The 226583-nt window shown below is 70.7% G+C and carries 205 protein-coding genes, 5 tRNA genes and 3 pseudogenes (2 of these 213 cut by a window edge); 129 read left to right on the forward strand and 84 right to left on the reverse strand.

Annotation, left to right across the window (positions count from 1 at the left end; all coding sequences use genetic code 11):
- From ACIPK3_RS10120 to trxA, 7 genes are all read left to right on the forward strand, one after another.
- A protein-coding gene (locus tag ACIPK3_RS10120) for a DUF6049 family protein (protein ID WP_402568038.1) crosses the window boundary here: on the forward strand, positions 1–294 show its end. 2070 nt of this gene lie to the left of the window's left edge; the window shows 294 of its 2364 coding nt (coding positions 2071–2364); the start codon falls outside the window, past its left edge; the stop codon is at positions 292–294.
- 46 nt (positions 295–340) lie between these two features.
- Positions 341–2632: a murein biosynthesis integral membrane protein MurJ gene (gene murJ / locus ACIPK3_RS10125; protein ID WP_402568039.1), complete on the forward strand. Its 2292-nt coding sequence runs from the start codon at positions 341–343 to the stop codon at positions 2630–2632.
- A 118-nt stretch (positions 2633–2750) separates the two neighbouring features.
- Positions 2751–4469 carry a protein kinase family protein gene (locus ACIPK3_RS10130; RefSeq protein ID WP_402568041.1) on the forward strand — a complete coding sequence of 573 codons (1719 nt, stop codon included), beginning with the start codon at positions 2751–2753 and terminating at the stop codon, positions 4467–4469.
- Positions 4470–4495: 26 nt separating this feature from the next.
- Positions 4496–5254, forward strand: coding sequence for an RNA polymerase sigma factor SigM (sigM, locus tag ACIPK3_RS10135; RefSeq protein WP_402568042.1), 759 nt, complete (start codon positions 4496–4498; stop codon positions 5252–5254).
- Positions 5251–6114 carry an anti-sigma factor family protein gene (locus ACIPK3_RS10140; RefSeq protein ID WP_402568043.1) on the forward strand — a complete coding sequence of 288 codons (864 nt, stop codon included), beginning with the start codon at positions 5251–5253 and terminating at the stop codon, positions 6112–6114. The genes sigM and ACIPK3_RS10140 overlap by 4 nt, the downstream gene beginning before the upstream one ends.
- 125 nt (positions 6115–6239) lie before the next feature.
- On the forward strand, positions 6240–7208 hold the full coding sequence (gene trxB / locus ACIPK3_RS10145; RefSeq protein ID WP_402568045.1) for a thioredoxin-disulfide reductase: 969 nt from the start codon (positions 6240–6242) through the stop codon (positions 7206–7208).
- A gap of 45 nt (positions 7209–7253) precedes the next feature.
- The gene (trxA, locus tag ACIPK3_RS10150; protein WP_402568047.1) at positions 7254–7586 is read left to right on the forward strand and encodes a thioredoxin; all 333 of its coding nucleotides are present in this window, start codon (positions 7254–7256) and stop codon (positions 7584–7586) included.
- A gap of 102 nt (positions 7587–7688) precedes the next feature.
- Here the strand turns inward: trxA and ACIPK3_RS10155 are convergent, their stop codons facing one another.
- The 9 genes from ACIPK3_RS10155 to rpmH all read right to left on the reverse strand — a co-directional run bounded on the left by ACIPK3_RS10155 (position 7689) and on the right by rpmH (position 14559).
- Entirely contained in the window at positions 7689–8306 is a 618-nt protein-coding gene (locus ACIPK3_RS10155) for a GNAT family N-acetyltransferase (RefSeq protein WP_402568049.1), read from the reverse strand.
- 334 nt (positions 8307–8640) lie between these two features.
- Entirely contained in the window at positions 8641–9762 is a 1122-nt protein-coding gene (locus ACIPK3_RS10160) for a ParB/RepB/Spo0J family partition protein (protein WP_402568050.1), read from the reverse strand.
- Positions 9759–10832, reverse strand: a complete 1074-nt coding sequence (locus ACIPK3_RS10165; protein ID WP_402568649.1) for a ParA family protein — start codon at positions 10830–10832, stop codon at positions 9759–9761. Before ACIPK3_RS10165 ends, ACIPK3_RS10160 begins: the two co-directional genes overlap by 4 nt.
- Positions 10833–11067: 235 nt before the next feature.
- Positions 11068–11784, reverse strand: coding sequence for a 16S rRNA (guanine(527)-N(7))-methyltransferase RsmG (rsmG, locus tag ACIPK3_RS10170; RefSeq protein WP_402568051.1), 717 nt, complete (start codon positions 11782–11784; stop codon positions 11068–11070).
- A gap of 115 nt (positions 11785–11899) precedes the next feature.
- A complete protein-coding gene (locus ACIPK3_RS10175; RefSeq protein WP_402568053.1) occupies positions 11900–12412 on the reverse strand; it encodes a protein jag in 513 nt (170 codons plus the stop codon).
- A 15-nt stretch (positions 12413–12427) separates the two neighbouring features.
- Positions 12428–13675, reverse strand: a complete 1248-nt coding sequence (yidC, locus tag ACIPK3_RS10180) for a membrane protein insertase YidC (protein WP_402568055.1) — start codon at positions 13673–13675, stop codon at positions 12428–12430.
- Positions 13676–13678: 3 nt separating this feature from the next.
- Positions 13679–14032, reverse strand: a complete 354-nt coding sequence (gene yidD, locus ACIPK3_RS10185; RefSeq protein ID WP_402568056.1) for a membrane protein insertion efficiency factor YidD — start codon at positions 14030–14032, stop codon at positions 13679–13681.
- Positions 14029–14400 carry a ribonuclease P protein component gene (rnpA, locus tag ACIPK3_RS10190; RefSeq protein WP_402568058.1) on the reverse strand — a complete coding sequence of 124 codons (372 nt, stop codon included), beginning with the start codon at positions 14398–14400 and terminating at the stop codon, positions 14029–14031. The genes yidD and rnpA overlap by 4 nt, the downstream gene beginning before the upstream one ends.
- A 21-nt stretch (positions 14401–14421) precedes the next feature.
- Positions 14422–14559 carry a 50S ribosomal protein L34 gene (rpmH, locus tag ACIPK3_RS10195; protein ID WP_003949374.1) on the reverse strand — a complete coding sequence of 46 codons (138 nt, stop codon included), beginning with the start codon at positions 14557–14559 and terminating at the stop codon, positions 14422–14424.
- Positions 14560–14911: 352 nt separating this feature from the next.
- Between rpmH and dnaA the strand changes: the two genes are divergently transcribed.
- From dnaA to ACIPK3_RS10240, 9 genes are all read left to right on the forward strand, one after another.
- Positions 14912–16870: a chromosomal replication initiator protein DnaA gene (gene dnaA / locus ACIPK3_RS10200; RefSeq protein ID WP_402568059.1), complete on the forward strand. Its 1959-nt coding sequence runs from the start codon at positions 14912–14914 to the stop codon at positions 16868–16870.
- Between the two features lie 908 nt (positions 16871–17778).
- A complete protein-coding gene (gene dnaN / locus ACIPK3_RS10205; RefSeq protein WP_402568061.1) occupies positions 17779–18909 on the forward strand; it encodes a DNA polymerase III subunit beta in 1131 nt (376 codons plus the stop codon).
- Positions 18910–19032: 123 nt separating this feature from the next.
- Positions 19033–19908, forward strand: coding sequence for a phosphogluconate dehydrogenase (NAD(+)-dependent, decarboxylating) (gene gnd, locus ACIPK3_RS10210; protein ID WP_402568063.1), 876 nt, complete (start codon positions 19033–19035; stop codon positions 19906–19908).
- Between the two features lie 52 nt (positions 19909–19960).
- Positions 19961–21082: a DNA replication/repair protein RecF gene (gene recF / locus ACIPK3_RS10215; protein ID WP_402568065.1), complete on the forward strand. Its 1122-nt coding sequence runs from the start codon at positions 19961–19963 to the stop codon at positions 21080–21082.
- Positions 21079–21633: a DUF721 domain-containing protein gene (locus ACIPK3_RS10220; RefSeq protein ID WP_402568066.1), complete on the forward strand. Its 555-nt coding sequence runs from the start codon at positions 21079–21081 to the stop codon at positions 21631–21633. Before recF ends, ACIPK3_RS10220 begins: the two co-directional genes overlap by 4 nt.
- A 427-nt stretch (positions 21634–22060) precedes the next feature.
- Positions 22061–24124, forward strand: a complete 2064-nt coding sequence (gene gyrB, locus ACIPK3_RS10225) for a DNA topoisomerase (ATP-hydrolyzing) subunit B (protein WP_402568068.1) — start codon at positions 22061–22063, stop codon at positions 24122–24124.
- A 42-nt stretch (positions 24125–24166) separates the two neighbouring features.
- Complete coding sequence (gene gyrA / locus ACIPK3_RS10230; RefSeq protein ID WP_402568070.1) at positions 24167–26761, forward strand: DNA gyrase subunit A; 2595 nt, start codon at positions 24167–24169, stop codon at positions 26759–26761.
- An 18-nt stretch (positions 26762–26779) separates the two neighbouring features.
- Entirely contained in the window at positions 26780–27526 is a 747-nt protein-coding gene (locus ACIPK3_RS10235; RefSeq protein ID WP_402568072.1) for a DUF3566 domain-containing protein, read from the forward strand.
- Positions 27527–27608: 82 nt separating this feature from the next.
- Positions 27609–27685 (forward strand) — tRNA-Ile (locus ACIPK3_RS10240).
- Positions 27686–27916: 231 nt separating this feature from the next.
- Here the strand turns inward: ACIPK3_RS10240 and ACIPK3_RS10245 are convergent.
- Positions 27917–31915: a hypothetical protein gene (locus ACIPK3_RS10245; RefSeq protein WP_402568073.1), complete on the reverse strand. Its 3999-nt coding sequence runs from the start codon at positions 31913–31915 to the stop codon at positions 27917–27919.
- 485 nt (positions 31916–32400) lie between these two features.
- On the opposite strand from ACIPK3_RS10245, the gene ACIPK3_RS10250 reads away from it, so the two are divergent.
- Positions 32401–33612, forward strand: coding sequence for an amidohydrolase family protein (locus ACIPK3_RS10250; RefSeq protein WP_402568075.1), 1212 nt, complete (start codon positions 32401–32403; stop codon positions 33610–33612).
- A 114-nt stretch (positions 33613–33726) separates the two neighbouring features.
- Here ACIPK3_RS10250 and ACIPK3_RS10255 read toward each other — a convergent pair whose 3' ends face one another.
- Positions 33727–34062 carry a DUF6344 domain-containing protein gene (locus tag ACIPK3_RS10255; RefSeq protein WP_402568076.1) on the reverse strand — a complete coding sequence of 112 codons (336 nt, stop codon included), beginning with the start codon at positions 34060–34062 and terminating at the stop codon, positions 33727–33729.
- Positions 34063–34377: 315 nt separating this feature from the next.
- On the opposite strand from ACIPK3_RS10255, the gene ACIPK3_RS10260 reads away from it, so the two are divergent.
- Positions 34378–34506: a DLW-39 family protein gene (locus ACIPK3_RS10260; protein ID WP_003999697.1), complete on the forward strand. Its 129-nt coding sequence runs from the start codon at positions 34378–34380 to the stop codon at positions 34504–34506.
- A 211-nt stretch (positions 34507–34717) separates the two neighbouring features.
- The gene (locus ACIPK3_RS10265; protein ID WP_402568078.1) at positions 34718–36100 is read left to right on the forward strand and encodes a hypothetical protein; all 1383 of its coding nucleotides are present in this window, start codon (positions 34718–34720) and stop codon (positions 36098–36100) included.
- On the opposite strand, the gene ACIPK3_RS10270 is transcribed toward ACIPK3_RS10265, so the two are convergent.
- Both ACIPK3_RS10270 and ACIPK3_RS10275 read right to left on the reverse strand, forming a co-directional pair.
- On the reverse strand, positions 36064–37476 hold the full coding sequence (locus ACIPK3_RS10270; RefSeq protein WP_402568080.1) for a serine/threonine protein kinase: 1413 nt from the start codon (positions 37474–37476) through the stop codon (positions 36064–36066). The genes ACIPK3_RS10265 and ACIPK3_RS10270 overlap by 37 nt on opposite strands.
- 109 nt (positions 37477–37585) lie before the next feature.
- Positions 37586–38134 carry a helix-turn-helix domain-containing protein gene (locus ACIPK3_RS10275; RefSeq protein ID WP_402568082.1) on the reverse strand — a complete coding sequence of 183 codons (549 nt, stop codon included), beginning with the start codon at positions 38132–38134 and terminating at the stop codon, positions 37586–37588.
- Between the two features lie 181 nt (positions 38135–38315).
- On the opposite strand from ACIPK3_RS10275, the gene ACIPK3_RS10280 reads away from it, so the two are divergent.
- A tRNA-Ala gene (locus ACIPK3_RS10280) sits at positions 38316–38388 on the forward strand.
- 146 nt (positions 38389–38534) lie between these two features.
- Here ACIPK3_RS10280 and ACIPK3_RS10285 read toward each other — a convergent pair.
- Positions 38535–39239: a DUF5324 family protein gene (locus tag ACIPK3_RS10285; protein WP_402568083.1), complete on the reverse strand. Its 705-nt coding sequence runs from the start codon at positions 39237–39239 to the stop codon at positions 38535–38537.
- Positions 39240–39533: 294 nt separating this feature from the next.
- On the opposite strand from ACIPK3_RS10285, the gene ACIPK3_RS10290 reads away from it, so the two are divergent.
- Together ACIPK3_RS10290 and ACIPK3_RS10295 are read left to right on the forward strand one after the other, a co-directional pair.
- A complete protein-coding gene (locus ACIPK3_RS10290; protein ID WP_402568084.1) occupies positions 39534–40067 on the forward strand; it encodes a peptidylprolyl isomerase in 534 nt (177 codons plus the stop codon).
- Positions 40068–40203: 136 nt separating this feature from the next.
- Positions 40204–41091 (forward strand): rhomboid family intramembrane serine protease, encoded by an 888-nt coding sequence (locus ACIPK3_RS10295; protein WP_402568086.1) that lies wholly within the window; start codon positions 40204–40206, stop codon positions 41089–41091.
- A 282-nt stretch (positions 41092–41373) separates the two neighbouring features.
- Here the strand turns inward: ACIPK3_RS10295 and crgA are convergent, their stop codons facing one another.
- The gene (crgA, locus tag ACIPK3_RS10300; protein ID WP_402568087.1) at positions 41374–41628 is read right to left on the reverse strand and encodes a cell division protein CrgA; all 255 of its coding nucleotides are present in this window, start codon (positions 41626–41628) and stop codon (positions 41374–41376) included.
- Between the two features lie 140 nt (positions 41629–41768).
- Between crgA and ACIPK3_RS10305 the strand changes: the two genes are divergently transcribed.
- The 6 genes from ACIPK3_RS10305 to ACIPK3_RS10330 are packed head-to-tail and all read left to right on the forward strand — an operon-like array spanning position 41769 to position 45946.
- Positions 41769–42557, forward strand: a complete 789-nt coding sequence (locus ACIPK3_RS10305; RefSeq protein WP_402568089.1) for a DUF881 domain-containing protein — start codon at positions 41769–41771, stop codon at positions 42555–42557.
- A 26-nt stretch (positions 42558–42583) separates the two neighbouring features.
- On the forward strand, positions 42584–43273 hold the full coding sequence (locus tag ACIPK3_RS10310; protein WP_402568091.1) for a class E sortase: 690 nt from the start codon (positions 42584–42586) through the stop codon (positions 43271–43273).
- 4 nt (positions 43274–43277) lie between these two features.
- Positions 43278–43487, forward strand: coding sequence for a hypothetical protein (locus tag ACIPK3_RS10315; protein WP_402568691.1), 210 nt, complete (start codon positions 43278–43280; stop codon positions 43485–43487).
- The gene (locus tag ACIPK3_RS10320) at positions 43484–44122 is read left to right on the forward strand and encodes an aminodeoxychorismate/anthranilate synthase component II (RefSeq protein WP_402568093.1); all 639 of its coding nucleotides are present in this window, start codon (positions 43484–43486) and stop codon (positions 44120–44122) included. Before ACIPK3_RS10315 ends, ACIPK3_RS10320 begins: the two co-directional genes overlap by 4 nt.
- Positions 44119–45195 carry a class E sortase gene (locus ACIPK3_RS10325; RefSeq protein WP_402568095.1) on the forward strand — a complete coding sequence of 359 codons (1077 nt, stop codon included), beginning with the start codon at positions 44119–44121 and terminating at the stop codon, positions 45193–45195. The genes ACIPK3_RS10320 and ACIPK3_RS10325 overlap by 4 nt, the downstream gene beginning before the upstream one ends.
- Before the next feature lie 13 nt (positions 45196–45208).
- Complete coding sequence (locus tag ACIPK3_RS10330; RefSeq protein ID WP_402568097.1) at positions 45209–45946, forward strand: class E sortase; 738 nt, start codon at positions 45209–45211, stop codon at positions 45944–45946.
- 121 nt (positions 45947–46067) lie between these two features.
- Here the strand turns inward: ACIPK3_RS10330 and pknB are convergent, their stop codons facing one another.
- The 6 genes from pknB to ACIPK3_RS10360 all read right to left on the reverse strand — a co-directional run bounded on the left by pknB (position 46068) and on the right by ACIPK3_RS10360 (position 54479).
- Positions 46068–48065, reverse strand: a complete 1998-nt coding sequence (pknB, locus tag ACIPK3_RS10335) for a Stk1 family PASTA domain-containing Ser/Thr kinase (RefSeq protein ID WP_402568099.1) — start codon at positions 48063–48065, stop codon at positions 46068–46070.
- A 168-nt stretch (positions 48066–48233) separates the two neighbouring features.
- Positions 48234–49712: a penicillin-binding transpeptidase domain-containing protein gene (locus ACIPK3_RS10340; protein ID WP_402568100.1), complete on the reverse strand. Its 1479-nt coding sequence runs from the start codon at positions 49710–49712 to the stop codon at positions 48234–48236.
- A 194-nt stretch (positions 49713–49906) separates the two neighbouring features.
- Positions 49907–51373 (reverse strand): FtsW/RodA/SpoVE family cell cycle protein, encoded by a 1467-nt coding sequence (locus tag ACIPK3_RS10345; RefSeq protein ID WP_402568102.1) that lies wholly within the window; start codon positions 51371–51373, stop codon positions 49907–49909.
- Positions 51374–51400: 27 nt separating this feature from the next.
- Positions 51401–52951, reverse strand: coding sequence for a Stp1/IreP family PP2C-type Ser/Thr phosphatase (locus tag ACIPK3_RS10350; RefSeq protein WP_402568104.1), 1551 nt, complete (start codon positions 52949–52951; stop codon positions 51401–51403).
- A 132-nt stretch (positions 52952–53083) separates the two neighbouring features.
- On the reverse strand, positions 53084–53602 hold the full coding sequence (locus ACIPK3_RS10355; protein WP_402568106.1) for an FHA domain-containing protein: 519 nt from the start codon (positions 53600–53602) through the stop codon (positions 53084–53086).
- A 10-nt stretch (positions 53603–53612) separates the two neighbouring features.
- The gene (locus ACIPK3_RS10360; RefSeq protein WP_402568108.1) at positions 53613–54479 is read right to left on the reverse strand and encodes an FhaA domain-containing protein; all 867 of its coding nucleotides are present in this window, start codon (positions 54477–54479) and stop codon (positions 53613–53615) included.
- A gap of 487 nt (positions 54480–54966) precedes the next feature.
- Here ACIPK3_RS10360 and ACIPK3_RS10365 point away from each other — a divergent pair.
- The 4 genes from ACIPK3_RS10365 (at position 54967) to ACIPK3_RS10380 (ending at position 58164) form a co-directional block, all read left to right on the forward strand.
- Positions 54967–55050: transfer RNA gene (locus ACIPK3_RS10365), tRNA-Leu, on the forward strand.
- Between the two features lie 358 nt (positions 55051–55408).
- Positions 55409–56779: a DUF2252 domain-containing protein gene (locus ACIPK3_RS10370; protein WP_402568651.1), complete on the forward strand. Its 1371-nt coding sequence runs from the start codon at positions 55409–55411 to the stop codon at positions 56777–56779.
- A gap of 151 nt (positions 56780–56930) precedes the next feature.
- The gene (locus tag ACIPK3_RS10375; RefSeq protein ID WP_402568110.1) at positions 56931–57740 is read left to right on the forward strand and encodes a hypothetical protein; all 810 of its coding nucleotides are present in this window, start codon (positions 56931–56933) and stop codon (positions 57738–57740) included.
- A gap of 94 nt (positions 57741–57834) precedes the next feature.
- Positions 57835–58164, forward strand: a complete 330-nt coding sequence (locus ACIPK3_RS10380; RefSeq protein WP_402568653.1) for a rhodanese-like domain-containing protein — start codon at positions 57835–57837, stop codon at positions 58162–58164.
- Between the two features lie 57 nt (positions 58165–58221).
- Here the strand turns inward: ACIPK3_RS10380 and ACIPK3_RS10385 are convergent, their stop codons facing one another.
- The 6 genes from ACIPK3_RS10385 to paaA all read right to left on the reverse strand — a co-directional run bounded on the left by ACIPK3_RS10385 (position 58222) and on the right by paaA (position 63108).
- Entirely contained in the window at positions 58222–59355 is a 1134-nt protein-coding gene (locus ACIPK3_RS10385; protein ID WP_402568112.1) for an acyl-CoA dehydrogenase family protein, read from the reverse strand.
- A 106-nt stretch (positions 59356–59461) separates the two neighbouring features.
- Positions 59462–60520 carry a 2Fe-2S iron-sulfur cluster-binding protein gene (locus ACIPK3_RS10390; protein WP_402568113.1) on the reverse strand — a complete coding sequence of 353 codons (1059 nt, stop codon included), beginning with the start codon at positions 60518–60520 and terminating at the stop codon, positions 59462–59464.
- Positions 60520–61053 carry a 1,2-phenylacetyl-CoA epoxidase subunit PaaD gene (gene paaD, locus ACIPK3_RS10395; protein WP_402568115.1) on the reverse strand — a complete coding sequence of 178 codons (534 nt, stop codon included), beginning with the start codon at positions 61051–61053 and terminating at the stop codon, positions 60520–60522. Before paaD ends, ACIPK3_RS10390 begins: the two co-directional genes overlap by 1 nt.
- Positions 61047–61805: a 1,2-phenylacetyl-CoA epoxidase subunit PaaC gene (paaC, locus tag ACIPK3_RS10400; protein ID WP_402568117.1), complete on the reverse strand. Its 759-nt coding sequence runs from the start codon at positions 61803–61805 to the stop codon at positions 61047–61049. Before paaC ends, paaD begins: the two co-directional genes overlap by 7 nt.
- The gene (gene paaB, locus ACIPK3_RS10405; protein ID WP_402568118.1) at positions 61802–62089 is read right to left on the reverse strand and encodes a 1,2-phenylacetyl-CoA epoxidase subunit PaaB; all 288 of its coding nucleotides are present in this window, start codon (positions 62087–62089) and stop codon (positions 61802–61804) included. Before paaB ends, paaC begins: the two co-directional genes overlap by 4 nt.
- Positions 62086–63108: a 1,2-phenylacetyl-CoA epoxidase subunit PaaA gene (gene paaA / locus ACIPK3_RS10410; protein ID WP_402568119.1), complete on the reverse strand. Its 1023-nt coding sequence runs from the start codon at positions 63106–63108 to the stop codon at positions 62086–62088. Before paaA ends, paaB begins: the two co-directional genes overlap by 4 nt.
- Before the next feature lie 336 nt (positions 63109–63444).
- On the opposite strand from paaA, the gene ACIPK3_RS10415 reads away from it, so the two are divergent.
- From ACIPK3_RS10415 to ACIPK3_RS10425, 3 genes are read left to right on the forward strand one after another with little or no spacing between them, the layout of a single operon-like run.
- Positions 63445–64407: a DUF5819 family protein gene (locus ACIPK3_RS10415; RefSeq protein WP_402568655.1), complete on the forward strand. Its 963-nt coding sequence runs from the start codon at positions 63445–63447 to the stop codon at positions 64405–64407.
- Positions 64404–65624, forward strand: coding sequence for an HTTM domain-containing protein (locus tag ACIPK3_RS10420; protein ID WP_402568120.1), 1221 nt, complete (start codon positions 64404–64406; stop codon positions 65622–65624). The genes ACIPK3_RS10415 and ACIPK3_RS10420 overlap by 4 nt, the downstream gene beginning before the upstream one ends.
- Positions 65621–66388 (forward strand): TrmH family RNA methyltransferase, encoded by a 768-nt coding sequence (locus ACIPK3_RS10425; RefSeq protein WP_402568122.1) that lies wholly within the window; start codon positions 65621–65623, stop codon positions 66386–66388. Before ACIPK3_RS10420 ends, ACIPK3_RS10425 begins: the two co-directional genes overlap by 4 nt.
- A 41-nt stretch (positions 66389–66429) precedes the next feature.
- Here the strand turns inward: ACIPK3_RS10425 and paaN are convergent, their stop codons facing one another.
- Positions 66430–68121: a phenylacetic acid degradation protein PaaN gene (gene paaN, locus ACIPK3_RS10430; protein ID WP_402568123.1), complete on the reverse strand. Its 1692-nt coding sequence runs from the start codon at positions 68119–68121 to the stop codon at positions 66430–66432.
- A gap of 159 nt (positions 68122–68280) precedes the next feature.
- On the opposite strand from paaN, the gene ACIPK3_RS10435 reads away from it, so the two are divergent.
- A complete protein-coding gene (locus ACIPK3_RS10435) occupies positions 68281–69795 on the forward strand; it encodes a 3-hydroxyacyl-CoA dehydrogenase (RefSeq protein WP_402568124.1) in 1515 nt (504 codons plus the stop codon).
- A complete protein-coding gene (locus ACIPK3_RS10440) occupies positions 69792–70382 on the forward strand; it encodes a TetR/AcrR family transcriptional regulator (protein WP_402568125.1) in 591 nt (196 codons plus the stop codon). The genes ACIPK3_RS10435 and ACIPK3_RS10440 overlap by 4 nt, the downstream gene beginning before the upstream one ends.
- Positions 70383–70405: 23 nt before the next feature.
- Here ACIPK3_RS10440 and ACIPK3_RS10445 read toward each other — a convergent pair whose 3' ends face one another.
- The gene (locus tag ACIPK3_RS10445; RefSeq protein ID WP_402568657.1) at positions 70406–70888 is read right to left on the reverse strand and encodes an Lrp/AsnC family transcriptional regulator; all 483 of its coding nucleotides are present in this window, start codon (positions 70886–70888) and stop codon (positions 70406–70408) included.
- Between the two features lie 190 nt (positions 70889–71078).
- Between ACIPK3_RS10445 and pdhA (ACIPK3_RS10450) the strand changes: the two genes are divergently transcribed.
- Genes pdhA (ACIPK3_RS10450) through ACIPK3_RS10480 form a run of 7 tightly spaced genes read left to right on the forward strand, consistent with a single transcriptional unit; the run spans position 71079 to position 78984 of the window.
- Positions 71079–72218 (forward strand): pyruvate dehydrogenase (acetyl-transferring) E1 component subunit alpha, encoded by a 1140-nt coding sequence (pdhA, locus tag ACIPK3_RS10450; RefSeq protein ID WP_402568126.1) that lies wholly within the window; start codon positions 71079–71081, stop codon positions 72216–72218.
- Positions 72215–73219: an alpha-ketoacid dehydrogenase subunit beta gene (locus ACIPK3_RS10455; RefSeq protein ID WP_402568128.1), complete on the forward strand. Its 1005-nt coding sequence runs from the start codon at positions 72215–72217 to the stop codon at positions 73217–73219. Before pdhA (ACIPK3_RS10450) ends, ACIPK3_RS10455 begins: the two co-directional genes overlap by 4 nt.
- Positions 73219–74532 carry a dihydrolipoamide acetyltransferase family protein gene (locus ACIPK3_RS10460; RefSeq protein ID WP_402568130.1) on the forward strand — a complete coding sequence of 438 codons (1314 nt, stop codon included), beginning with the start codon at positions 73219–73221 and terminating at the stop codon, positions 74530–74532. Before ACIPK3_RS10455 ends, ACIPK3_RS10460 begins: the two co-directional genes overlap by 1 nt.
- Before the next feature lie 13 nt (positions 74533–74545).
- Positions 74546–75448, forward strand: coding sequence for an NTP transferase domain-containing protein (locus ACIPK3_RS10465; RefSeq protein WP_402568132.1), 903 nt, complete (start codon positions 74546–74548; stop codon positions 75446–75448).
- A complete protein-coding gene (locus ACIPK3_RS10470) occupies positions 75445–76869 on the forward strand; it encodes a molybdopterin molybdotransferase MoeA (protein ID WP_402568134.1) in 1425 nt (474 codons plus the stop codon). Before ACIPK3_RS10465 ends, ACIPK3_RS10470 begins: the two co-directional genes overlap by 4 nt.
- A complete protein-coding gene (locus ACIPK3_RS10475; protein ID WP_402568136.1) occupies positions 76866–77993 on the forward strand; it encodes a potassium channel family protein in 1128 nt (375 codons plus the stop codon). The genes ACIPK3_RS10470 and ACIPK3_RS10475 overlap by 4 nt, the downstream gene beginning before the upstream one ends.
- A 10-nt stretch (positions 77994–78003) precedes the next feature.
- Positions 78004–78984, forward strand: coding sequence for an NAD(P)H-quinone oxidoreductase (locus ACIPK3_RS10480; protein ID WP_402568137.1), 981 nt, complete (start codon positions 78004–78006; stop codon positions 78982–78984).
- Positions 78985–79095: 111 nt separating this feature from the next.
- On the opposite strand, the gene ACIPK3_RS10485 is transcribed toward ACIPK3_RS10480, so the two are convergent.
- Positions 79096–79773 (reverse strand): hypothetical protein, encoded by a 678-nt coding sequence (locus ACIPK3_RS10485; protein ID WP_402568139.1) that lies wholly within the window; start codon positions 79771–79773, stop codon positions 79096–79098.
- 160 nt (positions 79774–79933) lie between these two features.
- Here ACIPK3_RS10485 and ACIPK3_RS10490 point away from each other — a divergent pair, with 160 nt between their 5' ends.
- Positions 79934–80470, forward strand: coding sequence for a bacterial proteasome activator family protein (locus tag ACIPK3_RS10490; RefSeq protein ID WP_402568140.1), 537 nt, complete (start codon positions 79934–79936; stop codon positions 80468–80470).
- A gap of 85 nt (positions 80471–80555) precedes the next feature.
- Here the strand turns inward: ACIPK3_RS10490 and ACIPK3_RS10495 are convergent, their stop codons facing one another.
- Positions 80556–82208 carry a protein kinase gene (locus ACIPK3_RS10495; protein WP_402568142.1) on the reverse strand — a complete coding sequence of 551 codons (1653 nt, stop codon included), beginning with the start codon at positions 82206–82208 and terminating at the stop codon, positions 80556–80558.
- Positions 82209–82559: 351 nt separating this feature from the next.
- On the opposite strand from ACIPK3_RS10495, the gene ACIPK3_RS10500 reads away from it, so the two are divergent.
- Complete coding sequence (locus ACIPK3_RS10500; protein ID WP_402568144.1) at positions 82560–84140, forward strand: protein kinase; 1581 nt, start codon at positions 82560–82562, stop codon at positions 84138–84140.
- Between the two features lie 80 nt (positions 84141–84220).
- Here the strand turns inward: ACIPK3_RS10500 and ACIPK3_RS10505 are convergent, their stop codons facing one another.
- Positions 84221–85237, reverse strand: coding sequence for a phosphotransferase (locus ACIPK3_RS10505; RefSeq protein WP_402568145.1), 1017 nt, complete (start codon positions 85235–85237; stop codon positions 84221–84223).
- A gap of 480 nt (positions 85238–85717) precedes the next feature.
- Here ACIPK3_RS10505 and pdhA (ACIPK3_RS10510) point away from each other — a divergent pair, with 480 nt between their 5' ends.
- The 3 genes from pdhA (ACIPK3_RS10510) to ACIPK3_RS10520 are packed head-to-tail and all read left to right on the forward strand — an operon-like array spanning position 85718 to position 89310.
- Positions 85718–86908, forward strand: a complete 1191-nt coding sequence (gene pdhA / locus ACIPK3_RS10510) for a pyruvate dehydrogenase (acetyl-transferring) E1 component subunit alpha (RefSeq protein ID WP_402568147.1) — start codon at positions 85718–85720, stop codon at positions 86906–86908.
- 1 nt (position 86909) lies between these two features.
- Entirely contained in the window at positions 86910–87887 is a 978-nt protein-coding gene (locus tag ACIPK3_RS10515; RefSeq protein WP_402568149.1) for an alpha-ketoacid dehydrogenase subunit beta, read from the forward strand.
- A gap of 10 nt (positions 87888–87897) precedes the next feature.
- Positions 87898–89310 carry a dihydrolipoamide acetyltransferase family protein gene (locus ACIPK3_RS10520; protein WP_402568151.1) on the forward strand — a complete coding sequence of 471 codons (1413 nt, stop codon included), beginning with the start codon at positions 87898–87900 and terminating at the stop codon, positions 89308–89310.
- Between the two features lie 160 nt (positions 89311–89470).
- On the opposite strand, the gene ACIPK3_RS10525 is transcribed toward ACIPK3_RS10520, so the two are convergent.
- Positions 89471–90373, reverse strand: coding sequence for a D-alanyl-D-alanine carboxypeptidase family protein (locus ACIPK3_RS10525; protein ID WP_402568153.1), 903 nt, complete (start codon positions 90371–90373; stop codon positions 89471–89473).
- A gap of 202 nt (positions 90374–90575) precedes the next feature.
- Here ACIPK3_RS10525 and ACIPK3_RS10530 point away from each other — a divergent pair, with 202 nt between their 5' ends.
- Positions 90576–91226: a GntR family transcriptional regulator gene (locus ACIPK3_RS10530; RefSeq protein ID WP_402568155.1), complete on the forward strand. Its 651-nt coding sequence runs from the start codon at positions 90576–90578 to the stop codon at positions 91224–91226.
- Between the two features lie 59 nt (positions 91227–91285).
- On the forward strand, positions 91286–92527 hold the full coding sequence (locus tag ACIPK3_RS10535; RefSeq protein WP_402568659.1) for a nitrate/nitrite transporter: 1242 nt from the start codon (positions 91286–91288) through the stop codon (positions 92525–92527).
- Between the two features lie 39 nt (positions 92528–92566).
- On the opposite strand, the gene ACIPK3_RS10540 is transcribed toward ACIPK3_RS10535, so the two are convergent.
- Positions 92567–93391 carry a maleylpyruvate isomerase family mycothiol-dependent enzyme gene (locus ACIPK3_RS10540; protein ID WP_402568157.1) on the reverse strand — a complete coding sequence of 275 codons (825 nt, stop codon included), beginning with the start codon at positions 93389–93391 and terminating at the stop codon, positions 92567–92569.
- A 214-nt stretch (positions 93392–93605) separates the two neighbouring features.
- Between ACIPK3_RS10540 and ACIPK3_RS10545 the strand changes: the two genes are divergently transcribed.
- A complete protein-coding gene (locus ACIPK3_RS10545; RefSeq protein WP_402568158.1) occupies positions 93606–94406 on the forward strand; it encodes a carbon-nitrogen family hydrolase in 801 nt (266 codons plus the stop codon).
- A gap of 50 nt (positions 94407–94456) precedes the next feature.
- Here the strand turns inward: ACIPK3_RS10545 and ACIPK3_RS10550 are convergent, their stop codons facing one another.
- Complete coding sequence (locus ACIPK3_RS10550) at positions 94457–97156, reverse strand: SpoIIE family protein phosphatase (protein WP_402568159.1); 2700 nt, start codon at positions 97154–97156, stop codon at positions 94457–94459.
- Between the two features lie 33 nt (positions 97157–97189).
- Positions 97190–97684: an LURP-one-related/scramblase family protein gene (locus ACIPK3_RS10555; RefSeq protein ID WP_402568161.1), complete on the reverse strand. Its 495-nt coding sequence runs from the start codon at positions 97682–97684 to the stop codon at positions 97190–97192.
- A gap of 59 nt (positions 97685–97743) precedes the next feature.
- Between ACIPK3_RS10555 and ACIPK3_RS10560 the strand changes: the two genes are divergently transcribed.
- Entirely contained in the window at positions 97744–99582 is a 1839-nt protein-coding gene (locus ACIPK3_RS10560; protein ID WP_402568163.1) for an NHL domain-containing thioredoxin family protein, read from the forward strand.
- Here ACIPK3_RS10560 and ACIPK3_RS10565 read toward each other — a convergent pair.
- From ACIPK3_RS10565 to ACIPK3_RS10575, 3 genes are all read right to left on the reverse strand, one after another.
- Positions 99570–99821, reverse strand: coding sequence for a DUF6458 family protein (locus tag ACIPK3_RS10565; protein WP_402568165.1), 252 nt, complete (start codon positions 99819–99821; stop codon positions 99570–99572). The genes ACIPK3_RS10560 and ACIPK3_RS10565 overlap by 13 nt on opposite strands.
- A gap of 82 nt (positions 99822–99903) precedes the next feature.
- Positions 99904–101202: a M18 family aminopeptidase gene (locus tag ACIPK3_RS10570; RefSeq protein ID WP_402568167.1), complete on the reverse strand. Its 1299-nt coding sequence runs from the start codon at positions 101200–101202 to the stop codon at positions 99904–99906.
- A gap of 95 nt (positions 101203–101297) precedes the next feature.
- Positions 101298–103124, reverse strand: a complete 1827-nt coding sequence (locus ACIPK3_RS10575) for an acyl-CoA dehydrogenase (RefSeq protein WP_402568168.1) — start codon at positions 103122–103124, stop codon at positions 101298–101300.
- A 218-nt stretch (positions 103125–103342) separates the two neighbouring features.
- Between ACIPK3_RS10575 and ACIPK3_RS10580 the strand changes: the two genes are divergently transcribed.
- The 3 genes from ACIPK3_RS10580 to ACIPK3_RS10590 all read left to right on the forward strand — a co-directional run bounded on the left by ACIPK3_RS10580 (position 103343) and on the right by ACIPK3_RS10590 (position 106066).
- Positions 103343–103825, forward strand: coding sequence for an SseB family protein (locus ACIPK3_RS10580; protein ID WP_402568170.1), 483 nt, complete (start codon positions 103343–103345; stop codon positions 103823–103825).
- A gap of 126 nt (positions 103826–103951) precedes the next feature.
- Positions 103952–104923: a pirin family protein gene (locus tag ACIPK3_RS10585; RefSeq protein ID WP_402568172.1), complete on the forward strand. Its 972-nt coding sequence runs from the start codon at positions 103952–103954 to the stop codon at positions 104921–104923.
- Between the two features lie 102 nt (positions 104924–105025).
- Positions 105026–106066 (forward strand): AI-2E family transporter, encoded by a 1041-nt coding sequence (locus ACIPK3_RS10590; protein WP_402568174.1) that lies wholly within the window; start codon positions 105026–105028, stop codon positions 106064–106066.
- Between the two features lie 9 nt (positions 106067–106075).
- Here the strand turns inward: ACIPK3_RS10590 and ACIPK3_RS10595 are convergent, their stop codons facing one another.
- Positions 106076–108193 (reverse strand): SpoIIE family protein phosphatase, encoded by a 2118-nt coding sequence (locus ACIPK3_RS10595; protein ID WP_402568175.1) that lies wholly within the window; start codon positions 108191–108193, stop codon positions 106076–106078.
- 205 nt (positions 108194–108398) lie between these two features.
- Here ACIPK3_RS10595 and aspS point away from each other — a divergent pair, with 205 nt between their 5' ends.
- Positions 108399–110162, forward strand: a complete 1764-nt coding sequence (aspS, locus tag ACIPK3_RS10600) for an aspartate--tRNA ligase (protein ID WP_402568176.1) — start codon at positions 108399–108401, stop codon at positions 110160–110162.
- A gap of 89 nt (positions 110163–110251) precedes the next feature.
- Here aspS and ACIPK3_RS10605 read toward each other — a convergent pair whose 3' ends face one another.
- The 6 genes from ACIPK3_RS10605 to ACIPK3_RS10630 form a co-directional block, all read right to left on the reverse strand.
- The gene (locus tag ACIPK3_RS10605; RefSeq protein WP_402568178.1) at positions 110252–110929 is read right to left on the reverse strand and encodes a hypothetical protein; all 678 of its coding nucleotides are present in this window, start codon (positions 110927–110929) and stop codon (positions 110252–110254) included.
- On the reverse strand, positions 110926–111849 hold the full coding sequence (locus tag ACIPK3_RS10610; protein WP_402568180.1) for a hypothetical protein: 924 nt from the start codon (positions 111847–111849) through the stop codon (positions 110926–110928). The genes ACIPK3_RS10605 and ACIPK3_RS10610 overlap by 4 nt, the downstream gene beginning before the upstream one ends.
- 81 nt (positions 111850–111930) lie before the next feature.
- Positions 111931–113646 (reverse strand): methionine--tRNA ligase, encoded by a 1716-nt coding sequence (gene metG / locus ACIPK3_RS10615; RefSeq protein ID WP_402568182.1) that lies wholly within the window; start codon positions 113644–113646, stop codon positions 111931–111933.
- Between the two features lie 131 nt (positions 113647–113777).
- The gene (locus ACIPK3_RS10620) at positions 113778–115469 is read right to left on the reverse strand and encodes a VWA domain-containing protein (protein ID WP_402568184.1); all 1692 of its coding nucleotides are present in this window, start codon (positions 115467–115469) and stop codon (positions 113778–113780) included.
- Between the two features lie 106 nt (positions 115470–115575).
- On the reverse strand, positions 115576–116538 hold the full coding sequence (locus ACIPK3_RS10625; RefSeq protein ID WP_402568185.1) for a hypothetical protein: 963 nt from the start codon (positions 116536–116538) through the stop codon (positions 115576–115578).
- An 84-nt stretch (positions 116539–116622) separates the two neighbouring features.
- On the reverse strand, positions 116623–117069 hold the full coding sequence (locus ACIPK3_RS10630) for a hypothetical protein (RefSeq protein ID WP_402568187.1): 447 nt from the start codon (positions 117067–117069) through the stop codon (positions 116623–116625).
- Positions 117070–117141: 72 nt separating this feature from the next.
- On the opposite strand from ACIPK3_RS10630, the gene ACIPK3_RS10635 reads away from it, so the two are divergent.
- The gene (locus ACIPK3_RS10635; protein WP_402568661.1) at positions 117142–118335 is read left to right on the forward strand and encodes a PP2C family protein-serine/threonine phosphatase; all 1194 of its coding nucleotides are present in this window, start codon (positions 117142–117144) and stop codon (positions 118333–118335) included.
- Positions 118336–118349: 14 nt separating this feature from the next.
- On the opposite strand, the gene ACIPK3_RS10640 is transcribed toward ACIPK3_RS10635, so the two are convergent.
- Positions 118350–118571: a hypothetical protein gene (locus ACIPK3_RS10640; RefSeq protein WP_402568188.1), complete on the reverse strand. Its 222-nt coding sequence runs from the start codon at positions 118569–118571 to the stop codon at positions 118350–118352.
- 112 nt (positions 118572–118683) lie between these two features.
- On the opposite strand from ACIPK3_RS10640, the gene ACIPK3_RS10645 reads away from it, so the two are divergent.
- A complete protein-coding gene (locus ACIPK3_RS10645) occupies positions 118684–120027 on the forward strand; it encodes a tetratricopeptide repeat protein (RefSeq protein ID WP_402568189.1) in 1344 nt (447 codons plus the stop codon).
- A gap of 3 nt (positions 120028–120030) precedes the next feature.
- On the opposite strand, the gene ACIPK3_RS10650 is transcribed toward ACIPK3_RS10645, so the two are convergent.
- A complete protein-coding gene (locus ACIPK3_RS10650; protein ID WP_402568190.1) occupies positions 120031–120858 on the reverse strand; it encodes a hypothetical protein in 828 nt (275 codons plus the stop codon).
- Positions 120859–121207: 349 nt separating this feature from the next.
- Here ACIPK3_RS10650 and thrS point away from each other — a divergent pair, with 349 nt between their 5' ends.
- On the forward strand, positions 121208–122422 hold the full coding sequence (gene thrS / locus ACIPK3_RS10655) for a threonine--tRNA ligase (RefSeq protein ID WP_402568191.1): 1215 nt from the start codon (positions 121208–121210) through the stop codon (positions 122420–122422).
- A gap of 57 nt (positions 122423–122479) precedes the next feature.
- Positions 122480–123448: a nucleoside hydrolase gene (locus tag ACIPK3_RS10660; RefSeq protein WP_402568193.1), complete on the forward strand. Its 969-nt coding sequence runs from the start codon at positions 122480–122482 to the stop codon at positions 123446–123448.
- Here the strand turns inward: ACIPK3_RS10660 and ACIPK3_RS10665 are convergent.
- Positions 123445–124215 carry a DUF4142 domain-containing protein gene (locus ACIPK3_RS10665; protein WP_402568194.1) on the reverse strand — a complete coding sequence of 257 codons (771 nt, stop codon included), beginning with the start codon at positions 124213–124215 and terminating at the stop codon, positions 123445–123447. The genes ACIPK3_RS10660 and ACIPK3_RS10665 overlap by 4 nt on opposite strands.
- 226 nt (positions 124216–124441) lie before the next feature.
- Here ACIPK3_RS10665 and ACIPK3_RS10670 point away from each other — a divergent pair, with 226 nt between their 5' ends.
- Positions 124442–125128, forward strand: a complete 687-nt coding sequence (locus ACIPK3_RS10670; RefSeq protein WP_402568195.1) for a DUF6445 family protein — start codon at positions 124442–124444, stop codon at positions 125126–125128.
- 24 nt (positions 125129–125152) lie between these two features.
- Here ACIPK3_RS10670 and ACIPK3_RS10675 read toward each other — a convergent pair whose 3' ends face one another.
- Positions 125153–125659 (reverse strand): hypothetical protein, encoded by a 507-nt coding sequence (locus ACIPK3_RS10675; RefSeq protein ID WP_402568197.1) that lies wholly within the window; start codon positions 125657–125659, stop codon positions 125153–125155.
- 151 nt (positions 125660–125810) lie between these two features.
- Here ACIPK3_RS10675 and ACIPK3_RS10680 point away from each other — a divergent pair, with 151 nt between their 5' ends.
- The 3 genes from ACIPK3_RS10680 to ACIPK3_RS10690 all read left to right on the forward strand — a co-directional run bounded on the left by ACIPK3_RS10680 (position 125811) and on the right by ACIPK3_RS10690 (position 127788).
- On the forward strand, positions 125811–126236 hold the full coding sequence (locus ACIPK3_RS10680; RefSeq protein WP_402568198.1) for a hypothetical protein: 426 nt from the start codon (positions 125811–125813) through the stop codon (positions 126234–126236).
- A gap of 103 nt (positions 126237–126339) precedes the next feature.
- Complete coding sequence (locus ACIPK3_RS10685) at positions 126340–126813, forward strand: SHOCT domain-containing protein (protein WP_402568199.1); 474 nt, start codon at positions 126340–126342, stop codon at positions 126811–126813.
- 42 nt (positions 126814–126855) lie between these two features.
- Positions 126856–127788 carry an MIP/aquaporin family protein gene (locus ACIPK3_RS10690; protein ID WP_402568200.1) on the forward strand — a complete coding sequence of 311 codons (933 nt, stop codon included), beginning with the start codon at positions 126856–126858 and terminating at the stop codon, positions 127786–127788.
- A gap of 77 nt (positions 127789–127865) precedes the next feature.
- Here the strand turns inward: ACIPK3_RS10690 and ACIPK3_RS10695 are convergent, their stop codons facing one another.
- The 4 genes from ACIPK3_RS10695 to ACIPK3_RS10710 all read right to left on the reverse strand — a co-directional run bounded on the left by ACIPK3_RS10695 (position 127866) and on the right by ACIPK3_RS10710 (position 132423).
- On the reverse strand, positions 127866–128915 hold the full coding sequence (locus tag ACIPK3_RS10695; RefSeq protein ID WP_402568201.1) for an alcohol dehydrogenase catalytic domain-containing protein: 1050 nt from the start codon (positions 128913–128915) through the stop codon (positions 127866–127868).
- Positions 128916–129124: 209 nt separating this feature from the next.
- Positions 129125–130483 carry an aldehyde dehydrogenase family protein gene (locus tag ACIPK3_RS10700; RefSeq protein WP_402568203.1) on the reverse strand — a complete coding sequence of 453 codons (1359 nt, stop codon included), beginning with the start codon at positions 130481–130483 and terminating at the stop codon, positions 129125–129127.
- A 1-nt stretch (position 130484) separates the two neighbouring features.
- The gene (locus ACIPK3_RS10705) at positions 130485–131714 is read right to left on the reverse strand and encodes a DUF362 domain-containing protein (protein WP_402568204.1); all 1230 of its coding nucleotides are present in this window, start codon (positions 131712–131714) and stop codon (positions 130485–130487) included.
- A gap of 37 nt (positions 131715–131751) precedes the next feature.
- A complete protein-coding gene (locus tag ACIPK3_RS10710; RefSeq protein ID WP_402568206.1) occupies positions 131752–132423 on the reverse strand; it encodes a cyclase family protein in 672 nt (223 codons plus the stop codon).
- A 221-nt stretch (positions 132424–132644) separates the two neighbouring features.
- Here ACIPK3_RS10710 and aroF point away from each other — a divergent pair, with 221 nt between their 5' ends.
- The 11 genes from aroF (at position 132645) to hisC (ending at position 145141) form a co-directional block, all read left to right on the forward strand.
- On the forward strand, positions 132645–133688 hold the full coding sequence (gene aroF, locus ACIPK3_RS10715; RefSeq protein ID WP_402568663.1) for a 3-deoxy-7-phosphoheptulonate synthase: 1044 nt from the start codon (positions 132645–132647) through the stop codon (positions 133686–133688).
- 30 nt (positions 133689–133718) lie between these two features.
- Complete coding sequence (locus ACIPK3_RS10720; RefSeq protein ID WP_402568208.1) at positions 133719–134819, forward strand: phenazine biosynthesis protein; 1101 nt, start codon at positions 133719–133721, stop codon at positions 134817–134819.
- Positions 134820–134821: 2 nt separating this feature from the next.
- Entirely contained in the window at positions 134822–136363 is a 1542-nt protein-coding gene (locus tag ACIPK3_RS10725) for an isochorismate synthase MenF (RefSeq protein WP_402568209.1), read from the forward strand.
- Between the two features lie 5 nt (positions 136364–136368).
- Positions 136369–136893, forward strand: a complete 525-nt coding sequence (locus tag ACIPK3_RS10730; protein WP_402568211.1) for a hypothetical protein — start codon at positions 136369–136371, stop codon at positions 136891–136893.
- Positions 136894–136896: 3 nt separating this feature from the next.
- Entirely contained in the window at positions 136897–137199 is a 303-nt protein-coding gene (gene larC, locus ACIPK3_RS10735) for a nickel insertion protein (protein WP_402568212.1), read from the forward strand.
- Complete coding sequence (locus ACIPK3_RS10740) at positions 137187–138404, forward strand: NAD(P)/FAD-dependent oxidoreductase (protein ID WP_402568213.1); 1218 nt, start codon at positions 137187–137189, stop codon at positions 138402–138404. The genes larC and ACIPK3_RS10740 overlap by 13 nt, the downstream gene beginning before the upstream one ends.
- A gap of 32 nt (positions 138405–138436) precedes the next feature.
- Positions 138437–139531: a hypothetical protein gene (locus ACIPK3_RS10745; RefSeq protein WP_402568214.1), complete on the forward strand. Its 1095-nt coding sequence runs from the start codon at positions 138437–138439 to the stop codon at positions 139529–139531.
- A 43-nt stretch (positions 139532–139574) separates the two neighbouring features.
- Positions 139575–140846: an ATP-grasp domain-containing protein gene (locus ACIPK3_RS10750; RefSeq protein ID WP_402568216.1), complete on the forward strand. Its 1272-nt coding sequence runs from the start codon at positions 139575–139577 to the stop codon at positions 140844–140846.
- A gap of 41 nt (positions 140847–140887) precedes the next feature.
- Positions 140888–142156 carry an MFS transporter gene (locus ACIPK3_RS10755; protein WP_402568217.1) on the forward strand — a complete coding sequence of 423 codons (1269 nt, stop codon included), beginning with the start codon at positions 140888–140890 and terminating at the stop codon, positions 142154–142156.
- A 114-nt stretch (positions 142157–142270) separates the two neighbouring features.
- On the forward strand, positions 142271–143629 hold the full coding sequence (locus ACIPK3_RS10760; protein WP_402568218.1) for a hypothetical protein: 1359 nt from the start codon (positions 142271–142273) through the stop codon (positions 143627–143629).
- A 396-nt stretch (positions 143630–144025) separates the two neighbouring features.
- Positions 144026–145141: a histidinol-phosphate transaminase gene (hisC, locus tag ACIPK3_RS10765; RefSeq protein WP_402568220.1), complete on the forward strand. Its 1116-nt coding sequence runs from the start codon at positions 144026–144028 to the stop codon at positions 145139–145141.
- A 130-nt stretch (positions 145142–145271) separates the two neighbouring features.
- On the opposite strand, the gene ACIPK3_RS10770 is transcribed toward hisC, so the two are convergent.
- On the reverse strand, positions 145272–145604 hold the full coding sequence (locus tag ACIPK3_RS10770; RefSeq protein WP_402568222.1) for a helix-turn-helix transcriptional regulator: 333 nt from the start codon (positions 145602–145604) through the stop codon (positions 145272–145274).
- A gap of 264 nt (positions 145605–145868) precedes the next feature.
- Here ACIPK3_RS10770 and ACIPK3_RS10775 point away from each other — a divergent pair, with 264 nt between their 5' ends.
- From ACIPK3_RS10775 to ACIPK3_RS10810, 8 genes are all read left to right on the forward strand, one after another.
- Entirely contained in the window at positions 145869–148874 is a 3006-nt protein-coding gene (locus ACIPK3_RS10775) for a BTAD domain-containing putative transcriptional regulator (protein WP_402568224.1), read from the forward strand.
- A gap of 265 nt (positions 148875–149139) precedes the next feature.
- Positions 149140–149796 carry a transcriptional regulator gene (locus ACIPK3_RS10780; protein ID WP_402568225.1) on the forward strand — a complete coding sequence of 219 codons (657 nt, stop codon included), beginning with the start codon at positions 149140–149142 and terminating at the stop codon, positions 149794–149796.
- Between the two features lie 112 nt (positions 149797–149908).
- Complete coding sequence (locus ACIPK3_RS10785) at positions 149909–151879, forward strand: YncE family protein (RefSeq protein WP_402568227.1); 1971 nt, start codon at positions 149909–149911, stop codon at positions 151877–151879.
- Between the two features lie 149 nt (positions 151880–152028).
- A complete protein-coding gene (locus ACIPK3_RS10790) occupies positions 152029–152544 on the forward strand; it encodes a SigE family RNA polymerase sigma factor (protein WP_402568229.1) in 516 nt (171 codons plus the stop codon).
- 11 nt (positions 152545–152555) lie between these two features.
- On the forward strand, positions 152556–153011 hold the full coding sequence (locus ACIPK3_RS10795; RefSeq protein WP_402568230.1) for a hypothetical protein: 456 nt from the start codon (positions 152556–152558) through the stop codon (positions 153009–153011).
- A gap of 52 nt (positions 153012–153063) precedes the next feature.
- Positions 153064–154221 carry a dolichyl-phosphate beta-glucosyltransferase gene (locus ACIPK3_RS10800; protein WP_402568231.1) on the forward strand — a complete coding sequence of 386 codons (1158 nt, stop codon included), beginning with the start codon at positions 153064–153066 and terminating at the stop codon, positions 154219–154221.
- On the forward strand, positions 154218–155507 hold the full coding sequence (locus tag ACIPK3_RS10805; protein ID WP_402568232.1) for a glycosyltransferase family 39 protein: 1290 nt from the start codon (positions 154218–154220) through the stop codon (positions 155505–155507). The genes ACIPK3_RS10800 and ACIPK3_RS10805 overlap by 4 nt, the downstream gene beginning before the upstream one ends.
- A 39-nt stretch (positions 155508–155546) precedes the next feature.
- A complete protein-coding gene (locus ACIPK3_RS10810; protein ID WP_402568234.1) occupies positions 155547–156809 on the forward strand; it encodes a mannosyltransferase family protein in 1263 nt (420 codons plus the stop codon).
- Between the two features lie 21 nt (positions 156810–156830).
- On the opposite strand, the gene ACIPK3_RS10815 is transcribed toward ACIPK3_RS10810, so the two are convergent.
- From ACIPK3_RS10815 to ACIPK3_RS10855, 9 genes are all read right to left on the reverse strand, one after another.
- Positions 156831–157835 (reverse strand): NAD-dependent epimerase/dehydratase family protein, encoded by a 1005-nt coding sequence (locus ACIPK3_RS10815; RefSeq protein ID WP_402568236.1) that lies wholly within the window; start codon positions 157833–157835, stop codon positions 156831–156833.
- A gap of 235 nt (positions 157836–158070) precedes the next feature.
- A complete protein-coding gene (locus tag ACIPK3_RS10820) occupies positions 158071–158358 on the reverse strand; it encodes an SCO5918 family protein (protein WP_402568238.1) in 288 nt (95 codons plus the stop codon).
- A gap of 29 nt (positions 158359–158387) precedes the next feature.
- The gene (locus ACIPK3_RS10825; protein WP_402568665.1) at positions 158388–158723 is read right to left on the reverse strand and encodes a hypothetical protein; all 336 of its coding nucleotides are present in this window, start codon (positions 158721–158723) and stop codon (positions 158388–158390) included.
- Between the two features lie 151 nt (positions 158724–158874).
- The gene (locus tag ACIPK3_RS10830; RefSeq protein WP_402568239.1) at positions 158875–160419 is read right to left on the reverse strand and encodes a DEAD/DEAH box helicase; all 1545 of its coding nucleotides are present in this window, start codon (positions 160417–160419) and stop codon (positions 158875–158877) included.
- A 238-nt stretch (positions 160420–160657) separates the two neighbouring features.
- Positions 160658–160861 (reverse strand): cold-shock protein, encoded by a 204-nt coding sequence (locus ACIPK3_RS10835; RefSeq protein ID WP_361245524.1) that lies wholly within the window; start codon positions 160859–160861, stop codon positions 160658–160660.
- Positions 160862–161090: 229 nt separating this feature from the next.
- Positions 161091–161429: a MerR family transcriptional regulator gene (locus ACIPK3_RS10840; RefSeq protein ID WP_402568242.1), complete on the reverse strand. Its 339-nt coding sequence runs from the start codon at positions 161427–161429 to the stop codon at positions 161091–161093.
- Positions 161430–161607: 178 nt separating this feature from the next.
- The gene (locus ACIPK3_RS10845; protein WP_402568244.1) at positions 161608–162024 is read right to left on the reverse strand and encodes a DUF5994 family protein; all 417 of its coding nucleotides are present in this window, start codon (positions 162022–162024) and stop codon (positions 161608–161610) included.
- Between the two features lie 24 nt (positions 162025–162048).
- The gene (locus ACIPK3_RS10850) at positions 162049–162390 is read right to left on the reverse strand and encodes an STAS domain-containing protein (RefSeq protein WP_402568245.1); all 342 of its coding nucleotides are present in this window, start codon (positions 162388–162390) and stop codon (positions 162049–162051) included.
- Between the two features lie 207 nt (positions 162391–162597).
- A complete protein-coding gene (locus ACIPK3_RS10855; protein WP_402568246.1) occupies positions 162598–162858 on the reverse strand; it encodes a hypothetical protein in 261 nt (86 codons plus the stop codon).
- A gap of 232 nt (positions 162859–163090) precedes the next feature.
- On the opposite strand from ACIPK3_RS10855, the gene ACIPK3_RS10860 reads away from it, so the two are divergent.
- A complete protein-coding gene (locus ACIPK3_RS10860) occupies positions 163091–163744 on the forward strand; it encodes a hypothetical protein (RefSeq protein ID WP_402568248.1) in 654 nt (217 codons plus the stop codon).
- Positions 163745–163754: 10 nt separating this feature from the next.
- Here the strand turns inward: ACIPK3_RS10860 and ACIPK3_RS10865 are convergent, their stop codons facing one another.
- Positions 163755–165527 (reverse strand): SpoIIE family protein phosphatase, encoded by a 1773-nt coding sequence (locus ACIPK3_RS10865; protein WP_402568250.1) that lies wholly within the window; start codon positions 165525–165527, stop codon positions 163755–163757.
- A gap of 206 nt (positions 165528–165733) precedes the next feature.
- Between ACIPK3_RS10865 and ACIPK3_RS10870 the strand changes: the two genes are divergently transcribed.
- Entirely contained in the window at positions 165734–167389 is a 1656-nt protein-coding gene (locus ACIPK3_RS10870; RefSeq protein WP_402568251.1) for a molybdopterin-dependent oxidoreductase, read from the forward strand.
- A gap of 79 nt (positions 167390–167468) precedes the next feature.
- Positions 167469–168140 carry a fasciclin domain-containing protein gene (locus ACIPK3_RS10875; RefSeq protein WP_402568253.1) on the forward strand — a complete coding sequence of 224 codons (672 nt, stop codon included), beginning with the start codon at positions 167469–167471 and terminating at the stop codon, positions 168138–168140.
- Positions 168141–168179: 39 nt separating this feature from the next.
- Here ACIPK3_RS10875 and ACIPK3_RS10880 read toward each other — a convergent pair whose 3' ends face one another.
- Both ACIPK3_RS10880 and ACIPK3_RS10885 read right to left on the reverse strand, forming a co-directional pair.
- On the reverse strand, positions 168180–168929 hold the full coding sequence (locus ACIPK3_RS10880; protein WP_402568255.1) for an anti-sigma factor domain-containing protein: 750 nt from the start codon (positions 168927–168929) through the stop codon (positions 168180–168182).
- Entirely contained in the window at positions 168926–169510 is a 585-nt protein-coding gene (locus ACIPK3_RS10885; RefSeq protein WP_402568257.1) for a sigma-70 family RNA polymerase sigma factor, read from the reverse strand. The genes ACIPK3_RS10880 and ACIPK3_RS10885 overlap by 4 nt, the downstream gene beginning before the upstream one ends.
- A gap of 217 nt (positions 169511–169727) precedes the next feature.
- Here ACIPK3_RS10885 and ACIPK3_RS10890 point away from each other — a divergent pair, with 217 nt between their 5' ends.
- Positions 169728–170591 carry a hypothetical protein gene (locus tag ACIPK3_RS10890; RefSeq protein ID WP_402568259.1) on the forward strand — a complete coding sequence of 288 codons (864 nt, stop codon included), beginning with the start codon at positions 169728–169730 and terminating at the stop codon, positions 170589–170591.
- A 62-nt stretch (positions 170592–170653) separates the two neighbouring features.
- On the opposite strand, the pseudogene ACIPK3_RS10895 reads toward ACIPK3_RS10890, so the two are convergent.
- A pseudogene (locus tag ACIPK3_RS10895) lies at positions 170654–171190 on the reverse strand (GNAT family N-acetyltransferase); the annotation flags it as partial.
- A 189-nt stretch (positions 171191–171379) separates the two neighbouring features.
- Here ACIPK3_RS10895 and ACIPK3_RS10900 point away from each other — a divergent pair.
- Both ACIPK3_RS10900 and ACIPK3_RS10905 read left to right on the forward strand, forming a co-directional pair.
- Positions 171380–171781 carry a hypothetical protein gene (locus ACIPK3_RS10900; protein WP_402568260.1) on the forward strand — a complete coding sequence of 134 codons (402 nt, stop codon included), beginning with the start codon at positions 171380–171382 and terminating at the stop codon, positions 171779–171781.
- Positions 171782–171887: 106 nt separating this feature from the next.
- Positions 171888–172250, forward strand: a complete 363-nt coding sequence (locus ACIPK3_RS10905) for a hypothetical protein (protein WP_402568261.1) — start codon at positions 171888–171890, stop codon at positions 172248–172250.
- Positions 172251–172797: 547 nt separating this feature from the next.
- On the opposite strand, the gene ACIPK3_RS10910 is transcribed toward ACIPK3_RS10905, so the two are convergent.
- The 3 genes from ACIPK3_RS10910 to ACIPK3_RS10920 form a co-directional block, all read right to left on the reverse strand.
- Positions 172798–173346, reverse strand: a complete 549-nt coding sequence (locus ACIPK3_RS10910; RefSeq protein ID WP_402568263.1) for a DUF4232 domain-containing protein — start codon at positions 173344–173346, stop codon at positions 172798–172800.
- A gap of 460 nt (positions 173347–173806) precedes the next feature.
- Complete coding sequence (locus ACIPK3_RS10915) at positions 173807–174199, reverse strand: nuclear transport factor 2 family protein (RefSeq protein WP_402568265.1); 393 nt, start codon at positions 174197–174199, stop codon at positions 173807–173809.
- Between the two features lie 63 nt (positions 174200–174262).
- Positions 174263–175522: an alpha/beta fold hydrolase gene (locus ACIPK3_RS10920; protein WP_402568266.1), complete on the reverse strand. Its 1260-nt coding sequence runs from the start codon at positions 175520–175522 to the stop codon at positions 174263–174265.
- 99 nt (positions 175523–175621) lie between these two features.
- On the opposite strand from ACIPK3_RS10920, the gene ACIPK3_RS10925 reads away from it, so the two are divergent.
- From ACIPK3_RS10925 to ACIPK3_RS10955, 7 genes are all read left to right on the forward strand, one after another.
- A complete protein-coding gene (locus ACIPK3_RS10925; RefSeq protein WP_402568267.1) occupies positions 175622–176215 on the forward strand; it encodes a TetR/AcrR family transcriptional regulator in 594 nt (197 codons plus the stop codon).
- A gap of 343 nt (positions 176216–176558) precedes the next feature.
- Positions 176559–177200 carry a hypothetical protein gene (locus ACIPK3_RS10930; RefSeq protein ID WP_402568268.1) on the forward strand — a complete coding sequence of 214 codons (642 nt, stop codon included), beginning with the start codon at positions 176559–176561 and terminating at the stop codon, positions 177198–177200.
- Entirely contained in the window at positions 177197–178279 is a 1083-nt protein-coding gene (locus tag ACIPK3_RS10935; RefSeq protein ID WP_402568269.1) for a hypothetical protein, read from the forward strand. Before ACIPK3_RS10930 ends, ACIPK3_RS10935 begins: the two co-directional genes overlap by 4 nt.
- A gap of 29 nt (positions 178280–178308) precedes the next feature.
- A complete protein-coding gene (locus ACIPK3_RS10940) occupies positions 178309–178605 on the forward strand; it encodes a hypothetical protein (RefSeq protein WP_402568270.1) in 297 nt (98 codons plus the stop codon).
- A gap of 47 nt (positions 178606–178652) precedes the next feature.
- On the forward strand, positions 178653–180512 hold the full coding sequence (locus ACIPK3_RS10945) for a hypothetical protein (RefSeq protein WP_402568272.1): 1860 nt from the start codon (positions 178653–178655) through the stop codon (positions 180510–180512).
- Positions 180505–181161 carry a hypothetical protein gene (locus ACIPK3_RS10950; protein WP_402568274.1) on the forward strand — a complete coding sequence of 219 codons (657 nt, stop codon included), beginning with the start codon at positions 180505–180507 and terminating at the stop codon, positions 181159–181161. Before ACIPK3_RS10945 ends, ACIPK3_RS10950 begins: the two co-directional genes overlap by 8 nt.
- Positions 181158–181817, forward strand: a complete 660-nt coding sequence (locus ACIPK3_RS10955) for a hypothetical protein (protein WP_402568276.1) — start codon at positions 181158–181160, stop codon at positions 181815–181817. Before ACIPK3_RS10950 ends, ACIPK3_RS10955 begins: the two co-directional genes overlap by 4 nt.
- A 186-nt stretch (positions 181818–182003) precedes the next feature.
- Here ACIPK3_RS10955 and ACIPK3_RS10960 read toward each other — a convergent pair whose 3' ends face one another.
- On the reverse strand, positions 182004–182396 hold the full coding sequence (locus tag ACIPK3_RS10960) for a nuclear transport factor 2 family protein (RefSeq protein WP_402568277.1): 393 nt from the start codon (positions 182394–182396) through the stop codon (positions 182004–182006).
- A gap of 122 nt (positions 182397–182518) precedes the next feature.
- Entirely contained in the window at positions 182519–183751 is a 1233-nt protein-coding gene (locus ACIPK3_RS10965; protein WP_402568279.1) for an alpha/beta fold hydrolase, read from the reverse strand.
- A 129-nt stretch (positions 183752–183880) separates the two neighbouring features.
- Here ACIPK3_RS10965 and ACIPK3_RS10970 point away from each other — a divergent pair, with 129 nt between their 5' ends.
- Positions 183881–184474, forward strand: coding sequence for a TetR/AcrR family transcriptional regulator (locus ACIPK3_RS10970; RefSeq protein WP_402568280.1), 594 nt, complete (start codon positions 183881–183883; stop codon positions 184472–184474).
- A 137-nt stretch (positions 184475–184611) separates the two neighbouring features.
- On the opposite strand, the gene ACIPK3_RS10975 is transcribed toward ACIPK3_RS10970, so the two are convergent.
- Together ACIPK3_RS10975 and ACIPK3_RS10980 are read right to left on the reverse strand one after the other, a co-directional pair.
- Positions 184612–184677 (reverse strand) — tRNA-Gly (locus tag ACIPK3_RS10975).
- A 255-nt stretch (positions 184678–184932) separates the two neighbouring features.
- Entirely contained in the window at positions 184933–186570 is a 1638-nt protein-coding gene (locus ACIPK3_RS10980; protein ID WP_402568281.1) for a hypothetical protein, read from the reverse strand.
- A 284-nt stretch (positions 186571–186854) separates the two neighbouring features.
- Here ACIPK3_RS10980 and ACIPK3_RS10985 point away from each other — a divergent pair, with 284 nt between their 5' ends.
- From ACIPK3_RS10985 to xerC, 5 genes and pseudogenes are all read left to right on the forward strand, one after another.
- Positions 186855–187058, forward strand: coding sequence for a hypothetical protein (locus ACIPK3_RS10985; protein WP_402568283.1), 204 nt, complete (start codon positions 186855–186857; stop codon positions 187056–187058).
- Positions 187059–187086: 28 nt separating this feature from the next.
- On the forward strand, positions 187087–187470 hold the full coding sequence (locus tag ACIPK3_RS10990; protein WP_402568284.1) for a hypothetical protein: 384 nt from the start codon (positions 187087–187089) through the stop codon (positions 187468–187470).
- A 144-nt stretch (positions 187471–187614) separates the two neighbouring features.
- Positions 187615–188640: pseudogene (locus tag ACIPK3_RS10995) on the forward strand (replication initiator).
- The gene (locus ACIPK3_RS11000; protein ID WP_402568286.1) at positions 188637–188849 is read left to right on the forward strand and encodes an excisionase family DNA-binding protein; all 213 of its coding nucleotides are present in this window, start codon (positions 188637–188639) and stop codon (positions 188847–188849) included. The pseudogene ACIPK3_RS10995 and the gene ACIPK3_RS11000 overlap by 4 nt, the downstream one beginning before the upstream one ends.
- Positions 188849–189701 (forward strand): annotated as a pseudogene (gene xerC, locus ACIPK3_RS11005) (tyrosine recombinase XerC). Before ACIPK3_RS11000 ends, xerC begins: the two are co-directional and overlap by 1 nt.
- An 89-nt stretch (positions 189702–189790) precedes the next feature.
- Here the strand turns inward: xerC and ACIPK3_RS11010 are convergent.
- Positions 189791–189864: transfer RNA gene (locus tag ACIPK3_RS11010), tRNA-Gly, on the reverse strand.
- A gap of 488 nt (positions 189865–190352) precedes the next feature.
- Between ACIPK3_RS11010 and dcd the strand changes: the two genes are divergently transcribed.
- Positions 190353–190928 (forward strand): dCTP deaminase, encoded by a 576-nt coding sequence (gene dcd, locus ACIPK3_RS11015; protein ID WP_402568288.1) that lies wholly within the window; start codon positions 190353–190355, stop codon positions 190926–190928.
- A gap of 132 nt (positions 190929–191060) precedes the next feature.
- Here the strand turns inward: dcd and ACIPK3_RS11020 are convergent, their stop codons facing one another.
- On the reverse strand, positions 191061–192077 hold the full coding sequence (locus ACIPK3_RS11020) for a YIP1 family protein (RefSeq protein WP_402568289.1): 1017 nt from the start codon (positions 192075–192077) through the stop codon (positions 191061–191063).
- A gap of 102 nt (positions 192078–192179) precedes the next feature.
- Here ACIPK3_RS11020 and ACIPK3_RS11025 point away from each other — a divergent pair, with 102 nt between their 5' ends.
- On the forward strand, positions 192180–192509 hold the full coding sequence (locus ACIPK3_RS11025; RefSeq protein WP_402568290.1) for an antibiotic biosynthesis monooxygenase family protein: 330 nt from the start codon (positions 192180–192182) through the stop codon (positions 192507–192509).
- Positions 192510–192665: 156 nt separating this feature from the next.
- Here ACIPK3_RS11025 and ACIPK3_RS11030 read toward each other — a convergent pair whose 3' ends face one another.
- Positions 192666–194948 (reverse strand): (Fe-S)-binding protein, encoded by a 2283-nt coding sequence (locus ACIPK3_RS11030; RefSeq protein WP_402568292.1) that lies wholly within the window; start codon positions 194946–194948, stop codon positions 192666–192668.
- Positions 194949–195175: 227 nt separating this feature from the next.
- Here ACIPK3_RS11030 and ACIPK3_RS11035 point away from each other — a divergent pair, with 227 nt between their 5' ends.
- The 7 genes from ACIPK3_RS11035 (at position 195176) to ACIPK3_RS11065 (ending at position 203347) form a co-directional block, all read left to right on the forward strand.
- On the forward strand, positions 195176–196264 hold the full coding sequence (locus tag ACIPK3_RS11035; protein WP_402568293.1) for an MraY family glycosyltransferase: 1089 nt from the start codon (positions 195176–195178) through the stop codon (positions 196262–196264).
- A 94-nt stretch (positions 196265–196358) separates the two neighbouring features.
- Positions 196359–198206, forward strand: a complete 1848-nt coding sequence (gene dnaK / locus ACIPK3_RS11040; protein ID WP_402568294.1) for a molecular chaperone DnaK — start codon at positions 196359–196361, stop codon at positions 198204–198206.
- Positions 198203–198874, forward strand: a complete 672-nt coding sequence (gene grpE / locus ACIPK3_RS11045; protein ID WP_402568295.1) for a nucleotide exchange factor GrpE — start codon at positions 198203–198205, stop codon at positions 198872–198874. The genes dnaK and grpE overlap by 4 nt, the downstream gene beginning before the upstream one ends.
- Positions 198875–198907: 33 nt before the next feature.
- A complete protein-coding gene (gene dnaJ / locus ACIPK3_RS11050; protein ID WP_402568297.1) occupies positions 198908–200092 on the forward strand; it encodes a molecular chaperone DnaJ in 1185 nt (394 codons plus the stop codon).
- Between the two features lie 7 nt (positions 200093–200099).
- A complete protein-coding gene (locus ACIPK3_RS11055) occupies positions 200100–200558 on the forward strand; it encodes a heat shock protein transcriptional repressor HspR (protein ID WP_402568299.1) in 459 nt (152 codons plus the stop codon).
- A gap of 279 nt (positions 200559–200837) precedes the next feature.
- The gene (locus tag ACIPK3_RS11060; protein ID WP_402568667.1) at positions 200838–201950 is read left to right on the forward strand and encodes a substrate-binding domain-containing protein; all 1113 of its coding nucleotides are present in this window, start codon (positions 200838–200840) and stop codon (positions 201948–201950) included.
- A gap of 302 nt (positions 201951–202252) precedes the next feature.
- On the forward strand, positions 202253–203347 hold the full coding sequence (locus tag ACIPK3_RS11065) for a LuxR C-terminal-related transcriptional regulator (protein ID WP_402568301.1): 1095 nt from the start codon (positions 202253–202255) through the stop codon (positions 203345–203347).
- Here the strand turns inward: ACIPK3_RS11065 and ACIPK3_RS11070 are convergent.
- Positions 203262–204284: a LuxR C-terminal-related transcriptional regulator gene (locus ACIPK3_RS11070; RefSeq protein ID WP_402568303.1), complete on the reverse strand. Its 1023-nt coding sequence runs from the start codon at positions 204282–204284 to the stop codon at positions 203262–203264. The genes ACIPK3_RS11065 and ACIPK3_RS11070 overlap by 86 nt on opposite strands.
- A gap of 36 nt (positions 204285–204320) precedes the next feature.
- Entirely contained in the window at positions 204321–205331 is a 1011-nt protein-coding gene (locus ACIPK3_RS11075) for a helix-turn-helix transcriptional regulator (RefSeq protein ID WP_402568305.1), read from the reverse strand.
- A 270-nt stretch (positions 205332–205601) separates the two neighbouring features.
- Between ACIPK3_RS11075 and ACIPK3_RS11080 the strand changes: the two genes are divergently transcribed.
- Entirely contained in the window at positions 205602–205937 is a 336-nt protein-coding gene (locus tag ACIPK3_RS11080) for a hypothetical protein (RefSeq protein WP_402568306.1), read from the forward strand.
- Positions 205938–206147: 210 nt separating this feature from the next.
- Here ACIPK3_RS11080 and ACIPK3_RS11085 read toward each other — a convergent pair whose 3' ends face one another.
- The gene (locus ACIPK3_RS11085; RefSeq protein ID WP_402568308.1) at positions 206148–206564 is read right to left on the reverse strand and encodes a pyridoxamine 5'-phosphate oxidase family protein; all 417 of its coding nucleotides are present in this window, start codon (positions 206562–206564) and stop codon (positions 206148–206150) included.
- An 89-nt stretch (positions 206565–206653) separates the two neighbouring features.
- Between ACIPK3_RS11085 and clpB the strand changes: the two genes are divergently transcribed.
- Both clpB and ACIPK3_RS11095 read left to right on the forward strand, forming a co-directional pair.
- Positions 206654–209251: an ATP-dependent chaperone ClpB gene (gene clpB, locus ACIPK3_RS11090; protein WP_402568310.1), complete on the forward strand. Its 2598-nt coding sequence runs from the start codon at positions 206654–206656 to the stop codon at positions 209249–209251.
- A 115-nt stretch (positions 209252–209366) separates the two neighbouring features.
- Positions 209367–209903 carry a YbjN domain-containing protein gene (locus ACIPK3_RS11095; protein ID WP_402568311.1) on the forward strand — a complete coding sequence of 179 codons (537 nt, stop codon included), beginning with the start codon at positions 209367–209369 and terminating at the stop codon, positions 209901–209903.
- A gap of 4 nt (positions 209904–209907) precedes the next feature.
- On the opposite strand, the gene ACIPK3_RS11100 is transcribed toward ACIPK3_RS11095, so the two are convergent.
- Positions 209908–211167: a hypothetical protein gene (locus ACIPK3_RS11100; RefSeq protein WP_402568313.1), complete on the reverse strand. Its 1260-nt coding sequence runs from the start codon at positions 211165–211167 to the stop codon at positions 209908–209910.
- A 100-nt stretch (positions 211168–211267) separates the two neighbouring features.
- Between ACIPK3_RS11100 and ACIPK3_RS11105 the strand changes: the two genes are divergently transcribed.
- A complete protein-coding gene (locus tag ACIPK3_RS11105) occupies positions 211268–211588 on the forward strand; it encodes a hypothetical protein (protein WP_402568315.1) in 321 nt (106 codons plus the stop codon).
- Between the two features lies 1 nt (position 211589).
- Here the strand turns inward: ACIPK3_RS11105 and ACIPK3_RS11110 are convergent, their stop codons facing one another.
- Positions 211590–212774, reverse strand: a complete 1185-nt coding sequence (locus ACIPK3_RS11110; RefSeq protein ID WP_402568316.1) for a pyridoxal phosphate-dependent aminotransferase — start codon at positions 212772–212774, stop codon at positions 211590–211592.
- Between the two features lie 126 nt (positions 212775–212900).
- Between ACIPK3_RS11110 and ACIPK3_RS11115 the strand changes: the two genes are divergently transcribed.
- The 8 genes from ACIPK3_RS11115 to ACIPK3_RS11150 all read left to right on the forward strand — a co-directional run bounded on the left by ACIPK3_RS11115 (position 212901) and on the right by ACIPK3_RS11150 (position 220734).
- A complete protein-coding gene (locus ACIPK3_RS11115) occupies positions 212901–213224 on the forward strand; it encodes a hypothetical protein (protein WP_402568318.1) in 324 nt (107 codons plus the stop codon).
- 365 nt (positions 213225–213589) lie between these two features.
- Positions 213590–214126 carry a DUF2617 family protein gene (locus tag ACIPK3_RS11120; RefSeq protein ID WP_402568320.1) on the forward strand — a complete coding sequence of 179 codons (537 nt, stop codon included), beginning with the start codon at positions 213590–213592 and terminating at the stop codon, positions 214124–214126.
- A gap of 79 nt (positions 214127–214205) precedes the next feature.
- Entirely contained in the window at positions 214206–215723 is a 1518-nt protein-coding gene (locus tag ACIPK3_RS11125; RefSeq protein WP_402568322.1) for a polyamine aminopropyltransferase, read from the forward strand.
- Positions 215724–215804: 81 nt separating this feature from the next.
- Positions 215805–216605: an SRPBCC domain-containing protein gene (locus ACIPK3_RS11130; RefSeq protein WP_402568323.1), complete on the forward strand. Its 801-nt coding sequence runs from the start codon at positions 215805–215807 to the stop codon at positions 216603–216605.
- A 13-nt stretch (positions 216606–216618) separates the two neighbouring features.
- Positions 216619–217407 carry an aldose 1-epimerase gene (locus tag ACIPK3_RS11135; RefSeq protein WP_402568325.1) on the forward strand — a complete coding sequence of 263 codons (789 nt, stop codon included), beginning with the start codon at positions 216619–216621 and terminating at the stop codon, positions 217405–217407.
- Positions 217408–217416: 9 nt separating this feature from the next.
- Positions 217417–217965 carry an orotate phosphoribosyltransferase gene (gene pyrE, locus ACIPK3_RS11140; protein ID WP_402568326.1) on the forward strand — a complete coding sequence of 183 codons (549 nt, stop codon included), beginning with the start codon at positions 217417–217419 and terminating at the stop codon, positions 217963–217965.
- Between the two features lie 153 nt (positions 217966–218118).
- Positions 218119–219141 (forward strand): class II fructose-bisphosphate aldolase, encoded by a 1023-nt coding sequence (gene fbaA, locus ACIPK3_RS11145; protein WP_402568327.1) that lies wholly within the window; start codon positions 218119–218121, stop codon positions 219139–219141.
- 66 nt (positions 219142–219207) lie between these two features.
- Entirely contained in the window at positions 219208–220734 is a 1527-nt protein-coding gene (locus ACIPK3_RS11150; protein ID WP_402568329.1) for an MFS transporter, read from the forward strand.
- Between the two features lie 16 nt (positions 220735–220750).
- Here ACIPK3_RS11150 and ACIPK3_RS11155 read toward each other — a convergent pair whose 3' ends face one another.
- Positions 220751–221170, reverse strand: coding sequence for a DUF3151 domain-containing protein (locus ACIPK3_RS11155; protein ID WP_402568330.1), 420 nt, complete (start codon positions 221168–221170; stop codon positions 220751–220753).
- 163 nt (positions 221171–221333) lie between these two features.
- On the opposite strand from ACIPK3_RS11155, the gene ACIPK3_RS11160 reads away from it, so the two are divergent.
- The 5 genes from ACIPK3_RS11160 to ACIPK3_RS11180 form a co-directional block, all read left to right on the forward strand.
- Positions 221334–222218, forward strand: a complete 885-nt coding sequence (locus tag ACIPK3_RS11160) for a tryptophan 2,3-dioxygenase family protein (protein WP_402568332.1) — start codon at positions 221334–221336, stop codon at positions 222216–222218.
- Complete coding sequence (gene kynU, locus ACIPK3_RS11165; RefSeq protein WP_402568333.1) at positions 222211–223395, forward strand: kynureninase; 1185 nt, start codon at positions 222211–222213, stop codon at positions 223393–223395. The genes ACIPK3_RS11160 and kynU overlap by 8 nt, the downstream gene beginning before the upstream one ends.
- Before the next feature lie 101 nt (positions 223396–223496).
- On the forward strand, positions 223497–224390 hold the full coding sequence (locus tag ACIPK3_RS11170; RefSeq protein ID WP_402568335.1) for an alpha/beta hydrolase family protein: 894 nt from the start codon (positions 223497–223499) through the stop codon (positions 224388–224390).
- Positions 224391–224558: 168 nt separating this feature from the next.
- Positions 224559–225548, forward strand: coding sequence for an alpha/beta hydrolase (locus ACIPK3_RS11175; protein WP_402568337.1), 990 nt, complete (start codon positions 224559–224561; stop codon positions 225546–225548).
- Positions 225541–226583, forward strand: the 5' portion of a protein-coding gene (locus ACIPK3_RS11180) for an acyltransferase (RefSeq protein ID WP_402568339.1). The gene runs 157 nt beyond the window's last position; the window shows 1043 of its 1200 coding nt (coding positions 1–1043); it begins with the start codon at positions 225541–225543; its stop codon lies off the right edge, out of view. The genes ACIPK3_RS11175 and ACIPK3_RS11180 overlap by 8 nt, the downstream gene beginning before the upstream one ends.

The following is a 226583-nucleotide window of genomic DNA, read 5'->3' on the forward strand; positions in this document are numbered from 1 at the left end:
CCCACCGTGATGCTGGTCATCGGCGGCGGTGTGCTGCTGCTCGTCCTCGCCGGCTTCCGGATGTACACGCAGCGCAAGCGCGCCGCGGCCAAGGAGACCGACGGCGACGGCCCCGAGGAGACGGGCGAGGACCCCGGCGAGCCGGAGAACCAGGACGACCCCGGAGACCGTCACCAAGAAGAGTCCGACGCCCGCTCCCGGGCAGACGACCCGGAGCAGCCGAGTGACCCGACACCGGACACCGCACCCGAAAGCACCGACCCGTCCGGCACGAGTGAGAGAGTGGACCGCTGAGCGATGTCGTGGCCGGTGGGCCCGGGGACGATGAGGTGGGGTAACCATGAACGCGCCGTACGACGGTGACCGCGGCCAGGCCGCGGCCGGCTCGGGCTACCCCGAGCCGCCGCCCGAGCCCGGCCAGGTGCCGCCGCAGCACGCGGCGGACATGTACCTCCAGGACGCCTACGACCAGGACCCCTATCGGGCGCAGGACCTCTCCGCCCAGGACCCGGTCGCCGAGGCGCTCTACGACCGTGCCTCGCACCCCCCGCCGCCGCCCGGCACATACCAGCCGCAGGAGCCGCTGTACGGCCCGCCGGCCCAGTCGCCGTACGCGCCCGACCCGCATCTGTGGGCCCAGACCCCAGCGCCGGAGCCGGAGGGCCCCACCCCGTACCTGCCGTACGGGGACGATCCACGTACGACCCAGTTCGTGGGCGTCGACGACCTCGTCACGCACTCCGGCGAGGAGCACCACGTGCCGGACGCCTTCGCCCATCTCTTCCGGGACCAGCAGCAGGGCGGCACCCGCCCGGCCGCGGGGTACCCGGCCGGGCAGTACCCGGCGGCCCAGCAGGCTCAGGCCCACAACCCCGCCGCCATGCACGCCGAGACCGCCTACCCCGCGGCGCCTCGCTCGGCCGAGGGTCCCGACCCCGCCGGAGCGGCGGCCGCCGGCTCCGGGCCCGCTCCCGCCCCTCCGGCCGCCCCCGCCAAAAAGGGCGGCCGGGCCTCCGGGCTGCTGAAGTCCAGCGCCGTGATGGCCGCGGGCACCATGGTCTCCCGCCTCACCGGCTTCATCCGCTCGGCGCTGATCGTGTCCGCCCTGGGCGTCGGCTTCCTCGGTGACACCTTCCAGGTCGCGTACCAGCTGCCGACGATGATCTACATCCTGACCGTCGGCGGCGGCCTCAACTCGGTCTTCGTGCCACAGCTCGTGCGCGCCATGAAGGAGGACGAGGACGGCGGCGAGGCGTACGCCAACCGTCTGCTGACCCTGGTGATGGTCGCGCTCGGTGTGCTGACCGGACTGGCGATCCTCGCGGCCCCGCTGCTGATCCGGCTGCTGTCCCCCTCAGTGGCCGGCGACCCCGCGGCCAACGAGGTCGGCGTCACCTTTGTCCGCTACTTCCTGCCCTCCATCTTCTTCATGGGCATCCATGTGGTGATGGGTCAGATCCTGAACGCCCGCGGGAAGTTCGGCGCGATGATGTGGACCCCGGTCCTGAACAACATCGTCATCATCGTCAGTCTCGGCATGTTCATCTGGGTGTACGGCAGCGCGGCCACCTCCGGGATGACGGTCACGAACATCCCGCCGCAGGGCCAGCGGCTGCTCGGCATCGGCGTACTGCTGGGTCTGGTCGTCCAGGCCCTGGCCATGATCCCGTACCTGCGTGAGACCGGGTTCCGGATGCGCCTGCGCTTCGACTGGATGGGGCACGGCCTCGGCAAGGCCGTGACGCTCGCCAAGTGGACCATCCTGTTCGTCCTCGCCAACCAGGCGGGCGCCATCGTCGTCTCCCAGCTGTCCACCGCGGCCGGCAAGGCATCTCCTGTCGACGGCACCGGCTTCGCCGCCTACGCCAACGCCCAGCTGATCTGGGGCCTGCCACAGGCCATCATCACGGTCTCGCTCATGGCCGCCCTGCTGCCGCGCATTTCGCGCTCGGCCGCAGAGAACGACCCGGGCGCGGTCCGCGACGACATCTCACAGGGGCTGCGCACGACCGCCGTCGCGATCGTGCCCATCGCGTTCGGCTTCCTGGCCCTCGGCATCCCGATGTGCACGCTCATCTTCGGTTCCTCCGGCACCAGCGAAGCCACCAACATGGGCATCATGCTGATGGCGTTCGGCCTCGGCCTGATCCCGTACTCCGTGCAGTACGTCGTCCTGCGCGCCTTCTACGCCTACGAGGACACCCGGACCCCCTTCTACAACACGGTCATCGTGGCCGCGGTCAACGCGGGTGCCTCACTGCTCTGCTACTTCCTGCTGCCGGCCCGCTGGGCGGTGGTCGGCATGGCCGCCGCGTACGGTGTCGCCTACGCGATCGGCGTCGGTGTCGCCTGGAGCCGGCTGCGCGGGAAGCTCGGCGGCGACCTCGACGGCGCCCATGTGACCCGCACCTACGCCCGCCTGTGCATCGCCTCGGTGCCGGCCGCGCTGCTCAGCGGCGGGGCCTGCTACGGGATCGCACAGACGGTCGGACAGGGCGTCCTCGGCTCCTTCGCCGCGCTACTGGTCGGCGGCGCGCTGCTGCTCGGCGTCTTCTTCGTCGCGGCCCGCCGCATGCGCATCGAGGAACTCAACTCCCTCGTGGGTATGGTGCGCGGGCGTCTGGGGCGCTGAGGCGGGGGTACGCGCACAACCATCGGCCGCCGCTGTGTGTCGTGCATAGCAGCGGACTGTGGGCACAATTGGTTTCGGCGTCGGACAGCGTGCAACGGATGGGGAGGCAGGGACGACGGTGGCGGAACGGAGCACAGCTGCCGTCGACGTGGCAGACAACAGCGGTGACGAGCCGCTGACCGCCAAGGCGGACCAGTCCACGGCCGACGGGGTGGCCAAGAACCCGGAGCAGGACACCGAGAGCAACGAGGCACAGGGGAGTGGGGGGACGGACAGTCCCGAAAAAGCCTCACCTCCCGAACTGCACAGCGGTCACAAACTCGCCAAGCGCTACCGCCTGGAAGAGTGCGTCACCCGTCTGGACGGATTCAGCAGTTGGCGGGCGGTAGACGAGAAACTCCGCCGTGCCGTCGGCGTCCACATCCTGCCCGCGGAACACACGCGAGCCCGCTCGGTGCTGGCCGCCGCCCGTTCCTCCGCGCTGCTCGGCGACCCCCGCTTCGTCCAGGTCCTCGACGCCGTCGAGGAGAACGACCTCGTCTACGTCGTGCACGAATGGCTGCCCGACGCCACAGAGCTGAGCACCCTGCTCTCCTCCGGGCCGCTGGAACCGCACGACGCCTACCAGATGGTCAGCCAGTTGGCCTCCGCCATGGCCGCCGCTCACCGCGAGGGCCTCGCCCATCTGCGCCTCAACCCGAACGCCGTGCTGCGCGCCTCCACCGGCCAGTGGCGCATCCGGGGACTCGCCGTCAACGCCGCCCTGCGCGGCATCGACTCGGACACCACTCAGCGCACGGACACCGAGGCGATCGGGGCCCTGCTCTACGCGGCCCTGACTCAGCGTTGGCCCTACGAGAGCGACGCGTACGGCCTGTCCGGGCTGCCCAAGGACGTCGGCCTCATCGCACCCGACCAGGTGCGCGCCGGTGTCCACCGGGGCCTGTCCGAGCTCGCCATGCGTGCGCTCGCCAACGACGGCGCCACCGCCTCCCGCCACGAGTCCGCGTGCACCACACCGGAGGAACTCGTGAAGGCGATCGGCGAGATGCCCCGCATCCGCCCCCCGGAGCCGGCGTTCACGGCCCCGCCCGAGTACCAGCGCACGACGTACCAGCAGGGCACCTACGGACGCACGGCGCCCCTCGGCGCCACCCAGCAGATGAGTACGCCTCCGCCCCCGCTGCAGAGCCGCACCGGCAAGGCGCTGAAGTGGGCGGTCTCCGCGCTGCTCATCGCAGCTCTGGGCCTCGGAAGCTGGCAGCTCGCGGACGCCCTGATGGATCAGGGCGGCAAGTCCGAGGACACCCCGCACACCCAGACGACGGGCGACACCGACCGAGGCAGGGGCGCTGAGAAACCCGCCTCACCGCTGACCATCGAGGACGCGCGGGAGTTCGTCGCCGACGGCGGCGCCCAGCACCCGGGCGACGTCGACAAGACCTACGACCACAACACCGGGACCTACTGGCGGACGAGGACCTTCAACGAGGGACCCGAAATCGCTCCCTTCAAGCCTGGTGTCGGCATCGTCTACGACCTCGGCTCGGCCAAGGATCTGGCCACGGCCACCGTCGGGCTTCGCTACGCCGGCAATCACACGACGGTCGAGCTGTACGCGGCCGACTCCCTCACTCCGTCGTCCATCGAGTCGATGGACAGGATCGGCAAGGTCGACACGACGGGCACCACCGCCCGGGTGAAGCTCTCCAAGCAGGTGAAGACGCGGTATGTCCTCGTCTGGCTGACCGCCGTGCCGAGCTCGGGTCCCGACTCCGAGACATACTCACAGGCCGGCTACAAGCAGGCCATCAACGAAGTGACGTTCACGGGCTGACGTCTCGGAGTCGGGAGGGGCGGCAGATGCCGGAGGGCGCCGGATACGACGGAGTGAGCGACCAGGACCTGCTCGCCCGCCATGTGAAAGGCGACCCCGACGCCTTCGGTGAGATCGTGCGACGGCACCGCGACCGGCTCTGGGCCGTGGCGCTGCGGACCCTGGGGGACCGTGAGGAGGCCGCTGACGCCGTCCAGGACGCCCTGGTGTCGGCCTACCGGGCCGCCCATACCTTCCGGGGCCAGTCGGCCGTCACGACCTGGCTGCACCGGATCACGGTCAACGCCTGTCTGGACCGTGCCCGCAAGGCAGCCTCCCGGAAGACCGCTCCCGTCGACGACACCGAACGCCTGGAGCAAATGCTGGAGCCGCACGAGGCGGCCTCGGCTCCAGCCGAACGGAACGACCTGCACCGCCAGCTCTTCGAAGCCCTCGGCACGCTTCCCCACGACCAGCGTGCGGCTCTCGTCCTGGTGGACATGCAGGGCTACCCGGTCGCGGAAGCCGCCACGATCCTCGACGTCCCGACCGGAACGGTGAAAAGCCGCTGCGCCCGGGGTAGAGCCAAGCTGGTGCCGTTGCTCGCCCATCTTCGGCCGGAGAGATCCGGTGACGCACCGGGGCCTGGCGCGGACCCGGCAGGGAACCAACGGAACCAGGGACCGGGGACATCCGTCCCACCCGCAGCGGGACCTCATCAGGACCGGGGCTCCCACGCGACGGGACCGAACACGACGGGACCGAGCGATTCAGCCGCGATGAAGGGCGGAGGTGGGCGAGCGTGAGTTCCACGACGGACACAGCCGGGCACCCGGACGTCTCCGACATCTCCGACCTCACCGAGGGCCTGCTCTCCCCCTCCCGGACCGCGGACGTGCGGCGCCATCTGGACGAGTGCGCGCCATGCGCGGATGTCCGCGCCTCGCTGGAAGAGATCCGGAGCATGCTGGGCACCCTGCCGGGTCCGGTGCACATGCCCGCCGACGTCGCTGGTCGTATCGATGCCGCACTCGCCGCCGAGGCACGTGTTTCACGTGAAACCGCGATCCCGGACGCCCGACCCACCGACCCACCCGCCGACCGACCCGCCGGACGTCCGCACACCGCGACCGGACCGGGCCGCAAGGGCCGCGCACCGGGACGACGCCGCAGGAAGGTGGTCCTCGGAGCCGTCTTCACGGCCGCTCTCCTGGGAGCAGGGACGTTGTTCCTGCAATCACTCGGGGACGAGGAGTCCTCCACCGCGACCACAGCGCAGAGCACGTTCTCCGGAAGCAGCATCAAGAGCCAGGTCACAGATCTGCTGTCCGCGCCTCAGGGCGAACAGCAGGGCCATGGCACCACGAAGCCCCGCCTGGGAATCGAATCCCAGACGGACACACCCGGACCGGGCGCGAGCGCGAACACCCTCATCCAGCCCGCGATCCCGGTACCGGACTGCATCCGCAAGGGGATCGACAGCAACGGTGACACCCTGGCCGCCAGGACAGGCACATACGACGGCAAGAGCGCGTACCTCGTCCTCATGTCCGTCGTCGGCGACAGCACACACGTGACGGCGTACATCGTCGACACGAGCTGTGTGGGCCGGCAGCCGGCCGCCACGGGCAAGGTCCTTCTGAAGCAGTCGTTCACACGCCCCTGAGCACCCCCGTGTGCCCGGGCCCTACGGGAATGCGCGACCCTTAGGATCCGTTGGGTGGGGTGAGAGCTCCGAGAAAAGGCTCCCACCAGTCGAATGACACAGACCAGAGACGAGGGATTCAAACCGTGAGCGACGTCCGTAACGTGATCATCATTGGCTCCGGGCCCGCCGGGTACACGGCGGCCCTGTACACCGCGCGCGCGTCGCTGAAGCCTCTGGTGTTCGAGGGCGCCGTCACCGCGGGCGGTGCGCTGATGAACACCACGGAGGTGGAGAACTTCCCCGGGTTCCGCGACGGGATCATGGGCCCCGACCTCATGGACAACATGCGCGCCCAGGCCGAGCGCTTCGGCGCCGAGCTGATCCCGGACGACATCGTCTCCGTCGACCTGACCGGTGAGATCAAGACCGTCACCGACACCGCGGGCACGGTCCACAAGGCGAAGGCTGTCATCGTCACCACGGGCTCGCAGCACCGCAAGCTCGGCCTGCCCAACGAGGACGCCCTCTCCGGCCGTGGTGTCTCCTGGTGTGCCACCTGTGACGGGTTCTTCTTCAAGGACCAGGACATCGCCGTGATCGGTGGCGGTGACACCGCGCTGGAGGAGGCCACCTTCCTTTCCCGCTTCGCCAAGTCCGTGACGATCGTCCACCGCCGGGACACGCTGCGCGCCTCCAAGGCCATGCAGGAGCGTGCCTTCGCCGACTCGAAGATCAAGTTCGTGTGGGACAGCGAGGTCGCCGAGATCCAGGGCGAGCAGAAGCTGGCCGGTCTGAAGCTGCGCAACACCAAGACCGGTGCGCTCTCCGACCTGCCGGTGACGGGTCTGTTCATCGCGATCGGCCACGACCCGCGCACCGAGCTGTTCAAGGGCCACCTCGACCTGGACGAGGAGGGCTACCTGAAGGTCGCCTCCCCCTCCACTCGTACCAACCTCACCGGTGTGTTCGCCGCCGGCGACGTGGTCGACCACACCTACCGCCAGGCGATCACCGCGGCCGGTACCGGCTGCTCTGCCGCCCTCGACGCCGAGCGCTTCCTCGCCGCCCTCGCGGACGAGGAGAAGGCCGAACCCGAGAAGACCTCCGTCTGACTTCCCCTTCCGCCCCACCAGCACGACCAAGCTAAGGAGCCCGCCGTGGCCGGCACCCTGAAGAATGTGACCGACGCTTCCTTCGACGAGGACGTTCTCAAGAGCGACAAGCCCGTCCTGGTGGACTTCTGGGCCGCCTGGTGCGGCCCGTGCCGCCAGATCGCTCCGTCTCTCGAGGCGATCGCCGCCGAGCACGGTGACAAGATCGAGATCGTCAAGCTCAACATCGACGAGAACCCGGCCACAGCCGCCAAGTACGGCGTCCTGTCGATCCCGACCCTGAACGTCTACCAGAACGGCGAGGTCGCGAAGACGATCGTCGGCGCCAAGCCCAAGGCCGCGCTCGTCCGCGACCTTGAGGACTTCATCGCCGAGTAGTCGGTGAGGCGGCCGACGCGGCCGCACATGTTTCACGTGAAACACGAATGGGCCGACCCGTCCGGGTCGGCCCATTTTCGTCATTCCACAAACAGTGCGCGCCTACAGCGGCCGCAGCACCGGTTCCTTCTGCACGGCCCCCAGCAGCCGGTCGAGGGCCATCTCCACGTCTTCCTTCCAGGAGAGCGTGGACCGCAGCTCCAGTCGCAGCCGGGGATGGGTGGGGTGCTGCCGGACCGTCTTGAAGCCCACGGCGAGGAGATGGTCGGCGGGCAGCAGGCAGGCCGGTTCCTTCCATCGGGCATCACCGAACGCCTCGATCGCCTTGAAGCCCCGCCGAAGCAGATCCTTGGCCACCGTCTGGACCAGCACTCGACCGAGCCCCTGCCCCTGATAGCGGGGAAGAATGGAGCCGGTCATCAACTGCACGGCATCCGGTGAGACAGGGCTTGTCGGGAACGCCGTCGAACGGGGGACATAAGCCGGCGGTGCATAGAGCACATACCCCACCGGCACATCGTCCACGTAGACCACCCGGCCACAGGATCCCCAGTCCAGTAGCACGGCGGAGATCCACGCCTCCTTCTCCAGCGCGGCAGTACCCGCTCTTATCGCGGCCTCACCGCTGACGGGGTCCAGCTCCCAGAAGACACACGAGCGACAGCGCTTGGGAAGGTCCTGAAGGTTGTCCAGCGTGAGCGGTACAAGCCGACGGCCCATGAAGGCTGTTCCTCGCTTCCTTCGCCCGCGGCATCGCGCGCGGCTGCCAGAGCGCTGCGCTCCCTGAGCAGACTGCCGACGAACCCGCCGACCGCGCCCAGGCTCAAACCCGCGCTCACCAGTCCGGTACGGCTCATCGTTCGCATGGCCCCCGTCTCCGAGTCAGAGGTGTTGCCAGGTGGATGCGCCAAACCCGTTCGCATCGTATCCACGAAGCGATTGCATCGATACCGCCTGAAAGCAAAGAGCGGATCGTGTCCGATGCACACCGGACACGATCCGCTCAATTACCTGAACAAGTAGGCCACGGCCGCGCAGAGCCGGTGGCCATCACTCAGTCCTCCAGGTCCTCGGTCTCCTCCGAAGCACCGGCCGACTGCCCCTCGTGCAGCCCCCTCTGAAGAACGGGCCCCTCACCCGGAGCCAGGGCGCCGAGGATCCGCTCAAGGTCGTCCATCGACGCGAACTCGACGGTGATCTTGCCCTTCTTCTGACCCAGATCGACCTTCACCCGGGTCTCGAATCGATCCGACAGCCGGGTCGCCAGCTCGTTCAGCGCAGGCGAGACGCGAGCACCGGCCCGCGGTCCCTTCGAGCGCTGTGCCTTCTGGGGACGCGAGCCCATCAGGGTCACGATCTCCTCGACGGCTCGCACCGAAAGGCCCTCGGCGACGATCCGGTGAGCCAGCCGGTCCTGCTCCTCCGAGTCCTCCACGGAGAGCAGCGCGCGGGCATGCCCGGCGGAGAGGACCCCGGCAGCAACCCGCCGCTGAACGGCCGGTGAAAGCTTCAGCAGACGCAGCGTGTTGGAGACCTGAGGGCGAGAGCGCCCGATGCGGTCCGCCAACTGGTCGTGCGTGCAGTTGAAGTCCTTCAGCAGCTGGTCGTATGCGGCGGCCTCTTCCAGCGGGTTCAGCTGAGCTCGGTGCAGGTTCTCCAGGAGCGCGTCCAGGAGCAGCTTCTCGTCATCCGTGGCCCGCACGATCGCCGGGATCGCTTCGAGACCGGCCTCACGGCAGGCACGCCAGCGCCGCTCACCCATGATGAGCTCGTAGCGGGCGGGGCCGAGCTGCCGTACGACGACGGGCTGAAGCAGACCAACCTCCTTGATGGAGGTGACCAGCTCGTGCAGCGCGTCCTCGTCGAAGACCTCACGAGGCTGACGCGGGTTCGGAGTGATCGCGTCGAGAGGAATCTCGGCGAAGTGTGCGCCCACGGGAGGCGCGGGAGCCTCGGGGAAGCCGTTCACCGAAGGCTCGTCGGTTTCATGTGAAACAGGCGGCAGCATGGCCACCTTCGCCGCGGCCACCCCCCGGTCGGTCGCCATCCCCGGAACCGACCCGGAGGACGCGGATGCCGCACCGCCCATCGCGCTCTGGGCCGGGGTCTTCTCCGTCGGGGCAGCAGGGATCAGTGCACCTAGGCCACGGCCCAAGCCCCTCCGTCGCTCGCTCACTGGATCCCCTCCACCATGTTCGGGTTGTTCTGGGCGCCGATGTGGGCCTGCGTCGGGTCGTAGCTGATACCGACCCCCTTCAGCGCGATTTCACGGGCCGCCTCCAGATAGGAGAGGGCTCCACTCGATCCCGGATCGTAGGTCAGGACCGTCTGCCCATAGCTCGGCGCCTCGGAGATACGGACGGAGCGGGGAATGCTCGTCCGCAGCACCTCGTCGCCGAAGTGGCTGCGCACCTCGTCCGCGACCTGGGAGGCGAGACGCGTCCGGCCGTCGTACATGGTGAGCAGAATGGTCGACACATGCAGGTTCGGGTTGAGATGCCCGCGCACCAGATCGACATTGCGCAGCAGCTGGCCGAGGCCCTCCAGGGCGTAGTACTCGCACTGGATCGGGATCAGTACCTCCTGGCCTGCGACCAGGGCATTCACGGTCAGCAGACCGAGCGAGGGCGGGCAGTCGATGAGGATGTAGTCCAGCGGCTGCTCATACGCCTGAATCGCCCGCTGAAGCCTGCTCTCTCGTGCCACCAGAGACACCAGCTCGATCTCCGCGCCGGCGAGATCGATCGTGGCGGGGGCACAGAAGAGGCCCTCGACATCCGGGACCGGCTGGACGACCTCTGCGAGCGGCCTGCTCTCGACCAGCACGTCGTAGATGGAGGGAACGTCGGCGTGATGATCGATTCCCAGAGCAGTGGAGGCATTTCCCTGCGGGTCCAGGTCGACCACCAGCACGCGGCTGCCATGCAGAGCCAGCGACGCGGCGAGGTTGACGGTCGTCGTGGTCTTACCCACGCCGCCCTTCTGATTCGCGACGACGATGACCCGGGTCTGCTCGGGCCGCGGCAGTCCTTCACCGGCGCGCCCCAGAGCCTCCACCGCGAGTTGGGCAGCACGACCGATGGGAGTGTCGTCCATCGGAGGCGGTGTTTCACGTGAAACATCCGCCCCCGTCGACTCGGTACGGGGACCGGGGACCGGATCGGTCATCGGTCCCGCGATGTTGGCGTCGGACCGCACGGATTCACTCTCCTCGACTTCAGGCTCGCAATGCACAGAGCCTCCCATGTCTTCGGGGTCGCGAACCAGTGAGGCCTGTTGTTCTGTGGAGAAGTCCACCTCTGTGGACATCCGCGCCGCCTCTCCGAGTGAACCGAGAGGCTTACGGTCACGGGGTTCGGCCGCAGCGCGGCCGCGACTGATGATGCCATGCAACAGGGAGCGACGTTTCACGTGAAACACGATGCAGCGCGGTTACGGCCACCCGTCTGCGACACTCCGGCCTGTACGGATTCTGGACTGATCAGCGGCGTCGCCGTGCTCGCCCCACACGGGCGGCCTTCGCCCGCTTGGCCGCGAACCGCACTCCGCCGGGGCTTTCCCCGACCTCGACCCGCACGACCGTGGACATCGGATCCACGACCCCCTCGCCCACCTGCAGAACCGACGTACCCACCGCGCCCAGTTTGGTCAGGGCCGTCGCCGCGCTCTTGAGCTCTTCCTCGGCGGTGTCCCCCTTGAGCGCGAGCATCTCGCCGTACGGCCGCAGCAAGGGAATCCCCCAGGTGGCCAGCCGGTCCAGCGGAGCCACGGCCCGTGCGGTCACCACATGGACCGGTGGAAGCTGCCCCATGACCTCCTCGGCACGTCCACGGACGACGGTGACATGGTCCAGGCCCAGCAGCTCGACGACCTCGGTCAGGAAGTTCGTCCGCCGCAGCAGCGGTTCCAGAAGAGTGATCTTCAGGTCCTCCCGGACGAGTGCCAGGGGAATGCCGGGGAGGCCCGCACCCGAGCCGACGTCGCACACGGTCACCCCCTCGGGGACGACCTCCGAGAGCACCGCACAGTTCAGCAGATGGCGCTCCCACAGGCGGGGCACCTCCCGTGGGCCGATCAGCCCCCGCTGCACGCCGGCCTCGGCGAGCAGTTCCGCGTAGCGGACCGCATCGGCGAACCGATCGCCAAACACTTCCCGCGCCTTTTCGGGCGCGGGGGGAAGCTCCGCTGCCTCCGTCACGGGGACCGTCCTTCCGTACAGCTCCGACGCAACGCGCCGGTCACCAGAACTACCAGGCTGACAAAATTCGGCCCCGTCTGCGCTACAGACGGGGCCGGTGGAACGTAGAGACCGATCAGGCGGGAAGTACGACGACGAACCGCTGCGGCTCCTCGCCCTCGGACTCGCTGCTCAGTCCGGCCGCCTTGACCGCGTCATGGACGACCTTGCGCTCGAACGGGGTCATCGGCTTGAGCTTCACGGGCTCACCGCTGTTCTTGGCCTCGGCCGCGGCCTTGGCGCCCAGCTCGGAGAGCTCGGCGCGCTTCCTGGCCCGATAGCCCGCGATGTCCAGCATCAGTCGGCTGCGGTCACCGGTCTCCCGGTGCACGGCCAGCCGGGTCAGCTCCTGAAGCGCCTCCAGCACCTCGCCGTCACGGCCGACCAGCTTATTGAGGTCGCGGCTGCTCGAGTCGCTGATGATCGACACGGAGGCTCGATCGGCCTCGACGTCCATGTCGATGTCGCCGTCGAGGTCGGCGATGTCCAGCAGACCCTCGAGATAGTCCGCCGCGATCTCGCCCTCCTGCTCCAGGCGGGTCAGGGTGTCTGCACCCTCGGCAGCGGCGGAGGTGGTGCCTTCCGTCACGGGATGGGCTCCTTCTTACTTCTTGGACGGGGACTTCGGCCGCTGCGGGCCCTTGCGCTGACCGGACTGAGCCTTGCTGCGGTTGCCGCTGCCGGGCTGAGCGGTCTTCTTCGCGGCGGGCTCGGCGTCCTGCGGCTCGTCGGTCTTCTCCAGCGACATGGCGGCGCCCTCCGACTTGGCGACACCGGACTGACGCTGGGACTTGGACTGGCGCTTGGGCTGCTGGCGCTTGGCGGCGGCCGCGCCTTCCTCGGTCTGGGCTTCGGCCTGGGTCTCGCTCTTCACCACGGTGCCGTCGGCCTGGGCCGCCAGTCCCGCCTTGTTGAGGGAGTTGATGAACTTGCGCTCGGCCTCGTTGCGGTCGCGGCCCTTGGCGACGATGGCCTTGATGATGGCCTTCTCGCCCCGGCGGCGGGTCCCGCCGTGCTGAGTGACGTGCTTGGTCAGACGCTCCAAGTAGGAGCCCTGGGCCTTGGAACCCGGGGTCGGGTTGTTGTGGATCACGTACATCTGCTGGCCCATGGTCCACACGTTGGTGGTCAGCCAGTAGACGAGGACACCGACCGGGAAGTTGATGCCGAAGAAGGCGAACATGATCGGGAAGACGTACATGAGCATCTTCTGCTGCTGCATGAACGGCGTCTTCACCGTGGTGTCGACGTTCTTCGTCATCAGCTGGCGCTGCGTGTAGAACTGGGACGCCGACATCAGGACGATCATGACGACGGTCACGACACGCACGTCGGTGACCGAGGCACCCAGAGCGTCGATGGTGCTGGAGCTGTCCCTGAACTTCGCGGCGAGCGGGGCCCCGAAGATGTGCGCCTTACGGGCGCTCTCCAGCAGCGACGAGTTGATGACACCGATGGTGTCGCCCGACGCGATGCCGTTGAGCACGTGGTAGAGGGCGAAGAAGAACGGGGACTGCGCCAGGATGGGAAGGCACGAGGAGAGCGGGTTGGTGCCCGCGTCCTTGTACAGCTTCATCATCTCTTCGGACTGGCGCTGCTTGTCGTTCTTGTAGCGCTCCTGGATCTTCTTCATCTCGGGCTGGAGCGTCTGCATGGCCCGGGTCGCCTTGATCTGCTTCACGAAGAGCGGGATCAGGCAGATACGGATCAGGATCACCAGGGACACGATGGACAGGCCCCAGGCCCATCCGGTGTCAGGGCCGAAGATGGCGCCGTACACCGTGTGGAACTGGACGATGACCCAGGAAACGGGTGTCGTGATGAAGCTGAAGAGGCTGGCAATCGTGTCCACTAATCATGCTCCTTGGGCATGGGACGGGGTCTCTGCGGCCGGGCTCGAAGGAGCCTTCCCCTCGATGGCCTGTTCGGCGGCGGAGGTCCCGCCCCTGCGCGTACGCCAGGCGCCACGCAGCATTTCGTGCCACCGCGGGCGCTTGCGCGGCGGAACATGGTCCACGCCGCCCAGCGACCACGGATTGCACCGGAGGATGCGCCAGGCGGTGAGCGCCGTTCCCTTGACCGCGCCGTGCCGGTCAATGGCGGTGTAGCCGTAGTGGGAGCACGACGGGTAGTACTTGCACACCGGCCCGAGCAGTGGACTGATCGTCCACTGGTACAGCTTGATCAGGGCCAGTAGTGGGTACTTCATCGCGCGCCCCCTCCCAGCAGCCGTTGAAGAGCGGCATCCAGGTCTTGGGCCAGCTGTGCATGGTCTGCGTCGCCCGCTCCGGGCAGCGCTCGTACGACTACCAGGCTACCGGGGGGAAACAGGGTGACTCGGTCTCGCATCAGGTGGCGAAGCCTGCGCTTCACCGTGTTCCGTACGACCGCGCCGCCCACTGCCTTGCTCACGACGAAACCCGCACGCGTCGGGGGAGCGCTCTCCCCAGGCGCGTGCGGGTCCGTGTCACCGCTACGAAAGTGGACGACGAGGAGCGGGCGGCCGGCCCGGCGGCCTCGTCGTACCGCGGTCGCGAAGTCCTCGCGCCGCCTCAGCCGGTTCTCGGTGGGCAGCACGACGGCATGACCTGACCGGGATCAGGCGGACAGGCGGGCGCGACCCTTGCCACGGCGGGACGCGAGAATCGCGCGGCCGGCACGGGTGCGCATACGCAGCCGGAAGCCGTGGGTCTTCGCGCGACGACGGTTGTTCGGCTGGAAGGTGCGCTTGCTCACTCGGGGGCTCCAGAAAGAATCGGTTTATGCGGGGTGCCGTCCTGGCTGTCACCGTGCGCCCACGAGTAGCTCGCGTCACGCCCGAGTGCACCGCTTACCGATCACCTGGAGTGATCTGTGCCCATCGGAGGCAGGCGGCAGCAGCCATCGACAACTCGACCTGGTTACGGTACGCGGGGCTACGCCATCCGGTCAAACCAGGGGGCATCGCGAGACACTGTCCACAGGCTGGGGACAACAACTTGAACCCTACCGGCCGCGCTGACTACCGTGGCTGAACTTCGATTCGTTCCCATCATCCCTACCCGTCCGCGAACCACACGTTCGTGGGACCTGTGAGAGAGCGTGCCCTGTGGCTGACGTACCTGCCGATCTTGCCGCAGTGTGGCCACGAGTACTGGAGCAACTCCTCGGGGAGGGCCGCGGTCAGGGTGTGGAGGCGAGGGACGAGCACTGGATCAGACGCTGCCAGCCCCTCGCGCTGGTCGCGGACACCGCCCTGCTCGCGGTACCGAACGAATTCGCGAAAGGCGTGCTGGAGGGCCGCCTCGCCCCGGTCGTCAGCGAGACCCTGAGCCGGGAGTGCGGCCGCCCGATCCGCATCGCCATCACCGTCGATGACTCCGTCGGCGAACCGCCCGGCCAGCCGGCCGCCGCCGCGCAGCCGCCGTCCCGCTACGAGGAGCCCGAGCTTCCCCCGGGGCAGCACGAGGGCTACGGCCGCCACCGCGCCGACCAGCGGCAGGGCAACGAGCAGGGCTCCCGCGGGGACCAGCTCCCCACCGCCCGGCCGGCCTACCCGTCCGAGTACCAGCGTCCCGAGCCGGGCGCCTGGCCGCGGCCGGCCCAGGACGAGTACGGCTGGCAGCAGCAGCGGCTCGGTTTCCCCGAGCGCGACCCCTACGCGTCGCCGTCGCAGGACTCCTACGGCCCGCCCGGGCGCGACACCTACGGGCAGTCCGGACCGTCCGGGCAGGACACGTACGGCTCCGCACGTGACTCGTACACCTCGCCGCAGGACCCCTACGGGAGCGGTCAGGACACCTACGGCTCCGGGCAGGAGTCGTACGGCTCCTCCCCCTCGGACTACCGCCCACAGGCGATGGAGCGGTCCGGGTACGAGCAGAAGCGCTCCGACTACGGGCCGGCGCGGGTCGAGTACGACCAGCGCGATCCCACCCGCCGTGATCTGCCCGAGCAGCCGTCCGGCTCCGGCCAGGCGCAGCGCGGCGGCCCGTCGGGCGCGCAGCCCGGCACGGCCGGTGGCCAGGGGGAACCGACCGCGCGGCTCAACCCGAAGTACCTCTTCGACACGTTCGTCATCGGCGCCTCCAACCGCTTCGCGCACGCGGCCGCGGTCGCCGTCGCGGAGGCGCCCGCCAAGGCGTACAACCCGCTGTTCATCTACGGCGAGTCGGGGCTCGGCAAGACGCACCTGCTGCACGCCATCGGCCACTACGCCCGCAGCCTCTACCCGGGCACACGCGTGCGCTATGTGAGCTCCGAGGAGTTCACCAACGAGTTCATCAACTCCATCCGCGACGGCAAGGGCGACAGCTTTCGCAAGCGCTACCGCGAGATGGACATCCTGCTCGTCGACGACATCCAGTTCCTCGCGGACAAGGAGTCGACGCAGGAGGAGTTCTTCCACACCTTCAACACGCTCCACAACGCGAACAAGCAGATCGTGCTGTCCTCCGACCGGCCTCCGAAACAGCTGGTCACGCTGGAGGACCGGCTGCGCAACCGGTTCGAGTGGGGTCTGATCACCGACGTCCAGCCGCCGGAGCTGGAGACGCGCATCGCGATCCTGCGCAAGAAGGCGGTCCAGGAACAGCTGAACGCCCCGCCGGAGGTACTGGAGTTCATCGCGTCCCGGATCTCGCGCAACATCCGCGAGCTGGAGGGCGCGCTGATCCGGGTGACGGCGTTCGCCTCGCTCAACCGGCAGCCGGTGGACCTCGGGCTGACCGAGATCGTGCTCAAGGACCTGATCCCGGGCGGCGAGGACTCCGCGCCGGAGATCACGGCACCGGCCATCATGGCTGCGACCGCCGACTACTTCGGGCTCACCGTCGAGGACCTGTGCGGGACCTCCCGCGGCCGGGCCCTGGTGACGGCACGCCAGATCGCCATGTACCTGTGCCGCGAGCTGACGGACCTGTCGCTGCCGAAGATCGGCGCGCAGTTCGGCGGCCGTGACCACACGACCGTGATGCACGCCGACCGCAAGATCCGCGCGCTGATGGCGGAGCGGCGCTCCATCTACAACCAGGTCACGGAACTGACCAACCGCATCAAGAACGGCTGACGGCGGGTACGGCCGGCTGGGCCGGACCGCAGGCGTACGACGCCCAGGGGCGTCCTCGGAGACATCCGGGGGCGCCCTTCGCGCTGTCCGGCCCCGTCGTCTCCGCCCTCCCCGGCCATCCCGCTCGTCGTTACGCGGACATCCCCTGTTCGATTACCGGCCGGGTTACGGCCTCCCTCCACAGATTTGGTGACTTTCTTCCGTCCACATCCTGGGGACTGCGAAGTTGTCCCGAACGGCATCCACAGGGAGCCCGGGGAGACGGTGTTCGCCCAGCTCAAGTGCCTGTGGAATCGTGGACGAAGGATCTCCACAGACTGTGGACGAAGCCGGGATCCACAGGCTGTGCACGAAGTTGTCCACGGGGCTGCCCACAGATCGGGGCCGGTTGTCCCCAGTGATCCCCGGCTTCTCCACATGACTGTCCACTGTTCGGCAACGCGACGCCCCGGATCACCACGTCGAGTGAAAGCCGTCACACCAAGCTGCCGGGTTGGGGTGTGGGAAACGTGGGTAATTCTGGGGACACAGCTGGGGAGAACTGCCCTCAACCTGTGGGCGCTGTGTGCAGAACTTTCTGTTCTCCACAGAAACCCCGAGTTGTCCACTGCCTCCACCCACAGGACCGGTGGACAAAATTCCTGCTCTGAGCTGGGAAAACGTGGTTATCCACGGTATCCACAGGCCCTACTACTACTCCCAACCAGAGAGAGAGTGGAATCCGTTTCGAAGTGGGTCCTGTGCACAACTTGCCGTTTCGAGCCCGGCTGCCCCACGGCACGACTTGACCCCGACCGGCACCTGCTGTCAGTGCGGTGCGTCAGACTGGTCCCCGGTGTCCTTCCCGGCGCAGTGGGCTGTGACACCGGGTCGTAGGGCTCAGTAGCAACAGCAGGAGGCGGCTTACGGTGAAGATCCGGGTGGAACGCGACGTACTCGCGGAGGCAGTGGCCTGGGCGGCTCGCAGCCTTCCGGCTCGTCCGCCGGCGCCTGTCCTCGCCGGCCTGCTGCTGAAGGCCGAGGACGGCCAGCTGAGCCTGTCGAGCTTCGACTACGAGGTGTCCGCACGGGTCTCCGTCGACGCGGAGGTCGAGGAGGACGGCACGGTCCTGGTCTCCGGCCGCCTGCTCGCCGACATCTGCCGCGCGCTCCCCAACCGCCCGGTGGAGATCTCCACAGACGGTGTACGTGCGACGGTGGTCTGTGGATCCTCCCGGTTCACCCTGCACACCCTGCCGGTGGAGGAGTACCCGTCCCTGCCGCAGATGCCGAACGCGACCGGCACGGTCCCCGGCGAGGTCTTCGCCTCCGCCGTGCAGCAGGTCGCCATCGCCGCGGGCCGCGACGACACACTGCCCGTGCTGACCGGTGTGCGCATCGAGATCGAGGGCGACACGGTCACCCTGGCCTCCACCGACCGCTACCGCTTCGCGGTCCGCGAGTTCCTGTGGAAGCCGGAGAACCCGGACGCCTCCGCGGTCGCGCTGGTGCCCGCCAAGACGCTCCTGGACACCGCCAAGGCGCTCACCAGCGGCGACAGCGTGATCCTCGCGCTGTCCGGCTCGGGCGCGGGCGAGGGCCTGATCGGTTTCGAGGGCGCAGGGCGGCGGACGACCACCCGCCTGCTGGAGGGCGACCTCCCGAAGTACCGGACGCTGTTCCCGACCGAGTTCAACAGCATCGCCGTGATCGAGACCGCCCCCTTCGTGGAGGCCGTCAAGCGTGTGGCGCTGGTGGCCGAGCGGAACACCCCGGTACGGCTCAGCTTCGAGCAGGGCGTGCTCATCCTGGAGGCAGGCTCCAGCGACGACGCACAGGCTGTGGAAAGGGTCGACGCCCAGCTGGACGGCGACGACATCTCGATCGCCTTCAACCCGACCTTCCTGCTCGACGGTCTGAGCGCGATCGACTCCCCGGTCGCCCAGCTGTCGTTCACGACGTCCACGAAGCCCGCGCTGCTCAGCGGCAAGCCGGCGCTGGACGCAGAGGCGGACGAGGCCTACAAGTACCTGATCATGCCGGTGCGGCTCAGCGGTTGACGCGGGTGTGGGCATGCGGATGAGCGCGTATGCCCACAGATGTGCGTGAGCGTCCGGGTTTAGGCTCGGACACAGGTACGAAAGTGCCTTCCACCTCACGCAGAAACCTAAGGAACACAACTGATGGAGCTCGGTCTCGTCGGCCTCGGCAAGATGGGCGGCAACATGCGCGAGCGGATCCGCCGCGCAGGCCACACCGTCATCGGGTACGACCGCAACGCGGACCTCGCGGACGTCCACAGCCTCGAAGAACTTGTGGACAAGCTCCCCACGCCGCGCGTGGTCTGGGTGATGGTCCCGGCCGGCGATCCCACCCAGGCCACCGTCGACCGGCTCGCCGAGCTCCTGGAGCCCGGCGACGTCGTCGTGGACGGCGGCAACTCCCGCTGGACGGACGACGAGAAGCACGCCGAGCAGTTGGCCGCCAAGGGCATCGGCTTCGTGGACTGCGGCGTCTCCGGTGGTGTCTGGGGCCTGGAGAACGGGTACGCGCTGATGTACGGCGGCGCCGTGGACGACATCGCCAAGGTGCGGCCGTTCTTCGACGCGCTCAAGCCCGAGGGTGACTTCGGCGCGGTGCACGCGGGCAAGGTGGGCGCGGGCCACTTCGCGAAGATGGTCCACAACGGCATCGAGTACGCGATGATGCAGGCCTATGCCGAGGGCTGGGAGCTCCTGGAGAAGGCCGACTCCGTCACCGACGTCCGCGAGGTCTTCCGCTCCTGGCAGGAAGGCACGGTCATCCGTTCCTGGCTGCTCGACCTGGCGGTGAACGCCCTCGACGAGGACGAGCACCTGGAGCGCCTGAAGGGCTACGCACAGGACTCCGGCGAGGGCCGGTGGACCGTGGAGGCCGCCATAGACCACGCGGTGCCGCTCCCGGCGATCACCGCCTCGTTGTTCGCGCGGTTCTCCTCCCGGCAGGAGGACTCGCCGCAGATGAAGATGATCGCCGCGCTGCGCAACCAGTTCGGCGGCCACGCCGTAGAGACGAAGTAATCCACAGGGTCGCCCCGCGATCCACAACCCCGGGGGAGGTCGGTGCACGACCATGCACGTCACGCATCTGTCGCTGGCCGACTTCCGCTCCTACGCCCGGGTCGAGGTCCCGCTCGACCCGGGCGTCACCGCCTTCGTCGGTCCCAACGGCCAGGGCAAGACGAACCTGGTCGAGGCCGTCGGCTACCTCGCCACCCTCGGCAGCCACCGTGTCGCCTCCGACGCCCCCCTGGTCCGTATGGGCGCCGACCGCGCGATCGTCCGGGCGCGGGTCAGACAGGGCGAGCGTGAGCAGCTGGTCGAGCTGGAGCTCAACCCCGGCAAGGCAAACCGCGCCCGCGTCAACCGGTCCTCCCAGGTGCGGCCGCGCGACGTGCTGGGGATCGTACGGACCGTACTGTTCGCCCCCGAGGACCTGGCCCTGGTCAAGGGCGATCCCGGTGAGCGCCGCCGCTTGCTGGACGAGCTGATCACCGCGCGCTCCCCGCGCATGGCGGGCGTGCGCTCCGACTACGAGCGCGTCCTCAAACAGCGCAACACCCTCCTGAAGACGGCCGCGCTGGCCCGGCGGCACGGCGGCCGCTCCCTCGACCTGTCGACCCTGGACGTGTGGGACCAGCACCTCGCGCGCGTGGGTGCCGAACTGCTCGCCCAGCGCCTCGACCTGATCGCCGCGATCCAGCCGCTGGCCGACAAGGCCTACGAGCAACTCGCCCCCGGCGGCGGCCCCGTCGCCCTGGAGTACAAGCCGTCCGCGCCCGGCGAGGCCCATACGCGCGAGGATCTCTACGCGCAGCTGACGCAGGCCCTGGCCGACGCCCGCAAGCAGGAGATCGAGCGGGGCGTGACCCTGGTCGGCCCCCACCGCGACGACCTCGTGCTGAAACTCGGCCAGCTGCCGGCCAAGGGGTACGCCTCGCACGGCGAGTCCTGGTCCTACGCGCTGGCGCTGCGCCTGGCGTCGTACGACCTGCTGCGCGCGGAGGGCAACGAGCCGGTGCTGATCCTCGACGACGTGTTCGCCGAGCTGGACGCCCGCCGGCGCGAACGGCTGGCCGAGCTCGTCGCGCCCGGCGAGCAGGTGCTGGTGACCGCCGCGGTCGACGACGACGTGCCGGCGGCCCTGGCCGGGGCGCGATACACGGTGTCCGGCGGGACGGTGGAGCGCGTATGAGCACCGAAGGACCCACACCCGGAGGCCACGGCGGGACACCCGGGAGGAACCCCGAGCCCTCCGGTGTGGACCTCGCGCGCGTGGCGCTGCGCGCCGCACGGGAGCAGGCACGCGCGCGGGGGGCCGCGGCCGAGCAGAAGAAGCAGGCGAGACGGGGCGGCCTGCGCTCCGGCGCGCGCGCCGACGGCCGCGATCCCATGGCGCTGGGCGCCGCGATCAACCGGCTGATCAACGAGCGCGGCTGGGAGGCGCCGGCCGCGGTGGGCGGGGTCATGGGCCGCTGGCCGCAGATCGTCGGCGAGGACCTGGCCAAGCACTGTGTGCCGCAGCGGTACGACGAGGACGAGCGCGTGCTGGTCGTGAGCTGCGACTCCACGGCGTGGGCGACACAGCTGCGGCTGCTCGCCCCGGCACTGGTGGCCCGGCTCAACGAGGACCTCGGCCAGGGCACGGTGCGGCTGATCAAGGTTCTCGGCCCGGGCGGTCCGGCCCGCCGCTACGGCTCCTTGCGGGCCCCGGGAAGCACCGGCCCCGGCGACACCTACGGGTGACGTGCGTCACGCATGTCACACGCGCCTCACAGCCTCGCGCGGACGTCCGGTGACGGGCCCCGCGTCGCGGATCCCGTCCGAGGTCTCGCCGTACCGCCATAGTGCCGTCGCCGTACTACCGCACAAGGTTACGAATCCGGACATGACCGCCGAGTAGCCAAGGGTTGACAGTCGGAAGCGCTGAGTGCCTCTGTGAGCCTCTTGGAGCCCCCATCCGTATATCGGGACCCGGTCGGGACCGGTTCAGGGCGGCACGTGGGGACTCAGGTACCGGCAAACCCCCATCACTGTCGGCGCTACCGGTAGACTGGAAGCCAATCCCGCCCCAGTTACCGGGGACCTCCGGGACTGGCTGAGCAACGCTGATCAAGGCTTACCAACGCAACATGCCGCAGCCGCTCCGGCAACCCGCCGACGAGCCCGGCTCGTGCTGTGCCAGAAAGGGCGCTTCGTGGCCGATTCCGGCAACCCCAACGAGAACAACCCGTCCACCGAGTCGGGCGCGAACAACGAGGTCACCTCCTCGTACGACGCCAGCGCCATCACCGTCCTCGAAGGACTGGACGCGGTCCGCAAGCGGCCCGGTATGTACATCGGCTCCACCGGCGAGCGCGGTCTGCACCACCTTGTGTACGAGGTCGTGGACAACTCCGTCGACGAGGCGCTGGCCGGCCACGCGGACACCATCGACGTGACGATCCTGGCCGACGGCGGTGTGCGTGTCGTCGACAACGGCCGTGGCATCCCGGTGGGCATCGTGCCCTCCGAGGGGAAGCCGGCCCTTGAGGTCGTGCTGACCGTGCTGCACGCGGGCGGCAAGTTCGGCGGCGGCGGCTACGCGGTCTCCGGCGGTCTGCACGGCGTCGGCGTCTCGGTCGTGAACGCCCTGTCCAGCAGGGTGTCGGTGGAGGTCAGGACCGACGGCCACCGCTGGACGCAGGACTACAAGCTGGGCGTCCCGACAGCGCCGCTGGTTCAGCACGAGGCGATGAGCGAGACCGGTACGTCGGTGACGTTCTGGGCCGACGCGGACATCTTCGAGACGACCGAGTACTCCTTCGAGACGCTGTCGCGGCGTTTCCAGGAGATGGCGTTCCTCAACAAGGGTCTGACCATCAAGCTCACCGACGAGCGTGAGTCGGCGAAGGCGACCTCCGGGGCGGACGAGGCGGGTGCCGACGAGAAGGCCGAGGTCAAGACCGTCACTTACCACTACGAAGGCGGCATCGTCGACTTCGTGAAGTACCTGAACTCCCGCAAGGGAGACGCGGTGCACCCGACCGTGATCGACCTCGAGGCCGAGGACCGGGACAAGAGCCTGTCCCTCGAGGTCGCGATGCAGTGGAACAGCGGCTACAGCGAGGGCGTGTACTCGTTCGCCAACATCATCCACACCCACGAGGGCGGCACCCACGAGGAGGGCTTCCGTGCGGCCCTCACCAGCCTGATCAACAAGTACGCGCGTGACAAGAAGCTGCTGCGCGAGAAGGACGAGAACCTCACGGGTGACGACATCCGCGAGGGCCTGACGGCGATCATCTCGGTCAAGCTGAGCGAGCCGCAGTTCGAGGGCCAGACCAAGACCAAGCTGGGAAACACGGAGGCCAAGACCTTCGTGCAGAAGGCGGTCTACGAGCACCTCAACGACTGGCTGGACCGCAACCCGGTCGAGGCCGCGGACATCGTCCGCAAGGGCATCCAGGCGGCCACCGCGCGGGTGGCGGCCCGCAAGGCCCGTGACCTCACCCGCCGCAAGGGCCTGCTGGAGAGCGCGTCCCTGCCGGGCAAGCTGTCGGACTGCCAGTCCAACGACCCCACCAAGTGCGAGATCTTCATCGTCGAGGGTGACTCCGCCGGCGGCTCGGCCAAGTCCGGCCGCAACCCGCAGTACCAGGCGATCCTTCCGATCCGCGGCAAGATCCTCAACGTCGAGAAGGCCAGGATCGACAAGATCCTGCAGAACCAGGAGATCCAGGCGCTGATCTCGGCCTTCGGCACCGGCGTGCACGAGGACTTCGACATCGAGAAGCTCCGCTATCACAAGATCATCCTGATGGCGGACGCCGACGTCGACGGCCAGCACATCAACACCCTGCTGCTGACCTTCCTGTTCCGCTTCATGCGGCCGCTGGTCGAGGCCGGCCACGTCTTCCTGTCCCGCCCCCCGCTCTACAAGATCAAGTGGGGCCGGGACGACTTCGAGTACGCGTACTCGGACCGTGAGCGCGACGCCCTGCTCGACCTCGGCCGTCAGCGCGGCAAGCGCATCAAGGAAGACTCGATCCAGCGCTTCAAGGGCCTCGGCGAGATGAACGCCGAGGAGCTTCGGGTGACCACGATGGACCAGGAGCACCGTGTCCTCGGCCAGGTCACCCTGGATGACGCCGCTCAGGCCGACGATCTGTTCTCGGTCCTGATGGGCGAGGACGTCGAAGCCCGCCGCGCGTTCATCCAGCGCAACGCCAAGGACGTCCGCTTCCTCGACATCTGAGTCGGTCTCAGCTGACCGCACCAGGAAGGATCCTCACCAGCAATGGCCGACGAGAACACTCCCGTCACCCCTGAAGCGAGCGACGTCGCGACTCAGCGCGTCGAGCCCGTCGGGCTCGAAACGGAGATGCAGCGCTCGTACCTCGACTACGCGATGTCCGTCATCGTGTCCCGGGCGCTGCCCGACGTCCGTGACGGTCTCAAGCCCGTCCACCGGCGCGTGCTCTACGCGATGTACGACGGCGGCTACCGCCCCGAGCGCGGCTTCTACAAGTGCGCCCGTGTGGTGGGCGACGTCATGGGCAACTACCACCCGCACGGCGACTCCTCCATCTACGACGCGCTGGTCCGGCTCGCGCAGCCGTGGGCGATGCGCATGCCGCTCGTCGACTCCAACGGCAACTTCGGCTCCCCGGGCAACGACCCGGCGGCCGCCATGCGCTACACCGAGTGCAAGATGGCGCCGCTGTCGATGGAGATGGTCCGCGACATCGACGAGGAGACCGTCGACTTCACGGACAACTACGACGGCCGCTCCCAGGAGCCGACCGTCCTGCCGTCCCGCTTCCCGAACCTGCTGATCAACGGCTCGGCCGGCATCGCGGTCGGCATGGCGACCAACATCCCGCCGCACAACCTGCGCGAGGTCGCGTCCGGCGCCCAGTGGTACCTGGAGAACCCCGAGGCCTCCCACGAGGAGCTCCTCGACGCGCTCATCGAGCGCATCAAGGGCCCCGACTTCCCGACCGGCGCGCTGGTGGTGGGCCGCAAGGGCATCGAGGAGGCCTACCGCACCGGCCGCGGCTCGATCACCATGCGCGCGGTGGTCGAGGTCGAGGAGATCCAGAACCGTCAGTGCCTGGTGGTCACGGAGCTGCCCTACCAGGTGAACCCCGACAACCTGGCGCAGAAGATCGCCGACCTGGTGAAGGACGGCAAGGTCGGCGGGATCGCCGACGTCCGCGACGAGACCTCGTCCCGTACGGGCCAGCGCCTGGTGATCGTCCTGAAGCGGGACGCGGTCGCCAAGGTCGTGCTGAACAACCTCTACAAGCACACCGACCTCCAGACGAACTTCGGCGCCAACATGCTGGCGCTGGTCGACGGCGTGCCGCGCACGCTCTCGCTCGACGCGTTCATCCGGCACTGGGTGACGCACCAGATCGAGGTCATCGTCCGCCGTACGCGCTTCAGGCTGCGCAAGGCGGAGGAGCGGGCGCACATCCTGCGAGGCCTGCTGAAGGCCCTGGACGCCATCGACGAGGTCATCGCGCTGATCCGGCGCAGCGACACCGTCGACATCGCGCGCGAGGGCCTGATGGGCCTGCTGGAGATCGACGAGATCCAGGCGAACGCCATCCTGGAGATGCAGCTTCGCCGGCTGGCCGCGCTGGAGCGCCAGAAGATCGTCCAAGAGCACGACGAGCTCCAGGCGAAGATCACCGAGTACAACGCGATCCTCGCCTCCCCGGTTCGCCAGCGGGGCATCGTCAGCGAGGAACTGGCCGCGATCGTCGAGAAGTTCGGCGACGACCGCAAGACCATGCTGGTGCCCTACGACGGTGACATGTCCATCGAGGACCTGATCGCCGAGGAGGACATCGTCGTCACCGTCTCCCGCGGCGGCTACGTCAAGCGGACCAAGACGGACGACTACCGGGCGCAGAAGCGCGGCGGCAAGGGGGTGCGGGGCACGAAGCTGAAGGAGGACGACATCGTCGACCACTTCTTCGTCTCCACCACGCACCACTGGCTGCTGTTCTTCACCAACAAGGGCAGGGTCTACCGGGCGAAGGCGTACGAGCTGCCGGACGCCGGCCGGGACGCGCGTGGGCAGCATGTCGCGAACCTGCTGGCCTTCCAGCCGGACGAGGCGATCGCCGAGATCCTCGCGATCCGGGACTACGACGCGGCGCCGTACCTGGTCCTCGCCACCAAGGCGGGCCTGGTCAAGAAGACCTCGCTCAAGGACTACGACTCCCCGCGCTCGGGCGGTGTCATCGCCATCAACCTGCGTGAGCGGGAGGACGGAAGCGACGACGAACTGATCGGGGCCGAGCTCGTCTCGGCCGACGACGATCTTCTGCTGATCAGCAAGAAGGCGCAGTCGATCAGGTTCACCGCCTCGGACGAATCGATGCGGCCCATGGGCCGTGCCACCTCGGGCGTCAAGGGCATGAGTTTCCGCGAGGGCGACGAACTGCTCTCGATGAATGTTGTTCGACCCGGTACGTTCGTGTTCACTGCAACGGACGGCGGGTACGCGAAGCGGACCGCCGTCGACGAGTACCGCGTCCAGGGCCGCGGTGGCCTGGGCATCAAGGCCGCCAAGATCGTGGAGGACCGCGGCTCGCTCGTCGGCGCGCTGGTGGTCGAGGAGACCGACGAGATCCTCGCCATCACGCTGTCCGGCGGTGTGATTCGCACGCGAGTCAACGAGGTCAGGGAGACGGGCCGTGACACCATGGGCGTCCAACTGATCAACCTGGGCAAGCGCGATGCCGTGGTCGGTATCGCTCGTAACGCCGAGGCGGGACGCGAGGCGGAGGAAGTCGACGGCGACGTGGCCGTGGACGAGACCGCCGAGGATGCCGCGACCACCGGCACGGACGAGGGCGAGGCGCCCTCGGCCGAGTAGCACGAGGAGAGAGTCATCGTGAGCGGAGCCACGGGCGCCGGTTCGGTCGGTACCTCGACCGGAACCCCTGCCGATCAGCAGAAGAACGGCGGCGGCCGTGGCTCCGCCGCGCACGCGGCGGCCCCGGCGGATCCGCACACGACCAATCTCAAGCCGATCAGGCCCTCCGCGACCGATGCGCACGCGGACACGCATGGATCCCAGGGGGGAACTGTGACGGACACCCGAGGCCCGCAGACCCAGCCCGCCGCGACCGAGACGCAGGACGGCTCGCCGCTGCCCGACGGACGCCAGCAGCAGCCGGCCGGGCCCTACCACCCGCCGCAGGCCTACCCGGCCCAGGCCCAGACCGGCGCCGTACGCCGCCCGCGCACCGGTGTGCGCACCACGCCCCGCACCCGCAAGGCACGGTTGCGCGTGGCGAAGGCCGACCCGTGGTCGGTGATGAAGGTCAGCTTCCTGCTCTCCATCGCGCTGGGCATCTGCACGATCGTCGCGTCCGCCGTGCTCTGGATGGTCATGAACGCGATGGGTGTGTTCTCCACCGTCGGCGGCACCATCTCGGAGGCGACCGGTTCGAACGAGGCGAACGGCTTTGATCTCCAGGCCTTCCTGTCCCTGCCGCACGTGCTGATGTTCGCGACGGTCATCGCGGTCATCGACGTCGTCCTCGCGACGGCCCTGGCCACCCTGGGCGCGTTCATCTACAACCTCTCCGCGGGATTCGTCGGCGGCATCGAGCTGACGCTCGCCGAGGACGAGTGACCACCAACCGATTTTGGGACTGCCCCCGTCGTGCGCTAATCTTCAGGAGTCAGCGCGCGGGACACACACCGCACAGCGCGGCGGGGCTATAGCTCAGTTGGTTAGAGCGCATCCCTGATAAGGATGAGGCCACAGGTTCAAATCCTGTTAGCCCCACCATTGCGAAGACCCCTTGGCCAGAAGGCCGGGGGTCTTCGGCGTTGTGAGCGCGGGGTCATGGCAGCCCAGGACAGCAAAAAAGGCCCGACCGCTGGCGACGGGGGATGCACCAGCGATCGGGCTGTGGCCAACAGTAACAAGGCCGGTTGTCCGGTGGGGGCCGACTCGTCCGCCACGATAAGCAGTTGTGATCGGGATCACGCGGGTGCGGTCCCGGCCCGGCCGACCCGGTCAGTTGTCGCACGGGGGATCGTAGGAGAGCCGGGGCAGGTACTCACGCCACTTCTGCGGGGTCAGGACACCCCGGGTGACCGAGCAGATGTGGCTGATCGCCGGGCCGACGTCCAACCTCCACAGCCGGACGGTGTCGGCGCCGCTCGACACCCCGAGCATCTCGCTGTTCGGGCTGAACGACAGGAAGTTGCCCGTTCTCGCGATGGGACTCATCGACTGGCCGATGGGCGAGGCGTCGGCGGGGTTCGCCATGTTCCACAGCCGCACCGTGTCGTCGTCGCCGCCGCTCGCCAGGGTGCTGCCGTCCCGGCTGAACGTCAGCGACACGACCGCCTCGGTGTGCCCGGTGAGCGTGGGGCCCGACCGGGTCGCCGCATTCGGGTCGGTGATGTTCCACAGCCGCACCGTGCCGTCGTCACTGCCGCTCGCCAGGGTGTGGCTGTCGGGGCTGTAGGCGAGCGCGTTGACCGGCGCCAGGTGTGCCTTGAGAGGTCTGCCGAGCGGATGCGGGTGGTGCGGGTCGACGACATCCCACAGGCGGACGGTGGTGTCGGCACTGCCGCTGGCCAGGGTGCGGCCGTCGGGGCTGTAGGCGAGGGTGTCGAGATAGCCCGTGTGCCCGGTGAGCGGAGCGCCGAGCGGGACCGGGTGCGCCGGGTCGGTGGCGTTCCACAGCTGAATGGACCGGTCGTCGTACGCGGTCGCCAGAACACGTCCGTCCGGGCTGAACGCCAACGCCTCACCCCCGCCGAACCGTGTCCGCAGGGTGAGTGGACGGCCGTAGACGACGGGCCGGGCCGGGTCGGCGACGTTCCACAGCTGCACCGTGCTGCCGCCGCTCACCACCGCGAGCGTGCGGCCGTCGGGCGAGAACACCAGTGAGTACACCTCGCCGTCGGCGGGCGTGAAGGGGTGGCTCAGCAGGACGGGCCGCTCGGGATCCGCCACCTTCCACAGTCGTATTCGCCCGTCGCGCGCGGCGGTGGCCAGCACCTGCCCGTCCTTGCGGAACGCCCCTATCCGACCGATCATGTCCGACGTCGGCAGCGCCCACAGGCGCACCTTGTTGTCCCCGCTGCCGGTGGCGAGGGTCCGCCCGTCGGGGCTGAAGCCCACGGCGTACATTTCGCCGCTGCCGCCCGCGAGAGGCTCGCCGACCTGCGACGGGTACGCCGGATTCCGGACGTTCCACAGGCTCGCCGTGCTGTCCGCGCTGCCGGCCGCGAGCCTGGTGCCGTCCGGGCTGAAGGCGACCGACCAGACGCGGCCGGTGTGCCCGGTGAGCGGTGCGCCGAGCCGGCGCGCCCGGTGCGGGTCGGCGACGTTCCACAGCCGGATGGTGTCGTCGGCGCTGCCGCTGGCGAGGGTGCGCCCGTCAGGGCTGAAGGCCACCGAGTGCACCGTGTCGGTGTGACCGGTGAGCGGGCTGCCGTCCGGGACCGGCCGGTGGGGATCCGCCACGTTCCACAGCCGGATCGCGTGGTCGTCGCCGCCGGCCGCCAGGGTGTGTCCGTCTGGACTGAACGCCACCGAGCGCACGGCCGCGGCCGAGCCGGCCAGAGTGGCGAGCGCGCTCGGCCGGGCCGGGTTCCGCACGTCCCACAGGCGCACGGCGTGATCCTCGTTGGCGGAGGCGAGGGTGTGCCCGTCCGGGGAGAAGGCGAGCAGGTAGATGGTGCCTCCGTGACCCGCCAGGGGCGCGCCGAGGGACTTCGGGTGCCCGGGATCGGAGACGTCCCAGAGCCGAATGGTGCCGTCGTCGGAGGCACTGGCGAGGGTACGGCCGTCAGGGCTGAAGATCGCCGTGCTCACCCAGCTGGTGTGGCCGGTCAGGGGCCTGCCCAGAGGTTTGGGCCGGGTCGGGTCGGTCACGTTCCACAGGCGGACGGTGCGGTCGTAGCTGGCGGTGGCCAGCACTCGGCCGTCCGGGCTGAACGTGGTGAGGTAGACGGCACCGGTGTGCCCGGTCAGGCCGGTGGCCAGCGGCGCGTTGACGATCGAGATCAGCCGGTTGTTCGTGCCCGCGTCGTCGGGCCGCAGCCGGTGCGCCACCAGATCGAGCTGGGCGGACAGCGACGGGTCGGTGTACTGGACCCGGTCGGCCTCCGCCACCACCTGCTGGAACACGGCGTCGTCCCGCTGCTGGCGGGCGATCAGCGCCGCGCCACCGGCCAGGACGGCCAGCACGACCAGGGCCGACACCGCGGTCCTGCTGACCCAGACCAGACGCCTGCGCAGCCGGACCGAAGCCGCGAGGAACTCCACCGCGCTCCTGGTCAGCGAGGTGTCACCGGCGGACTTCGCCCAGGCGTGAGCCTGCTCCAGGCGCGAGCCCCGGTAGAGCAGTGAGGCGTCGCGGCGGGACTCCTCCCAGGCCCGCCCGTCCTCCTCCAACCGCTGGCGCTGGAGGTTGCCGCCCCGGTCCTCGTCGATCCAGTCGCGCAGCCGGGGCCAGGCGTGCAGCAGGGCCTCGTGGGTGATCTCGACGGTCTCGGCATCGAGGGTCACCAGCCGGGCGCGCACCAGCGCCTCCAGGGACTCCTCCGTCTTGCCGGGGTCGGTCGACTCCCGCGCGAGCTGGCGGCGGGTCCCGCGCCGACGGGTGGCCTGGGTGTCCTCGCCCAGCCGGACCAGCCGGAGCAGCAGCAGCCTGGCCGCCGTGCGCGCGGCCGGGTCGAGGCCGGACCAGGCTTGTTCGGCGGTCGCCGCCACCGCCCCCTGGATTCCGCCCGCCGCCCGGTAGCCGGCCACGGTCAGCCGGCCCGCCTTCCTTCGCTGCCAGGTGGCGAGCAGGGCGTGGGACAGCAGAGGAAGCACGCCCGCGTCGTGTGCGCCTCGTGGGCCGTCGGCGCTCACCTCGCGGACGATCAGTTCGGCCAAGCCCGGTTCCAGCTCCACGCCGACGGCTCTGGCCGGGCCGGTGACGGCCTCGCGCAGCTCCGCGGTGGTGAGCGGGCCGAGCACCATGTGCCGGTGCTGGAGCGCGTCGGCCAGTTCGGGATGGCGCAGGCACTGGTCGTAGAAGTCGGCGCGAATGCCGAGGACCATGAGTACGGGCGCCTCTTCGCCCGGCCCGGCGGGGGTGCAGGCGGCGTGCAGGAGCTGGACGAAGGTGTGCCTGACGGGCTCGTCGGGGCAGAGGGTGAACGTCTCTTCGAACTGGTCCACGATGACGACGGGGCGGGCGGCATGTGATGCCTCCCGGCGCGCCCACGCCATGACGGCCTCACGCGCCGCGTGGGTGAACTCCGCAGTGCCGGGCTCCTCGTTCGAGGAGAGGACCGGTGCGAGGTCCGGTATGTGACGGGTCAGCTCGGCCAGTGGATCCGAGCCGGGGACGAACTGTACGACGTCGTGTGCCGGAGCCTCGTCGTCACCGGGGGCGGAACCGCTCAGCGTGGGCACCAGCCCGGCGTTCAGCAGGGACGACTTGCCGGCGCCCGAGGCGCCGACGAGCATGACCAAGCCCCCGGTCCGCTCTGCGGCACGGAGTTGGGCGACCAGGGCCTGGGTGCTCCGCTCGCGGCCGAAGAACCAGCGGGCGTCCCTCGGCCGGTACGACGCCAGCCCCCGGTATGGACACACTCCCGTCACCGCCGTGGCCTCTGCCGGGTCCTGGTCCCTTTCCTCCGAGTCCGGCGCGGGACGGTCTCCCGCCGGGTCGGCCAGCGCGCGCTCCCACAGACGCTGCCACTGGGTCACGTCGTACAGGCCCGCGGAGACGGGCATGGGCTGTGCGCGTCGCGCCTGGGGGATCAGTACATGGAGCACCGCGGCGAGGGCGGCGAACTGGGCGGGCACGTTCTTCGCCCGTCGCCAGTCGCTGATCCGCTGGGCGGACACCCGTACCGGACGCCCTCGTTCGTCGACCCGGTGAAGCCGGTCCACCGCCTCGGCCACGCGTTTGAGGGGAGGGTTCCCGGCCTCCTTGTACAACAGCGCGAGACGTTCCGCGAAGGTCGCGCGTGCCCCTGAGTCGGAACTCAAGGTATCCACCCCCAACTTCCTCCTCATCTGGCCATCCCAGCCAGCTGGCCGTCCGGACCGGAAAACCCACTTTATATCGCTGACCTGCGGCGAAGTCGGTGTCCGGACGTCGGATCCTCTGCCGCGGGGCTCTCGGCTGGCAGGATCCTGCCGCGGCGGCGCACCCATTGGACGCCGCCCCGCCGGGCCATGTACTCCGCGTTCGGAGAGACGGTTCACGGCACCGCGTGATCCGGCATCGGTCCCCACGAGGGGAGGGACCGATGCCGGACGGTGTGGCAGACGGTGTTTCACGTGAAACAGCACTGCGAAACAGCACCGTGTTGCAGTGCTGTGCTGTGCTGTAGCGCCGTGTTTCACGTGAAACATCACCAGCGCGAGGTGTCGTGTCGCGACCGGCCGCTGCCTCGCGCTCCCCTTGCCCGCCACATGAGTCCGCCCTAACCTTCTTCTGACGGATCGTCAGATTCGCAGGGCTAGCGAGAGGCGAGGCCATGGTCACCAGCGTCGGCGAAACCAGCGAGCTGCCGAAGGTCATCAGCGTGGACGATCACGTGATCGAGCCGGCGCACCTCTTCGAGACGTGGCTTCCGGTGAAGTACCGGGACAGGGGCCCGAAGCCGTTCACCGCGGGCATCGGCGAGCTCAAGTACATCGGTGGGAAGTACCGGTTCACCACCGACCCGGACGGACAGCTCACCGACTGGTGGGAGTACGAGGGCGGGCTCTTCCCGTACAAACGCATCATCGCGGCCGTCGGCTTCTCCCGGGACGAGATGACACTCGACGGCATCACCCGTGAGCAGATGCGCCGCGGCTGCTGGGATCCCAAGGCCCGCCTGGAGGACATGGATCTCAACCACGTCGAGGCCTCCCTCTGCTTCCCGACCTTCCCGCGCTTCTGCGGACAGACCTTCGCGGAGGCCGAGGACAAGGATGTCGCCCTCGCGTGTGTGCGCGCCTACAACGACTGGATGGTCGAGGAGTGGTGCGGTGACAGCGGCGGCCGGCTCATTCCGCTCTGCCTGATTCCGCTGTGGGACATCCAGCTGGCCGTCGCCGAGATCCGCCGCAACGCGGCCCGTGGCGTGCGCGCCGTGACCTTCAGCGAGATTCCGACCTATCTGGGGCTTCCGTCGATCCACAGCGGCTACTGGGACCCGTTCTTCGCGGTGTGCGAGGAGACCGGGACCGTGGTCAACATGCACATCGGGTCGTCGTCGCAGATGCCGGCCGCGTCCCCCGACGCGCCGCCCGCCGTCCAGGCCGCGCTGAGCTTCAACAACGCCATGGCGTCGATGATGGACTTCCTGTTCTCCGGCGTCCTGGTGAAGTTCCCGCGGCTGAAGCTGGCGTACAGCGAGGGACAGATGGGGTGGATCCCGTACGCCTTGGAGCGCGCCGACGACGTGTGGCGGGAGCACCGGGCCTGGGGCGGGGTGAAGGGCCTGATCCCGGAACCGCCGTCGACGTACTACTACCGGCAGATTTTCTGCTGCTTCTTCCGTGACAAGCACGGCATCGAGGCGATCAAGACCGTCGGTGTGGACAACGCGACCTTCGAGACCGACTATCCGCACGTCGACTCGACCTGGCCGGACACGAAGAAGGTGGCCCAGGAGCATGTGGGCGGTCTGCCCGCCGACATCGCCTACAAGCTGTTGCGGGGAAACGCGATCCGGATGCTGGAACTGCCCTTCGCATAAGCGCGAAACGGGAGGGAACGTGATGCGGACCCCCGGCCCGTGAGGGCCGGGGGTTCTACGGTTCGGTACGCAAACTCGCCGTCGCATCGTTCGTGTGTATCGCGGTCAGGTCTGTCAGCAGGTGAGAGGCGCTGTGGTCACGTCCGGGGCGATTGCCTCGGTGGCGTCGTCGAGGGGGCGCTGGCGGCAACTGGGGGCCTTGCCGTGGGCCTCGGCTCCGATGCGCTGCTTCATCGTGGGGGGCAGTGCTCTCACATGGGACCAGGACCAGAACCAGTGGGACAACGGTGTCAGGTCTTGCGCCGGCGGTCGTGCGCTGGAGTTGCGCTGTGCCTCGGGCTGAGGTACCGCCGCGGCGGGCGTCGCCGTGACGAGTCCGAGCGCCGTGCACAGCGCGAGGAAGGCGGTGACGATGGCCGTCCACAGCTTCATGACCTTGTTCTGGTCCATGGCCCCTATCACTTTCGGGTCGGGCGATTTGCGTACTTTCCTCATGATGTGTATGGGGGCTGCGAAGTGGTGGACCGACGCCCGTGGCGCGTCGATGTTCTGATGAACACCACTCGGATGGACGTAAGAGGATCTTTTCTCTCCCTGACCGCCCGTGGACGCGCGTTCACCCTCCGCCCCGAGGGCCCCGGACCTCGCCTACCGAGCTGTCGCAGGCGGGAGTTGGGGTCCGACGCAGGTCACTGATCGATATCGGTCGGTGTGTATAGTCGGGCGCCAGAGGTCCCCTACGTCAAGGAAAGACGAGGTCGCGCGGTGAAGAAGCTTCTCCTGGTCGCACTGGCCGCCATCGGCGGGCTCCTCGTGTACCGCCAGATCCAGGCGGATCGCGCCGAGCAGGATCTGTGGACGGAGGCGACTGACTCCGTGCCCACGGGTTCGTGAGTCCCGACACCGGAATCTGAGCAGACCCCGACCGCCCACGCGGTCGGGGTTTTGTGTTGCCGGGAGCGACGGGTTTCGGACAGTCGTCCGGAATTCGTGGATGCGCCGACGAGGGCGCGGCAGGATGGCCGGGACGGGGAATGACCGGGCGCGACCAGAAGTGACTGGTCGTGGCCGGGTATGACGGGTGTACGACGACGGGGGGCGCGTAATGGCGCGGCGTACGGCGCGATGGTGGGCCGGGGAGCACCGGGGCCGCCGCCCGCGCGCCGCTGTCATACGGGTCGCCCTCGTGAGCGCGGTGCTGGGCGCGGAGACCCTGCTGCCGGCGGGGGGCGCGTGGGCCACCGAGGCGACCGGCGGCGACGCCTACGCCTACGCCGAGGGCGCCCGGACCGTCACCGGAGCCCCGAGCACCACCGACGCCCCGGCGCTGGAGCCGGGTGCGACCTACCGCAGCTCCATCACCAAGGGCGCCGAGCTGTCGTACCGCGTCGAACTCGACGCCACGACGAACGCCTACGTCCCCGTCACCGTCGTACCCCCCGCGAACGCCACGGTGTCCGCCACCGACGGCATCAGTGTGTCGCTGCAGGATGCGGACGGAACCCCCTGCTCCTATGCTTCGGCCCGCTTCGGCGGCGGACTGAGCCCCCGCCCCGTCACGGCACTGGGCACACGTGAGGCGGGCAGGACGGTCTGCGAGGACGCGGGCACCTACTACCTGATCGTGAAACGGCAGGACGCCACCGGGGCCGGGCGTAGCGCCGCTCCCGAGCCGGGCTCCTGGGGCCTGGAGATCGCCCCCGTCACGGAGCCCCGCCTCACGGAGTCCGGCCCCACGACGGCGCCCGGCGCCTGGAACTCCGCCTCCCCCGAAGCCGTCACCGGCGAAGCCCGGCGGCGCGACGGCGGGGCGGGCTTCGCCACGGCACGGGCACTCGGCGAAGGGGTGTGGCAGACCCGCGTCGAACCCGGCCAGACCCTCTTCTACAAGGTGCCCGTCGACTGGGGTCAGCAACTGCACGCCACCGCCGAACTGGGGAGCACGAGCAGCGCGGGCGGCTACACCAGCGGTGCCCTCGACCTGTCGCTCCACAACCCCGTCCGCGGCCCCGTCGAAGACGTGGCCCGCGGCTACACCGGCAGCCAGACGTCGGCCGCCCTGGGCCCTCTGCCCCCCGTCGAGTACCGCAACCGCTACGCCATTCCCGAGGCCGTTCGCGCCACGCGCTTCGCCGGCTCCTACTACCTGGTCGTACATCTCGCCGGGCAGACGGCCGACACGTTCGGCGACGGCCCCTTCGGGCTGACCCTGCGCGTACGGATCAGCGGCACCCCGCACACCGGGCCCGGTTACACCGCCGGTGCCGACGGGCAGCGAGGGATCTTCGAGGTCACGCCGTGGGACCGGGAGGTGGCGGTGACCGGCGGGGCCGGGGCCGGGGGCGGGAAACGGGCGATGAAGGCGGTCGCGGCCGCAGGGATCGGCACGGGTACGGCGCTGCTGCTCCTGCTCGCGGTGTGGACGGTGATCGTCCGGCGGCGGGACCGGGCTCAGCTACGGGCCAGCGCCCAGAACCCCACGGCGTAGCAGGCCAGCGCCAGCAGCAGGACCGGGACCACGGCCTTCACCGGGGGACCGGCACGGCGGAGGCGACGCCGCGAGCGGCGCGACGGCACGGGCACCGGGAGAGGCGGATCCTGCGCGGTGTACGAGGCGGTGGGCACCGTCGGATGCCACGTCGGGTAGGGCTGCTGCGGCTGGTACCCCTGCGGGGTGTGCGTCGCCGGCTGCTCCTGCGGCCGGGGCACGAGCGGCGGGGGCAGAGGGAAACTTCCGGTGTCCGACACGGACGGGGTGCGCGGGGCGGATCCCCCGGGCGAGCCGGTTGCCTCCCGAGGGTCGGGCCGAGCCGGTACGGCGGTGCCGGCACCGGTGCCGGTCCGCGCCGCGCCCGTCCGAGCCGTTCCGGTCTGCGCTGTTCCTGTCCGTGGTGTTCCGGGCCTCGCCGTCGTACCCGTGTCTTCACCCGACTCCCGGACCGCTTCCGAAGCCTGTCGTTCGGAACCTTCGGGATCCGCGGGGCGGTCGGGACCCGCGGGTCCGAAACCCGTTGGAAGAGAACCGAGTTGGTCGAATATCTCGACCAGCTCGTCGTCGGTGCCCGGATCGGGCAGCAGCTCACGGGCCGAGGCGAGTGCCTTGCGGGCTCCCGTCGCCGTGCGGAACCGAGCCCGTGGATCCGGCTGGATCAGCATGGCGACAACCTGCCACAACGGCTCCGGGATCCCCTTGGGCGCACCCGGCGTGCCGTACTCGGCGAAGTGCTGGACGAGTGCCTTCACGTCGGGTTTGGCGCCCTCCAGCAGATACAGCGCGACCAGCCCGACGGCGAACAGGTCGGCGGGGAAGTCCGGTTCCGAGCCCATCAGTTGCTCGGGTGCGAGATATCCCGGCGTCCCCACCACGAGGTTGGTCTCCGTCAGACGCGGTTCGCCCAGCCGCATCGCTATACCGAAGTCCGACAGGCGCAGTCGGGGGCAGCCGGTCCCGGTGGCTTCCAGCAGGATGTTGGCCGGTTTGATGTCACGGTGCACGACCCCCTCCCCGTGCACCGCGGCGAGCCCGGACAACAACTGGTCGAGCAGGGTGCAGACGAGCGCCGGCGGCAACGGGCCGTAGTCATTGACCAGATGGACCAGGGAGCCACCGGCGACCAGGTCCATGGTGAACAGGACCTGGTCGTCGTCGGCGGCCCAGCTGGCCGGTGCGAGCACATGCGGGTGGTCGATCCGCAGGGCCTGCTCGCGTACGAACCGCAGGAGCGAGTGGGCGTCCCGTTGTTGCAGCACCTTGGCGGCCACATAACGTCGACGGCGGTGGTCCCAGGCACGCCAGACGGCACCCACCCCGCCACGTCCGATCGGATCGACCAGCTCGTACCGGCCGGCGAAGACCTCACCCATGGCTGCGCGTCACTCCTCCCCCTGCTCCCCCCGTTTTCCCCCCGTCCCCCCCGTGCTTCCTCCGTGCCCCGGTCCGCCGGACCCCCTTCCGGCGGACCGGACCGCGGTCTCAGCTCTGGTGGGACTGGTAGTGCGTCACCGCGTCGGACGTGCGGCCCGCGCCGTAGACCCGGAGGAACTCTGCCAGCTCCGGGTGGCTCGGGGCGAGAGTGTCGGCGGCCTCGATGATGTCTCCCGCGGCGGCGACCGACCGCAGCAGCGACTGGATCTCACGGACCACCCGCTTGACCGTGGGCGCGCCCGAACTGCTCGTGGTCTGTGTGGTGTTGCTGAGCACGGAGCCCCCCTGGGACTTCTTGATCTCGTCCATCCGGTCCGTGGCCTCCGCAGCGCTGACACTGCCGTCCGCGACCTGCGCCGCGAGATCCTGAAGCAACTGCACTCGTTGGACCACCGCGGGATTGCCGATCTTCGCCCGCTGCCCGCTCATCAACTGGGACAGCATCGGCGCGGACAGGCCCAGTACCGCCGCGAGACGGGCCTGGTTGAGCCCGAGATCCTCGATGAGCTTACGGAAGAGCGCCCCCAACGGCTCCCCGTACCAGTTCCGCTGCAGCTCCCGCGCTCTCGCGGTTGCTTCCTGCTGTGCGGCGTCCATTGCGTCTCCCCATCGCTTCCCCAAAACGCGGTTCGCGGTAGCGAACCACGCCGAGCATCTTACGGAGAGTGGTCGTCCACGGGGACCCCCAAGTTTTTTGCGAGATACGGGGGGTGACCCGGTACTCTGGTCTGCGACGCCTTCCGGAGGGGGATACCTCCGACGGCCGTCACTTTTTCGCGGGGCCTTAGCTCAGTTGGTAGAGCGCTGTCTTTGCATGGCAGATGTCAGGGGTTCGACTCCCCTAGGCTCCACCCCGTACACCCCCTCTGAACTGCGGATACGCGGTTCGAGGGGGTGTTTTTGCATCAAAAAACCCTCCTGGCCCGCGGAAACGCGGGCCAGGAGGGGGTGTGCTGCGGTTGGTTCCACGTGAAACAGCGCCGTGAGGCGTTGGACGTCAGTGGCGGTCCTGGTCGTCCTTCGCGGCGCGCTCCTCGGCTTCCTTGACCTGTACCTCGGGATCGAGGCTGCCGTCCACCGATGACAGACGACCCGACTCGGGTACCTCCGTCGCCAGGGGCGGCTCGACCAGCCAGTCGGGGTTGGCCTGCTTGTCCCACCACTTCCATGCGACGAACGCACCGCCCGCCAGCGCACCCACGACGGCCAGCGCTCTGGCGACACGGCCCGCCTTCGCCCGCCGGGCGTGCTTGCGAGCCAGCTTCTGGATTTCCCTCGGAGTGACCTGGCCGCGCAGCGCGGCCAGTGCGGCGACGCTGCGCGAGGTCGCCTCGTCCCGCATCGGGCCCGCGGCCGCTACGGCCTGCTCGATCCTCGGACGTGAATAGTCGGCGGCCTGCCGGGCAGCCTTGCGGGTAAGGGTGGCGGCGTCATGCGCGGCCTGGTCGACCTTCGGCGGTACATGCGCGAGCGCCTGCTCCAGCGCCTGTTCCAGCCGGGGGGCGAGATGGGCGTCGTACTGGACGCGGGCCTGTTCGGCGGCCTGCGACACGACGGGCGCGAGCCGTACGCGTGCCTCCTGCGCGTAATGCGAGGCACGCTCCTTGGCCGTGTCGGCGTAGGGCGCCACCACTTCCGCGGCGTGCAGCACGCTGTCCCTCGCCGAGCCGGTCGCGGAGCGCACGCTGTCAATGCGGGTCACGGCTTCCTCCTCCTCGGTGGCGTACGGTAATTCGACTTTCCACACTTTTACGGATCATGCCTGTCAACCAACTGCGGGGCACGCGAGGAAGTGCATACGGGTGCCGTCGGCCCGGTCGAGCCCAATCGGGATTGAGTGGCGAATTCTGGGCAGGGAGCCTCTCGACGACGATGCCACGGATTGCCGCGGCGCGCGCTCCCGCCCGGACCCCGCCCAGACCCGCTCGGACATGGGATGTGCCGCTCGGACCGTGCGAGGATCGGAGGATCACAGGAGTACAAAGGAAGGCAGATCGTGGCTGAACAGCTCTACGCCACCATCAGGACGAACCACGGCGACATCGAGATCCGGCTGTTCCCCCACCACGCGCCGAAGACGGTCCGCAACTTCGTCGAGCTCGCCCAGGGCGAGCGCGAGTGGACGCACCCGGAGACCGGCGTGAAGAGCACGGACCGGCTCTACGACGGCACTGTCTTCCACCGGGTGATCGGCGACTTCATGATCCAGGGCGGCGACCCGCTCGGCACCGGCATCGGCGGCCCCGGGTACGAGTTCGAGGACGAGTTCCACCCCGACCTCAACTTCGGCAAGCCCTATCTGCTGGCCATGGCCAACGCCGGCCCCGACACCAACGGCTCCCAGTTCTTCATCACCGTAGGCCCGACCACCTGGCTGAACCGCAAGCACACCATCTTCGGCGAGGTCGCCGACCAGGCCAGCCAGAAGGTCGTGGACACGATCGCCGCGGTACCCACCACGCGTCCCAACGCCCGGCCGGTCAACGAGGTCGTCATCGAGTCGGTCCGCATCGACAAGCGCCAGAAGTGAGCCGGGCGCGCCGCATTCGCCCGGAGGGAACCAAACGCCCCGCTCGTCCGTAAGGATGAGCGGGGCCAATCATCTCCCACGGAATCACTTCCACGACTCCCACGAAGTCATCTCCCACGACGAGCGAGGGGACCTGATGGACCAGGCCGCAGGCAGCGCACGGGAGGCCCGGAGCCTGCCGGTGTGCTACCGCCACCCGGACCGTGAGACCGGTGTCCACTGTGCCCGCTGCGAGCGGCCGATCTGCCCGGAGTGCATGATCAGTGCCTCCGTGGGCTTCCAGTGCCCCGAGTGCGTCCGTGGTGCCTCCGGCTCCGGACCCGCAGCGTCCGCGGCCCGGCCGCGGACGATCGCGGGCGGCACGGTCACGACCGATCCCAGACTGGTCACCAAAGTGCTGATCGGACTGAACCTGGCCGCGTTCCTGGTGCAGCAGGCCGTCGGCGACGCCTTCGCCGACCGGTTCGAGCTGATCGGCCGGGCGTTCGTCCCACTGCTCGGCTCGGTGCAGGGCATCGCCGAGGGCCAGGAGTACCGGCTGCTGACCTCGATGTTCCTGCACGGCGGCATCATCCACATCCTGTTCAACATGCTCAGCCTGTGGTGGATCGGTGGCCCGCTGGAGGCGGCTCTCGGCCGTGCGCGCTATCTCGCGCTCTACCTGGTCTCCGGCCTCGCGGGCAGCGCGCTCACCTATCTGCTCGCCGCGCCCAACCAGCCCTCGCTGGGTGCCTCCGGAGCGATCTTCGGTCTCTTCGGGGCGACCGCCGTGCTCGTGCGACGGCTCAACTACGACATGCGGCCGATCATCGCCCTGCTGGTGATCAACCTGATCTTCACCTTCGGATGGAACGGCATCGCCTGGGAGGCGCACATCGGTGGCCTCGTCGCCGGTGTCGTGGCAGGCATCGCGATGGTCCACGCCCCGCGCCGGAACCGGGCCCTGGTCCAGTACGGCACCTGCGCCCTGCTCCTGGCCGTCGTGGTGGTCATCACACTGGTCAGAACCGCTCAGCTCAGCTGATACCGAACCGTTGTCCACAGCATGTGCCGGATCTTGTGCATAGTGTGGGCGAATAGCGGAGCCCCCTGCCGCGGGCCTGGGTTTCCCCAGGTCAGGCAGGGGGCGAACGCTTGTGCGAGCAATGGTGTGGCAGTCGTACCGGCGTCAACCTTCGATGGGTTATCCACAGATCGTCGTCTTTTCCCCAGGTGGGGTGTGGACAATGATGTCTGGCCTGTGGATAACTCAGCGGAAAGCCCTGGGTAGAGCCTCGTTCACCGGAAGGTCACCGGAAAGAGGCCGTCACTTCCACTGTGTGGAGACGCCGAACCCCGCCGCGATGAAGCCGAAGCCGACCACGATGTTCCAGTTGTCGAGCTTGTCGATCGGCAGCGTTCCGTCGGTCACGTAGAACACGACGATCCAGGCCAGCCCGATGAGGAACATGGCCAGCATCACGGGCGCGACCCAGGCGCGGTTGTCCAGCTTGATAGCGGCCGCCTGCTTGGCGGGCGGCGGCGTGTAATCGGCCTTCTTGCGGATACGTGACTTCGGCACGAGGGTCTCTCCTGTCGATGCGCTGCGTGGCCGCGCAGGTAACTGGGTCGGTCCGGGGCAGCGTACAAGGGGACCCTTAGCGCTCCCCCGGGCGTCCGTTAGCGTAGTGCTTCCGCGGCGCTGAAGGAGATAAGGGTACGTTGAGCAATTCTGCCGACTCTCCCGGGACGGGATCAACGGGACCCGGCCCTGCCCGCGCGCGTCGCCTCAGGCCGGTGCGGATCCTCACTGCGGCCGTGTTCGCCCTGGCCGGGCTCATCTTCTTCACCAGCTTCAACACGGCCAAGGGCACCGACATCCGTACGGACTCCTCCCTGCTGAAGCTCTCCGACCTGATCCAGGAACGCAGCCGCAAGAACAAGGGCCTGGACGAGTCCAACGCGACGCTGCGTGACAGCGTGGAGTCGCTGGCCGAGGGCGACGACGGCAGCACCAGCGCCGAGGACAAGCGGCTCTCCGCCCTGGAGAAGGACGCCGGCACCCAGAAGCTGACCGGCAAGGCGGTCACGGTCACACTCAATGACGCCCCGCCCAACGCCACCGCCAAACTCCCCGGCTACCCGGAACCGCAGCCCGACTATCTGGTCATCCACCAGCAGGACCTCCAGGCGGTCGTCAATGCCCTGTGGAAGGGCGGCGCCCGCGGCATCAAGGTCATGGACCAGCGGCTGATCTCCACCAGCGCGGTGCGTTGCGTGGGCAACACGCTGATCCTCCAGGGCCGCGTGTACTCACCGCCGTACAAGATCACGGCGGTCGGCGACCCGGACGACATGCAGAAGGCCCTCGCGGCGAGTCCGGCGATCCAGAACTACATGGTCTACGTCAACGTGTACGGCCTCGGCTGGAAAGTCACCGAGGACGGAACGGTGACTCTGCCCGGCTACTCGGGCACAGTGGATCTGCACTACGCGAAGCCCGTGGAGTAGTCGGAGCGCGTCCCCAGGAGCCGCCGGTGCGCGTGATCATCAGGACCGTCAGCGAGCTCTGTGTCACCATCGGCGCCCTCATCGTGCTGTTCGTGGTCTACGTGCTGTTCTGGACCGGCGTGAAGGCCGACAGCGTCATGCACGACCAGATCGTCCGCCTCCAGCAGGAATGGGCCAAGGAGCCGTTACGGCAGCCCGCGGCGGCGTCCGGCGCCTCCGCGAGGCCCGCGAGGACTGCGTCGTACCACTACGGCAGCCCCTTCGCGATCATGTACATCCCGCGGCTCGGTTTCACGTGGAACAAGCCCCTGCTGGAGGGCACCGGTGCGGACGTCCTGAAGAAGGGGCTGGCCCACTACACGCGCACCGCCCGGCTCGGGCAGGAGGGCAACTTCGCCGTCGCCGGTCACCGGCGCACCTACGGAGACCCGTTCAAGGACTTCCCGAAGCTGCGGCCCGGGGACGCGGTGGTGCTGACGGACGGCACCACCTGGTTCACGTATCGGATCGACAAAGGGCCCTACAAAACGGTTCCGACCGACGTTGAAGTGATCGACCCTGTCCCACGTAAGTCGGGGTATACGCGTCCAGGCCGCTATCTCACACTCACCACGTGCGATCCGGAATGGGGGCACAGCCACCGGCTGATCGTCTGGGCACACCTGGACTCCACCCAGCCTGTGGAGGCAGGCAAACCCAAGGCCCTGCGCCGTTAGTCTGGTGCTGTACGGCGTGGGTCAGGTGCCGTGGTGCGACGGAAGGGACGGCATGTACGGCTGGATCTGGCGGCATCTGCCGGGCAACGCGTGGGCGAGGGCGCTGATCTCACTCGTGCTGGTACTGGCCGTGATCTACGTCCTGTTCCAGTACGTCTTTCCGTGGGCCGAACCGCTGCTGCCCTTCAACGATGTGACGGTGGACAACCAGTGAGTGCGCGCATTCTCGTCGTCGACAACTACGACAGCTTCGTCTTCAACCTCGTCCAGTACCTCTACCAGCTGGGCGCCGAGTGCGAGGTGCTGCGCAACGACGAGGTGTCGACGGCGCACGCCCAGGACGGCTTCGACGGCGTACTGCTGTCACCCGGTCCCGGCGCCCCCGAGCGGGCCGGGGTCTGCATCGAGATGGTGCGCCACTGTGCCGCCACCGGGGTCCCGGTCTTCGGTGTCTGCCTGGGCATGCAGTCGATGCAGGTGGCGTACGGCGGTGTGGTGGACCGGGCGCCGGAACTGCTGCACGGCAAGACCTCGCTGGTCGAGCACGAGGGCAAGGGCGTCTTCGCGGGCCTTCCGTCGCCCTTCACGGCCACCCGCTACCACTCCCTGGCCGCCGAGCCGGCCACGGTTCCGGCGGAGCTGGAGGTCACGGCCCGCACCCACGACGGCATCGTCATGGGACTGCGGCACCGCGAACTCCCCGTCGAGGGGGTGCAGTTCCACCCCGAGTCGGTGCTGACGGAGCACGGGCACCGGATGCTGGCGAACTGGCTCGTGGAGTGCGGCGACGAGGGCGCGGTGGCGAAGTCTGCGGGGCTCGCCCCGGTGGTGGGCAGGGCCACGGCGTGACCCGGCTGCGCCCGGAGCGCGACACGGATGCCTCGTACGGGGATCACTCGTACGGGGCTTCCGACGCGTTCGGGGGCGGCTACGAGTACGGGCCCGGGTTCGGGGAGGGGCGCGCGGCGTACGAGGCGTACGGCGACGACGAGACGGTGGCGCTGAGACTGCCGCAGCAGGTCCCGCCGCCCGGGAGCGGGCCTGTGTCCGCCTCTGGGGCGTCTTCGGCCCCGTCTGTCACTGGATCCCCGGCGGGGGGCCGTGCGGCCCGCAGAAAGGCAGCCAAGCGGCGTGGTGGCCGTCATGGTGGTTCCGCCCGCGCGGCTCCCGCGAGGACGGACGGCGGGACCGGGGCCGGGAAGGCACCGCTGTCCCGGGTGGAGGCCCGGCGTCAGGCCCGTGCCCGCAGGCCGGGCCCGGCCGTGATGGTGAGCCGGGCCATCGGCGAGGTGTTCATCACCACGGGTGTGCTGATGCTGCTGTTCGTGACCTATCAGCTGTGGTGGACGAACGTCCGGGCGCACGCCCAGGCCGGCCGGGAGGCCAACGCGCTGCAGAACGACTGGGCGAGCGGTAAGCGGGCCCCGGGGACGTTCGAGCCCGGTCAGGGGTTCGCCATCCTGCACATCCCCCGGCTGGACGTGGTGGCCCCGGTCGCCGAGGGCGTCAGCAACAAGAACGTGCTCGACAAGGGCATGGTCGGCCACTACGGCGAGGGTGCGCTGAAGACCGCGATGCCGTCCGCGAAGAGCGGCAACTTCGGGCTCGCGGCGCACCGCAACACCCACGGCGAGCCGTTCCGGTACATCAACCGCCTCGAGCCGGGCGACGCGATCGTGGTGGAGACCCAGGACACCTATTACGTCTACAAGACGACGTCGACGCTGCCGGTGACGGCGCCGAGCAACACGAGCGTGCTGGACCCGGTCCCGAGGGGCTCGGGCTTCACCGCGCCGGGCCGGTACATCACGCTGACCACGTGCACGCCGGAGTTCACCAGCAAATACCGGCTGATCGTCTGGGGCAAGATGGTCGAGGAACGGCCGCGCAGCAAGGGCAAGCCGGATGCGCTCGTCGAGTAAGGACAGATCAACAGTGGCAGCGACCGCCGACCACACCGAAGAGCAGACGGGCGTGCCGGGCACACGGCGCCGCGGCGCGGGACGGATCGCCGCGGCGGTCAGTGTCTTCGGTGAACTGCTCATAACGGCGGGTCTGGTGCTCGGCCTGTTCGTCGTCTACTCCCTGTGGTGGACGAACGTGATAGCCGATCGGCACGCGCACCGGCAGGGCGAGAAGGTGCGCGACGGCTGGGCCCACGCGAGTGGGCCCAAGGCGCTGGACACCAAGGACGGCATCGGGTTCCTGCACGTGCCCTCGATGCGCAACGGTGAGGTCCTGGTCGAGAAGGGCACGTCGGCGAAGGTCCTGAACGACGGCGTGGCCGGCTACTACACGGATCCCGTCAAGGCCACGCTGCCGATGTCCGGCACGACCGGCAACTTCGCCCTCGCCGCCCATCGCGACGGGCACGGCGCGAAGTTCCACAACATCGACAAGGTGCGTGCGGGCGACCCGGTCGTCTTCGAGACCAACGACAAGTGGTACGTCTACAAGGTGTACGCCGTCCTCGGCGAGACCTCGAAGTACAACGTCAAGGTCCTCACCGCGGTCCCGAAGGAGTCCGGCCGGACGAAGCCGGGCCACTACATCACGCTGACGACCTGCACCCCGGTGTACACGAGCCGCTACCGGTATGTGGTGTGGGGCGAGCTGGTCCGGGTGGAGAAGGTGGACGGCGAGCGGACGCCGCCGAAGGAACTGCGCGGCTGAGCCGCGTCTCCCGCGCGGCACCGGAAGTCGCCTCCCGCGCGGCACGGGACGCGGGCCACGCCCACGCAGAAGCCCCGGCACCCTCCGCGAGGGTGCCGGGGCTTCCTTGTGTCACGGGCGGTCAGCCGCCGAGGCCTCCGAAGCCTCCGCCGTTGCCGCCATTGCCACCGTTGCCTCCGCCGTTGCCGCCCACCCCGAAGGTCGTCAGGGTGATGGTCGTGCCGGCCGGGTCGTTGACCGTGCTGCCGGCGCCGGGATCCTGCTGGAGGACCATCGCGTTGTCGTCCTGGGGGCCGGAGAACTGGATGTTGGTGAAGCCCCGCTGCTGGAGGATCTGCTTGGCGTTGCCCACGGTCTGGTTGACGACGTTCGGCACCTGCTGCTGTTGCTGCTGGGCCTTGCCGACCTGGATCTGCACCGTGGAGTTCTTGCTCAGCTTGGTGCCCGCCTGCGGGTTGGTGGAGATGACCTTGCCGGCCTGGTTGGGGTCGCTGGTGTCCACCTCGACGCAGTTGCCGGTCAGGTTGTTGTCCGTCATCTGGGCCTTGGCCGCGTCACAGGACTGGCCGAGCACGTCCGGGACGGTCGACTTGTCCTCCGCCTTGGCGACGGTGAGCGTGATCGTGGTGCCCTTCTGGACCTCGGTGCCCAGATCCGGGTTCTGCGACAGGACGGTGCCAGGCTGCTCCGCCGAGACCTTTTCCTTCTTCTCGACCTTGAACTGGTACTTGTCGCCCTCCAGCGTGTCCTTGGCGTCGGAGAAGCTCTGGCCGAGGACACTCGGCACCGCGACCTTGGGCGCCCCGGTGGAGACCACCAGGTTGATCGTGTCGCCCTTGTTCACGTTCACGCCCGCCTTCGGGTCCTGCGAGCAGACGCTGCCCTTCGGCACGCTCTCGCAGGTGTTCCGGGTGGGTTCCGCCAGTTTGAGGCCGGAGTTGTCGGCCATCGTCTTGGCGTCCGTGTAAGTGGAGCCGACGAAGTTCGGGGCGGCGAACGGTTTGTCCGCCCCGCTTCCGCTGACCGCCCACTTGCCGATCAGGATCGCGCCGATGAGGACGAGGACGCCCGCCACGATCAGCAGGATCGTGGAGGTGTTCTTCTTCTTCTGCTGGCGCCTGCGGTCGGGGCGATCGTCGTAGCCGTAGCCGCCGTCATCCGGGTTCATCGGCGGCAGCATCGTCGTGGCGCCGGCGTCCGCGCGCAGCGCCGTCGTCGGCTGGTCGTCGGGATAGCCGCCGTAGCCGACCGAGCCCATGGCCGCCGTCGCCGCGACCGGCTGGCCGTCGAGGCAGGCCTCGATGTCGGCGCGCATCTCGTCGGCGGACTGGTAGCGGTAGTTCGGGTCCTTGACCAGCGCCCTGAGGACGATCGCGTCCATCTCCGGGGTGATCTCGGGGTCGAAGACGCTCGGCGGCTGCGGCTCCTCGCGGACGTGCTGGTAGGCCACGGCCACCGGGGAGTCGCCGACGAAGGGAGGCCGTACCGTCAGCAGCTCGTAGAGCAGACAACCCGTCGAGTACAGGTCCGAGCGGGCGTCGACCTGCTCGCCCTTGGCCTGCTCGGGCGACAGGTACTGGGCGGTGCCGATGACCGCGGCGGTCTGCGTCATGGTCATGCCGGAGTCGCCCATGGCGCGGGCGATACCGAAGTCCATGACCTTGACCTGGCCGTTGCGGGTCAGCATGACGTTGGCCGGCTTGATGTCGCGGTGGACGATGCCGTTGCGGTGGGCGTACTCCAGGCCCTGGAGGATGCCGATGGTCATCTCCATGGCCCGCTCCGGCAGCAGCTTGCGGCCGCTGTGGAGGAGTTCACGCAGCGTGGAGCCGTCGACGTACTCCATCACGATGTACGGGATCGAGACCCCGTCGATGTAGTCCTCGCCCGTGTCGTAGACCGCGACGATCGCGGGATGGTTGAGTGAGGCGGCCGACTGGGCCTCCCGGCGGAACCGGGCCTGGAAGGACGGGTCGCGCGCGAGGTCCGCGCGCAGCGTCTTCACCGCCACGGTGCGGCCGAGGCGGGTGTCATGCGCGAGGTACACCTCGGCCATGCCACCACGGCCGAGCACATGGCCCAGCTCGTACCGGCCGCCGAGGCGACGCGGCTCTTCCATGTTCCCTACCAGCCCTCTCCGTCGGTCCCGACCGGCACGTGTGTGCGGTCGGAGGCTCTCGTCCGGGCCTACCGTACCCGGCTCGTGCTGTGTGACCTGGCCAAGCCCGTCACCCGATACAGGACCGGTATCGCAACGTGCACCGATGCGCGGGGGACGTGGGCGGGATCACTTCTTGGAGTGGATGACCGCCTCCATGACGTTCTTCGCGATGGGCGCCGCGAGGCCACCGCCGGAGATGTCGTCGCGGTGGGCGTTGTCGTCCTCGACCACGACCGCCACCGCGACCGGCATGCTGCCGTCGCCGAGCTTGGCGTAGGAGATGAACCAGGCGTACGGGTTCTTGCTGTTCCCCACGCCGTGCTGGGCCGTACCGGTCTTGCCGCCCACGGTGACACCGCCGCCGATCTGCGCGTTCTTACCGGTGCCGTCCTTGACGACCGTCTCCATCATCGACTGGAGGATCTGCGCGTTCTTCGCCGACAGCGGCCGGCTCATCTCCTCCGGCTGGGTGGTCGAGATGGTGTCCAGGCCCGACGACTCCAGCTTGTCGACCATGTACGGCTTCATCAGCGTGCCGTTGTTGGCGACGGCCGAGGCGACCATGGCCATCTGCAGCGGGGTGGCGGCGGTGTTGAACTGGCCGATCGAGGACAGCGCGGTCTGCGACTGGTTCATGCCGTCGGAGAACACCGAGGAGCTGGACCGGATCGGCACGAACTGCTCGGCGTCGAAGCCGAACTTCTTCGCCTGGGCCAGCATCTTGTCGTTGCCCAGGTCCGAGCCGATCTTGCCGAAGACCGAGTTGCAGGACACCCGCAGCGCGTCACGCATGGTCGCGTCCTTGCAGGGGATGTTTCCCTCGTTCTTCAGGGGCGTGTGGGTGCCCGGCATGATCCACGGCAGCGGCGAGTCGGTCTTCGCGTCCGGGTCGGTGTACTTGCCGTTCTCCAGCGCGGCCGCCGCGGTGACCACCTTGAAGGTGGAGCCCGGCGGGTAGGTCTCGCGCAGCGCCCGGTTCAGCATCGGGTCGTTGGGGTTGTTCTTCTTCTGGAGCTTCGTCCAGGCCGCGGAGTCGCTGAACCGGTCACCGGCGAAGGACGCGGGGTCGTACGACGGGTAGGACGCCAGCGCCAGGATCTTGCCGGTGGACGGCTCCAGGGCCACCACGGCGCCCTTGCCGCCCTGCTTGGACAGGCCGTCGAACGCGGCCTTCTGCGCGGCCGCGTTCAGCGTGGTGACCACGTTGCCGCCCTGCTGGGGCTTGCCGGTGATCATGTCGAGGGTCTTGCGGAAGAAGAGTCGGTCGTCATTGCCGGTGAGGATGCCGTCCTCGATCTTCTCCAGGAAGTTGCCGTCGAAGGCCTGCGAGGAGTAGCCGGTCACGGGGGCCCACATGGGGCCGTTCTTGTAGGTGCGCTTGTACTTGAAGTCGCCGCTCTTGGCCTCGGCCGAGCCGGTTATGGGGGTGCCGTCGACGATGATGTCGCCGCGCGGGTACGCGTACCGCTCGATGGCGACCCGGCGGTTGTGCGGGTCGGTGCGCAGGGCGTCGGCCTTCGCGTACTGGAGCCAGTTGTCGCGGATCAGCAGGGCCAGCACGAGGAGCCCGCAGAAGATCGCGATGCGGCGCAGTGGCTTGTTCACGTCCGGCCTTTCCACAAGCTGACAGGAGGTGCGCCTGTCGCTTCGGTCTCTCGGTGTAACGGGTGCTGGCACTCGTCCTCGGCCGCCCCCAGTCTAGAGGCTGTGCCTGTGACTCCTGGTGGGGCTGTGGACAACGACTGATCCATAGACGTGCGCCAGGTGCGGGAGGTTCCGCGGCGCACGGACCGTGCTGTTCAGCCGAGGTCGGGCCCCGAGGCTCCGGGCCGGACGATCTGGGTCATCTCGGCGTCGGGGCTCGCGGCGGGGGCGGGCGCGGGGCGGCGGGCGGTGTCGCTGATGCGGATCAGGATGCCGATGAGCGCCCAGTTCGCGATCACGGAGGAACCGCCGTAGGCGAGGAACGGCATCGTCATACCGGTCAGCGGGATGAGCCCCATCACACCGCCGGCCACCACGAACACCTGGAGCGCGAAGGCACCGGACAGGCCGATGGCGAGCAGCTTGCCGAACGGGTCCCGGGCGGCGAGGGCGGTGCGCACACCGCGCTCCACGATCAGGCCGTAGATCAGCAGGAGCGCCATGACGCCGGCCAGACCCAGCTCCTCGCCGAAGGTGGCGAGGATGAAGTCGGAGTTGGCGGCGAACCGGATCAGCTCGGAGTGGCCCTGGCCCCAGCCGGTGCCCAGGGTGCCGCCGGAGCCGAACGACCACAGCGCCTGCTGGAGCTGGTCGGAGTGGATGCCGGTGACACCGGGGGTGCGGCTCAGCGTGTACTCACGCATCGGGTCGAGCCAGGCCTGGACACGGGTCTTGATGTGCGGTTCGAAGCTCGCCACGCCGACCGCGCCGGCCGCGGACATCAGCAGGCCGAAGACGATCCAGCTGGTCCGCTCGGTCGCCACGTACAGCATGATCACGAACATGCCGAAGAACAGCAGCGAGGTACCGAGGTCGGTCTCGAAGACGAGGATCAGGATCGAGATGCCCCAGACGACCAGGATCGGGCCCAGGTCGCGGCCGCGCGGCAGGTAGAGACCCATGAACCGGCGGCTGGCCAGGGCCAGCGCGTCACGCTTGACCATCAGGTAGCCGGCGAAGAACACCGCGAGGACGATCTTCGCGAACTCTCCGGGCTGGATGGTGAAGCTGCCGACCTGGATCCAGATCTTGGCGCCGTAGACGTCGGCGCCGAGGCCCGGGACCAGCGGCAGCAGCAGCAGGAACACCGCGGCCACCATGGAGATGTACGTGTACCGCTGAAGGGTGCGATGGTCCTTCAGGAAGGCCAGCACGGCGACGAACAGGGCGATGCCCATCGCGGTGTAGATCAGCTGATTGGTGGCCTTGCCGCCGGACACGTGGATGCTCTGAAGCAACTTCGACTGGTCGAGCCGCCAGATGGCGACCAGACCGAGTCCGTTGAGCAGGGTGGCCAGCGGCAGCAGCAGCGGGTCCGCGTACGGGGCGAACTTGCGTACGACGAGATGCGCGATCCCGGCCAGCAGGCCGAGGCCCAGGCCGTAGCTCAGCAGACCGGCGGGCACCTGGTCGTCGAGGGCCAGGCCCGCGTTGACGTACGCGAACACCGGGATGGCCACGGCGAACACCAGCAGCGCGAGCTCGGTGTTGCGCCGGCTCGGTGCGCCGATGGCGCCGATCGTGGACGTGTGGTGCGTCGACGTGTTGGAAGTACTGCTCATCGTGTGATGGGGCCTCTCACGCCTTGCCTACTGCTTACCGCACAGCGAGACGACCTTCTGCTCATCCTCCGAGAGAGTGGGCCCGGGGCTGGGAGTCGCGCTGGTGGACGGGTTCGGGGACGACGGTGACGTCTGCGGTGAGCTCGAGGCCGACGGGTTGGGCGGCGGCGAGGCCTTGGACTTGAGGGAGGCGGCGGTGGTTCCCGCGCCGTCCTTCTTCGGGTCCTTGGCCCGGCTCTTCCTGGCGTTGTTCTCGGCGGCCGCCCGCTCCGTCTGCTTGCGGCACGCGGAGGCCTGCACGGACAGCTCCTGGACCTTCGCCTCGGCCTTCGCCAGGTCGTCCTGCGGAATCGTGTTCTTGACCTGCTTCTGCTGGTACGAAGGCAGGTACTTGAGTTCGATCTCGGGATGGTCCTTCTGGACCTTCGACAACGACACCCAGGCCAGGTTCTGGTTGATGCCCCGGTACAGCGCGACGTGCTCGTCCTTCACCCCGACGTAGTACTGCGTCTGGGTCCAGCGGTAGCCGCCGTAGAGACCGCCGGCGACGACCGCGAGGGCGAGAGCGCCGAAGAGGGATCTCTTCAGCCACCTGCGGCCGCTCCGCGGCTTGGTGAAGTCCTCGTCGGTGTAGTCGCCGAAGCTGTCCCCCGGGACGTACCCGGTGGTGTCGCCCGAGCCGGGCGGGCCGAACTCCCCGCCGCCGCCCTGACCGCGTCCCTGCCGACCCAGATGGGAGGCACGGCCGGCCGGGGTCTGCATGATGCCGTTGTCGTGCAGATGGTGCTGGTTCTCGGCGACCGCGCCGACCACCACGGGCGTGTCGGACAGCTGCCCGGCCAGGGTGTCACCGGTGTCCAGGTCGAGGACATCGGCGATGATCACAGTGATGTTGTCGGGGCCGCCGCCGCGCAGCGCGAGCTGGATCAGCTCCTGCACGGTCTCCTGCGGGCCCTGGTAGCTGGCGAGGGTCTCCTCCATCGTCTGGTGGGAGACCACCCCGGACAGCCCGTCCGAGCAGATCAGATAGCGGTCGCCGACCCGCACCTCACGGATGGACAGATCGGGCTCGACATGGTCGCCGCTGCCCAGCGCGCGCATCAGGAGGGACCGCTGAGGGTGCGTGGTCGCCTCCTCCTCGGTGATCCGGCCCTCGTCGACGAGACGCTGCACCCAGGTGTGGTCCTGGGTGATCTGGGTCAGCACACCGTCACGCAGCAGATACGCGCGCGAGTCACCGACATGCACGAGGCCGAGCCGCTGTCCGGTCCACAGCAGGGCGGTCAGGGTCGTGCCCATGCCCTCCAGCTGCGGGTCCTCGTCGACCATGGCGCGCAGCTGGTCGTTGGCGCGCTGCACGGCGACACCGAGGGAGGTGAGGATGTCGGAGCCGGGCACGTCGTCGTCGAGTGTGACCAGGGTGGAGATCACCTCGGAGGAGGCGACCTCGCCCGCCGCCTGGCCGCCCATGCCGTCGGCGATGGCGAGCAGACGCGGACCGGCGTAACCGGAGTCCTCGTTGCCCTCCCGGATCATGCCCTTGTGCGATCCGGCGGCGAAGCGCAGTGACAGACTCATGCGCACCTCGCCTGTCGGCTCCGGGTACAGCCGGTCGTGTCGAGCCACACTGCCCACCCTCCGGTCGGGAGCGCGCCGGGGGCCGGTTTGCGGTCCGCCGCTGCGTGCTCGCTCCGCTCGCTCATTGTCGTACTACTTCCGCAGCTCGATGACGGTCTTGCCGATGCGGATCGGCGCGCCCAGCGGGATCGGCGTGGGAGTCGTCAGCCGGGACCGGTCCAGATACGTGCCATTGGTGGAACCGAGATCCTCGACGATCCACTGGCCGTCGCGGTCTGGGTAGATCCTGGCATGACGGCTGGAGGCGTAGTCGTCGTCCAGCACGATCGTGGAGTCGTGGGCGCGGCCCAGGGTGATGGTCTGGCCCTGGAGCGCGACGGTGGTGCCGGTGAGGCTGCCCTCGCTGACGACCAGCTTGGTGGGGGCGTTGCGGCGCTGACGGCCGCCGGACGACTGACGCTCACGCTGCTGCGGGGGCGCCTGCTGCTGCCGTGCGGCCTGCTGCGGCCGTGCCGCTTCCCTGCGCGCGCCGCGCTGGGTGACACGCGTACCGAACAGGTCGCTGCGGATGACCTGCACGGCCACGATCACGAACAGCCACAGTACGGCCAGGAAACCCAGCCGCATGACCGTGAGGGTCAGCTCTGACATTGCCCCCGCTTCACCCTTCGGCTTGCCGGTAAATGATGGTGGTGCTGCCCACGACGATCCGCGAGCCGTCGCGGAGCGTAGCGCGGGTGGTGTGCTGCCCGTCCACCACGATGCCGTTGGTGGAGCCGAGATCCTGGATCGTCGAGGGCGTTCCGGTCCGGATCTCGCAGTGCCGGCGGGAGACGCCGGGGTCGTCGATCCGCACGTCGGCCTCGGTGCTGCGGCCCATCACGAGCGTCGGGCGGGAGATCTGGTGGCGGGTGCCGTTGATCTCGATCCAGTAGCGGGCACGGCCGCCGCCTGCCGGGCCGGCCTGCGGCCGCTGTGAGGCGGGCTGCGGGTAACCGTAACCGCCGGGCCGGCCGGCGGGCGGCGCGGGCGGCATGGGAGGCGCTCCGGCGGGCGGTGCGGACTGCGGATAGCCGTAGCCCCCGGGGGAGCCCTGGGCGGGCCGCGACGGCGCGGCGGACGGCGCGGCCGCAGACGGCGCCTGCTGACTGCTGGAGGAGGCGAGGGTCCGGCTGCGCACCCGGTACAGACCGGTGTCCAGGTCGTCGGCCTTCTCCAGGTTGACCTTGATCGGGCCCATGAAGGTGTAGCGCTGCTGCTTGGCGTAGTCCCGGACCATCCCGGCGAGCTCGTCGCCGAGCTGTCCGGAGTAGGGGCTGAGGCGCTCGAAGTCCGGGGCGCTCAGTTCCACGATGAAGTCGTTGGGCACGACGGTGCGGTCACGGTTCCAGATGGTCGCGTTGTTGTCGCACTCCCGCTGGAGCGCTCCGGCGATCTCGACGGGCTGGACCTCGGACTTGAACACCTTGGCGAAGGTGCCGTTGACCAGACCTTCGAGACGCTGCTCGAACTTCTTCAGGACTCCCATGGGGCACCTCCTCCGTCGCTGCTGCTTCTGCTGCCTTGCCTGTCTTGGCCGTGCTGCCTGTCTTGCCGATGTCGCGTCTTGCCGTTGTCGTGCCGCGTCGCCCGGTACTGCTTACTGATCGTATCCACGCACCCGGCAATCAGCCGGTTCCCCGAGCGGCTCCCCTTCGAACTCCTCTGTCAAGGATCGTAGAGGCGCGACATCACCAGTGTCCCGCACCTGACCGTGGACCCGTCCCGCCTCCTGGGGAGATGTCCGTGACCGGTACGAGGTTGATACGCGAACCTGTGTTTCCCAATACCCGAAGGGTGGCGATCCTCACCCGGAGGGATGCGGGATCCCCTTGGCCGGGGCTTGCCCCGTGGCCGTCCCGTGGCTTGTCCGGGGCAGAACAAAGGGATGTGAAGGCACCCTCCCTGACGTGCTAGTGTTCTGGATGTCGGAAGGGGCCGACCCGAGAGGGGCGAAGCCGGAAGACACACCCAATGCGCGGGTGGCGGAATAGGCAGACGCGCTGGATTCAGGTTCCAGTGCCCGCAAGGGCGTGGGGGTTCAACTCCCCCCTCGCGCACGTGAGAACGGGCGGCATCACCATCGTGATGCCGCCCGTTCCGTTGTGCGCTCTGTTGTGCTTTCCGGTGGCGCGGGTGGGTATGCCGGTGGATATGCCGGTGGTGCGGGCGGCGTTGGGGCGTGTGGGCAAGGGCACATGTGACTCCGCGTCCGGCGCCCCCACGTCCGTGAGTCATCTCACGGGGCCTCGTCACTCGACGGCCCACATTTTCCACACCCCGATCGTTGTCCACAGGGCCTGACGCGTTTCGGACACCGGCGGTACGGTCTGCACGAGTTGCTGTTCCAGCGAGTGTGTGTGCGGACACGGGGGAGGCGTCGTGGTGACCGAGGCAGGGGTGGGGCGCAAGCTGCCCATGGTCGGGGGGTTCGCCCAGTGGCCGGTGCAGGGCTCTCCGAAGAAGGAGGGCAAGGCGCTGCGGACCGCCGTCCCGCGCGCGGCGCACAGCGCCCTCGACGTCGACGGCTCCCGCCCGGACGCGGCGACCGCGGTCGAGGAGTCCAACCGGGGCCGGATACCCGAGCTCACACCGATACGGGTGGGCAGGATGGCCGCGACCCCGTTCGCCTTCCTGCGCGGCTCGGCCGGCCTCATGGCGTACGACCTGGCGCGCACCCCCATGACCGGGATCGCCGCCCAGATATGCGGCGACGCGCACGCGGCCAACTTCGGCCTGTACGGCGACGCCCGCGGCGGCCTGGTCATCGACCTGAACGACTTCGACGAGACCGTGCACGGCCCCTGGGAGTGGGACCTCAAGCGACTCACCGCCTCCCTGGTGCTGGCCGGCCGGGAGGCGGGCGCCGACGAGGACATGTGCCGCAAGGCGGCGCACGACGCGGTGGGCGCGTACCGGCGCACCATGCGGCTGCTGGCCAAGCTGCCGGTCCTGGACGCCTGGAACGCCATCGCGGACGAGGAACTCGTCTCCCACACCGACGCCCACGACCTGCTCGGCACACTGGAGCGGGTCTCGGAGAAGGCCCGGGCCAACACCAGCGGACGGTTCGCGGCGAAGTCGACGGAGGCCGCCGAGGACGGCGGGCGCCGGTTCGTCGACGCCCCGCCCGTGCTGCGCCGGGTCGCGGACGGGGAGGCGACGGCGGTGGCGGCGTCCCTGGAGTCCTACGTCTCGACCCTGTCGGAGGACCGGCTGCCGCTGCTGGCCCGGCACGCGGTGCACGACGTGGCGTTCCGCGTGGTCGGCACGGGCAGCGTGGGCACACGCTCGTATGTCGTTCTGCTCCTGGACCATCGAGGTGAGCCGCTCGTCCTCCAGGTCAAGGAGGCCCGCCCCTCGGCGCTGGTCCCGCATCTGGCGACGGCCGGATTCGACGCGGCACCGGTCGGCCACGAGGGCCGGCGGGTGGTGCTCGGCCAGAAGCGCATGCAGGTGGTCAGCGACATCCTGCTGGGCTGGACCACGGTCCAGGGCCGCCCCTTCCAGGTCCGGCAGTTCCGCAACCGCAAGGGCAGCGTCGATCCCGCGGCGCTCGCCGCCGACCAGATCGACGACTACGGCCGGATGACCGGCGCCCTGCTGGCCCGCGCCCACTCGCACAGCGCCGACCCGCGTCTGATCGCCGGCTACTGCGGCAAGAACGAGGAACTGGACGAGGCCGTGTCCGAGTTCGCGGTCCGCTACGCCGACCGCACCGAGGCCGACCACGCGAATCTGCTGTCCGCCGTGCGGTCGGGGAGGGTCGCGGCGGAGACGGGTGTGTGACGGGGGTGGGGGAAGGGCGAGGGGGAGGGGAGGGAGGGGGCGGGGGTGGCCCCCTCCCTTGCGGAGGGCGGCGTACTGGTCCGGGTGAGGTGAGTGTGCCGATCCGGGTGACCGTGGGTGGCTGGTTCCGGCCGTGTCCTACGCTGGGCGGGTGACGACCCCGGAAGCTGAGCAGTCCCCGCCGCGGCGGCCCGAAGAGCGGCTGGAGCAGGCCGTGCGGGCCGCCGAGCAGGCGTTGATCGAGTTCGAGATCGCATTGGAGACCTTCCGCGTCGAGGTCGAGAACTTCTCCCGGCTGCATGAACGGAAACTCGGCCCGATGTACGCCCGGCTGGAGGAGCTGGACGCGCGGATCGCCGAGGCCAGGGCCGCCCGCACCGGTGATCCGGAGGACGTCCGGGTCGCGGAGGAGGCGCGGGCCCGGGTCATGCCGATCCCGGAGGTCGAGGAGCTGCTGCACGGCTGGATGGACGGCCACGGTCTGTTCCCGGAGGCCGCGGCGATGCTCACGGAGCAGGCGGTGCGGCCCCCGGAACGGGTGCGGCCGAGCGAGGAGGCTCGCAAGCTCTACCGGGAGCTGGCTCGCAAGGCCCACCCCGACCTGGCGCAGGAGGAGGGCGAGCGGGCCCGGCGCGACGAGTTCATCACCCGGGTCAACGCCGCCTATGCCCGTGGTGACGAGGTGCTGCTGCGTGAGCTCGCCGAGGAGTGGGCGGCGGGCCCGGCGCCCGCGGAGCGGCCTCCGAGCCGCGCCGAGGAGCTCTACGCCCGTCTGGAGTGGCTGAGCCGGCGCAAGGAACTGCTGAACCTGGTCGCCCGGGAGCTGGAGGACAGCGCGATCGCGTCCATGCTCCGGCTGGCCCCCGAGGACCCCGACGCGCTTTTGGAAGAGATCGCCGAGAAGCTCAGCGCGGACCTGGCGCGGCGGGAGGCGGAGCTCGCGGAGCTGCTGGAGACGTAGGTCTGCCCTTTGGACCCGGACGGGTGGATCCGGACGGGCTCCGGGCCGGTGCTGTCCTTCGGGTAGCGTCGGAGGCATGAGTTTCGCAGCGCGTGTGCCCACGGTCGGGGTCATGGACCTCAAGGACGGCGACTTCCTGCTGGACGTCCGTGAGGACGACGAATGGCAGGCGGGGCATGCCGAGGGGGCGCTGCACATTCCCGTCAGCGAGTTCGTCGCCCGTTACGGCGAACTGACCGAGGCGGCTCCGCAGGACGGCCGGGTTCATGTGATCTGCCGGTCCGGCGGCCGCTCGGCCCAGGTCACGATGTACCTGGTGCAGCAGGGTGTCGACGCCGTGAACGTGGACGGCGGTATGCAGGTCTGGCAGGCGGCCGGGCGCCCGGTCGTCAAGGACGACGGAGAGACCGGGCACGTCCTCTAGGACCACCACGGGCTGGGGCCGTCACGGCTGGCGCCGTCACGGCTCGACCGGTGGCCGTCAGCCCAGGGGGTGTGCCGCCAGCAGGTCCCCGAGTGCCTCCTCGTGTGCCGCTGCCGGGCCGAGTGCCAGCTCCAGGTGTTTGGCCCAGGCGTGGTAGCGGTGCAGGGCGTACTCGGTGTCGGCTCCGAATCCGCCGTGCAGATGCTGGGCGGTCTGCACCATCCGCCGTACTCCCTCCGAGGCCCATATCTTGGCCACGGCCACGTCCCCGGCGGCGGGCAGCGCGCCCGGTGCTCCCGAGGAGACGCGCCATGCGGCCTGCCAGAGGGTGGCTTCCATGGCGCGCAGGTCGATGTAGCGGTCGGCGGCCTGGACCGCCACGGCCTGGAAGGTGGCGATGGGGTGCCCGAACTGCTCCCGTTGGCCGGTGTACTCGCTGGTCATCCGCAGCACCTTCTCGCCGAGCCCGAGGGCCAGCGCACAGGTTCCGGTGATCAGTAGCTCCCGCAGCCAGGGCCATGCCCGCTCCGCGTCGATCACATCACCGGCCGTGATCCGCACGGCGTCCAGGTGCAGCTCGGCCAGTCGCTCGCCGCTGGTGGAGATCTGCTCGGCCAGGATGACGCCGCTGTGGCCGCGGGGGACCGGTGCGAGGAGGCTCCGTCCGGCGCCGGTGTGGGCGGGGACCAGGATCAGGTCGGCGTCGTATGCCCAGGGCACGGCCGTCTGTACTCCGTCCAGCACCCAGGCGTCGCCGTCCCGGCGTGCGGTGACGGCGAGTTCGGCCGGGTCGTGGCCGGTACTGCCGCCGGCTGCGACGGTCAGCACCAGTTCGCCGCTTCCGGCGGACGGCAGCAGCCGGGCCGCCAGTTCCTTTCCGCCGTAGGCCTGTATGGCCGCGGCGGCCGCGCTGTGTTCCAGCAGGGGTACCCGTCCGAGCACCTTTCCGGACTCGCGGAGCACCAGGCACAGGGCGATGGCGTCCAGGCCCGCCCCGCCGTACTCCGTGCCGGTCAGCAGGCTCAGCAGGTCGGCGTCGGCGAGCCTGGTCCACAGGGTGCGGTCGAGGCCGTCGGCCACGGCGCCGGTGGTGAGGGCGGGGCTCGGCACCGTGTCCGGTGCCACCCCGGCGAACACCCCCCGGGCCGCCTCGGCCGCCGCCAGCTGTTCCTCGGTGAAGGTGAAGTCCACGGCCTGTCCTCCCTGCGGAACCGATCGTCTGACGGTCCGTCAAGATAGAACAGGTTCTAGAAGAAGGGAACGGTGGGGCACCGGGGTTGTGCCCACCGCGGGTGGGTCAGCGGTCGAAGTCGAGTTCCACCTTCTCCGTCACCGGATGCGACTGGCAGGCCAGCACATATCCCGCGTCCGTCTCCTCGGTCTCCAGCGCGAAGTTGCGGTCCATGCGCACCTCGCCCGAGACCAGGAAGGCCCGGCAGGTTCCGCACACCCCGCCCTTGCAGGCGTAGGGCGCGTCGGGGCGGTTGCGCAGCACCGCGTCCAGGAGGGATTCGCCGTCCTGGACCGGCCAGCTGCCGCCGCGTCCGTCGAGCCTGGCCGTCACGGTGCTGTGGGCGGGGGCCGCGGCGGTCGTCACCGTGGCCTCGCCGGCGTCCACGTGGAAGATCTCCTGGTGGATCCGGGCCCGTGCGACGCCGAGTTCGCCCAGCGCCCGCTCGGCGCCCCGCACCAGTCCGAGCGGCCCGCACAGGAACCATCCGGCCACCGAGCCGACGGGCAGCAGCGCGGGCAGCAGCCCGGTCAGCCGCTCCTGGTCGAGGCGCCCGGACGGCAGGCCGGCCTGCTGCTCCTCCCGGGAGAGCACCGTCACCAGCTGAAACCGCTCGGGGTGGCGGTCCTTCAGGTCGGCGACTTCCTCGAGGAACATCGTGGAGGCGGCCGTGCGGTCGCTTCGGATCAGGCAGAACCGGGCCTCGGGCTCGCGCGCCAGCAGGGTCGAGGCGATCGACAGCACGGGGGTGATGCCGCTGCCGCCGACGATCGCGGCGTACATCCCGGGGGCGGGGTCCAGGGTGAAGCGTCCGGCCGGGACCATCACCTCCAGTTCGTCGCCGGCGTTGATCTCCTTCAGCGCATAGGTCGAGAAGGCTCCGCCGTCGACCAGGCGCACTCCGACCCGGAGGGTGCTCGGTCCCTCGGGGCCGGGGGCCGGGGAGCAGATCGAGTACGTGCGCCGGATCTCCTCGCCGTCCATCAACCGGCGCAGCGTGAGGTGCTGGCCGGGTGCGTGCCGGTACTCCGCGCGGAGCTCCGGGGGGACGGTGAGGGTCAGGGCCACGGAGTCGTCGGTGAGCCGCTCGACCGCGGCCACCGGGAGCGGGTGGAAGCGGGCCATCACAACTCCTTGAAGTGGTCGAACGGTTCACGGCAGCCGAGGCAGCGGCGCAGCGCCTTGCAGGCGGTGGAGGAGAACCGGCTGAGCAGTTCGGTGTCCGAGGATCCGCAGTGCGGGCAGCGGACCGGGTCGGTGTCCGGGGGGTCGGCCAGTGTGCGGGTCGGGCCCAGGGCCAGCGCGACCGGTCCGGTCTCCCGTCGCTCGCGCGGTGGCGCGATGCCGAACTCCCGGAGTTTGCGCCGTCCTTCGGCCGTGAGGTCGTCGGTCGACCAGGCGGGGGTCAGTACGGTGCGGACGGTGATCTCGCGCATGCCGTGCTCGCGCAGTACCCGTTCGATGTCCGTGGACATCGCCTCGACGGCGGGGCAGCCGGTGTAGGTGGGGGTCAGGTCGACCTCCACGGTGTCGGTGCCGCGCAGCCGCACCGCGCGCACCACGCCCAGCTCCTGGAGGGTGAGCACCGGCAGTTCGGGGTCGGGCACCGAGCCGGCCAGTTCCAGGAGTTCCGCCTCCAGGGCGGTCGCGGTCACCATGACGCTCCCGGATGGCTGCGGTGCAGGTGCTGCATCTCGGCGAGCATGCGTCCGAACGGCTCGGTGTGCAGGCCCTGCCGGCCGGCGCCCGCGGCCCAGGCGCCGGTGCGCGGGCCCTCGGGGACCGTGAGGGTGGCCCGGTCGAGGATCGCGACGACGGACTCCAGCCAGGCGGCCTCCATGCCGGCCCAGTCGGCGTCCAGGCCCTCGACCGGCTGGAACATCTCTCCGGTGTACCGCCAGAGTTCCTCACAGGCGCGCTGCATCCGCTCGTGGCTGAGGTCGGTGCCGTCACCGAGTCGCAGTGTCCACTGCTCGGCGTGGTCGCGGTGGTAGGCGACCTCCTTGACGGCCTTGGCGGCGAGCGGTGCGAACGGGCCGTCTCCAGTGGCAAGTTGCGCGTAGAGCAGGTGCTGGTAGGTGGAGAAGTACAGCTGGCGGACGATGGTGTGGGCGAAGTCGCCGTTGGGGCGTTCGACCAGCTGGAGGTTGCGGAAGTCGCGTTCCTCGCGCAGGTAGGCCAGTTCGTCCTCGTCGCCCGCCATGGACAGCAGTACCCGGGCTTGGCCGAGCAGGTCCAGGGCGATGTTGGCGAGGGCGACCTCCTCCTCCAGGACGGGGGCGTGGCCCGCCCACTCCCCCAGGCGGTGGGAGAGCACCAGGGCGTCGTCGCCGAGGGCCAGGGCGGCGGTCCGCCCGGTCGCTGGGGTCGAGGGGGTCTCGGCTGCCGGGATCTCCGGTGCGGGGGTCACAGGTGCTGCACCCCTTCGGGGATCTCGTAGAAGGTCGGGTGCCGGTAGGGCTTGTCGGCGGACGGTTCGAAGAAGGGGTCCTTCTCGTCGGGCGAGGAGGCGGTGATGGCGGCCGCCGGGACGACCCAGATGGAGACGCCCTCGCCGCGCCGGGTGTACAGGTCGCGGGCGTTGCGCAGGGCGAGTTCCGCGTCCGGGGCGTGCAGGCTGCCGGCGTGGGTGTGGGAGAGGCCGCGGCGGGAGCGCACGAAGACCTCCCACAGGGGCCAGTCGGTGTTGGTCATGCCTGCGCTCCTCCTGTCCCCGCGGCGCGGGTGCCGCCGGTGTGCTTGGCCGCGTGGGCCGCGGCCGCCTCGCGTACCCACGCGCCCTCGTCGTGTGCGCGGCGGCGCTGGTTGATCCGTTGGTCGTTGCAGGGGCCGTTGCCCTTGAGGACCTCCCAGAACTCCGTCCAGTCGATCTCGCCGAAGTCGTGTTGCCCGCGCTCCTCGTTCCACCGCAGTTCCGGGTCGGGCAGGGTGAGGCCGAGGGACTCGGCCTGGGGGACGCAGATGTCGACGAAGCGCTGGCGCAGTTCGTCGTTGGAGTGGCGCTTGATCTTCCAGGCCATGGACTGCGCGGAGTGCTGCGACTCGTCGTCGGGCGGGCCGAACATCATCAGGGACGGCCACCACCAGCGGTCGACCGCGTCCTGCGCCATCGCGTGCTGCTCGGGGGTGCCCCGGCTCAGGGCGAGCAGCAGTTCGTACCCCTGGCGCTGGTGGAAGGACTCCTCCTTGCAGACGCGGACCATCGCGCGCGCGTACGGGCCGTAGGAGCAGCGGCACAGGGGCACCTGGTTGGTGATCGCGGCGCCGTCCACCAGCCAGCCGATCGCGCCGACGTCGGCCCAGGTCAGGGTGGGGTAGTTGAAGATGGAGGAGTACTTCTGGCGGCCGCTGTGCAGTTTGTCGAGGAGCTCCTCGCGGCTGGTGCCGAGGGTTTCGGCGGCGCTGTACAGATAAAGGCCGTGGCCCGCCTCGTCCTGGACCTTGGCCATCAGGATGGCTTTGCGGCGCAGCGAGGGCGCGCGGGTGATCCAGTTGGCTTCCGGCTGCATGCCGATGATCTCGGAATGGGCGTGCTGGGCGATCTGCCGGACCAGCGTCGCGCGGTAGGCGTCGGGCATCCAGTCGCGGGGCTCGATGCGCTCGTCCGCGGCCACGGCGGCGTTGAAGGCGTGCTCGTAGGCCGCGGTGTCGGCGGTGTCCTGGACGCCGGACTCCGGTGTGCGAGTCGTGGTGCGCGCGGCTGCTGTGGCCATGCGGTCCCCCTGACCTAGGGCTTTGACGGAGCACGCTCCCGACCGATCGTTCGGTTCGTGCGATTCAATGGTGGGCCGGACGACGTGAGGTGTCAACCGCTGTGGACAACCGCCGCCGCGGCCTGTGGACAACCCACGAAAAGCGGGCGGTGCGGGCCCGAGTGGCGTTGGCCACGTGCCCGCCTGCCGTCCCGGGGCTGTGCCTGGCGGGTGGGGCTGAGTACCGTTCGTGCGAACGCCGGGAAACCAGGAAACCGGGAAACCGGCGTGTCGCGAGCACGCGGCGCCCCGCGGAGGGCGGCCGGAGGACAGAGCGGGATCGGGGAACGGGACGGAATGGACGCGTACGGCAAGGACTCGGAGGCTCCGCACGGGCCGGACGGGTCGGGCGTGGCGCGTCCGCCCGGGGCTGCGCCCGCCGCCAGTGACACCGCCGGTGACACCGCCGGGGACCGGACCGGCGAGAACCGGCCCGAGGCGCACGGCCCGTCCGGTGGGAGCGGACCGTCCGACGGGAGCGGACCGCTCGACGGCTCGTGGCCCGCGCCCGCTGTAGCCGCCGCGCCCGCCGTGGACAGTCCGGCGGGTCCCGTCGGCTCCGCCGACGCGCCGCGCGCCGAGGAAGAGCCCGCCGGGCCCGGTGACACCCCCCGCACGGGTGTCGCCGCGCTTTCCGCGCGCTACCAGGTCGTGGCGGCTCTCGCCCTCGCGGTCGTCGCGGTGACCGCCTGTGCGCATCTCGGGATGGTGTTCCTGCACGTCGCGCCGTCGAACACGGTGACGAAGCAGCACGGCGAGGCCATCGACGAGTGGATATACCCCGAGTTCGAGCAGAACTGGAAGCTGTTCGCCCCCAACCCCCTCCAGCAGAACATAGCGGTCGAGGCGCGGGCGCAGGTACGCATGGCGGACGGCAGCACCCAGACCACCGGCTGGAACGATCTGTCCGCTGCGGACGGCGCGGCGATCGACGGCAATCCGCTGCCCAGCCACACCCAGCAGAACGAACTGCGCAGGGCGTGGGACTACTTCTCCGCCACGCACGACGCCCAGGACCGCGCGGTGGGCATGCGCGGCTCGCTCTCCGAGCAGTACCTGCGCCGGATCGTGGTGATGCGCCTCTACCGTGAGGACGGGACCAGCCGCGAGGGAACCGTGCGGAGCGTGCAGGTCCGCTCGCGCACCACCAGCGTGCCCCCGCCCCGGTGGAGCCGCGAGCGGGTCTCCGACACCCCGTCCTACCGCCAGCTGCCCTGGTGGACGGTCTCGGCCGACGAGGCCGCGAGGGGTGTGCGGTGAACCGTCTCCTCGCTCCGGTGTCCAGCGGCATCGCCCGGGTCACCGGCTCCGCGCTCGGCCCCCACCAGACGGCGGTGATCCGCGTCGGATTCGCCGGGACCTGGCTGCTCTTCCTGTTGCGCGAGTTCCCGCACCGCCAGGAGCTGTACGGCCCCGACGGCCCGTGGAGCTGGGCCCTCGCCCGTCGCCTGACCGGGGACAACGGCGCCTTCACGGCGCTGCTGTGGTTCCGGGGGCAGGCCTGGTTCGAGGCGTGCTACGCGCTCGCCCTGCTGTCCGCCGTCCTGCTGCTGCTGGGCTGGCGCACCCGCACCATGTCCGTCCTGTTCATGGTCGGCGTGCTCTCCCTGCAGAACCGCAGCATCTTCATGGGCGACGGCGGCGACAACGTGCTGCACCTGATGTCCATCTATCTGGTGTTCACCCGCTGCGGTCAGGTGTGGTCCCTGGACGCCCGGCGTGCCGCGCGTGCCGCGGCCGCCCGTGCGCGGGGGGAGCGGCGGACCGACCGGACGGGGCCCGTCCTGTGGGCGGTGCTCGGGGCGGCGCTGGTCTCGGTGACCCTGGCGGGCCGTTTCGGCGGTGAGTTGCTGGTGCCCGTGCTGCTGTGGACGGCTTGGGCGGCCCTGGGCCTGTGGTGGGCGGCCGGACACTACGCGCGCTCGCGCGAGCTCGAGTTCCGGACCCTGCTGGACGTGATCGCCAACATCGTGCACAACGGCGCCCTGTTCGTGATCATGGCTGAGGCGTGCCTGATCTACGCCACGGCCGGCTGGTACAAGGTCCAGGGCTCGCGCTGGCAGGACGGCACCGCCGTCTACTACCCGCTCCAGCTGGACTCCTTCTCGCCCTGGCACTCCCTGGCCGATCTGATGTCCGCCAGCGGGACCGCGGTCATGCTGGCGACCTACGGGACGGTGATCGTGCAGGTCGCCTTCCCGTTCACGGTGTTCAACCGGCGCGTCAAGAACGTCCTGCTGGCCGCGATGATTGCCGAGCACGCGGTGATCGCGGTCGTTCTCGGGCTGCCGTTCTTCTCCCTGGCGATGATCGCCACGGACGCCGTGTTCCTGCCGACCCCGTTCCTGGAGCGGCTCGGCGGCCGGGCGGCTCGCGCGCGCGTGCGGCTGCTTTCGCGCGGGGTCCCCAAGGTGCCCGCGCCCCGCGCCGCGGAGGCGGAGGAGGACGAACGCGCGCGCGTAGGCTTCACGGCATGACCGACCCCGTGACCCGCTGGCGCGAGCGCGCCGGCTCCGCCGTGCTGCTCGACGGCTTCCACGCGCTCAAGCACGCGCTGCGCTTCGGGGCCGAGATCCTGGTGGCGGTCACCACCGACCGGCGGGCGGCACTCGCCCTCGCCGGTGAACTGGCCCCCGACGTACGGGACGCGCTGGACGCGCTGCTGGCCGAGGTGCCGGAGGGGACGTACGCCTCGTTCGTGCCGCGCCCGCATCCCACGGCCGTCGCCGCCCTGGCCGTACGGCCGTCGCGCGAGGCTCAGCTGGGGGTGCTCGCCCGCACCCCCCGCACCGCGCCCGTCGTGCTCCTCGACGACCCGCGCAACCTGGGCAACGCCGGTGCGGTGATCCGGCTGGCCGCCGGGTTCGGGGCGACCGGTGTCGTCACCACCGGCACACTCGACCCCTGGCATCCCACGGTGGTGCGCGGCGGGGCGGGGCTGCACTTCGCGACCGCCGTGGAGCGGGTGACCGCGGCCGAGCTGCCCCCCGGGCCGCTGTTCGCGCTCGACCCGGAGGGGGACGACCTGCGGGGCGTGAAGCTCCCGGACGACGCCGTGCTGGCGTTCGGCTCGGAACGCAGCGGACTCTCCGGCGAACTGCGCGCCCGCGCCGACCATTTGCTGGCGCTGCCGATGCGCCCCCAGGTCTCCAGCTACAACCTCGCGACCAGTGTGGCCATGACGCTGTACCACTGGAGTGCCACCGGGGGCGCCTTCCCCGTCGCGGAGGGCGGCGCCTAGGTGGACAGCGCTCAGGCCGGTCCGGCCTGGGCCGGGGACAGTCAGCCCTCTCGGCGGACCTCCACCACCCGGAAGCGGTTCGCCACGAACGCGCCGTCGCACAGGGCCGCGTTGGCCGCCGGGTTGCCGCCCGAGCCGTGGAAGTCGGAGAAGGCGGCCGTCTGGTTGACGTACACCCCGCCGGTGAGGTTGAGGGAGAGCTGCGCGGCCTCCTCCAGGCAGGCCTCCTCGACCGCCCGCTCGACCTGTTCGTCGGTGGTGTACGCGCCGACGGTCATCGCGCCCTTGTCACGGACCGTGCGCCGGGTCAGCTCCACCGCGTCGGCGGCCGAGTCGACCGCGACGGCGAAGGAGACGGGGCCGAAGCACTCGTTCATGTAGGCGGCTTCGTCGTCCGGCTTCGCGCCGTCCAGCTTCACGATGACCGGGGTGCGGACCACCGCGCCCGGGAATTCCGGGTTGGTGATCTCGCGGGAGGCGAGGGCGACCTCGCCGAGCCCGGCGGCGGCCTCCAGGCGGGCCTTCACGTCCGGGTTGACGATCGCGCCGAGCAGCGCGTTCGCGCGCGCGTCGTCGCCGAGGAGGCCGTCGACCGCGCGGGCGAGGTCGGCGACCACCTCGTCGAAGGTCCTGGGACCCTCGTCGGTGCGGATGCCGTCGCGGGGGATCAGCAGGTTCTGCGGGGTGGTGCACATCTGGCCGCTGTACAGCGACAGCGAGAACGCCAGGTTGGACAGCATGCCCTTGTAGTCGGCGGTGGAGTCCACGATCACCGTGTTGACGCCGGCCTTCTCCGTGTAGACCTGCGCCTGGCGGGCGTTGGCCTCCAGCCAGTCGCCGAAGGCGGTCGAACCCGTGTAGTCGATGATCCTGATCTCGGGGCGGGTGGCCAGGGTCTTGGCGATGCCCTCGCCGGGCCGCTCGGCGGCCAGCGCCACCAGGTTCGGGTCGAAGCCCGCCTCGGCCAGCACCTGCCGGGCCACCTGGACGGTGAGCGCGAGCGGCAGCACCGCGCGCGGGTGGGGCTTGACCAGGACGGCGTTGCCGGTGGCGAGGGAGGCGAACAGGCCCGGGTAGCCGTTCCACGTCGGGAAGGTGTTGCAGCCGATCATCAGCGCGATGCCGCGCGGGACCGCGGTGAAGCGCTTGGTCAGCGCCAGCGGGTCGCGCTTGCCCTGGGGCTTGGTCCACTCCGCGGTGTCGGGGGTGCGGACCTGCTCCACATACGCGTACGCCACCGCCTCCAGGCCGCGGTCCTGGGCGTGCGGGCCGCCCGCCTGGAACGCCATCATGAACGCCTGGCCGCTGGTGTGCATCACCGCGTGAGCGAACTCGTGCGTCCGGTCGCTGATCCGCTTGAGGATCTCCAGACAGACCACGGCGCGGGTCTCGGGGCCCGCGTCCCGCCAGGCTGCCTGTCCGGCGCGCATCGCGGGCAGCAGTGTGTCGACGTCCGCGTGCGGGTAGGTCACGCCCAGCTCGATGCCGTACGGCGAGGTCTCGCCGCCCACCCAGTCGTCGGTGCCGGGCTGGCCGAGGTCGAGGCGGCTGCCCAGCAGGGCGTCGAAGGCGGCCTTGCCCGCGGCCGCGTCCAGGCTGCCGTGCTCGCCGTACGCCTTGGGGTGTTCGGGATGCGGGGACCAGTACGCGCGCGTACGGATCGCCTCCAGCGCCTGGTCGAGCGTGGGCCGGTGCTTGGCGATCAGCTCGTGCGCGGTCAGTTCGGCGGCCATGGGGACCAACTCCTCGTCTCGTGAGCTCCTCGTCGAGCTCATGACCTGGGCGAAAACAGAGGCGTGAACGGACGGACAGAGTTAGAGTAACCGAACGATCGGTCGGGACAAGGGGGCCTGCCGCATCTGTGGAAAACCCCGTGCGGGAGGATCGCGCACATGACAGCACTCGCTCTCAGCAGCCCCGTTGCCGTCGTCGGCACCGGCACCATGGGCCAGGGGATCGCGCAGGTCGCGCTGGTCGCCGGCCATCCTGTGCGGCTGTACGACGCCCTGCCCGGCCGGGCCCGGGAGGCGGCCGAGGCGATCGGCGCCCGGCTCGACCGGCTGGTCGCGAAGGACCGGCTCACCAGCGCCGAGCGGGACGCGGCGCGCGCGCGTCTGACGCCGGCCGAGGAGATCGAGGAGCTGGCCGACTGCGCGCTCGTCGTGGAGGCGGTGCTGGAGCGGCTGGACATCAAGCAGAAGCTGTTCCGCCGGCTCGAGGACATCGTCTCCGACGACTGCCTGCTCGCCACCAACACCTCGTCCCTCTCGGTCACGGCCATCGGAGGCGCCCTGCGCAACGCCTCCCGCTTCCTGGGACTGCACTTCTTCAACCCGGCCCCGCTGCTGCCGCTGGTCGAGGTCGTCTCCGGGTTCGCCACCGACGTCGCCTCGGCCACGCGCGCGTACGAGACCGCCCGCGCCTGGGGAAAGACCCCGGTCGCCTGTGCCGACACCCCCGGTTTCATCGTCAACCGCATCGCCCGCCCGTTCTACGCCGAGGCGCTCGCCGTCCACGAGTCCCAGGGCGCCGACCCGGCCACCATCGACGCCGTCCTGCGCGAGTGCGGCGGCTTCAAGATGGGCGCCTTCGAACTGACCGACCTGATCGGGCAGGACGTCAACGAGTCCGTCACCCACTCGGTGTGGCAGGCCTTCTTCCAGGACGTCCGCTTCACCCCCTCGCTGGCCCAGCGGCGCCTGGTCGAGTCCGGCAGGCTGGGCCGCAAGTCCGGGCACGGCTGGTACGACTACGCCGACGGCGCCGAGCGCCCCGAGCCGCACACCGCCGACGCGGCGCGGCCGCCCGCCTATGTCGTCGCCGAGGGCGGTCTCGGCCCGGCCGCGGAACTGCTCCCGCTGATCCGCGAGGCGGGCATCCTGGTCCGCGAGGAGGAAGAGGACCACGGCACCCGGCTGGTGCTGCCGAGCGGCGGACAGCTGGTGCTGGCCGACGGCCAGACCTCCATCGAGTTCCGCGACGTCGTCTACTTCGACCTGGCGCTCGACTACCGCAAGGCCACCCGTATCGCTCTGTCCGCCTCCCAGGACACCGCGCCGCAGACCCTGACCGAGGCCGTCGGACTGTTCCAGGCGCTGGGCAAGGACGTCAGTGTCATCGGCGACGTCCCCGGCATGATCGTCGCCCGCGCGGTGGCCCGGATCATCGACCTCGCGTATGACGCCGTCGCCAAGGGCGTGGCCACCGAGGAGGACATCGACACCGCGATGCGCCTGGGCGTCAACTACCCGCTCGGCCCCTTCGAGTGGAACCGCGGACTGCCCCGCGACTGGGCCTACGACCTGCTGGACGAGCTGCACACGCGCGACCCCGGCGGACGCTACGCGCCGTCCCTCGCGCTCTACCGCCACTCCTACGCCAACGAGAAGCGGGAGGGCACCCCATGACCACCGCCAGGCGTGACACCTACACCCCCGAGACGCTGCTCTCGGTCGCCGTCCAGGTCTTCAACGAGCGCGGCTACGACGGCACCTCCATGGAGCACCTGTCCAAGGCGGCCGGCATCTCCAAGTCGTCGATCTACCACCACGTCTCCGGCAAGGAGGAACTGCTCAAGCGCGCCGTCAGCCGGGCGCTGGACGGGCTGTTCGCGATCCTCGACGAGGAGCACGCGCACGTGGGGCGCGCCGCCGACCGGCTGGAGTACGTCGTGCGGCGCATGGTCGAGGTCCTCACCGCCGAGCTGCCCTATGTGACGCTGCTGCTGCGGGTGCGCGGCAACACCGCCACCGAGCGGTGGGCCCTGGAGCGCCGCCGCGACTTCGACCACCGGGTGGCCGCACTGCTGAAGGCGGCGGCCGCCGACGGGGACGTACGCGGCGACGTGGAGGTGCGGCTCGCCACCCGGCTGGTCTTCGGCATGATCAACTCGGTCGTGGAGTGGTACCGGCCGGACGGGCGGGGCGGCAGCGAGCGGGAGGTCGCCGACGCCGTGGTGCGCCTCGCCTTCGGGGGCCTGCGCCGGGAGGCCTGAACCGGCCGCGTCAGCCGGACGGCTCAGCCGTCCGGCTCCAGATCCTCCTCCTCGAAGACCAGCAGGGTCCTGGTGCTCAGCACCTCCGGAATCGCCTGGATCCGGGTGAGCACCAGCTCGCGCAGCGCCCTGTTGTCCGGCGTGTGCACCAGGAGCAGCACGTCGAAGTCCCCGCCGACCAGCGCGATGTGGGAGGCGCCGGGCAGCAGCCTGAGCTGTTCGCGCACCGTGCGCCAGGAGTTCTGCACGATCTTCAGCGTGATGTACGCCGACGTGCCCTGCCCGGCGCGTTCGTGGTCGACGCGTGCGCCGAAACCGCGGATGACCCCGTCCTCGACGAGGCGGTTGATGCGGGCGTACGCGTTGGCCCGGGAGACGTGCACCCGCTCCGCGACGGACCGTATGGACGCTCGGCCGTCGGACTGGAGGATCTGGAGGATGTCCTGATCGATGGCGTCGAGCGGACGCGGCAGCGGGGCGGTGCCGGCTCCCGGGTCCTCGGCCATTTGTTCAGGTGCCATGTCCCCCCGCCTTCCCGCCGTGGACGTAGTGCGTTCATTCCAGGCTGTGGAGAACCGTTTGTCCACAGCCTGGAGGCGCCTGTAGCCAAAATGTGCCGACGACCGAACAATCGGTAGGTGAGGCGGGTCACACGCGACCCGTCTTCCGTAGCCGCTCCCACGAGGAGGTGCCGTCATGACGGTCATGGAGCAGCGGGGCGCTTACCGGCCCGCGCCGCCGCCCGCCTGGCAGCCCCGTACCGACCCCGCGCCGCTGCTGCCCGACGCCGAGCCGTACCGCGTCCTCGGCACCGAGGCGGCCGCCAAGGCCGACCCGGAGCTGCTGCGCCGGCTGTACGCCCAGTTGGTGCGCGGCCGCCGGTACAACGTGCAGGCGACCGCCCTCACCAAGCAGGGCCGTCTCGCCGTCTACCCCTCCAGCACCGGCCAGGAGGCCTGCGAGGTCGCCGCCGCGCTGGCCCTGGAGGAGCGCGACTGGCTCTTCCCCAGCTACCGCGACACCCTCGCCGCCGTCGCCCGGGGCGTCGACCCGGTCGCCGCCCTCACCCTGCTGCGCGGCGACTGGCACACCGGCTACGACCCCTACGCGCACCGCGTGGCCCCCCTGAGCACCCCGCTCGCCACCCAGCTTCCGCACGCCGTCGGCCTCGCCCACGCCGCCCGCCTCAAGGGCGACGACGTGGTCGCGCTCGCCATGGTCGGCGACGGCGGCACCAGCGAGGGCGACTTCCACGAGGCACTGAACTTCGCCGCCGTATGGCAGGCACCGGTCGTCTTCCTGGTCCAGAACAACGGCTTCGCCATCTCCGTCCCGCTCGCCAAGCAGACCGCGGCCCCCACCCTGGCCCACAAGGCCGTCGGATACGGCATGCCGGGCCGCCTGGTCGACGGCAACGACGCCGCCGCCGTGCACGAGGTCCTCGGCGACGCCGTGCGGCACGCCCGCGCGGGCGGCGGCCCCACGCTCGTGGAAGCGGTGACGTACCGCATCGACGCCCACACCAACGCCGACGACGCCACCCGCTACCGCGCGGACGCCGAGATCGAGGCCTGGCGCGGACACGACCCGGTCGAGCTGCTGGAGCGGGAGCTGACCTCCCGCGGACTGCTCGACGAGGACGGCAGGCGCGCCGCGCGCGAGGACGCCGAGGCGATGGCCGCGGACCTGCGCGAGCGCATGAACCAGGACCCGGAACTGGACCCCATGGACCTCTTCGACCACGTCTACGCCGAGCCCACCCCGCAACTGCTCGAACAGCGTGCCCTGCTGCGGGCCGAACTGGAGGCCGAGCAGCAGGAAGGCGGACAGGGATGACCACCGCGGCAGTCAAGCCCGCCACCATGGCGCAGGCCCTCACCCGCGCGATGCGCGACGCGATGGCCGCCGACCCCGCCGTGCACGTCATGGGCGAGGACGTCGGGACCCTGGGCGGCGTCTTCCGGATCACCGACGGGCTCGCCAAGGAGTTCGGCGAGGACCGCTGCACGGACACCCCGCTCGCCGAGGCGGGCATCCTCGGCACGGCCGTCGGCATGGCGATGTACGGGCTGCGCCCGGTCGTGGAGATGCAGTTCGACGCCTTCGCCTACCCGGCGTTCGAGCAGCTCATCAGCCATGTCGCCCGGATGCGCAACCGCACCCGGGGCAAGATGCCCCTGCCGGTCACCATCCGCGTCCCCTACGGCGGCGGCATCGGCGGCGTCGAGCACCACAGCGACTCCTCCGAGGCGTACTACCTGGCCACCCCCGGCCTCCATGTCGTCACGCCCGCGACCGTCGCCGACGCCTACGGGCTGCTGCGCGCCGCGATCGCCTCCGACGACCCGGTCGTTTTCCTGGAGCCCAAGCGGCTGTACTGGTCTAAGGACACCTGGAACGCGGAGCAGCCGACCGCCGTCGAGCCGATCGGACGCGCGGTGGTGCGGCGCACCGGCCGCAGCGCCACCCTCCTCACCTACGGCCCGTCCGTCCCGGTCTGCCTCGAAGCCGCCGAGGCGGCCCAGGCGGAGGGCTGGGACCTCGAAGTGGTCGACCTGCGCTCCCTGGTGCCGTTCGACGACGAGACCGTGTGCGCGTCGGTGCGCCGGACCGGCCGCGCGGTCGTCGTGCACGAGTCGGGCGGGTTCGGCGGCCCCGGCGCCGAGATCGCGGCCCGGGTCACGGAGCGCTGCTTCCACCACCTGGAGGCACCCGTGCTGCGCGTGGCCGGGTTCGACATCCCCTATCCGCCGCCGATGCTGGAGCGGCACCACCTGCCCGGCGTCGACCGGATCCTGGACACCGTGGCGCGGCTCCAGTGGGAGGCGGAGGGCTGATGGCACAGGTACTGGAGTTCAGGCTCCCCGACCTCGGCGAGGGACTCACCGAGGCGGAGATCGTCCGCTGGCTGGTCAAGGTCGGTGACGTCGTCGCCATCGACCAGCCCGTCGTCGAGGTCGAGACGGCCAAGGCGATGGTCGAGGTCCCCTGCCCGTACGGCGGTGTGGTCACCGCCCGCTACGGCGAGGAGGGCACCGAACTTCCCGTGGGCGCCCCGCTGCTGACGGTCGCGGTGGGGCCCGAGGCCTCCAACGGCCAGGGCGCCGGTTCGGGCAACGTCCTGGTCGGATACGGCACTTCGGAGGCACCGGCCCGCCGCAGGCGGGTACGGCCGAGCATCGCCGTCCCCGCCGCCGTGGCCACCCCGGCACCGGCCCCGGTGGCCGCTGCCGCGCCCGCGCCGGCCGTCACCGGCCCGGTTCCCGTGATCTCCCCGCTCGTACGGCGTCTCGCCCGGGACAACGGGCTGGATCTGCGGGAGCTGACGGGGTCGGGACCGGAGGGGCTGATCCTGCGGGCGGACGTCGAGGGGGCGCTCCGGACCAGGACGGCACCCGACGCCACCGCGAGCCCGGTCGGCGAAGCGGCCGCCGCGCACACCCCGGCGGCCGCCGCCCGTGACGAGGTCCGGGTACCGCTCAAGGGCATCCGCGGCGCGGTCGCCGACAAGCTGTCCCGCAGCCGCCGCGAGATTCCCGACGCCACCTGCTGGGTGGACGCCGACGCCACCGAACTCATGCGCGCGCGGGCGGCGATGAACGCCTCCGGCGGCCCGAAGGTGTCCGTGCTGGCCCTGCTCGCCCGGATCTGCGTCGCCGCGCTTGACCGGTTCCCCGAGCTCAACTCCACGGTGGACACGGAGGCCCGGGAGATCGTCCGGCTGGGGCGTGTGCACCTCGGGTTCGCCGCGCAGACCGAGCGCGGGCTCGTCGTGCCCGTGGTCCGGGACGCGCACACGCGGAACGCGGAGGCACTCACCGCGGAGTTCGCCCGGCTGACCGAGGCCGCGCGCGCCGGGACGCTGACCCCGGGCGACCTGACCGGCGGGACCTTCACGCTGAACAACTACGGGGTGTTCGGCGTCGACGGCTCCACGCCGATCATCAACCACCCCGAGGCGGCCATGCTGGGCGTCGGACGCATCGTCCCCAAGCCGTGGGTGCACGAGGGCGAGCTCGCGGTGCGCCAGGTCGTGCAGCTCTCGTTCACCTTCGACCACCGGGTGTGCGACGGCGGCACGGCGGGAGGCTTCCTGCGGTTCGTCGCGGACTGCGTGGAACAGCCGGCGGTGCTGCTGCGGACGCTGTGACCATACTCGGAGAGTGACCGAAACCGTTCCGTATGACGCCGTCGTGCTGGCAGGCGGGGCCGCGCGACGGCTCGGCGGGGTCGACAAACCCCGGCTGAGCGTCGGCGGCCGCCCGCTGCTCGACCGGGTACTCGCGGCCTGCGCCGGGGCACGTGCGACCGTCGTCGTGGCCGAGCCCCGGCCCACCGTGCGGCCAGTGCTCTGGACCCGTGAGGAGCCGCCCGGCGGCGGACCGGTCGCCGCGCTCGGGGCCGGACTCCGGCAGGTCGCGGCGGAGTGCACCGTGGTGCTCTCCGCCGACCTGCCTTTCCTCGCACCGGTCACGGTGCGCCGACTGCTGACGGCCCTGCACGACACCGGCGCCGAGGGCGCGCTGCTGACCGACGCGGACGGCCGGGACCAGCCGCTGGTTGCCGCCTACCGGACGGCCGCGCTGCGGCGCGAGCTGACGGCCCTCACCGAAGGGCACGGGAGTCTCGCCGGACTTCCCCTGCGCCGGGTGACCGGCGCGCTCCGCCTCACCCGTGTTCCGGACCCGCTCGCCTCCTACGACTGCGACACCTGGGAGGACATCGCCGCCGCCAGGGCGCGCATCAGGGAGCATGGACATGTGTTGGACGAATGGATTTCCGCAGTCAAGGCCGAACTGGGCATCGACCTGGACGTCGACACCGGCGCCCTGCTCGACCTCGCCCGTGACGCCGCCCACGGAGTGGCCCGCCCCGCCGCCCCGCTGACCACCTTCCTGGTCGGCTACGCGGCCGCACAGGCCAAGGGCGGTCCCGAGGCGGTCGCCGAGGCCGTCCGCAGGGCGACGGCACTGGCGCTGCGCTGGGAGCAGGAGGCGTCCGGGACCGGGACCGCCGCCGGTACGGCCACGCCCGGCACCCCCGCCCCGGGGCCGGACGCCGGATGACCGCCCGCGGCAGCAGAGCGGCGCACACCGGGCCGGCCGAGGACGCCGACGATCTCGGCTTCGAGGAGGCGCTGGCCCTCGTGAGGGAACCCCAGCAGGACCCCGGCCAGAACCCCGGCCAGAACCCCGGCCAGGACCACGGTCCCGGCACCCGCCCGCCCACGTCCGCCGCGGATGCCGGGCACCCCGGACCCGCGGCCGACGACGGCCACCACCGGGCAACCCCCTGGCCCGCGGCCCGTGAGACCGCCGCCCGGGCCGCCCGCTCCCGCATCCGCAACCGCCGCGCCCTGGTGTCCGTGCCGCTCGCCGACGCCCTCGGCCTGGTGCTGGCCGCCCCTCTGGACGCGCTCACCGACCTGCCCTCCTTCGACACCTCCGCGATGGACGGATGGGCGGTCTCCGGTCCCGGACCCTGGACCGTGCGGGCCGAGGGTGTCCTGGCCGGTCACGCCGAGCCGGAGGCGCTGACGGACGGGGAGGCCGTGCGGATCGCGACCGGCGCCCGGATCCCGCCCGACACCACCGCCGTCCTGCGCAACGAGCACGGCCGCGCCGACGGCCGGGGACGGCTGCACGCCGCCCGGGACGTGAGCCACGGTCAGGACATCCGCCCGCGCGGCCAGGAGTGCCGTAACGGCGACCAACTGCTGCCAGTCGGCACCCTGGTCACCCCCGCCGTACTGGGACTCGCCGCGGCCGCCGGCTACGACACCGTCACCGCCGTGCCCCGCCCCCGCGTCGAAATCATGATCCTGGGCGACGAGTTGCTCACCGACGGACTCCCCCGCGAGGGACTCATCCGGGACGCTCTGGGCCCGATGCTGCCGTCCTGGCTGCGCGCGCTCGGCGCCGAGGTCACCGCGGTACGCAGGCTCGGCGACGACGCCGGGGCCCTGCACAGGGCGCTCACCGCGTCCGACGCCGACCTCGTCGTCACCACCGGCGGCACCGCCACCGGACCCGTGGACCACGTCCGCCCCACGCTGCGGCGCATCGACGCCGAACTCCTCGTCGACGGCGTCAAGGTGCGCCCCGGCCACCCCATGCTGCTGGCCCGCACCAAGGAGGACCAGCACCTCGTCGGCCTGCCCGGCAATCCCCTCGCCGCCGTCTCCGGCCTGCTCACCCTCGCCGAGCCGCTGCTGCGGACCCTCGCCGCTCATACGGCCCCCGCGCCGTTCGCGCTGCCACTGCTGGAGACGGTGCCCGGGCATCCGTACGACACCCGGCTGGTCCCCGTGGTGCTGCGTGACGACGGTGCCCTGCCGCTGCGCTACAACGGCCCGGCGATGCTGCGCGGCATCGCCGCCGCCGACGCCCTGGCCGTCGTACCACCGGGTGAGACCCGGCGGGGGCAGGAGCTGGAGCTACTGGACCTGCCCTGGGCGACCGCCGGGATCGGGGTGTGTTTCACGTGAAACTTCCGTCCCGCGACGCCATGGCCCGGCATGCGGACGGGCCAGGTGACGAGCCCGGTGACAAACCTCGTGCGGACGAGCCCCCGGCGTCCCAGCGGGTGCGGCTGCCGAGGAAAGTGGTGGAGCGGCCGATCCGACAGGTCGTCAAACGGCTGGCGGTGGCCCTGTTGGTGCTGGTCGCGACCGCGCTGATCGTCTACGTCGACCGCGACGGCTACCACGACAACTCCGACGGGCCCGTCGACCTGCTCGACGCGTTCTACTACGCCACCGTCACCCTCTCCACCACCGGATACGGCGACATCACCCCGGTCAGCGACGGTGCCCGGCTCACCAACATCCTCGTCATCACGCCCCTGCGTGTGCTGTTCCTGATCATCCTGGTCGGCACCACGCTGGAGGTCCTCACCGAACGGACCCGTGACGAATGGCGCTTGAACCGCTGGAGGTCGGCTTTGCGGGATCACACTGTTGTCGTCGGTTTCGGCACGAAGGGGCGGTCGGCGATTCAGACCGTGTGTGCGGCGGGGCTGGCGAAGGAACAGGTCGTCGTGGTCGACCCCAGCGCCGGTGCGATCGAGGCGGCGAACACCGAGGGCTACGCGGGTGTCACCGGTGACGCGACGCGCAGCGAGGTGCTGAAACGGGCCGAGGTGCACAAGGCCCGGCAGATCATCGTGGCGCCGCAGCGCGACGACACGGCTGTCCTCGTCACGCTCACCGCCCGGCAGCTCAACCGGGGCGCCAAGATCGTGGCCTCGGTGCGCGAGGAGGAGAACGCGCCGCTGCTCAGGCAGTCCGGCGCCGACGCCGTCATCACCAGCGCCAGCGCGGCCGGACGGCTGCTCGGTCTGTCCGTGCTCAGCCCGGCCGCGGGCAAGGTGATGGAGGACCTCATCCAGCAGGGCAGCGGGCTCGACCTGGTCGAGCGCCCCGTGGTCAGGGCCGAGGTCGGCAGGGGCCCGCGCGAGGTGGACGACCTGGTGCTCTGCGTGCTGCGCGGGCACCGTGTGCTCGGCTACGACGATCCCTCACTGGGCTCCCTCCAGCTGACGGACCGGCTGATCACGATCGTCCGGGCGTCGCCGGGTGCCCGGGGGGTGGCGGACCGGGCGGAGAGGTAGCGTCGCCGTCATGTATGCGATCAAGATTTCCGAGCCCGGCGGACCCGAGTCGCTGGTGTGGGAAGAGGTCCCCGATCCGGTGCCGGGTCCGGGCGAGGTACTGGTCGACGTGGTCGCCGGTGCCGTCAACCGGGCCGACATCCTGCAACGGCAGGGCTTCTACAACCCGCCCCCCGGTACCTCCCCGTACCCCGGCCTGGAGTGCTCCGGCAGGATCGCCGCGCTGGGTCCCGGAGCCTCCGGCTGGGCCGTCGGCGACGAGGTCTGCGCGCTGCTCTCGGGCGGCAGCTACGCCGAGAAGGTCGTCGTCCCCGTCGGACAGCTGCTGCCCCTCCCCGAGGGGGTCGACCTCGTACGGGCCGCCGCGCTGCCCGAGGTGGTCTGCACGGTCTGGTCGAACGTGTTCATGGTCGCGCACCTGCGTCCCGGCGAGACGCTGCTGGTGCACGGCGGCTCCAGCGGTATCGGCACGATGGCGATCCAGCTCGCCAAGGCCGTCGGCGCGAAGGTGGCCGTCACCGCCGGTACCAAGGAGAAGCTGGATCGTTGCGCCGAGCTGGGCGCCGACATCCTGATCAACTACCGGGAGCAGGACTTCGTCGCCGAGATCGAGCGGGCCACGGGCGGCGCGGGCGTCGACGTCATCCTCGACAACATGGGCGCCAAGTACCTGGACCGCAATGTCAGCAGCCTCGCCGTCAACGGCCGACTCGCGATCATCGGTCTCCAGGGCGGCACCCGCGGCGAGTTGAACCTCGGCATGCTTCTGAGCAAGCGGGCCGCCGTCACCGCGACCACGCTGCGGGCCCGTCCGCTGGAGGAGAAGGCGGCCATCGTCGCGGCGGTACGCGAGCATGTGTGGCCTCTGATCGCCGCCGGGCATGTCCGTCCGGTGGTCGACCGGGAGCTGCCGATGCCGGAGGCGGCCGAGGCGCACCGGGTGGTGGAGGCGAGCGAGCACGTGGGCAAGGTGCTGCTCGTCGTGCCGTAGCGCCGTAGCGCTATAGGGGCCTGAGGGCGGCCCGAGCGCCGGAGGGCTGTCCTGTCCCCCTGCGCGCCCTTTCCGGCCCCCTGGGCCTCCCGCGCCCTCCCGTTGCCCCCCTCAGCCCCTGCGCACCCGCAGGGCCACGAACGCCAGGCCCAGCCCGAGGCCGATGAGGACCAGGCCGCTGCCCAGCGGCAGGATCTGGAGGACGGGCTCACTGACGGGGGCGCTGTGGTCGGTCCCTCCGGCGGGCCGCAGCGGCGGGGCGGAGGGCACCACCGCGGCCTGCTCGGGGGACTCGGCGGCGGTGCCCGGGGTCGGGAGGGTGCTCTCGGCGTCCTCGTCCCGCCCGTCCGCCCGGTGGCCGTGGTGGTCGTGGCCGTCGGGGTCCCGCTGTCCGTCCCTGCCCCCGCCGCCCTGGTCCTCCCGGGAATCGGAATCCGTCTCCGGCCGACCCGGCCGTACCCGTCCCTCACCTGCCCGGCTGCCGGCCCGCGAGGGCCCTGGCGAGGCGGAGGGGGACGCCGAGGAGGAAGCGGAGGCGGACACGGACGCACTCGCGGACGCGGCGGCAGCGGCCGGCCCGGCGGCCGCGGTGGAGCCGGAGGCCGGGGTGGAGCGGCCGGGCGAGGCGGAGGTGGTGCCCGAGGGCGGGGCCTCCGCCTCGTGCGGCCGCGTGGTGCCGGACCACCGCGTCACGCCGTAGGACGGCACGGCGCCGCACGGGACGGAGACCACGCCCAGAACGAGCGGTAGCCCCGCAGCGCGGAGCGTGAAACGCAGCCATGGAGTCACGGGGTGACCTCCCGGAGCACAGGCGCCAAACCGACGCCTCAAGCCTCACATTCATGGATCGACCCGGCATTCTGGATACCGCCGTCAGGTCTAAACGGTGGATCAGCCCCCACAGGGGGCACCACGGTGATGAGGTGTACACGTGCGAGAGAATGGCGGCATGGAGATGCCGAGGAACGAAAGGTCGCCGGAGAACCCACAGATCCTGGTCCTGGGCCAGGACGGGACGGCGCTCGGCGGCGTGGGGGACGAGGATTCCCGGGAAACGCCGGTGACGGATCAGGTGGAGCAGCCTGCCAAGGTCATGCGGATCGGCAGCATGATCAAGCAGCTGCTGGAGGAGGTGCGTGCGGCTCCTCTGGACGAGGCGAGCCGGGCCCGGCTCAAGGAGATCCACCGCAGCTCGGTGAAGGAGCTGGAGGACGGTCTGGCGCCGGAGCTCGTCGAGGAGCTGGAGCGCCTCTCACTGCCGTTCACGGACGGTGTGACGCCGAGCGACGCGGAGCTGCGTATCGCCCAGGCCCAGCTGGTCGGCTGGCTGGAGGGTCTGTTCCACGGGATCCAGACGACGCTGTTCGCCCAGCAGATGGCGGCGCGGGCCCAGCTGGAGCAGATGCGCCGCGCCCTTCCGCCGGGCGTGAGCCTGGAGGGCGACGACCCGCGCGCGGGCGGCCGCTCGGGTGGGCCGTACCTGTAGCCCCGCCCGGCACGGGAACGACACGGCGCGGAAGGGCCCGGCAGTCAGCCGGGCCCTTCCGCGCACTCGGACGTCTGTGCCCGGCTCAGCCGGTGGGCGGGTTGCCGGTGGACACGTACACCTCGATCGTGACGTTCTTCGGGTCCACGTCGGCGCCCGGGGCGGGCAGCTGGCTGATGACCGTGCCGTCGCCGTAGGTGTTCTCGTCGAACTTCACGGGCTTCACGACCCAGCCGGCGGCCTGTGCGCAGGCCTTGACCGACTTGATGTACTTGAAGCGGAAGTCCGGGACCCGGATCTTGGCAGGGTCGTCGTACGACTCCGACGGCTCGGTGCACTCGGTGCTCTCGATCGTCTTCGACGTGTCCGGCCCCCGGTAGTCCGACGCGTGCGTCTCGGAGGACGTGGTGGTCGTCCCGCCGCCGGTGTCGTCGTCGCTTCCGTTGTTCACGACCAGCGCCACGACCAGGCCGGCCACCGCGGCCAGGGACACCAGGATCGAGCCGATCACCACCGGCTTGCTGCCCCTGCCACCCTTCCCCGATGCCTGGACCGACGTCTGGGGCGGCCCGCTGTACGGGGCCGGTGCCGGACCCTGTCCGTAACCGGCCGGAGGCGCGGGCGTCTGGTAGCCGCTCTGCTGCGGATAGCCGTAGGCCGGGGCGGGCGTCGCGGGCGTGCTGTACGGGTTCGGTGGCGGAGTGGGTTGGTACGGCGTCTGCACGTTCCCGGCGGGGTACGGGGCGGGCCCGCCGACCGGCGGGAACACCGCGGATCCCACCCCGGCGCCGCTCTGCGCCGGGGTGCCCGGCACGATGCTCGGCGCGGCCGGGTGCGCGGAGGCCGCGACCCGCAGACACTCGTCGCGCATCGACTCGGCGGACGGGAAGCGCTCGTTCGGGTTCTTCTTCAGCGCCCGGGCTACCAGGGCGTCCACGGCGGGCGGCAGCGCGCGGTTGATCGAGGAGGGGGCCGCGGGCTCCTCCTGCACATGCGCGTAGGCGATGGCCAGCGGGGAGTCCGCGTCGAACGGCAGCCGCCCGGTGACCAGCTGGAACAGCATGATGCCGACCGAGTACAGGTCGGAGCGGGCGTCCACCGCGCGGCCGAGGGCCTGCTCCGGCGAGAGGTACTGCGGGGTGCCCACGACCATGCCGGTCTGGGTCATCGAGGTGACGCCGGACTGCATGGCACGGGCGATGCCGAAGTCCATGACCTTGACGACGCCGCGCTTGGTCATCATCACGTTGCCGGGCTTGATGTCGCGGTGGACCAGCCCCATCTCGTGGCTGACCTCCAGGGCCGCCAGCACGTCCGCGGTGATCTTCAGCGCCTTGTCGACGGGCATCGCGCCGTGCCGCTGCACGTCCTCCTGGAGCACCGAGCCGAGCGGGCGGCCCTCGATGTACTCCATGACGATGTACGGCGTGGGCATCGCGGCGCCCGCTCCGGGCCCGGCGTCGGCCGGTGTGTCCTCGCCGGTGTCGAAGACGGAGACGATGTTGGTGTGGGTGAGCTTCGCCACGGCCTGGGCCTCGCGGCGGAACCGCTCGCGGAAGGCCTGCTCGCGGCCCAGTTCGGTGTGCAGTGTCTTGATCGCGACGTTGCGGTCGAGCACCGTGTCGTAGGCCAGGTGGACCGAGGCCATGCCGCCCTCGCCGAGCAGGTCGCGCAGCTGGTAGCGACCACCTGCCAGCGCCCACCCCGAATAACGGCCCCGTGCGCCGTCCTGGCTCATCGTTCCCCGTCCCCCACTTGACCGCGTTCAGGCGCGCGCGCTCATCCCCCGGCCGTCGGTGATGATCGAATGTCTCATTCCCGGCCAAGTCTGCCCCAGGGCAGTGCCACGTCAAGCGCGGTGCCCGTTCCGTGACCGTACGCGCAGGAAGCGTCTCGGAAGCGTTACAGCGGCCGTACAGCCCGTACACCGAACTTGCACGGCGGCGCGTGGCCGGGGTTTGATGGCCGGTCCGTCTCCGGCCGGTCATGGTGGCGATCCCGGACCGGTGGCCACCGCCGAGGCTGTAGCGTGGCCGACGGAGACCGTAACAACACCGCGCACCGCGGGCAGAAACGACGGCGAGGACTGATGGCACAGACGCAGCGCGCCCAGGGCCCGTCCGACCCCGAGGCGTCCGGCGGCGGTATGTCAGACGCGCCGGAGGCGTGGGGCAATCAGGGACTGGTCGGCGACGGCCGCTACCGGCTGACCCACCGGCTCGGCCGGGGCGGCATGGCCGAGGTGTTCGCGGCCGAGGACGTACGGCTGGGACGGACCGTGGCGGTCAAGCTGCTGCGCGCCGATCTCGCCGAGGACCCGGTCTCCAAGGCCCGCTTCACGCGCGAGGCCCAGTCGGTGGCCGGACTCAACCACCACGCGATCGTCGCCGTGTACGACTCCGGCGAGGACCTCGTGGGCGGCCAGTCGGTGCCGTACATCGTGATGGAGCTGGTCGAGGGCCGTACCATCCGTGACCTGCTGCTCAACGCCGAGGCGCCGGGCCCCGAGCAGGCACTGATCATCGTCTCCGGTGTGCTGGAGGCGCTGGCCTACTCGCACCAGCACGGCATCGTGCACCGGGACATCAAGCCCGCCAACGTCATCATCACCAACAACGGCGCCGTCAAGGTGATGGACTTCGGCATCGCCCGCGCGCTGCACGGCGCGTCCACGACGATGACGCAGACCGGCATGGTCATGGGCACGCCCCAGTACCTGTCGCCGGAGCAGGCGCTCGGCAAGGCCGTCGACCACCGCTCCGACCTGTACGCGACCGGCTGTCTGCTCTACGAGCTGCTGGCGCTGCGGCCGCCGTTCACCGGCGAGACCCCGCTGTCGGTGGTCTACCAGCATGTGCAGGACGTGCCCGTTCCGCCGTCGCAGAACTCGGACAGCTGCCCGCCCGAGCTGGACGGCCTTGTCATGCGGTCGCTCGCGAAGGACCCCGACGACCGTTTCCAGACCGCCGAGGAGATGCGCGGCCTGGTCCAGTACGGCCTCCAGATGCTGTACGACGCGGGCGCGCACACGGGCACCTGGAACACCGGGCCGGTGGAGACGCACGACGGCCGGCACACCCCGCCGGGCGGCTTCGGCGCCACCACGGCGATGCCGCACCCCGGCGGCTTCGGTGCCGGCACCACCCAGATCCCGCAGCCGATCCTGCCCACCGGGTACGGCGACGGCGACGACGGTGGCTTCGAGGGGTACGGCAACAAGGGAAGCGGCCGGGGCAAGCTGTGGATCCTGGCCGTCCTCGCGGTGGTCGCCATCGCGGCGGGCGTGGCCCTCGCGCTGAACAAGACGGGTGGCGGCGGCGCCGACCCGGGTGACAACCGGCCCACCCCGGCCGCCTCGCACAGCACGAAGGACGAGGAGCCGTCGCAGAGCCCGTCGGACGACACCACGGACGAGGTGACGGACCCGGCCACGGACGACACCTCGGACACGGGCGGTTACCCCGGCGACTACAGCCCCTCGTACAGCCCGTCGTACAGCCCGTCCGACGAGACGAGCAGCGCCCCGAGCGAGGAGCCGAGCGACCCGGCGACCTCCGCACAGCCCTCGGACCCCGCGACGGAGTCCCCGGAGCAGCCCGACCCGTCGGGCGGCGCCACGGACGGTACGGACCAGGGCGCCTCGGACGGCGGTGTGCAGGGCGGTCCCTGACGGCCCCCGGGGCACCGCCCCCTCAGCGTCCCCGGCGCCGCTCCCCTCGGCGTCCCAGGCATCGCCCGCTCCGCGTCCGTTCACCCCACGAACGCGTCGCACACGGCGTCGTACTCCCGGGTCCACCACACCGCCAGCGCGGAGGCGGCCGGGAACTGGGGGTCCGCGCGCGTGTCGCCGCGCTCGTAGTGCCAGCGCAGCATCCAGAAGTCGTTGAGCCGCTCCCACCACACGCGGTGCACGGCCGCCGCCAGCTCGGAGGGGGTGGCGCCCGCGGTGCGCCGGTACGCGCGCGCGTAGGCCCGCACCTTGGGCAGGTCCAGGGTGCCGGCCGGCCGGACGAAGAAGATCGCGGCGGCGCGTACGGCCTCCTCCGCGCGCGGCTGCACGCCGAGCCGGTCCCAGTCGACGATCGCGGCGGGCGCGTCCCCCTTGTAGAGCAGGTTGAAGGGGTGGAAGTCGCCGTGCACCCAGCCGACCGAGCCGCCGCGCGGCGGCCGCCGGTGCGCGTGCCGTTCGAGGAGCGTACGGCGTTCGAGCAGACGGTAGCGGGCCAGTACGTCGAAGGTGTCGGACGGGCGGTGGCGGCTGACGTGGGCCAGCAGGTCGTCGATGAGGGCGAAGGTGTCGGCGGGGTCGGCGCTGCGGACGGGGTGGGGGCTGGTGGCCGGGCGGGTACGGCCCTTGGGCGGCATCACCCGCTCCAGGGCGGCGTGTACGGCGCCGAGCAGCCCGCCGAGCCGTAAGGACTGGTCCTGGGTGAGCTGGCCGCCGTGGCGGTGCCTGCCGTCGATCCAGGGGTGCAGGGCGTAGGCGTGGCCGCCGACGACGGCGACGGTGCGCCCGTCGCGGACGGGGAGCGGCGGGACGACCGGTACGCCCAGGTCGGCCAGGCGCTGGGTGGCCCGGTGCCGGCGTTCGATCGCGGCGGGGTCGGCCGTGTCGGGGTCGGAGTGGTGCTTGAGGAAGTAGCGGCCGCGAGTGGTGCACAGACGGTAGCCGCGGTTGAGCAGACCCTGCTCGACGGGTTCGCAGGTGACCGCGGAACCGGCGGCGTACAGACGGAGCAGAACGCCCAGAGGGGGCGCGTGGGGCACAGCGGGTGGTACACATGAGCGCGGCACGCGCCAGATGTTAGGGCACCGGCCGAGGGCGTGAGCTGGGAGTTGTCACAGGCAGTCGCAATCGGTCACAGTGTGTGCATGATGTGTCCGGGTGGTGGGACACCCTTGACTCGAGGCGGTACTACCCGCTGTTCATCCCGCGCGACGAAGTCGACTCTTCCTTTGAGCCTGGTGGCCGGGATAACGTGCCGTAGCTCCGGCCTCCTGCGAGGCTGTGACCAGCAGCCTTCCCGTCTGCGTCGATTTACTTGGAAATCCAAGCAAAAACGCAGGTCAGGAGGGGTTTCACAGAAATGTGCGGCACTGGGTAACGTGAGGCTCGCAGGGCGCTCGCCGGGGCACCTGTCACGCCTGTTCCCGGCCGAGCGGCACCCACCCCGTGCACGGGTTTAGGAGCAGGTGAGCCGCCTGGCCTACCGGCAACCCCGGGGCCGGATCGACGGAGGAGCACACGTGACCGTGGACAGCAGTGCCGCGAGCAAGCCGCGACGCGGCGCCGCAAGCAGGGCCGGCAGTGCCGGTGCCAAGCGCACCACCCGCACCACCGCGAAGAAGAGCGCCGACACCGAACTGGTGCAGCTGCTGACTCCGGAGGGCAAGCGGGTCAAGAACGCCGAGTACGACGGGTTCGTCGCCGGTCTCACCCCGGACGAGCTGTGCGGTCTGTACCGCGACATGGTGCTCACCCGCCGGTTTGACGCCGAGGCCACCGCGCTGCAGCGTCAGGGCGAGCTGGGCCTGTGGGCGTCGCTGCTCGGCCAGGAGGCCGCCCAGATCGGCTCCGGCCGGGCCACGCGCGAGGACGACTACGTCTTCCCGACCTACCGCGAGCACGGCGTCGCCTGGTGCCGCGGGGTCGACCCGACCAACCTGCTCGGCATGTTCCGGGGTGTGAACAACGGCGGCTGGGACCCGAACGGCAACAACTTCCACCTGTACACGATCGTCATCGGCTCCCAGGCGCTGCACGCCACCGGCTACGCGATGGGCATCACCAAGGACGGCGCGGACTCGGCGGTGATCGCCTACTTCGGCGACGGTGCCTCCAGCCAGGGCGACGTGTCCGAGGCGTTCAACTTCGCCGCGGTCTACAACGCCCCGGTCGTGTTCTTCTGCCAGAACAACCAGTGGGCGATCTCCGAGCCCACCGAGAAGCAGACCCGCGTGCCGCTCTACCAGCGCGCCCAGGGCTTCGGCTTCCCCGGCGTGCGAGTGGACGGCAACGACGTGCTGGCCTGCCTCGCGGTCACCCGCTGGGCGCTGGAGCGCGCCCGCAACGGCGAGGGCCCGACGCTGATCGAGGCGTTCACCTACCGCATGGGCGCGCACACCACCTCCGACGACCCGTCCCGCTACCGCCACGACGACGAGCGGCTCGCCTGGGAGGCCAAGGACCCGATTCTGCGCCTGCGCCGGTTCCTGGAGTCCGCAAACCACGCGGACGAGGGATTCTTCGCGGAACTCGAGGCAGAGAGCGAGGCGTTGGGCAAGCGAGTGCGCGAAGTGGTCCGTGCCATGCCGGACCCGGACACCTTCGCCATCTTCGAGAACGTGTACGCGGACGGGCATGCGCTCGTCGACGAGGAGCGCGCCCAGTTCGCCGCCTACCAGGCGTCGTTCGCGGACGCCGAAGGGGGCAACTGACATGGCCGAGAAGTTGGCACTCGCCAAGGCGATCAACGAGTCGCTGCGCACGGCCCTGGAAGCCGACCCCAAGGTCCTCGTCATGGGCGAGGACGTCGGCAAGCTCGGCGGTGTGTTCCGGGTGACGGACGGCCTCCAGAAGGACTTCGGCGAGGACCGGGTCATCGACACCCCGCTGGCCGAGTCCGGCATCGTCGGCACCGCGATCGGCCTGGCCCTGCGCGGCTACCGCCCGGTGGTGGAGATCCAGTTCGACGGCTTCGTCTTCCCGGCGTACGACCAGATCGTCACCCAGCTCGCCAAGATGCACGCCCGCTCGCTGGGCAAGGTCAAGATGCCCGTCGTCATCCGCATCCCCTACGGCGGCGGCATCGGCGCGGTCGAGCACCACTCGGAGTCCCCGGAGGCCCTGTTCGCACACGTGGCGGGCCTGAAGGTGGTCAGCCCGTCCAACGCGTCGGACGCGTACTGGATGATGCAGCAGGCCATCCAGAGCGACGACCCGGTGATCTACTTCGAGCCCAAGCGGCGCTACTGGGACAAGGGCGAGGTCGACACCGAGGCCATCCCGGGCCCGCTGCACAAGGCCCGTGTGGTCCGCGCGGGCACCGACCTGACCCTCGCCGCCTACGGCCCGATGGTGAAGCTCTGCCAGCAGGTCGCCGACGCGGCCGCCGAGGAGGGCAGAAACCTTGAGGTCCTGGACCTGCGCTCGGTCTCCCCGCTCGACTTCGACACCATCCAGACGTCGGTGGAGAAGACCCGCCGCCTGATCGTGGTCCACGAGGCCCCGGTGTTCTTCGGATCCGGTGGCGAGATCGCCGCCCGCATCACGGAGCGCTGCTTCTACCACCTGGAGGCCCCGGTGCTCCGGGTCGGCGGCTACCACGCCCCGTATCCGCCGGCGCGCCTGGAGGAGGAGTACCTGCCGAACCTGGACCGGGTGCTCGACGCCGTCGACCGTGCCCTGGCGTACTGAGGAGAGGGTCGTGACGACGATGACGGAAGCATCCGTGCGCGAGTTCAAGATGCCCGACGTGGGCGAGGGACTCACCGAGGCCGAGATCCTCAAGTGGTACGTACAGCCGGGCGACACCGTGACCGACGGCCAGGTGGTGTGCGAGGTCGAGACCGCCAAGGCGGCCGTCGAACTCCCCATCCCCTACAACGGCGTGGTCCGCGAACTCCACTTCCCCGAGGGCACCACGGTGGACGTGGGCACGTCGATCATCGCGGTGGACGTGTCCGGTGGCGCGCCCGCCGAGGCGCCCGTCCCGGCACCCGCCGAGCAGCCCGTGGCCGAGCGGACCGAGCCCGCGGCCGAGGAGGAGTCCAAGCCGCAGGGCCGCCAGCCGGTGCTGGTCGGCTACGGCGTGGCCACCTCCTCCACCAAGCGCCGCCCCCGCAAGGGCGCGACCTCCGCGGCGGAGCCGGCAAAGGCCGCCCAGGCCGTCCAGGCCGAGCTGAACGGCCACGGCCACCCCGCCGCGGCCGCCCAGCAGCGCCCGCTGGCCAAGCCCCCGGTGCGCAAGCTCGCCAAGGACCTCGGCGTCGATCTCGCCACGGTGGTCCCGTCCGGCCCGGACGGCATCATCACGCGCGAGGACGTGCACGCGGCTCTCGCTCCCGCGGCTCCCGAGGCGGCCCCCGCCGCGCCCGCCCCCGTGGCGGCCCCGGCGCCGGTCGCGTCGTACGACGGCGCGCGCGAGAGCCGGATCCCGGTCAAGGGTGTCCGCAAGATGACCGCCCAGGCCATGGTCGGCTCCGCGTTCACCGCCCCGCACGTCACGGAGTTCGTGACGGTGGACGTGACGCGCACCATGAAGCTCGTCGAGGAGCTTAAGCAGGACAAGGAGTTCCAGGGGCTGCGGGTCAACCCGCTGCTGCTGATCACCAAGGCCCTGCTGGTCGCCATCAAGCGCAACCCGGACATCAACGCGTCCTGGGACGAGGCGAACCAGGAGATCGTGCTCAAGCGCTACGTCAACCTGGGCATCGCCGCGGCCACCCCGCGCGGCCTGATCGTCCCGAACATCAAGGACGCGCACGACAAGACGCTCCCGCAGCTCGCCGAGGCCCTCGGTGAGCTGGTGTCCACGGCCCGGGAGGGCAAGACCTCCCCGGCCGCGATGCAGGGTGGCACGGTCACGGTCACCAACGTCGGCGTCTTCGGCGTCGACACCGGCACGCCGATCCTCAACCCCGGCGAGTCCGCGATCCTCGCGGTCGGCGCGATCAAGCTCCAGCCCTGGGTCCACAAGGGCAAGGTGAAGCCCCGTCAGGTGACCACCCTGGCCCTGAGCTTCGACCACCGACTGGTCGACGGCGAACTGGGCTCCAAGGTGCTGGCCGACCTGGCGGCGATCCTGGAGCAGCCCAAGCGGCTGATCACCTGGGCGTGAGCCCCGGGCCGGACACGGTCCACAAGCGGGCGGGCCCGTCGCGAACAGCGGCGGGCCCGTTTCGCACCGCGGCGCAGGCGCCGCGCCGGTCCCAACGGTCCGACGCGAACGGGCCCGTCGCTGTCGGCGACGGGCCCGCGTTACCGCTTGGGTGCGGAGGTCAGCCGAGCCTGGCGAAGCCGTAGCTCAGCAGCTTCTTCGCATCAGCCTCGCGCTGGGGGATGGAGGAGGAGGCGAGGACGGTGCCGATCACCGTCTTGCCGCCGCGGGTGGCGGCGAAGACGAGGCAGTACTTCGCCTCGGGGCCGGAGCCGGTCTTCACGCCGATGGTGCCGCTGTAGCTGCTGAGCAGCCCGTTGGTGTTCGTCCACGTCGTCATCGTGCGGGTGCTGCCCGTCCTGGTGACGGTCTTCGCGGTGTACGCCTTCGTCTTGACGACGGCGCGGAACGTGGAGTTCTTCATCGCGCTGCTGGCGATCTTCGTCAGGTCGCGCGGTGTCGAGTAGTTGTGGCCGCTGCCGATGCCGTCGAACGAGTCGAAGTGGGTGTTCCGCAGGCCGAGGCTCGTGGCGGCCGAGTTCATCTTGCCGATGAACGACTTCACGCGCAGGGCGGTTGACGAGCCCGTGCCGAACTTGTCGGCGAGCGCGTAGGCGGCGTCGCAGCCGGACGGCAGCATCAGGCCGTACAGCAGCTGGCGCACGGTGACCTTGTCGCCGACGATCAGGTGCGCCTGGGAGGCGTTGTTCCTGACGACGTAGTCGCTGTACGCCTTCTGGATCGTCACCTTGGCGTCCAGATTGAGGTTCGGCTGCGCGAGCACGACCTTCGCGGTCATGATCTTGGTGGTGGAGCCCGTCGAGAGCCTGGTGTCCGCCGCCTTGCCGTACAGCGAGCCGCCGTTGGCGTTGTTCATCACGTAGCCGCCCTTGGCCACGATCGAAGGCGTGGCCACGGCCTGCGCGGGCGCAGCGGTGAGGGCGCCCGTCGCGAGCATCGCGCCGGAGGTGATGGCTACGGCTGCGGCTCTGCGAAGGCGAATGCCCTTAATGCCGGTATTCAAGTCAAGTACCCCGAAATATGTCGAATGCCCCTGCGATGCGGCCGAGTTGCGGTGGCAATGGGGAGTGGGGCCGCACCGTGTGTGACACCTGCCTAGCACACAAGGTTGTGTCGTTCGTGAGAAAAGTTCGGAGTGGGTCCCGTCCCCGTCCGGATGACGGACGGCCGCCCCCATGCGTACGTCTTGTATCTATCATGTGGCCATGAGCCTGGCCGTGAAACAGCCCCCCGCCGCCGACCGCGTCTACAGCCATGTCAAACAGGGTGTCCTGGACCGTCGTTACGGCGGCGGCACCCTGCTCACCGAGGGCGAGCTGGCCGAGGCCGTCGGCGTCTCCCGCACCCCTGTGCGCGAAGCGCTGCTGCGCCTCGAGGTGGAGGGGCTGATCAGGCTCTACCCGAAGAAGGGCGCCCTGGTGCTGCCCGTCTCCGCACAGGAGATCGCGGACGTCGTGGAGACCCGGCTGCTGGTGGAGGAACACGCGGCCCGCAAGGCCGTACCCGCACCGCCGGGTCTGATCGAGCGGCTGGAGCAACTCCTCGCCCGCCAGCGGGAGCAGGCCGCCGCCGGTGACCTGGCGGGGGCCGCGGTCACCGACCGCTGCTTCCACGCCGAGATCGTGCGCAGCGGCGGCAACGAGATCCTCTCCCGCCTCTACGACCAGCTGCGCGACCGGCAGTTGCGGATGGGCGTCGCCGTGATGCACTCCCACCCCGACCGGATCGCCAAGACCCTCACCGAGCACGAGGAGATCCTCCAGGCGCTGCGCTCCGGTGACGCCGAGGCCGCCGTCGCTGTGGTGCACCGGCATGTGGGCTGGTTCTCCCACCTCGCGCGGGGTGAGGTCCGGTGAGTACGGCGCGGAGCGCGAATCTTCCGGGTGACCCGCCGGGCGGCCGCCGTGCCGTCGCCATGTGGGGCATCGGCGTCTCGGTCTACTTCGTCGCCGTCATCTTCCGCACGTCGCTGGGCGTGGCCGGTCTCGACGCGGCCGACCGCTTCCATGTCAACGCCTCGGCGCTGTCCACGTTCTCCATACTCCAGCTCCTCGTCTACGCGGGCATGCAGATACCCGTGGGCCTGCTGGTCGACCGGCTCGGCACCCAGAAGGTGCTCGCCATGGGGGCCGTGCTGTTCACGATGGGCCAACTGGGCTTCGCGTTCTCCCCGTCGTACGGCACCGCGCTCGCCTCCCGCGCACTGCTCGGCTGCGGCGACGCGATGACGTTCATCAGCGTGCTGCGCCTGGGCACCCGCTGGTTCCCGGTGCGGCGCGGTCCACTGGTCGCGCAACTCGCCGGTCTGGTCGGCATGGCGGGCAACCTGATCTCCACGCTGGTGCTGGCCCGGCTGCTGCACGGCGTCGGCTGGACGCCGGCGTTCGCGGGCAGCGCGCTGGCGGGCGTGGTCGTCCTGGCGCTCGTGCTCCTCTTCCTCAAGGACCACCCCGACGGCTTCGAGCCGGTGCCGCTCCCGCACCAGGGGGCCGCCTACATACGCCGGCAGATAGCCGCCTCCTGGCGGGAGCCGGGGACGCGGCTCGGTCTGTGGGTGCACTTCACCACCCAGTTCCCGGCGATGGTGTTCCTGCTGCTCTGGGGACTGCCGTTCCTGGTCGAGGCGCAGGGGCTCGGCCGGGGCACGGCGGGCGAGCTGCTGACCCTGGTCGTCCTGTCCCACATGGCCTTCGGCCTGGTCTACGGCCAGATCGTGGCCCGGCATCACGCGGCGCGCCTGCCACTGGCGCTCGGCACGGTCGCGGCGACCGCGAGCGTGTGGGCGGCGACGCTGTACGGACCTTCCCAGCGGGCGCCCATGTGGCTGCTGGTGATGCTGTGCGTGGTGCTGGGCGCCTGCGGTCCGGCGTCGATGATCGGCTTCGACTTCGCCCGCCCCGCCAACCCGCCCGAGCGGCAGGGCACCGCCTCCGGCATCACCAACATGGGCGGGTTCGTCGCCTCGATGACGACCCTGTTCGCGATCGGCGTCCTGCTCGACGCGACCGGCGACGACTTCACGGTCGCGTTCTCCGCGGTCTTCGTGCTCCAGCTGTTGGGCGTGAGCCAGATACTGCGCCTGCGCGGCAGGACGGTCCGCCGGGAACGGGAACGGCTGGTCGCCAGCCGGGTGGAGACGGTGCACGTGCCGGCGTGAGTGTGCGCGTGGGTGGCGACGCCGCCCCCGTCCCCGTCCCTACTGGGTCACCGTGAAGTTCCGCAGGACAGCCGTCGCCAGTTCCGGGTCGCCCTCCGTCTTGACGCGGTCGCGGACCGCCTCCGCGGTCACGCGGCCGCAGGCCAGTCGGACGTAGGTCTCCCAGTCCAGGCTGAGCGTGGCGGCGGGGCCCAGGGCGGGGGTGGTCTCCAGGGTGCCGCGGCCCTGGATGTCGACGCGGACGGTGCGCAGGAACTCGACGGGGCCGTAGACGTCGAAGACGACCGCCGAGCTGCGCGGCGCGTGCGCCCCGCCCGCCACGACCTCCGGCAGCTCGGCGAGCAGCACGTCACGGGTGAGGTGCGCGCCGGGGGAGTCGAGGTTGCCCGGTACGCCCAGGGCCGCCCGCAGGTCCTGTTCGTGGACCCAGATGTCGAACGCGCGGGTGCGCATGGCCTCTTCGAGGGTGACCTCGGTGCCGAGCGGTCCGCGCACCTTGTGGCCCGGGTCGCGGGACTCGTTCCGCAGCTGGCGGTTGCGGCGGATGATCGTGTACTCCAGCTCGGACGTCATCTCCGGGGCGGTGTGGTGGCGACGGACGTCGACCTGCATCTCCATGTAACGCTGGTGCTCGTTCGTCACGTGGAACAGGTCGCGCGGCAGGGAGTGGATGGGCCGCGGGTCGCCGAGCATCTCGCAGTCCAGCCCGATGACGTGCGAGACGATGTCGCGGACCGACCAGCCGGGGCACGGCGTCCGCCGGTTCCACTCACCCTCGACGAGCGGCTGCACCAGCGCGGATATCGCTTCGACGGAGTGGGTCCAGGCATCGGCGTAGGGCTGGAGGGTGGGATGCAGACTCACGGAACGGGACCCCTCGGCGGTTGGTACACGGGCAGGTTGTGGCGGCGGTGCCAGCGGGACATGCTGTCGGCGGCGTCTCGAAACTCCCCCGAGCTCTCGGTTCGCTCGAACGGGGGGGTCACCCAAGTTACGCTGCTGTGAGGCACCCCGGCAGTGCTTTCGTGTGACGATCGTAGGCCGGTGTGGACGGCTCGAGTGCCAGGACGGTGGTAGTGTGCGCGCCTCTCTGATCCAGATCGCCGTGGACGAGGGGGAATCGGTCGGCTCCCGGCGGCTGCGGGCCGCGGCCCTCGTACGGGAACAGGCCGGGTCCGACCTGGTCGTACTCCCCGAGCTGTGGACGACGGGCGCCTTCGCCTACGAGGAGTTCGGCACCGAGGCCGAGCCGCTCGAAGGCCCGACCTACGAGGCCATGGCCAAGGCGGCGAGCGACGCGGGCGTCTGGCTGCACGCGGGCTCGATCCCCGAGCGGGACCCCGACGGTCCCCTCTACAACACGTCTCTCGTCTTCTCTCCCTCCGGTGAGCTTGCCGCGGCCTATCGCAAGATCCACCGCTTCGGCTTCGACCAGGGCGAGGCCGTGCTGATGAGCGCCGGGCGCGAGCTGGTGACGGTCCGTCTGCCCGTCACCACCCTGGGCCTGTCCACCTGTTACGACCTCCGTTTCCCCGAACTCTTCCGTGGTCTCGTCGACGCGGGCGCCGAGACCCTGGTCGTCTCGGCGGGCTGGCCCGAGCGGCGGCGCGGGCACTGGACGCTGCTGGCCCGCGCGCGGGCGGTCGAGAACCAGTCGTTCGTACTCGCATGTGGAACGGCCGGTACGCACGCCGGGGTTCCCCAGGCGGGTCACTCGATCGTGGTCGATCCCTGGGGCGAGGTCCTGGCGGAGGCGGGCCCCGGGGAGCAGGTGCTCACGGTGGAGTTCGACCCGGACCGGGTCGCCGCCACCCGCGAACAGTTCCCGGCCCTGAAGGACCGGCTCCTCGGCCTGGACCCGCCACGGCGGAGCCGATAGCCCCGCGAACCGCGCCCCACGTCCGCGCCCCACGTCCGCGCCCCACGCCCTCACAACTCGAACGCGGCCGCCAGAGCCGCCTCCCCCACCCCGGTCAGCGGCTGCTCTGTCCAGATCACCTTGCCCTGTGCCGTGTAGCGGGTGCCCCACCGGTCGGCGAACTGGGCGACCAGGAACAGGCCTCGGCCGCCCTCGTCCTCGGTGGCCGCGCGGCGCAGATGCGGGGCCGTGCTGCTGCCGTCGGACACCTCGCAGATCAGGGCGCGGTCGCGGATCAGACGGACGCGGATCGGGCCGCCCGCGTGCCGGATCGCGTTGGTGACCAGTTCGCTGAGGATCAGTTCGGTCGTGAACGCGACGTCCGTCAGCCCCCAGTTCTCCAGGGTCCGGCTGGCCGCGGCACGGATCCGGCCGACGGCCGACGGGTCGTCCGCGGGCACGTCCCAGACGGCCGTGTGGTCGGCGGCCAGCATCCGGGTCCGGGCCACGACCAGGGCGACGTCGTCGCGCGGCCGCTCCGGCACCAGTGCCTCCAGGACCGCCTTGACGACCGCCTCCGGCGTCCGGTGCGGCTGGTCCAGGGTCTGCCGCAGCAGCTCCAGACCCTCGTCGATGTCGCGCTCGTGGTCCTCGACCAGCCCGTCGGTGTAGAAGACCAGCGAGCTGCCCTCGGCGAGGATCAGCTGGGCCGTCTCGACGGGCAGCCGGCCGCCGAGGCCGAGCGGGGGCCCGCCGGGCACGTCGAGGAACTCCACGGTGCCGTCCGGGTGGACGACAGCGGGTTCCAGATGCCCGGCGCGGGCGAGCGTGCACAGCCCGGTTCCGGGGTCGTAGACGGCGTACAGGCAGGTCGCGCCGGTGACCGGCGGGCCCTCGCTGCCGTCGCTCTCGTCCTCGTCGATACGGGTGACCAGCTGGTCCAGGTGCCACAGCAGCTCGTCCGGCGGGACGTCCAGCGCGGAGAAGTTGTGCACGGCCGTCCGCAGCCGGCCCATCGTGGCCGCCGCGTACAGCCCGTGTCCGACCACGTCGCCCACCACCAGCGCCACCCGGGCGCCGGGCAGCGGGATCACGTCGAACCAGTCCCCGCCGACCCCGCCCGGGGAGGCCTGCGCCGGCAGATAGCCGTAGGCCACGTCCAGGGCGCTCTGGTCGGGCATGGCCCGGGGCAGCAGGCTGCGCTGGAGCGTGACGGCCATGTTGTGCTCGCGGGTGTAGCGGCGGGCGTTGTCGATGCTGACGCCGGCGCGGGCCACCAGCTCCTCCGCGAGGGAGACGTCCTCCGCCTCGAAGGGCGCCCGCGACCCGGCCCGCCAGAAGGTGACCACGCCCATGATCACACCACGCGCGTGCACCGGGGTCGCGAGCATCGAGTGCATCCCGGACGCGAGGATCCTCCGGGCCCGCTCCGGGTCCTGCAGCTGCCATCCGGACATGCCGGGCAGATCCTCGTCGAGAACGGTCTGGCCTTCGCCGAAGCCCGAGGCCTGCGGGGTGGCCGGGTCGAAGCGGATCACCTCGCCGAGTCCGTAGAGCGGGCAGTCGTCGCTCACGCCGCCGAGCGCGACCCGCTGCATGTCGCCGTTGCCCTCCTGCGGCTCGCCGCCGCGCAGCACCGGAACGGCCAGGTCGACGGTGGCGTAGTCCGCGAACCGGGGCACCGCCACCTCCACCAGCTCGCCCGCGGTGCGGGCCACGTCGAGTCCCGTGCCGACCTCCAGCCCGGCGTCGTACAGCAGCCGCAGCCGCTCCTGCGCCTGGTCCGCCCGGCCGGTGAGGGCCCGTAGCTCGGTGGTGTCCCGCAGGGTGGCGACGCTGCCCTGGGCCCCTCCGTCACGCTCCGTCGGCCGCTGGCTGACGGCCAGCAGCCGGCCCCTGGCCAGGTGGATCTCGTCCGTGGCGAACCGCCCCGACGCGAACAGCCGCGCCATGTCACCGGCGATGCCGAGGTCCAGCGCCTTGCGGCCCTCCGCGTCCGCGGGCAGCCCGAGCAGCCGGCGTGCCTCGTCGTTGGCGAGCGCCAGCCTGCCCTGCCCGTCCATGATCAGCACGCCTTCCCGTACGGCGTGCAGGACGGCGTCGTGGTGTTCGTAGATCCGTGTCATCTCGACCGGGGCGAGGCCGTGCGTCTGCTGCCGCAGCCGTCGGCTGATCAGGAAGGTGCCGGCGGTGCCCAGGGCGAGGACCGCGGCGGCCGAGCCGAAGAGCAGCGGCAGCTGGTGCTGTACGACCCCGCTCACCTCGGACACCCGGACCCCGGCGGCGACCAGACCGACGATTCTGCCGTCCGGGGCGCGCACCGGGACGGCGGCGCGCACCGAGGGGCCGAGGCTGCCCGTGTAGGTCTCCTGGACGGTGCCGCCGCGCGCGGCGGGGCCGATGGTGCCCTGGTAGTGCTCACCGATCTGACCAGGGTCGGGGTGCGTGTAGCGGACCCCCTCGGTGCTCATGGCGACGATGAAGTCCACCCCGGACGCCTTGCGGGCCGCCTCGGCGCGCGGCTGGAGCTCCTTGGCCGGGTCGGGGCCGGTCATCGCCTGCGCGATGCCCGGCGAGTGGGCGAAGGTCTCGGCCACCGCGAGGGACCGGTTGCGGGCCTCACGGGTGCTGTCGGTCTGTACCTGGAGTACGACGGCGACGACCGTGGCGACGACAAGGAGCACCACGATCGCCGCCTGAAGGACGAACACCTGCTGGGCGACGGTGCGTGCGCTCAGCACCGAACGCAGGCGGCCGAGGATTCCCGCCATGCATCTTTTCTAACACCGTTCGCTCTTCCCGGCTCAGCCGTGCTCCCGCTCCTTCTCCGCGAGGTGGATCACGCACACCGCCACGGCGATCAGCAGCGCCGGGTCCGCGTCCTCGCGTACGACGTCGACGCCGTACGTCTCCCGGACGTGCAGCCACCGGCGGGAGACGACCGCGAGCAGCTCGCCGTCGTACTCCACGGCGAACTCGCGGTCGAGGATCTTGCCGCCGACATCCAGTTCCGTACCGTCCGCGAGGTGCACGCGGTAGTGGTTGCGAAGAAGTGAGAGCCGCTTGCGCCGAATGGTGGCGAGGGGCTCTCCGGCACGCTCCATCACCATGGTGTCGCGCAGCGCGAACATCTTCTGGTGGATGTCGACGAGCACGCGCCCCCGCGCGTCCTTCAGCTCGAACGTGTCCCGCAGCCGCATCGCCTTGCCGTCGACCAGGAAGACCTTGTCACCGTGCTCGTCCTCGATCCAGTAGTCGTCACCGATGCCGAGGAGCCGGTCGCGTACGAGAAATCTCATGGGATACGGCTTCCCCGGCGCGGGCCGGTCGTCACCCCACGGGATGGCAAGCTTGAACCATGAACGATGCCGCACCCCGCCGCCGTGCCCGTGTCCGTGCCCCCGAGCTGATCGGCAAGGGAGGGTGGCTGAACACCGGCGACAAGCAGTACACGCTCGCCGACCTGCGTGGGCGCATCGTCATCCTGGATTTCTGGACGTTCTGCTGCATCAACTGCCTCCACGTCCTCGACGAGCTCCGGGAGCTGGAGGAGAAGCACCGGGACACGGTGGTGATCGTCGGTGTGCACTCGCCGAAGTTCGTGCACGAGGCCGAGCACCAGGCCGTGATCGACGCGGTGGAGCGGTACGGCGTCGAGCACCCGGTGCTGGACGACCCCGAGCTGGCCACCTGGAAGCAGTACGCCGTGCGTGCCTGGCCGACGCTGGTCGTGATCGACCCCGAGGGGTACGTGGTCGCGCAGCACGCCGGTGAGGGGCACGCGCACGCCATCGAGCGGCTGGTGGCGGAGCTGGAGGCCGAGCACGAGGCGAAGGGCACGCTGCGGCGCGGGGACGGCCCGTATGTGGCGCCGGAGCCCGAGCCGACCATCCTGCGTTTTCCCGGCAAGGCGCTGGCGCTGCCCTCCGGCGGCTTCCTGGTCAGCGACACCACCCGGCACCAGCTGGTGGAGCTGGCGCCGGACGGGGAGACGGTCCTGCGGCGGATCGGCTCCGGCGCGCGCGGCTTCGCCGACGGTACGGCGGAGTCGGCCTCCTTCAACGAGCCGCAGGGTCTCGTCCTGTCGGACGACGGCTCCGTGGTCGTCGCCGACACCGTCAACCACGCCCTGAGGCGGCTGGACCTCGCCACCGGCGAGGTGACCACCCTCGCGGGCACCGGAAAGCAGTGGTGGCAGGGGTCGGCCACCTCGGGCCCGGCCCGGGAAGTGGATCTCTCCTCCCCGTGGGACGTGGCGCTGTTCGGCGGCAGGGTGTGGATCGCCATGGCCGGGGTGCACCAGCTGTGGGTGTACGACCCCGCCGAGGGCACCGTCGCGGTCGCCGCGGGCACCACCAACGAGGGGCTGGTCGACGGACCCGGGGCGGAGGCCTGGTTCGCGCAGCCCTCAGGGCTCGCCGCCACCGCCGACCGGCTGTGGCTGGCCGACTCCGAGACCTCCGCGCTGCGCTGGGTGGACCTGGACGGTCGGGTGCACACCGCGGTCGGCACCGGTCTGTTCGACTTCGGTCACCGCGACGGGCCGGCGGAGCAGGCGCTGCTCCAGCACCCGCTCGGCGTCACCGCGCTGCCGGACGGCTCGGTGGCCGTCTCCGACACCTACAACCACGCCCTGCGCCGCTACGACCCGGCGACCGGTGAGGTCACCACCCTGGCCACGGATCTGCGGGAGCCGAGCGACGCCGTACTGGCCGGCGAGGACATCGTGGTCGTGGAGTCGGCCCGGCACCGGCTGACCCGGCTGCGGCTGCCGGAGGAGGCGGTCCGGGTGGCGTCTGTCGCCCACCGGACCAGGCGGTCGGCCACCGAGGTGGCTCCCGGCCGGCTCCGGCTGGATGTGATCTTCCAGGCTCCCGCGGGGCAGAAGCTCGACACCCGCTACGGCCCCTCGACCCGCCTCCTGGTCTCCGCCACCCCGCCCGAGCTGCTGCTCAAGGGCGAGGGGGCGGACACGGACCTGGCGCGCGAGCTGGAGCTGAACCCCGCCGTGCCGGACGGGGTCCTGCATGTGTCGGCGATGGCCGCGTCCTGCGACGACGACCCCGCCAACGAGTACCCGGCCTGCCACGTCCACCAGCAGGACTGGGGCGTGCCGGTGCGGATCACCGAGGGTGGCGCGGACCGGCTGCCGCTGGTGCTCGCGGGGATGGACGAGGCGGCCGGTCAGACGCCGTAGCCGTCGCTGTAGCCGTCACGGTGGTGGTGGTGTCGTTCCTCTTCGACGACCGTCGACGCGGGCGGCACCACGACGCGCCTGCGGCGGGCGATGCCGGTGTACGTCGTGACGCCGATCAGTCCGACTGCCATCAGAATGACCCCGACCAGGTCGAGGTTGACTCCCTGCATGTGCCAGTCGGTCGCGAACGTGAGGATCGCTCCCGCGGCAATCAGGATTATGCAGCCGCCGAGGCCCATGAGTTGCTCCACTTCTGCCGGGCCGGTCGTTCCGGCCTGGTTCGGCGGGTACCCCGGGCCCCGGCGATCATGCGGACACGGCCTAGTCCGCCAGGAACGCCGTGAGCGCGTTCGCGAGCATGAACGGGTCCTCCGCGCCGCACAGTTCGCGGGCGCTGTGCATCGACAGGATGGCCGTGCCGATGTCGACGGTCCGGATTCCGTGGCGGGCGGCGGTGATCGGTCCGATGGTGGTGCCGCAGGGCATGGCGTTGTTCGACACGAAGGTCTGGAAGGGGACGTCCGCCTTCTCGCAGGCGGCGGCGAACACCGCGCGGCCCGAACCGTCGGTCGCGTAGCGGTTGTTGACGTTCACCTTCAGGATCGGTCCGCCGTTGACCCGGGGGTGGTGCGTCGGGTCGTGCCGTTCCGCGTAGTTGGGGTGGACGGCGTGACCGGTGTCGGAGGACAGGCAGACCGTTCCGGCGAAGGCACGGGCCCGGTCCTCGTACGACCCGCCGCGCGCGAACACGGACCGCTCCAGCACGCCGCCCAGCAGCGGTCCGTCCGCGCCGGTGTCCGACTGGGAGCCGTTCTCCTCGTGGTCGAAGGCGACCAGTACGGGGATGTGGGAGAGCCCCGTGCCGGAGCCGGCCACGGCCGCGAGGGCCGCCGTGCCCGCGTGCACCGACAGCAGGTTGTCCATGCGGGGTCCGGCGACCAGTTCCGCGTCGCGGCCCAGGTAGGCCGGGCGCTCCACCGAGTGGGTCATCAGGTCCCAGCCGGCCACCTCGCCGGCCGGCAGCCCGCACTCCTCCTCCAGGAAGGCGATCAGGTCGCCGTCACGCACCTCGTTGCCGAGGCCCCAGATCGGCTGGAGGTGCCGCTGCTTGTCGAGCTTGAGGCCGTCCGCGGTCACCGAGCGGTCGAGGTGGATGGCCAGTTGCGGCACCCGCAGCAGCGGACGGTCGACGTTGACCAGGCGGGTCGAGCCGTCGCGCAGGGTCAGCCGGCCGGCCAGCCCCAGGTCCCGGTCCAGCCAGGAGTTCAGCAGCGGTCCGCCGTAGATCTCCACGGCGACCTGGCGGAAGCCGTGCGCCCCGGTGTCCGGGCGGGGCTTGACGCGCAGGTTGGGGGAGTCCGTGTGGGCGCCGACGATCCGGAACGGCGTGTGCGGCTCGGCGCCCTCGGGGACGTACCAGGCCACGATCGCGCCGCCGCGCAGCACGAACTTGCCGCCGCTCGTCCCGTCCCATGCCTCGGTCTCCGAGACCTGCCTGAAACCGGCCTTCTCCAGCCGTTCGCCGGCGTTGGCGACGGCGTGGTACGGCGACGGGCTCGCCGCGAGAAAGGTCATCAGGTCGTCGGTGTGGCCGCGGTCGAAGCGGGCTCGTTCGCTCATGGGTTCACCTTAACGACGGGTGAGGGCCCGTTCCCCCCTACCGGGAACGGGCCCTCGACGGATGTTCCGTGCAAACTCCGCGGAAGCGGCGGCTGCTAGAACGCGGCCTCGTCCAGCTCCATGAGGTCCAGGTCGACGTCCTCGGAGATCTTGCGGGCCAGCGTGACGCCGGGCAGGACGTTCGCGGCGAAGAACTTCGCGGCGGCGATCTTGCCGGTGTAGAACGCCTTGTCCTTCGCCGACGCCGTCTCCAGCTTCTCGGCGGCGACCGCGGCGCCCTTGAGCAGCAGGTAGCCGACGACCACGTCGCCGGAGGCGAGCAGCAGGCGGGTGGTGTTCAGGCCAACCTTGTAGATGTTCTTGACGTCCTGCTCGGTGGCCGCGAGGTCGGTCAGCATCAGGCCGACGATCGCCTCGAGCTCGACGGCGGCCTTCGCGAGGTGCTCGCGGGCGCCGGCCAGCTCGTCGCCGCCGGTACCGAGCGCCAGGAACTTCTTGATGTCCTCGGCGAGGGAGTTCAGCGCGGCGCCCTGGTTGCGGACGATCTTCCGGAAGAAGTAGTCCTGGCCCTGGATCGCCGTGGTGCCCTCGTAGAGGGTGTCGATCTTGGCGTCCCGGATGTACTGCTCGATCGGGTACTCCTGGAGGAACCCGGAGCCGCCGAAGGTCTGGAGCGACTGGGCGAGCTGCTCGTAGCCCTTCTCGGAGCCGTAGCCCTTGACGATCGGCAGGAGCAGGTCGTTGAGGGCGTGCTCGGCGGAGGCGTCCTCGCCGTTCGCCGTCTTGATCGCGATCGCGTCCTGGATGGACGCGGTGTACAGGACGAGGGCGCGCATGCCCTCGGCGTACGCCTTCTGCGTGATCAGCGAGCGGCGCACGTCCGGGTGGTGGGTGATGGTGACCTTCGGCGCGGTCTTGTCCATGAACTGCGCGAGGTCCGGGCCCTGGACGCGCTCCTTGGCGTACTCGAGGGCGTTGAGGTAGCCGGTGGAGAGCGTGGAGATCGCCTTCGTGCCGACCATCATGCGGGCGAACTCGATGATGCGGAACATCTGGCGGATGCCGTCGTGCTTGTCGCCGATCAGCCAGCCCTTGGCGGGGTGGCGGTCGCCGAAGGTCATCTCACACGTGTTGGAGGCCTTCAGGCCCATCTTGTGCTCGACGTTGGTGGCGTAGACGCCGTTGCGCTCGCCCAGCTCGCCGGTCTCGAAGTCGAACAGGTACTTCGGGACGAGGAAGAGCGACAGGCCCTTGGTGCCGGGGCCGGCGCCCTCGGGGCGGGCGAGGACGTAGTGGAGGATGTTCTCCTCCATGTCGTGCTCACCGGACGTGATGAAGCGCTTCACGCCCTCGATGTGCCAGGAGCCGTCCTCCTGCTGGATCGCCTTGGTGCGGCCGGCGCCGACGTCCGAACCGGCGTCGGGCTCGGTGAGGACCATGGTGGAGCCCCAGGTCTTCTCCACGGCGATCTGGGCGATCTTCTTCTGGACCTCGTTGCCCTCGTCGAAGAGGATGCCGGCGAACGCCGGGCCGGAGGTGTACATCCAGATGGCCGGGTTCGAGCCGAGGACCAGCTCCGCGTACGACCAGATCAGCGACGGGGGAGCGGTGGTGCCACCGATCTCCTCCGGCACGCCGAGGCGCCAGTACTCGGAGTCCATGAAGGCCTTGTAGCTCTTCTTGAAGGACGCGGGGACCGGCGCGGTGTTCGTCTCGGGGTCGAAGACCGGCGGGTTGCGGTCGGCGTCGGCGAAGGACTCCGCCATCTCGTTCTCCGCGAGGCGCGTCAGCTCCGCGAGGATGCTCTTGGCCGTGTCCGTGTCCATCTCGCCGAACGGGCCGGTGCCGTACAGCTTGTCGCGGCCGAGTACCTCGAACAGGTTGAACTCGATGTCGCGCAGGTTCGACTTGTAGTGCCCCATGGTGCGGCTCCGTATCCGACTCGGCGAGGCACTGTCTCCTCGCAACTGGTTCACGTACCAACAAGTAGCTACGATGATGCTACCCGTCGGTAATAAGAAGCAACCCCCACTGGTCCAAGTGTGAGAAGCCTCTACATACCGGCGCTCGGGAACCGCTGGAGGCCGTTCGCCGCCAGTGGGCCCCTCGGTGTGCCCGCGGTCTCGGTACGCTTGCGCGCATGTATGGATACGGCCAGCCCATGGACGGCGGCGGTGCGCAGCAGCAGTACGCCACGCCGCAGCAGCAGATGGCCGGCGGGCTGGGCGGGTACGGTCAGCAGCCGCCGCTCTATCCGGAGCCCTCGCCGCCCTCGCTCGCGGACGCGGTGCGCGCCTTCACCACCGGTCAGCTGGCCGCCGAGGACTTCCAGCAGGTGTTCGCCACGTCCAAGGTGTACTGCCCGCGCGGTGACAACCCCGGGTTCCTCGCCCTGCACAACACCCAGCAGCCGGTGATCCCCATGTTCACCTCGCTGAAGGAACTGCGCCGGTACGCGGGCAAGGAGTCCAAGTACTTCGTCATCACCGGCTCCGAGGTGATCGACCTGCTGCCGACCGGGTACGGCTTCGTCCTCGACATGGAGGGCGAGCACCGGATGGTCTTCGACGCGAAGGCGGTCGAGCAGATGGTCGACTTCGCGATGCGGCGGATGTACGGCTGACCGCAGCCGGCAGCCGGTCACGGCTGATTCGTGAGGCCCGGAGGGAATGTCCTCCGGGCCTTCTGCGTTGGGGGTGGCAGAAAGTTCAATGCTCAACTAAAGTGGGATCACGAGGAGGTACCGACCATGCCTGCAGTGACTGTCGAGAACCCGCTGACGCTTCCCCGCGTCGCAGCCCCGGCCGACGCCGCCGCCCGTCCCGTGGTGGCCGTGACGACCGCGCCGAGCGGGTACGAGGGGGAGGGATTCCCGGTGCGCCGGGCGTTCGCCGGGATCAACTACCGGCATCTCGACCCGTTCATCATGATGGATCAGATGGGTGAGGTGGACTACGCGCCGGGCGAGCCCAAGGGCACCCCCTGGCATCCGCACCGCGGCTTCGAGACCGTCACCTACATCATCGACGGGATCTTCGACCACCAGGACAGTCAGGGCGGCGGCGGCACCATCACCAACGGCGACACCCAGTGGATGACGGCCGGCTCGGGCCTGCTGCACATCGAGGCCCCGCCGGAGTCGCTCGTCATGTCCGGCGGCCTCTTCCACGGCCTCCAGCTGTGGGTGAACCTCCCGGCCAGGGACAAGATGATGGCCCCCAGGTACCAGGACATCCGCGGCGGCCAGGTCCAGCTGCTCACCTCGCCGGACGGCGGCGCGCTGCTGCGGGTCATCGCCGGTGAGCTGGACGGCCACCAGGGGCCCGGCATCACCCACACACCGATCACCATGGTCCACGCGACACTGGCGCCGGGCGCGGAGATCACACTGCCCTGGCGCGAGGACTTCAACGCCCTCGCCTATGTGCTGGCCGGACGCGGAACCGTCGGCGAGGGCCGCCGTCCCGTCCACCTGGGTCAGACCGCCGTCTTCGGCAAGGGCTCCTCGCTGACCGTCCGCGCGGACGAGAAGCAGGACTCGCACACCCCCGACCTGGAGGTCGTCCTCCTCGGCGGAGAGCCCATCCGCGAGCCGATGGCCCACTACGGCCCCTTCGTGATGAACACCCGCGAGGAGCTCCAGCAGGCGTTCGAGGACTTCCAGAAGGGGCGCCTCGGGACCGTCCCGGCCGTGCACGGGATGACCGAGGGCGGTCTGTAGAAAGGCAGCCACGGGCGTCTCCCCCACAGGGGGCTGACGCCTCGTCACCCGGCCGGGCCGTCCGCACAGGACAGCCCGGCCGGGGCGTGATCGGCTGGGGACGTGCAGCTGCTGCCCGAACCCGTCCGCCGTCTCGCCGCCTGGTGCGCGGTGATCCTGCTCGCCGCCGGGGTGGTGTACGTCGGTATCCGGCTGTGCGTGACCTTCCGTACGGCCGTCACCCCGGTACTGCTCGCCCTGCTGGGCACCGCGCTGCTCGGGCCGCTCCACCGGCGGCTGGTCGACGCCGGGGTGCAGCGCTCGCTGGCCGCGGGGCTCACCTGCGTCGCGGTCGTCGGCGTGGTCGGCGGGGCCGTGTACATCGTGGTGGCCGCGCTGATCGACACCGGGGACCAGATCATCGCCTCGCTGAAGGCGGCGGGACGGTCCGTCGCCAAGCACTTCGGGGCCGCCGGGACCTCGCTGGACGACTTCGCCGCCAACTCCAGGGAACTGCTCGGCAAGTTCGGCGGGACGGCGGCCGCCAATGTCATCAGCGGGGTGAGCGTGGTCGCCGAGAGCATCGCCATGGCGGTACTGGCGCTGCTGCTCGTCTTCTTCTTCCTGCGCGACTCCCACCGGGCCGCCGACGGACTGCGGTCCCTCGCCCCGCGCGGCAGCGCCGACACCGCGGAGGCCATGGCGCGGCGGGCCTTCGAGGCGGTCGAGGGGTTCATGCGCGGCACCACCCTCATCGCGCTGATCGACGCCGTCTGCATCACCATCGGGCTGCTCGTCCTGCGGGTGCCGGGCGCGCCCGGACTCGGGGCGCTCGTCTTCGTCGCCGCCTACATCCCCTACCTCGGCGCCTTCCTGTCCGGCGCGCTGGCGGTACTGGTGGCACTCGCCGACCGGGGTGTGGTGATCGCGCTGTGGGCGCTCGGCGTCGTCGTCGCCGTGCAGGTGCTGGAGGGGCATGTGCTCCAGCCGGTGATCCAGAGCCGGACCGTGCAGATGCATCCGGCGGTGGTGATGCTGGCGATCACGGGCGGGGCGTCCGTCGCGGGCATCGTCGGGATGCTGCTGGCGGTACCACTGACCGCGGCCGCCTTCGGCGTCGTGCACGAACTGCGCACCCGGCACCCCGGGGCCGCCGCCCCGTGACCGGCCCGGTCAGCGTTTCTCGCTCAGCTCGAACCAGATGCTCTTGCCCTCGCCCCGGGGATCCACCCCCCACGACTCGGCGAGCAGCTCGATCAGCATGAGGCCGCGTCCGGAGGAGGCGAGTTCCCCGGGGCGGCGCAGATGCGGGAGGTCGTCGCCGACGTCGGTGACCTCGACCCTCAGCCGCCGTTCTCCGGTCTGCCCGCTGAGTTCGGCGAGCAGCAGTGCGTCGACGTCCGTGTGCACGAGCACGTTGGTGATCATCTCGGAGACCAGCAGCACGGCGGTGTCCACCTGGTCGGGACAGGCCCAGTCGTGCAGCAGCTCGCGCAGTTGCTGCCGGGCCGCCGAGATCCGCTCCGGCTCGTCCTGCGCCACCGACAGCACGGTCCGCCGGATCACGGACCGCATGAGCGTCGACTCGCCCTGGCCGTCCCCCGCCCCCGGCCGGGACAGCAGCAGAACGGCTATGTCGTCCTCCCGGCGGTCGGCGAGCGGGCCCGGGGTCTGGTGGGAGGGCGGCCCGTGCACGCCCTGCACCAGCGCGTCCGCGAGGGACTCCAGGTCCCCCTCGTGGCCCTCCAGGATCGTGCGGATGCGCTGCCAGCCGCTCTCCATGTCATGGCCGCCGGTCTCGAACAGACCGTCGGTGCAGATCATCATGGTCTCGCCGGGCTCCAGCGTGATGCGGGTGGTCGGGTAGTCGGCCTCCGGGTCGATGCCCAGGGGCAGCCCGCCCGCGGTCGGCCGCAGCAGCACCGTTCCGTCGGCCATGCGGATCGCAGGGTCGGGGTGCCCGGCACGGGCGATCTCCAGAACGGCGGAGACCGGGTCGGCCTCCACATACAGACAGGTGGCGAAGCGTGGGTCGGCGTCGGCGGCATCGTCGTCGTCGGATTCGGTGATGCCGTGCAGAAAGCGGGAGGCGCGGGCGAGTACCGCGTCCGGGCGGTGGCCCTCGGCGGCATAGGCGCGCAACGCGATCCGCAGCTGGCCCATCAGTCCGGCCGCCCGTACGTCGTGGCCCTGGACGTCACCGATGACCAGCGCGAACCTGCCGTTGGGCAGCGGGATCATGTCGTACCAGTCGCCGCCGACCTGGAGTCCGCCGCCGGTCGGGATGTAGCGGGCGGCCACGCTCATCCCGGGGATCTCCTCGGGGCCCAGGCTCGGCAGCATGGAGCGCTGGAGCCCGTCGGTCAGCTCCCGTGCGGTCTCGGCCGCGGAGGCCCGGGACAGGGCCTGCGCCAGCATCCGGGCCACCGTCGTCAGCACCGAGCGCTCGTCCGGGGTGAAGGAGACCGGGTAGGCGAAGGCGGCCAGCCAGGCGCCGATCGTGCGACCGCCCACGGTCAGCGGCAGGAACGCCCAGGAGTGCCGGCCGAAGTGCCGGGCGAGCGGCCAGGTCACCGGGTAGCGGGAGCGGTACTGCTCGGGGGAGGACAGATAGACGGCACGGCCGGTACGGACCACCTCCGTGGCGGGATAGTCCGTCGTCAGCGGCATGTCGGTGAACGGCGTCATGTCGTCCGACTGCTGTCCGTGATGGCCGATGATCGTCAGCCGGTCGCCCGAGATTCCGAAGACGGCCAGCCCGTCCGGCGAGAATCCCGGCATCGACAGCCCCGCCGCCACCCGCAGCACCTCCGCGGTCGACCGAGCCTCGGCCAGCGCCCGCCCCGCGTCCAGCAGGAACGCCTCGCGGGAGCGGCGCCAGTCGCCGATGACCGGAGAGCGGGCGGTGCCCGGTGTGGGCTCGGTGACCTCCTGGAGGGTGCCCGTCACCTGGTACACGCGCTTCTTGCGGTCGTACACCGGCCGAAAGCGGCTGCGCACGGTACGGATGATGCGGCCCTGGTCGTCCATGATCCGCAGCCGTACCTCGGCCAGCGTGCCCTCCTCGGAGGACAGGCGAATAATGCTGGCGTTCTCGTTCCAGTCCACGGGATGAAAGCGCGCACGGGTGCGGGCCTCGGTGATCGTGGTCGCCTCGGCCGGAAACCCGAGCAGCCGGGCGGTCTCCGCGTCGAGCGTGACCATCCCGGTGGCGGTGTCCCAGTACCACAGCCCGACCCCGAGGGAGGCCAGGACGTCCTCCACGGCGGGCGGTGGCTCGCCAGTGCGCATTGCCCCACTTTAAGAAGATGTGAACGACTCATGCCACCGCTGCCCGGCCCCCTATTGGGGGGAGGCGGGCCATGGCTGCCCGGTACGCTGGTCGTGTTTCACGTGAAACAACGCGAAACAAGCTGCACCAAGCTGCACCAACCGGCATCAAGGTGCTCCAAGACCGAGTCACACACCCCGATCAGCGAAGACTGGATGAACGACGATGCATCGGTACAGGTCCCACACCTGCGGCGAGCTCCGCTCCTCTGACGTCGGCTCCGACGTCCGCCTGAGTGGCTGGCTGCACAATCGGCGCGACCTGGGCGGCATCCTCTTCATCGATCTGCGCGACCACTACGGCATCACGCAGCTCGTCGCCCGTCCCGGCACCCCCGCCTACGAGGCCCTGGACAAGCTGTCCAAGGAGACGGTGGTCCGCGTCGACGGCAAGGCCGTCTCGCGAGGCACCGAGAACGTGAACGCGGAGCTGCCGACCGGCGAGATCGAGATCGAGGTGGGCGAGGTCGAGGTGCTCGGCGTCGCCGGCCCGCTCCCCTTCACCATCAACGCCGAGGATGGCGTGAACGAGGAGCGGCGCCTGGAGTACCGCTTCCTGGACCTGCGCCGCGAGCGCATGCACCGCAACATCATGCTGCGTACGGCGGTGATCTCCGCGATCCGCCACAAGATGACCGCGCTCGGCTTCAACGAGATGGCGACGCCGATCCTGTCCGCCACCTCCCCCGAGGGCGCCCGCGACTTCGTCGTGCCCTCCCGTCTGAACCCGGGCCGGTTCTACGCCCTTCCGCAGGCACCCCAGCAGTTCAAGCAGCTGCTGATGATCTCCGGCTTCGACCGCTACTTCCAGATCGCGCCCTGCTTCCGCGACGAGGACGCGCGCGCGGACCGCTCGCCGGGCGAGTTCTACCAGCTCGACGTCGAGATGAGCTTTGTCGAGCAGGAGGACGTCTTCCAGCCGATCGAGAAGCTCATGACGGAGATCTTCGAGGAGTTCGGCGGGGGCCGTCATGTCACCTCCCCGTTCCCGCGGATCCCGTTCCGCGAGGCGATGCTGAAGTACGGCTCCGACAAGCCGGACCTGCGCGCCAAGCTGGAGCTGGCCGACATCACCGACATCTTCGAGGGCTCGGAGTTCAAGGCCTTCGCGGGCAAGCACGTGCGTGCCCTGCCGGTGCCGGATGTCGCTGGGCAGCCCCGCAAGTTCTTCGACCAGCTCGGCGAGTTCGCGCAGTCGCTCGGCGCGCAGGGCCTGGCCTGGGTCCGTGTCGCCGAGGACGGCTCGCTGTCCGGCCCGATCGCGAAGTTCCTGACCGAGGAGAACGTCGCCGAGCTGACCAAGCGCCTCTCCCTGGCGGCGGGTCACGCGGTGTTCTTCGGCGCGGGCGAGTTCGACGAGGTCTCGAAGATCATGGGCGGGGTGCGGGTCGAGGCCGCCAAGCGCGCCGGGCAGTTCGAGGAGGGCGTCTTCCGCTTCTGCTGGATCGTCGACTTCCCGATGTACGAGAAGGACGAGGAGACCGGCGCGATCGACTTCTCGCACAACCCGTTCTCCATGCCGCAGGGCGGTCTGGAGGCCCTGCAGACCCAGGACCCGCTGGACATCCTGGGCTGGCAGTACGACATCGTCTGCAACGGCGTCGAGCTGTCCTCGGGCGCGATCCGGAACCACGAGCCCGAGATCATGCTCAAGGCCTTCGAGATCGCCGGCTACGACCGCGACACCGTCGAGGAGAAGTTCGCGGGCATGCTCCGCGCCTTCCGCTTCGGCGCCCCGCCGCACGGCGGCATCGCCCCGGGCGTCGACCGCATCGTGATGCTCCTCGCCGACGAGCCGAACATCCGCGAGACCATCGCCTTCCCGCTCAACGGCAACGCCCAGGACCTGATGATGGGCGCGCCGACGGAGCTGGAGGAGGCCCGGCTGAAGGAACTGCACCTGACGGTGCGCAAGCCGCAGCCGAAGTAGTCCTGAAGTAGTCCTTCGGAGTTCGCAGGAGGGGCCCGGAGCCGGTGACGGCTCGGGGCCCCTCCCGCGTTCTCAGCCCTCCCGCGTTCTCAGCTCTCCGCGTCGGGCGACGCCCCGTCCTCCAGCAGCCGCTCGGCGATGTCGTCCGACCAGTGCTGCGCCCATGCGCGGAGCGCGGTGATCGCCGGTTCGTCCAGGCCGTGGCGGGTGAAGTCGCGATCGGCGTAGAAGTCCGTTCCGGTGAGGCGGGACTGGAGGGTGGGCAGGTCGAAGGGGTCCAGGGCGTGCCGACGGCCCAGCTCCTCCAGCTCGGGCAGGGCGAAGCGGTTCGCCGCGGCCTGTGCGTCGATCAGGTCGACGGCCGAGCCGCGGTCGTACAGGGCGCGGATCTTCGTACCGACGGCGTCCTCCAACGACAGGACCGGGCCGTCCTCGGTCAGCTCCGCCGGCTGCCAGAACGTCTCCTTGTGCAGCACGAGTTCGCACTCCCCACCGGTCGGCGGGTCCGTGACCGTCAGCTGTGCGGTGAGCGCGGTGACGGCACCGACCCCCACATGACGCCCCCGCGCCTCCAGGGCTGCTCCGACGGTCCCGGCGATCCGTTCCACTGGCTCGGGGCTCTCGGTGGCGAAGTCGACGTTCGCGTGCGGTCGCCGCACCAGCCCGTGCGCGCGGAGCGCGTAACCGCCCGCGAGCACCAGTGCGTACGGTCCACCCGCGCCGACCACGTCCGAGACGAGCCGCCGGTGGAGGTCGGGGAAGGTCATGACGACTCGGGGGACTCCTCGAAACCGTCGGCGAAGAGATCCTCGGCGCGTTCGGCGGTCCGGGCCTGTTGGAGCCAGCCCTCGACGCGGTTGCGATCGGTGCAGCCGGTGATGCGTTCGCGGGTGTCCTCGGAGACGGAGATGCCGCGCACGTCCAGGATGGCCAGGACTCCCTTGGCCTCGCCCTTGGCCTCGCCCTTGGCCTCGCCCTCGGCTACGCCGTCGAGGTAGGCCTTCTCGATGACGGTGCCCCGGCCGGGGAAGAAGTTGACGAACGTCACGATGTTCCTCCATTTGTCACCGGCGGGGGTGGCCCCCAGCGCGGCGTCCAAGAACTGACCGAAGTAGCGGGCGGCGATCGGGTCCATCTCTGCCAGTGCGCGGCCGAGTGCCTCCAGTATGGCGTCGGAGCCCGGGCTGTCGGCGTGTGCCAGGGCCGAGAAGGCGGCCATGGCGGGCTTCTCGGCCGCTGTGCGTGCGTCGGTGATCGTAGGAAGGTTGTCCGGACCGATCACCAGGGGACGTGTTCGCTGCGCGGTCCACCCGCGGGCCTCGCTGTCGAAGGGCCCCGCCGCCCACTTCGCCGTGGCCCGGTCCCGGCACACCACGAGCAGCAGGACCGGCAGGCCGTACCTCGACTGAAGATAGGCGACGTAGTAGGCCCAGCTCGACTCCTTCTTGGCGTCCCTTCGCTCCTGTGCCTCAATGGCCAGCAAGAAGTCGTCGCCGTCGGACGGGCTGATACGCAGCACGGTGTCCACGTGCCGCACGAGCGGCCTGGTCTCCGTCGCGTCGGTCGTGACCGCGTACGCCGCCGCCTTGTCCGGCAGGTCGAGTCCCAGCAACTCGAAGACGGGGGTCAGGATCTCAGGCCGCTCCTGGAAGATCCGGTGCATGCCCTCATGGGCTGATGTGACCATGAGGACAACTTAGGATCCGTCAGGTGTGGTCTGACCGGGTGATCCGGTTTTGTTCACCCTTTCGAGGAAGGCCCCGTGGGATTAAGCCGGGTCGCCGCCGAAGCGTTCCTTGTAGGTTTCCAGGTCCTCGTCCGTCAGCTTGGCGAACAGGACCGGGGGGACCGTGAAGGGGGTGCCGGCGGGGACTGCGATGAGGGACTTCGCCTCTTCCGGGGTGACCCAGACCGCGTTGTCGTCGGGCAGGGCGAACGCCTCGCGCATGGCCTTCGACGTCGCCGGGATGAACGGCTCCGACACCACCGCGTACAGATGGATCAGGTTCATCGCCGTGCGCAGGGTGAGGGCCGCGCCGTCCTTGTCGGTCTTGATCTCCAGCCAGGGGGCCTTCTCCTCCAGGTAGGAGTTGCCGGCCGACCACAGCGCGCGCAGGGCCGCGGCCGCCTTGCGGAACTGGAGGGTCTCCATGTGCGACTCGTACTCGGCGAGCAGCGAGGCGATCTCCTCGCCGAGGCGGGCCTCCGCCTCACCGGGCTCGCCGCCGGCCGGGACGTCGTCGCCGTAGCGCTTGCGGGAGAAGGACAGCACGCGGTTGACGAAGTTGCCGAGGGTGTCGGCGAGGTCCTTGTTCACCGTGGCCGTGAAGTGCTCCCAGGTGAAGGACGAGTCGTCCGACTCCGGGGCGTTGGCGATCAGGAAGTAGCGCCAGTAGTCGGCGGGGAGGATCTCCAGTGCATGGTCCGTGAAGACGCCCCGCTTCTGCGAGGTGGAGAACTTGCCGCCGTAGTACGTCAGCCAGTTGAACGCCTTGACGTAGTCGACCTTCTTCCACGGCTCGCGCACGCCCAGCTCGGTGGCCGGGAACATCACGGTGTGGAAGGGGACGTTGTCCTTCGCCATGAACTGCGTGTAGCGGACGTCGGTGTCGACGTCGTACCACCACGACTTCCAGTCGCGGTTCTCCGGGTCCTGGTCCGACCACTCCTTGGTCGCGCCGATGTACTCGACCGGGGCGTCGAACCAGACGTAGAAGACCTTGCCCTCGGCCGCCAGCTCCGGCCAGGTGTCGGCCGGTACGGGCACACCCCAGTCCAGGTCACGGGTGATCGCACGGTCGTGCAGGCCTTCGGTCAGCCACTTGCGGGCGATGGAGGAGGCCAGCTGCGGCCAGTCGTCCTCGTGCCGGGCCACCCACGCCTCGACCTCGTGCTGGAGCTTCGACTGGAGGAGGAACAGGTGCTTGGTCTCGCGGACCTCCAGCTCGGTGGAGCCGGAGATCGCGGAGCGCGGGTTGATCAGGTCGGTGGGGTCGAGCACGCGGGTGCAGTTCTCGCACTGGTCGCCGCGCGCCTTGTCGTAGCCGCAGTGCGGGCAGGTGCCCTCGACGTAGCGGTCCGGGAGGAAGCGGCCGTCGGCGGGCGAGTAGACCTGGCGGATCGCCCGCTCCTCGATGAAGCCGTTCTCCTGGAGGCGCCGGGCGAAGTGCTGGGTGATCTCGACGTTCTCGTGGCTGGAGCTGCGGCCGAAGTAGTCGAAGGCCAGCGCGAAGCCGTCGTAGACCGCCTTCTGGGCGTCGTGCGCCTGGGCGCAGAACTCTGCCACGGGGAGGTTCTGGGCCTTCGCGGCCAGTTCGGCGGGGGTGCCGTGCTCGTCCGTCGCGCAGATGTAGAGGACGTCGTGGCCGCGCTGGCGGAGGTACCGGGAGTACACGTCCGCCGGGAGCATGGACCCCACCATGTTGCCCAGGTGCTTGATCCCGTTGATGTAGGGAAGGGCGCTGGTGATGAGGTGTCGAGCCATCTCGGGCTGCTCCCGGGTCGCGTCGGTATGAACCTTGGAATGGTAGCCGACAGGCGTATGCCGCCCGCCTCCCGTTTTACGGGGTGAGAAGCGGGCGGCATGGGGTGTGCCGGGGCGTTACGCGCGCCGGTTCACGGGCGCCAGTTCGCGAGGATGCCCTCGTAGAGCTCGGCGTCCGTGAGTTCGCGGGGGGTCGGGCCCGCGTGGAAGAACGACGTGTTGCCGCTCTTCAGTTTGCGGAGGTAGTCGAAGGCCTTGTTGTCGTACTCGCCGAAGGCCACGAAGGAGAAGAAGACACCGGGGTGGTTCTTCGCGGCGTCCGTGAGGGACTGGGTGGCCGGAGTCTTGGCGTCGGGGGCGCCGTCCGTCTGAAAGACGACGAGGGCGGGGGTGGTGGGGTCGACCGACTTCTGGCGGTGGGCGAGGACGGCCTCCACGGCGGCGTGGTAGCTCGTACGGCCCATGCGGCCGAGGGAGGCGTGGGCCTCGTCGATCTTGTTCTCGGGGGAGGTGGGGGTGAGGTCGGTGGTGCCGTCGAGTTCCGTGGAGAAGAAGACGACGTGGACTGCCGGTTCGGTGCCTTGGGTGCCTGCGGGGGTGAGGGCGGTGGCGAGGGCGAGGGTCTGCTCGGCGAGGGCCTGGGCGGAGCCGTCCTTGTAGTACGGGCGCATGGAGGCGGAGCGGTCGAGTACGAGGTAGAGCTTCGCGTGGGTGCCGGTGAGGTTCGCCTTGTCGAGGGCGGCTGCGGCGGCGGCGTGCGCGGTGGCGAGGCCGGGGTGTGTTCCGGGGGTGGCCGCCTCGGCTTCGCCTTCGGCGGGGGTGTTCCCACCCGCACCACCCTTGCGGGATGCGTTGTCGGGTGCGGGTGACTCCTGCGGGGCTTCCTCGCCGTCGGCAGCCGCGGGCTCCGCCTCCGGCTCGGCCTCGGCCACCGGTTCGGCTTCCGCCTCCTCGGCCACGGAGTCCGCCTCCGGCTCGGGCTCCGCTTCGGGCTTGGCCACCGGTTCGGCCGCGGCCTCGACCTCCGCTTCCGGCTCGGCCGCGCGCTCGGTCTCTGCCTCGGCCACGGATTCAGCCTCGGGCTTGCTCACCGGCGCGGCCTCGGCCTCCACCGTGGGCTCCGCTTCCGGTTCGGCCGCGGGCTCGACCTCCGCTTCCGGCTCGGCCGTGCGCTCTGTCTCTGCCGTGGGCTGAGCCTTGGCCGGGGCTACGGGTTCAGCCTCGGGCTCGGTGACCGGAGTGGCCTCGGCCGCGGGCTCGGCCTCCGCCGTGTGCTCGGCTGCCGCTTCGGCCTCGGCCTCTGCCGTGGGCTCCGCTTCCAGTTCGGCCGCAGGCTCGGTCTTCGCCGCTGCCTCGGGCTCTGTTGCGGGCTCGGCCTCTGCCTCGGGCTTGGCCGCCGGGTCGGCCTCCGTCGCCGTCTCGGCGACAGGGGCGGCCGTCGGCTCGCGCTCCGGCTCGGTCACGGACTCAGCCTCGGGCTTCGCCTCCGCCTCCGCCTCGGCCACGGGCTCAGCCTCGGGCTTCGCCTCCGCCTCCGCCTCGGGCTTGGGCACCGGCGTGGGCTCGGCCTTCGCCGGGGGGTCCGTCACCGAACGGAGTTCGAGCTCGGGTTCGGGCTCCGGGGCCGGGTTCGGGATCGTGATGTTGTTGAAGGCCGCCGATACCAGTTCGTGCTCCGTCGGAGAGGAGGAGCGGGGTTCGGGGACGGAGGACGGAGCTGGATCCTGGTTCTGCGAAGGAACTTGTTCCGCACCCTCCGCCTCGGCGGCACGCCCCTTGCGTGATCGGCCGAACGCGTTCCGAAGGAGAGTGAGAATGCCCATGTGCGCAACCCTTCGCCTGAGTTGTTCCCGTCGATCCCTGGCCAGGACGGACACGTAAGGTTAGCGGCCACGGGGCGTGATCTTCAGGAGGGTCCGTCAGTCGGGTTCAGTACACCGGAGGGCCCTCGGCGCTGCGCTCGGCCACGGGCTCGCCGCTGAACGCCGGAGGGGCCGGCAGAGTGCGGGTCCGGGCGTACAGGAGCCGGACGTACCGGGTCAGCCACACCGTGAGGGTCACCCCGAGCCCGAGGCCCATCAGGAGCCAGGACGCCGTGCGCAGGGTCGAGGTGAGCGCGTCGTAGACCGCGCCCACGGCCGGGTGGGGCGCGTCGGCGGGCAGGTCGGCCAGGGTGAGGTGGCGGCCGACGGCGACGGCGATCGCGAGCAGGGCGCCGCCCAGGGCAGTACCGAGCGCGACGGCGACGACCGCCCGGCGGCGGCGTACGGCGAGGGCGATTCCGGCGACGGCGAAGACGACGGCCGCCACCGGAAGCCAGAACCCGGCGACCTCGAGCACGTGGAACCCTTTCCGCAGCGGATCCAGTTCACCCGCCGAAACCACCGCCACCTCGGTGTGCGCGACCGGAATGCGGGCCGCGAGCGGCACATGGTCGTGGGCCAGCTGCCGTTTGACCTGCTCGGTGACCGGGCCGAAGTCGACGATCACGCCTCGGTCGCCCGTGCCGCTCCTGCCGCGCCCGTCGTCCTCCTCGCGCAGCGCGCGCAGGATCGCGTCGTGCGTGGCCCGGTTGCCCTCGTCCCAGGCCAGGCGGAACGCGGGAGTCTGCGTGAAGGAGCGCACGGCGTCGTGCACGAAGGGCTCGACCGTGCTGGGCATCGGGCGTACGTCGTACCGGTTGTCGACCTCGCGCACGATTTCGGCCCCGACGGTGTCGGCGACGGCGTCGCGCACGTCGGGGTCGGTGGCGAGCGGCGCCATCGTGGTGACGTACCGCCCGGTGTCGGCGAGCCCGTACGCCGCCCACGCCGCCAGCGCGCCGAGCGGCACCAGCAGACAGGACAGGATGAGCAGCGCCGCGCACAGCGCGCTCCTGAGGCGTGGGGGCACACCTTCAGGCAAGAGCCTGCGGGGCGCGGGCGCGAGCGGGGTGACTGCGATCGGGTGTACCGGAAGCGGTGCAGCGGGAGCGGTTCAGCGGATCCGGTGGCCCGCCGCGTCCTCGTGCGTGTAGTAGCGGTAGAACATCACGAGGAACACGGCCACGCCGATCGCCAGCCCCAGGAACGACGACGCCACCACGGCGTGGCCGCGCCCGGACAGGCTGTAGAGGAAGCCGACCGCGATCCCGGCGAAGACGGCCCACACCACCGCGTGCAGTTCGCGGGGCAGCCTCGGGGTCAGTGCCAGCACGCCCACGCACAGGGCGAAGAACACGAGCGCGGTCACGAAGCCGAAGAGCAGGTTCCAGCCGGTGATGGGCCCGCCGTAGCGGACGTTGGCGGCGGCCCAGTAGCCGTAGACCAGGGCCACTGCCGCGGGCGTCGCCCAGTGGGCGATCATGTGGGTGCGCGCGCTGAAGACGTCGGGTGTGCCGCCAGGGCGGGTCACCGCGCCGGACGCGGGTGCCGCATGAGCCATGAGAGCACTCCTCTCTTCCCTGCCCCCGTCTTCCAGGGCACACCTGGTGAGGGCGCCTGGCAAGTCGACCGGATGCGCCGGGCCCGCTCCCGTGTTTCGCTGAGGGGCGTGACCGACGACGAAGACCTGGGTCGGCAGCTGCCGCTGCGGATCCGCGGATGGAGCGTCGCCTGGGTGGCACCGCTGCTGCTGCTCGTCGGGATCGCGGTGATCGACTACAACACCACCGAACGGTTCCGGATCATCTCCTGGATCGTGCTGGTGCCCGGTACCGCCGCGGCGATCTGCGCCGTGTGGACCACGGCCGCCTTCGCGATGGTCTCGCTGGCCGTGTACGTGGTCCTGGACAGCACCTGGCCGGGCGAGTACCAGGCGGGTCTGCCCGACTTCATCCTGATCGCGGTCGGCGGCGTGCTGGCCACCCTCGCCTGCGCGGTCCGGGTGCGCGGCGAGCAGCGGATGCTGCGCATGCGGGACATCGTCGACACGACGCGGCGTACCGTGCTGCGCCGGCTGCCGCCGAATTGGGGCGGCCTGGAACACGCGGAGGAGTATCTCGCGGCGGAGACCGACGCCCGGGTGGGCGGCGACTTCTACGACATCCAGCCGGGCCCGTACGGCGCCCGTGTGCTGGTCGGGGACGTGCAGGGCAAGGGGCTGGGCGCGGTGGAGGCCGCGGCCGGGTTGCTCGGCACCTTCCGGGAGGCCGCGTACCACGAGCCGGACCTCGCGACCGTCGCCGCGCATCTGGAGGTACGGCTGCTGCGGCACCGCTACCGCAGCGCGGCCCTCGGCGGCGACGACGGGGACCGGTTCGCCACCGCCGTACTGCTCGGCTTCTCGGGCGAGGCGCCGGGCACGGTCGAGGTGGTCAACTTCGGTCACGAGCCGCCGCTCGCGGTCTGCTCCGGCGGGGTGCGCCGGCTGCCGTGCGGCACCAGGCTGCCCCTGGGCCTGGCCGACCTCTCCCCCGGCATCGGACCACCGGTCCCGGTCCGGGTGCGGCTGGCCCCGGAGGAGACGCTGCTGCTCACCACGGACGGCGTGACCGAGGCCCGGGACGGCCACGGGGCGTTCTACGACCTCGTCGCCGACGTCTCCCGGGCGGTCGCCGCGGACCCGGGCGTCGCCGCGCCGCCGCGGCTGGTCGCCCATGTCCGTGACAACGTGCTGCGGCACAGCCGCGGCCTGCTGGACGACGACACCACGATCTTCGCGGTCCGGTGTCCCGAGGGCGCCGCGCTGGAGCAGACACTGGGCGTGTGACCCACTCGGCTCGGTCAGGTCTGGTGGTCGCGGGGCATGTGTACGGCGTCGTGGGGGCAGGTGTGCCGGTGCGGCCGGCTGTCGGCCGCGCTGGCCGGGCCGGTGTTGGCCGCCGTGGTCAGCGCGACGACGGCGAGCACGGCGGCGGCCAGGCCCCTGGCGGCGGGAGCCCGGCCGATCGAGCGGAGCCGGGCGCGGGGTAGTGCGGCGGGTCGTGCGGATGAGCGTCCGAGCACGGCAACCTCGCAACAACAGCGACGTGTTAAGCATGCTTAATCCACCGTTTAACCTAGGCGTCCACGAAGCTCAACGGCAAGGGGTGCCGGGCGAGTTGGCGGGAGACTGCGGATGCTGGAGCGGGACGATCCGGAGACCATCGGGCGACGGGTGCAGCAACTGCGCACCGAACGGGGACTGACCCAGCGGCAGTTGGCCGTCCCCGCCTACACGCCCGCCTACATCTCGACCCTGGAGGCGGGCCGGGTGCGCGCCTCCGACGACGCGCTGCGGCACATCGCCGGACGCCTCGGCGTCGCCGTCGAGGAGCTGGCCAGTGGGCGGCCCGCGCACCTCGCGACCGGTCTGCGGCTGCGGCTCACCGAGGCACAGCGCACCCTGGCCACCGGCCGGGCCGAGGAGGCGGCCGTACGGTACGCCGACCTGCTCGCGGAGGCGGAGCGGCACGGGCTGGCCCCGGAGCAGGCCACCGCGTTGCTCGGGCTCGGCGAGTGCGCGCTGGACACCGGTGAACTGACCGAGGCCCGGCGGTACTTCGAGCGGGCGGAGGAGAAGAACGCCGGGGAGCCACTGCCGGTGCGGGTGCCCGCGCTGCGCGGAAGGGCCGTCTCGCACTACCTCGCGGGCGAACTCCGTTACGCCGTCTACCTGCTGGAGTCCGCGCTCGACGAACTGAACCGGGGCGGGCTGCACGACCCGGACGCCCTGCTGCTCCTGTACGCCAGCGCCATCGGCCCCTACATGGACATGGGCGCCCACGCGCGGGCCGCGAAGGCCGCCGAGTTCGCGCTGGCCCTCGCTCCGCAGGTCGCCGACCCCGCGCTGCTGGCCCGGATGCACCGCTCCGTGGCCCGCACGCTGCTCGCCGAGGGCCGGGTGGCCGAGGCCGACGCCTCGCTGGCCAAGGCGGCCGAGCTCTACCGGCAGCTCCAGCTGCGCACCGAACTCGCCAACTGCCACTGGATGCGCGGATACGTGTACGCGCAGAACGGCGAACTGGAGTCCGCGGAGCGTGAGTTGCGGGAGGCGCTGGACATGCTCTCGGCCACCCGCGCCGCCCTGTACCGCAGTCAGGCCGCCGTCGAACTCGCCGACGTGCTGCACCGGCGCGGCAAGTCCGAGGAGGCCGCCGGACTGCTGCGCGGGGTGCTCGGGGACCTGTCCTCCGAACGCGGCGCCGTGCACTCGGCCGCCGCGCACCGGCTGCTCGGCATCATCGCGGAGGACGCCCGGGACACCGAGGCCGCCGAGGAGCACTACGTACGCGCCCTGAGCCTGCTGGAGCGCGCCGGCGCCGCCGGTGACCTGGCCGACCTGTGCCGGCTGCTCGGTGATCTGCTGCGCCGTACCGGCCGGGTGGAGGCCGCGCTGGACGCGTACCGGACGGGACTCGGCCACCGTACGGCGCCGGGCACCACGACCCTCGGACCCGCGCCCGCGCAGCCGCCGTTGTGACCGTCAGGCCTGGAGCCGCCCCTGCTCACGGACCTGCGCGAGCCGCTGGGCGCCGACTTCGAGAGCCTGGCCTACGGCGTCCTGGGGCGGGGTGCCGAGGGCGCCGCTGGTGAGGACGATCGCGTCGTCGCCGACGCGTACGACGGCGACGTCCAGGGTGAGGACGCTCGGCTGCCCGTCCTCGGTCGGGTTCTGTCCGGTGAGGGTGATTCGCAGTCCCTGCCGGTCGTTCCCCACCTGCGGCAGCTCGGCCGCCGTGACCTGCACGGTCTGGGGCCCGGAGCGGGTGGTGGTGGCCGTGAACTGCGCGCAGCTCTGCGGCAGCGTCCGCAGCCACGCCAGCGCCGGTTCCGCGTCGGCTCCCCGCTGGGCGGCGACCTGGTAGCGCAGCTGGGCCTGGTCGTCGCCGTCGTCGAGGGCGGTGACGGCGTAGGTACCGGTCGGGGCGCCGAGCAACTCGTCCGCGTACAGGGCGTCCAGCAGCCGCTGGCACTCGGGCGATTCGGTGGTCGCCTTCAGCAGCCCGTCCCGCCAGGTCGCGATCCCCTCGGCCGGCACCCACGGCACCCCCAGGTCCGTCTCGCTGATCAGCGCGGCCCGCGCCTGCGCCTCGCTGAGACCGGGTCCCGCGGCGGGGGAACGCGGTTCGGCCGCCGCGGAGGCGGGCGGGGACGCGGGTGCGGTGGCGGCGGGCTCGGCGGCGGGCTTGGCCGCGGGCGACACCTGGTGACTCGGTGCCCGGTGCGCGGCGACCTGGCAGCCGGACGCCGCGACCAGCACACCGACGGTGAACACGCAGGCGCCGAGAAGGCGGGCCGGGCGGACTGACATGGCGGAGCCTCCTGGGCGTGCGGGCGTGCCGGCAACGGGTGGACGACTCTCACGCCATCACCCCCGGGCCACAGCCACCAGCGCGACGGGCCGTCCGGGTGAGGACGGCGGGGGACCGGCTCGGGGAAATCCGGGCCCTCGGAAAACCGGCTGCCCACCATGGCGAGCCGTTGCTACAGTCCCCGCATGCAGCGCGCCCACTCGTACGTCTCCGCGTACGTCTTCCGCACCACGACGCCGGACCACGTCCCGGCGCGCTGACAGCTGACCAGTCGAAGCCCCGGGGCAGGTGCCCCGGGGCTTCGTCGTGTTCCCGGAGTGCCTGCCCCCGCACCCCGAGGAGACCGCCATGCACGACCACCGCAGGCTCGGCCGCGAGCTCGACCTGTTCGACACCGACCCGCTGATGGGCGCCGGGCTGCCGTACTGGCTGCCGGACGGCGCCGTCGTACGGCACACCCTGGAGGAGTACGTCCGGGAGGCGGAACGCGCCGCCGGGTACCGGCACGTGTACTCGCCGGTGCTCGGAAAACGGGAGCTGTACGAGATCTCGGGGCACTGGGACCACTACTGCGACGACATGTTCCCGCCGATGGAGCTGGGCTCCGAGCAGGTCGTCATGCGTCCGAGCCTCTGTCCCCACCACGCCCTGATCTACCGCTCCCGCTCCCACAGCTACCGTGAACTGCCACTGCGCCTGGCCGAGTTGGGTGGCATGTACCGCTCCGAGCTCTCCGGGGTGCTCGGCGGTCTCACCCGGGTCCGCGCCATCCAGCTGAACGACGCGCACATCTTCTGCACCCTGGACCAGGCGGTCGGGGAGGCCCGGGCCGCCCTGGAGCTGATCGGCCGGGCGCACGCCGACCTCGGCATCCGCGCCGCCCGGTACCGGCTCTCCCTGCCCGGCGAGGGCGGTAAGTACGTCGCCGACCCGGAACTGTGGCGGCGGGCCACCGCGCTGCTCCGGCAGGTGCTGGCGGAGGCGGGTGTCGACCACGAGGAGGCGGAGGGCGAGGCCGCCTTCTACGGCCCGAAGATCGACGTGCAGATCGCGGACCCGGCCGGACGCGAGTCCACCCTCTCCACCGTCCAGATCGACTTCCACCAGCCCGAGCGCTTCGACCTGCACTACATCGGCGCCGACGGAGCCCGGCACCGGCCGGTGATGGTGCACCGCAGCATCATCGGCAGCGTGGAACGCGCCGTCGCCCACCTGATCGAGGAACACGGCGGCGCCTTCCCGGCCTGGCTGGCGCCGGTGCAGCTGGTCGTGCTGCCGGTCGCCGACGCGCAGTTCGCGGACGCGGAGGCCCTCTGCCGCGAGGCCGTCGCACGCGGTCTGCGGGCCGAGGTCGCCGGCCCCGAACGGGGCAGCCTCGGCGCCCGGATCCGGGCGGCCCGCCTGGTGCCGTACCAGGCGGTGATCGGCGGCCGCGAGGCGGAGAGCGGAGAGGCGGCCGTACGACTGCGGGACGGCCGCAGACCGGGCAGCCTGCCGGTGGGCGACCTCCTGGACAGGGTCGCCGCCGGGGTCGCGGCCCGGGGCACCGTGCTGTGGGACTGAGCGACAGAACCAGGGACACGACCTAGGGTCGGAGGACCGGCGAAGGAGGGCCGCACCGTGAGCGACCGGACGACCATCCCCGTGATCATCGACTGCGACACCGGCGTCGACGACGCCCTGGCGCTGCTGTTCGCCGTACGCCACCCGGGACTGGACCTGCGCGCGGTCACCTGTGTCGCCGGGAACACCGACGTGGACGGCGTCGTCCGCAACACGCTGACCGTGCTGGAGGCGGCGGGCGCGGGGGACGTACCCGTGGCTCGCGGTGCCGAGCGGCCGCTGATCGAACCGCCCCGCTCGGCCCGCCACGTCCACGGTGCCGACGGCATGGGGGACCTCGGGCTGCCCGCACCGGCCGGCTCCCCCGCCGACGTGGACGCGGTGACGCTGCTGCGCCGCGAGATCCTCGCCTCCCCGCGCCCGGTCACCCTGATCCCGACGGCTCCCCTCACCAACATCGCCCTGCTGCTGCGCACCCACCCGGAGGTCACCCGCAACATCGAGCGGATCGTGTTCATGGGCGGTGCGGCGGGCGTCGGAAACGCCACGCCCGTGGCCGAGTTCAACGTCTGGCACGACCCGGAGGCGGCGGCGATCCTGCTCACGGCGGGGGTACCGATCACGATGTACGGCCTGGACGTGTTCACCCGGATGGCGGTCCCGGGCTCCGAGATACGACGGCTGCGTGCCGCCACCGACCCGGCCACCCGCCTGGCCGGCGACCTCCTGGCCCACCGCCCGACGGCCCCGGACCCCGACGGCGACGACCCGGCGGGAGGCCTGGGCGACGCGGGCGCCGTGTGCGCGGTCGCCGACCCCGCGGGCCTCACGACCCGCCCCCTGCACGTCGAGGTGTCACTGGCCCCGGGTCCGGCCCGGGGCCAGACGGTCGTGGACCGCCGGCTGCGTCCGGGGGAGTCGGAGATCCACGAGGGCGTGCGGGAACGGGCGTTGGTGGACGTGGGGCTGGACGTGGACGTTCAGCGCTACGTGACGCTGTACCTGGAGACGGTGGGGCGTCCCTAGCCGGCCGTGGGGCTGGGGCCGGGGGCCGGCTGGCCCCCGGAGTTCGTGCCGCCGCCACCCGCGATGCCGTCGATGTCCACCGGGGTGGAGGTGGGGTTCGCCGGTGGGGTGAGGACCACCTGAGGCTGACCGGCCGGCGGAGGCGGTGGCGTCATGTCGGAGGCGGGCAGTTTCGGCGGGGTCGTCTGGTTGAAGAGCGTCTGGTCGAAGTCGACCAGGCCGGTCTTCTCCATCACCGTGATGTGGTCGAGCACGGTGTTGTTGGCCTGGTCGGCCAGGGCGCGCACGAGCCTGTTCTTGGTGGTGGACCGGACTTTGGCGATGGTGTTGAAGATCGAGCCGTGCGTCATGCGCAGGATGTTGGCGAAGTCGGTGTCGAACGCCTTGCCACTCTCCGCCTTGAGCTGGGTCACGAAGCCCTCCTGCTGCGGGCTCGCGATGTTGGGCAGCGTGATGTTCAGCATCGGCGCGACCTTGCGGCAGGTGGCGTCGAGCGCGGCATGTCCGTCGACCAGATGCTGGCTGGCGGTGATGACGGCCTTCGAGCTGCCCTTCTGCATGCCGATCTGGCCGAGCGGGTACTCCCACAGACCGGCGGCGCGCACCTTCACCACGAAGTCCCGGTCGCCCTCGGTCAAAGGGCCCCACTGTGTCTGGGCGATGACGCGGTCCGGATCGCTGGTCACCTTGCTTACCCCCAACATGCTGGGGTAGGCGAGCGCGGCGAGAGTCAAGGTCAGGGCACCGCCCACAAAGAGTGTCCCCATCGCGTTCCGCGAAAAGCGCACCGTGCCTCCTGCCCGGTCGTGGATCCGTCCTTGGACGGTTCGGCCATACAGCAGTACGGACGCGGAGCGAATCGTACTCTCTGGTTTTGGTAAAAAATTATGAGACCGGTCCCGGCGCCGGTTGGACAAACGTTGACCACTTGGCGGGGGAGTCCTGACGCGTTGGCGGGCGAGTCCTGGCGCACCTCCGCCCTACATTCGCCGCATGCCCCCACACCCTCCTCCCAGAGTGCCGTCGGCGCTCCCCGTCCTCCCCTACCGCAAGCCCACCAAGGGCCGTGACTACTGGGTGCTGGACGACGTGCTGCCCGACGCGAACGCGGTGCGCGAGCGGGTGCTGGCCAAGGACGACTGGGTCAGGGGCTATCCGTACACCTCGGAGTCCTGGCCCGGTCTGCGCGCCATGCCCGGACTGGAACCCGGGGAACTGGCCCGGGTGGAACGGCTGGTGAGACAGGCCACCGGGGCCGGGGAGCTGTGGGTGCAGCGGGCGCCCGGCGGCGGCACCCTCAACCACAACTGCGTGCAGGTGGTCGGGGAGGGGGAGTGCGAGCCCCGTCCGCACACCGACTCGCGCGCGCTGTGCCGGTACGCCGCCGTGCTCTACCTCAACCCCGGCGTCCCCAAGGACTGCGGCACCAGCTTCTACCGCCAGTCCCTGCCCGGCGGCCGCCTCGGCGGCAACGTCGTCCAGGCTCCGCACAACAACCTCGTCGAGGCACTCGGCACACGGTTCGTCGCCCCCGACGCCTTCGCGGAGGACGTCCGCGTCCCCCACCGGCACAACCGTCTTCTCCTCTACAACGCCAACCTCGTGCACAGCGCCACCGGCTACTGCGGGACGACGCTGGAGGAGAAGCGGATGACGGCCGTGTTCTTCTGGATGGCCTGAGACCGGTGGCCGGACGGCCCGGGGTCAGTAGCGCAGTGCGCGGGTGACGTTGGCCTGCACCTGGCCGGACAGTTTGTGGGTGCTGCGGGCCACGGCGGTGGCCGACTTCCCGGCCGGCACGTCGCCCAGCGTCACCACGACCGTGTCGAGCAGATTCCCGCCCTGGTCCTTGAAGGTGACCTGGACGGCGAACGACTTCGTCGCGTCGGCCTTGTTGTCGGCGGTGACCTCCACCGTCGTACGGCCGTCCGCGTCGGTGGCCGGAACGCCGAGTCGTACGTCGTCCTTGGCCTCGGCGCCGTTCTTCACCTCGTCCAGTCGCCGTTTCGCCTCCGCGCTGGCCGACGCGAGCACGTCCGCGCCCTTCGAGGCGAGGGAGGACGCGGCCGACGCGGCTCCGCTCACTGCGGCGGACGCGGCCCTGCTGGCGGTGTCGGACGCGCTGCCGCCGTCCGAGCAGCCGTTCAGGGCGGTTCCCGAGGCCGCCGCCGCCACCAGTGCCAGTGCCGCACCCGTACGGTGTCCAGCCATCACACTCGCCTCCATCGGGTTGGTCCTTCCCAGTGAAGGTCCCGCACCGTCCGGCCGCATGTCGGTGTCATCCGTATGGCCCAGTCCCCGTGGTCGGGGCACCGGCCCGGCCGGATCGTCGTACGTAGGTGAACCAACCGCGGGAGGCACCATGGCGCAGTCGCAGCGGTCGGAACGGTCGCAGCGGACGACGGGCGGCATCCTGGCGAGCGGCGGAGTCGCCTTCGCCGGTGTCCTGATGCTCGTGTACGGGATCCTGGCGATTCTCCAGGGCATCTCCGCGATCGCCGCGGACGACGTGTGGGCCCGCGTCGGCAGCTACGTCTACGAGATCAACATCACCGGCTGGGGCTGGGCCCTCGTCGTCCTGGGCGCCGTCGCCGCCGTCACCGGCGCGGGCATCCTGCGGGACTCCCGGCCGGCACGGGCCGTCGGCATCGCCCTTGCGGCCATCAGCGTCGTCGTCCAGTTCCTGCTCCTGCCGTACGTGCCGGTCTGGGCGGTCATCATGATCGCCATCGATGTGTTCGTGATCTGGGCGCTCGCGGTGTACGAGCCCAGCCGCGCCCGTCTCTGACGGTCCCGCCGCCTCACCCGGTTCGGGTGAGGCCGGGTGCCTCTGGGCACGGGCAGGCTGAAGCTCCGGAGGAGGACGTTCCGGGAGAGGACGGAGGCGCGTCGTGGACACACCGGAGTACCTGGCGTACGACTACCCGCTGTTGAGCGCGTTCTGGACGATGCTCTGGTTCGTCGTACTGGTGATGTGGTTCGTCCTGCTCTTCAAGGTGATCGTGGACGTGTTCCGCGACGACTCCCTGAACGGCTGGGCGAAGGCGGGCTGGCTGGTGTTCGCCATCGTGCTGCCCTTCCTCGGCGTCTTCGTCTACGTCGTGGCCCGGGGCAAGGGCATGGGCGAGCGCGAACTGGCGGAGGCACGCCAGCGGCAGCAGGCCTTCGACTCGTACATCCGCGAGAAGGCGGGAACGACGGGCACGACGGGCACGGGCACCGCGAGCGCGCACAGCAGCGCCGAGCAGCTCGCCAAGCTGTCGGAGCTGCGCAACCACGGAGACATCACGGAGGACGAGTTCCGCCGGGCGAAGCAGCAGGTGCTGGCCGGCAGTGGCACCCCGAGAGGAGCGGACGTCCGGTAGGTCCCAGAGTTGCTGAACCCACCCTCGGAAGGGGGTCGACACATGGCTGTGGAGATCTCTCCCCTGCTCAAGCCGTCCCGGCTCAGGCGCCGCGGCGGCCTGCTGGGCGAATGCATCGCGGAGTTCCTGGGGACGTTCGTCCTCATCTCCTTCGGTTGCGGCGCGACCGCCATGGCGGTCGCGGGACTGCCGGGCTCGGGCCGTACGCAGTCGCCCACGACGATCTTCCTCGCCGCGGGCGACTGGCTGCTGATCACCTGGGGCTGGGGTCTGGCCGTGGTCCTCGGTATCTACGTCGCCGGCGGCGTCAGCGGCGCGCACCTCAACCCGGCGGTGACGCTGGCGTTCGCGGTGCGCCGCAAGTTTCCCGTGACCAAGGTCCTGCCGTACTGGTTGTCCCAGGTGATCGGGGCCCTGACCGGTGCCGCCCTGGTGTTCGGCGTCTACCACGACGCGATCAACGCGTTCGACCAGGCATCCAAGGACCCGAAGACGGGCGGGCACACGCTCGCCACCTTCTCGATCTTCGCGACCTTCCCGGCGCCGTACTTCAACGGTGGTATCTGGGGCCCGCTGTTCGACCAGATCGTCGGCACCGCCTTCCTGGTCATGCTGATCGTGGCGATCGTCGACCTGCGCAACACGGCGGTCCAGGCCAACCTCGGGCCGCTGGTGATCGGCTTCGTCGTCGTCGCGATCGGCATCTCCTTCGGCGCCAACGCCGGCTACGCGATCAACCCGGCCCGTGACTTCGGGCCGCGCCTGCTCACCTGGTTCGCGGGCTGGCAGAGCCTGGCCTTCCCGGGGGACGGGCAGTGGTTCAGCAACTACTTCTGGATACCGATCGTGGGCCCGCTGATCGGCGGCGTGGTCGGCGTCCTGGTGTACGACCTGTTCATCGGCGACGTCCTGCACGCACGCGCCCAGCTGGGCGAACTCCCCGAACCCGGCCGGACCCGCCCGACCGACGACTGACGACGCCCGTGGGCGGGGGGTGACCGGTCCGACCGGTCACCCCCCGCCACGTGTTTCCCGCGGGACGGCGCCTTCTCTCAGTTGCCCGTCCCCGTCGTGAGGACCATGCGGAACCGTGCGCTGCCGTCGGCCATCTTGGCGACCGCCGTCGCCGTCTCCTCCAGGGGGAGTTCCTCGATCCAGGCGCGGACGCCGGTCTGGGCGGCGAAGCGGAGGGTGTCCTGGATGTCCACGGCGTTGCCGGAGGCGTGGCCGTAGACCTTGCGGGCGTTGGGCACCAGCTGGAGCGGGGTGACCGGGACCGGGTCGGGGGAGATGCCGACGACGACTAGTTCGCCGCGGCGGCCGAGTCCGTCGATCGTCGCGGCCATCGCGTCGGCGTTGGTGACGGTGGCCAGCACCACCTTCGCCCCGCCGAGCGCCTGGAGCGCCTCGGCGACGTCACCGGCGGTGCTGTCGACGTAGTGGGCGGCGCCCAGCTTGTGCGCCAGGTCCTGCTTCTCCTTGCCGCGGGCGATGGCGACCGTGTCGAAGCCCATCTTCTGCGCGAACTGCACGCCCAGGTGCCCGAGACCGCCGAGGCCGAGGATCGCCACGGTGTCGCCGGGACGGGCGGCGGTGTTGCGCAGGGCGTTGAAGACCGTCACGCCCGCGCAGGCCAGCGGTGCCGCCTCCGCGGCGGTCAGCTGGTCCGGGATCGCCGCGAGGGCCATGGCGGGCACCACCACGGAGTCGGCGTAGCCGCCGGGGAAGGCGACCCCCGGCACGGACAGCTCCGGGCACAGCACGGTGTCGCCGGTGCGGCAGGCGTCGCAGTGGCCGCAGCTGCCGCCGTACCAGCCGACGGCGACCCGGTCGCCGACCCGCCAGCCGGTGACGTGCTCACCGAGGGCGTCGATGCGTCCGGCGATCTCATGGCCTGGTGTCACCGGGAACGTGGTTCCGGGCAGCGCGCCGGAGGCGATCAGCAGGTCGGAGTGGCAGACACCGCACGCGTCGACGGTGATCCGTACGGACCCCGGACCCGGTTCCCGGGCGGCGACCTCGACCAGCTCCGGGGTGCCATTGGGTTCAGCGACCTGTGCCGCGCGCAGCGGGCCCTTGTGGGAGGTGGTGGACGCAGACATGATCCGATCCTTCGCCGTCGGGGACCTTGTGGCGGACCCGGTCCGATGCCCGAGCTCGCAGACCTGGGGCCGCAGTCCGACCATAAGCAGGCCCCGGGCCGCCCGCATGCGCGAACCGGCGCCGCCCACACGCGCGAACCGGGGCGGGGAAGGGCCGGGCCGGTCGCACCCGCCGCCCACACCCCGCTCCCACCCCGCCCACGCCCGGCTCACACCCCCGCGAAGCCCCGCGCCTCCATCAGGAACTGGCCCAGATAGCCGTCGTGCGGCAGATACGGATCCCTCCACCAGCCGTCGGTCCTGCCGTGCAGCACCGTGCGTACGGTGGGGGACTCCAGGGCCTCCCCGACCAGGTCCGCCCGGTCGGTGCGGAGGGTCAGCGCCAGGGAGTCGGCCAGCGGGCCCACGCCCTCGGAGGGGCGCCAGGGAGCCACCCAGACGCACGGGAACGGGAGTTCCGTACGCAGCGCGGGATGGTCCGCGCGGTCCACCGCGACGACGGCGGGGCGCAGCGCCACGGAGTCCTCGCCGACCGGGGCCAGCGGACCGTCGGGGTAGTGCCGTGCCGCGAGGTCGGGCGCCCCCTGGGCGGCCCGGTCCACGGCGGCCCGCAGGCCCTCCGCCTCCTTGCGCGGCCGGACCGGCAGCACCGCGCGCTCGTCGGTGACCGGATGCGCCGGCAGCGCGGCCAGGCGTTCGGCCAGCGCTTCGGCGAGCGCCCGGTGGTCGCCGGAGGTGAACACGGCCGTGGTGTTGGTGCACCGGACACCGCCGTCGGCGGCGATCTCGGCCACCAGGTGGTCGAGCGTGTCCTCGTCGCGGTCGTACGGGGCGTCCACCAGGAACTTGGACCGGCCGGGGCCGCGCACCAGCACCCGTCCGTCGCCGCGGTACCGGGCGACGGTGTCCTCGCTGCCGTACACCAGCGCCAGGTCGGTCTCCCGCACGAGCGCGTCGGCGGCCGCGTGGGAGCCGGGCAGCAGGGCGATCCGGTCCGGGCCGAGGCCCGCCGCGAGCAGCGCCCGCACCAGGCGCAGCGGGGTGAACGGGTCGCGCGTGCCGGGCCGTACCGCCACCCCGTAGCCCATGGCGAGGGCCTGGAGCCAGGCCCCGTGGGTGGCCGGATGGTTGCTGGGGGCCACCACGCCGAGCACGCGGCCGCGGCGCACCCAGCGGGCCGTCCGGCCGGCACCGGCCGGGGTCTGCCGGGCGACGACCTCGCCCAGCAGGGCGCTGTCGCCGTGCAGCCGGGTGAGGGTACGCCGGGCCACCGTGACGGGCACACCCGAGGCGAGCGCCTGGAGCCGGCAGTACTCCCCGGGGCTCTCGCCGCCCAGCGTGGCTTCGGCGAACAGGCGTCCCGCCTCGGCCAGCGCCGCCAGGAGCTCGTCCCGGTCCAGGTCCTCGGCGGCCGCCGCCCGGCGCATGGCCTTCGCGGTCATCCTGGTCATGAGAGCGGGTGCCTCGTGGACCCGGGCGAGAGGGTCGCCGTTCACGTCGTACAGCTCGCGGACGTCGCGCGAGTCGCGCTCCTGCCCCGACCGCAGTACGGGGATGGACAGCACCATGTCAGACCCACTCCTCAAGGGACATCCCGGGGATCCCGGATATGCCGGGCAGCCCGCCGTCGGTCTTCGGGGACGGCAGCCGGCGCGGCACCCGGAACTGGGTGGCCTCCGCCTCCGTGACGGTGTGGCCCATCGCGTGGCGCAGACCCGCGGTCTGGGCGGCGCACGGCGGGCAGCCCTCCAAATAGACGCCGGCGTCGCGGTGTTCGTACATCGCGTTGCCGATCAGCACCACCTGGCCGCGCAGCGCCGGGAGGCGCCCCATCGGGCCGGACAGGATCGTCAGCTCGCCCGGGTATTCGATCAGTTCGTCGCGCAGCCGGTGCATGGCCGCGGCCACCCAGCGCCGGCAGTCCTCGCAGGCCGTCTCCGCGTGGACGTGGATGCCCTCGCGGGGCGGGGTGAGGTCCACCGGGGCGCGGGAGATCGTGAACGCCGCGTCCTCCACCGGGACTCCGCGCACATCCACGTCGGCCAGGTCGATGGGCCCCAGTCCCCGCTCGTGGGCGTCGCGCAGATAGGCCAGTTCCCACGGTGCGACGCCCGCGACCGTCGCCATCGTCACGTCCATGGCGACCGCGTTGCGCGAGGCGGCGACCAGGCCGACCTCCCGCAGCGAGCCCTCCATCGGGTAGTTGCCCTCGACGACGCTGGTCGCGTCGCACACCACCAGGTGCTGCGGGCGCAGCTGGTTGAGGTCGACGATCGACTCCTCGACCCCGGCCATGTGGACGATCCGGGTGGTGAACCCGGGCAGCAGACCCACCAGGTTCTTCATGGCGTTGGTGAGCACCACACTGGAGTGGGTGCGCAGTTGGGGCGCGCCGATGAAGAAGTCGCAGTCCAGGACGAGGTCGGGGACGGCGATGGGCACGCGCAGTGACGTGGCCCCCGGGACCTGGGTGACGCGCAGCGGGCGGTCGTCGAAGCTGACCACCTGGGCGTAGCGGTGCACGGGAGCCCCGTCGAGGATCTCCTTCAGGACGTGAGTGCGTTCGGCGACGTAGACCTCGGCCCCGCGGGCGGAGGCCCGCGCGGCCACGGCGAGCAGCAGCTCGGGGCTGGTGCTGAAGCCCGGCCGGTGCTGGAACATGTTGGGCTTGATGACCACCCGGTCGCCCTTGCCGACGTCCCCCAGGGGGTCGCCGAGAAGATCCAGCACCTCGTCCACGGCGGCTTCGGTCGTCTTGCCGACCCTGGTGAGGGATACGGTCGTCAGATCGCCGGTCACGGATACTCCCTGCTCGGAAGAGTGCCTGGCAGCGGGTTCAGAAGGGCCATCCGTCGAAGACCACGGCACGTGCGGGGGCCGCCTCGACGCCGGAGATCTTGATGGGGAGGGCCATCAGCTGGGCGACCGGATTGGTGATCTGGTCGAGGTTCTGGATGTTCTCCAGGATCGGGATGCCTGCCGCCAGCAGGCGCCGGTGCACCTGGCCGCTGCGGTCGTCGGGCCGCTCGGTGATGCAGTCCATGCCGACCAGGACCGCGCCGTTGTCGATCATCCAGTCCGCCGCGTCGACCGTGAGGTACGGCGGCTTGTCCCAGTAGTCGTCGCGGCCCAGGTAGCGGTTCGGGTGGTCGGTGCGCACCAGCAGCCGGTCGCCGTGCTGCCAGATGCCGTCCAGCGCCTTCTCCAGGTCCTCGCCGGTGACCGGGTCCAGGTCGCGCTTGTGGGAGAGGTCGGCGACACAGGCGCGGCCGAAGAAGGTCTCCAGCGGCACCTCGTCGATCTTCTCGCGGTCCTCGAAGAAGTGGTAACCGGATTCCACGTGGGTGCCGTTGTGCGGGAAAATCTGGAGGTCGGAGAATGTGCGACCGATTTTCGACGGGTCGGTCTCGGGGGACATCGCCTTGCGCACGCCGAATTTCGGGTACCAGGCAGCGTCATAGGACGGCATTCCCTCGTACCAGCCCTGGCTGATGTCGACGATATTCACGGTCAACTCCCTTGGTTCGGCTTCGGGTACGGCAGCTTCACTGAGCCGGTTGCCGGGCGATCACAGCACGTCAAAGGGTGGAACGGGCAATTCCGCAGGGAAGTTGGCAGCATGTGGACAGCGCCCTTTCCCGGACGGTCCGGCGGTGGTTAGCCTCGCTTCGCAATCGGGAGAAGATCCCGCGTGCCAGCCCCTTTGGAAGGCTTTCCATGATCGTGGCAATGCGTCCGCGGGCCACCCGCGAAGAGTTGGAGTCTGTCTTCGGAATTCTCCGGGAACAAGGCGTGTCCGCGCTGACGAGCACATTGGACGACATCGCGCTGCTCGTCACCGAGCACGGCGGCACACCGGAGTTGGTGTCGGCCGTGGAGAACGCGCCCGGAGTCGACCGCGTGATCGTCGTCAAGGGCGCGCAGCGGCTCACCAGCCGCGCGTTCCGCGCGGAGAACACCGAGGTGAAGGTCGGCCCGGCCGGTGAGGCCGTGATCGGTGGCACCGGGTTCACGGTGATCGCCGGCCCCTGCGCCGTCGAGGGCCGGGACCAGATGTTCGCCTCGGTGGACGCCGTCGTCGCGGGCGGCGCGACCATGATCCGCGGCGGTGCCTTCAAGCCCCGCACCTCCCCCTACAGTTTCCAGGGGATGGGGCTCGCGGGCCTGGCGCTGCTCGCCGAGCAGCGGGGGCGCACCGGGCTGCCCGTGGTCACGGAGGTCGTCGCCCCCGGCGATGTGGAGTGTGTCGCCGAGGAGAGCGACATGCTCCAGATCGGCACGCGCAACATGCAGAACTTCGAACTGCTGCGCGCGGCCGGCGCGTCCGGCAAGCCGGTGCTGCTCAAGCGCGGCATGGCGGCCACCATCGAGGAGTGGCTGCTGGCCGCCGAGTACGTGATGCAGGCGGGCAACGGGGACGTCGTCCTGTGCGAGCGCGGCATCCGCAGCTACGACCGCAGCACCCGCTTCACGCTCGACCTGAGCGCCGTCGCCGAGGCCAAGCGGCTCACCCACCTGCCGGTGCTGGTCGACCCGAGCCACAGCACCGGACGGCCCCACCTGGTCGGGCCGATGTCCCTGGCTGCCGCCTCCTGCGGCGCCGACGGCCTGCTCATCGACGTGCACACCGACGCGGGCAACGCGCTGTGCGACGGCGCCCAGGCCCTGTCCGAGGAGGAGTTCGGCGCGCTGATGGCACGGCTCAAGCCCGTGGTGGAGGCCGTCGGGCGGACCCTGCCGACGGACCGCGTCCGCCCCCTGGCCCAGGTCTGAGAACCGCTGACGGAGGAGGAAGAGGAGGACATGATGCAGACGCCCGCCGACCCGTTCACCGCCGATCTTGACGACGAGGAGTTCGTCCGCGCCGCGATGCGCTGGCACTTCTCCCCGCAGACCGGATCGCCGTACTGGCTCAAGCGCGCCGCGGAGCTGGACTTCGACCCGCTCACCGACATCCGCACCTGGGACGACCTCGGCCGTTTCCCGGACGTCAGCGAGGAGTGGCGGGACATCCCGGTGGACGACCTGGTGCCGGCCGGTACCGCCCAGGACGCCTGGGACTTCCAGGTGTTCGACAGCGGCGGCACCACCGGCCGGCCCAAGCGGATCGTGGAGTCGCTCTCCCGACGCAAGGGCGTCCTGTGGGTGAGCGAGGTGCTCGCCGAGCACGGGGTGCCCGGCGAGGGCCAGGGCCACTGGCTGCACCTCGGCCCGACCGGACCGCACATCGTGGGCCGCTCCGTCGGGCTGCTCGCCCAACTGCGCCGCACCTTCGCGCACTTCATCGACTTCGACCCGCGCTGGGTCAAGGCGAGCGTGAAGGCGGGCCGCGGCGAGGAGGCCGGCCGCTATGTCCGGCACATCCTGGCGCAGGCCGAGGACGTGCTGGCCACCCAGCCGGTGTCGGTGCTGTTCGCCACCCCGCCGGTGCTGGAGGCGATCGCGGCCGACGAGAGGCTGTGCGACCTGGTCCAGCGCAAGGTGCGCGGCATCATCTGGGCGGGCACCAGCGTGAGCCCGGAGACGCTGCGCATGCTGGAGGAGGAGGTGTTCCCGGACGCCGCCGTGGTGGGCCTGTACGGCAACACCATGATGGGTATCGCCCCGCAGCGCCCGAAGAGCGCCGGTGACACCTACGACGGCTGCGTCTTCGTACCGTTCCACCCCTACAGCCGGGTCACCGTCGTGGACCCCGAGGACACCTCCCGCGAGGTCGGTCACGGCGAGCGCGGGCAGGCCCGCATCAGCCTCGTCTCCCGGGACCTGCTGCTCCCCTGGACCCTGGAGCGCGACTCGGTGCTGCGCATCGCCCCCACGGAGGCGTACCCGCAGGACGGTCTCGCCGACGTCCAGCCGCTCACCTCCGGCGACGGCGGCCAGGCCCCCGTGGAAGGGGTGTACTGACCGTGACGACCGGCACCGAACCGAAGACCGGCACCGCGCCGACGGCGACGACGGAACCGACGGCGTCGCCCGCGCGGTCCCCGCAGCACCCGTCGGTGCTCGGCCCCGCCGACCACGAGGACCTGCTCGACGTCTGCCGCCGCGCCCTCGCCCGGGCGCGCGACACCAGGCGCCCGGTGCTGGCCAGTTGGGCCAAGCCGCTCACCGTGACCGACCCGGTCACCGTGTGGGCCCGTGGCCGGCGCGGCACCCCCCGCTCCTTCCTGTGGCAGTCGGCCTGGGACGGCGGCTCCGTCGTCGCCCTCGGCTCGGCCCGCGACCTGCGCGGGCGTGGCACGCACCGGATGCGCTCCGCCCGGGAGAGCTGGACGGACCTGATCCGGGACGTGGTCCTCGGCGGTACGGCCGTCACCGGCGTCCCCGGCGGCGACGGACCGCTGGCCATCGGCGGGTTCGCGTTCAGCGAGGACCGCACGCCCGAGGGCGGCACCCTCCCCGACGCGTTGCTGTGGGTGCCCGCGCTCCAGGTGCGCTCCGCCGTGCCCGAGCCGGGTACGGCGGTCCTGGCCGCCCCCGCCGAACTGCGGCTCAACGCCGTCCTGATGCACGACAGCGACCCCGAGCAGACCGCCGAGGGCCTCGCCGAGCTGGCCGGGCGCTGCCTGCGCGACGCCGCCGTGCCCCGGCGCCGTACCCCCGGCCCGGCGGACCGCACGCACACCAGCGTCGAACGGCCCGCCGCCGATGCCTGGAAGCGCCTGGTGCGCCAGGTGACCGACCGGATCGACGACGGTCTCTTCGAGAAGCTGGTGCTGGCCCGGGAGGTCCGGGTCACCGCGTCCGAGCCGTTCGACGTGCCGGCCACCGTGCACCGGCTGCGCGAGGCCAACCCGGGCACCACCGTGTTCGCCGTCGACCAGGAGGAGTTCACCTTCCTCGGCGCCACCCCCGAGTATCTGGTGCGGGTGGCCGACCGCACCGTGCACGCGCTCGGTCTGGCCGGCACCGCGCCGCGCGGGGCCACCCCGGACGAGGACGCCAAGCTGGAGCGGGAGCTGGCCGACAGCCCCAAGATCCAGCACGAGCACGACGTGGTGGTGCGGATGATCCGCGACGCGTTCACCGCCTCCTGCGCGGACGTCGAGGTGGAGACCCCGCCCGCCGTCGTCAAACTCAGCAACGTCCAGCACCTGTCCACCAAGGTCCACGGCACCCTCGCCGACGACTCCCCCGCCGGAATCCTCGACTTCGTCGAGCTGCTCCACCCCACCCCCGCGCTGGGCGGTCACCCCCGGGCCGAGTCGCTGAGCTGGCTCAGGGACCACGAGGGGCTCGACCGCAGCTGGTACGCGGGTGTGGTCGGCTGGGCCGACGCCGCCGGACAGGGCCAGTTCGCGGTCGCCATCCGCTCCGCCCTGCTCGACGGCTCGTCCGCCTCGCTGTACGCCGGGGTCGGCCTGGTGGCCGGTTCGGATCCCGAGGCCGAGTACGCGGAGACCTGCGCGAAGCTGCGCCCCATGATGTCCGCCCTGGGAATCGAGTGACAGCCATGTCCCTGTCCGCGCGGTTGCTGGAACTGGCCGCCGCGGAGGGCTTCGCGCACGTGGCCACCGGCACCAACGCGGGCGACCTGGCCGACCCGCACCGCCCCGGCATCCGGGCGGTCGCCGGCCGCGGCGTGGCGACCCCGCCGGCCGACGCGGGCCTGACCAAGGCGCAGGTCCGCGCGGCCGGCCGGGCGTGGGGGCTGACGACCTGGGACAAGCCGGCCTCGCCGTGCCTGCCCAGCCGTATCGCCTACGGCCTGACCATCACCCGGGAGCGGCTGTCCCGGGTCGAGGCCGCGGAGGGCGCGCTGCGCGACGGGCCGCGCCGGTCCGGTATCGACACCGATCACCTGCGCGTTCGTGACCCGGGCGAACGCGCCCTGATCCAGGTCGGCCGGGCCGCCGTGCCCGCGGTCGGCGCGCGACCCGAGGTGCTGGACGCGGTCCGCGCCACCGGCTTCACCTCCGTGGAGGTGGGCCCGCGCGGCTTCCGGTCCGGTTCCCTCAACGACGTCGCGAGGGGCTGACCGATGGACCGCGAGGAGGTACGGGAGGCCGTCGTCACCGAGACGCCGACCATCGGCACCCGCGCCCACCCCGTGCAGAAGCACGAACGGGAACGGGAGTTCACCACCGTGGCCCTCGGCGACACCGAGGTCCGGATCAAGGTCGCCCGGCACCGGCGGCGGATCGTCGACGTCCAGCCCGAGTACGAGGACGTGGCCGCAGCCGCCGACCAGCTCGGCGTCCCGCTCAAGACCGCGCCGGCGAGGTCCGTCGCCGCCGCCGAAACCGCCCTGGGGAAAGAGAGGTCCGAGCCGTGGACCACGTGATCGTCGTCGGCGCCGGGCTCGCGGGCCTGCGCGCCGCCGAGCGCCTGCGGGCCCGCGGGTACGACGGGAGGCTCACCCTCGTGGGAGCCGAGGACCGGCCGCCGTACGACCGGCCCCCGCTGTCGAAGGCCGTCCTCACCGGCGAGACCGACGACACCTCGCTGCCCGCCGACTGGGCGGCCCTGGACCTCGAACTCCGGCTCGGCACCCGGGCACAGAGCCTGCGCCCGCACGACGGCCGTCCCGGCGGCGCCCTGGACACCTCGGCGGGGCCGCTGCCGTACGACGGGCTGGTGATCGCCACCGGCGCGACCCCCGTACGGCTGCCCGGCGCGGGCCCGCAGCACGTTCTGCGCACCTGCGACGACGCGCTTCGGCTGCGCGACTCGCTCCGCGCGGGCGCGCACGTGGTGATCGTCGGCGCGGGATGGATCGGCGCCGAAGTGGCCTCCGTGGCTGCCGGATCGGGCTGCCGGGTGACGGTCCTGGAGGCCGCGGCCGCCCCGCTGGCCGCCGCCCTCGGCCCCGAACTCGGCGCGCTGACCGCCCCCTGGTACGCCGACAAGGGCGTCGAACTGCGCTGCGGAGTCCGGGTCGTGTCCGTCGAGCCGGGCGGACTCGCCCTGCACGGCGGCGAGTTCCTGGCCGCGGACGTGGTACTGAGCGGCATCGGGGTGCGTCCCGAGACCGGCTGGCTCGCCGGATCCGGCATCGGCCTCGAACCCGACGGCGGAGTCCGCGTGAACGCGGCGCTGCGCACGGACCGGCCCGAGGTGGTGGCCGCGGGCGACTGCGCCGCCCGCTGGTCGTGGCGCTACGGCCGGCGGCTGCGCGCCGAACACTGGGACACCGCCCTGAACGCTCCCGACGTCGCCGCCGCGTCCCTGCTCGGCCAGGACGAGTGCTACGACCCCGTCCCCTACGTCTGGTCCGAGCAGTTCGGGCGGATGGTGCAGTACGCCGGGCACCACACCCCCGAGGACCGGACCGTCCTCCGGGGCTCGCCCCACGACCCCGCCGCCCCCGGCTGGACCGTCCTGTGGCTGCGCGGCGACAGGCTGCGTGCCCTGCTCACCGTGGACCGGCCCCGGGACATGGTCCAGGGCCGCAAACTCCTCGCCCGGGAAACCCCGCTGGACACGGACCTGATCACCGACCCGGGCACCGCCCTGAACAAGGCCGCCGTCCGCGAGCCCGTCTCCTGACCCGCCCACCGAAGGAAACCGAAGGAACCGCCATGGCCCCCGCCTGCCCCGACCTCCCGATCGTCGTCCTCCCCGCGAACAACGTCGTGCACTGCCTGACCCGCCCCGCCGCCCCGGTGGCCGCCGCGCTCGCGGCCGCCGTCGAGGCGCTCGGCGGCCTGCACACCGGGCTGCTCGCCCCGGCCGGCGCCGACGACTCGCTCACCGAGGCACTGGACGCGGCGATCGCCCGGACCGAGGAACTCGCCGTCACGGCCCGCGTCGCCCCCATGGACACCTCGGTCCTGGAGCCGATCGTCCCCAACCACGACTACTTCGGCGTGCGGACGGCGGACGTCGACGACGCCTACCGGGTCTCCGAGATATCCACGATCATCGCCCGCACGGTCGCCGACCTGCGCGGCGCCCGGCTCGACCTCAACGACCAGGCCGCCGAGGTCCGCGCCATGATCCTGATCCTCAGGGGACTGGACCCGGCCTCCCCGCAGGACGGAACCCCCGCCGCGCACACCCCGGCGCGGGACTTCTCGCCGCGCGTCGACCGCGGCGAGCTGACCCGCTGGGTCATCACCCACCACTTCTACTTCGTGCTCAACCTCGCCGCCGCCCACGCCGTGACCCGGGCCGTCGCCGCGCTCGCCGACACGGACCGGGACACCGCGGTGGCCGCCTTCCGGGACGCGTCCGTCCTGGTGCGCGGCTTCACCGCGGCCATGATGCACTCCGGGGACATGTCGGCGCCCTGCTACGACGCCCTGGTCCGGCCGACCATGTACCCGCCCGCGGTGCCCGCCGCGCTCACCGGCCGCACGCAGCCCGAACACAAGGCGTTCCGCAAGGCGATGCGCAAGCTGGCCACCACCCAGACCGAGCCGTTCGCCAAGGTGGCCGTGGCCGATCCGGAGCTGGCGATCGTCCGCGACGGTCTGTTCGAGGCGGACCTGCACGACATCGAGCGGCACATCGTGGTCACCGCGGCGCTGGTCGGCGACGACCAGTCGATCATCCAGGTCGACGAGTCCGCCGAGAGCGCGATCGCGATCCTCCGCACGATGCGCCACACCCGGGCCATGTCGTACCGCCCGCTGATGCGGTTCGGCGACCCGGTGGAGATCGTCGGCGCGTGACGCCCGTCCAGTGACCGTCCAGCAACCCACGGTGGGAAGACATATGACTTCGAACAATCGCGTGGTCGTTCTCGTGGACGCCTTCGCCAGCGCCCGCTGCCTCGCCCCGCTGTTCCGGGCGCGCGGTGTCACGTGCGTCCATGTGCGGAGCACGCCGGAGATCCCCGGCGTCTACGCGTCGAGCTTCCGCCCGGACGACTTCGCCGCCGAGATCGTGCACGACGGGGACGTGGCCGCGACGGCGGCCGCCCTCGCCGCGTACGCGCCCGTCGGTCTGCTGCCGGGCATCGAGCGGGCGGTCATGCTCGCCGACGAACTGAGCGAACTCCTCGACCTGCCGGCCAACGGGACCGCGCTCAGCCCCACCCGCCGGGACAAGTTCCGCATGATCGAGACGGTCCGGCAGGCCGGGGTCCCGGCCACCGGACAGCTCCTGGCCGCGGACCTGGACACCCTCCTGGACTGGTACGGGCGCGGCGACGGCGGCCGGGTCGTCCTCAAGCCGGTGAGCAGCGCGGGCAACGACGGCGTCTTCTTCTGCGACACCGCCGAAGAGGTCCGCTCCGCCTTCACCAAGCTGATCGGCACCCGCAGCGTGCTGGGCCAGCACAACGAGGCGGTGCTGGCTCAGGAGTACCTGGTCGGCAACGAGTACATCGTGAACACGGTGAGCCTGGACGGCAGGCACCGTGTCACCGACATCTGGAAGATGCACCACATCAGCGCCAACGGTGTACGCGACCTGCCGGCCGGCGCGGAACTGCTGCCCCGGCACGGCTCCGAGCAGGACGCACTGGTCGAGCACACCCTGCTCGTCCTGGACGCCCTGGGCATCCGGAACGGTCCCGCGCACTCCGAGCTGAAGCTCACCCCGAAGGGGCCGCGGCTGGTGGAGACCGGCGCCCGGATCTGCGGTGCCGACGTTCATGTGCCCACCGGCGCGGCGATCGGCGAGAGTCAGCTCGACTGGACGGTGGACGCGTACGCGTTCCCCGAGCGGTTCGCCCAACGCTGGGAATCCTCATACGAGTTGCTGAAGCACGCCCGTATCGTCAACATGGTCTCGCCCGTGCAGGGCACGCTGAGCGGCTATCCCCAACTGGCCGAGTTGAAAGGCCTGGAGAGCTTCCACGATGCGGTGTTCCGGGTCAACCCCGGTGATCCTGTCCACCGTTCCGTCGACGACTGGACCTTCCCGCTGCGGGTCTTCCTGGCACACGAGACCGAAAGTGCCGTTGCCCGCGACTGCGTGTCCGCGCGCTACTTGGACGGGCCCGGCTTCTACGACGTTCTCGTGGCGAACGACGCCCCGTAGCGCCGGCCGTTTCGCGATTCCTCTCCCTGGAGACCAGCAAAATGTCGTTTCTGCGCCCCAGCTTCAAAGGCGAGCGTGCGCTCATCGCCGGTATCGCCATTGACGCGACCGGGTCAGGCATGTACGTCCCCTTCAACCTGATCTTCTTCAAGCACGTCACCGACCTGCCACTGGCGCAGATCGGTCTGGTGCTCACCGTCACCAGCCTCATCGCCATGGCCGCGCTGCCGCTGGGCGGTACCGCCGTGGACCGGTTCGGCGCCCTGAAGGTACTGATCGTCCTGTACCTGTTGCGCGCCCTCGGTTTCGCGCTCTACCCGCTCGCCCACAACCTGGCCCTGTTCGCCGTACTCGCCCTGGTCACCGCGGCGGGCACCAGAGCCGCGCCCTCCACACTCCAGGCGAGATTCGCCGAACTCCTCACGGGCACCGACCGGGACCGGATGCAGGCGCTGTCCCGCAGCCTGGGCAACGCCGGTCTGGGCGGCGGCACCCTGATCGCCTCGGTGATCATCGCGACCATGGGCGACCACGGCTATGTGGCCGCCGCCTGGCTGAACGCGGTCAGCTTCGTGGCCGCGGCGGTGCTCGCCACCCGCACGCCGCCCAGCCCGGACGTCGAGCGCAAGCGGGCCACCCGCAAGGGCGGCTACCGGCTGGTCGTCAAGGACCGCCCGTTCCTCGCGCTCACCCTCGCCAACCTGTCGATCGCCATCGGCTACACCTCGCTCACCATCCTGATCCCGGTGTTCGCCACCGACTGGCTGCACATACCCCAGGGCCTGATCGGCAGCTCGTTCGTCGTCAACACCCTGCTGTGCGCGACCCTCGGCGTGCCGGTCGCCGCGTTCGCCCGGCGCCGCTTCAGCACCCGCAACCGGATGGCGGCCGCCGGGGTGGGGCTGTTCGTGGCCGCGTTCGCGGGGCAGATCGTGCTGGGCACGGTCCGCCCGCACAACTCGACGGTCGCCATGGGTGTCGTACTGGCCTGCGTGGTGGTCGCCACCTTCGCCGAGCTCGTGCACAGCCCGGCCGCGAGCACCCTCGCCCAGTCCGCCGCCCCCGCCGAACTGCGCGGCCGCTACCTGGCGGCCTACCAGTCCTCCTGGGCGCTGGCCCAGGCCCTGGCGCCCACCCTGTTCACCTCCCTGGTCGCGGTGGACGGCAGGCTGCCGTGGCTGGTGATCACGGCGACGGCACTGCTCGGCGCCCTGGTACTGCGGCTCACCGAGCGTTCGCTGCCGCACGAGGCCGTCTACTTCGAGCCGCCCGCGCCCGCCGACAAGACCCCGCAACCGGCGGCCAGTTGAGCACCGCGACCGAAGCGCCGCCGCACGGCCGCCGACAGCACCTCGCCCGGTGCCCGGCGGACGTCGTCGTGGTGCTGCCCCGCCCCACGCCCACACGACCCAAGGAGAAATGACATGGACCGCGTGTCCTTGACGGCGGAATACCTGCGCCGGGTGACCGAGAGCGGTGCGAAGGCGGGTGAACTGGTGGGCAGACTGACGGAGTCGGAGATGCTCGCCGCCTTCTACAAGGGGACGTTCCTGTCGCGGCCCGCGTTTCTCGGGCACGCGGAACGGGAGCGTGCCTTCGGTGACGTACGCAATGTGATGGACGCCCTGAGCAGCCTGCCCGACAAGCTGTACGGCGGTGACTTCACGGCGTTCGCGCTGGCCGCCGGCCTGACCGGGCCGCAGGCCGCGGTGGCCGCACGGGCCCGGGGCACCGGGATGACCCGCCAGGCGCGCGCCGACCTGTACCTCCAGGACGGCGCCTTCAAGCTCCTGGAGTTCAACATGGGCAGCTCGATCGGAGGCATGGACAACGCCGACATCGCCCGGGGCCTCCTGGAGCACCCGCTGCTCGCCGCCTTCGCCGCCGACCACAACCTCGGCTATGTGGACACCCTGCGCGAGCAGGTGAACAACATCCTCACCGAGTCGGGCTTCGCGCCGGGCGACCGCCCCGTGGTGGCGCTCACCGACTGGCCGAGCTACTTCGACAACGAGATCCGCTACATGCGCCAACTCGCCGTGCGCTGGCAGGAGCTGGGTCTGGACGCCCACCCGTGTCACGTCGGGCAGCTGGAGGTCAGGGGCGGCCGGGTCTGGCTGGCGGACAAGCCGGTCGACATCGTCTTCCGCACCTTCGCCATCTCCCAGATCACCGACGAACCGGAGATCCTCGACCCGCTCCTCGGCGCCGCCGAACGCGGCGAGGTCAAGATCTTCACGCCGCTCGACACCGCCGCGTACGCCAGCAAGGGCGCCCTGTCGATGCTCTCGGACGAGGAGAACCGGGGGCTGTTCACCCCGGAGCAGTCGGCCAGTATCGACCGTCTGCTGCCCTGGACCCGGACCGTCCGGCAGGGCCCGGTGACCCTGGAGAACGGTGAGCGCGCCGAACTGTTCGACTACGCCGTCGAGCACCGCGCCGACCTCGTCCTCAAGCCGACTTCGCTGTACGGCAACCGGGGCGTGGTGCTCGGCTGGACCCCGGATCTCACCGAGGACGACTGGCGCGGACAGCTGGAGTCGGCCCAGGACACGCCGCACGTGCTCCAGCGCCGGGTGCGGCCCACCGCCGAGCTGTTCCCGGACGAGAACGGTGAACTGCGCCCCTGGAACCTGCTGTGGGGCATGTTCTCCGTGGTCAACGGCTACGGCGGCGCCAACGTCCGGGCCACCGCCGCCGGACTCGGCGACGTCGTCATGAACCGCGCGCACGGCATCCACTCCGGCCCCGCCCTCACCGAACTCTCCGCCCCCACCGCCTGACGCCCCCGAGGGCACCGGCCCACGCACACCGGGCAGGAGGCACCACCCCCCGGGGCCTCCTGCCCGCCGTCCGGCCGCCTCGCCTTCGCGGCGGTCCGGCCTTCGCGGCGGTCTGGCGGTCTGGCGGTCTGGCCTTCCGGCCTTCCGGCGGTCTGGCTGGTCTGGCGGTCTGGCTGGTCTGGCTGGTCTGGCGGCCTTCCGGCCTTCCGGCCTTCCGGCGGCGCGGCGGTCCGGCCTTCCGGCGGTTCCGCCTTCCCGGCCGTCCCGCCTCTCCGCCCCCTTCCCTCTCCACCCTCTCCACCCTCTCCACCCTCTTCGCCCTCGTCGAATCGCGTACGCCGTCTCGGCGGGTGGCCCGCCCCCGCCCCCCGCCGCCCCGCAGAAAGCAGTCAGCAGATGGCTCAGGACACCCCCCGTTTCCGTTCCGTCCTCGACCGTATGGTCAGCTACCGCCCCAGCAAGGCCCCTTCCGCCCTGCCCGGCCCCCTCCACCAGCTCGCGGCCAACGAGTCGCCGTACGGTCCGCCGCCCGCGGTCGTGGACGCGATCGTCAAGGAGTCGCTGCGGGTCAACCGCTACCCGGACAACGGCTGCGCCGCCCTGATCGCGGAGATCTCCGCTCGTTTCGCCTTCCCCGAGGAGGGCATCGCCGTCGGTTGCGGCTCGGTCGGGGTCGCGCAGATGCTGCTGGCGGCGGTGGCCGAGCCCGGTGCCGAAGTCCTCTACGCATGGCGTTCGTTCGAGGCTTACCCGATTCTCACCCGGCTCACCGGTGCCACCCCCGTGGAGGTACCGCTGCGCGAAGACGGCACGCACGACCTCGCCGCGATGGCCGACGCTCTCACCGACCGCACCCGGCTGGTCTTCGTCTGCAACCCCAACAACCCCACCGGTACGGTCGTGTCCGAGGCGGAGCTGCGGGCGTTCCTGGACCGGGTGCCCGCCGACTGTCTGGTCGTCCTGGACGAGGCCTACCGCGAGTACGTACGGGACACCGGTACGCCCGACGGCCTCGAACTCGCCGCCGGGCGGCCCAACGTGGTGGTGCTGCGGACCTTCTCCAAGGCGTACGGCCTCGCCGCGCTCCGGGTCGGCTTCATGGCCGGGCACCCACTGGTGGCGGAGGCCGTGCGCAAGACGTATCTCCCGTTCAGCGTGAACGCGGTCGCCCAGGCCGCCGCGGTCGCGGCGCTGCGCTCCGAGGACGAGCTGATGAGACGGGTGGAGACCACCGTCGCCGAGCGCGAGCGGCTGCGCGCCGCGCTGACCGGGCGGGGTTGGACCGTGCCGCCGAGCGAGGCGAACTTCCTGTGGCTCCCGCTCGGCGACCGGGCAGTGGGCCTCGGCGAGCACTGCGGACGGGCCGGGGTGGTCGTGCGCGCGTTCGCCGGGGACGGCGTACGCGTCACCGTGGGCTCGGAGGCACAGAACGACGCCTTCCTCACGGCCGCCGTCGCCTTCGAAACGGCATTCCCGGCGACGGCATTCACCACGGGTGCCGCGGGCGCGTGACCCCGGTGCCCGGCTGAGGCATTCCCGGATTTGCTCTGTGTGCGGAGGTTATCCATTCCGGCCCGACAACCATCGAACGATTTCAGCCGCCGGTTAAGTCTTAAACCATCTTCCGTCGTGGAGAACGGGCTCAACAGGGCGCGTTGATTACCCCCAATCGGTCGGCTGAAATCCGCCGTACCGGCCCGCCCGGCGACGGAGCGTCCATCCAGCCGCGCGCCACGGCGATGACGCCCGCCTGGAATCGGCTGCGGGCCTCCAGCCGGTCCATCAGCGCGGCGATGACACGCCGGCAGGTCCGTACCGAGATGTTGAGCTGTCGCGCGATGCTCTCGTCGAGATGTCCCGCGGCCAGCAGTTCCAGGACCTCGCGCTCCCGCCCGGTGAGGGCCGGACCGCTCGTGCCGCACCGGGCGCCCCCCTGGCGCCGGGCCCGCTCCACGGATATGTCGGCGATCGTCAAAGAAATACCCCCCTGAGGCCGGCGGTGCCCGCTAGCACGCGGGACGACCCGCCCGCCTCCTCTGATCGGTAAAGAATCCGTTCGACTTGGACTGCTTTGGGCGGCGATAATTCGCCACGAATGTGTTTCCTCCCCCGTCCCCGCAACCAGGCTGCCTTGCCCGTGTCCCGATCGGATACCGGTCAATTACTCTTCCAGAACGGGGGCATTGACCAGGCCACTGATGGACCGGCCTGCATCGACGTCGGACAAGAGGGGGGAGTCATGGAGTACGTCGGGGAAAGACCGGCCGTACGCCTCAATGTGCTGGGCGCGCTGGAGTGCTGGGCCGGGGACAGCCGCGTCTCCCTGGGCGGCACCAAGGCCGAACGTGTCCTCGGCTTCCTGCTGCTGTCCCACAACCGCGCGGTTCCGGTCGCGCGGCTCGTCGAAGCCGTGTGGAGCACCGAACCGCCGTCCACCGCCGCCCACCAGATACGCAAGACCATCTCCACCCTGCGCCGTACCCTCCCGGGCGGCGCCGACCTGCTGCGGACCGACGGAGCCGGCTACCGGGCGGTGGTCACCGCCGACCAGCTCGACCTCAGGGAGTTCGAGGAACTGCTGCGCTCGGCCACCGAGTCCCACACGGCCGGCCGGCAGAAGGACGCCGCCGCCGAACTGCGCGCCGCCCTCGACCTGTGGCGCGGCCCGGTGCTGGACGGCCTCGACGGCGAGACGATCGACATCCCGGTGAACGTCCTGACGGAGATGCGCCTGGCCGCCGTCGAGCACTACGCCCGGCTGCGCCTCGACACGGGCGGCCTCGACGGCCTGGCCCCCTACCTCAGAGAACACGTCGACGCCCACCCGCTGCGCGAGTCCCTGCGCGAACTGCTGATGACCGCCCTGTACCGCACCGGCCGGCACGCCGACGCGCTGGAGGAGTACGCCCTGGTACGGCGGCTGCTCGTGGAGGAACTGGGCGCCGACCCCAGCCCGCAGCTCGCCAAGCTGCACGAGGCGATCCTCCGGCAGAGCCCGGAACTCTCCGAGGCGCCCGCCACCCCGCGACTGCACGGCCCCGTACCGGAGCCCGGCACCGTCCGCTGCACCCTGCCCTACGACCTGCCGGACTTCACGGGCCGTCAGGACACCGTCCGCCGGATCCTCGCGGCCGTCGCCGACGGCCGCCGGATCATCACCATCGACGGCATGGGCGGCAGCGGGAAGACGGCGCTCGCGGTGCACATCGCCAACCGGCTCGCCGAGCGCTACCCCGACGGCCAGCTCTTCCTCGACCTTCTCGGCTTCACCCCGGGCCAGACGCCGCTGCACCCGCTGGAGGCGCTCGACCACCTGCTGCGCAGCCTGGGCGTGCCCAGCGACCGAATACCGGAGAGCCTGCCCGAACGCCGGGCGCTGTGGCGCTCGGTGACCGCGAACCGGCGGCTGCTGCTGGTGCTCGACAACGTCCGGGACTGCGCCCAGGTCGAGCCGCTGCTGCTCGGCACCGAGGACTCGGCGACGATCGTCACGAGCCGCACCCGGCTGGTGGAGATCGACGGCGCGGAGTGGTTCTCCGTCGGCAGTCTGTCGATGGAGGACAGCATGGAGCTGCTCGGCCGGGTGCTGGGCGAGGACCGCGACGACGTCGAGGCCCGGACCCTGCTGGCCGGCATGTGCGCGGGTCTGCCGCTGGCGCTGCGTATCGTCTCCGCACGGCTGCGCAACCGCCCGCAGTGGACCGTGCGTTACCTGGTGGACCGGATGCGGTCGGAGGCCCGGACCCTCACCGAGCTGCGGGTGGGCGAGCGCAGCGTCGCGGCCAGCCTCCAGCTGTCGTACCGGGCGATGAGCGAATCCCAGCGGGCTGCCTTCCGGCTGCTCGGCTGGCACCCGGGCGCCGACTTCGACGTGCACAGCGCGGCCGCCCTGCTGGGCACGGACGCGCAGGAGGCCGAGGCGGTCCTGGAGGAGCTGCTGGACGCCAACCTCCTCGAACAGCACACCCTGGGCCGCTACACGCTGCACGACCTGGTGCGCTGGTTCGCCCGCGACCTGCGCGGCGGCACCCTCGCCGACCGGGAGGAGGACAGTGTCCAGCGGCTCCTCGACCACTATCTGCTGACCCTGGAACGCGCCTGCGACCTGCTCTTCCCCGGCCGCACCCGGCACCCCGTCACGCTGCCCGAGGAGACCGCCTCGCTGCCCGTGCTCGACTCCGAACGCGCGGCGCTGCGCTGGCTGGACGCCGAGTACCCGGCGCTGCGCGACGCCGCCCAGCTCGCCTTCGACGTCGGCCTCGACCTGCACGCCGCCTATCTGCCCCGGGGCCTGGCCTTCTACCTCAACCTGCGCGGCTGGTGGACGGAGTTCCGGGATGTGCAGGTGCTCGCGGTGCGGGCCGCGCGCAGGCTGGACGATCCGCTGCTGCTGCGCATCAGCCTGACCAACCTGGGCCTCGCGCTGTGGAAGATGGGCGATCTGCGCGGCTGCCTGGTCCAGCTCGACGAGGCACTGGCCATGGCCGAACGGGAGGGCGAACCGCGCGGTGTCGCCGCCTGCCTCGGCCGGATCGGCATGTGCTACTCCAGCCTGGGCCAGTACGAGGACGCCCTGCGGCATCTGGACCGTGCCCTCGCCCTGAACCGGGAGCACGCCCTGCGCCGAGAGGAGGCCGAGGCGCTCGCCAACCGCAGTTCCGCGCTGAACTGTCTGGGCCGGTACGCCGAGGCGGCCGAGACCGCCCTGCGCGCCGTACGTCTGGACCGGCTGCTCGGCGAACGGGACCACGAGCTCTACGCCCGCACCGAACTCGCCGTGGCCCACCTCGGCATGGGCCGTCCCGACCGGGCGGTACGCGAACTCGCCGACCTGGCCGCCGAGTCCGACGGCTTCCGCCAGCCCGGCACCGTCGGCCTGATGCTCGCCTACCGGGCCGAGGCCTACCAGCGGCTCGGCCGCGCCGCGGACGCGGACGCCTGCACCGCCCAGGCACGGAAACTGGTCGAGGTCAGCGGTGCCATCCGGCGCGCGGAGACGGAGAACGTCCTCGGCCGGATACACCGCCGCCGCCACGACCACACGGCGGCGCTGCGCCTGCACCGCAGCGCCTACGAACGTTCCGCCGCCATGGATCTACGCGTGGAGATGGCGCGGGCGCAGGCTGGAGTGGCGGCGGTGGCCCAGGCCATGGGTGACCCGGAGACCGCGGCCGAGGCGCACGCGGCGGCCCGGGACCTGTTCGACGCCATCGGCGTCCCGGAGGACTGCCGATGGCCGGACTGACGCACCTGGCTACTCCCCGGCCGGGCGCCGCTCCACGAAATTGGGCCCCGCGTCGGACCCGTTGCGCATACGCATGCGAACTGACTGCACTGACTGCTTCCCCATTGGTGTTGCCCCCCTCGCTCGCGGCTTGCTCGATCCTTGCTCGCTCCCTGCGATCGCGCCACTACTCTGGTCGATCACGTTCCCGTTCGGTTCCCAGACTGCCGTACCGTTCGGATCCAGCCGGGGACCGCTCAGGGCCGAGGAGACCGAGGAGGCGCGGATGCGCGACGACCCGTCCCAGGACGCGATCCTGGCGGCGCTGGCCCCGGTCGTCGAGGGCCTGGCCGCGACCTTCGGTCCGACCTGCGAGGTCGTCCTGCACGACTACCGGCGGGGCGAGCGCTCGGTGGTGGCCGTCTCCGGCGAGGTGACCGGCCGCCGGGTGGGCGGAGCGCTCAGCGAGATCGGTCTCGCCATGCTCGCCCGGGGCGCCGACGCGGCCAACGACCTCAACTACGTCACCCGCACCTCCGACGGACGCGTCGTCAAGTCCTCCACCATGCCGCTGCGCGACGCCCGCGGCGAACTGTTCGGCGCCCTGTGCGTCAACATCGACGTGACCGCGCTGCGCCGGGCCGGCGACATCCTCACCGCGCTGTCCGGCTCCGGCCCGGTGGAACTGCCCAGGACGACCTTCGCCCACGAGTTCGACGACGTGGTCGACGCCGTGATCCGCACCCGGGAACTGTCCCTCGGCAAGCCGCTCCCGGCCCTCACCCGCACCGAACGCCTGGCCCTGATCGGTTCCCTCGACGAACGCGGCATCTTCAGGGTCCGCGGCGCGGCCTCCCGGGTGGCCGAACGCCTGGGAATGTCCCGTTCCGGGCTGTACGCGGATCTCGCGGTGGTCAGGAAGGGAACGGAAGAGACCTCCTGAGCGAGCGGGTCCCGCTCGGCCCCCGGATTTATCCACCCGCAATTGTCGCTGTCATGCCATACGCTGCGTGCGCCCGGTGAGCACCGGGCTTCTTCCATGGGGGTGGATCACTGTGCGCAGGCGCAGCATCGCGACCGCGACGGCACTCGCGGTCGTTCTCGGTTCAGCGGCTCTGGTGGCGGGTGTGGCGGGTCCGGCGGCGGCCGACTCCGCGAGGATCCTGCCGGTGAAGTCGGTCGGCGACATGGTCGTGGACGGCGCCCACCAGCGGGTCTACCTCTCCGACCCGGCGAGCGGCCAGATCGTCGTCACCGACTACGCGGGCACCGTCAAGGCGACGCTGACCGGCCTCCCGGGAGTGAAGGGCCTCGCGCTGTCCGCCGACTCCGGGCAGGTGTACGCGGCCGTGAAGGACGCCGGGCGGATCGTCTCGGTGGAGACCGCGACGTACACCCAGTCCGCGAGCTACCCGGTCGGCGCCGCTCCCGGCGACCTCGAAGTGGTCGACGGCCGGGTCTGGTTCGGCTACGGCACCGACATCGGCTCGCTCGACGTCTCCGGCGCCGAACCCGTCGTCCACCTCGCCCAGCGGGGCGACGTCGGCTTCTTCGGCTCCGACGGCCCGTTCCTGGCCTCCGACCCGGCCGTCCCGGGCGTCCTGGTGGCGGGCGAGGGCGGCGACCTCGCCGTGTACGACGTCTCGGCCGACGGGGCCGAGCTGCGCACCAAGGGCAGCATGGACACCTCCGTGAAGCAGCTGGACCTGACGCCCGACGGCAGCCGGGTCCTCACCTCGTGGGGCGACCCCGACTTCGGCTACGGCATCGGCGCCTACTCGGCCACCGACCTCTCCAAGGCGGCGGGTTACGCCATCGACGCGTACCCGAACGCCGTGCGGGTCGCGTCCGACGGCAGCGTCGCGGGCGGCAGCTTCTCCTGGTACGAACCCGACGTGCACGTGTACCGGCCGGCCGGAACGGCGCCGGTGCGGCAGTACGACTTCCCCAACACCGGTGACAGCAGCGGCGCCGACACCCTCGTCGACGGAGCTCTCGCCTGGGCGCCGGACGCGAGCCGGGTCTTCGCCGTCTCGGTGAACACCCGCGAGGTCTTCACCCTGCGCACCCTGACCGACCCCACCAAGGAGCTGCCCGCCCTGACGGTGTCGGCCCCCGCCAAGGCGGAACGCGCCAAGAAGCTCACCGTCACCGGCAGGCTGACCGCGCAGACGCCCGTCGCCGCGGGTACCGCCCTGAAGGTGACCCGCACGGACGTCGAGTCGCCGCGGGGCAGGGCGCTGGCCGCCGTCAGGACCGGGGCGGACGGCACCTTCTCCTTCACGGACACCCCGCCCGCCGGCGGCAAGGTCACCTACCGGGTCCTCTACCCGGGCGACGCCACCCACGCCCCCGCCTCCGGCGCCGACGTGGTGACGGTCTCGCGCAAGGCGGCCGCGCTCACCCTGAACAACAACGGCAAGCTGTACGCGTACGGCAAGCACGTGACGTTCACCGCGCACCTCGGCACGACCTACAAGAACCGCACCGTCGCCCTCTACGCGGACCCCTTCGGCTCCGACAAGCCGAGGAAGCTGCTGAAGACGGCCAAGGTCAACTCCAGCGGGAACCTGTCGGCGACCGTCGAGATGACCCGTGACACCGACGTCACCGCCGTCTTCGCGGGCGACGGACGCTACGCCGCCAGGACCGTGAAGGCGACCGGGTACGCACAGGCCAGGATCTCCACCGCCGTCTCGAAGCACTACCGGACGGGCCGCATCGGCTCCACGACGTACTACTACTTCCACAAGAACACCGACCCGCTGTTCACCACGACCATGAACTACTACAGCGGCCGCAAGCAGCGCTTCCAGCTCCAGGTGTACTACCGGGGCTCCTGGTACGACAGCGGCTCCGAGTACTTCGCCCTGGCCTCCAACGGCAGGTCGGGGGTGACCCTGGAGGCACCGGGCAGGTCCGGCATCCGCGCCCGCATGCGCTCGTCGTACATCGACGGCTCCTCCGGCGACACCGTGAACTCCACCACCCACGGCGCCTGGAAGTACTTCACCTTCACCCGCTGAGCCCGGCCCGACCCGGCGCGTCCCGTCCCGATGCCGATACCGGAACACACGGTTCCGTGACCCAGATCACGCCCCCCATGTGCAGCGTGGGGGGCGTGCCAGTGCCTTCTACAGGGTGTAGGCGACCGGCGAGAACAGGGACAGTGCGGATGGAGCAGGGCCGAGCCCGTGAGTTCGACGAGTTCGTTGCTGCCCGCTGGCCGGTGCTGGTCCACCTGGCCCGGCTGCTCGTCGGAGGGGACCGGCACCGGGCCGAGGACCTCCTGCAGGAGTCCCTGGTCAAGCTCTGGTTCGTATGGCCCAAGGTCGCGGACGAGGCGCCCGAGCCGTACGTCCGCAAGGTGATGGTGCGCGCGGCGGCACGCTCCGGACAGCGCCGCTGGTGGGGCGAACGCCCCGTCGAGCGGCTGCCCGAGGCGGCGATGGCCGGCGACGTGTCCGCGGACGTGGCGGAACGCTCCCGGCTGGAGGCCGCGCTGGCCCGGTTGTCGCCGAAGCAGCGGGTGGCGGTGGTGCTGCGCTACTACCAGGACCTCCCCGAGGGACAGGTGGCGGCGGCGCTCGGATGCCCGGTGGGCACGGCCCGGTCCCATGCCGCACGCGGCGTGGCGCGGCTGAGGCAGCTCCTGGTCGATGTGGCCGACACGAACGAGCCGGCGCTGTGAAGGAGAACCCCATGGATCACTTCGAGCGGCAGCTGACGCGGATGATGCGGGACTCCGAGGCACCCGCACCGTTCGAGCCGCAGCACCGGGAACGCATCTGGGAGGGGGTGCGTGTCCGCCGCCGCAGACGAGCCGCACGGCGTGCCGTCGGCTCCGTCCTGGTCGTCGCCGGTCTCGGCGCCGGGCTGTACCTGGTGCCCGGCCACCACACCCGGGTCGAGCCGAGCGGGCCACGCCCGCTGCCCGCCACGAACCCGTCCCCGAACCCCTCTCCGCCCCCGTCCCGTTCGCCCTCGGCCTCCGCCCCGCCGTCCGCCCCGGCCACCTCTGCCACGTCGTACGCCCCGGGCACCTCGCCCACGCCCACGCCCCCCGCCACCGGGCTTCCGCCGGGGGCCACGGGCGACCCGGCGACCTCGGCCCCGCCACCGCCGTCGAGCACGGCGACCGCGCGGAACGCGCCGTAGGTCATGAACGCCGCAGGTCATGGACGCCGCAGGTCATGGACAAGGACAGAACATGAGAAACCGACGGTCGCCCGAGCTGACGGAGCCGGTGCCGACGCACCGTACGGACCCCGTCCTCGACGTGGTCGTGCCCGTGTTCAACGAGGAGCGGGACCTGGAGCCGAGCGTCCGGCGGCTCCACGCCCATCTGCGCGCGACCTTCCCCCATCCGTTCCGCATCACCATCGCCGACAACGCCAGCACGGACAGCACTCCGCGGATCGCCGCCCGGCTGACCGACGAACTGCCCGAGGCACACTGGCTCCGGCTGGACGAGAAGGGCCGCGGCCGGGCGCTGCGCACCGCCTGGACCCGCTCACCGGCGCCCGTGCTCGCCTACATGGACGTGGACCTGTCCACCGATCTGGCGGCGCTGTCGCCGCTCGTGGCCCCGCTGCTCTCCGGTCACTCCGAGATGGCCATCGGCACCCGCCTGGCCCCCGGCTCCCGGGTGGTACGCGGCCTCAAGCGGGAGATCATCTCCCGTTGCTACAACGCCCTCCTGCGCTCCGTGCTCGCCGTGCGTTTCACCGACGCCCAGTGCGGATTCAAGGCGGTACGGCGTGACGTGGCCGAGCGGCTGCTGCCGCTCGTGCGCGACTCCGAGTGGTTCTTCGACACCGAACTGCTGGTGACCGCCGAGCGTGCCGGGCTGCGCATCCACGAGGTGCCGGTCGACTGGGTGGACGACCCCGACAGCCGCGTCGACATCCTCGCCACCGCACTGGCCGACCTGCGCGGCGTGGCCAGACTGCTGGCCACGCCACCGCCGGCCGGCGCGCTCCGCGACGGCCACGCACCCGACCGGCGCCTCGCCGCCGCGGGAACCGCGGTGGCCGCACGCGTCCTCGCCCACCTTCCCCTCTACGCGGCACTGCGCCCGTCGGCGGGACCCCAGGCCGCCAACGGGCTCGCGCTGCTGGTCTGCGCCGGTGTGCTGCGCCACCGGGGCAGCGGCCCGCTCGGCCTCCTGACCGGCCTGGCGCTCACCGCCGGATCGCTCGTCGTCCTGCACCACGCGGCGCCCTCGGCCGGGTACGCCGCCGAACTCGCCGTACTCCTCGCCGCCAACCTGGCGCCGCTGCTGCGGTTCCCGCTCCTTCGGGCCTTGGGAGCCTGCCGGGCCTTCCGGGCACCCCGGGTCCTGCGGGAGCGGGTGTCCCGCATATGACCGGAACCGCAGCCCGTACGACCGTGACGGGCCGGACCGTGACGGGCCGGACCGCGACGGGTCCGACCGTGACCGACACGACCGTGACCGGCCCCCCGACCGACACCCCGTACCGGCACGCGCGGCGCTACGGCCCCGTACTGGCCGTGTACGGCACGCTCAAGCTCATCGGCTTCGCCGCCTTCATGTGGCTGCTGCACTCCGCCGGGGACTACCGCACGAAGCCCTCTCGCTTCGGCGGCGGCGCCCATCCGTGGGACGTCCTCGCCAGCTGGGACGGCTGGTGGTACCAGCAGATCGCCGCACACGGGTACGACCCCCAGCTGATCCCGATCCCCGGCGCCACCGGACCGATCACGCTCGAAGGCAACTCGGCGGCGTTCTTCCCGCTCTACCCCGCGCTGACGCGGCTGGTCTCCGAGCTCACCGGCCTCGGCCTGTACGGCGCGGGCATGCTGGTCTCCGTCGTCGCGTCCCTCGCCGCCGCCCTGGGCATCTACGCCGTCACCGAACGCCTCGCCGACCGCCGGGCCGGGCTGGCCGCGGCCGGACTCTGGGCCGTCTGGCCCGGCTCCGGCGTGGAGTGGGCGGTCTACTCCGACTCGCTCTACGTGGCCCTGGCCGCCTGGGCCTGCCACGCCGTGTTGAGCCGCCGCTGGCTCACCGCCGGTCTCCTCACCTGTGTGGCCGGGCTCAACCGGCCCACCGCGGCGGCACTGATCGCCGCCGTGGGCGTGGCGGCCCTGCTCGCGCTGCACCGCCGCCGGGACGGCGTCCTGCGCCCGCTGGCCGCGATGGCCGTCGCCCCCCTCGGCCTGCTCGCCTATCTCGTCTGGGTGGGTCACCGCATGGGCGACTACGGCGGCTACTTCAAGCTCCAGTCCGGTGCCTGGGCCCACGAGTGGGACTACGGCCGGCAGACCCTGGACGTCCTCACCTCCGTCCCGGTGGGCCACTCCGACTACCTCTTCGCCTGGCCCTTCGCGGACATGATCGGCGTGGGCGTCGTACTGCTCGCGTTCGCGACCCTCCCGCTGCTGATCCGGCGGCGCCCCCCGGCCGTACTGCTGGTCTACACCGTCCTCACCCTGATCCTGGTCCTGGGCAGCCAGCAGATATTCGGCAACGTCTCCCGCTATCTGCTCCCCCTCTTCCCGCTGTTCCTCCCGCTGGCCGTCGCCCTGCGCCGGCTGAGCCTGCCCCTCCAGCTCACGCTGCTGGGCATCGCCGCCCTGGCGTCCGGCTCGTACGCGGGCTACGGCCTCTTCGAACTCGGCGTCCCGTAACCGGCGTCCCGCGACCGGCCGCCCAGGAAGGGATGCCCGATGACCACGACCGAGCACGCTCCCGCCCGGAGCCCGAGTTCCTCGCGGAGCCCGAGTTCCGTGCGGATCCCGGGTTCCCTGCGGATTCCTGGCGCCCTGCGGATCCCGGCCCCCGTGCGGAACCGGCTGACCCCCACGGACCTCGGGGCGCTCCGCCTCTACCTGTTCACGCGCCTGGGCCTGTGGCTCGTCGCCTACTGCACCGCCTGGCTGCTGCCCCCCGGGTCCGACACGAAGCACCCCGCCTCCTGGCTGTCCCGCTGGGAGCAGTGGGACTGGACGCACTACCGGCACATAGCCGAGTACGGCTACTTCGGCCCCTTCCCGGGAGTCGCCCCGGCGTCCGACAACCGGGTGGCCTTCTTCCCCGGCTTCCCGCTCCTGCTGCGCGCCGTGCACACCCTCACCGGCGAATGGGTGGTGGCCGGTCTGCTGATCTCCCTGGTGAGCGGTGCGGTGGCCGTCGTGGCCCTGGCCAGGATCGCCGGACTGGACCGGCCGGACAGCGCCCTGGCCGGCCGGCGGGCCACGGCCTTCCTGCTGCTGTCGCCCGCCGCGGTGTTCCTGGCGGCCGGCTACACCGAATCCCTCTTCCTGGCGTTCGCCCTGCCCGCGTGGCTGGCGGCGAAGAACCGCCGCTGGGCGGTGGCGGGCGTTCTCACCGCCCTGGCCACCGCCACCCGGATCAGCGGCCTGTTCCTGGCCGCCGCGATCGCGCTCGAGTGCGTCCTGGCCGCCCGGGGCGGGCACCGCGGACGCGGCCTGTGGCGTTCCCTGCCCTGGTGCGCCCTGCCCGCCGTACCCGCCGCCGCCTACACGCTCTACCTGTATGCGAACACCGGCGACTGGATGGCCTGGAAGCACGCGGAGGAACGCGGCTGGTACCGCGACTTCCACACACCCGCCGAAGCGTTCCGGAACACCTGGAACAGCGCCTTCCACCACCTCCAGACCACCGGCTACGCCTGGGAGTTCCAGCTGGAGCTGGTCGCGATGACGGTGGGTGTCCTGCTGCTGGGATCCCTCCTGCTGCGCCGCCGCTGGCCGGAGGCCGTATACATCGCACTCAACCTCTGGGCCCTCGGAACGTCGTACTGGTACCAGTCCATCCCCCGCGCCACCCTCCTCTGGTGGCCCCTGTGGACCGGCCTCGCCCACTGGAGCCTGCGCCGCCCGTGGGTGAAGGAGGCCTATGTCGCGGTGGTGGCCCCCCTGATGGTGATCCTCGCGGTGACGTTCACCTCGGGCCGCTGGACCGGCTGAGGCGATCCGCGCGGCGTGCCGTCAGCGCGCTGCGAAGGTCGCTTCCAGGCCCTTGTCGAACGGGGTGGCGGTCCAGCCGAGGCGGGTGCGGGCGGCGGTGGCGTCGGGAACCGAGTGCGAGCGCAGGAAGTGCAGCACGCCGGACGCCAGCAGCGGCGGGCGCCGGGTGATCCGGGAGACGCCTTCGCCCACCGCGGCCACCGTGCGGGCGAGCGGTGCGGGCATGGTCGGCGGGACCTTGGCTCCGGGGACCGCGGCCGCCACGGCCCGGGCGACTTCACGCATCGTCAGGTAGGTGTCGGACAGGATCCACCGCGAGCCGACCGGCGCGCCCGCCGCGAGAAGCTGGCCCTCGGCCACGTCCTCGGCGAAGACGACCGGCATGCCGCCGGGCGGCAGCATCGGCACCTGGTTGCGGGCCAGTTGCGCCAGTGCGAGGTTCAGTGTCGCGTCGGCGCGACCCGGCCCGTACACCGCGGAGGGGTGCACGAACCGCGCGGGCAGACCGCGTTCGGCGACGGCGGCGGCGACCAGGCGGTCGGCGTCCTGCTTGGTGCGTTCGTAGGCGGTGGCCAGCGGCCGGCTCTCCAGCCGCGACTCGTCGAACGGGCGGCCCGGAGCGCGCTCGAAGACGTCGATGGTGCTGGTGTGCACGAAGCACTCCACGCCGGCGGCGAGCGCCGCCTCCACCAGGTGCCGGGTGCCCTGGACGTTGACCCGGTCGAACACCGACGGGTCCGCCAGCCACTGCTCGGCGAGCCCGGCGGTGTGGAACACCGTGTCGCATCCTTCGAGCGCCGACCTCAGCGAGGCCGGGTCGGTGAGGTCGCCCCGTACCGGGACCACTCCCGCGGGCAGCGTGTGCCCGGCGCCGTCCGGCGAGCGCAACAGTGCGACCACGCGGTGGCCCGCCGCGGCGAGCCGGTGGACCAGCGGCCCTCCCACCGTTCCGGTGGCTCCGGTGACCAGGACCTGTCGCACAACTGCCCCCTCGGCGTCCCACAGCATCGTGTCGCCGATTGTCACCACGGCTTACCGGCCGGGCACACACCCCGGAACGCACCGGTTGCCGCCGGGCAGCCCACGCGGCGACAACCGGAGGAGCAGGCCGTACCGGCCTCGTGCGGTTCGCGGCTCACTGCCGAACCGCGGGTCCCCACGGGACGCGGCGGTTGGCGTGTCCGGCCCGCTCACAGGACGGGTGCCACGTTCTCGGCCCGCCAACCCGTGAACCGGGCACGAGTCGCCCGCGACCCAGGGTTCACCAGCCGAGCGAGCCCTCGTCGGCCCGGGTGTCCTCGGTCGGCGGCACCGGGCGCGCGTCGTGGCAGGTGAAGCCGAGGCGGGTCAGTGCCCGGCGCATCTCGCCGGAGGTGAAGTCGCGGCGGTTCTGCCGGGTGATCACCTCACCGACCTGCATCACGGAGTACACACGGCGGCCGATCGTCACGGACACGCCGGTGAAGGGTTCGGGAGTGATACCGCTCATCGACTGCTCGACCTCGCTCTTGACCAGGTCGAAGGGGAATCGGGCGATGACACAGCGCATGGATGCCTCCGCAGGGGACGGGGTGGTGGTCAGCCGGCGAGAGCGAGGACGCCCAGGGCGTACCCGTGCTCGTCGATCACGGGAGAAGCGTTCAGTGTGCGGCCCCGCATGGCGTCCTCGGCCTCGCCGAGGGCGGTCACGGAGGAGGTGAACGGTCCGCGGTCCAGCGGGATGTCCCGCAGCCGGGTCCGGTCGCTGTACCAGGAGCCGCCGCGGTGTGCGGAGAGCTGGTCCCGGGTGACCAGTCCCGTGCACCGCCCGTCCTCGTCCCGGAGGAGCAGGTGGGGGACGCGGGCGCCGATGAGTACGGAGAGAGCCACGTCGACCGCCATGTGGTCGTCGACCTGCGGTCCGGGAGCGAGCATGGCGTCGCGGGCGGTCAGACCGGTGCCGCCGACACCGTGGGCCTGTCGTGGTCGGAGCGTGAACGGGGTCAAGGGCTTCTCCTCTTCGTCGGGGCGGTCAGGACGGGCGATGTGCCGTCCTGACCGCTGGGAGCGCGTCCCCGTGTTCGGGCTACGGGTTGTTCCGTGGGGCGGAGCGACGTCCTCGCGCGGCGGTCCGGCCGTTTCCGCCCTGGTCGGCGGCGGTCCGGCCGCTCCCGTCACGGCCGCCCGAGCGGCGCCTGCGGCCCCGGCCGGAGGGTGATCCACTGCCCTCGCGCTGCTCGGTGACCGGCACGGTGAGGGTGACGGGCACGCCGGAGGGGGTCCGGGCACCGGTGATGCGGTGCAGTTCCTCCTCGCCCGGACGGATCCGGGTGCTGCTCGCGGTGATGCCGGCGTCGGCCATCAGACGGTCCACCGCGCGCCGCTGGTGCGGCAGCACGAGAGTGACGACGGTGCCGGACTCGCCGGCCCGGGCGGTACGCCCACCGCGGTGGAGGTAGTCCTTGTGGTCGCCGGGAGGGTCGACGTTGACGACGAGGTCGAGGTCGTCGACGTGGATGCCGCGGGCGGCGACGTTGGTGGCCACCAGGACGGTGACGTGTCCGTCCTTGAACTGGGCGAGGGTCCGGTTGCGCTGCGGCTGCGACTTGCCGCCGTGCAGGGCCGAGGCGCGCACTCCGACGGACAGCAGGCGCTTGGCCAGCCGGTCCGCCGCGTGCTTGGTGTCCAGGAACATGATCACTCGCCCGTCACGGGCGGCGATCTCGGTCACCGCGGTGTCCTTGTCGGCGTCGTGCAGGTGCAGCAGATGGTGCTCCATGGTGGTGACGGCGCCCGCGACCGGGTCGGCCGAGTGCACGACCGGGTCGTTGAGGTACCGGCGCACCAGGAGGTCGATGTTGCGGTCCAGGGTGGCCGAGAACAGCAACCGCTGCCCACCGGTGGGGATTTGGTCGAGCAGCGCGGTCACCTGGGGCATGAAGCCCATGTCGGCCATCTGGTCGGCCTCGTCGAGGACGGTGACGGCGACCTGGTCCAGCAGGCAGTTCCGGCGCTCGATGAGGTCCTTGAGGCGGCCGGGCGTCGCGACGACGACCTCGGCGCCGCCGCGCAGTGCGCTCGCCTGACGGCCGATCGACATGCCGCCCACCACGGTGGCGAGCCGCAACCGCAGGGCGCGTGCGTAGGGCGTCAGCGCGTCGGTGACCTGCTGGGCGAGTTCCCGGGTCGGTACGAGGACGAGGGCGAGCGGGCACAGGGGCTGAGCGCGCTGCCCCGCCAGTCGGGCCAGCATCGGCAGCCCGAAGGCGAGCGTCTTGCCCGAGCCGGTACGGCCCCGGCCCAGGACGTCCCGGCCGGCCAGCGCGTTCGGCAGCGTGGCTGCCTGGATCGGGAACGGCACGGCCAGGCCCTCGGCGCGGAGCGCGGCGAGCAGCTGTTCGGGCATGTCGAGTTCGGCGAACGTCTCGACCGCCGGCAGCGGCTCGGTGAGGGTGACGGGCAGGGCGAACTCCTGCGGGCGCGGGGCGGAGCGGGCGCGCTGGCCGCTCTTACGCTCCTGCGTCCGGAAGCGGCTGCCACGGGCGGAGCCCGTCGAGCCCGTCGTGCGCGTGGAATTGCGGTCCGTTCGGAGGCGGCCGGAACTGCCGCCGGTTCGGCGGGTGCGGTTCATGGGGGAACCTTCCTCGATGCGGCGTATCGAGGAATTCGTCCAGCGGCGGGCGGGCCGTGCGAGGAATCACAAGAATGAGCCGGAAGAAAAAAGCGAATAGCCGGGGCTCTCGATAACACGGAGCCGGGCTGTCGTTGATCCGGAAATCGGACAAATGAGTGGGGCCCGCACCCCAAGAGCGCGGGCCCCAGCCACATTGATGCGCGAGCCATTGGCTCGCGACTGTTTCGCGTCAGCGTCAGGCGGGAACGATGTTCTCGGCCTGCGGGCCCTTCTGGCCCTGCGTGACGTCGAAGGTCACCTTCTGGCCTTCCTGAAGCTCGCGGAAGCCGTTGGTGGCGATGTTCGAGTAGTGGGCGAACACGTCAGCGCCGCCACCGTCCTGCTCGATGAAGCCGAAGCCCTTTTCCGCGTTGAACCACTTCACGGTGCCAGATGCCATATTGAATCTCCCTTGGGGGGCAGTGCCGACTCCGCACTTTACGGAGCCGAGTCGCCGCGATGATCACCCCTCCGGAAAGATCCGGAAAGCTTTGCAAAGAAAAAATCTCTGGCAACCAAAACTGCAACTGGTATCACGCTAACACAGGTCGCTTCCAAACGGCCATGCGTATTCGGCGGTGTCCAGCGGTTCGCGTCCCGTCGAAGACAGTGTTTCTGTACCGGCGGGACTAGGTATCCGTGCCGCGCCCGTCCAGCTCTCGGCGCATTTCCCGGTTCAGGCGGAGGGCGTCGTCGAGCTGGTCCTCCAGGGAGACGATGCGGCACGCGGCCTCGACGGGGGTGCCCTGGTCGACCAGTTCCCGGGCGCGGGAGGCGATGCGCAACTGGCTGCGGGAGTACCTGCGGTGGCCGCCGCCCGAACGCAGCGGGGTGATGAGACCGGCCTCACCGACGGCCCGGAGGAAGGCGGGGGTGGCACCGAGAACGTCGGCGGCCCGCCCCATGGTGTAGGCGGGGTAGTCGTCGTCGTCGAGGTTGCCGGCGCCAGGGGCGTTCTCAGCGGGCATAGCACCTTCGTTTCGGGGACGCGGCAAGGGGCCCGGGCGGGCCTGGCACCGGTCTCCGAGGGGGTTCGGCGCCATCCGTGTCGTGCGGCAACCCTATCTCCGTCGGGCCCGGAGATCTGGCCCCGCGGCGACAGGAATGCGTACCGGGCGCCGAGCGCCTCGTGCCGGACCCGCCCGCTCAGCTCGCGAAGCAGCCCCGCTCCGGCGTCAGCCCCGCCGCGGACATCAGCGACTCGGCGGCCCGCTCCGTCGCCTCCGGCGGCACGACCAGCAGGTCCCGGCGCCCGTGGCCGGGGACCATCAGCACGACGGTGCTCGGCGTGTGCGCCGTGGCCGTCCTGCGCAGCCGTACGGCCCGGCCGCGGACGAGCATGCGGCCCGGTGCCCCGGTCCACTCCGCGCCGTTCACCAGGACGCTCACCACCTGGCCCCAGCCACGCGGCAGCCCCGGGAGCAGAAGCGGTAGTTCCGCCGGAAGGTCGAAGGCGCGCGGCCACCAGGCGCCGTCGATAAGGCGTGGCACGGGGCTCTCGGGGGCGAGGAACACACGCGGGAGGGGCAGGGCCGGGGCAGGGGGCCGTGGCCGATCGTTCATGAGGTGTCCTGTCGAGTGGTCCGGTCACGATCGGTCGGCGGCGGCCGTCCGCCCCTCCCAGGCGTCCAGCACGGTCGCGTAGACGGGGAAGCGGCCTAGGAGGCCGGTGTGGCGGAGCACCCGGTCCGTCGTGTGGCCGCCGTCGACGACACGTATCCAGCCGCCCCGCGCACGGCAGTCGGACCACGCCTCGTTCAGTGGCGTCAGGACGCTGGAGTCGGTGAAGGTCACCGCGCTCAGATCCACGATGAGATGGAGAGGTCCCGACCGGCCCGCGCGAGCCTCGGCCAGACCGCGGACCAGCGGTGCCACGGTCTGCGCGTCCAGTTCGCCGTACGCGCGGACGATACGCGGGCTGGGTTCCATCGCGCGGTCCCGTCCGGGGAGCCGAGGAGAGGGCCGCCCGTCGCGTCACTCGCCGGGAACGGCACCGCCGGTCGCGTTGCGCGAGAAGCTCTCGGTGCGCTCACCGTACTCCTGATCGCGGAGAAGCGGGCCGATCATGTTCCCGGGTACATCAGCGGTCACACCGGCCACACCGGTACACCGGAACACCCGCGGTTCACACTCGTCTCACACCTCGTCCGAGTGCGCCTGTGCCTGCTCGCTCGACTCGCTGGTCGCCAGCCAGGACCGTGCGGGTTCCGCGGCGTGCCTGGTGTCGAGGGTGAGATGGAGGCGGGTCCCTCCCTCGGGTCCGGCCGGATAACTGCGCTGCTCGGTCGAGGCGAAGCAGTGACGCAGGACCTCCGCCACGCGCCGGGCGACCTCCGGCCGCGCGGCGACGATGCGGATCTCGGCATGCTCATCGGAGGGCAAGGCCTCATGCTCCATACAGACCTCCTGGCGAGCGACGGGTACGAACCTGCACCCCTTCTCTGAAGGGTATGCCGGGCAGGGGCGGCCGTGTTGCCACAGCCGATCTTCCGGCCCGGCCGGGAGTACGGCGGGAGTACGGTGGAGACACCGAGGGCATGCCGCGCACCGGCCGCCGAAGCCGTGCCGTTCTCGGCGATCGACGACGCCGGGGCGGCCTTCGTCCGTACCCGGAGCAGGGTTCGCCCCCATGAGCGCGCACATGCTCCTCCCGACGATCCCGGACTTCCCCGCGCCCCGGTCCGCACCGGGCAGGCCGCGCCGGAGTGCCCGGGGGAGGCTCGGACGGCAGCAGGGATCCTCGCCCCGCGAGGGGGAGCGACTCCTTCCACTGACGCGCCGCCAGCTCGACGACCGCCTTGAGGGGCTGGGGAACCTGTACGCGGAGGCCTCGGGCGGCGGCCCGTGGGCATGGAACCAGGCGCGTGCCGCCTTCCTGCGGCATCTCGCGGCCGACGCGCGGCGACCGGGGTTCTCGCTGCTGATAGCGGAGACCACCGCACTGACCGGATGCGCCTACGGCTTCCCCGCGGGCGGCGCGGGACCGTGGTGGAGCGGTCTCCACGGACACAAGTCCGGGCGGCTCTTCGTCGTCTCCGGGATCGTCGTCCCGCCCCGCGTGCGCCGGGAGTACCAGGACCGTCCCTGGAACCTCGCCCGGCGCCTGCAGCGGCGGCTGCTCGCCGACGACGACGCCGCGCTCGGCGTCACGCTGGTGGACTCACGGGACCACAGAGCCGTTGAGACGTTGCGGTCCTGGGGCTGGCGGAGTGCCGGGGACGGCATCCTCCCGTCCGTGCCCCCCGGCCCGTTCCGTGTCCTGGTGCTCACTCCGGGGGCGTGAGCACCCCGGATCAGGACGCGGGCAGGCGCAGGGCGAGAAGGGCGATGTCGTCGGTGCTGCCGGGCGTCATCCGGGCGGACAGCTCGTCGCACAGCGTGTCCAGCGGCTCGTGGGCGAGGGCGAGGGCGTGGCGGCGCAGCCGGCCGAGCCCGGTGTCCAGGTCACTGCCGGGAACCTCGATCAGACCGTCGGTGTAGAGCAGCAGCGTGCACCCCGGCGGCAGGGCGTGGGAGGCGCTCGGCCGGTGACCGACGGGACCCGGCTGGGTTCCGAGGAGCAGTCCCTGCCCGGCTTCCAGGTACCGCGCGTTGCCGTCGGGGGTCAGCAGCAGGGGCGGCGGGTGCCCCGCACTGGTCCAGTGCAGCGTCCAGGGGCCGGTGTCCGGTCCGTCCACCCGGGCGAGGACGAGGGTGGCCATCGGCACGGACGTGATGGCGTGCATGGCGTCGTCGAGGCTGTCCACAACGGCACCGGTCGGCCCCGTGTGGTCCCAGGCGAGGGAGCGCAGGATGCCGTGCAACTGCGCCATGCCTGCCGCGGCGGTCAGATCGTGGCCCAGTACGTCACCGATGACCAGGGCGAGCGTGCCGTCCCGCAGTGTGAACGCGTCGTACCAGTCGCCGCCGACCTGCGATCCGGCCGGCGCGGGCTGGTACCGGGCGGCCAGCTGGAGCCGGCCGTGCCGGGGCAGCGGGGTGAGCAGGTTGCGCTGCATGGCCTCGGCGACATCGCGCTGCTGCCCGAACCGGCGGGCGTTCTCGATGATCAGGCCGACCCGGCGGCCGATGTCGCTCGCCACGTCCAGGTCGCCGCTGTCGAAGGGCCGTGCCGGGTCGGTGCGCACCAGTGTCAGGGCTCCGGGGACCGGCCGTCTGGTGCCCAGCGGCACCGTGATGACGGATGCCGCACCGGTCGCTTCGAGGAAGGCGGCGTGGACGGCGGCCAGCGGAGAGTCGGGCGGTGCCTCCGCGACCGCCCGGTCCTGTACGACGGGATCACCGCCGTTCAGCACCTGGACCAGGGGCGAGCGGGCCGCCTCCCCGGTAGGCGGCGGCAGCTGGCCACGCCAGTCCTCCTGCCCGGCGTCGCGGCCCCCGGGCCCGGTCACCGCCACCCGGTGCACCTGACGGGAGCCGACCCGCAGGTCCACCGCCGCCCAGTCGGCGAGGCGGGGGACGAGAAGGCGGCTCAACCGGGCGAGGGCCTCGTCCACGTCCAGGGTCTGCCCGAGCACGTCGGTGATCTCCGTGACGAGCGTCAACCGCTCGGCGAGACTCTCCAGGGCGCTCGTACGCGCGGCCTGCTCCGCGCGCTGTGCCCGCTCCGCGCGTTGCGCCCTTTCCGCCCGTTCGGCGCGTTCCCTGTGCGCCCGGCGGTCCGAGGCCTTCTCCACCATCAGTACGGCCATGCCCTCGAAGGCACCGTCGTCGTCCGTCAGCGGCGTGGCCGACCAGGAGATCGCGACCAGCCGTCCGTCACCCCGCAGGCATCTGTCGTCGTCGCCGCGCGCCGGACGCCCCTCGGCCAGCGCCCCCAGCAGCGGGCAGCGCTCGCGCGGGATCCGGGCGCCTCCCGGATCCCGGTGGCACAGGTCGTGCAGATCCTGCCCGTACATCGCCGCCGCCGGGCGCCCCAGCAGCCGTTCGGCGGCCGAATTCACCGCGACGATCCGCCCCACCGGGTCCATCACGGCCACGGCAGTGCCCAACTGCTCGACGACCCGCCGCCACAGCTCCGGCTCCCGGCCCCGCGGCCGCTGCTCATGCCCTCCGCCGGATCCCAAGCCGTCCACCACACCGCCGCCCTTCCGTGCCGGTGCCCCGATGCTCTCCTCTGCGAGTACCCGACGGCACGGCCGACACGGGGGACGCCTCAACGACCGGAGAGGTAATACGCCGCCGGACGCCGGGGCGGATTGCCGACGGCGTCCTTTTCACCTGATCAGGGAAACTCACCCATCCGGCCAGGCCACGGCATCGGATTCCCCCCGTGAGTGACGAAGAGAGGGGCCCGGCGGAACGGCAGGGGCTGCTGCGCGCCGCGCTCGGTGCCCTCAGCGGGCTGCTGGCCGGTTTCGGCGCGCTCGCGATCGCCGAACTGACTGCGGCCGCGGTCCGCCCGCAGTCCAGCCCGGTCGTCGCTGTGGGCGGTGCGGCGATCGACCGTACTCCCGCCGCGGTGAAGGACTGGGCGATCCGCCACTTCGGAACCAGCGACAAGCTCGTGCTCCAGTGGGGCATCGTGGCCGTACTGGCCTCGCTGGCCGTGGCGTTGGGGGTGCTGGCGGCACGGTTCGGGCGGGTCGGGGCGGCCGGTGTCCTCCTCTTCGGGGTCGTCGGGGCGGTGGCGGCGACCGGTCGGCCCGACTCCACCGGTCCCGCCGACGCACTGCCCTCGGTGCTCGGCGCCGCGGCGGGGGCGCCGCTCCTGTACGTACTGACGGCCCGCCTCCGGGCGGCGCCCCGGGAGCGCGGGACCGCAGCCGGGCACCCGGCCGCCCCGGCCGACGGCCTCGACCACAGGGGCTTCGACCGTAGGGGCCTCGCCCAAAGGGGCTTCGACCGCAGGGGCTTCGTCCGTACGGCCACGGCCGCCGCGGCGGCATCGACCGCGGCCGGGGTCGCCGGCCGGGCGCTGAACGGGTCGAGCGGCAAGGACGCGGTCGCCTCGCGTGCCCGGGTGACGCTGCCCGGGCCCGCCTCACCGGCCCGTCCCGTCCCCGCCCGAGCCGGGCTGCGCATTGCCGGGAGCAGCCCCTTCATCACCGGCAACGCCGACTTCTACCGCGTCGACACGGCGCTGGTCGTGCCCAAGGTCGACGCGACCGCCTGGCGCCTGCGCATCCACGGCGAAGGCGTGCGACGGCCCGTCGTCCACACCTTCGACGACCTCCTGCGGCGTGAACTGATCGAGCGGGACATCACCCTGACCTGTGTCTCGAACGAGGTCGGCGGCCCGTACGTGGGCAACGCCCGGTGGATCGGCGTACGGCTCGGGGACCTGCTCGCCGAGTCCGGGGTGCGTCCGCCGTCGAAGGGCGGCCCCGCCGACCAGTTGGTCGCCCGCTCCGTCGACGGCATGACCCTGGGCACGCCGGTCGAGGCCGTGATGGACGGCCGTGACGCGATGCTGGCGCTCGGCATGAACGGAGAGCCACTGCCCTTCGCACACGGCTTTCCCGTCCGCATGGTGGTGCCGGGTCTGTACGGCTACGTCTCCGCCTGCAAGTGGATCGAGGACATCGAACTCACCACCTTCGATGCCTACGACCCCTATTGGGTCGAGCGGGGCTGGGCCCGCGAGGCCCCCGTCAAGACCCAGTCACGGATCGACACCCCGAAGCCGTTCGCCCGGCCCAGGGCGGGCACCGTGATGGTCGCCGGGGTCGCCTGGGCCCAGCACCGCGGCATCGACAGGGTCGAGGTACGTGTCGACGACGGCCCGTGGCAGGAGGCCCGGCTGGCCGCCGAGGACTCCCACGACACCTGGCGACAGTGGTCCTTCCCCTGGCAGGCCACCAGGGGCGGACACACCCTGACCGTGCGGGCGACCGACCGCACCGGCCGGCCGCAGACCGACCTCCGGACGCGCACGATCCCCGACGGCGCGAGCGGACGGCACTCGGTGGTGGTCACCGTCGACTGACCCGCCAACCCCCGTACCAACCCCGTACCCCACCCATGACCGCAGCGGCCCGCTGCACCCTGACAACAGGAGAACGATGATGAACACCCGCACCCGCACTCGTAGCCGCCGTCTCGCCGGCACCCTCGCCGCGGCGGCGGTGCTCCCCCTCGCTCTGAGCGCCTGCTCCGACGGCGGCGACGACTCGGGCAAGTCGGACTCGTCGAGCAAGGCGTCCGCCCCGCGGACCGGCGGCGACGACATGGGCACCTCGGGCGGCGACACAGCCGCCATGGACCAGCCGTTCGGACCGGCCTGCTCCGGCGTGCCGACGAGCGGCGCCGGTTCCTTCGACGGCATGGCCAAGGACCCGGTGGCCACCGCCGCCTCCAACAACCCGGCGCTCTCCACGCTCGTGACCGCCGTGCAGAAGGCCGGTCTGGTCGACACGCTCAACAACGCCCAGGACATCACCGTGTTCGCGCCGACCAACGACGCCTTCGCCAAGATCCCCAAGGCCACCCTGGACAAGGTCCTGAGCGACAAGGCCGAGCTGACGAGGATCCTCACCTACCACGTCGTCGGCAAGAAGCTGACGCCGACGGACCTGGAGAACGGCTCCTTCGACACGCTGGAGAAGTCGAAGCTGACGACCTCAGGCTCGGGCGAGTCCTACACCGTCAACGACTCCGCGAAGGTCGTCTGCGGCAACGTCAGGACCGCCAACGCCAACGTCTACATCGTCGACACCGTCCTCATGCCGAAGAGCTGACCCCGGCGGCCCGGCGGCGCCGCGCCGCCGGGCACCTTCTCATGACGGGATGTTCACCAGGGCGATGGGCGGGGTGGTCGGCCGACGGGATCCGCCGGCCGGTTCCACGGTGATCCCGACGCCGGAGACCCCGGCCGTCGACCCCTGCATCAGCACGGCCTGGCTGGTGAGTTCGGGGCTCATCAGGCCCGCCGAACGCATCTTCCCGCCGTCGGCGAACCACAGCTGGTAGACCCTGCCCGCGGGCGGCTCGACCATGTCCGAGGCCACGAAGACGGCCTGGCCACGGCCGGCGGAGACCACCAGGGCGCCCGTGCCGCCCGCCACCCGCGCCGTCCGGGTCTTCGCGTCCGGCGCCGCCAGCACCCGGGCCACGTCGTCGGCGTGCGCCTCGGCCCGGGCCGCCTGCCGCCGGGCGTCCTGGGCACCTTCGTACTGCCACACCGCCGTACCCCCGAACGCCGCCGCGGCGGCCACACACGCGGCCAGTGCCCACCGGACCGGACCACGGCCGCGCGGCGCGCGCCGTCGCATCCCCTCCAGGGGAGCCGTGCCCGGTGGCACCTGCCGCACGGTGGTGACGCGATGCAGAACCCGGGCGCGCATCTCCGCGCGGACGGGTGCGGAGGAGGCCGAGGCGAGCCGGGCAGCCGTGGCCGTGAACTCCGCCACCTCCTGGGCGCAGGACTCGCAGTCGACCAGGTGGTGTTCGAAGGCGGCGCGTTCGTCGTCGGGCAGCGCGTGCAGTGCGTACGCGCCGGTGAGCAGGTGCGGATCGGTCGTGGTCACGCGGTCACCCCCAGGCAGTCGCGCAGCCGGATGAGACCGTCCCGCAGCCGGGTCTTCACCGTGCCCAGGGGCAGCGTGAGCGCATCGGCGACCTGGCGGTAGGTCAGACCCCGGTAATACGCCAGGGTGACCGACTGGCGCTGCAGGTCGGTCAGGGTGCGCAGACAGCGCCGTACCTGTTCCTGCTCCAGCCGGGTCTCGACCTGCTCGGTCACCTGGTCGTACGCGGGTGTCCGGTCGAGCAGCGCGGCCTTGGTGTCGCGGGCGGCCGCGGCCTCCACCGACCGGACCCGGTCCACGGCACGGCGGTGGGCCAGGGTCAGGATCCAGTTGATGGCCGTACCCCGCTCGGGCCGGTAGCGCGGCGCGGTGCGCCACACCTCCACCAGGACGTCCTGCGCCACCTCCTCCGACTGCGCCTGGTCACGCAGCACCGCCCGGACGACACCGAGCACGGAGTTGGCCACGGCGTCATAGACCGCGGCGAACGCCTCCTGATCTCCCAGAGCCACCTCGTGCACCAATTGCTGCAGGTCGGGCTTGGGCGACGGGTTTCGGCCGATGTATACGGCTTCCTTCACAATGGTTCTCCACAGAGTGCGACGGACCGGGACGTCCCGGCGTAATCCGAGGCAGCACGGCCCCCGGATTGGTCGTGTCACCGGCACACACGACAGGACTTGGGTTCGAGCGACAACTCCGGTCCCCGACAACCTTCCGTGTCCTTCCGCCGTCTCCTTGGTCGACGGACTGATGTGGTCGAAGCCCGCCCAACCGTTGTTCGCCGAGGGGGAACCGTTGTTCCGCAACGCAGCTCGGGCCCTGGGGGTCGCCGGTCTTGTCGTGGTGTCCGTGCTGGGAGCGGCCGCGGGCGCGATGGCCGACGGAGCGGGTCCGGCTCCTTCGGGGAGCCCGTCGGCGGCCGTCCGCCTGGAGTACTACGTACCCGGGAACCGCCTCCTGGTCGCGGGCGACCAGATCGGGTTCGCCGTCGAAGGCATGGCGCCGGGCTGGGACAGGGTCAGGGTCACCTCCCCGGCCCTTCAGGCGCCGGTCCGCCTAGCCCCCGTGAAGCGGGGAGCGAGAGAGTCGATGGAGCTGGACGGGGCCACGGCACCCCGCATTCGGCCGGGTCTGCGCGCGGGCACCTACCCGTTCACGGCGACCAGTCACGGCCGTACGGTCGCCACCTTGAGACTCAAGGTCGCGTCGGAGGACACGGCGGAGATCTACCGGTTCGTCGTCGGCCCCACGAATGCCCATCCGGGCAGCGACACCCCCGCCTCGGTACGGCCGGGCACCGATGTCCGGGTGCTCCTCACCGATCTGAGGCCCGCGTCGGAGGACGCCCTGACCGTCAGGTCCCCCATCTTCAGCGACCCCGTGACCATCACGACGGGCAGCACCGACGATCCCGGATGCAAGTGCGACGACCCCGGCACGGTCTACGCGGGCCACGCACGTGTGCGTGCGGACGTCCCCGAGGGCCGCTACACCGTCACCGTGGTCAGCCACCACGGCCGGCAGACCACCCGGCAGCACGTCACGGTCTCCGGCGAACCCGTCGGCCACGGCCCTTCCTGGACGGCCGTCGGCGCCGTCGCGGCCGCCGGCGCGGCCCTCGCCGCGGGCGTGGCGATCGCGGTGCGCCGCCGCTCCTGAATCCGGACCGGCGCAGTTCCTTCTGTCAGCTCAGTCGGCTCAGTCAGCTCAGTCGGCAATCCCTGCGTGCCCGGCCGCCAGTCCTCGACGAGAAGCCCGAGCAGCACCTCGTCCACGAACTCGCCCAGCACCCAGGCCGAGGAGCGCAGCACGCCCTCACGGACGAAGCCGTTGCGCTCGGCGGAGCCCAGCATCGCGGCGTTGTCCGACAGCGTCTCGATCTGCAACCGCCGCAGGCCGCGCACGACGAGACCGTAGTGGCACAACACCGCGACCACGTCGGTGCCGTAGCCCTTGCCACGGAAGGACGGCCGCAGCTCGAGGCCGATGTGCGCGGACCGGTTGTGGTTGTCGATGCCCCACAGCGACGCGGAGCCGACCAGCGTGCCGCCGTCCAACTCCACCACGGAGAACGGGATGTCCCGTTGCTCCTTGTCGTCCACCACGAGCTCCGGGTCCTTCGAGCCGGGCGTGATCGGCAGCCACGGCCGGACCGCGGACCGCGAGTAGTTGACCACGTCGTCGTGGAGCTCGGTCCGCAGGACCGGGACGTCTTCCTCGTGCCGGGCCCTGAGCCCGACCTTGCCGCCCTTCAGCATGCGAGCTTCCTATCCGAGCCCGCCGACCCGCGGCAAACCAATAAGCGGGGCACGGCGGCCCCGCCGCGAACCGTCGCGCCGACCGTGAACGGCACTGAATGAAAAGGAAACCGAAACGACTGACAGTGTTTGTCCTACATGGACCGGCCGGGAATACCACGATGGACGTACCACCGTGAGAGGCCACACATGACTACTACTCTTGCCAAGGGCGGCAACGTCGTCTTGTCCGCGGCGGTCTGCCGCGTCACCCTCACCTCGCTCACCACGGGCATCGACGTCTCTGCCGTTCTGCTCGGGCAGGACGGCAAGGTGCGCGGTTTGGAGAACGGGACCGGTTCGTTCAAGTCCTACGGGGCCCGGGCAGTCATCACGGACGGGCGGGGCTCCACGGTGACGGTGCCACTGTTCAACAACCGCAACCTGTCCTACTGGGTGGCCATTGCCCTGATCGACTTCACCCACCCCGGCGGTGCCCGGATCCTGCATGTGGAGAAGTACAGCGGCAACCATGTCGAGGCCCGCCCCACCCTGTACTCGAACGGGAACTTCCGAATGAGTACCGGCAAGGTCGAGTTCAAGACAAGGTAGTTGACGGCAACTGAGCGTCAACTGAGCGGCTACGGAGCCTGCTTGGTCGATGTCGGCTCGCTACGATGCACAGCCCAGGCATCGTCCACGCGATGGGGGAGGGGCAATGAGGATTGCTGACCCGGAGTACCCGGCCGCGGTCGAAGCGGCAGTCGAGATCCTGCGGAAGCGGGCCCGACAGCGGCAGACGATCACCTACGGAGAGCTGAGCGCGGAGCTGGCAGCACAGGGCTTCGACTCCGTCCCGCCCTACCGCGGGGTCATGACCTACCTGCTCAAGGACGTCTGCCTCTACGGCAACGAAGACGGACGAGCCCCGATGCTCTCGGCGATCGTGGTGAACAAGGCCAGCAGGCAGCCGTCGGACCAGTTCTCCGGCCTCGCCCGCAGCCTTCCCTTCTCCCGTTCGTCCAGCTGGAGTTGGCAGGACGAGCAGCAGAACGTCTTCGCCCAGCACCGCGAGGAGTGACGGGTCGGCCCCGCGACACCCACTTCAGGAATTCGATCCGTCGGACGTCAACGGAACAACTCCGGCGTCGGACAGACCTCCCACGCCTCCTCCGGCCGGTCGGCCCAACGCCACCACCCATGCCGACCGTCGCACCTCCACAGCGCCCGGCAGACCCGCCGCCCATCGTCCTCGCGAAGGAGGCGCACGAGGCCCCCGGACCTCATGGGCCGACTGCACTCCGGGCACACCAGGACGTCATCACTCACGCGACGCACCATAACGGCGCAGGGGTGACACGCGCTTCAGTCACCCGTACTTCGTTGTTGCGCCCAGGCAGGTGGCCGACCAGGTTGAACGCTGCCGCATCGCGTTCGGGCGGGGGAGAGCCCGAAGCGGCGGAATGATCACGCGGTGACGGTGGCGGGAGGAGCGGATCCGGCCGCTGCCGCCACGGTTCGACGGCGTTCCGCCGCCGACGGTACAGCGCTCCCGGCCGGTGAAGGCGGGGCGCCCGGTGCCGTCGGCGGCGGCTGTGTCGCGGGACGCTCGTGGGACGCCGGGGTGGTTACCAGGCGAGGGCGTCCGCCGCGTTGATCTGCCAGTAGGTGACGGTGGCAGCGCTGTTGAAGAAGACACCGCCGTTCGGCAGCTTCAGGGTCGTCTCCTTGTTGACCGCGTGGCCGTTCCTGTCGCTGAAGATCACGCCCAGGGTCTTCTCGTTGCCGCCGCCTTCGCCGTCGGGGGAGGACGTCGTGATGCCGGCGTACGCGGACTGGCCGGGCTCGAGGGTCAGCACGGCCTGCGGAATGGTCTCCTCGGCCCACGCCAGCGGGGCCTGGGCGTCGGCACCGGCCCTCAGGAAGGGGGCGCTGTAGGCGTAGCAGGGCTTGGTGCCGGTGTTGGTGGCCTTGAGCAGCAAGTGGTTGATCGGGCGGGACACATTGGTGACGGTCACTTTGGTGTTCGCCGTGGTGCAGGTGACGACCGAGGACGCCTTCGCGGTGGTGGCGGAGGCGGCGGCGCCGGAGGCCTGGAATCCGACGACTGCGAGGGCGGCGGCGACGACCATCGAGGAGGCGGTGGCGCGGGAGGCGAGACGGGTGGCGATACGCATGATTGGACTGCCCTCTCTGTACATCCGGAAGATGATCTTCCGTTCGTTGACTGTGCCGGTTGGTCTTGTCTTGGTCGTGCGTGAGGTGTGAGTGGGCCTGCCGGAGGCGCGGCCCGTGAAAGCAGAGCCCAGCAAGGCCGATCACCGTGTCCGGCGGGCCACCGTGCTTGGGTGACTCAAGCCTGTGCCATGCGGCGTCCCATACGCCATTCCATCGGGACTTTCGGGACGCTGGAATACTCGAATCGGCTCTGAACTGGGGGGACTTGACTTTCCTGGGACGCCGAGCGGAACGGAAAACCGGTCTGGGCGGCCGAGGAGACTGCTGATTTCACTCCGCGCAGGGTGCCGAAGCGTCCACGTCCGGCTCAGTCCTGTAGCCACGCTCCGTGCAGACACGCATGGACCAACCCCATCCGAAGGGAGCCGGAGACCCCGCTCGCACTCGCAGCGAGGTCTCTCAGCGGGCGCTGCCGAGGTCGCGGTCGGCGTCGGAGCCCTTGAGCATGAGGGTGGTCTCCTCGATGCGGTTGAAGCGGCCGTCGGGGGCGAGGTCGGCGAAGACGTAGACCTCCATGCTGACGGTCGAGCCGTCCTTCTTCGTGATGTGGCAGGTGTGCCGGTCGGCGTACTTGTCGCCGTCGTAGAGCTCTTCGTGGACCTCGACCTCGCCGCCGGCGACGAGTGTGCGCAGGTGGGCGATGTGGTCGAGAAACTCGGTGCGGTCGGCCCATTCGCCGTCGGTGCGCTGGCGGTAGTCGGGAGTGAAGTGGCGGTCGGCGGCCTCGGCCAGGGTGATCCCGTCGTTGAGGAGCAGGTCGGTGAGGGCGGTCTTGATGTCGGTGCGAGTCATGAGAGGTCCTTCAAGCAGTTTCGGTCGGGGGGGATGTACGGCGATACCCGATGGGCGGAAGCCTCAGGCGCTGTTGCTGTTGCTGTTGCTGTTGCTGTTGCTGGCGCTGGTGTTGAGGGTGTCGTCGAGCCAGTCGTAGATGCGGGCGAGGGCGAGGCGCATGGCGCCGGGGTGGCAGTGGGCGCCGGCGCCTTCCTCGGCGGTGAAGACCATGAGGGTCCTGGGGCAGGTGAGGTGGTCGTAGAGCTGCTCGGGTTGGCCCTTGAAGAACTCGTCCTCGGCGGCGTCGCAGACGAGGGTGGGGCACTGGATCTTCTCGGCGATGCCGTCCGCGAGGGTGTAGTCGAGGTAGGAGGCGCTGAACGCGCGGGGGGTGTCGACGCCCATGACGTACATGCCGTGGTTGATGGCCCAGCGGGCGGTGGCGTCCTTGGCGATGATCTGCTCGTACGCGGCGTCGAGTTCGGGGGCGGACTCCGAGCGCAGGAGATGTTCGGCCGCCTTGCGGTCACCGGGGATGTTGCGGACGGATATCTGGCCGAGGTCGTAGACGCCGTCGACGGCGATCACGGCGGCCAGGCGGTGTTCGAAGGCGGCGGCCCGCGGCGCGAGGATCCCGCCCATGCTGGAGCCGAGCAGGGCGATACGGCTGTTGTCGACCTCAGGGAGGGTTTCGGCGAAGTCGACGACGGGGGTGATGACGTTCTCCCAGTCGGGCCGGAAGACCAGGTCCTGGTGGTGGCGGGGCCCGGGCTGGCCGGGGCCGTCGAAGGTGAGGACGGTGTAGCCGCGTTCGACGGCGGCGAGGGCACCGCTGAAGTGGAGTTCCTCGGCGGTGCCGTCGAAGCCCGAGTGCATGATCAGCGTCGGCCGCGGGGCACCCGTGGTGTCGGCGCGGTAGAGGTAGCCGGGCAGGGTGGTGCCCTCGTACGGAATCTCGACCGGCTCGATCCGCGGGCTGGTGTAGAGGGCGGCGGCCGAGCGGAAGCAGGCGATGCTGCGGTCGTAGGCGTGGTCGTGGCGGCGGTCGCAGGGGTGGCCGTGCAGGAAGAACTCGGCCGACCGGTAGTAGTTCGACGCCCGCAGGAATCCGTCGCGGGCGCTGACCTTGTGTCCGGCAGCCAGGGCCTTCTCGGCTTCGGCGGAGACACGGTCGGCGGTGGCGACCCACTCGGTGTACCAGCTGCCGTAGTCGCCGTCGGTGATCCGCTCAGCGGTGGAGACGACCTCGCCGAAGTCCGCGCCGCCGTAGGCGATGTGGCTCATCGAGCGCAGAGTCTCGTACCAGAACTGGGTGTTGTTCGGGAACAGCAGGTTCGGCATGGCGTTCTCCTCAGCATCGCAAGCCCAGATCTGTGCTTGCGATGCAACTGTAGACCCATCGAACCCCGATAAGCAAACATCTGTGCTTACGATGAGGGGGTGACTTCGAAACGACCGACCCCACGTATCCGCAAGAGCCCCGAGCAGGTCCGCTCGGCCGTCCATCAGGCGGTCGTCGACCTGCTGTCCGACCTGGAGGGAGCCGACCTCACCATTCCCGTGGTCGCCCAGCGCGCGGGCGTCAACCACACCAGCATCTACCGCCGTTGGGGCAGCCGAGAGGCGTTGCTGGCCGACGTGGTCGCCACCCGCCTCGAAGACGACTGGCCACTCAAGGACACCGGCACCCTGCGCGGCGACCTCACCGCCTGGGTCGAAGCCGGCGTCGCGAACATCCGCACACCCGAAGGACGCCTACTCGTACGCGCCGTCGCCCTGTCCATGCCCCACAGCACGCAGGACCACCCCGAGCGCGCGCAGCACTTCGAGCGCCGGATGCAATCCATCGAACTGATCCGTGAACGGGCCACCGCCCGCGGAGAGAACCCCCCACCCCTGGAACAGATCCTCGACCAGCCCATCGCCCCGCTCTACCTACGAGCCGTCCTCGGCATCGCCCCACCCACCACCGGCTACCCCGAGCGCCTCGTCAACAGACTCCTCAACAGCCCGGACACGCCGGACGCAGCGTGATCGACGCCCGCTTGAACCTCCGGCGCTCAGACGTCCATGCGCCAAGGCCCGAACGCTGTTACGGAAGGCCGCTGACGCGTCAGCGCGGTGCCGCCAGGCAACGTTGCTGCGCACGTTGGCAAATGCGCCGTCCGCTGCAGAGGTGATGTGGTCGCCACCAACGGCTCCGTGATCGCGCGATCCGCACTCGTCGACTACGCCAAGTGCGGAGATTATCTGGGCAATTCACCCTGAACTACACGTGCTCTCCATCCAGGAGGGCGGAATCTTGACTGGTGCATCCCTCCGCCCCACATATAGCGTTGGTTTACTTGCGCTACCTCCACCTCACCAGGAGTCCACAGTGAACCGCCCCGCCCGGCTCGTCGCAGCCGCGCTCACCGCATCCGCGGCCCTGCTGCTGACCGCCTGCGGCTCGGGGGGAGGTGGAGACTCGACCTCGGACAAGATCAAGGGGGCGGATCAGGGCGCGAGCAGCAGCCCGTCGGCCTCCGCATCGGCGGCGTCCGACGTCAAGCGTCCGGAGATCACGCTTCCGAAGTCCTTCCAGATGAGCTTCGAGAACTGGACGAACAGCGATCCAAAGCTGCAGGCCATCATGGATGACGGCAAGGAACGACTCCTCGGGACCTACTCGGCGATCGTCAAGCAGGATCCGCAGGCGGAGTCCATCACCTTCTACAACACGGCCAGCGCCTTGAGCACCGGCCAGGCCTGGGTCAAGGGATTCACCGGCAAGAACCTGACGCTCATCGGCAAGGGCCGGGCCTTCGATCCGCAGGCCCGCATCAGCCCGGACGGCTCAGGCACCCTCTTCTACTGCGTGGACGAAGGCAAGGGTTCCACGAAGGATCTCAAGACCGGCAAGGTCACCAACACACCGGCTGACGACGCGTACGCGTTCTACCAGACCAAGTTGAGCAAGTCGGGCGACGGTGTCTGGAAGACCACGATGGTCAAGTCGACTCGGGGCGATTGCAAGTGAGGGAGAGCGCCCGTCGCGCTCTGGTGGTTGCCGCAGCGGCCGCGGCAACGGCTCTGCTCGCGCCGGGCTCGGCCTTCGCCTGGGGCGACGACCACGGCGAGGGGGCAGGTTCTGGGGGTAGTGCCAACGGGGGCGCGAGTGGCAACACCCTGACCGCGAGGGCCGGCCAGTCCAGCATCGCCATCAAGCAGTCCGGCGGCGAATCGTCCAAGGCGCCCACGGGTTCGCTCGCCTCGGTTGACCCCACCTGGAAGCCCCCTGCCTGCTGGTACGAGCCCGTGGCGACACCCGAGCAGCTGAAGGGTGCCGTCGACCGCCTCAAACAGAACCCCAACAAGGACCTGGTCGCGGTCACTCCTACGCTCAGCTGGGGCGAGGAGCTGATGGTGGACTACTACGAGAAGGGGAAGTCGCAGGACGCCCGCGACAAGAGCTACAAGAACTACAACCTTGGCAGGAACGGCATGTTCTGGCGCGGGGTGATCAACAAGGAACTCAAGGACGACGTCGCCGCCTGGGACTGCGAGCGTCTCTTGTTCTGGCAGGACGCGGGCACCGTCCCCGACGATCCGAACGCACCCACTCCCAAGACCCTGGCAGCGTATGCCTACAACAGAATCCGGGTCCCGGACACCGAGATCGAACTGAAGCCGGAGGGCAGGTCGACGCTGAACCTGCCCACTTGGGTGTGGCTCGACAAGGGAGTCTTCCAGGAGGTCCGGGTCCGCGCCGAACTCCCGAACACCAACCTGTGGGCGGAGACCACGGCCAAGCCGGTCGCCCTGCACCTGGAGCCGGGGACGGACGACGCGGAGACATACCCCGCCTCCGGTGACTGCAAGATCAACGACGACGGCTCCATCGGCACGCCGTACAGCAAGGGCGACGCCGATAAGGACCCGCCCTGCGGCATCAGTTACCTGCATGCCACGGACGGAAAGCCGTACCAGCTCAAGGCGTCCGTCACCTGGCGGATCTCCTGGGAGGGAACGGGCGGCGCGAAAGGCGATCTCCCGGACGGCACGTTCGAGACGACCCAGGACATGACCGTGCAGGAGATTCAGGCCGTCAACCGCTGACCGCTGACCGCTGACTGTGAGGAGCGAAGGTGTCGAAGGGTTCGGACCTGAAGGTCGACTACGACCTCTTGTCGACGAGTGCCAGGCAACTCCGACAACTCCGCGACGAGTTCGGGGAACTGGGTGGGTGGAAGCAGGATGTGACGGCCCTTGTCGGGGACTCCGGCGTCCGAACGGCAATGGCTGACTTCGTCGACAACTGGGACAACAACCGCAAGCGGCTGGTCAAAGAGCTCGAAGAGGTCGGGAAGATGGTGAAGACGACCAGCGATGCATTCAAGGGTCTCGACGACCAACTGGCCAAGGCCGGCAAGGGAGAGAAGTAGCCGCCTCATGAGGTGGTGCAGACGACTCTTCGTACAGGGGAGCAACGATGGCGCGGCCTGCCGACTGGGTGCCCCTCGCCGAAGCCGATCCCGTACCGGGCGACCCGGAGGGCATCCGCGGCGAGGTCGAGCACATGAAGAAGGTGGCCGAGAAGCTGCGTACGCAGGCCGCCGCCATGCAGGCCATTGCGGACTGCGACGGGCTGAACGGCAAGTACGCCGACGATCTGGGTGACAAGGCGCGGGGCCTCACCCGGAGGCTGGACCTCGCCGAGGACCGCTATCGCGAGGTGAAGGGGCACCTCCACGGCTGGGCGGACGACATGGAGACCGCGCAGAAGGAAGCCGATCGGGCCCTCGGTGACGCGAAGGTCGCCCAACGGATCATCGACACCCACAAGCCGGACGGGGCCGCCAAGAGCGCGGGCAAGGACTCCGGCGAGGAGTCCGGCAAGGACGAGCCGGACGACGACCTTGCCGTGAAGCGAGCCAAGGAAGATCTGGAGGCGGCCCGTGCGAAGCTGAACTCGGCCGTCTCCTTCTACGGTGAGCGCGCGGACCACTACGCGAGTAAGATCCGGTCGTCGATCGACGACGACATGAAGGACAGCTGGTGGAACGACTTCAAGGCGTGGGTGACGGACGCGGAGTGGCTGTCGACGCTGGCTGACAGACTGAGTGACATCTGCACCGTCCTCACTTTCGTCGCGATCTTCTTTCCAGCGGTTGGCGGGCTGGCCGCGGTACTCACTGGAGTCATCTTCGCGATCCACCTCGCCAGGGCCCTCGCGGGCAACGGATCGTGGTTCGACGTGCTTACCGACATCGCGGCGTTCAAGATGGCGAAGAACGGTGTCAAGGCGGCCAAGGCGGTCAAGAGGCTACAGAGGGAGGCGCGAAGCGTCGCCCAGGGCATCACAAAGCAGGCGGAGAAGAGGGCCGCCACCCGCGCGAGCGCGCCCCGGCGGGCCGCCGTCGGTGGAAAGGCCGGTCGGCTGCATCGCGCTGCGGACGCTCAGAAGGCACGCTCGGCGGCACGGCAGGTGGAGAAGAAGCCGTTGCCGGAGGTGCGACAGACGGAGAAGGCCAGGGCTCTCGGGGACAAGGACATGGCTCAGCAGATGAAGGACATCCGTCGGCTGCGAAACGAATACCCCGACAGCCGGCAGCTCAAGGCCACGGCGTCCGAGGCGGAACGCCAGCTCGGGGTGTCCCGGGCGAACTGGGGGGCCAGCACCGCCCTTGACCTGGGAGGCAGGCTCGGCGACGCGACGTCGAGCACGTACACGAACGCCAAGGGTCACATGACGGGCGCCGGTACTGTCGCAATGGTGAGGTTCAAACCAGTGAAGCGTGAGGCGAGCTCCCCGGACAGTGCGCGTGCCCGGAAGGCGCGACGGGTTCAGGGACGCGCGAGATCCTCGGGACCGCATCATCCTCACCTGTCCAACCGAAATCCCCAGGAGCAACAAGCAATCTGTCCTCCCGCGACCGTCGCCGCCAATAGAGGTGCTCCTGATCGGGAGGAGGCCGAGCGCCTCTTCAAGCTCGCTGCCAGGCTGCGCTATGCGCTGCTCGCAGTCGCTGTCGTCATGCTCATCTGGTTCCTGGTCTCGTTGAGCGGTGAGAAGACATGGGGGGTGGAACTCGCAACCCCCACCTGGCCGCTGGACCTCGCAGCGCTCACCCCGCTGGTGGCCCTCGTACGGTTCCGGAACCCGAAGGACCGCGAAGAAGGCGTCACGCTGGAGTCCGACCTGAGAATTCTCAGCGGTCTCTATCTTTTCATGGCCCTGTCGTTCGCGCTGCTCGACGGCCAGTGGCAGCTCTGGCCCGCCGTGGCCTTCAGCAGCTTCGTCTACGCGGGCATCTGGTACACGAACAAGCAGGCACACAGCGGTGGTTGAACCGACATCCCCGCCCACCGGCTACCGTCTCCTCCTGCCGTCGGACTGGGTGCAGGTCCCACTCCGGCAAGGCGACGCGAAACAGGCCGCCCGTGACATCGTCGCCTCGGCCTTTGCACGCGTACCGGCCGATGTGCCGCGCGACAAACTGACTCCTCTGCGACTGGAACTGGAGCGCAGACTGCTGGCGGCTGTCGCTGACGCGCGCAGAGCCGAGGCACTGGAGTTGTACCTACCGATGCGGCTCGCAGGCGAGGTGAATCTCGGCGCGTCGATCGTCGTCTCCGAGGCCCGGCTGCCCTCGCGTTCGGGAACGGACGGCGTGAGTGGTCACGTGTCCGATCCGGCTGCGATCGCGGTGCAGATGCTTTCCGGTGAGAGCGGCTCCGGCACCGACCTGAGCAGCGGTGAGATCGACGGCGCACTTGCCGTACGTCGAGAACGCATTGCTCCCGCGGATCCGGCGGGTGGAGCCGAGCTGGCCACTCGACGGGTCGACTACCTCGTCTCCGTACCCGGCGATCCGTCCCGTTGGTTCGTCGCCGCCTTCTCCACCGTTGGCGCCGGCGATCCCAAGGACGACTTGGCCGATGCCCTGGTCGAGTGGTTCGACGCCCTGATGACGACATTCCGGTGGAGTTGGGCATGAGCGGCGGATGGGTCGAGCTGGAGCACGAGTTCAGCCTTGACGTCCAGTACAACCCGGTCTGCTGGCTGGAACTCCCTCCCCGTTGGGAGACCGCGGAGTGGCAGGACATCGGCGGCTGGGCGCGCGATTGCGCCGAGCTGTTCTGGCGGTCGCACGGGCAGGAGCCAGGAGAGTCCGGAGTTCCCTTCCTCGCGGACACCCTGCAGCGCCTCGCGGACGCCTTCGCTCCGGAGGCCTTCGATACGCGTGTGGTGCTGCGTATGTGGGAACCGCTGACCATGCCCCTGCCGGTCGTCGCTGCGGTCAAGCCCGCTCAAGGCGGCCGCGAGGAGACCCTTCGTGCACTGATCCGGGCCGACGATCCGGAGGCGGTCGAGCCCCCGGTTGTCGAGACCTTCCGCGCGGAGCTGCTCGGGGAAGGACTTCGCGCCTTCCGGTATGTGCAGCAGGACGACGCTTCCGAGGTGCTCGCGGGACTGCGCTACGCCTGGCGCGACGCGGAAGCCGGCGCCGACGTGGTGCTGTGGACCGCTACCGACGACACCTCGCAGATCATCCGTGCGGCAAAGGACATCGAGGAGCTGACGCACAAGGTGAGCGTGGCGGTGTGGGAACTCGAACCGGACGGGGGAGCCTCGCCGGATACGGCACCGTAGAACGCGGAACACGGGCCACCACAGTCGCGGTGCTGTGACGTACCCCATGCGAACGGGGATGCAAGGCGATCGAAATGTCGACCACGCACGCGGGCCGGACACTGTGTGTCCGGCCCTGGCGGCTCGCTCATCGGATGGCGTTGGTGCTGCCGGTGTGCGATCTCTTCGTGGTGTGGGGGTGGGTGGTCAGCGGGCGCTGCCGAGGTCGCGGTCGGCGTCGGAGCCCTTGATCAGCAGGGTGGTTTCCTCGATGCGGTTGAAGCGGCCGTCGGGGGCGAGGTCGGCGAAGACGTAGACCTCCATGGTCACGGTCGAGCCGTCCTTCTTGGTCATGTGGCAGGTGTGGCGGTCGGCGTACTTGGTGCCGTCGGACAGCTCCTCGTGGACCTCGATCTCGCCTCCGGCGACGACGGCGCGTACGTGCTCCATGTGCTGGATGAACTCGGCGCGGTTGGCCCATTCGCCGTCCGTGCGCTGGCGGTAGTCCGGGGTGAAGTGGCGCTCCACGGCCTCTTCCAGGGTGACTTCGTCGTTGAGGAGCAGGTCGGTGAGGGCGGCCTTGATGCCGGTGCGGGCCATGGGGGGTCTTCCTTCCGGGAAGGGTTTCAGTGGGGGACGGGGGCGAGGGGCAGGTGCCGGGGGGCCCGGAGCGTGCGGGCTTTGGGCGGTGGGTCGATGTGCCTGCGTGCGGGGGGCGTTGGTCAGGCCGTGGTGGCGGTGACGTTGAGGGTGTCGTCGAGCCAGTCGTAGATGCGGGCCGTGGCCAGGCGAATGGCGCCGGGGTGGCAGTGGGCTCCCGCGCCTTCCTCGGTGGTGAAGACCATGAGGGTCTTGGGGCAGGTGAGGTGGTCGTAGAGCTGCTCGGGCTGGCCCTTGAAGAACATGTCCTCCACGGCGTCGCAGACGAGGGTGGGGCACTGGATCTTCTCGGCGATGCCGTCGGCGAGGGTGTAGTCGAGGTAGGAGGCGTTGAAGGCGCGGGGGCTGTCGACGCCCATGACGTACATGCCGTGGTTGAAGGCCCAGCGGGAGATCGGGTCCTTGGCCATGAGCTGCTCGAGGGCCGCGTCGAGTTCGGGGGCGGACTCTGCACGCAGGAGCTGTTCGGCTTCCTGGCGGGTGCCGGGGAGGTGACGGACGGAGACCTGGCCGAGGTCGTAGAGGCCGTCGATGGCTATCACCGCGGCGATACGGTGTTCGAAGGCGGCGGCCCTCGGGGCGAGGATGCCGCCCATGCTGAGGCCGGCGAGCGCTATGCGGTCGTTGTCGATCTCGGGGAAGGTCTCGGCGAAGTCGATGACGGGAGTGATGACGTTCTCCCAGTCGGGGCGGAAGACCAGGCCCTGGTGGTGTCGCGGTCCGGGCATGCCGGGGCCGTCGAAGAGGAGCACGTTGTAGCCGCGCTCGACGGCGGCCACCGCTCCGAAGAAGTGCATCTCCTCTGCTGTGCCGTCGAAGCCGTTGTGCATGATCAGGGTCGGGCGGGGTGTCCCGGAGTCGTCGACGCGGTACAGGTAGCCCGGCAGGGTGGTGTTCTCGTAGGGGATCTCGACGGGCTCGATGCGCGGGGTGGTGTAGAGGGCCGCGGCGGCCTTGAAGCACTCCACGGAGCGGTCGTAGGTGTGGTCGTGGCGCGGGTCGCACTCCTTGCCGTGCAGGAAGAACTCCGCCGACCGGTAGTAGTTCGACGCGCGCAGGAATCCGTCGCGGGCGCTGACCTTGTGTCCGGCCGCCAGGGCCTTCTCGGCTTCGGCGGCGACACGGTCGGCGGTGGCGACCCACTCGGTGTACCAGCTGTCGTAGTCGCCCTCGGTGATCCGCTCGGCGGTGGAGACGACCTCGCCGAAGTCCGCGCCGCCGTAGGCGATGTGGCTCATCGAGCGGAGGGTCTCGTACCAGAACTGGATGTTGTTCGGGAACAGAAGCTGCTTCATCGCACTCTCCTCAGAACATCGGCCATCGGCCATCGAACTTCCTCCACAAGCACAAATGTGTGCTTGCGATGAATGGAACTGTAGACCCATCAGGGGCAGGAAGCAAATGTCTGTGCTTACGATGGGCGCATGAGTCCGAAGCAACCAGCACCACGTATCCGCAAGAGCCCCGAGCAGGTCCGCTCGGCCGTACATCAGGCGGTCATCGACCTGCTCTCCGACCCGGAAGGCGCCGACCTCTCCATCCCCGCGGTCGCGCAACGCGCGGGGGTCAACCACACGAGCGTTTACCGGCGTTGGGGCAGCCGTGAGGCGTTGCTGGCCGATGTGGTCACCACCCGCCTCGAACGGGACTCGCCACTGGTCGACACGGGCAGCCTGCGTGGGGACCTCATCGCCTGGGCGGAGGGCGGCGTGGCGAGCATCCGCACGCCGGAGGGCCGGCTCCTCATTCGCGCCGTCGCCCTGTCCATGTCCGGCAGCGCCGCCGCACAGGGGGAACGCGCACAGCAGTTTCAGCGCCGGATCGCCTCGATCGAGGGAATCCGGGAACGGGCGGCGGCCCGCGGCGAGACCCCTCCGCCCCTCCAGGAGATCCTGGACCAGCTCATCGCACCGCTCTACCTGCGGGCGATCTTCGGCATCGATCCGCCGGCCACCGGCTACCCGGAACGCCTCGTGGACCGGCTGCTCGGCGACACGTACGCACCCGACACGGACTGAACGTGGCGCACCCGGACCCGTCGATGACGAGTTGATACCGCGCAAGCGGCATCACGAGCGGGGCCGGAACCCGGACCGTGGCGACTGGCCGTCGGACGCAACAAAAAGGCCCAGGTCTTCGACCTGGGCCTCAATCATGGAGCGGGTGACGAGAATCGAACTCGCGCTCTCAGCTTGGGAAGCTGCGGGCATACTGGCCCCGCTACTGTCCTGATCTGGGCGGACGGCTGCTCCGCGGTGTCGCTGAAGCCGGTCGACCTGACCGTGGTTCCCCGCAGTTCCCCGCTACATCTGGTGCGCTTGTGGTGCACCGGTGCGATGGCGTCCCGCCGGGTAGTGCAGCCGGTCCCGCCTGAGATCTTGGCAGCGCTCAGCTGCCTTTCGCTGGCTTGATCGGCTACGCCGCTTCATGGTCGGGGACTGCGGCGGTGGCCGACTGTTCGGCACCGCCCAGTTCGTCAGATCGCCGAGACCTTGACCATGGGGCCGTAGGCGTTGACGTGGACTTGGTCGGGGGCCTTGTACACGACGCGCCAGGTGCCGGAGCGGGTGATGGTGGGGTGAGCGGCGAAGTGGCCGGTGCTGCTGGTGCGGGCGCTGGTGATCAGGTGCCAGGTGCTGCTGCCAGAGGGGCAGAAGAAGATCTGGACGGTGGCCTTGGGCAGGGGGGTCCAGGAGCCGTAGCCGTTCTGCTTGAGGGTGCCGCTGATGGTCACGGTGTGGTGCTTGGCGACCCGGGTGCTGCTGGGCTTTCCGCCGCTGATGGCGGTCTGATAGCGGAAGGCGTGGACGACCGGGCTGTAGGCGGCGGTGAAACCGGGGGCGCCGGGGTAGTAGTAGCGCCAGTAGCCGTGGGGGTTGGTGACGGTGAGCATGGAGGTGGCGAAGCCGCCGCTGGCGGCGCTGCCGAAGGTGGTGGAGCCGATGTTGGTCCAGCCGGTGTGGCCGTCGTTGGACTGCTGGATGTAGACCCGCCCATTCGGCAATGCATTGCCGGGGAAAGTCGAGTATCCGGAGATGTGCAGGCGGGAGTAGGCGTCGACGGTCGGCTTGTTGGCGTACAGGGACACCTTCGCGACAGGCTTGGCAACGGTGTAGCTGACGCTGGTAGGAGTGAGGAACGGCCGCAGCTCGCTGACGGTCCAGATCGTGGTGTCGTTGGTGACGGACACGGTCTGGCTGAACCGCCCGGTGACGTCGGTGGTCGCCCAGGCGGCTCCCACGTCGGCTTGGATCAGGAGCTTGGCGTTGGCGAGCGGCACCCAGGTGCCGTCCTCCTGCTGGCCTTCCGCAGTTCCGCTGATGACTTGTGTGCTGCCGACCAGGGCGCCGGTGCTGCCGGTGCGGTCCAGGGTGATGCGGGCGGGGGAGTCGACGGAGGTGATCGGCTCGGAGTCCGGGCCCTCGGCGTATGCCGTTGAGTCTACGAAGAAGACGTGGAGGGTGGTGTTCTGCACGGCGCCGGGGTGGACAGTGAAGGCGAAGGTGCCGTCTGCGGCCGTTGCGTTGCGGGGCGACGTGTGCCCGTCCCAGGTGACGAAGACACCCATCCCGGCGGGGGTCGGCCACGGGGTTCCGGTGTCGCCGGCGGCCGGGTCGTACTCGGTCACCCGGCCGGTGACGTTGATGTCCTGGTGCTCGAAGCTGAGGGTCGTGGGCTCGTAGGCGGTGTCGTGGAAGACCGCTGAGGGGCGGTAGGCGAGGAGGCCGTGGCCGGGAAGGGAGACCGTGCCCTCGCTGTCCTGCGCAGTGATGGCGACCCGGTACGAGGCGTAGACGTCGAGTCCCAGTGAGCCGCTGCTCTGCCAGGTACCGGAGGTGGCGGTGCCGGAGACGAGGTGGAAGTCGGTGACCGCGCTGACGAAGGTGTCGGGCACGTTGGCCGTGCCTGCGGTGAGGGTGGCCGTCACGGAGGTGACGCCGGCCGGGGCGTCGATGTGGGCGGTGAGCTCGAGCCCGGTGTCGGTCTGCGCCTTGCCGATCTGCGAGACCACGGGCCCGGTGGTGTCGGCGCTCGCCTGACCGGGGGCTGTGACCATGCCGGCGAGTATCGCGGTGCTGATGGCCGCGGCTCTCGCGGCGTTCTTCAAGATCACGGGACTGCTGCTTTCGACACTGAGGGCCCGCCGTGCTTTCTCCACACCGGACCGAGCGATTCGATCAACCTCTTGACCTGCGTGATCAGACGACCTGCGCAGCAGGATGGTTGTACGTCGGCAGCCAAGTCAACGCTCGACGTGCGCCCCTCGATGCGAACTATGGGCACGACGGTCGTTGAGGGACGATTGGCTGACCGTTGGCCTGCCAGGGGTCCTACTCGGTTGACTGCGGTCTGTGTGGTTGCTGTACTCCGCTGCTGTACAGCGCCTTCGGAGGAACCGTGACCGCACTGCCGGCAAGCGTAGACCGCGACATTCTCGATCACCGGATCATCTTCGCGCTCAACGCGATCCGTGAAGCGTCGGGCTGCACGATTCACGAAGCCATCGACGTGTTCGCGGCCCGGTATGAGGAGCTGCGCCGCAATCACCCGGACGACTTCAGTGTCGGACCTGAGGAGTACGGCCGAGGGTTCTACTCCTGATGGGCGGTGCACCAGTTTGGAAGATCGCGTGTACCGCAAGTTCCAAACGGGGGTTGACCATGGAACGGCATGTGCTGGAATCGCTGTTGGCGACGACGAGGCGTCCGTGATGGCTCTGGCCACCCTCCGCAGCGGCGCCACCTACTGGGTGGCAGACCGAGCACAACCCGCAGGCCAGCTTGCTGGAGTCTCCAAGGGCCGACTTCAGCACATGCGGATGCACGGACTGGAACCTCTTGGGCTGGAACGCGCCGTGCAGCTCGTCCGCGAACACGGCCGGCCCGTACGCACAGGGCTGATCGATTCTGCCGATCGGACATGGACCACCCTGCTCTTCCTCACCGAGGACGGCAGCGCACTGGCGGCCTGCGCCGGCTGGCCGCTGCCGCTTGTCAGGAAGCCACCGCTTTAGGAGCAAGGTTGGGCGATCACGGACGTGACCAGCGGATACCTACCTTGGGCGGACGCCAGCCGAATTGGCCCCGGCGAAGTCCGAGTCCCCGTGAGTCCCCGTCCGTTCCGGCACGAGAGTGGCACGGCCTGCGCAGACGGGACCCTGCCGGGCATCTCCGGCAGCTCTCCGGCCTCGGTGGCTGCACTCACCCGATCCGCCTCGACGGACACCGCACCGAGTACGACATCAACACCACCACCGGCGAGATCGGCCGCGTCCTCCAGCACCTCGACTCGACTGCCCTCCCCGTCGGCCAACTCCTCGTTCGCTGCAACAACCGCCGCACCACCCGCTGCCCGGCCTGCGCCGAGGTCTACCGCCGGGACACCTTCCACCTGATTGCCACCGGCCTCCGCGGCGGCAAAGGCACCCCAGAAGACGTCGCCACCCACCCCCGCGTGTTCGCCACCTTCACCGCCCCCGGCTTCGGCCCCGTCCACAACCGCCGCACCGACGGCCGCCCCTGCAGCTGCGGCACCCACCACGACCAGGACGGCGACGCCACCCCCGGCCTGGGCGACCCCCGAGTTGCTGACCGACGCCATCACCACCGCTGCCGCCAAGGCCCGCGCCGACGGCCCGGTCATCAACGGCCGCGCCCACACCTTCGCCTTCGGCCGCCAGCTCGACATCCGCACCATCCGCTCGGCCGACTTCAACGACGGCCAAGAGCTGACCGAGCGAGCCGTAGCCGCCTACATCGCCAAGTACGCCACCAAAGGAGCCGAGACCGCGACGGGCCCCCTCGACCGCCGACTCAAGTTCGTCGCCGAACTCGCGCAGCTCGACATCAGCGACCACGCCAGCCGCCTCATCCGCACCGCATGGACCCTCGGCGCCCGCAAGGATCTGGAGGACCTCCGGCTGCGCGCCTGGGCTCACATGCTCGGCTTCCGCGGTCACTTCTCCACGAAGTCCCGCCGCTACTCCACCACCCTCGGTGCCCTCCGCGACGCCCGTGCCGAGTGGCGCCGAGCACAGACCGCGCCGTCCAACGGCCCAGACCCCGATACGACCTACGTCCTCGCGCACTGGGTCTTCGCCGGAACCGGCCTGTCCGACGCCGAAGCCTGGCTCGCGGAGTCCATCGCACCCGCCCCCGGTACGGAAGGAGAGCTCACCGCATGAAAGAGCGCTATCTGTCCGTGGACCAGGTCGCCGAACTGCTCGGCACCACCGCCCGCTTCCCCCGGCGACTGATCGAAGAGCGGCGCATCCGGTACGTGAAAGTGGGTCGGCACGTGCGCATCCCGGAGAGCGCGATCGAGGAGTTCAGCAAGTCCCGCACGATCGAGCCCGTCAGGCTCCGCCGAGCCGCACTCCGGAGGGCTGCCTAGTGGCCAACAAGAAGGGCCGGCGCCGTCGCTTCGGCGCAGTACGGCAGTACCGGTCCGGCCGCTGGTCGGCTTCGTACCTCGGCCCGGACGGCGAGCGCATCCGAGCAGACGAGACCTTCGAGACGAAGAAGGACGCCGAGGTCCGGCTGTCGCAGGTCGAGGCGGACCTCAGCCGCGGTGACTGGCGTGCTCCGGACGCGGGTGCGGTCAACTTCGGTGTCTACGCAGAAAGATGGGTCGAGGAGAGGGAGTTGGCCGTCCGCACCGCCGACCTGTACAAGCACCTGCTCCGGCTCTACATCCTGCCCACCTTCGCAGAACTCGACCTGGACGAGATCACCGCTCCTCGCGTGCGCGAATGGCGGGCGGAGCGGCTCCGCACCACGAAGGCCAAGACCGCCGTCGCCAAGGCGTACCGCCTCCTCGAAGGCATCCTTGAGACGGCCGTCGACGACGACTTGATCAGCTGCAACCCGTGTCGGATCAAGGGCGCGGGCAAGGATTCCGCCGCAGAGAGACGCATCGCCACCGTCGCCCAGGTCGACGCTCTCGCCGAAGCCATCGGGATCCGCTGGAGGCTCATGGTCTACCTCGGCGCCTACGGCCCGATGCGCCCTGAAGAGCCGGCTGGCCTCCGCCACCGGGATGTCGACGCGCTCCGGCGCGACCCTCAAGGACACGATGGTCCGCGCCGGGCAGTCCTCGGAGAAGGCCGCGCTGATCTATCAGCACTCCGATGAGGCACGGCAGCGAGACGTGGCGGCCGGGCTGGACGACATGGTCCGCACCGAGCGTGCGAAGCAGCACACGAACAAGAACACGCACCACAAGCAGGTTCCCACCGGCAGCTAGCCGCCGCTTATGGTGCGGTTGTGGTGCGTGAGCCGCCTACTGGTCCAGACAACAAAGAACCCCCGGGTCCACGACCTGGGGGTTTCACATGGAGCGGGTGACGAGAATCGAACTCGCGCTCTCAGCTTGGGAAGCTGATGTTCTACCATTAAACTACACCCGCGCAGGACGCCGACCGGAGCCGGTGTCGAATGCTCGCTCACTGTACCTCATCGCAGACCCCCGGTGCTCAGGCCGCGGGGTCTGAGTGGGTTTCAGCGGGGGATCCGGCTGTGGGCGACCGGAGTTGGGGCGTACGGTGGTGCGGTCGGAGTGCCGCCTGGAGCGGCGTCTCTTTGATCCCGTAACGTGGCTTTTGCTGTCAGGGCGGTGAGCCCGAAGCGCCTCTTGGGGAAGGGACTCTTGGACTTGATGGAACGCACCGTCGTCCGCTGTGCCGATGGGCACGTGTTCAGTACCGCTTCGTTCCCGATGCAGCAGGCCGAGCGGCTCGGCCCCGGTCGGCTCGTGCGGTGTCCGCGGTGTGCCCGGTTGCGCAGCGCCGTGCCCGTCGTACTGCAGAAGCGGTAGCCGGCCGGCCGGTAGGCAGGGCATCAGGGCGCGCGGAGCCGCGATTGTCATGGCTCCGCGCGCCTTGCGTATCCTCGGGGCGTGCTTCTCTCAGACAAGGACATCCGGGCCGAGATCGACGCCGGGCGAGTACGGATCGATCCCTACGACGAAACCATGGTGCAGCCGTCGAGCATCGACGTGCGGCTGGACCGCTACTTCCGGGTGTTCGAGAACCACCGGTACCCGCACATCGACCCCGCCATCGAGCAGGGCGACCTCACCCGGCTCGTGGAGCCGGAGGGCGACGAGCCGTTCATCCTGCACCCCGGGGAGTTCGTGCTGGCCTCGACGTACGAGGTCATCACGCTTCCGGACGACCTCGCCTCGCGGCTGGAGGGCAAGTCCTCCCTCGGGCGGCTCGGGCTTGTCACCCACTCGACCGCCGGGTTCATCGACCCCGGGTTCTCCGGGCACGTCACCCTTGAGCTGTCCAACCTCGCCACCCTGCCGATCAAGCTGTGGCCGGGTATGAAGATCGGGCAGCTGTGCATGTTCCGGCTGACCTCCCCGGCCGAGCACCCCTACGGCAGCGAGCGGTACGGCTCCCGCTACCAGGGGCAGCGCGGTCCCACCGCCTCCCGGTCGTTCCTCAACTTCCACCGGTCGCAGGTGTGAGGCGCGTGCGCTGACAACAGGCTGACATCAGGCTGACAGCAGAAGGCCCCCGGCCGGTTTATCCGGCCGGGGGCCTTCTTGTGTCTCAGTCGGTTCCGGTTTCAGTTCCGGTTCGGGTTCCGGTTCCGGTTCTCAGAATGTGCCCAGCTTCACGATCGACAGCACCGCGATCAGCTGGATCGCCGACGCGCCCAGCGCCTTCGGCCAGGGCAGGTCGTGGGAGCGGCTGACCATCAGGGTCAGCAGGGCCCCGCAGGCCACCCAGGTCGCCCAGCCCAGCAGCTGTACGAAGGTCGCGTCGCCGCCGAAGAACATGGCGACGACCAGGCGTGGCGCGTCCGTGAGGGACATGATCAGCATGGACAGGCCCACCGTGGGCTGCCACGCGCCGTCGCCGCCCAGCTGGCGGGCCAGGGTGTGGGTCACCACGCCCAGGATGAACGAGCTGATCACCAGCGCGATGGCGGTGGTCAGCACGATCGGCACCGCGTTGGAGAGCGTGGCGTTGATCGCTTCCGAACGGGCCTTGTCGAAGCCGAAGACCGCGAGCAGGCCGTACAGGAACGTCACGATGAGGGCGGGGCCCCACATGGCGTAGTCCCGCATCCGCAGGAAGGTCTGGTCGGGGGAGAGCACTATGCCCCGCAGCAGGTCCTTCCAGTGCAGCGGCGGCCCGATCGGGCCGGGTACGGCGCTCGCGCCCGCCCGGTAGGTCTCGCCCTGCTGGTACGGCTCCTCGCCGATCGAGAACGCCTGGGTGTGACCGGGCTGGTTCGCGGCGTACGGGTCCGGGGTGCCGTGGCCCGGGTGGCCGCCGTAGCCGTAGCCGCCACCGTCACCGAAGTACTCCGGGCCGTCGTCACCGGCCGGGCCGCCGCCGTACCGCGGTCTCTGCTGCGCGTGGGACTGCGGGTACGGCTGCGGAGCCGACGGGTAGCCGTACGGCTGCCCCTGCGGCGCCCGGCCGCCGTACGACGGTCCCTGCGGGGCCGGGCGTCCCTGCGGGGCCTGCTGTGTTTGCGGGGCGCGGTCGTTCCGTCCGCCTCGTCCGATCCTGAATCCAGCCACGTCTTCGAACGTACCTGGTCCCGGCGGGCCGTGTGCCGGGCCCGGTGGTCCGGGCCCGGCTTTGCTGCTGAGCTGTGACATCCCCTACGGGACATCCCCGCGGGGGCGCACAGGCCCTGGACCTGACCCGGCGGAGTCGAGGGGGTGCCCCTGGGGACACGCGTGAGGGGGCAGGATGGGCGCATGAGCGTAGTGAAGATCAACGTGCTGACCGTCCCCGCCGAGCAGCGGGAGGTCCTGGAGAAGCGGTTCGCCTCCCGGGCGCACGCCGTGGAGAACTCCGACGGGTTCGAGTGGTTCGAGCTGCTGCGGCCCGTCGAGGGCACCGACCAGTACCTGGTGTACACGCGGTGGCGGGACGAGGAGTCGTTCCAGGCGTGGATGGAGGGGCCGATGAAGGCCGCGCACCAGGGTGGTGGTGGCGAGGGCGGCGAGCGGCCCCGTCCGGCCGCGTCCGGCTCCACCCTCTGGTCCTTCGACGTCGTACAGCAGGCGGGACCGAAGGAGGCCTGAGGCCTGTCGGCGCGGGCGGCCTGCTTGTCGCCCGTGCCCACCGGCCCCGCCCGTGCCCGTCGGCCCGTGTCCGAACACGACGGCGCCCCCCGACCGGCCAGGTCAGGGGGCGCCGTCGTGGTTCCGGGGGAAGCCGCCGGTTGCTGAAGTCGTCGGTTATTTCACCGGCTCCGGCTCGGGCTCGTTCTCCTGCTCCGCCGTGCCTGCCGGGTCGACCGGGGTCCTGACGGACTCCAGGAGGAGCTGGGCGACGTCCACGACCTGGATGGACTCCTTGGCCTTGCCGTCGTTCTTCTTGCCGTTGACCGAGTCGGTCAGCATGACCAGGCAGAACGGGCAGGCCGTCGAGACGATGTCGGGGTTCAGGGAGAGGGCCTCGTCGACGCGCTCGTTGTTGATGCGCTTGCCGATGCGCTCTTCCATCCACATCCGGGCGCCGCCGGCGCCGCAGCAGAAGCCGCGCTCCTTGTGGCGGTGCATCTCCTCGTTGCGCAGACCCGGGACCTTGCCGATGATCTCGCGCGGGGGCGTGTAGATCTTGTTGTGGCGGCCCAGGTAGCACGGGTCGTGGTAGGTGATGATGCCCTCGACCGGGGTGACCGGGAGCAGCTTGCCCTCGTCCACCAGGTGCTGGAGCAGCTGGGTGTGGTGGATGACCTCGTAGTCGCCGCCGAGCTGCGGGTACTCGTTGCCGATCGTGTTGAGGCAGTGCGGGCAGGTAGCGACGATCTTCTTGGCCGACCTGGGCTTGCGGGACTCCTCGGTCACCTTGCCGTCGTCGTCCATCTCCTCGCCGAACGCCATGTTCAAAGCCATGACGTTCTCCATGCCGAGCTCCTGGAAGAGGGGCTCGTTGCCGAGGCGGCGGGCGGAGTCACCGGTGCACTTCTCGTCGCCGCCCATGATCGCGAACTTGACGCCCGCGATGTGCAGCAGCTCGGCGAAGGCCTTGGTGGTCTTCTTGGCGCGGTCCTCGAGGGCTCCGGCGCAGCCGACCCAGTACAGGTACTCGACCTCGGTGAGGTCCTCGATGTCCTGGCCGACGACCGGGATCTCGAAGTCGACCTCCTTGGTCCACTCCAGGCGCTGCTTCTTGGCCAGGCCCCAGGGGTTGCCCTTCTTCTCCAGGTTCTTGAGCATCGTGCCCGCCTCGGACGGGAACGCGGACTCGATCATGACCTGGTAGCGGCGCATGTCCACGATGTGGTCGATGTGCTCGATGTCCACCGGGCACTGCTCGACACAGGCGCCGCAGGTGGTGCAGGACCACAGCACGTCCGGGTCGATGACGCCGTTCTCCTCGGCGGTGCCGATCAGCGGGCGCTCGGCCTCGGCCAGCGCGGCGGCGGGCACGCCCGCCAGCTGCTCCTCGGAGGCCTTCTCCTCGCCCTCCATCGTCTTGCCGCCGCCGGCCAGCAGGTACGGCGCCTTGGCGTGCGCGTTGTCCCGCAGCGACATGATCAGCAGCTTGGGGGAGAGGGGCTTGCCGGTGTTCCAGGCCGGGCACTGCGACTGGCAGCGGCCGCACTCGGTGCAGGTGGAGAAGTCGAGCAGGCCCTTCCAGGAGAACTGCTCGACCTGGGAGACGCCGAAGACGTCGTCCTCGCCCGGGTCGGTGAAGTCGATCGCCTTGCCGCCGGAGGTCATCGGGAGCAGCGCGCCGAGCGCGGTCTCGCCCTTCGCGTTCCGCTTGAACCAGATGTTCGGGAAGGCGAGGAAGCGGTGCCAGGCGACACCCATGTCGGTCTTCAGCGCGACCGTGATCATCCAGATGAAGGAGGTCGCGATCTTCAGGCCCGCGAAGAAGTAGGTGAGGTTCTGGAGCGTGGAGACGTCCATGCCCTCGAGCCACGACACCACCGGGTACGAGATGAAGAACGACGCGTCGTAGCCGTCCACATGGTGCTGGGCGCCCTCCAGCGCGTGCAGCATGAAGATGCAGACGCCGACGATGAGGATGACGGCCTCGACGAAGTACGCCTGGCCGAAGTTGGAGCCGGCGAAGCGGGACTTGCGGCCCGGCTTGTTCGGCTTGCTCAGCTGGCGGACCACGATCAGGGTCGCGATGCCGAGCACGGTCATCGTGCCGATGAACTCGACGAAGACGTTGTACGGCGCCCACTCGCCGATGATCGGCAGGATCCAGTCGGCCTGGAACAGCTGGCCGATGGCGTTGACGATCGTCAGCAGCAGAGAGAAGAAGCCCACCGCCACGAACCAGTGCGCGACACCGACGATGCCCCAGCGGTTCATCCGGGTGTGTCCGAGGAACTCCCGGACCACGGTGACGGTGCGCTGGACGGGCTCGTCGGTGCGGGTGCCCGCGGGCACGCTCTGGCCGAGCCGCATGAAGTTGAAGATCTGGAGGACGGCGCGGGCGAACAGGGCCACGCCGACCACGATCAGAACCAGCGACACGATGATCGCGGCGAGTTGCATTTCGGGGCTCCTCGGGCCTGCGAGGGAAATCTACTGAGCGGTAACTTATCCAGTCTGTTTGAGACTACCCGCATCCCTGCCCGCACTGTAGCCAGGGGTGGAGTGATCTGAATCGCTGAGGGCAGCCTGACCCGGCCCGGGTCCCCCGCCCGCCTCTCACCAACAAACAGAACAAACCGATCGTGTTATTCATACCGAATTGCTACTTTCGCGCCTACTTTAGACCCGTGCTCTATGGGATCCTCGCCGCCGTCACTTCCCTTCTGATCGCCGCCCTGCTGGCGGCGCTGTTCCGTGGACTCGGCCTGCGCGCCGGGGTCTTCGAGCGGAGACCCCAGGGCTCGGCCCGCCGCCGCCCGGTCCCTCTGCTCGGCGGCGCCGCCGTACTGGCCGCCACCTGTCTGGTCGCCGGGGCGGGGGAGTGGACGGGCGTCGCGCCGCTGGGAGACGGGGTCGGGGGACTCCTGGTCGCGGGTGCCGCGGTCGGCGCGCTGGGTCTGGTCGCCGACGTGTGGCGGCTGCGCGCGCGGGTGCTGGTCGCCGGTACGGCGGTCGCCGCCACGTGTGTGGTGCCGTACGACCGGACGGGTGTACCGGCCGGGATTCTCGCCGTGGGCTGGATCGTGTTCGTCACCCTCGCCTTCCGGGCGCTGGACCATGCCGACGGGGTCGCCGGGACCGTCGGGGTGATCACCGCGTTCGGGATCGGGGCCTGTGCCGCCGGTGAGGTGATGGACGGGCTGGCGGTGCTGCTCAGCGTGCTGGCCGCCGCCCTCACCGGGTTCCTCATGCACAACTGGTATCCCGCGCGGGTCGGGCTCGGCGCCTGCGGGTCGCTGTTCACCGGGTTCCTGCTGGCCGCCTCCGGTGTGTTCACCCGGGCGGGTTACGGTCTCGGCGAAGGTGCCGGGGTGCTGTTCTCGCTGACCGCCCTCGCCACCGCCGACCTGGTCCTTGTGGCCGTCTCGCGGCGGGCCGGCGGACGCTCGCTGCTCCGCAGCGGGGCCGACCACCTCGGCCACCGGCTGCGGCGGCTCGGGCTCACCCCGCAGGGCACCGTCGTACTGGCCGGTCTCGGCGCCTTCGGCGCGGTGCTCGTCGGGGTGCTCGCGCACACCGGCTGGGCGGGGGACGGTGCCGTGCTGTGGGTGGTCGGCGGCGCGCTCGTCGTCGTACTGCTCCTGCTTCGCGTCCCCGTCCACCCCGTCCACCCCGTTCACGGTCACCGCCGTGTCCCGGTTCACGGACCCCGCCGTGGGGCATCCACGCAGGTCACGGAGCATGCCACCGGCCGGTTGCGCGTAAGGAGTGGATAAGAGTTGAGTCGGCACGACTCAGCTCTGTTGACCGAGTGGCGGCCCTCGTGCACACTTGAGTCCGTTCCACTCAAGTCAGCTGGAGGAAATCACCATGGCACGTGCGGTCGGCATCGACCTGGGCACGACTAACTCCGTCGTCAGCGTTCTTGAAGGCGGCGAGCCCACCGTCATCACCAACGCAGAGGGCGCCAGGACCACGCCGTCCGTCGTCGCCTTCGCCAAGAACGGCGAGGTGCTCGTCGGCGAGGTGGCCAAGCGTCAGGCGGTCACCAACGTGGACCGGACCATCCGGTCCGTGAAGCGTCACATGGGCACCGACTGGAAGATCCAGCTGGACGGGAAGGACTTCAACCCGCAGCAGATCTCCGCCTTCATCCTCCAGAAGCTGAAGCGCGACGCGGAGTCCTACCTGGGCGAGAAGGTGACCGACGCGGTCATCACCGTCCCGGCGTACTTCAACGACTCCGAGCGCCAGGCGACCAAGGAGGCCGGCGAGATCGCCGGTCTGAACGTCCTGCGCATCGTCAACGAGCCCACCGCGGCCGCGCTCGCGTACGGCCTCGACAAGGACGACCAGACGATCCTCGTCTTCGACCTCGGCGGCGGCACCTTCGACGTGTCCCTCCTCGAGATCGGTGACGGCGTCGTCGAGGTGAAGGCCACCAACGGCGACAACCACCTCGGTGGTGACGACTGGGACCAGCGCGTCGTCGACTACCTGGTGCAGCAGTTCAAGTCCGGCCACGGCGTGGACCTCGCCAAGGACAAGATGGCCCTCCAGCGCCTCCGTGAGGCCGCCGAGAAGGCCAAGATCGAGCTGTCCTCCTCCACCGAGACCTCGATCAACCTCCCCTACATCACGGCCTCCGCCGAGGGCCCGCTGCACCTGGACGAGAAGCTGACCCGCGCTCAGTTCCAGCAGCTGACCGCGGACCTGCTGGAGCGCTGCAAGACCCCGTTCCACAACGTGATCAAGGACGCGGGCATCCAGCTCGCCGAGATCGACCACGTGGTCCTGGTCGGCGGTTCCACCCGCATGCCTGCCGTCGCCGAGCTCGTCAAGGAGCTGACCGGCGGCAAGGACGCCAACAAGGGCGTGAACCCGGACGAGGTCGTCGCCATCGGCGCCGCGCTCCAGGCCGGTGTCCTCAAGGGCGAGGTCAAGGACGTCCTTCTCCTCGACGTCACCCCGCTGTCCCTCGGTATCGAGACCAAGGGCGGCATCATGACCAAGCTCATCGAGCGCAACACCACGATCCCGACCAAGCGGTCCGAGATCTTCACGACGGCCGAGGACAACCAGCCGTCCGTGCAGATCCAGGTCTACCAGGGCGAGCGCGAGATCGCGGCGTACAACAAGAAGCTCGGCATGTTCGAGCTGACCGGTCTGCCGCCGGCCCCGCGTGGTGTCCCGCAGATCGAGGTCGCCTTCGACATCGACGCCAACGGCATCATGCACGTGACCGCCAAGGACCTGGGCACGGGCAAGGAGCAGAAGATGACCGTCACCGGCGGCTCCTCGCTGCCGAAGGACGAGGTCGACCGCATGCGCCAGGAGGCCGAGAAGTACGCGGAGGAGGACCACGCCCGCCGCGAGGCCGCCGAGTCCCGCAACCAGGGCGAGCAGCTCGTCTACCAGACGGAGAAGTTCCTCAAGGACAACGAGGACAAGGTCCCCGGCGAGATCAAGACCGAGGTCGAGGCCGCCCTCGGCGAGCTGAAGGAAGCCCTCAAGGGCGAGGACACCGCCGAGATCCGCTCCGCCACCGAGAAGGTCGCGGCCGTCTCGCAGAAGCTCGGCCAGGCCATGTACGCCGACGCCCAGGCCGGACAGGCCGCCGGTGGCGCCGGTGAGGCCGGTGCCGGTGAGGCCAAGGCGGACGACGACGTCGTGGACGCCGAGATCGTGGACGACGAGCGCAAGGACGGTGCCGCGTGACGGAGGAGACCCCGGGCTTCGACGAGAAGCCCGACGTCCCCTCCGGCGCCACCCCCGAAGACGCCGAGTCGAAGGCCGCTTCCTCCGCTTCGGCGGAGGGGGCGGCCCCGGCCGGGGACGCAAGTGCACAGAACGCCGGTCTGGTTGCCCAGCTGGATCAGGTGCGTACGGCGCTCGGTGAGCGCACGGCGGACCTCCAGCGGCTTCAGGCCGAGTACCAGAACTACCGCCGACGTGTCGAACGCGACCGGGTGTCGGTCCGGGAGATCGCCATCGCGAACCTCCTGACCGAACTCCTGCCGGTGCTCGACGACATCGGCCGCGCGCGGGAGCACGGCGAACTGCTCGGCGGCTTCAAGTCCGTCGCGGAGTCGCTGGAGACCGTCGCGGCGAAGATGGGGCTCCAGCAGTTCGGCAAGGAGGGCGAGCCCTTCGACCCGACGATCCACGAGGCCCTGATGCACTCGTACGCGCCGGACGTCACCGAGACGACCTGCGTGGCGATCCTCCAGCCGGGGTACCGGATCGGCGAGCGCACCATCCGCCCCGCGCGGGTGGCCGTGGCCGAGCCTCAGCCCGGCGCGCAGACGGGCAAGGCGGAGGGTGACGAGGGCAGTACGTCCGACGCCGCCGACGACAAGGAAAACGGTGGCCCGGACGAGGGCTGAACCGCACACTGAGCGGAAGGAGGGACGTCGGGGATGAGCACCAAGGACTTCATCGAGAAGGACTACTACAAGGTCCTCGGCGTCCCCAAGGACGCCACCGAGGCCGAGATCAAGAAGGCGTACCGGAAACTCGCCCGCGAGTTCCACCCGGACGCCAACAAGGGCAACGCCAAGGCGGAGGACCGTTTCAAGGAGATCTCCGAGGCGAACGACATCCTCGGCGACCCCAAGAAGCGCAAGGAGTACGACGAGGCCCGCGCGCTCTTCGGCAACGGCGGTTTCCGTCCGGGGCCGGGCGCGGGCGGCGGCTCCTTCAACTTCGACCTGGGCGACCTCTTCGGCGGCGCGGGCGCGGGCACCGGCGCACAGGGCGCCGGGGGCTTCGGCGGAGGCTTCGGGGACGTCCTGGGAGGCCTGTTCAACAGGGGCGGCGGCGCGGGCACGCGCACCCAGCCCCGGCGCGGCCAGGACATCGAGTCCGAGGTCACGCTGAGCTTCACCGAGGCCATCGAGGGCGCCACCGTGCCGCTGCGGATGTCCTCGCAGTCACCGTGCAAGGCCTGTTCCGGTACCGGCGACAAGAACGGCACACCGCGCGTGTGCCCGACCTGCGTCGGCACCGGCCAGGTGGCGCGGGGTTCGGGCGGCGGCTTCTCGCTCACCGACCCCTGCCCCGACTGCAAGGGGCGCGGTCTGATCGCCGAGCACCCCTGCATGGACTGCAAGGGCAGCGGCCGCGCGAAGTCGTCCCGGACCATGCAGGTCCGTATCCCCGCCGGGGTGACGGACGGTCAGCGCATCCGGCTGCGCGGCAAGGGCGCGCCAGGCGAGCGGGGCGGTCCGGCCGGTGACCTGTATGTGGTGGTGCACGTCGGCGGTCACCCGGTGTTCGGCCGCAAGGACGACAACCTCACGGTGACCGTCCCCGTGACGTTCGCCGAGGCGGCGCTCGGCGGCGAGGTCAGGGTGCCGACCCTGGGCGGTCCCGCCGTCACGCTGAAGCTGCCCGCCGGCACGCCCAACGGCCGTACCATGCGGGCGCGGGGCAAGGGCGCGGTCCGCAAGGACGGCACCCGGGGCGACCTGCTGATCACTGTCGAGGTGCGTGTCCCCGCAGATCTGTCGGGGAAGGCTCGTGACGCGCTGGAGGCGTATCGCGAGGCGACCGCGGACGAGGACCCGCGGGCGGAGCTGTTCGAGGCCGCGAAGGGAGACTGAGGGCCCCATGGACACACCCGGGCGTCGGCGTAACCCGTATGAGCTGACCGAGGAGACACCGGTCTACGTCATCTCGGTGGCGGCCCAGCTCTCCGGACTCCACCCGCAGACGCTGCGCCAGTACGACCGCCTGGGCCTGGTCTCCCCCGACCGCACCGCCGGCCGGGGCCGCCGCTACTCGGCCCGTGACATCGAACTGCTCCGTCAGGTGCAGGCGTTGTCGCAGGACGAGGGCGTCAACCTGGCCGGCATCAAGCGCATCATCGAGCTGGAGAACCAGGTCGCCGCGCTCCAGTCCCGGGTGGCGGAGATGGAAGCGGCCCTGGACGGCGCGGCGGCCGCGATGCGGCAGCGCGAGGCGGCCGTCCACGCCTCCTACCGGCGTGACCTGGTGCCGTACCAGGAGGTGCAGCAGACCAGTGCACTGGTGGTGTGGCGGCCCAAGCGGCAGCAGCAGTCGGACTGACGGCCTGCACCGCTGCCTGACGTCCTCCCCCGCGGCGGTTCCGCGGCGCCCCCTCACCGGTCCCCCAGCGGCCCTTCGCCCATCGGGTGAAGGGCCGGTGCCCGTTTCCGGCGGAGGGCTCCGCTCCGGCTTCACAGGGCTGCGCAACGTGGTGTTGCGCACTCGTTAAGTCATTCCGCTTGACGCCGGGTATGGCGGCCGCGTTGTCTTTTCAGACATCTGTCGCAATGCAGCCCGCACGTCCGGAACGTATCTGAAGTGAGCCCCCGAATGCCCCGTATGCGTCATATCGCCATGTTCGTGGCAGCCTCCACGATGCCCCTCTCACTGGCCGGCTGCGGCATGCTGGGCGGCTCGGGGGACTCGGCCGACGCCTCGCCGACCAAGGGCAACGACATCACGGTGGGCCTGCTGATGCCGGAGACGACGAACACCCGGTACGCGAAGTTCGACTACCCCATGATCAAGCAGACGGTCGCCGACCTGACCGGCAAGCAGGGTCAGGTCGAGTACCAGAACGCGGGCGCGAGCGCGAGCAAGCAGGCCGAGCAGATGCGGAAGATGGTCGCCGACAAGGTCGACGTCATCCTGCTGGACGCGGTCGACTCGCACGTCATCGCGGACGAGGTGAAGAAGGCCAAGGACGCGGGCATCCCGGTCATCGCGTACGACCGCCTCGCCGAGGGTCCGATCGACGCCTATGTCTCCTTCGACAACGAGTTGGTCGGCCAGGTGCAGGCGCGCTCCGTGCTGGAGGCGCTGGGGTCGGACGCCGACTCCTCCGACAAGGTCGTCATGATCAACGGCTCGCCGACGGACCCGAACGCCAAGCAGTTCAAGACGGCCGCCCAGGCCGAGCTGACCGGCAAGGTGACGGTCGCGGAGTCCTACGACACCGACGGCTGGAAGCCGAAGATCGCCGAGTCCAACATGGAGAAGGCGATCGCCCAGATCGGCAAGGGCAACATCGCCGCCGTCTACTCGGCCAACGACGCCATGGCGGCCGGTGTCATCAAGGCCCTCAAGGCCTCCGGCGTCACCAGCCTGCCGCCCATCACCGGCCAGGACGCCGAACTCGACGCGGTGCAGCGGATCGTCGACGGCGAGCAGTACATGACCGTCTACAAGTCCTACCCGGACGAGGCCGAGGCCGCCGCCAAGCTGGCCGTGGCCAAGGTCCAGGGCAAGGACATCCAGTTCGAGGCGCTCACCCAGGACAGGGTCGACAGCCCGAGCGACAAGGACATCCCGGCCCATCTGGTCACCGTGAGCGCGCTGACGAAGTCGAAGCAGAGCATCGAGGACACGGTCATCGCTGACGGCATCTACAGGATCTCCGACATCTGCTCGGGCAGGTACAAGTCGGACTGCGCGGGAATCGGCCTCAAGTAGGCGTTCCACCGCGGGCGAGAGCTGTGGGTTGCGGCCCCGGACGAACGGGGGGTGTCCGTTCCGGGGCCGCTCCGGGTGTCCGGACACCCGGGGGAAGCGAGAACAACGATGCACCTATGGCCACAGCTTCACCACCGTCATCTTGTTGCAATGAGAAGGGCGGAGGATGGGAGGAACCGGGGTACAGCGGTGCAATACGGTGGCCGCGTCGGGGTGAGCGGTGTTGCGGAGGCCGGATCCGTCCGCGCATAGTTGCGCCACGGAAGTAGCGAAGTAGCACCGACCCGGGGGTGGAATGGGCGATGGCCGGGCACGGGACGGAGACGCATCCCCACGGTGCCGACCGGCTGTGCGAGGCCGGGGACCGCGTGTATTCCCGGGCCGTACGGCACGGCCGTGTGCCCCGCGCCGATGCCGGACCGGTGCCCTGTCTGCTGGAGCTGGCGCTGCTGCACCCCGACCCCGACGACATGGACTGGCTGGTGCCGACCGCACCGCAGGAGGTCATGTCACGGCTGTTGCACGGGGTCTGTGACGAGGTCCGGGAGAGCCGGCGGCGGTTGGACTCCGCGGTCTCCGCGTTCGAGTGGTACGCCGCCCTGGGCCGCCGTATCCCGACGACCGCGCCCGTCTCTGCGGAGGGCACGGCCATCCGGGTCCTCGACGGCCTCGCCCGCATCCAGGCCGCCATGGACGAGGCGACCGAGGCCTGTACGACCGAGGTGCTCACCGTCCAGCCCGGCGGCATCCGCCGGGAGGCAGAGCTGACCGAGGGCCTGCACCGGGCGCTGACCCTGCGCGGCCGGGGCGTGCGCATGCGAGACCTGTACACGCACGTGGCCCGGCACGGCCAGGGGCTGCTCAACTACCTGGAGCTGATGGGCGACACGGTCCAGGCCCGCACCCTGGACGAGGTCATCGACCGGCTGATCCTGTTCGACCGCACGGTGGCCTTCATCCCGGCCAACACCGACCGCACCATGGCCCTGGAGTTGCGCCACCCGGCTCTGGTGGACTACCTGGTGACGGTCTTCGAGCGGTTGTGGCGCCTGGCGGTCCCGCTGACCGCCCCGCTGCCGGAGACCGGTATCGAGGGCATCTCGCACCGCGAGCGGTCCATCGCCGCGCTGCTGGCGGAGGGCCACCAGGACGCGGTGATCGCCGAACGCCTCGGGATCAGTGTGCGCACCTGCCGGGCCCACATCGCCCGCCTGTCGGAGACGCTCGGCGCGGTCAGCCGTACACAGCTGGGAGTGCGCATCGCCCAGGCCGGTCTGGACGGCCCGCCGCGCGCCGCCGACGCCGGGACGGTCACCGGTGTTCCCGGTGTCCCCGGTCTGCCGGATCCCTCCGGTCTTCCGGGTGTTCCGGGTCGAGGATCCCCGACCGGGCGATGAGGTAGCCGAGTTGGGCTCTGCTCTCACTGCCCAGGGTGGCGGCGAGTTTGGCGATGTGGACGCGGGCGGTGCGGACGTTCATGCCGAGTCGTTCGGCGATGGCGCTGTCGGTGTGGCCCTCGACCAGCAGGGCGGCGATGGCGTGCTGCCGGGGAGTGACGCCGTCCGGTGAGGGAGGCTGGGCGGTCACGGGGTGCATGGGCGTGGCCAGGTGCCAGAACCGGTCGAAGACGGTGACGAGGTACTCGACCAGGGCGGGGTGGCGGACCTCGAGGGCGAGCGTGCGGTCCTTGCTCGCCGGGATGAAGGCGACCTGGCGGTCGATGATGAGCAGCCGCTCGGTGACCTGGTCCAGGGTGCGTGCCTCCACGTCGCCGCGCAGCTGCTCGTAGCGGGCGGTGATCGCGGGCTGGTGGCGCACGGTGTGCTGGTAGAGGGCGCGGATGCGGCCGCCGCGGTCGAGCAGGTCCTGGTCACGTCTCAGGGAGGCGGCCCTGACCACCAGGTTCCCGAGGGAGTGCGGCTGGATGGCGAGGACCTCTCCCGACACGCCGGCCATGGCCTCGGAGATGGCGACGTTGATCCGGTCGATGCCGCTCAGCACCCGGATGCCCAGAGCCTCGGCCGGGTCGGTCCTGGGCGCCGACATCGCGAGAAGCGGCTCGAACGCCTCGGCGAGGCGGGCGCCCTGCCGGCGCCGGTGTGCTACGTCCTCGTCCACGGTGCGCAGCAGCCGGGGTAGGGCGACGGCGGGGGCCACCGGGTTCAGGCGGCTCGGGTCCTCGAAGTCCGGTTGCAGCAGACCCGCGTCGACGGGGCAGGTCAGCAAGGTGACGGTGTGGGCCGGTACATGGCCGTCCCGCAGTGCGCGGGCGTAGAGCTCCAGGCCCGCCTCGCACAGTTCCTCGGGCTTGTGGTCGTGCACGGTCGCGGTCACGAGTGGCCATCCCCCTTGGCTCTCCCGCCCTGCCGTTCAGGGCTCCTGTTGCAGGATTCCGGACTGGGCTATGAGAAACCCGAGTTGGGCCCGGCTGCCACTGCCCAGGGACTGGGCGAGCTTCGCGATGTGGGCGCGGCAGGTGCGGACGTTCATGCCGAGGCGGCGGGCGATGGCCTCGTCGACATGTCCTTCCACGAGCAGCTTGGCGATGGAGTGCTGGATCTCGGTGATGCCGTCGGAGTCGGCCGCGTACGGGCCGCCCGCGCTCATCGGGACCGCCCGGTCCCACAGGTACTCGAAGACCTTCATGAGGTAGCGGACCAGGCCGGGGTGGCGCAGTTCGAGGGCGACCTTCTGGTCGTCGCGGGCCGGGATGAAGGCGATCGTGCGGTCGACGATGATGAGCCGCTCGACCAGTTCGTCGATGGTCCGGTACTCGACCTTGCCGTCGGAGAGCAGCGCCGAGTACGCCAGCTTCTCCGGGTTGTAGCGGGCCGTGTGTTGGTAGAGGCTCCGGATCTTCACTCCGCGTTCGATCAGTGCCCGGTCGCGCTCCAGGCTCTGCAGCAGGCTGCTCTCCGATATGCGGTCGGACGGCTGCAGCGTGACGAGTTCGCTCTGGACCTGTGAAGTGGCCAGGTTGAGCGCCGCGTTGATCCGCTCGCCGCCTTCCAGGAGGGTGATGGAATCGCCGGGGGTGTTCACCTCCGCGCCGATGGACATGAACGGCTCGAATATCTGGGCGAGTTCGACCGAGAGCTGCCGTCGGGCGTTGATCTCGCGCTCGATGGGGTTGAGCCGCCGGGCGAGAGCGGTGGCCGGTGCGACCGGGCGGAGCCAGCTGGGGTCGTCCGGATCCGGGTGGAGGAGGGCGAATTCCATCAGGCAGGGAACAACCTCGGCGTCCGTGCGGTTTACGCGTCCGGTACGCAGTGCGGTGGCGTAGACACGACTTCCCTCGTCGCACAGCTCGGTTATCGCGTGAGGATGTTCCACCTTCGCCCGATATGTTGCCAAATCTCCACCCCCCAGGCTCCTGAACATGCAGGAACATGATGCACCGATTGTGTGGCCACCACGTGCCTGAATGAGCCATCGTCGTACCTGACGGGGGAAAAGGGGACCTTCAAGTGAGGACGAAGCCGACAATGCGTAACAGACTGCTTCGCTCGGTGCTCGGCGCCGCCTTTTCCGCTCTGATTTCCGTGGGTGTGCTGAGTGGCCTCGCCGGCGCCAAGAGCGATGTGCGGGCGATCACCGAGTGGCCCACGGTGGCAGTGCGCGCCGACACGACAGCCAGAACTGGGGGCTGACGTGACCACCCCACCAGACGACCGCTCCTTCCGCCGCGAAATGGCCACCGCCTACCGCTCCGGCTGGCACTTCATCGACCTGGTCACCGCCATCCCCCACAGTGGTGACTCGCTGATGGTCACGGTGTTCGGCGAGCCGGTCGTCGTCACCCGTGACGACGACGAGGACGTACGGGCGTACCGCTGCCTGCGCAAGCCCCGCGGGGCGCCGCAGCCGGTGAGGTGTGCCGTCCGGTACGGAATGATCTTTGTGAACCTGGACCAACGGGACCATCGGCTCGCTGAGCCGGAGGTTTCGGGCATGAGGACCATCTCGGCCACCCCCCGCAGTGCCTGACGCGATTCCCCCGTCGTAAAACATCGCCCAGGCACTTCCCCCCGCAGCGGCGTCACCGTGACCTGAACACGGTGACGCCGCTGTAGTTTTCGGGGATATTTCAGGGCATGGGGGCATTCTCGTAGTGGCTGAATACCACCGCCCCGCCTCCTTGCCCTGCCGCCCCGCCGCCGTACCGCGCCGGTGGTCGTGCCGGTCGTCGTACCGGTCTCAGCCCTTGCCCAGCGTTCGCGTCACCTCGATCTCGATCACCACCCGGGACGGGTTCTCGCGCGGGGTCCGGTAGCGCTCGGCGTAGCGCCGTTCCGCCTCGTGGACCCGGTCCGGCTCGGTGCGGACCCGGGCGCGGCCCTCCAGGGTCGCCCAGCGGCGGCCGTCCACCTGGCAGACCGCGACCCGGGCGCCCTCCTCTCCCGCCGCCCGCACATGGGCCGCCTTCGCGCTCGACCCGCTGGTGATCACCCGGGCCAGCCGCGCCTCGGGGTCGTAGGTAACCCCGACGGGTACGACATGCGGACTGCCGTCCCGGCGCAGGGTCGTCAGCGTGCACAGATGGCGCTCCCGCCAGAAGGCGAGGTACGCGGCGTCCGGGGTGGCCGGATCCGTGGGGTGGGAGTGGCTGCTCATACCCAGGAAGCTAATACCGGCGACCTTGAGCGGAATGGACTCAACTTTGTGTACGCTGGTCAAGTCAGCACAGGGAGGAGAACGCGAACGTGGACGCCGAGCTGACCAACAGGAGCCGGGACGCGATCGGCGCGGCCGGCAACCGGGCCGTGACCGAGGGCAACCCGGACCTCACCCCGGCCCACCTGCTCCTGGCCCTGCTCCAGGGGCAGGACAACGAGAACATCACCGACCTGCTCACGGCCGTCGAGGCCGACCAGGCCGCCGTGCGCTCCGGCGCCGAGCGGATCCTCGCCGCGCTGCCCAGCGTGGCCGGCTCCACCGTCGCGCCCCCGCAGCCGAACCGCGACATGCTGGCCGTGATCGCCGACGCCGGAGAGCGCGCCAAGGACCTCGGCGACGAGTACCTGTCCACCGAACACCTGCTGATGGGCATCGCCGCCAAGGGCGGCCCGGCGGCCGACGTGCTCAAGGGGCAGGGCGCCGACGCAAGGAAGCTCCAGGAGGCCTTCCAGAAGGCCAGGGGAGGACGCAGAGTGACCAACGCCGATCCGGAGGGGTCGTACAAGGCCCTGGAGAAGTTCGGCACCGACTTCACCGCGGCCGCCCGCGAGGGCCGGCTCGACCCGGTCATCGGCCGTGACCACGAGATCCGCCGGGTCGTCCAGGTGCTGTCCCGCCGCACCAAGAACAACCCGGTGCTCATCGGTGAGCCCGGCGTCGGCAAGACCGCCGTCGTGGAGGGGCTCGCCCAGCGGATCGTCAAGGGCGACGTGCCCGAGTCCCTGAAGAACAAGCGGCTCGTCGCGCTCGACCTCGGCGCCATGGTCGCCGGGGCCAAGTACCGCGGCGAGTTCGAGGAGCGCCTCAAGACCGTCCTCGCCGAGATCAAGGACTCCGACGGGCAGATCATCACCTTCATCGACGAGCTGCACACCGTGGTCGGCGCGGGCGCCGGCGGCGACTCGGCGATGGACGCGGGCAACATGCTCAAGCCGATGCTGGCCCGCGGTGAGCTGCGCATGGTCGGCGCCACCACGCTGGACGAGTACCGCGAGCGGATCGAGAAGGACCCGGCGCTGGAGCGCCGCTTCCAGCAGGTGCTGGTCGCCGAGCCGACCGTCGAGGACACCATCGCCATCCTGCGCGGGCTCAAGGGCCGCTACGAGGCCCACCACAAGGTGCAGATCGCGGACAGCGCCCTGGTGGCCGCGGCCACCCTCTCCGACCGGTACATCACCTCCCGCTTCCTGCCCGACAAGGCCATCGACCTCGTCGACGAGGCCGCCTCCCGGCTGCGCATGGAGATCGACTCGTCCCCCGTCGAGATCGACGAACTCCAGCGGTCCGTGGACCGGCTGAAGATGGAGGAACTCGCCCTCGGCAAGGAGACCGACCCGGCCTCCCGGGAACGCCTGGACCGGCTGCGCCGTGACCTCGCCGACAAGGAGGAGGAGCTGCGTGGCCTCACCGCCCGCTGGGAGAAGGAGAAGCAGTCCCTCAACCGGGTCGGCGAGCTGAAGGAACGCCTGGACGACCTGCGTGGCCAGGCCGAACGCGCGCAGCGCGACGGCGACTTCGACACCGCATCCAAGATGCTCTACGGCGAGATCCCCGCCCTGGAGAAGGAGCTGGAGGCCGCGTCCGAGGCGGAGGAGGAGGCCTCCCGGGACACCATGGTCAAGGACGAGGTCGGCTCCGACGACATCGCCGACACCGTGGCCGCCTGGACCGGCATCCCCGCCGGGCGGCTGCTGGAGGGCGAGACGCAGAAGCTGCTGCGCATGGAGGACGAGCTCGGCAAGCGGCTGATCGGCCAGGGCGAGGCGGTCCGCGCGGTGAGCGACGCCGTACGCCGCTCCCGCGCCGGCATCGCCGACCCCGACCGGCCCACCGGCTCCTTCCTCTTCCTCGGCCCCACCGGCGTCGGAAAGACCGAACTCGCCAAGGCGCTCGCCGACTTCCTCTTCGACGACGAGCGGGCCATGGTCCGCATCGACATGTCGGAGTACGGCGAGAAGCACAGCGTGGCCCGGCTGGTCGGCGCGCCCCCCGGCTACGTCGGCTACGAGGAGGGCGGCCAGCTCACCGAGGCGGTGCGCAGGCGGCCGTACAGCGTCGTGCTCCTGGACGAGGTGGAGAAGGCGCACCCCGAGGTCTTCGACATCCTGCTCCAGGTGCTGGACGACGGCCGACTGACGGACGGTCAGGGGCGCACGGTCGACTTCCGCAACACCATCCTGGTGCTCACCTCCAACCTGGGCAGCCAGTACCTGGTCGACCCGGTGCTCGGCGAGACGGAGAAGAAGGAACAGGTGCTGGAGGCGGTACGGACCGCCTTCAAGCCGGAGTTCCTCAACCGGCTGGACGACCTGGTGGTGTTCTCCGCGCTGAGCAAGGACGAGCTGGCCAGGATCGCCCGCCTCCAGATCGACCGGCTCGCGGAGCGGCTCGCGGAGCGCCGGCTCGGCCTGGAGATCACGGACGAGGCCCTCGCCTGGCTCGCCGAGGAGGGCAACGACCCGGCCTACGGCGCCCGTCCGCTGCGCCGCCTGGTCCAGACCGCCATCGGCGACCGGCTCGCCAGGGAGATCCTCTCCGGCGAGATCAAGGACGGCGACACGGTCCGGGTGGACCGTTTCGGCGAAGGGCTGATCGTGGGTCCGGCGACCGGGAAAACGCTGTGACCGGCGCTGGAAGGACGGATCCTGTCAGCCGTCGGCTGACAGGCGGGGGCCGGGCTTGCCACCCCCCTCCCCGCATGGGGGAGGATGACAGAATCCGTACGAAGGGAAATTCACGGTGACCATCGACCCGTCCTCGATTCCGAATTTCGGGGGCCAGCCCGAGCCGCAGCCCCAAGGACCAGCGGGCCCCGTCGTCCCGGATCAGGACCTCGTGAAGCAGCTCCTCGACCAGATGGAGCTCAAGTACGTCGTCGACGACGAGGGTGACCTCGCGGCGCCGTGGGAGCAGTTCCGTACCTACTTCATGTTCCGTGGGGAGGCCGAGCAGGCCGTCTTCTCGGTGCGGACGTTCTACGACCGCCCCCACAAGATCGACGAGAAGCCGCAGCTCCTGGAGTCCATCGACGACTGGAACCGGCGGACCCTGTGGCCCAAGGTCTACAGCCACACCCACGACGACGGCAGCGTCCGCCTCATCGGTGAGGCGCAGATGCTGATCGGCACGGGCGTCGACCTCAACCACTTCGTCTCCTCCACGGTCAGCTGGGTGCGCGCCGCCATCGAGTTCGACAAGTGGCTGGTCGAGCAGCTCGGCCTGGAGAACGCGGTCAACGAGGCCGAGGAGCCCGGCGACGACGACGCGTCGGAGTAGGCGTTCACAGCGGCGTGTGGGCGAACACGACCAGATACGCGCCGTAGACGAAGGAGAGCCCGGCCAGGGCGCAGACCACCACGGTCGCGTGCCAGGGCCGGGCTCTCGCCGTCCGTACCAGCGCGCAGGCCAGCGGGAGCAGCAGCGGGAACGCGGGCAGCAGGAAGCGCGGCTTGGACTCGAAGAAGCCGGAACCGCCGAGCGCGATGAGCAGCAGCACCCCGCTGTGCACCAGCAGCGGCAGCGGGGCGCGGTCGGCGATCAGCAGCGCGTACAGCAGTACGGCCGCCGCGACGATCACCATCGTCATCGGGAAGACGAACCGGTTGCCGTGCAGCAGCAGCCCGCGGACGAAGTGCAGCGAGCCGTGCCCCAGGTCGAACCGGGACCCCCACAGCCGCTGCACCTCGAAGTAGCCGCCCAGCGGGTCGCCCTTGCGCAGGCCCACCCAGAGCACATACGCCGACCAGCCCAGCGGGGCCAGCGCGGCGCCCGTCCACAGCCTGTGGGAAACGTGCCCGTCGCGCCGGAACCCGCGATACGCCTCGCAGGCCGCCGCGACGACGACGGCGGTGGCGACGGCGAACCCGTTCGGCCGGGAGAGCCCGGCCAGCGCCGCGAGGCCGCCCGCCCACAGCCAGTTGCCGTTCAGCACGGCGTACAGCGACCAGGCGGCGAACGCGGTCAGCACCGGCTCGGTGTACGCCATCGACAGCACCACCGAGTGCGGCAGCAGTCCCCACAGCACGACCAGCGCGGTGCCGACGGCCCTGCCGTGCAGCCGCTCGCCGAGCGCGTAGATGCCGCAGGCGGCGACCGCGGCCGCGGTCCAGGACACCACCAGTCCGGCGGCACCTCCGCCGAGCGGGGTCAGGGTGGTCACGGCGCGCACCAGCGCCGGGTAGAGCGGGAAGAACGCCAGGTCGCTGTGGACGATGCCCGGCTTGAAGTACAGCGTGCGGCCGTAGCCGTGCGCGGCGATACCCAGGTACCACAGCGAGTCCCAGGACCGGCCGAGCAGGGCGAGCGGCTGGCGGCCGGTGGTCCACGCGGCCACGGCGAGTACGGCGGCCTGCGTCACCCGTGTGACGGCGAACAGTACGACGGCGACCCCGCTCGCCGCGGCGAGGGACAGCCGGGGGCGGACACGGTCCCGGTGACCGGGCTCGTGTGTGACCGCGGACGGGGCGTACGTGGTGCTGGCGTGGGTCGTCACATCTCCGCACCTTGCAGTGGAGATCGCCGGTTCGCGAGCAGGGAGCATCCGAGCGGGTGTGGTTGACGGCGGCCCGGCGTGGCGGCGTGACACGCCGGGCTTCGTCTGCTTCTCGGTGCCCGCCGGTGGATCGGGGATGATCTCCTGCATGTTCACGAAGAAGGAAACGCACATCGTCGTACTGAACGAGCTCGACCGCGCCCGCGTCGCGCTCCAGGAGGCCCTCCACGGGGCCGAGGGCACCCCGGACGCGCCCGGCCTGCGGCGCGCCCTGGAAATAGTCGACGGGATCGGCGCCGGCGAGGACCCTCAGGTGCGCTGGGTCCGCGAGGTGCTGACCGGCCGGAACATCGACCCGCGCGAGAGCGAGATCCACGCGATCAAGGCCCTGCGCGAGGCCCAGCCGGGGCTCTCCCTGATCGCGGCGGTGGACCTGGTGCGACGCTGCCGGACCGCCACCGACCGCTGACTCAGAGACGGCGCAGCCGCTCCGCCGCCTCCCGCAGCACTTCCTCCCGTTTGCAGAACGCGAAGCGTACGAAGGGGGCGCCCGCGTCCTGGTCGTCGTAGAAGACCGCGTTGGGGACGGCGACCACGCCCGCGCGTTCGGGCAGGGCGCGGCAGAAGGCGAGGCCGTCCTTCTCGCCGAGCGGGCGGATGTCGGTGGTGACGAAGTAGGTGCCGGCCGGCCGGAACACCTCGAAGCCCGCGTCGGCGAGCCCCGCGGCCAGCAGGTCCCGCTTCGCCGCCATGGAGGCGCGCAGCTCGGAGAAGTACGTGTCGGGCAGTGCCAGGGCTTCGGCGACCGCGTACTGGAACGGCCCCGACGACACGTACGTCAGGAACTGCTTGACCGAGCGCACGGCCGTCACCAGCTCCGGTGCCGCCGTCACCCAGCCGACCTTCCAGCCGGTGAAGGAGAAGGTCTTGCCGGCGGAGCCGATCGTCACGGTGCGCTCGCGCATGCCGGGGAAGGTGGCGAGCGGCAGGTGCACGGCGTCGTCGAAGACCAGGTGCTCGTAGACCTCGTCCGTCACCACCAGCAGGTCCCGTTCCACCGCCAGCTCGGCCACCGCGGACAGTTCCTCGCGGGTCAGGACCGTGCCGGTCGGGTTGTGCGGGGTGTTGATCAGGAGCAGGCGGGTGCGGTCCGTGACCGCGGCGCGCAGCTCGTCCAGGTCGAGGCGGAAGGCGCCGCCGTCCGGGCGCAGGGTGACCGGCACCCGGGTGCCGCCCGCCATCGCGATGCACGCGGCGTAGGAGTCGTAGTACGGCTCCAGCGCGACGACCTCGTCACCCGGTTCGAGCAGCGCCAGCAGCGCGGCGGCGATGGCCTCGGTGGCGCCCGCCGTGACCAGCACCTCCGTGTCCGGGTCGTGGTCGAGGCCGTAGCGGCGCCGCTGGTGGTCGGCGATCGCGGTGCGCAGCTCGGGGATGCCGGGCCCCGGCGGGTACTGGTTGCCGCGCCCCTCCAGCAGGGCGCGCGCGGCCGCCTCGCGGATCTCCTCGGGGCCGTCCGTGTCGGGAAAGCCCTGGCCCAGGTTGATCGACCCGGTCCGCACGGCGAGCGCGGACATCTCGGCGAAGATCGTCGTCCCGAACCCGGCGAGCCGGCGGTTGAGCAGGGGGCGTGCGCTTGAGGTCATGCCCGTCATCCTGCGCCGAAGCTCTGGAGTTCCTCAACTGTGCTTTGGCGTCCGCGTGGGCCGGGCATCCCCGTCTCACGCACAGACGAGGCGCCCACGGGGGGACGCTTCGGGGGACGGAAGGAGGGTGACGCCATGGAAATCGGCATCGTCCTGATGGTGATGGTGGTCCTGTTCATCGCGGCCCTGGGACGCTCGCGGCGCGCGAGGCGGCGCGGCGGCCGGCGCGGTGGCTCGTCCGGGTCGTCCGACAGCAGCAGCTGGTGGGCGGGCGGCGCGGCCGCGGACTCGTCGTCCAGCGGTCACCACGGGCACCACGGAGGCCATGGGGGACACAGCGGGCACGGCGGGCACGGTGGGCACTCGTGCGGCGGTGGCCACTCCTCCTGCGGCGGCGGTTCGTCCTGCGGCGGGGGTTCGTCCTGCGGTGGCGGCGGCGGATGCGGCGGAGGCAACTGACCGGAGGGACAGGCGAAATAGGGGACATGGGGGACAGGAGAGGCGGGAGAGGCCAGGGGGAGGGGGCCTGCGGGAGCCGGGGGGCGGGCGGATGCATCGGACACTGTTGAACAGTTGAGCTGTGCAGCCCCCTGAGGGATGGAAACCCCACGAAGTTGGGTAAAAACGCTGTGGCGGCGCCGCAGTTCATGATTCCCTCTAAAACGCCATCGCAGCCCCTCGGACGTCCCGCAGACATCTCCTCCCCGGCCGGGCCGGCGGAGCCGACCGGGTCGGCGGAGCCGATCCCCCCGGTGCCGAACGGGGTTGCGCCGGGTCCTCCTCCCTTTTCTCTTTGTCTCTTTGCGCGTTAGCGGAGCCGATCCATGCTCACGACCCTGAACACCTCCTACACCGATACACGCGCGGCCGACCTGGCCTGGGCGCTGGGACGGGAGCCGCTCCCCGCCCTTGCCACTCTCGACCTCGAACTCACGGGTGCCAAGCTCCAGTTGCGGCTGCTCGGCGCGTCCCACCAGGTGCTCCTGGACGAGCAGCGGGGCGCCTGCTCGGAGACGGTGGCGTGCATCCCGGGGTCCAGCACGCCCCTGCCGCTCGGCGTGGCCAAGCGGGTCGGCGACTGGGAGTACGAGTTCGCGGCCCGCGTGGAGGTCCTCACGCCCGGCTCTTTCGCGGGCCGCGCCCAGGAGTTGCTGGCGCTCGTCTCCGACCACCCGCAGGGCCTCGCCGGGGTCTTCCCCGGCAGCCCGCACGCCTTCACCGCGATGCTCGCCCAGCGGCACGAGGGCCAGGTGCACTGGCGTACCTGGCACGCCTATCCGCAGGACGGCCAACTGGTGGCGACCCGGACCAGGGTGGGCGTGCGGGTGCCGGTGGCCCGTCCGGAGCGGCTGACGGCGTAAACATCCCGCACGCCAAGGAACTTCAGTTCCACACGTGTGGGTGACAAAGCGTGCCGGGCATGTGACGTAACGTCGGGGAGTGATCGATCCGCACGCGCCCGCCCGCCCCGGCTCGCCGCCGTCCTGGGGCGCCCCCGCGCGGCTGCCCGTACGGCCCGGGACCGGTCGGTTCCTGGTCCTCGCGTGCGTCTTCGTCTGCGCGGCCTGCGGCCTTGTGTACGAACTCGAACTCGTCGCCCTCGCGTCGTACTTGACCGGTGACACGGTCACCCAGGCCTCCGTCGTGCTGTCCGTGATGGTCTTCGCGATGGGCATCGGCTCGCTCGCCGCGAAACGGCTGCGCCGGTACGGCGCGGCCGGCTTCGGCGCGGTGGAGGCGATGCTCGCGCTCATCGGCGGATGCAGCGCGATGGCCCTGTACGCGGTCTTCGCCTGGACCGGCGCCTGGGGCGGCCTGTGGGCCGACGGACCGCGCTGGATCCTGGTCGCCTTCTCCCTCGCCATCGGACTGCTCATCGGCGCCGAGGTCCCGCTGCTGATGGAGCTCATCCAGCGGATCCGCCGCCAGGACGCGGGCGGCGCGGTCGCCGACCTGTTCGCGGCGGACTACGTGGGCGCGCTGGCCGGCGGCCTCGCCTTCCCCTTCCTGCTGCTGCCGTGTCTGGGTCAGCTGACCGGCACGCTGCTCACCGGCGCGGTCAACGTCGTCGCGGGCGGCGCCCTCGTCCTCGGCCTGTTCCGGCGCGACCTCACCCGGCGCGCCCGCCGGCTGCTGCTGGCCGCGGGCCTCGCCGTCCTCGCCGCCCTCGCCTGCGCGGCCGTATTCGTCGACGACTTCGAACGGGCCGCACGCCACGCGGTGTACGGCGGTGACGTCCGGGTCGCGGTCCGGACGGACGTCCAGGAGGTGGTCCTCACCGGCGGCACCCACGGCCGCCCGCTGGACCTCTTCCTCGACGGCAGGCTGCGGGTCGACGGCCGTGACGAGCGCCGCTACCACGCGGCCCTGGTCGACCCGGCGATGCGGGGCCCGCACGCGCGCGTGCTGATCCTCGGCGGCGGGGACGGGCTGGCCGCGCGGGAGGTGCTGCGCCACGCGGACGTACGGCGGCTCGACGTGCTCGAACGCGACCCCGGCCTGATCCGGCTGGCCCGCGAGGACCCGCCCCTGTCCCGCCTCAACCACCACGCGTACGACGACCGCCGCGTCCACATCACCACCGGCGACGCGTTCGCCCGACTGCGCGAGACACCCGGGGCGCGGTACGACGTCGTCATCGCCGACCTGCCCGACCCCTGCCTCACCGACAGCACCAAGTTCTACTCACAGGAGTTCTACGGCCTGGCCCGCCGGTCGCTGACCCCCGGCGGGCGTCTGGTCGTCCACGCGGGCCGGCACGCCTTCTGGACGGTGGACGCCACCCTGCGCGCGGCGGGCTTCGCCACCTCGCCCTACCGGGGCCCACGCGAGCGGGGTTTCCTGCTGGCCGCGCCGGGACCGGTGGCACCGCCCCTGACACCGCCGTACGCACACCGGACACCGCGTCCGCCGCACGAGGACCCGCCCCCGTCGACACTGGTGCACCCTCGCTACTGAACACCGGCCGCCTAACACCGGCCGACCCAAAAAACGCGAGGGAGGATACGCCCCGCCCGCACATGGGTAGGCTTCGCGAACATGGAGCACGAGGTCTTCGTCCCGGTTCCCCCCGACCGCATGCGAGCCGCGCTGGGGGATCCCGCGCGCGTCGCCCGTGCGGTTCCCGGGCTCCAGCAGGACGCCGGAGCGGAGCCGGTCACGGGCCGGCTGAAGGTGCGGGTCGGCAGCCACTCGGTAACCTACCGGGGGTCGGCCCGGGTCACCCCGAGGGACGACGGGTCGTATGCCGTCGAGGGTGACGCGACGGAGGCCCGGGGCACCGGCTCCGTGAAATACGCGCTCACCCTGCGGCTGCGGGACACGGACGGCGGCACCACGGTCACCTTCGACGGCACGGCCACGGCGGACGGCCGGGTCGCGGAACTGCCGCCGGAGGCGGTGACATCGGCGGCGACCCGGCTGCTGAGCCGCTTCGTGGAGGGACTCGGCGCGACGGCGGAGGAACCCGAACCCGAACCGGAGCCGGAGCCCGGGCCCGCGCCGGAGAGCACCGACACACCCACAGCCACACCCGCCTCCGTCTTCGACACCGAGGTCCCGCCCCCCGCCCTGGACCCCTCCTCGGATCCTTCCCTGGACTCCGCCGCGGACTTCACCGAGGCCGCCGTACCGCCCGCCGAGGCGGCGCACGCGCGGCGGACGATGATCGGGCGCAGCGCGGAGGAGGTGGACCACGCCCCGCCGCGCGGCCGTTACGCCCCCGTACCGGCCCCGCAGACCGTCGCCGGGCGCACCACGCTGCGCTGGGCGGCGCCGGCCGCCGCCCTGGCCGTGGCGTCGGCGATCGTGGTGGGGCGGGCGCTGCGCAGACGCAGTTGAGTAGGGTCGTGCCGTGAGTAACGAAGACATCACGCTGACCGCGGGCGACGCGGAAGTGACGGTGCGGCCCGGCAACGGCTGCCGTGTCGGAGGACTGCGGGTCGGCGGCGTCGAACTGCTGCGGCAGGGCGAGCGCTTCGGCTGCTTCCCGATGGTGCCCTGGTGCGGCCGTATCAGGGAGGGGCGTTTCCTGAGCGGCGGCACCGAACACCAGATGCCGCTCAACTCCCCGCCGCACGCCATCCACGGCACCGCACGCGACGGCGCCTGGCGAGTCGCCCGGCTCGCCGCGCACGAGGCGGTCCTGACGTACGACCTGGTGGACCCCTGGCCCTACTCCGGCCGTGTCACCCAGTGCGTCACGCTGACCGAGGACACGCTGACGCTGGCCATGTCCGTGGAGACGTACGACTCCTCGTTCCCCGCGCAGATCGGCTGGCACCCCTGGTTCAACCGCAGCCTGGGCGGCGAGGACGCGCGGCTCGACTTCACCCCTGCCTGGCAGGAGGAGCGCGGCGACGACCACCTGCCCACCGGTCACCGGATCGACCCGAAGCCGGGCCCCTGGGACGACTGCTTCGGCATGCCGGGCGGGGTGGACGCCACGCTCACCTGGCCGGGACAGCTGGAGTTGCGGGTGACGAGCCCGGAGCAGTGGGCCGTCGTCTACGACGAGCAGGCGGAGGCCATCTGCGTGGAGCCCCAGACGGGCCCGCCGAACGGGCTGAACACCGCGCCGCGCCTGGTCACACCGCTGGAGCCGCTGGAGGCCAGCACCATCTGGAGTTGGCGCCGCCTCTAAGCTGTCGGTATGACGGACGTACGTGGCGCGCTGCTTCAGCAGATCAAGGACAAGGCCGTGGTGCACGGCAAGGTGACCCTGTCGTCGGGCCTGGAGGCCGACTACTACGTGGACCTGCGCCGCATCACCCTCGACGGCGAGGCCGCCCCGCTGGTCGGCGAGGTGCTCCTGGAGCTGACCGCGGACCTCGACTTCGACGCGGTGGGCGGGCTGACCATGGGCGCCGACCCGGTCGCGGCCGCGATGCTGCACGCCGCCGCGGCGCGGGGCCGCAGGCTGGACGCCTTCGTCGTACGGAAGGCGGCGAAGGCGCACGGTCTTCAGCGGCGCGTCGAGGGCCCGGAGATCCAGGGCCGCCGGGTGCTGGTGGTGGAGGACACCTCCACCACCGGCGGTTCGCCGCTGACCGCGGTGGAGGCGGTGCGCGAGGCGGGTGCCGAGGTCGTCGCCGTGGCGACCATCGTGGACCGGGCGACCGGCGCCGCCGAGAAGATCGAGGCGGGTACGGGGGTTCCGTACCGGTTCGCCTACTCCAAGGACGAACTGGGTCTGGACTGAGCGCGGAGTTTTCCACAGGCTGGACGGGGTGGCCCTCGGATCCGGCTCCGTCTGCGAAGATGAGCCCGACGACGACGTCACCCCCTAGGTCAGGGCAGTAGTACGTAGGACGCAGCAACCCAACCCGCAACCCGTACAACAAGGAGCGGACACATGCCCATCGCAACCCCTGAGGTCTACAACGAGATGCTCGACCGGGCGAAGGCAGGCAAGTTCGCCTACCCGGCCATCAACGTCACCTCGTCCCAGACCCTCCACGCGGCCCTGCGCGGTTTCGCGGAGGCGGAGAGCGACGGCATCATCCAGATCTCGACGGGTGGCGCCGAGTTCCTGGGCGGTCAGTACAGCAAGGACATGGTCACGGGCGCGGTCGCGCTGGCCGAGTTCGCGCACATCGTCGCCGCGAAGTACCCGGTCACGGTCGCGCTGCACACCGACCACTGCCCGAAGGACAAGCTCGACGGGTATGTGCGTCCGCTGCTGGCGGTCTCCGAGGAGCGGGTGAAGAACGGTCAGAACCCGCTCTTCCAGTCGCACATGTGGGACGGCTCCGCCGAGACCCTCGCCGACAATCTGGCCATCGCCCAGGAGCTGCTGGAGCGCGCCCGCGCCGCCAAGATCATTCTTGAGGTGGAGATCACCCCGACCGGCGGCGAGGAGGACGGCGTCTCCCACGAGATCAACGACTCCCTCTACACCACGGTCGACGACGCGATCCGTACGGCGGAGGCACTCGGCCTCGGCGAGAAGGGCCGCTACCTGCTCGCCGCGTCCTTCGGCAACGTGCACGGCGTGTACAAGCCGGGCAACGTGGTGCTGCGGCCCGAGCTGCTGAAGGAGCTGGCCGACGGCGTCGCCGCGAAGTTCGGCAAGCCGTCGCCGTTCGACTTCGTCTTCCACGGCGGTTCCGGTTCCTCCGAGGAGGAGATCGCGACCGCGCTGGAGAACGGCGTCGTCAAGATGAACATCGACACCGACACGCAGTACGCGTTCACCCGCCCGGTCGCCGACCACATGTTCAAGAACTACGACGGCGTCCTGAAGGTCGACGGCGAGGTCGGCTCCAAGAAGACGTACGACCCGCGTACCTGGGGCAAGGTGGCCGAGGCGTCGATGGCCGCCCGTGTCCTGGAGGCGACCCAGCACCTGCGCTCGGCGGGCATGAAGATCAAGTAGTGGGCCCCGGTTCCACGGCCGTACGAGCATGTCGCCGTACGGCCGTGGCGGGGTATACCTGGGTACATGCCAGATGTCCGGCTGGCCTCGTCCCAGGGCAAGTGGATCCTGCTCACCACGGTGCTCGGTTCCAGCATGGCCATGCTGGACTCGACCGTCGTCAACGTGGCGCTGCCGCGCATCGGCGAGGATCTGAACGCGGACCTGGCCGCCCTCCAGTGGACGGTCAACGCGTACATGCTGACCCTGGCGGGTCTGATCCTGCTGGGCGGATCACTCGGCGACCGGTACGGCCGCCGCAGGACCTTCGTCGTGGGCGTGGTCTGGTTCGCCACCGCGTCCCTGCTGTGCGGGTTCGCGCCGAACGCGGGCGTCCTCATCGCCGCCCGCGCCCTCCAGGGCATCGGCGGCGCCCTTCTCACCCCGGGCTCGCTCGCCCTGATCCAGGCCTCCTTCCATCCGGACGACCGGGCCAGGGCGGTCGGCCTGTGGTCCGGGTTCGGGGGCGTCGGGGCGGCCGTCGGCCCGTTCCTCGGCGGCTGGCTGGTGGACGGCCCCGGCTGGCGCTGGGTGTTCCTGCTGAACGTGCCGGTGGCCCTGGTCTGCGTCCCCGTCGCGGTACGGCACGTGCCCGAGTCGCACGACGGCGGCGGTCACGGCCGCTTCGACGTCCTCGGCGCGGTGCTGGGCGCCCTGGCGCTGGCCCTGGTGACGTACGCGCTGATCGAGGCGCCCAACGGATCACCCGCCGTGATCGCCACCGGCGTGGCGGGCCTGGCGGCCGCCGGAGTGTTCGTGTACGTGGAGAAACACCGCCCCGACCCGATGCTGCCCCTGGGAATCTTCGCGTCGCGCCAGTTCACGGCCGTCAACCTGGTCACCCTGTGTGTGTACGCGGCGTTCGGCGGGTTCTTCTTCCTCACCGCGCTCCAGCTCCAGGTGGTGGCCGGCTACTCGCCCCTCCAGGCGGGCACGGCGCTGCTGCCGACCACCGTGATGATGCTGCTGTTCTCGGCCCGCTCGGGCGCGCTGGCCGACCGCATCGGCCCGCGCGTCCCGCTCACCGTCGGCCCGCTGCTGTGCGCGGTCGCGATGCTGCTGATGCTGCGGGTGGGCCCGCACGCCGACTACCTCACGGACGTCCTGCCCGCCCTGCTGGTCATGGGCACCGGCATGGTCGCCCTGGTCGCCCCGCTGACCGCCACGGTGCTGGCCTCCGTGGACGTCACCCGGGCGGGACTGGCCAGCGGCGTCAACAACGCGGCGGCCCGCGCGGCCGGCCTGATCGCGGTGGCCGCGCTGCCCGTGCTGACCGGCATGGGCCCCGAGGCGTACCGCTCGCCGCCCGCCTTCAACGCCGCGTTCGACAGGGCGATGCCGATCTGCGCGGGCGTGCTGGTGGTCGGCGCCGCCCTGGCGTTCACGTTCGTCCGGGGCCTGCCCCCGGGCTGCCGCCGCCCGGAGTGCCGTCACCACGGCTGTGTGACCGCGCCCCCCTTGGAACGGGGGCCGGCGTTGTCGGCCCGTCGGGCGATCGGGGACGAGGCCCGTCCAGGCCCGAAAGGGGAGCCCGGGGGCCGCGGCCCCCGATGACGGCCCCCCGCACGGGTCACCCCAGGAGCTCGGCGAACGCCGTCTCGTCGCTGTCGCGCAGGAACTGCCGGCACCGCTCGCTCTCGTCCTTCTCGCCGATCGACTCGGCGGCCTGCGCGAGCACGGCCAGGCAGCGCAGGAAGCCCCGGTTGGGGTGGTGGCTCCAGGGGATCGGGCCGTGACCCTTCCAGCCGCCCCGCCGCAGGGCGTCGAGCCCCCGGTGGTAGCCGGTGCGGGCGTACGCGTACGACTCGATCACCCGGCCCCCCGCGAACGCCTCCTCGGCGAGCAGCGCCCACGCGGGCGAGAACGTCGGGTACCTGGCCGCCACCTCGGCGGGCGGCAGGGACTCGTCGTCGAGCAGGCGGTAGGCCTCCTCGTTCGCGGGGAGGTACGTCGGGTCGGGGCCGCCGAGCAGGTTCGTGTGGGTCGTCATGGATGCAGTCTGCCACCGGCGGACCGGCACCGACGACGACGTCCACCCCGGTCAGGGCTTGCCGTGACCGGGGTGATTACGGAGGATGCCGGTGGGGACCGGGGCCCCCGTGCCGGCATCGGCAGGGGCGGACCGCTACCCGGAGCAACAGCAGGAGACAGCGATGTCCCACCAGGCTCATCCCCCGACCGAAGCCCCCGAGGCCGTAGAAGTGCCCGGGGCCGCTGAGGCCACTGAGCCCGAGACCCCGCATCTCGACTTCGCCGGCACCACGCCGTACGAGGACTATGTCCGGGCGGACGTGCTCACCCACCTCCAGCACACCCTCTCCGACGACCCCGGTGAGATGGTCTTCCTGGTGACGACCCAGGTCATGGAGCTGTGGTTCACCGTCATCGTGCACGAGTGGGAGACCGCGGCCCGTGCCCTGCGCGAGGACCGGGTGCCGGTGGCGGTCGACGCGCTGAAACGTTCCGTTCGGGAGCTGGAGGCGCTCAACGCCTCCTGGCGGCCGCTCGGGCAGCTCACCCCGGCCCAGTTCAACTCGTACCGCTCCGCCCTCGGCGAGGGCTCCGGCTTCCAGTCGGCGATGTACCGCCGCATGGAGTTCCTGCTCGGCGAGAAGTCCGCGTCGATGCTCGTACCGCACCGGGGCGCCCCGCGCGTCTACGCGGAGCTGGAGAAGGCCCTGCACGAGCCGAGCCTGTACGACGAGGTGGTACGGCTCCTCGCACGGCGCGGCCACCCGGTCCCCGAGTCGTTCCTCGCCCGTGACGTGTCGCTGCGCTACGAGCCCTCGCCGGAGGTCGAGGAGGCCTGGACCGCCGTCTACTCCGGCGACGCGGACGCGGAGCTCGCCCGGCTGGGCGAGGCGCTGACCGACGTGGGCGAGCTGGTCTGGCGCTGGCGCAACGACCATCTGGTCGCCACCCGCCGGGCGATGGGCGCGAAGGCAGGCACCGGCGGTTCGGCCGGGGTGGCCTGGCTGGAGAAACGAGCCCGCAAGAACGTGTTCCCCGAGCTGTGGACGGCGAGATCCCATGTCTGAGCATGCCCTGCGCGCGGAGAAGCTCGACGCCGGCGACGAGCTCGCCGCCCTGCGCGACCGTTTCGTCCTCGACGACGTCGTCTACCTGGACGGCAACTCCCTCGGCGCGCTGCCCGTGCACGTCCCCGCCCTGGTCGATGACGTCGTCCGCCGCCAGTGGGGCGAGCTGCGCATCCGCTCCTGGCAGGAGAGCGGCTGGTGGACCGCTCCCGAACGGATCGGCGACCGGATCGCCACGCTGGTCGGGGCGGCGCCGGGGCAGATCGTGGTCGGCGACTCCACCAGCGTCAACGTCTTCAAGGCGCTGGTGGCGGCGGTGCGGATGGCGGGGGAGGACCGGGACGAGATCCTGGTCGACGCCACCGCCTTCCCCTCGGACACCTACATCGCCGAGTCCGCCGCCCGGCTCACCGGACGAGCGCTGCGCCCGGTGATCCCGTCCGACGTGCCCGGCGTGCTGTCCGGCCGTACGGCGGCGGTGCTGCTGAACCACGTCGACTACCGCACCGGACGCCTGCACGACCTGCCCGCGCTCACGGCCGCCGTCCGTGCGGCGGGCGCCGTCTCGGTCTGGGACCTGTGCCACAGCGCGGGCGCGCTGCCGGTCGGCCTGGACGAGCACGGGGTGGACCTGGCCATCGGCTGCACCTACAAGTATCTGAACGGCGGCCCGGGTTCACCGGCGTACCTGTATGTGCGGACCGGCCTCCAGGACCGGTTCGACAGTCCGCTGCCCGGCTGGAACTCGCACGCCGAGCCGTTCGGCATGCGCCCCGCCTACGCCCCCGCGCCGGGCGCCCTGCACGGTCGCGTCGGCACGCCGGACATCCTCTCCATGCTCGCCCTGGAGGCCGCGCTGGAGGTCTGGGACGGGGTGTCCATGGACGCGGTGCGCGCCAAGTCCCTCGCCCTCACGGACTTCTTCCTGGAGTGCGTGACGGCCTACGCCCCGCCCGGCACCGTGGAGTCGCTGACCCCGGAGGCACACGCGGAGCGCGGCAGCCAGGTCGCGCTGCGCTGCCCCACCGCCGTCGACGTGATGCCGCGGCTGATCGAACGGGGCGTGGTCGGCGACTTCCGCCACCCGGACCTCCTGCGTTTCGGTTTCACCCCGCTGTACGTCGGCTTCGCGGACACCGAACGGGCGGCACGGGTGCTGGGGGAGGTGCTCGGCTAGGCCGCCTAAGGGTGGCGCGGCGGCGTGGATTCCTGCGGGTGATCGGCCGGGTGATCGGCCTGGTACCGTCCAGACCCGTTGCTTCGCTGAGAGGTTGGAGTATGTCCGACGCCGCCGACGCCGCCGCCCGCGCCGCCGCCGAGGAGGAGTCGGCCTTCTCGCATCCGCCCGTCGCCCCGGACGGCACCGCGGCGTACGGCGACCACCCCGACCAGGTGATCGACTTCTACGCCCCGCGCGACGCCGGTTCGCCGTCCCCGGACTCGGCCGCGCCGCTGGTCGTGGTGGTGCACGGCGGCGCCTGGCGGGCCGCGTACGACCGCCGCCACATCACCCCCTTCGCCGATTACCTGGCCCGCCGTGGCTTCGCCGTGGCCAATGTCGAGTACCGGCGGGGCGGCACGATCCCCGCCCAGGGCGGTGCCGGTCCGGTGGCCGGGCGCTGGCCGGACACCTTCGACGACATGGCCGCCGCGCTGGACGCCCTGCCCGCGCTGGTCCGCGAGGCGCTCCCGGGGGCCGATCCGCGCCGTACGGTGCTCACCGGGCACTCGGCGGGCGGTCACCTGGCCCTGTGGGCGGCGGCCAGGCACGTCCTGCCCGCCGGCGCGCCCTGGCGCACGGCCGGGCCCGCGCCCCTGCGCGGTGTGGTCGCCCTCGCCCCCATCGCGGACTTCGAGGTCGCCGGGAAGCTCGGCGTGTGCGGCAACGCGTCCCTTCAACTCCTCGGCGGACCGGAGAAGTTCGCCGAGCGTCGGCCTTTCGCCGACCCCGCCCTGCTCCTCCCCACCGGTATCGCCACCACCCTCGTCCAGGGCCGTACCGACCTGGTCGTGCCGCAGGAGGTCGCCGAGGCGTACGCCGACGCGGCCGCCAGGTCCGGTGAGGTGGTGGGGCTGACCCTGCTGGAGGAAGCCGGTCACTTCCCGCTGATCGACCCGGCGGCGGACGCGTGCGCGGTGGTGGCCGAGGAGATCGCGCAACTGGCCTGGTAGAAGCAGTGGTTGGCGGTCCCTGAGAGGGAGCCCCGTCGTCCCCCTAGGCCTTGAGTGCTACGCGCCGGAACCCCTCCCAAGCCGGACGCGGGCGACACGTCGTGATCCGTAACTTCCCCTCCAGACAAGCCCGATGACCGGGCGTGGCACTGGCAGGGAGAGGACGACATGGGGCGCGACGTCCATGTACGCGAGGACCGGCCCGTCGGAGGCCGACGGGCCGGAGGAGTCCGTGGCCTCCTCGGCGCGCTGATCGCCGCCGCCGTGGTGGTCCCCCTCTCCGCCGCGGCCCGCCCGGAGATCCCGGCGCCCGCCCCGGCCGTCCTCGCCGCGCCCACCGCGGCCGGTCTCCCCGGCACGTACGCGGCGAACCGCGCCAACGCCGCCGAGGCCGCACGGGAGGCGGACGCCGCCGGAGCCGGGCACCGGGCCGCCGCCGACCGGGCGCTGGCCGCCGGCTCCCGTCAGCTCCTCGCCTTCGACGGCCGGGGCTCCGGCCGTGCCACGGAAGTCATCGGCGACCTGGCGCACGCCGATCACGTCGCCGTCCTGGTGCCCGGCTCGGACACGTCCCTCGACACCTACGGCCGTTTCCACCACGCCGCCACCGCCCTGTACGGCGAACTCCCGCGGGACCGGCGGACCGCGGTGGTCGCCTGGCTCGGCTACGACACCCCGGGCACCGTCAGCACGACGGTCACCACAACGGCGCGCGCCGACCTGGCCGCACCGCGACTGCGGGAGTTCCTCGGCGAGTTGCGAGGCGCCCTGCGGCCGGGCACGCAGGTCACCGCCGTGTGCCACTCCTACGGCTCGGTCGTCTGCGGCCGCGCCGCCGACGGCCTGGACGTGGACGACCTCGCGCTCGTCGGCAGCCCCGGCACGGGCGCTCCCACGGCGGCCGCGCTGCACACCCGGGCCCGCGTGTGGGCGGCCCGTGGCGCGCGCGACTGGGTCGCGAACGTGCCGCACACCAGCGTCGACGTGCTCGGCGCCACCGTCGGCTTCGGCACCGACCCGCTCTCCCCGTCCTTCGGCGCCCGTGTCTTCGACGCCGCAGGCGCGGACCACAGCGGCTACTTCACCCCGGGCTCGACAGCCCTCGCCAACCTGGCCCGGATCACCCTGGGCGACACCTCGGAGGTCACCCATGCGTGAGCACATACGACGGGCCGCCGACCGCGTGGACGCGGCCACCCCCGCCTCCCGGGACCGTGCCGTCGACGCCCTGCGCGCCCTCGCGATCCTCGGCGTGGTCCTCGGCCACTGGCTGGTCACGGCCCTGGTCCCGGACGGCGGCGGCACCCTGTACACGGCGAGCCCGCTCCAGCACATGCCCTGGCTGGCACCGATCTCCTGGGCCTTCCAGACCCTCGCCGTCTTCTTCCTGGTCGGCGGCCAGGTGGCGACCCGGGGCTATGCCTCGGCCCGCGCGCGCGGAACGTCGTACGGCGCGTGGCTGCGCGCCCGTCTGGCCCGGCTGTTCCGTCCGGTGGCCGCGCTGCTGACGCTCTGGACGGTGATCGCGGGGGGCCTGCTCCTGTCGGGCACGCCGTACGACACGGTGCACACGCTGACCAAGCTGGCGTTGTCCCCGCTGTGGTTCCTGCTGGTCTTCGCCGCCCTGACGGCGGCGACCCCGCTGGTGTCCCGGCTCAGTCCGCTGTGGCCGCTGGCCGTCGTGCTGCACGTGGACCTGTTCCGGTTCGGCCTGGGCGGCGCCCCCTCCTGGCTCGGCTGGGTCAACCTGGCGGCGGGCTGGCTGGTGCCGTACACCCTGGGCGCGGCCTGGGCCCGGGGCGAACTGGAGGGGCGGCGCGCGGGCTGGGTGCTGTTCGCCGGTGGCGCGGCGGCCACCGCCGGGCTGATCCTCTGGGCGGGCTATCCGGCGTCGATGGTCGGCGTCCCCGGCGCCGCCGTCTCGAACCTGAACCCGCCGACGCTGGCCGCCGTGACCTTCGGGCTCGCCCAGTGCGGGCTGGCCCTGCTGCTGCGCGACCGGCTGCGCCGGACGATGGCCCGGCCGGTGGTGTGGGCGGCGGTGGCGCTGGTCAACCTGTCCGCGATGACGATCTTCCTGTGGCACCAGACGGCGATGATGGCGACGACGGCCACCGCACTCGCGGCGGGCCCGCTGCCCGGTCTGCACACCGTTCCCGACGGTCTGCCCTGGGTGGCCGCCCGGCTGGCCTG

The organism is Streptomyces sp. NPDC086787 (assembly GCF_044745865.1).
Lineage (GTDB): Bacteria > Actinomycetota > Actinomycetes > Streptomycetales > Streptomycetaceae > Streptomyces.

Bases quoted from the DNA above. Each gene is read 5' to 3' on its own strand.
- ACIPK3_RS10760 (WP_402568218.1), top strand. From the start codon at position 142,271: ATGGACCGCGTGTCCTTGACGGCGGAATACCTGCGCCGGGTGACCGAG.
- ACIPK3_RS10860 (WP_402568248.1), top strand. From the start codon at position 163,091: ATGAGCGCGCACATGCTCCTCCCGACGATCCCGGACTTCCCCGCGCCC.
- ACIPK3_RS10630 (WP_402568187.1), bottom strand. From the start codon at position 117,069: ATGGCTCATGCGGCACCCGCGTCCGGCGCGGTGACCCGCCCTGGCGGC.
- ACIPK3_RS10500 (WP_402568144.1), top strand. From the start codon at position 82,560: ATGGCACAGACGCAGCGCGCCCAGGGCCCGTCCGACCCCGAGGCGTCC.
- ACIPK3_RS10820 (WP_402568238.1), bottom strand. From the start codon at position 158,358: ATGCGCTGTGTCATCGCCCGATTCCCCTTCGACCTGGTCAAGAGCGAG.
- ACIPK3_RS10155 (WP_402568049.1), bottom strand. From the start codon at position 8,306: ATGGGCCGTCGGCTTGTACCGCTCACGCTGGACAACCTTCAGGACCTT.
- ACIPK3_RS10780 (WP_402568225.1), top strand. From the start codon at position 149,140: ATGCGCGACGACCCGTCCCAGGACGCGATCCTGGCGGCGCTGGCCCCG.
- ACIPK3_RS10690 (WP_402568200.1), top strand. From the start codon at position 126,856: ATGGCTGTGGAGATCTCTCCCCTGCTCAAGCCGTCCCGGCTCAGGCGC.
- hisC (WP_402568220.1), top strand. From the start codon at position 144,026: ATGGCTCAGGACACCCCCCGTTTCCGTTCCGTCCTCGACCGTATGGTC.
- gyrA (WP_402568070.1), top strand. From the start codon at position 24,167: ATGGCCGACGAGAACACTCCCGTCACCCCTGAAGCGAGCGACGTCGCG.
- ACIPK3_RS10585 (WP_402568172.1), top strand. From the start codon at position 103,952: ATGCCTGCAGTGACTGTCGAGAACCCGCTGACGCTTCCCCGCGTCGCA.
- pyrE (WP_402568326.1), top strand. From the start codon at position 217,417: ATGACGGACGTACGTGGCGCGCTGCTTCAGCAGATCAAGGACAAGGCC.
- ACIPK3_RS10680 (WP_402568198.1), top strand. From the start codon at position 125,811: ATGGCGCAGTCGCAGCGGTCGGAACGGTCGCAGCGGACGACGGGCGGC.
- ACIPK3_RS10620 (WP_402568184.1), bottom strand. From the start codon at position 115,469: ATGGGCATTCTCACTCTCCTTCGGAACGCGTTCGGCCGATCACGCAAG.
- ACIPK3_RS10550 (WP_402568159.1), bottom strand. From the start codon at position 97,156: ATGGCGGGAATCCTCGGCCGCCTGCGTTCGGTGCTGAGCGCACGCACC.
- ACIPK3_RS10790 (WP_402568229.1), top strand. From the start codon at position 152,029: ATGGAGCAGGGCCGAGCCCGTGAGTTCGACGAGTTCGTTGCTGCCCGC.
- ACIPK3_RS10575 (WP_402568168.1), bottom strand. From the start codon at position 103,124: ATGGGGCACTACAAGTCGAACCTGCGCGACATCGAGTTCAACCTGTTC.
- ACIPK3_RS10830 (WP_402568239.1), bottom strand. From the start codon at position 160,419: ATGAACCGCACCCGCCGAACCGGCGGCAGTTCCGGCCGCCTCCGAACG.
- kynU (WP_402568333.1), top strand. From the start codon at position 222,211: ATGTCTGAGCATGCCCTGCGCGCGGAGAAGCTCGACGCCGGCGACGAG.
- ACIPK3_RS10425 (WP_402568122.1), top strand. From the start codon at position 65,621: ATGACCGACCCCGTGACCCGCTGGCGCGAGCGCGCCGGCTCCGCCGTG.
- ACIPK3_RS10565 (WP_402568165.1), bottom strand. From the start codon at position 99,821: ATGGGCCTCGGCGGCTGCATAATCCTGATTGCCGCGGGAGCGATCCTC.
- ACIPK3_RS10920 (WP_402568266.1), bottom strand. From the start codon at position 175,522: ATGCCGAACCTGCTGTTCCCGAACAACACCCAGTTCTGGTACGAGACT.
- ACIPK3_RS10775 (WP_402568224.1), top strand. From the start codon at position 145,869: ATGGAGTACGTCGGGGAAAGACCGGCCGTACGCCTCAATGTGCTGGGC.
- ACIPK3_RS10900 (WP_402568260.1), top strand. From the start codon at position 171,380: ATGACTACTACTCTTGCCAAGGGCGGCAACGTCGTCTTGTCCGCGGCG.
- ACIPK3_RS10755 (WP_402568217.1), top strand. From the start codon at position 140,888: ATGTCGTTTCTGCGCCCCAGCTTCAAAGGCGAGCGTGCGCTCATCGCC.
- ACIPK3_RS11160 (WP_402568332.1), top strand. From the start codon at position 221,334: ATGTCCCACCAGGCTCATCCCCCGACCGAAGCCCCCGAGGCCGTAGAA.
- ACIPK3_RS10810 (WP_402568234.1), top strand. From the start codon at position 155,547: ATGACCACGACCGAGCACGCTCCCGCCCGGAGCCCGAGTTCCTCGCGG.
- ACIPK3_RS10910 (WP_402568263.1), bottom strand. From the start codon at position 173,346: ATGCGTATCGCCACCCGTCTCGCCTCCCGCGCCACCGCCTCCTCGATG.
- metG (WP_402568182.1), bottom strand. From the start codon at position 113,646: ATGGCTCGACACCTCATCACCAGCGCCCTTCCCTACATCAACGGGATC.
- ACIPK3_RS10255 (WP_402568076.1), bottom strand. From the start codon at position 34,062: ATGGACCAGAACAAGGTCATGAAGCTGTGGACGGCCATCGTCACCGCC.
- ACIPK3_RS10455 (WP_402568128.1), top strand. From the start codon at position 72,215: ATGACCACCGCGGCAGTCAAGCCCGCCACCATGGCGCAGGCCCTCACC.
- pdhA (WP_402568126.1), top strand. From the start codon at position 71,079: ATGACGGTCATGGAGCAGCGGGGCGCTTACCGGCCCGCGCCGCCGCCC.
- ACIPK3_RS10530 (WP_402568155.1), top strand. From the start codon at position 90,576: ATGAGCCTGGCCGTGAAACAGCCCCCCGCCGCCGACCGCGTCTACAGC.
- ACIPK3_RS11175 (WP_402568337.1), top strand. From the start codon at position 224,559: ATGGGGCGCGACGTCCATGTACGCGAGGACCGGCCCGTCGGAGGCCGA.
- ACIPK3_RS11030 (WP_402568292.1), bottom strand. From the start codon at position 194,948: ATGCAACTCGCCGCGATCATCGTGTCGCTGGTTCTGATCGTGGTCGGC.
- ACIPK3_RS10915 (WP_402568265.1), bottom strand. From the start codon at position 174,199: ATGACTCGCACCGACATCAAGACCGCCCTCACCGACCTGCTCCTCAAC.
- paaN (WP_402568123.1), bottom strand. From the start codon at position 68,121: ATGGCCGCCGAACTGACCGCGCACGAGCTGATCGCCAAGCACCGGCCC.
- ACIPK3_RS10610 (WP_402568180.1), bottom strand. From the start codon at position 111,849: ATGGTCACATCAGCCCATGAGGGCATGCACCGGATCTTCCAGGAGCGG.
- ACIPK3_RS11055 (WP_402568299.1), top strand. From the start codon at position 200,100: ATGGACACACCCGGGCGTCGGCGTAACCCGTATGAGCTGACCGAGGAG.
- ACIPK3_RS10635 (WP_402568661.1), top strand. From the start codon at position 117,142: ATGCGCCGGGCCCGCTCCCGTGTTTCGCTGAGGGGCGTGACCGACGAC.
- ACIPK3_RS11020 (WP_402568289.1), bottom strand. From the start codon at position 192,077: ATGTCACAGCTCAGCAGCAAAGCCGGGCCCGGACCACCGGGCCCGGCA.
- ACIPK3_RS11130 (WP_402568323.1), top strand. From the start codon at position 215,805: ATGGAGCACGAGGTCTTCGTCCCGGTTCCCCCCGACCGCATGCGAGCC.
- ACIPK3_RS10535 (WP_402568659.1), top strand. From the start codon at position 91,286: ATGTGGGGCATCGGCGTCTCGGTCTACTTCGTCGCCGTCATCTTCCGC.
- yidD (WP_402568056.1), bottom strand. From the start codon at position 14,032: ATGAAGTACCCACTACTGGCCCTGATCAAGCTGTACCAGTGGACGATC.
- ACIPK3_RS10835 (WP_361245524.1), bottom strand. From the start codon at position 160,861: ATGGCATCTGGCACCGTGAAGTGGTTCAACGCGGAAAAGGGCTTCGGC.
- ACIPK3_RS10665 (WP_402568194.1), bottom strand. From the start codon at position 124,215: ATGGGGACACTCTTTGTGGGCGGTGCCCTGACCTTGACTCTCGCCGCG.
- ACIPK3_RS10795 (WP_402568230.1), top strand. From the start codon at position 152,556: ATGGATCACTTCGAGCGGCAGCTGACGCGGATGATGCGGGACTCCGAG.
- ACIPK3_RS10560 (WP_402568163.1), top strand. From the start codon at position 97,744: ATGAACGATGCCGCACCCCGCCGCCGTGCCCGTGTCCGTGCCCCCGAG.
- ACIPK3_RS10695 (WP_402568201.1), bottom strand. From the start codon at position 128,915: ATGTCTGCGTCCACCACCTCCCACAAGGGCCCGCTGCGCGCGGCACAG.
- ACIPK3_RS11105 (WP_402568315.1), top strand. From the start codon at position 211,268: ATGTTCACGAAGAAGGAAACGCACATCGTCGTACTGAACGAGCTCGAC.
- larC (WP_402568212.1), top strand. From the start codon at position 136,897: ATGGACCGCGAGGAGGTACGGGAGGCCGTCGTCACCGAGACGCCGACC.
- ACIPK3_RS11065 (WP_402568301.1), top strand. From the start codon at position 202,253: ATGGCCGGGCACGGGACGGAGACGCATCCCCACGGTGCCGACCGGCTG.
- ACIPK3_RS10730 (WP_402568211.1), top strand. From the start codon at position 136,369: ATGTCCCTGTCCGCGCGGTTGCTGGAACTGGCCGCCGCGGAGGGCTTC.
- murJ (WP_402568039.1), top strand. From the start codon at position 341: ATGAACGCGCCGTACGACGGTGACCGCGGCCAGGCCGCGGCCGGCTCG.
- ACIPK3_RS10515 (WP_402568149.1), top strand. From the start codon at position 86,910: ATGGCCGAGAAGTTGGCACTCGCCAAGGCGATCAACGAGTCGCTGCGC.
- ACIPK3_RS10440 (WP_402568125.1), top strand. From the start codon at position 69,792: ATGACCACCGCCAGGCGTGACACCTACACCCCCGAGACGCTGCTCTCG.
- ACIPK3_RS10855 (WP_402568246.1), bottom strand. From the start codon at position 162,858: ATGGAGCATGAGGCCTTGCCCTCCGATGAGCATGCCGAGATCCGCATC.
- dnaJ (WP_402568297.1), top strand. From the start codon at position 198,908: ATGAGCACCAAGGACTTCATCGAGAAGGACTACTACAAGGTCCTCGGC.
- ACIPK3_RS10275 (WP_402568082.1), bottom strand. From the start codon at position 38,134: ATGGACGCCGCACAGCAGGAAGCAACCGCGAGAGCGCGGGAGCTGCAG.
- ACIPK3_RS10960 (WP_402568277.1), bottom strand. From the start codon at position 182,396: ATGGCCCGCACCGGCATCAAGGCCGCCCTCACCGACCTGCTCCTCAAC.
- pknB (WP_402568099.1), bottom strand. From the start codon at position 48,065: ATGGAAGAGCCGCGTCGCCTCGGCGGCCGGTACGAGCTGGGCCATGTG.
- ACIPK3_RS10390 (WP_402568113.1), bottom strand. From the start codon at position 60,520: ATGGCCCGCTTCCACCCGCTCCCGGTGGCCGCGGTCGAGCGGCTCACC.
- ACIPK3_RS11075 (WP_402568305.1), bottom strand. From the start codon at position 205,331: ATGTTCAGGAGCCTGGGGGGTGGAGATTTGGCAACATATCGGGCGAAG.
- sigM (WP_402568042.1), top strand. From the start codon at position 4,496: ATGCCGGAGGGCGCCGGATACGACGGAGTGAGCGACCAGGACCTGCTC.
- ACIPK3_RS10350 (WP_402568104.1), bottom strand. From the start codon at position 52,951: ATGAGTCTGTCACTGCGCTTCGCCGCCGGATCGCACAAGGGCATGATC.
- aspS (WP_402568176.1), top strand. From the start codon at position 108,399: ATGCATCGGTACAGGTCCCACACCTGCGGCGAGCTCCGCTCCTCTGAC.
- paaB (WP_402568118.1), bottom strand. From the start codon at position 62,089: ATGACCAACACCGACTGGCCCCTGTGGGAGGTCTTCGTGCGCTCCCGC.
- gnd (WP_402568063.1), top strand. From the start codon at position 19,033: ATGGAGCTCGGTCTCGTCGGCCTCGGCAAGATGGGCGGCAACATGCGC.
- ACIPK3_RS10875 (WP_402568253.1), top strand. From the start codon at position 167,469: ATGAACACCCGCACCCGCACTCGTAGCCGCCGTCTCGCCGGCACCCTC.
- ACIPK3_RS10580 (WP_402568170.1), top strand. From the start codon at position 103,343: ATGTATGGATACGGCCAGCCCATGGACGGCGGCGGTGCGCAGCAGCAG.
- ACIPK3_RS10845 (WP_402568244.1), bottom strand. From the start codon at position 162,024: ATGAACGATCGGCCACGGCCCCCTGCCCCGGCCCTGCCCCTCCCGCGT.
- ACIPK3_RS10250 (WP_402568075.1), top strand. From the start codon at position 32,401: ATGGTCACCAGCGTCGGCGAAACCAGCGAGCTGCCGAAGGTCATCAGC.
- paaD (WP_402568115.1), bottom strand. From the start codon at position 61,053: ATGGTGACCGCGACCGCCCTGGAGGCGGAACTCCTGGAACTGGCCGGC.
- ACIPK3_RS10270 (WP_402568080.1), bottom strand. From the start codon at position 37,476: ATGGGTGAGGTCTTCGCCGGCCGGTACGAGCTGGTCGATCCGATCGGA.
- ACIPK3_RS10220 (WP_402568066.1), top strand. From the start codon at position 21,079: ATGAGCACCGAAGGACCCACACCCGGAGGCCACGGCGGGACACCCGGG.
- ACIPK3_RS10905 (WP_402568261.1), top strand. From the start codon at position 171,888: ATGAGGATTGCTGACCCGGAGTACCCGGCCGCGGTCGAAGCGGCAGTC.
- ACIPK3_RS11000 (WP_402568286.1), top strand. From the start codon at position 188,637: ATGAAAGAGCGCTATCTGTCCGTGGACCAGGTCGCCGAACTGCTCGGC.
- ACIPK3_RS10435 (WP_402568124.1), top strand. From the start codon at position 68,281: ATGACAGCACTCGCTCTCAGCAGCCCCGTTGCCGTCGTCGGCACCGGC.
- ACIPK3_RS10415 (WP_402568655.1), top strand. From the start codon at position 63,445: ATGGACGCGTACGGCAAGGACTCGGAGGCTCCGCACGGGCCGGACGGG.
- ACIPK3_RS10805 (WP_402568232.1), top strand. From the start codon at position 154,218: ATGACCGGAACCGCAGCCCGTACGACCGTGACGGGCCGGACCGTGACG.
- ACIPK3_RS10265 (WP_402568078.1), top strand. From the start codon at position 34,718: ATGGCGCGGCGTACGGCGCGATGGTGGGCCGGGGAGCACCGGGGCCGC.
- ACIPK3_RS10605 (WP_402568178.1), bottom strand. From the start codon at position 110,929: ATGACCTTCCCCGACCTCCACCGGCGGCTCGTCTCGGACGTGGTCGGC.
- ACIPK3_RS10595 (WP_402568175.1), bottom strand. From the start codon at position 108,193: ATGCGCACTGGCGAGCCACCGCCCGCCGTGGAGGACGTCCTGGCCTCC.
- ACIPK3_RS10480 (WP_402568137.1), top strand. From the start codon at position 78,004: ATGTATGCGATCAAGATTTCCGAGCCCGGCGGACCCGAGTCGCTGGTG.
- ACIPK3_RS10955 (WP_402568276.1), top strand. From the start codon at position 181,158: ATGAGCGGCGGATGGGTCGAGCTGGAGCACGAGTTCAGCCTTGACGTC.
- ACIPK3_RS10670 (WP_402568195.1), top strand. From the start codon at position 124,442: ATGCCCCCACACCCTCCTCCCAGAGTGCCGTCGGCGCTCCCCGTCCTC.
- ACIPK3_RS10555 (WP_402568161.1), bottom strand. From the start codon at position 97,684: ATGAGATTTCTCGTACGCGACCGGCTCCTCGGCATCGGTGACGACTAC.
- ACIPK3_RS10445 (WP_402568657.1), bottom strand. From the start codon at position 70,888: ATGGCCGAGGACCCGGGAGCCGGCACCGCCCCGCTGCCGCGTCCGCTC.
- ACIPK3_RS10355 (WP_402568106.1), bottom strand. From the start codon at position 53,602: ATGTCAGAGCTGACCCTCACGGTCATGCGGCTGGGTTTCCTGGCCGTA.
- thrS (WP_402568191.1), top strand. From the start codon at position 121,208: ATGCACGACCACCGCAGGCTCGGCCGCGAGCTCGACCTGTTCGACACC.
- ACIPK3_RS10825 (WP_402568665.1), bottom strand. From the start codon at position 158,723: ATGCTCGCTCCCGGACCGCAGGTCGACGACCACATGGCGGTCGACGTG.
- ACIPK3_RS11085 (WP_402568308.1), bottom strand. From the start codon at position 206,564: ATGAGCAGCCACTCCCACCCCACGGATCCGGCCACCCCGGACGCCGCG.
- ACIPK3_RS11110 (WP_402568316.1), bottom strand. From the start codon at position 212,774: ATGACGGGCATGACCTCAAGCGCACGCCCCCTGCTCAACCGCCGGCTC.
- ACIPK3_RS10700 (WP_402568203.1), bottom strand. From the start codon at position 130,483: ATGGTGCTGTCCATCCCCGTACTGCGGTCGGGGCAGGAGCGCGACTCG.
- ACIPK3_RS10645 (WP_402568189.1), top strand. From the start codon at position 118,684: ATGCTGGAGCGGGACGATCCGGAGACCATCGGGCGACGGGTGCAGCAA.
- ACIPK3_RS11100 (WP_402568313.1), bottom strand. From the start codon at position 211,167: ATGCTCCCTGCTCGCGAACCGGCGATCTCCACTGCAAGGTGCGGAGAT.
- ACIPK3_RS10970 (WP_402568280.1), top strand. From the start codon at position 183,881: ATGAGTCCGAAGCAACCAGCACCACGTATCCGCAAGAGCCCCGAGCAG.
- ACIPK3_RS10490 (WP_402568140.1), top strand. From the start codon at position 79,934: ATGGAGATGCCGAGGAACGAAAGGTCGCCGGAGAACCCACAGATCCTG.
- recF (WP_402568065.1), top strand. From the start codon at position 19,961: ATGCACGTCACGCATCTGTCGCTGGCCGACTTCCGCTCCTACGCCCGG.
- ACIPK3_RS10800 (WP_402568231.1), top strand. From the start codon at position 153,064: ATGAGAAACCGACGGTCGCCCGAGCTGACGGAGCCGGTGCCGACGCAC.
- ACIPK3_RS11170 (WP_402568335.1), top strand. From the start codon at position 223,497: ATGTCCGACGCCGCCGACGCCGCCGCCCGCGCCGCCGCCGAGGAGGAG.
- ACIPK3_RS10945 (WP_402568272.1), top strand. From the start codon at position 178,653: ATGGCGCGGCCTGCCGACTGGGTGCCCCTCGCCGAAGCCGATCCCGTA.
- ACIPK3_RS11150 (WP_402568329.1), top strand. From the start codon at position 219,208: ATGCCAGATGTCCGGCTGGCCTCGTCCCAGGGCAAGTGGATCCTGCTC.
- ACIPK3_RS10840 (WP_402568242.1), bottom strand. From the start codon at position 161,429: ATGCCCGCTGAGAACGCCCCTGGCGCCGGCAACCTCGACGACGACGAC.
- ACIPK3_RS10165 (WP_402568649.1), bottom strand. From the start codon at position 10,832: ATGGGAGGCTCTGTGCATTGCGAGCCTGAAGTCGAGGAGAGTGAATCC.
- paaA (WP_402568119.1), bottom strand. From the start codon at position 63,108: ATGGCCACAGCAGCCGCGCGCACCACGACTCGCACACCGGAGTCCGGC.
- ACIPK3_RS10675 (WP_402568197.1), bottom strand. From the start codon at position 125,659: ATGGCTGGACACCGTACGGGTGCGGCACTGGCACTGGTGGCGGCGGCG.
- ACIPK3_RS11120 (WP_402568320.1), top strand. From the start codon at position 213,590: ATGCTCACGACCCTGAACACCTCCTACACCGATACACGCGCGGCCGAC.
- ACIPK3_RS10295 (WP_402568086.1), top strand. From the start codon at position 40,204: ATGGACCAGGCCGCAGGCAGCGCACGGGAGGCCCGGAGCCTGCCGGTG.
- ACIPK3_RS10720 (WP_402568208.1), top strand. From the start codon at position 133,719: ATGATGCAGACGCCCGCCGACCCGTTCACCGCCGATCTTGACGACGAG.
- ACIPK3_RS10965 (WP_402568279.1), bottom strand. From the start codon at position 183,751: ATGAAGCAGCTTCTGTTCCCGAACAACATCCAGTTCTGGTACGAGACC.
- fbaA (WP_402568327.1), top strand. From the start codon at position 218,119: ATGCCCATCGCAACCCCTGAGGTCTACAACGAGATGCTCGACCGGGCG.
- ACIPK3_RS10495 (WP_402568142.1), bottom strand. From the start codon at position 82,208: ATGAGCCAGGACGGCGCACGGGGCCGTTATTCGGGGTGGGCGCTGGCA.
- ACIPK3_RS10650 (WP_402568190.1), bottom strand. From the start codon at position 120,858: ATGTCAGTCCGCCCGGCCCGCCTTCTCGGCGCCTGCGTGTTCACCGTC.
- ACIPK3_RS10345 (WP_402568102.1), bottom strand. From the start codon at position 51,373: ATGAGCAGTACTTCCAACACGTCGACGCACCACACGTCCACGATCGGC.
- ACIPK3_RS10460 (WP_402568130.1), top strand. From the start codon at position 73,219: ATGGCACAGGTACTGGAGTTCAGGCTCCCCGACCTCGGCGAGGGACTC.
- ACIPK3_RS10570 (WP_402568167.1), bottom strand. From the start codon at position 101,202: ATGAGCGAACGAGCCCGCTTCGACCGCGGCCACACCGACGACCTGATG.
- ACIPK3_RS10745 (WP_402568214.1), top strand. From the start codon at position 138,437: ATGGCCCCCGCCTGCCCCGACCTCCCGATCGTCGTCCTCCCCGCGAAC.
- ACIPK3_RS10850 (WP_402568245.1), bottom strand. From the start codon at position 162,390: ATGGAACCCAGCCCGCGTATCGTCCGCGCGTACGGCGAACTGGACGCG.
- ACIPK3_RS11060 (WP_402568667.1), top strand. From the start codon at position 200,838: ATGCGTCATATCGCCATGTTCGTGGCAGCCTCCACGATGCCCCTCTCA.
- ACIPK3_RS10360 (WP_402568108.1), bottom strand. From the start codon at position 54,479: ATGGGAGTCCTGAAGAAGTTCGAGCAGCGTCTCGAAGGTCTGGTCAAC.
- ACIPK3_RS10750 (WP_402568216.1), top strand. From the start codon at position 139,575: ATGACTTCGAACAATCGCGTGGTCGTTCTCGTGGACGCCTTCGCCAGC.
- ACIPK3_RS11115 (WP_402568318.1), top strand. From the start codon at position 212,901: ATGGAAATCGGCATCGTCCTGATGGTGATGGTGGTCCTGTTCATCGCG.
- ACIPK3_RS11025 (WP_402568290.1), top strand. From the start codon at position 192,180: ATGAGCGTAGTGAAGATCAACGTGCTGACCGTCCCCGCCGAGCAGCGG.
- ACIPK3_RS10370 (WP_402568651.1), top strand. From the start codon at position 55,409: ATGGTCGGGGGGTTCGCCCAGTGGCCGGTGCAGGGCTCTCCGAAGAAG.
- aroF (WP_402568663.1), top strand. From the start codon at position 132,645: ATGCGTCCGCGGGCCACCCGCGAAGAGTTGGAGTCTGTCTTCGGAATT.
- ACIPK3_RS11155 (WP_402568330.1), bottom strand. From the start codon at position 221,170: ATGACGACCCACACGAACCTGCTCGGCGGCCCCGACCCGACGTACCTC.
- dnaK (WP_402568294.1), top strand. From the start codon at position 196,359: ATGGCACGTGCGGTCGGCATCGACCTGGGCACGACTAACTCCGTCGTC.
- ACIPK3_RS10470 (WP_402568134.1), top strand. From the start codon at position 75,445: ATGACCGCCCGCGGCAGCAGAGCGGCGCACACCGGGCCGGCCGAGGAC.